The sequence below is a fragment of the Pedobacter suwonensis genome, assembly GCF_007833675.1.
GTDB lineage: Bacteria > Bacteroidota > Bacteroidia > Sphingobacteriales > Sphingobacteriaceae > Pedobacter > Pedobacter suwonensis.
In genome coordinates, this window is sequence record NZ_CP031708.1 from 1,210,869 (window position 1) to 1,441,554 (window position 230,686).

A 230,686-nucleotide genomic window follows, 5' to 3' on the forward strand; every position below is an offset into this window, starting at 1 on the left:
TTAATATCAAACTCTCTTTTTTTAATGATAGCGGGGGCTGTTTTTACAATTGGAGCTGCGATTTTAAACGTCTTCGTGCGAGCGATAATTTTAGTAGAGCTTATTTTCAATAAGTCTTATTGGAGAAACTCCATAGTTACGGTCATCTGCACGCTATTAAATATTCCTTTAGTACTCCTGTACATTTTCATCCTAAGCCATTTCAATTTATAAACCTTAAACAAAATGAAAACAAAATCCAACTTATTACTCCTCTCTACCCTACTGGGCGGCCTGCTGTTTACTTTTCTTTTTTGGAAAGAAAGACTTGCGCTCAATCTGCTTATTTACAGTATATATCTGCTGGCAATCACTTTTATTAATCCGGATGTGATTAAAAGCACCAAACTAAAAATTTACGGCTTGGCACACCTGCTGGCAGCGATATTAGTGGTTATTAACAATTCTGATTTATCATTGGTGACTTATTACATCAGTTTATTGCTATTTATTGGCTTTGGTCATCAACAACAAATCAGGACCATTTTTACTGCTTTTTTAGCGGCCATTCTTCAGATGGTCACCGTGCCATTTAATGCCATAAAACAACTAAGCCAAATCAGTATGGGCAATGTGAGCCTTAAACCCTTTTTCACGCTGATTAAATATATCTTCGTACCAGTTATCATTGTAATCCTATTTTCATGCCTTTATGCAGCTGCAAATCATGTTTTTGCACATTATGCAGAAACCATCTTAACTCACATTGGCGACTTTTTAGATCAATTACTACACTTCTTTTTTAAAGACCTGAGTTTTGAACGCATTATGCATTTATGTTTTGGATTGGTTTTAACAGGAGGTTTACTACTTGCTTTCTTTGATAAAAGCCTTGAAAAAGCAGAGCTGAAATGTAAAGAACAATTGCACCGGATCAGAAGAAGCCTGGGACAGAAAACAATATGGTATAATATCGCAAAAACATTTACAGGCAACCTGTTAACACGGAAAATGGCATTAAAAACAGAGTATATCGTTGGTGTCATTTCATTCGCTGCGCTTAACCTGCTCTTGCTAATGCTAAACACCATTGACATTACCACACTTTGGTTTGGCTACGAACCTACGGGCAATTTCTCAGGTGAACTGCACCAGGGCACAAATTCATTGATCTTTAGCATTGTAATGGCTATGGCAGTAATCTTATACTATTTCAGGGGAAATTTAAATTTTTACCCAAAAAGTAAAACGTTGAGGGCATTGGCCTATGCCTGGATGGTTCAGAATTTTATCCTGATCATATCCGTATTCATCCGTGATGGTTACTATATCGAATTTCATGGTTTAACCCATAAAAGAATCGGTGTTTTAGTATTCGCCACCCTTTGCATTATTGGTTTGGCAACGGTTTATTGCAAAGTAGCTAAACATAAAACCATATTCTATCTCTTCAAAGTAAACGGAAATGTATGGTTTGTCCTGCTGTTGGCCTTTACCTTTATCAATTGGGATGTTCTAATCGTTAAATACAACCTCAATCACGTCGACACCGTTTCTATCGATCCTTACTACCTCACTTCTTTATCAGAAAAGACCTTGCCTATTTTAGATAAAAACCGGTCAAAAATACATCCCTCAAACAATAACGATTCGGAAATTGCCAAAGTAGACCAGCCAGAAGAAGCTTTAATGAGAAAACTGGATCAACGGATCGGTTATTTTAAAGAGCGTTATCATCAGGAAAGCTGGTTATCATGGAATTTGCAGGATTGGAATACAGCGAAATATTTTGATCTAAATAAAAAATAAGATGAATAGATTGGACAAAAGTGTTGTAATGATATTAGCACTCTTCGCATTAGCATGGTTTGCACTGAACGTGGCTATCAATAAAATTTTTGATTTAACAATTAATGAAACACATACCAGCTAACTGTATCAATATGTGAACGGATAGCTCAACTTACTGGATTAAAGATTTTTTAGCCCAGTTACTAACAAGCCCATTATTTTAAAAATCCTGTATAATTAACCGCTCCACGTCTCCAACCTAAGTTGGAAATTTTTACCCTGATGCGAACGCATCGGGGGAATTAAAAATTAATTAATCGTATATTAAACCTTAGAAATTATGAAAAATCTACAGTCAGCATTTAAGTCACCATCAACACGTATCGCCATTATATTTGGCGTTGTAATATTAATTTTAAGCATTCCGCTGATCGCCATGCAATTTACAACTGAAGTAAAGTGGGATTTATCCGATTTTCTGGTAGCCGGCGCCTTATTATTCAGCACGGGATTGGCCCTGGAGCTTGTCATCAGAAACTTGAAAAGTGGCACGTTAAGAACAATAGTCCTCATTGTCATATTGATAGCCTTATTCCTCGTCTGGGCAGAATTGGCCGTTGGGATCTTCGGAACGCGGTTTGCAGGAAGTTAACCGATGCCATTAACGTTTCGTTCGGGCAGATTTAAGATGGTTAATGCAGAGGATATATTTTGTTGCGTTTGGTATTAACAAACATTGTTTTTAAGCCTGATTGCAGCGGTAAGCCCGGAACGTAGTGAGGACTTATAGCGGAAAGCAGGGCTACCGGCCGCCATCAGAAACTGCCCCATCACTTTCAAATAAAGAATATCTGCCAAATCAGCCGGATACCATAAACCAGCGTACATGACAAACACCAATTTCCCGTTTAACATAAAACGTTCATTTTCTTAAAAAATCGGCAAATTCTATTTGTTTAAAGGCTGTGAAATTGTAGCTTTGGGCAAATTTTGTAGCAAATGAACCCGATGCTGTTAAAGTAACCATCTTTATAGTAAAAGGCTCCATCTGACAGATAAAGACAAAAATATAAACAGATGAATATTCACGAATACCAGGGTAAACAAATATTAAAAAGTTTCGGTGTTAACGTTCAAGAAGGAATAGTTGCCGATACTCCTGAACAAGCTGTTGAGGCCGCTAAGCAACTGAAAACCGATTACAACTCTGATTGGGTTGTAATTAAAGCGCAAATCCACGCTGGTGGCCGCGGTAAAGGTGGTGGTGTTAAATTGGCCAAAAACCTTGAAGAAGTTAAACAACGTGCTACCGATATCATCGGCATGCAATTGGTAACTCCTCAAACCGGACCAGAAGGTAAAAAAGTGAACAAAGTTTTAGTGGCGCAGGATGTTTATTATCCAGGTGCTTCTGAAACAAAAGAATTCTATATCTCTGTATTGTTAGATCGTGCGAAAGGCCGTAATATCATCATGTACAGTACCGAAGGCGGTATGGATATTGAAGAAGTTGCCGAGCACACGCCACATTTAATCTTCAAAGAAGAAATCGATCCTAAAGTTGGCTTACAAGGTTTCCAGGCACGTAAAATTGCCTTTAACTTAGGTGTTAGCGGTAATGCTTTTAAAGAAATGGTAAAATTCGTTACTGCTTTATACAAAGCTTACGAAGCAACGGATTCTTCCATGTTCGAAATCAACCCGGTATTAAAAACTTCTGATGATAAAGTAATCGCGGTAGATGCCAAAGTGAATCTGGATGAGAACGGTTTATTCCGTCACCCTGATTATGCTGCGATGCGTGATGTTACAGAAGAAGATCCAATGGAAGTTGAAGCCAGTGCGAGCAACCTGAACTTCGTTAACCTTGATGGTAACGTAGGCTGTATGGTGAACGGTGCAGGTTTGGCAATGGCTACCATGGATATTATCAAATTGGCGGGTGGTGAGCCAGCTAACTTCCTTGACGTAGGCGGAACTGCAAATGCACAAACAGTTAAAGCGGCTTTTAATATTATTTTGAAAGATCCTAACGTTAAAGCGATCCTGATCAACATTTTTGGTGGTATTGTACGTTGCGACCGTGTTGCTCAGGGTGTTATCGATGCATACAAAGAAATTGGAAATATCCCTGTGCCAATTATCTGCCGTTTACAAGGTACAAATGCCGAAGAAGCTAAAAAATTAATTGATGAGTCTGGCTTACAGGTTTATTCAGCGATTGCTTTAAAAGAAGCAGCCGATTTAGTAACCAAAGTTTTGGCTGAAAAAGCATAAGCTAAAGTTGAAAGACTAAAGCTTAAAGCAATACATATTTAAAACCTTTCAGTGCAAACTGGAAGGTTTTTTTATTCCCCGCTATCAGAGGTGCGTCCGCAGGAAGGGGTATCGTATGCTAATAATCTACTTTAGTTTCGGTTCATGGTGAAACGAAACTCGACTCAGTCAATTTCATTTCAATTGACCAAGTCGCCTTAGTTGGTCAATATTTTTTTTGGAAAGCAAGGTCCTGTACATTTCGGCTCCGAAAACCCTGCTATCCCTCCAAGTCCTCGGTGCACTCCGGGCTTTCCGTCCTATCAGGTTTACGTAACCAGGGCAGCTGATTCTTTGTAACACCAAACCTTACAGGTTTTAAAAACCTATAAGGTTTATTCAGCACGGAATTCAAGAATATCACCAGGCTGACAATCTAAAACTGCACAAATGGCTTCCAAAGTCTCCAGGCGGATGGCCTTTGCCTTGCCTGTTTTCAAAATAGATAAGTTAGACATCGTTATCCCCACCCGCTCGCTTAACTCGGTAAGCGACATTTTGCGACGGGCGAGCATCACATCTAAATTTATAATAATAGGCATTTGAGTAAATAAAATTAAAATGTTTTCATTTAACCTAAATGGTTAAATCATTTTCCTGTTTAAGGCTCCTGGAATACGAAAGCAACTCGTAAATTACGCTAAGTATAGCGATGAGCGAAATTACGCCCAAATTGATATTTTCAGCTATTATAGGCTGATATTTAAATGCCTTACCAGTCAAATCCTCAACATACCCTTTCATGGCCCAAAAAGAAACAAATTTTAGGCTAAAAAATAAAATAATGCCCGCACCTACCCATTGCCACAATTTAACTTCGGTTAAGTTTTCGAGCCATTCTGGGCGTTTGTAAGCAATAAAAAGTATTATACTTCCCAGGATGAGATAAAAAGCGGCATGAGAACCAAGGCCATCAATCCCCGCGCCCGATAAAATAATAGCCTGCTTTAACGTTGGTTTAAACGCATATGAACCGATATGGCTATTGGTAAACCTGGCCTTCCCAATAGTTTTTACTTCCTGCACTACGTTATTTTCAACTAAGTTAATCGAAAGCGTTCCTGCATGATAATGATCCACAGCATCAATTAAATGATTGGCTATCGACGTGAGTGCGATAAAAATCAAACAAAATCCGGAGTACCTAAAAATCTTTATAAGCTTGTTCATAAAATGTGTAAAATGGTCAGTTTTTTGCCTTCTGTATAATGTTTACCTCACTGAAATAAAATCATGTTGACTTTAGTCAGTAAAGAATACCTTTTTTGTATTTCTCTGTTTCGTTAGTAGAAACAGAAAGGTCATATTTATTTAAAATTTACTGTACAAGAATAAAATAAAATTATTACTAATCAAAATATTTTTATTGATTTACAATAAATAATTATTAAAAAACAATTATACACACATCAGAACGCCAAAATACACCAAAAACTTTATTGGAATGATTTTTGTTGTAAGTAAAAGTAGAAAAAACGTGTGCAAACGGTAACATTTTCAGCATTTTATCCTTTCAAATTGCAATACAATTTCGTAACTTTGCACACTTCAATAATTAAAAGAGCACACAAAACGTATAAATGAGACAACTCAAGATAACGCAATCCATTACCAACCGTGAAAGTCAGTCGTTAGACAAATACCTGCACGAAATTGGTAAAGTAGATTTAATAACGGCAGAAGAGGAAGTAATTTTAGCAAGGAAGATTCGTGAGGGCGATCAGGCTGCATTAGAGCGGTTAACCAAAACCAACTTGCGTTTCGTTGTGTCTGTTGCAAAACAATATCAAAACCAGGGTTTAACTTTAGGCGATTTAATTAATGAGGGCAATTTAGGCTTAATTAAAGCGGCAAAACGTTTTGATGAGACTAAAGGTTTCAAATTTATTTCTTATGCGGTTTGGTGGATCCGTCAATCTATTTTGCAGGCTATTGCTGAGCAAAGCCGTATTGTACGTTTGCCTTTAAATCAGGTAGGTTCGTTAAGTAAAATCAGCAAAGCTTTTTCTAAGCTCGAGCAAGAATATGAACGTGAGCCTTCTCCGGAAGAATTGGCAGATATTTTAGAAACTACGGTTGATAAAATCTCAGATACTTTAAGCAATTCAGGCCGTCACGTATCTATGGATGCCCCGTTTGTTCAAGGTGAAGAAAATACATTATTGGATGTATTGGAAAACCATGAACCAAATACAGATAGCTCATTGATCAACGAATCTTTATCGGAAGAAATTAAACGTTCTTTATCTACTTTAACCGAAAGGGAAAGAGAAATTATCGTTTTATTCTTCGGTTTGGGTTCTAACCACCCACTTTCGTTAGAGGAAATTGGCGAGAAATTTAATTTAACACGTGAGCGTGTTCGCCAGATTAAAGATAAAGCGCTACAACGCTTACGTCATACTTCAAGAAGCAAAATCTTAAAATCTTATTTAGGATAGTAGTTTAGATTCAAAGAAATATTAAAAGACTGGCAAATGCCGGTCTTTTTTTTTATTTAACAGGCTTGTCAACCAATAATAGGAAAGATGCTACGTCCGGCAAATCTTTTCTATTATACGCAACTAAATTTATCGTTATGATTTTATATCTTTAAATCATGTCGATTACTTTGCTCAAAAAATCCATAACTGTATACAAACCCATCTTTTTATGGAATATACTGGTTAGTCTTTTAACTGCGGTATTCTTCATTTTAAATGGTTTCTCGCAACCTGGCATTTATTCTTTCGCCATATTCATCAAACTTATCGGCTGGTCATTTTCTGCAGGTATATACTTTATGTTTTATCAATCCACAGCCTACTTTTTCAAAAATCAGGGCATAGGATTTAGAAAAATCATGCTTAACCTGGTTTTATATGATTTAATTTTTTTTATTGGAATCTTAGTGGTATCATCAATATGCAGGAACTTTCTATCGACAGTGTTAATCAATTTTTTGCAGACCGCGAAGTATTAAGCAGCGTTTACTTAAACTGTAAAATCGGTGAAGTAGTCGGTTTGCTGGGCAGAAACGGATCAGGTAAATCCACTTTGCTACAAATCATTTTTGGGAGCGTAAAAGCAAATTTCAAACACCTTAACATCAATAATAAAGTATATCATAAAGGTTACCAGTCTAAGAATCTTTCGTATTTACCGCAAGATAATTTTATCCCAGACCAGATCAGTGTTTTGCAGGCTGTTGATACTTTTTGCAAAAAGCAAAAAGCTGAATTAAAGCAAATTGACTTTGTGACCAATCATTTGAGTGCAAAATTCTATAATTTATCTGGCGGAGAGCGAAGATTTATGGAATGTTTGTTAATGATATACAGCGATACGGAATATATACTTCTTGATGAGCCATTCTCGCAATTATCTCCATTATGGATAGAAGAATTAAAAAAGCATATCAATAAAGAAAAAGCAAAAAAAGGCTTTATTATTACCGATCATTACTACCAGTCTATCTTGGATATTTCTGACAGGGTGGTATTGCTGCATAACAAATGTAATTATACCATCAATAATGCAGATGATCTGATCACACATGGTTACTTATCCGGATTCACAGCTTAAACTTCGGGATATAGTTCATACTGATCTGATAGTACTCAGAAAGTTCCAATATTCCTATTGAAATTAAAGCCCCTGAAACAAGTTCAGGGTGACAACTTCTTCCTCTTAAAACAACAGGTGTTTAACCGTTAATCCATTATTGATCAACTGCTTTAATGAATCGATGCCAATACGTAAATGGGTTTCCACATACCTTTCGGTTACGGTGCTATCGCTTTCTGCAGTTTTAACGCCTTCAGGAATCATCGGTTGATCAGAAACCAGAAGCAAAGCGCCGGCTGGAATTTTATTCGCAAAGGCTGTGGTAAAAATCGTTGCTGTTTCCATATCCACTGCCATTGCACGCAATGTTTTCAAATACTTTTTAAACTCTTTGTCATGCTCCCAAACCCTGCGGTTGGTGGTATAACAGGTCCCGGTCCAGTAATCCCTGCCATGGTCACGTATTGTTGTAGAAATTGCCTTCTGCAGCGCGAAAGCTGGCAAGGCAGGTACTTCTGCAGGCAGATAATCATTTGAGGTACCTTCTCCCCTAATGGCAGCAATAGGTAAAATTAAATCACCCAACTGGTTTTTCTTTTTCAATCCACCACATTTACCCAGAAAAAGCACTGCTTTAGGTTTAATGGCCGTTAGCAAATCCATCATGGTTGCAGCTAATGGACTTCCCATACCAAAGTTGATAATTGTAATACCATTTGCGGTAACACTTTGCATCGGCTTATCTAAGCCCATAATCGGCGCATTATCATTCCATTCGGAAAACATGCTTACATATTTACTGAAATTGGTTAACAGGATATAATCACCAAATTGATCTAACGGCCTGCCTGTGTAACGTGGCAACCAGTTTTTAACAATCTCCTCTTTTGATTTTAATCCTGATTTAACCGGACTTTCAACTTCTTTTATTTTTTTTGATTTCTCGACAATCTCCTCGTCTTTTTTTACATCTTTTTCTTCATTCATAACAATTAGTTTAGCGCTCTGCGCCATGCGTTAAGCGTATTACAAAAAATCCTCCCGCTTTCGCGAGAGGATTTGAATTTTATGCGGCCTGCAACTTTTTAAAGTCGGCTTTTTCAAATTTTTCTATCGCGTAATCGAGATTGATGTGCAATTCCTTCACGTCAGTCTGTGTTGGCGTATCAAACATCGCGTCCAACATAATCGCTTCGCAGATTGATCTTAAACCTCGTGCACCCAATTTGTATTCCATCGCTTTATCTACAATGAAATCCAAAACTTCATCTTCAAAAACCAACTTCACATCTTCGTAAGCAAAAAGCTTCACATACTGTTTGATGAGTGAATTTTTAGGCGCTGTTAAAATATTTCTTAACGATTCTTTATCCAATGGATTTAAGTGAGAAAGAACTGGTATACGGCCAATTAATTCCGGAATTAATCCAAATGATTTTAAATCCTGAGGTGTAATATACTTATAAAGATTTTTAAGATCTAATACCATCTCATCTTTCTTTACTTTATAACCTACTGCCTGGGTACGTAAACGGTTGGCAATTTTACGCTCAATACCGTCAAATGCGCCACCACAGATAAATAAAATATTATTGGTGTTTACCGGGATCATTTTCTGATCCGGATGCTTACGTCCGCCCTGAGGCGGAACGTTTACCACCGTACCTTCTAAAATTTTCAGTAAGGCCTGTTGCACACCTTCGCCTGATACATCCCGCGTAATAGAAGGATTATCGCTTTTACGCGCTACCTTATCTACCTCATCTATATATACAATACCGCGTTCGGCGGCGGTTACATCGTAGTCTGCTGCCTGAAGCAATCGGGTGAGGATACTCTCAACGTCTTCACCAACATAGCCCGCTTCAGTTAAAACCGTAGCATCACAGATACAAAATGGCACATGCAAAATTTTCGCAATGGTTTTAGCCAGTAAGGTTTTTCCGGTACCTGTTTCGCCCACCAGCATGATATTCGACTTCTCAATCTCGATCTCGTCTTTATCTACCTTTTGATTCAGGCGTTTATAGTGGTTGTAAACTGCAACAGACAATACTTTTTTTGCATCATCCTGACCGATAACATACTGATCAAGATGTTGTTTAATTTCAAGAGGCTTTAGTAAATTAATTACCTCCTGAATATTTTTCGTGCCTTTAGTACCTAATTCCTGTGCAAGCAACTGATTGGCCTGGGTAACGCATTTATCGCAGATAAATGCATCCATACCTTCAATCAACATCAACGTTTCATGCTTGCCAGAATGACAGAATGAGCAACGGGATTCTTTATTTTGTTTCGCCATCTTTTTTTGCGTTTCTCGATAATACTTCATCAACCATACCAAATCCTTTAGCCTCATCAGCTGTCATCCAGTAATCGCGATCTGAAGCTTTCTCTACCCAATCATAGGTCTGGCCAGAGTGCTCTGAAATAATATCGTATAATTCTTTTTTCAATTTCAACATCTCTCTTAAGTTGATCTCCATATCAGATGCCACACCTTGTGCACCGCCTGATGGCTGGTGAATCATTACTCTTGAGTGAGGCAACGCAGCACGTTTACCTTTGGCGCCGGCTACCAATAAAACAGCGCCCATTGATGCGGCCATACCGGTACAGATTGTTGCTACGTCCGGCTGTATATACTGCATGGTGTCGTAAATACCTAAACCGGCATACACCGAGCCGCCTGGAGAGTTAATGTAAATCTGGATGTCCCTATCGGCATCTGTTGATTGTAAAAACAATAACTGCGCCTGAATGATATTTGCATTCTGATCATAAATTGCATCGCCTAAAAAGATAATGCGATCCATCATCAGCCTTGAAAAAACATCCATCTGGGCCACATTCAGCTGGCGTTCTTCAATAATATACGGCGTCATGTTCTGAGGGTTCAGATTAGCCTGTGCAATAAATTTATCTACGTGTAAACCGCCAATTCCCTGATGTTTAACGGCAAATTTTCTGAATTCTTGTGAGTCTATGTTCATGATTATAGTGTTTGGCGTTTTGCGGTGAGCGTTAAGCCCGCCTAAAACGCTAGTTACTTTAATAAATATTTTCTGAAGTTGGTTAATTTCCGTGCCAATTTATCTAATTCTTCAAGATAATCATTCAACTCTATGTCAGAAATATATTTTCTCCGTTCTAAAACTACTAAAATATTTGCATTCTCAAATGTAGAACGATGTGCAATATTCAGATAATGAGCAAATTCCTTATTTGAAACTGATCCAGACCCTTCCGCGATATTATTAGATATGCTAAGAGCAGCCCCATTGAGCTGCTCTGCAAATCTATACCTTTTATCAACTGCCAATCGGTCAGCTATATCCAATAATTTATCGGTCAATACAATTGATAACTGCCAAATTTCGAGCGATTGAAATTTAAATTGTGCCATAATTAAATATAGCAATAGCACAACAATTTACAAAACGCCCCAGGCATTATAATAACGCTTAGCGCTACTCGCCAACCGCTTTTATTTTTTCTCTACCAACGCGACAAACTTATCGTAATCAATATCTTTTTGTTCTAAAGTAACAACAGATTTAATTTGTTCGAAAGTTTTTAATGCTTTTACTTCTTCAAAAACACGGTTTGCATTTTCTTTTTCCTGTAAAAACTGAACAGCATATTGAGCCAATTGATCTTCAGGAAGCGGACTTGGACTATACATTCTGAATTGTGCATCCAATTTAGCTTTAGCTGCCTGAACAACATCCTCATACTTGATTTCAATGCTATTATCCTTGATGATTTTATTTTCGATCAACGTCCATTTCAGATTTTTAGCGAAATCATCATAACCCTCAGCTAATTCCTCATCCGTTAGTTTTTCGTTTGTAGCTTTTAACCAGCGACGTAAGAATTCATCAGGCAATTCAAATGCGTGTTTAGCTAATAATGCTTCATAAATATCATTAGATAATTTACGCTCAGCATCTTGTTTAAACATGCTCTCTACTTCTTCGGTAATTTTTGCCCTGAAACCAGCTTCGTCAGTTACCGTACCTTCACCAAATAATTTATCGAAGAACTCCTGGTTTAAATCAGACTCTTCTAAACGGTTAACGTTTTTAACATGAAGTTTAAAGTCCGCTTTTAGCGCAGCAGCTTCTTCTTCTGAAATGTTTAAAGCTTTTGCAATTACAGCAGCATCTTCGAAAGCTTTTTGGATATCGATGGTTACTTCATTGTCTTTCTTTAAACCAATTAGCGATTTAAGGATATTTTCATCTTTGATTTGATCTAAACGAACACTTCCTGTACTGGTAATACCACCTTCAACAGCGTTACCATCTTCAGCCACCTGGGTCAATTCGGCGTAAAGCACGTCACCATCAGCTGAAACCTCAGGATTGGTCATTTTACCGTAACTACGACGGATATTTTTGATACGGCTTTCTAATGTTTCCTGATCAGCTTTAATCACGTATTCGGTAAACTTATCTTTAGATGAAATATTTACGTCGAAAGCCGGAGCTAAACCTAATTCATAATCAAACTCGAAATCATCAGTATTATCCCATTTGAATTCACGTTCATTGTCCATTTTAGGGAGTGGCTGACCTAAAATTTCCAATTTTTGCTCAGCGATATAGTTAGATAAGGTATCGTTCAACAAGTTGTTTACCTCTTCTACTAAGATACTTTTGCCGTACATTTTTTTAATGTGGGCAGCAGGAACCATTCCTTTACGGAAACCAGGTAATTGTGCTTTTTTAGCTTGATCTTTAATAGCTTTATCTACTTTTCCAGTGTAATCAGCAGGTGCGATCTTGATTTTTACAACAGCATTTAAGTTGCCGGTTTTTTCCTGTGTAATATTCATTTTTTCTGAGATATATTAAGATGTGCTTCAGATCGGGGCATTGAGATATGATAAAACCATATATCGACACAACCGAAACAGTACATCAATTTTTATTAATCAATGTTTTTTAAAAACAAAACCGTTCCGATGTAAACATCGGAACGGCCTTTATCTTGTTGTGCGGAAGAAGGGACTCGAACCCCCACGCCGTGAAGCGCCAGATCCTAAGTCTGGTGCGGCTACCAATTACGCCACTTCCGCAGTTAGGATGTTGTAAGGACTGCAAAGATAGAAACAAGATTGGATAATCAAAAGGTATCACCCATATTTTAGTGCGTATTCTTTAAAATAAATGCTAACTCATTAATTTTTAAGGAGAAAATTTTACGGTCGAATGCATTTCCCACAAGTCCGTGTACTTATTAAACGGCTTTGTCCCCGATTTCAACATCTATTTCAGCAGGCGAAGATACCGGCGAGAGGAATTTAAAAATGAGCGACTACAGAACTTCCTTTAATCTTTAAAACACCAAACGTTCCTCTGAACAAAACCGAAACATATCCCTGACTTATAAAAAATATAAAATTGGTGTCACCGTGAACGGAGTCGATGGGTATCTCTTTTAATCGATTATCATTATAGATAGGTCGTCGACTACATGACCATTAATCACAAAAAAACCGCCCTGGATATCAGAACGGTTTATATATGGTGCGGAAGAAGGGACTCGAACCCCCACGCCGTGAAGCGCCAGATCCTAAGTCTGGTGCGGCTACCAATTACGCCACTTCCGCAGATAGGATGTTTTAAGGACTGCAAAGATAGAAACTTAATTGAATAATCAAACTTTTATTAATTATAAAAATTTGATCCGGAAGATGCGTGATACACAAACCAAGGAAAGCATCAGGCAAACCAGCTTAATACCTTACAATTCCATTTAATTAAAATCTTACCAGCGTTACATCAACCAGTTCCGGACCACCGTCGACAGGATAACCGGCAACCTTTTTTCCTTTAATGGTAACCTTTTTATCTAAATACGAATCCAGGTTTATGGTTCCACTTTTCAAAGCATAAGTTTTATGGTCAGCTTTTAATAAATGCGTACCATATTGAAAAGTAGTGATCCCTAGCTTTTCTATTGTTCCACTTGCGGTAACCGTACTGGTTTTTTCTCCATTTTTAACTGAACTGCAACCAGAAATTGCCGCTACAAATAAGGCTAATACTAATATCTTTTTCATATGATTATGTTTTTACCAATATTGATTATTAAATAACACTTATTATGATAACGATCGAAATTAAAGATATGCTACAAATGATAAAAAATTGCGTCTAACGATCAATAATTTGCTTCTGGAATTCAAAAAAGTATTGAACTGCTTTAACCAATCGGCTTCCATACCAACTGAACATTTCGCCGTCAACCAACATTACTTTGGTATTTGGAATGGCCTCATTTATTTCTTTTATGTGTTTTTCGCTAAAAGGATAAGGTTCTGATGAAAGCAGAATCAGTTCACAGTTCGAAGTTTTCAGTTCCTCAAGCGTTATTTCGGGATAGCGATCCTGATGGATGATGTTCATCATACCATTGCTTAACAAAACATCATCAATAAATGTATTTTTTCCCGCAGCCATATAAGGCTTCCGCCAGATAAGATAGGCCACCTTTTTATCAATTTTATTTTGAAGCGCAAGTGTTTTCAGGTCATTAAATCCCGCTGATATTAAATGGTTAAGGTAACTGGCTTCTGGCTGCCGGTTTACCAGCTCGCCTATTTGCGCTATGGTTTTCATGGCATCATCCAAAGTAAAGATGTCGCTCATCCATACCGGAAAATATTCGGCTAATTCTTCGATATCGGACTGTGTGTTTTCTTCTTTGTTGCCGATAATGAGATCTGGCTCTAAATCCTTAATCAGATCAATATTCAGCTTTTTGGTACCGCCCACCTTGGTACGCTCCGCAAATTTTTCTATCGGATGGATACAGAATTTGGTTAAACCGATAATTTCCGTATCAAGGCCAAGATCGAACAACAACTCCGTTTGAGAGGGCACCACAGAAACAATCCTTTTGGGTGGAAAATTAATGGTCACCGCCCGCCCCATCTGATCGGTAAACGTTTTTTGCATAGCGCAAAGGTAATTAACCACAGTTAAAAAGGATTGTTTCCATTAGAAATATGTTAAGCTTTAACCTTGATATCTTCTTTTATAAGGCCATCTGCAATGTGCAATATACGGTTTCCATACTGAGCATTTTTTTCCGAATGGGTAACTTGTATAATGGTAATCCCCTCCTCTTCATTGAGCTTTTTAAACAGGCTCATAATTTCTTCAGCCTGGGCCGACTGTAAATTTCCTGTAGGCTCATCAGCCAGAATAATGGAAGGCTGCGCAGCCAGGGCCCGTGCTATCCCCACCAACTGCTGCTGACCGCCCGACAATTGATTTGGGAATAAATCTTTTTTAGCCACGATATTAAACCTGTCGAGCAGATCGGCTATCCTGCTGGCGCGTTCGGCGCTACCCACCTTTTTATATAAAAGTGGCGCCTCAATATTTTCGTAAACCGTCATCTCATCAATTAAATGGTAAGCCTGAAACACGAAACCGATATGGTTTCGGTAGAGCTCAATTCGTTTACGTTCATTTAAACTGGTTACATCTTCGCCCATGAAGTAATAATTACCATAAGTGGGCTCTTCTAACATGCCGATAATGTTAAGCAAGGTAGATTTTCCGGCACCGGATGGCCCCATAACAGAAACGAATTCGCCTTGATTAATGGTAGTGGTTACTAAGCGTAACACATAATTTTTAACGCCTTTACTGGCGTAGTATTTTTCGATATTGGTAAGTTGTATCATATTTTAAGGTTTAAGGCTTAGGGCATGGGGTTTAGGCGTATTAATCTTACTTCACTACCTTAAAACCTTAGGCCGTTATTCATATTTTTAGTGTTGAGCGCAATGCGTTTGCGGTGGGTGAAAAATCTACCTAAACACCAAACGCTATGCGCGGGTGTTATTCATATTTAAGTGCGTTTACCGGGTCGGTTACAGCGGCTTTTCGTGCCTGTATACTTACCGTAAGGATGGCTATAATTACTGAAATTAACGTAGCAGCGGCAAAAGGTATAAAGGGCACTTCTATCCGATAAGCAAAGCCTTCAAGCCATTTTTTTATAATAATATAAGCAACAGGCCAGCTGACTAAATTTGCCACAACCACAAGAATCAGAAAGGATTTGTTGAGCAAGCTTACAATCTGCATGTTTGATGCCCCAAGCACTTTTCTTACGGCAATCTCCTTGGTTTTCCGCTTAGCCACGAATGTAGAAAGTGCAAATAAACCGAGTAATGACAGGGAGACAGAAACCAGGCTGAACAATACAATCATGTTCATAAACCGCCTATTCTCTTCGAGGACTTTCGAAAAAGCATCGTCAAGAGAATTGTACTCTATTGGAAAGTTCGGATACAGCATTCTCCACTCCTTTTCAATTTTTCTGATGATCTCTTTATGTTGAGCCGTATTGAAACGCACCAGTAAATTGTTTGTATTTGAAGTACCTCCAAGTCTGGTTACCTTATAAACCGTTGGCAAAACTGCTTTATCAAAGCCTTCGTTATGATAGTTTTTAATAATGCCAACTACCTGGAAAATATTGTTCTTACCTTCCCAATCGGTTTTTTGATAGGTCTGCCCGATTAAATTTTTTCCGAATAAATTTGCCGCTGCTTCGTTTAAAACTACAGTATTAACCGTATCGCTTTTATATTCCCTGGAAAAAATCCGGCCTTGCAGTACTTTCACACCAAGCGCCGGCAGTGCGTCCATCGTAACGGTAACGGTATTTAACTTTATGGGTTTACCCTTGTATTTAATTTCTTCAGGCACATTAAAACTATTGCCTAATACCTGAGTAGTCGTTGCTACATACTGGACACCTGGTATTTTCTTGAGCCTTTCGGCAAAGTTATCTTCATAATTAGTCTTTATATTGATAAGATTTCCCCGTTCAAAGCCTAAATCCTTGCTACTCATAAACCGGGACTGCATTTCCATTACACCAATGGATATGATGAACGTTACCGAAATAACAAACTGAAAGACAACCAATACGTTACGAAGAACTACACCTCGCAAACCGTTTTCGTAATTGCCTTTTAAAACAGCTACAGGATTATAATTAGATAAAACCCAGGCCGGGTATAAACCTGCAAGTAAGGTTACAAACACAAACAGGCCTACCAGCTGGGCAATCAGGACCAATAACCTGGCATTGTGCCAAAAACTTAAAGCCACATTAAACTGCTGGTTAAAAGCTGGCAAAACCATTTCAATTAAAACAATACAGAGAAAAAGCGAAATCAGGCTCTGCAACCCGGATTCAACCAAAAACTGAGCGGTCAATTGGCTTTTATAAGAACCCAGTACCTTTTTTACCCCTACTTCCTTGGCCCGCTGCACAGATTGTGCCGTGGCCAGATTGATAAAATTAATGATCGAAACCAGGAGTAAAAATGCCGATATGGCCATTACAGGTTTTAACTTTTCGAACCAGCTCAGGGTATACGGCGGATTGGAATGCACAGTTGCTAACGGGATGACTTTTAAGCCCGGCAACTTTTTAGGTTTTTGCATATCTTCATAATCCTCCTCCTGCCCTTTCAATAAGTTTTTCCTGAAATCGACATATAACTTCTGTAAAGTCTGGTTCAATACCAACGTGTCGCTGGCTTTATTCAGTTTAGTGAACATCAGGCAGTAATTGTTATTGGTTGGTTCATCAGGGTCTCTATCTTTATTTCCGGTTCTCATAATGGCGCTAAAATGAACACTTTGTGGCGTTTTAGGCTCACTGACTATACCGGTGACCGTAAATAAATCGCCTTTATCATCCCTCCAGCGTATGATTTTTATTGTTTTACCCAGGGCTCTTGTCGTACCGAAAAGCTTCAAGGCCAGATCCTCTTTCAAAACAATTGTATTCTTGTTTTCAAGGGCTTGGTCGGCACTACCCTGAACAAACTGATAATCGAAAACCTTAAAAAAGCTGCTATCCGAATCTTTGATCTTATTCACCATAACAGGATCGGCGTTGTCTGTTTTAACCGAATAACCACTGCCAAAACTCCAGTCGTTATCTACTTTAGTTACTGCAACTGCCTGTGGTAATTTCGTCCTGATCAAATTTGCGATGCGGCTGTTTGAAACCTCATTCCAGTGCTCCTTATTATCAGGGGTAAAAAAATCATGTTTTTCCCTAATCTGGTAGACATTTTTTAAATCTGGAGACCATTTATCGTAACTTTCTTCATGATTGATATACAAAATCATGAGTACAAAAGCAGTTAGTCCAAGGGCCAGGCCAACAGTATTTATGGTGGCATATACCTTGTTTTTCCAAAGATTGCGTAAAGCGATTTTGAGGTTAAGTCTGAACATAGTTGTAAGGTTGAGGGTTGGAAGGTTGAAGGTTGAGGGTTCAGACGGTTGAACCTTCTACCCTAATACCTTCGTCCTTCCCGCCATTATTCATATTTAAGTACATCAATAGTATTTGCCGAGGCCGCTTTATATGAGCGGATACTGACCGTGACCAGCGTAATTGCCATTGATATGGCCATAGCCAATGCAAATGGCCAGATACTGACATCAATTCGATAGGCAAAACCGGCTAACCATTTCGAAACAAAAAGATAAGCAAGGGGCCATGCCACGATGTTGGCAACGAAGACCATAACGAGAAAAGAACCATTCAGCATTTTTACAAGTTCAAGCGTTGAGGCTCCCAGAACCTTCCGTATGGCAACTTCTTTAGTTCTTTGCGTGGCCACAAATGATATTAATCCAAATAAACCGATAAATGAAATGAAAATAATCACACCGGCAAATATTTTAAACAACACCCCCATAATCTGTTCACTTTCATAGTAACTGTTGATGGTTTCATTTACAAAAGCTGAATCGAAAACCCCATTAGGAAAAGTACTGTTCCATATTTTATCGATCTCTTTCATTGTAGCGGCAATTTGTTTGCTATCTATTTTCACCGCCACATTCCAATAATCATTTTTTCCGGGAAAAATGGCAAGTGCCGAAATCTGCTCTCGTAATGACTGGTCGTTAAAATCCTTTACCACACCTGCAATACGCACGGTATTCCCACTCGCATAAATTACTTTTCCTATTGCCTCCTGAGGGTTTGTAATCGACATTTTCTTTAGGAAGGTTTCATTAACCACACAGGCATTTGCGGTATCACCCTTATGATATAATTTTCCGGCAATTAATTTCAAATCAAAAACCTTAAAGAAATTTTCGTCTGCCCGAATATTCCTTAATTCGAAATCCTTGTTTTTGACACCATTGTAGGTAAAATCGCTGGAGTTGATGTTACCCGATAATGGCGGCGACTGGCAAAAACTAATAGCTTCAACACCCGGAAGTTTGCTTATCCGCTCTTTAAACGTGTTGTATTTGATTTTACTTAAACTGTCATTAGGGATACCAACCATAGCAACGGCATCCGGATTAAATCCCAGTGATTTTTGCTGCACAAACTGCATCTGCCTCATCACTACCAAAGTTCCGACGATAAGCACTATGGTAATTGCAAACTGGGCTACAACTAAAATTTTCCGAAGGCTCAACCCTCGTTTATTCAATGCTATTTTATTTTTTATAGCCAGGGCAGGTTTAAAACCGGAAATAACAAGTGCCGGATAAAATCCTGCAAGAAAAGCAATGAATAGAACCAGTATTACCATAAATGCAAAGATTGATGGATGACCAAAAAGGCTGAATTCGATCCTGCCCTTGAAAAGATGCTGCATGGGCGGTATGGCCAGTTCAGTAATTACACACGCAATAAGTAAAGCGACTAAACTGACTACAAAAGTTTCGGTTAAGAACTGAGAGATCAGTTGGCTGCGTTTGCTGCCCATTACTTTACGAACGCCTACCTCTTTTGATCGGGTTACTGACTGCGCAGTACTTAAATTAATGAAATTAATACAAGCAGTAATGATCAGGAACAGACCAATTATAGCCAGCCCATAAATCTGACTACGGTTGATAGATGCATTTGCGAAATTATCGTATTTAGCGCTGAAATGAATAGCTCTTAATGCCTGTAATTTGTTTTCTTGATTACCCGCTATTTTATCAACCGGATAATATTTTTTATTAAAATTGGCTATTGATTGTTGCAAATCTTCAGGTTTCAGACCTTCTTTTAGCAGGACATAACTACAAAAGGCGGAGTTGACTGAATCCCAGTTATTATTGAACCGACCTTTGTAGGTTTCGTAACTAATCACAATTTCTAAAGGGAAACTGCTGTTTTGTGGCATATCCTGAATAATGCCAGCTACTTTCAGGTTAATTTTTTCGCCAAGCCTGATGTTTTTTCCAATCGCATCTTTTACGCTACCAAAAAACTTTTCAGCGTATTGTACTGACAGCACTACAGTATTGGGTTCTGCCAGGGCAAGTTCCGGCGCACTGTAGATCCACTTGATATCACTTAAGACATTAAAAAAATCGGGTTGCGCATAATATACAGCCTCCTGGCTTTTCATTCTCTCTTTTCCGTTAGCATCGTTTATCTGTAGAAAGGCGTTTCTTTTTACAATTGAACCCACTGTTTCAAATCCAGCAATTTCATTTCGGGCAGCCGCAGCAAAAGGTACGGGTACTCCTGAAGAAAAATCTTCGTAGGCGCTGTATTTCCAGTTGGTAACTACCCGATAAATCCGATCCTCATTTTTATAACATTCATCGAAACTGAGCTGAAAACGGATAAAAATGAAAATCAGGATACAGCTTGCCATTCCTATAGACAGGCCAAGGATATTAATCAATGTATAACCCTTGTTTTTCCAAAGATTTCGCCAGGCGATTTTAAGATTAAGTTTGAACATATGGTTTAAGGTTTAGGATGTAGGGTTTAAGGTCTGGGCGCTTTCACCTTACGCCCTCAACCTCCAAACCTTCTGCCTCATTCGTATTTAAGTGCATCAACGGCATTGGCTTTGGCGACTTTAAACGTTTGCAGGCTTACTGTAATCAAAGCAATCAGTATCGATGTTAAAAGTGCCAGCAAAAAAGGCCAGGGATTTATCGAAATTTTGTAATCATATTTTTCAAGCCATTTAGCTACGAGGATGTAAGCTACCGGGATAGCAATCAGATTCGCAATAACCACCAGTTTCATAAAATCTTTGTTCAGCAGAATTAAAATATCTGAAAGATTGGCGCCCAACACTTTACGGATGCTAATTTCCTTACTGCGCTGTTCGGCCATATAGAGCGCCAGCCCTAACAAACCGAGGCATGAAATAAAAATGGCAAAACCTCCGAAGATATTAGAGAGTACACTTAAAAGCTTTTCACTTTTTATTTTTTCAGCCATACCATCGCTTACCAATCTTATTTCTGCCGGATATGCCGGATTTAAACGTTGACTGACCTGTTTAATAGCTTCAAGCGAAGCTGTTAATGATTGCCTGGTATTCAGCCTGAGTAGAAGTGTCTCGCTTTTATTCGCATTATAATAGTAAACGGTTGGTGAAACTCTGGCTCCTAAAGATTCGTTAAAGAAATCCTGTACAACACCGACCACTGTTAACGGTGGATTATCGCCCCAGGTAATAACTGCTCCAACAGGATTTTTCAATTTCATTAACTTAACGGCTTCCTGATTTAGCAACAAAGAGGTCGTCGTATCCGCAGGAAATTTTGACGAGAAATCTCTTCCTGCAACGATTTTAATACCTGCTGTATTGGCAAAATTAAAACCTGTACTTCTATAACTAACGATAGAAACATCGTTTTTAGGTTTATCTGGCCAAGAAATATCACTTGTAATGTTTCCACTATTTGTAAAAGAGCTGGCATATTCTGTAGCTGATTCGATTGCGCCAGCACGTTTAAGCTCGTTCTTGAATACTTCCAGTTTACCGGGATTTTTTAACACACCTTCCAAATCGATCTGAGCAAGTGCAGCAACATCAAACCCAAGTGGTTTATCACGCATGTATTGTATCTGCTTATAAATTACAATGGCAGAAATAATCATGCAGATGGAAAGACTAAACTGTAACACTACCAAAGTTTTGCGGATAGATAATGAACCCGTTGAACCTTTAAAACCTTTAAGCACTTTTACCGGGATAAAAGATGAAAGATAAAATGCGGGATAACTTCCGGCAAGTAAACCTGTAATCAATACCATTGAAAGCAACAGCAGCCAAAAGGGGTAAGAACTGTAATCAATCTTAATGGAAATATTAAGCAGATTATTGAAATAAGGCAAGGAAATTTCGAGCGTAATAAAAGCAATGGCCATCGCTATAAATGATAACAATAGCGATTCGATCATAAACTGTCCCATAATGGTATTGCGGGTTGAACCCAATGCTTTGCGTACACCAACCTCTCTGGCCCGCTTCTCTGATTTGGCCGTAGACAAGTTCATGTAATTGATGCAGGCAATAAGTAATACGCAAATGGCCAGAAAAACAAATAACCTTAATTGATCTATTTTACCACCAGCCGATTTCCCGTTCTGGAAGTTATCGTATAAATGAAATTTAGTCAAAGGAAAAAGAAATAGCTGATAGGTCATTTCTTTTAGATCGGGTTCTTTATTTACGATGAAGTTTTTAATCGCTGTGTTGGTAGCTGCTAAATCGGCATTATCTTTTAGCTGGAACAATGTTAAACAGGTAATGGCACCCCAACTATTTTCTTTTTCTGCCGGATTTTCCTGTTCAAAAAAAGCCCATGGCTGCAATATATCGTATTGCATACTCTGATTTTTTGGAAGGTCTTCGATAACGGCAGTAACTTTTAAACTGATTCTGTTGTCATATTTGATACTTTGTCCGATCGGGTTTTCATCCCCAAATAGCTTATTGGCGGTAGATTTGCTAATCAATATGTTATGCGGCTCGCTTAAAGCCGTATTTGGATCTCCATAGATAAATTTGTGATCAAGGATCCTTAAAAAATCCGGATCAACACTCATCCCTGAAAGTTTAAAATGATGCTGATTATGGCTGAACAACTTTTCTCCGTTATTCATCGATATGCGGGCTGCACTTTTAATGCCTGGCAGTTCTGAAACACCGGCTTTAGCTAGTTTATTTGGAACCGCCATGGTTGTGGACAGTTTGCCATTAAATTTGAGGTTTAAGGCTGCGAAATAAACCTTATCTGCTTTTTCATAATGTTTATCGAAACTCCATTCATAATTAACATACAGCAGCAACATTAAACAACAAGCCATGCCAATGGCCAGACCACCAACATTGATTAATGTAAAGCCCTTGTTTTTCCAAAGGTTGCGTAAGGCGATTTTTAGATTTAATTTGAACATAAGAGTTGGGTTTAGCGTAAAGCGTTTGGCGATCAGCGTTAAATCTCCGCCAAACGCCAAACGCCTATCGCAGTTCATTATTCGTATTTAAGTGCATCAACAGGGTTAGCTTTCGCCGTTTTATAAGCCTGAAAGCTCACCGTAATTAATGCCATCATCAAAGTTCCAATAGCAGCTAGCGGCATAATCCACCAGCTAAATTCTGTATGATATTCAAAATTATTTAACCATTTTACCATAGACAAATAACCGATTGGTATCGCAATTACGATGGCTACGGCGATCATCTTTAGGAAAGACAGGGATAGCAACTGCATTAAATTGGCTACAGATGCGCCTAAAACCTTCCTTACACCAAATTCCTTGGTACGTTGTTCAGAACTATAGGCAACAAGGCCAAACAATCCCAGGCAGGAAACAAAAATGGCCAATCCACCAAAGAGGTTAGATAATATTCCCAATATTTGTTCTGACTTATATTTTTCCTGATACAGTGAGTTTACAAATGAGATCTCAGTTGGGTAAGCCGGGTTAAATGCTTTTGTAATTCTATTAATGGTTTCGATATTACGCTGCAAACTATTTGCATTATTGAGACGCATGGTGATGGTACCGGTTTGCTTTAAATTAATGAAAACAACTTGTGGATTGTTCGATTTGTATGGAGAATCCCATACGTAATCATCAAACACGCCAATAATGTGAGCGTTTGTACCGAAAAGCGTTACTTTTTTACCGATCGGATTTTTGTAGCCAAATACTTTCACAGCCGATGCACTAACCATAATTGCGCTGGTATCTGAGGCAAAACGTTCTGAAAAATCTCTTCCCGCCAATAATTTAATGCCGTTGGTCTTAATAAAGTCGTATGATGTAGCCACTTGGTTGAACATAACTGTATTTTCAGGCTTAGTCATTCCATCCCATTTTATATCCATAAAATTTCGGCCATGATGAGAAAGACTAACAGATGATTGATACATTGACGTAACAGCTCCTGCTTTTAGCAATTGAGTTTTAAATAAATCGAATTTGGTTTTCAATTCTCCCTCCTGGGGCATTTCGACCAGCGCATTAACATCAAAGCCCACGGGCTTATTTTTGATGTATTGAATCTGGCGATAGATAACTAACGTTGCAATAATGAGTATAATAGCGAAACAGAATTGACCGATCACCAAAACCTGCCTTAAACTGATATTTAGAAATCCTTTGGCATTTATTTTTCTTTTTAAGGTTTGGATTGGATTAAAGGATGAGAGATAAAAAGCCGGATAACTACCTGCTATTAGCCCCGTGGCTGATACAATTCCCAATATCCCAAGCCAACTCGTCACTCTAAAATAAGAAATGCCAATATTGAAGTTCAGTAATCGATTAAATGCCGGAAGCGAAAGTTCAAGTAAAGCAATGGCGAGTACAACCGCAATGGATGTAAGAACCATCGATTCGGTTAAAAACTGAAGAATTAGTGACGAGCGGTTTGCCCCAATGGTTTTCTTAATACCGACTTCCTTTGCTCTTTTCTCCGATTTTGCCGTAGCCATGTTCATAAAATTGATACAGGCAATCAGTAAAATCCCAAATGCTAAACCAATAAAGAGGTAAATCTGCTCAATATCGCCACCTATGGGTTTGCCATTTTCAAACTTCCCGAACAAGTGCAGTTTGCTGGCTTGATACAGAAAATGTGGTTGTGATTGTGCATTTTGTGGCGCATTTGCTTTCACCAAAGCATCAACTTTACGATTTACCAAATCAATATCTGCATTCTGATCTAACAATACCATCGTTACGAAACTGTAATTATTCCAGTTTAAATCTTTAACATCGCGATCAAGAATTTCATAGAACGACCAGGGCATTAAGAAATCAAAACGATTAGAACTGTTTTCTGGCAAATCTTTGATTACACCTGTAATGGTTAAATTTTCCCTATCCTGATAACGGACAACTTTGTTTAAAACATCGGTTGTTCCAAACAAAGTTTTTGCTGTACTTTCCGTTAAGATCGCAGAAAGCGGATTCTTTAACGCGGTTTTCGGATCACCTGAAATAAACTGATAATCATACATTTTAAGCAGGTCAGGTTCAGCAAATTTTGAATCCTTTTTATAGCTGTTTTGTCCGTTAGCAATTAAACTTTTTTTGCCATAATCCATGCGGGCAACATATTTCACCTCTGGTAAATGCGCTTTTAATAATGGACCGAGAGCAGTGGTAGTACCATTAAAAGTTGCGGCAATTTTATTACCATCTCCAGGAACATTAGTCATGGCAACATATACATTCCGCCAGTTTTTAGCCTGCTTATCAAAGTTCCATTCGTAAGTAACATACAGGAGCAACATTAAACAGGCTGCAAGACCAATAGCTAAACCAACTACGTTGATAAAGGAAGAAGTTTTATTCTTCCAGAGGTTGCGTAAGGCGATTTTTAAGTTTAATTTGAACATATTTGTCAGGTTTAGCGTAAAGCGCTGTGCGGTTAGCGGTGAATCCCGCTAAACACCAAACGCCTATCGCAGTTCGTTATTCATATTTCAAAGCATCAACAGGATTGGCATTTACTGCTTTTTTGGCCTGTATACTTACAGTTATAATGGTTAATAAAATCGTTATCAATGTGGTGGTTACAAATGGCAAAACAGGAAAATCGATCCGGTAAGCAAAGGTCTTGAGCCACATATTGGTAACCACATAGGCAATTGGCCAGGAAACGATGTTTGCAACAACGACCAGGTAAAAAAATGAACTATTGATCAGTTTAAGCAACTGCACATCAGTTGCACCCAAAATTTTACGCACGGCAATTTCTTTTAAGCGCCCATTGGTAATGTATTTGGCAAATGCATATAAACCCAGTAATGCAATAAAAATAGTGAGTACAGCAGCAGTGAAAAATACCGACTGCAATTGTTCCTGCTTTTTGAACAGCTTACCGTAAAGTTCGTCGAGAAAGGCATAGCGAAAATCTTCTCCATCAAGTTTATTAATTTCAGGCCATTGCGCTTTTAATGTAGCTAGTGCATCGGCCATTTTATTTTGTTCGATCTTGAGCAATATTTCTGTTTTAAAGCTTCCGCAAGGATCTTTAATCGTATAGATTGTGGGTTGAATTACATTTTCAAAACCTTGCGTTTTAAAATCTTTGATTACACCAACTATTTTATAATCGATATCGCAGCCCCTGATTATTTGTCCAACAGGATTTTTAATACGATACCTGGCAACTGCACTTTCATTTACAATTGCCGAATTTATCGTGTCAGTTTTAAATTTGCTTGAGAAAAAGCGCCCTGCTTTTAACTTAATATCCAAAGTTTCAAAATAATCAAACTCTACATTAACAAAATCAATATTGGCTTTTATACCATTTGCAGTATAGCTGTTTATTCCATTTGGGCCGCCAGGAATAAATGTACTTACCGTTGCTGATTTGATACCTGGAACTTTTAGTATTTTTTGCCTGACAGATTCGAAATTACCTGAACCAAATTTGGCCGGATTATTAAATAATGTTAGGTTTTTAATATAAATCACCTGATTGGCCGTAAAGCCTAAATCTTCGCTCCGCATGTATTTTAATTGCGAATTGATAATGAATAAGCCAATAATGAAAATAACTGCCATACTAAATTGGAAAACCAGCAAAGCATTACGTAGCCAATAACTTTGTTTACTGGTAGAGAAATTGCCTTTAAGTACGAGCGATGGCTTAAAACCTGACAAAACAATTGCCGGATAAATACCTGCGCAAAAGTTAATTAATGCTAAAATAAGAGGTATTTTCCAGAATAAACCATTCGCAGTATCCCAGATAGATAAGTGAACCTGAAACAGGCTGTTGAATTCAGGCAAAGCTAATTCTGCGATAATTAAGGCTAAAATAATGGCGACTAAACATTGCATCAAGATCTCTACCAGGAACTGTTTGGTTAACTGCAAACGATAAGCACCCATAACTTTTTTTATACCGACCTCTTTAGCGCGCTTACCTGCTTGTGCTATACTCAAATTAGTGAAGTTGATACAGGCAATCACCAAAATCAAAACACCCAAAACAGAAATTGCTATTAGTATTTTATAAGGCGCGTCATTACCCGCTTTTGGCTTTAAATGCTGGTTAGCCAATGGGTCTAAAAAAGTAGAGATACCATTTATTTCTTTTATTGACTTTTCCTCGCTTTTGTCCTTCAACAATTCAGTACGGTATAAACCGGTAATTTTTCGTTCAAGATTTTCAACATCTGTTGCAGGTTTTACCTGTAAATAGATGGTGTAATCATTCATGTTATAATGATCATTCTTGCCAAGTTCATTACCAATACTAACACCATCAAAATTGAAGTTGGAATGCAGGTTATTTTTTATAGATCCATTAATCACTCCAGTTATTCCAGAAGTGCTTGCTCCAAAACCAACCATTTCTGGTTCATCGTCCTGTTTATTCGGAAAAAGCGTTTTCATGCTTTCAGTGCTCAGATAAGTAAGTCGTTCTGTCTCTCCTGCTGGTTTTATGAGACCATTAGCGGGCTGGATATTTAGAATTTTGGCGGCATCATAACTTACCTGTAGAATTTTTTTAGTAAACAGCGTATTTTTTCCTTTTTTAATTGTCAGTTCAAAAGCACTATCTTTTATCACACCTGCCGACACAACTTCTGGAAAATTTTGCCTGATTGCTTCAGCAAAAGGGGCCGCAACATAATTGGTTTTAAATTCCGGGTATGTTATTCCAACAACATAAATATTCTCGTAATTAGGATTTTCCTTATCGAAACTGGTTTCATAGGTAAAATAGAGCGTTACCAAAATAAATGCAGCTAAAGCAATGGCCAACCCGCCAATATTAATGGCCGCAATCCCTTTATTTCTCCATAGGTTCCGCAACGCGATCTTTAGATTTAATTTGAACATATTTTTTAGGTTGAAGATTGAAAGTTTAAAGGTTGGAAGGTTTAGGACGCTTTAGCTTTCTACCTTCTTGCCCTCTTACTTCCGACCTTTATTCATATTTCAAAGCATCAACAGGATTTGCCTTGGCCACTTTTAACGATTGTACGCTAACCGTTAAAATGGCTATCAATACCGATAATCCGATGGCGATGATAAACGGCAAAGGGGAAATTGAAACACGATATTCATAAGCTGAAAGCCATTTATTGATAACGATATAAGCTAACGGAAATGCAATCAGGTTGGCGATGGCAACCAGTTTGACAAAGTCTTTATTCAATAAAGTGAGGATATTTGCCGTACTGGCACCCAATACTTTACGGATACTAATTTCCTTTTTGCGCTGCTCGGCCATAAATAAAGCCAGACCCAATAAACCCAGGCAAGAAATAAAAATAGCAAAACCTCCAAACCAGTTAGAAAGTGTTCCCAACAGTTTTTCATTTTTGAATTTTAATTCAAAGTTGTCATCAACAAACCTTATCGTGGCCGGATAAGCAGGATTTAGTCTCTTCGCTGTTTCGCTAATCTGGTTAACAGATGAGGTGATGTTGTTTTTATCATTTAATCTCATAATAATGGTAGTAACATTATCAGGATTTTGCGCAATAAGTAAAGGAATTGCTTTCTGATACGGAGATTCCATTACATAATCTTTAACCACTCCAATGATCCTTACTGGCTGCCCCCATTCAATCATTTTACCGACAGGATCTTTCATTCCCATCACCTTAACCAATGCCTCATTAACCAATACATTAGCGGTATCTACAAAATCTTTAGAAAAGTCTCTTCCCTTTAAAATTTCCATACCAGTAGTTTTGGTAAGGTCGAGGTTGGTAAACCTAAAGTTGACCAGGATTTTATCTTTTTGGTTTTTACCCGGCCAGTTGATTCCATAAGTATTGTTACCTCCGCTGGTTAACGACAAACTGTACTCTGTAAAGGCAGTTATGGCTCCCGATTTAAGCAATTCATCTTTTAGGATTTCGCGTTTTTCTTTTTTAGAGAACTCGCCTTCTGTAGAAATCTGTATTAGGTTTGCCTTATTGTAACCAATAGGTTTATTTTTAATGTAATTTAACTGTTGATAAATCACTGCAGTACAAACGATTAAACATGCTGCAAATACAAACTGAAAAATAACCAGGAATTTACGGATGGACAATGAAGATCCCCCAGAAATTTTGAATCCTTTTAAAACTTTAACCGGATCGAAAGAAGAAAGGTAAAAAGCAGGGTAACTGCCGGCAATTACTGCAGTTAACAAGGTTAAACCTAAAAATACCGACCAAAATTTATAATCTTTATAATCTATCCCCAGGGTAATGCCCAATAAATTGTTAAAATATGGCAGGCTTACCTCAATTAAAACAAAAGCTACAAGCATACTTAAGGTGGTTAATAAAACTGATTCGAACATAAACTGGCCTACCAGGTTATTTCTCGAAGAGCCGATAGCTTTACGCACACCAACTTCGCGTGCCCGCTTTTCTGATTTGGCGGTAGAAAGGTTCATGAAATTAACGCAGGCAATTAGCAGGATGCAGAAAGCCAAAAGGAAAAAAATCTTCAACTGATCAATCTTTCCGCCTACATTTTTCCCATTTTCAAATTTATCGTATAAATGCCATTTAGATAAAGGATGCATAAAAGGTTCGCCATTAATTGCTTTATCGTGGGCCTTGATCATGCCTTTCATCTGGTTATTGGCACGAGCAAAAAAGGAATTATCCTGAAGTTGCACAAACAACATACAATAATTGTTTCCCCAGCCACTGTCTTTAGTCCATGGATTTAATTTTTCGTACAATCTCCAGGACATGATATAATCTTGTCCCAATGTCGAATTTTTAGGGCGATCAGCAATAACGCCTTCTACTTTCAAACTCTCCTTGTTATCCAGTTTAACTACCTTGTTAAGCGGATCTTCATTACCAAAAAGGTTTTTAGCCAGTGTCTCTGTCAGAATTACCCCATCTAAACTGTTCAAAAAAGTATTTGGATTACCTTTCAACACCCTATAATCGAACATCTTAAGAAGATCCGGATCGCCGAAAACGGCGTTCATTTTAAGGTTGTTCTGATTGTAGGATAAAAGCATCGGTTCAGCATAAGATAAACGGCTTACCTTGGCCACACCAGGAACTTTTTCTTTGATTTCATCTCTCAACTGACCTGGGAAGGCCATAAAGCTAAAGGTTTCAGAAGCGGTTTTTTGGTTATTGTAAAGCACATAAGTTTTATCATAATCGGTAAACTGCTTATCATAACCATATTCGTAGGCTACATACAATAATAAAATCATGCAGCTGGCCAAACCAATGGCCAACCCGCCCAGATTGATCAGCGTGAAGCCTTTGTTGCGCCAAAGGTTGCGTAAGGCTATTTTTAGATTGAGTCTAAACATCTTTTTAAGTTTAAAAGTTGAAAGGTTGCAGGTTGTAAGGTTTTGGACACTTTAGCCTTCTACCTTAAAACCTTTCGCCTTCTCTCCATTATTCATATTTAAGTGCATCAATAGGATTGGCCTTTGCCACTTTTACCGATTGCAAACTGACCGTTAACACTGCAATTAAAACAGAGATGACGATGGCGAGCAGAAAGGGTAGAAACGAAATAGCCACACGATAATCAAAAGCAGATAGCCATTTATTGATGATGATGTAAGCTAAAGGAAAGGCAATCATATTGGCAATGGCTACCAGCTTTATAAAGTCTTTATTCAGCAACACCAGGATATTGCCGGTACTCGCACCTAAAACCTTCCGGATACTGATTTCCTTTTTGCGTTGTTCGGCTATAAAAAGCGCCAGACCCAATAAGCCTAAACAAGAAATGAAAATGGCAAAACCACCAAACCAGTTTGAAAGTGAACCCAATAATTTTTCATTTTTAAATTTCTCTTCAAAAGATTCGTTCACAAATTTTCGGTTTACAGGATAATTTGGCTCGATTTGTTGTACCAGATCATCAATCTTGGCCAGAGAAGAGCTGATGTTCTGATTTGGACTTAACCTTGCTATAAGTACCTTCGCGTCGCCATTTGTATTAGCCCTAAAAATCATCGGGGCTACTCTTTGATAAGCACTTTCTACCACAAAATCTTTTACAACACCAACAGTAGTTAGTTTTCTACCCCAGAAAGTGATTACCTTGCCCACCGGATTTTTCAATCCCATCATTTTCACGGCTGCTTCATTTAACAATACGCTATTGGTATCATTAGGAAATTTCATGGAGAACTCCCTGCCGCTGATCATTTTAGTGCCAATCGTTTCAACAAAATCATATCCTATTGCCCTATGGTTGAAAGAAATAGCCTCATTAGGATTTTTACCTTCCCAGTATACAGCCGTAGTATTGTCTCCTCCTTCAGTAAAGTCTGTACTGAAAGAGGTAACATTGCTTACAGCGCCCGATGCTAACAGTTGGGTTTTAAGCAAGTCCAATTTAACAGGATCAGTTATTTTTCCTACTACAGCAATTTGAATCAAATTGGATTTGTCATAACCAATGGGTTTGTTCTTAACATAATTGAGCTGCTGATAAATGACCGCTGTGCAAACAATTAAAGCTGCAGCAAAAACGAATTGGCCCACCACTAATACTTTCCTTACCGCAGCGGATGAATCTGTTTTAAGGGTGAACCCTTTTAAAACTTTTATAGGCTCGAAAGAACTTAGATAAAGCGCCGGATAACTGCCGGCAACCAATCCTGTCAAAATCATTAATCCCAATAAGGTTAACCAAAACAGGCCATTATGATAGTCTATTGTTAGTTTAATATCTAACAGGCTATTAAAATATGGCAAACTAACCTCAATTAAGATAAAAGCTAAGACGGTTGCGATAAAAGTGAGAAGCAAGGATTCTAAAAAAAACTGATTGATCAGTGCTTTGCGCGTTGACCCTATTGCTTTACGAACGCCAACTTCTTTTGCCCTGCGCTCTGAGCGTGCCGTAGATAAGTTCATAAAATTTACACAGGCGATCAACAAAATGCAAAAGGCCAGCAATAAAAATATCCTAAGCTGATCTATTTTACCACCTACCGATTTGCCGTTTACAAAATCATCATACAGATGCCATTTGTTTAATGGATGTAATAATGCTTCAGACATGTTATCTTTCTGGTTGCGTTTATAGATATCATGCATCAAATTATTTGCAGCGCTGAAAAAGTTGTTATCCTTTAACTGGACAAGCGTTAGGCACATATTATTGCCCCAATTGCCCTTCTTTATCCAGCTTTCCCGTTTTTCGAACAGTGCCCAAGGCATAATGCACTCAAAAGCCAGGCTATTGTTGGCAGGCACATCTTCTATTACGGCTTCTACCTTTAATACATCCTGATTTTCAAGCTTTACCATTTTATTAATAGGATCTTCATTTCCAAATAACTTTTTTGCAAAAGATTTGGTGAGGATAATGGTGTTTACATCTTTCAAAACCTGAACGGGGCTTCCCTCTAGAAATTTGTAGTCCAGTATTTTAATGAAATTTTGGTCAGCAAAGATGGCACTACTATTTATTTTATTGTCGCCAACAGTAACGAGCTGTTTTCTCGGATAAGTAGTGTGAGCGGCATATTTAACACCAGGGATTTTTTCCTGCACTTCTTTAGCCATCACATTGGGTGTCCAGGCCCAGCTAAAAGTTTTACCGCTTGCCTTCATGTTTTGATAAACTACATAAGTTTTATCATGATTGGAGAATTGCTTATCGTAACTCCACTCGTAAGCCACATAAAGTAACAAAACCATGCAACTGGCCAAGCCAATGGCTAAGCCACCGATATTGATCAGAGAGAAACCCTTGTTTTTCCAAAGGTTCCGTAAGGCTATTTTCAGGTTTAATTTGAACATATTGCTAAGGTTGAAAGTTGGAAGGCTAAAGGTTGGAAGGTTTCAGCGCATAAACCATACGCCTTCTACCTATGAACCTTTTACCTTATTTGCCAATCCCAGATCTTCCCATCCGGGAAGATTATTGGGCGGCTATCATTAACTAAACTAAAATCTTTTTTTTAGGTGTAAGGTTTAGGACTGAAGGTTTAAGTTGGCCTAAGCCCTACGGTTTAAACCTTTTACCTCAAACCTCTATATCAGTTCTTCGTTTCTACTTTTATTTATTTTTTCCGAAATCACATGACCATCTTTCAGGTTAATGATCCGGTTAGAGAAACTGGCATCGTGGCTGGAGTGGGTTACCATTACGATGGTGGTTCCGGTTTCGTTCAGTTCGCACAGCAACTCCATTACTTCGTTACCATGTGAGCTATCCAGGTTTCCGGTAGGCTCATCGGCCAAAACCAATTTCGGCTTGGTAACCAAGGCCCTTGCTACCGCTACCCTTTGCTGTTGTCCGCCGGATAACTGTTGTGGAAAATGCCCGCTACGGTTTACAATATTCATTCGCTCGATGATTTCGTTTACCAGTTTCTTACGCTCTCCGGCAGGAACCTTGTTATAAATTAAGGGCAATTCAATGTTCTCAAAAACGGTTAATTCATCGATCAAATTGAAATTCTGGAAAACGAAACCCATGTTTCTCTTTCGGAAATTTGAGCGCTCCCTGTCGTTGAGGGTTAAAAGCTCTGTATCAATAAATTTGTAGCTTCCGCTTTCGGGCTTATCCAATAAACCCATTACATTCAACAAAGTAGATTTCCCACAGCCTGATGGCCCCATAATGGAAACAAACTCTCCTGTTGCTACATGGAGATTGATGCCATTGAGTGCAGTCGTTTCTACTTCTTCTGTTTTGTAAACTTTTTCCAGATTTTCTATTTTAATCATAATTCTAGTATCAAGTATTTAGTATCAGGTATTGAGTAGCAAGTGTCTAGTAGCAAGTATTTAGTAGCAAGTATCAAGACCTGATTATATTTTTTGTTTAACTTTAAACCCATTTTTTTAAAAAACTCCAAACTCCAAACTCCAAACTCCAAACTCCAAACTCCAAACTCCAAACTCCAAACTCCAAACTCCAAACTCCAAACGCCAAACGCCAAACTCCAAACGCCAAACTCCAAACGCCAAACGCCAAACGCCAAACTCCAAACGCCCTACTTACTAATCTCCACTTGGTCGTATTCATTAAACTGATCGTAAGATGAAGTAATTACTTCGTCGCCTTTCTGCAAACCATCCAATATTTCATAATACAGATAGTTTTTTCGCCCGATTTTAACGTTTTTCTTAGTTGCTTTTCCATTCTTTACTAAAAAAACCCACGAGCCACCTGTGCTCTGAAAAAACTGTCCCTGGGCAAGGAGCAATGATTTACTATTATCAGACAAAGTTAACTTTGTTTGTAAAGATAATCCACGTCGCAAACCTTCAGGTGCCGGACCTTTAAAAACCATTTCTACCTGGAACTGACCCGCTGTAACCTCAGGAATTACTTTGCTTACGGTTAAATTATAAGTTTTACCATTAAATTCACAGTTGGCGGTTTGTCCTTCCTTTACACGGTTGATGTAATACTCATCAACCCCTGCCTGCAGTTTGTAACCTTGTAACACATCAATCTTTCCGATCATTTCGTTGGCATTATAAGATTTACCAATTACCGGATCGTATGAAGAAAGTTTACCGGAAACCGGCGCTTTAATGGTCATATTTTCAATGTTCTTGCGGATCATCTCCAAACTTTCGTTCATTTGCCCCATCGATTGGTCAATCTGGGCCAGTTGCATCTTACGGCTCTGATTTTCCTGTTTAATCGCCTGGCGAACGATTTTCAATTTACCCTGGTAATATTCGTAATCCTGGTTAGATTTATTAAATTCCTGGAGTGTAATTACCTTTTTGGCAAAAAGTGCACTGTCCAATCGATACTGGCGGGTTGCAGTACGTAAATTATTCTCCACATCCAATACATCCTGATTCAGGATTCTTTGATTTTGTTCTAAATCCAACCTCGATTTACGTAGTTGATTAATTTGTTCGGTAGCAGCTGTCTGTTGCGAGGTATACCCCAACATGGCATTCGAATTTGCAATACGTAACAGTGGTGTACCTTTCACTACGGATGCGCCATTTTCAGTAAAAATTTCCGCAACTGTTCCTCCTTCTGATGAACTTACAATTACCGAGGTTAAGGGGACTACACTGGCGTTTAACAGCACTACATCTTCAAAATCACCGTATTCTACTTTACTGATGGTCAACTTATCTGCATCGGCACTATAAACTTTTTTGAGTGACAAAGTATAGCCATAAATTACAATTGCTACAAAAGCAACTGCGCCACCTATTATTAACAGGGTTTTAGTGCTAAATCTCTTCTTCTCTATTTTCTTGTCCATTGTTTGGTTTACTGTTTGGTCTGCTAGTAACCAAGCTTGTGCCAAAACATCAAATCATACTTAAAACACTGATTACCAGATATTAATTAATTATTTTATTTTTGACATGTTCGTTATCGGACAGTTAATGTGCGGGAGCGGACAGTTTTATTAAATTTGTCCCATCCTTTCAGCACCTTATCGATGGGATAACATTAGCAAAAAATAAGAAATACTAACTTGGAAGAGGCAAGGTTATGTTAGACGCCACTGTTTTAATTATTGACGATGATGATGATATCCTGCTAAGTGCCCGTTTGTTTTTAAAGCAACAGGTAAAGCAGGTAATTACATGTAAATCGCCCAAAGAAATTAACGTTTTATTGAGCAAAAACGAAATTGATATCATTTTGCTGGATATGAACTATCAAAAAGGCGCCAGTGATGGCCGAGAAGGCCTTTATTGGTTAGAACATATTTTATCTATTGATAAAGATTATGTGGTGATACTAATGACTGCCTTTGGTAATGTTGAACTTGCAGTAAAAGCAATAAAAAAAGGTGCTACCGATTTCATCCTTAAGCCTTGGGAAAATGAAAAGCTGTTTGCCACCATTTCATCGGCATCAAAACTTCGAGAATCGACCAAAAAGGTTAAAAAGCTTGAAAAGATACACACATCGCTTCAAAAAGATCTTACAAGAGGATTTGAGAATATTGTTGGTCAGGCTACTGAAATAAGGCAATTACAGCACACGCTATTAAAAGTTGCCCCTACTGATGCAAATGTGCTGATCCTGGGTGAAAACGGAACCGGAAAACAGGTGTTCGCCTATGAGATCCACGGAAATTCACACCGGAAAAACCAGGTATTTATGCATGTGGATTTAGGTGCCCTAAACGAAAATCTATTTGAAAGTGAATTATTTGGTTATGCTAAAGGTGCTTTTACCGATGCCAAAGAAGATAAACCGGGCCGCTTTGAACTAGCTGATGGGGGGACGATTTTTTTAGATGAGATTGGAAATTTAACACTACCACTTCAGGCCAAATTATTAAGTGTTTTGCAAAACCGAACGGTTACCCGTTTGGGCGAAAGCAAAGAGCGTAAAGTAAATGTACGCCTCATTACGGCAACCAATATGCCATTGAACGAAATGGTCGCAAAAAATACATTCAGGCAGGATTTATTGTTTCGCATTAATACAGTAGAACTTTTATTACCGGCATTACGTAAACGTGGCGAAGATATTTTACTTTTGGCCAATCACTTTTTGCAGGTCTTTAGTGCCAAATACCATAAAAATTTGCAAAAAATAAGCAATAAGGCGCAGGAAGCACTATTAAAGTACCAATGGCCAGGCAATGTACGCGAATTACAGCACGTGTTGGAAAGAGCCGTTATTATGAGCGATGGAGCTGATATTACCGAAGATGATCTGCAGCTAAGTCCGCAACGTTACGCACAGAACAACACACTACCAGATGAAATGGCTCTGGAAGATATGGAGAAAATGATGGTGCAGAAGGCCATTGATAAACACAAAGGAAACATATCAAAAGCAGCAGCAGAATTAGGCTTAACCCGCGCAGCACTTTACAGAAGAATTGAAAAATTTGGAATCTAAGCTAAAAGCTAAAAGACCAAAGTTTAAAGCTTTAGTCTTTCGCCTTTAAGCTTTTAGCTTTAAAAATATGTTCTATCAACGCTTTACCTTCCGTTTAATATTCCGCCTGCTGACCATCAATCTGCTGGGTTATCTTTTATTTTATCTCATTAAAAACACCGAACTCTGGTTTACCATTACAGGCGTTGCACTGATTTTATTGGGTACCATTATTTCCCTTTATTACTATATCAATCAGATCCGGTCGGATATTAACCGTTTCATTTTGGCCGTAAAAACGAGAGATCATACCTTAAACTTCAGAAACAAAACAACCAGAGGCAGTTTCCCGGAGCTATACGAATCGTTTACTGATATTTTACAGGTTCACAAACAGATTAAACTGGAACAGGAAGCCATGTTTCAGCTGATCAAAACCATTTTAGAGCAGGTTCCGGTTGGGGTAATCGTGGTGAGCAATACAACAGCAGAAAAAGATAACGAGATTGCATTTTTCAATCAGGCTGCTTCTAACCTTTTAGGTGTGCCCGCCTATAAATACTGGCATCGGTTAAAAGAGCATTTGCCAGCGTTCGGAGCAGAAATAGAGCAGATTTCAACAGGTGGAAAAAGGTTTCTGGAACTTAAGATTCAGGATAAACTAACCCAGTTATCTACTGAAGTGATTCCTTTAAACCTTTACGGGAAGAACTATATCATCATTAGTTTTCAGAACATTAAAGATGAAATTGAGCAAAAAGAAACTGAAGCCTGGAACAGGTTAGTCGGTGTTATTTCGCATGAAATTTTAAATTCCATCACGCCTATCAGCTCCTTATCAGATACTATCAACAAAATGGTAACCGATAAAAAGGACTTAACTGAAGATGAAATGGAAGACCTTAAAACAGCACTTCATACGATCCAAAGGCGCTCATCCGGTTTACTGGATTTCGTAAAAGATTACCGTTTAATTGCCGAACTGCCTACACCAAACCTTGAGCCGCATACCATTGGAGAAATATTAAAGCACATTAAGGTACTGATGCAGCCATTTGCTAAAGTTAAAAATGTGGTGCTGGATGTAGAACAGACTTCATCAAAAATCACCATTCAGCTGGATCTGAAATTGATAGAACAGGTATTAATCAACCTGATTACCAACAGTATTTATGCGGTCGAAAATAAGGATATGCCTCATATCAATGTAAATTACCGTTTAGAAAACACCAAGCTATATATCGATGTTAGTGATAATGGAAAAGGTATAGACGCTGATGATCTTGAAAAAATATTCGTTCCATTTTATACCACCAGGAAAAATGGATCGGGTATAGGATTAACCATCAGCCGAAACATCATGAAAATGCACAGAGGCAGTATCGAAGTTATTTCTACTCCCGAAAGTGGTACAACTTTTTCATTGGTATTTAACTACGTTTAATCATCTGAATGTTTTTTTGACCTAAAAATTCAAACAAAATAAGAATGATAATGCTTTTAAGATATAGATACATCGAATAAAAGCATGAAGACAGTTATAATATCGAACAGACTACCCGTTAAAATCATTGAAGAAAACAACGAATACACGTTTATTCCCAGCGAGGGCGGCCTTGCCACCGGCCTTGGCGATGTATATAAATCAGGCAACTCCATTTGGATCGGATGGCCCGGAATTGAGGTTCCGGAAGAACGTCAGGAAGAAGTTACGCAAAAACTTGCCGAACTAAACCTCTATCCGGTTTTTCTTACCCAAAACGAAATTAATTTATATTACGAAGGCTTTTCAAATGAAGTGTTATGGCCTGTATTTCATTACCTGGTTACCTACGCAAATTATGAACAAAGTTATTGGGATTGCTACCGATCGGTAAATGAGAAATTTGCCAAAAGTGCCATGCATGTACTGGATCGAAAGGATAAAATCTGGATTCAAGACTATCAATTGCTGCTGTTGCCAGGTATTTTAAGAGAGAAACTCCCGAACGCTACCATCGGTTTTTTTCAGCATATTCCCTTTCCGTCATACGAAATTTTCAGGCTCATCCCCTGGCGGGAAGAATTATTAAATGGCCTGATTGGTGCCGATCTAATTGGTTTCCATACTTACGATGATGTACGCCATTTTATCAGCACCGCCACACGTTTGCTACCCGTAAATTCATCATCAAACGTACTTAATAGTCACGAAAGACAAATTGTGATAGAAGCTTTTCCAATGGGAATTGATTTCGATAAATTTTCTGATCTACCTGTCACTGAAAAAGTAAAAAAAGAAATTGATTATTTCAGGACTGGTAAAGAAGAGATGAAAGTAATCCTTTCTATCGACCGGTTAGATTACAGTAAAGGTATACTCGAAAGGTTGAAAGCCATGGAATTACTACTTCAGGAGCACCCCGAATATATTGGTAAAATAGAACTTTTCATGATTGTAGTCCCTTCAAGGGATACCGTACCACAATATAGCGAGTTAAGAGACCAGATTGACCAGTTTGTTGGAAATTTAAATGCGAGGTACCGCTCCATAAACTGGATTCCAGTAAATTATTTTTATCGCTCTTTCCCCATTGAAGTACTCTCTGCACTTTATTCAACTGCCGACATTTGCCTGGTAACGCCGATGCGCGATGGGATGAATCTGGTAAGTAAAGAATATGTAGCTAGCCGGAACCACGAAGATGGTGTATTGATTTTAAGCGAAATGGCAGGTGCTTCCAAAGAATTAACTGATGCTGTAATTGTTAATCCCAATAATATAGGCGACATTATGGAAGCCATCGTAACTGCATTAAAAATGCCTTTGGAAGAACAACAGCAACGCATGAAAGCCATGCGGGCTATAGTGGAAAAATTTAACGTTAAACATTGGGTTAACAATTTTATTTTAAGATTAAACGAAGTGAAAGATTCTCAAAAATCATTATTAACTAAACACGCAGTCAATTCGATTAATGAAGTAATTGCTGCTAAATATGCAACAACAACCGATAGGGTTCTATTTTTAGATTATGATGGCACACTGGTAGATTTTACCGGGAACATTGATGATGCCTCTCCTGACGATGAACTTTATGATCTGATCGAAAACCTGACCCTTGATCATGCCAATAAAGTGGTGATTATCAGCGGAAGGCGACATGAAACGCTGGAGCAGTGGTTTGGGCATTTAAAGGTAGATCTGATTGCTGAACATGGCGCATGGCAAAAATCGTATGGAGATAAGTGGAACAGTCTGCCCCTGCTTACCGACCAATGGAAACAGGAAATAAAGGCTTTATTAGAAACCTACACCGACCGTACTCCCGGATCGTTCATTGAAGAAAAAAGCTATTCAATGGTATGGCACTATCGAAAAGCAGAAGATGGATTAGGTGATTTACGGGCCAATGAAATCGTAAGCCACATGAAAATTCTGGCTGCTGATAAAGGATTGCAGTTAATGCCAGGGAACAAAGTAATCGAGTTTAAAAATATAGAAGTTAATAAAGGAAAAGCTGCTTTAAACTGGTTATATGATAAAAACCCTGATTTCATTCTGGCATTAGGCGATGACCATACTGATGAGGACATTTTCAAAGTACTGCCAGATGATGCTTTTACCATAAAAGTTGGCAATAATATTTCAGAAGCAAAATATTACTTAAATGATTTTAAAGAGGTAAGAAAGTTACTTTGGAGTTTGGTAAAAGAAGAGTTTATAGAACGGGGTTAATAAATGTATAGTTAGTTAAATACCATAATGCCAAGGTCTGTGTCCCCACAGACCTTTTTTTCAACTATAATTTTAAAGAAATCCCGCAGATTCAATATGATTTTCGCAGATTTTTCGCCCAAATCTATTAATCCAATACGAAGGTGTGTGTCCTAACAGACCTATTTCTTACGAAAGATGTCGTCTTTTCGAGCGTAGCGGAACGCAGTCGAGAAATCTACTAGAGAGATATTTTCAAATAGATCTCTCCATTCCTCGGCATGTTAGTAGAGATGGTGATGCTTTCTATTGAATTTTATCCTATCCATTAAGTCTCTCTGCAACGTCACCCTGAACTTGTTTCAGGGTCTTTTTTACAGGAAAGACCTCTCCCGACCCAAAGCCAGGGTCTGTGTCCCCAAAGGCCTTTTTTCAACTAAATTTTAAAGAATCCCGCAGATTCAATATGATTTCGCAGATTTTTCGCTCAAATCTATTAATCCAATACGAAGGTCTGTGTCCTAACAGACCTATTTCTTATGAAATATATCGTCTTTTCGAGCGTAGCGGAACGCAGTCGAGAAATCTATTAAAGAAATATTTTCAGATAGATCTCTCCATTCCTCTGCGTTTTAGTAGAGATGACGATGCTTTCTATTGAATTTTATCCTATCCATTAAATCTCTCTGCAACGTCACCCTGAACTTGTTTCAGGGTCTTTTTATAGGAAAGATCTCTTTTTCACCTATAATTTTAATGCCAAGGTCTGTGTCCCCACAGACCTTTTTTCAACTATAATCTTAAAGAAATCCCTCAGATTCAATATGATTTTCGCAGATTTTTTGCCCAAATCTATTAATCCAATACGAAGGTGTGTGTCCTAACACACCTATTTCTTATGAAATATATCGTCTTTTCGAGCGGAGTGAAACGCAGTCGAGAACCCGAAGGCTCAGCGAAGCTAAATCTATTAGAGAGATATCTTCAGATAAATCTTTCCATTCCTCTGCATTTCAGTAGAGATGGCGATGCTTTCTATTGAATTTTATCCTATCCATTAAATCTCTCTGCAACGTCAACATGAACTTGTTTCAGGGTCTTTTTTACAGGAAAGATCGCTCCCGCCCCTAAGCCAAGTCTGTGTCACCACAGACCTTTTTGAAAATAGCTTTGACAACGTCAAATATATATTTTACATATCATAGTTGTCAAAGCTTAATCTATAATTTTACAAAAATATCGGCCTGTCCAGCTTAATCGCAATGCGGTAAGCGGCGTTCATCAAACCTACATGACTATAAGCCTGCGGGAAGTTACCCCATTGACTACCTGTTTTGGCGTCAACATCTTCGCTAAACAATAGCAGGTGGTTACAGTATTTAATGATATTTTCAAACTCCTTTATTGCTTCGTCAGTACGGCCAACACAGGCCAAAGCTTCTACATACCAAAATGCGCAGATTAAAAATGTAGTTTTGGGTTTACCGAAATCATCAGCATGCAGGTATCGGTAAAAAAGTCCATCTTCAGTTTTGAGTTCCTTTTCTAAAGCAATTAAATGGTCCTTTGCCCGGTCAGAAGCGGGATCAAGATAATTCATCATAATCAGCTGTAGTGTGCTGGCATCCAAATGCGGACTTCCTACAGCATTGGTATACACTTTTCTTTCCGGATCGTAGCAGGCTTCAATATGTGCTGAAGCTTTCTCAATCAGCAGATTTGCACGTCGTTCGAAATCTTCATTACCAATGGTTTTAGCCATTTTTAAAGCAGCCTGTGCGCCTGCCCATTGGAAAAGGTTACTATAACAATGTACATTGGCAATGTTTCTGAATTCCCATATTCCGGCATCCTTTTCATCAATGGTACGTTCAATTTTAGAAAGTACACTTTCAATCCACTTTACTGAATCACCCCGTTCCGAAAAAACAAAACGGTGGTCGGTATAAAGTGGCAGCATAGAAATCAAAACCTGCCCATAAATATCATTCTGAATGTGTTCGTATGCCTGATTTCCGATCCTAATGGGCTGTTCTCCGTTATAACCATCCAGATGATCAAGAGTGCGTTCAGTAATTTGTCTTTCGCCCGCAATACCATATAAAGGCTGGTAACGCACATCTTCAGCACGCGAAATATCGGACAGGTAATTAAAATACCGTTCCATTTCTTCAAAATGTCCGATATGGTTTAAGGATGTGAGCACATAGTGCGAATCGCGAAGCCAGCAATAGCGATAATCCCAGTTTCTTGTGCTACCTGGTGATTCGGGCAAACTGGTGGTACTTGCGGCTATAATGGCGCCTGTGTCTTCATATTGGTGGATTTTCAGAACGAGGGCCGAACGGATTACAAATGGCTGGTAAAAACCTGCTATTGATGAATGTTTGATCCATAAACGCCAATAAGAAATGGTTTCCCTTAAAAAATTCTCGGCCGTACTAACGATCGGTGCTTCTAAATTTTGTCCATAAGTCATCACCAAATACTTTGGCTCGTTCAGCACAAATGCTTTCTCGTCGAAAATATAGGTAAGTGATACATTGGTACTTAAGCGTATATTTTCATCACAGCCCAAATAGTCGATGTGATTGCTTCCCCTGCTTGATCTCATTTTACCTTTTCCATAATCGCAAACCGGCTCACACTTAATGGTAATGCGCGGGTTACCTTCCAAAGGCTCAATTTTTCTGATAAACATCAGTGGTTTAAAATAGCGATCGTATAAATGAAAACGGGGTGCAAAATCGGTAATCCTGTATTTTCCGTCTTCGGCGGTAATCTCCGTTCTTAGAACATTGGTATTCTCGATGTAATATTGATGAGAAGTAAATTCGCCCTGTGGCAAAATCGAAAATTCACCTCCTTTTTTTTCATCCAATAAACTGCCAAATACAAAAGGGCTATCAAAACGTGGCCAGCAAAGCCAGGATATATCAGTATTTTTATTTACGTGAGCAATGAAAGCGCAATTCCCTATAATTCCTGTTTGATAAAGGTGTTGATGATCGGTCATAAACTATTTTTTGTTTATTTACTAACAAGCTTACCGGGAAAATGTTGGGTAGAAAGAGAAAAAGACCTTATATATCCAGGGTTTTTCGCTGGAATAAACTGAAAAGACCTCACAGATTTTTGAAATCTGTAAGGTCTTGAAAGATTCTTCGCTTCGCTCAGAATGACAGTATATCTTAAATCACTGTACCACTTGGTACAACAGCGCCTTTTTTAATTACCACTATACCATCTTTTACAGCATAAAGCTCAAAATCGCCATCTTCCAAATGATCGCCGCCATTAATTTTAACATCGTTGCCTATACGACAATTTTTATCAATGATGGCGTTATTGATGAAGCAACGATCGCCTATTCCAATCAAAGAATTTCCCTTACTGTTTTCTTCCTGTATCTCTTCTAAAGTCTGGTACCTGTCGCTACCCATTATATAGGCATTGGTAATTACCGTATCCTTTCCTATTCTCGACCTGATCCCCAAAACAGCATGTTCTACCTTGCTGGCCTGAATAATACAGCCTTCAGCAATAATGGTTTTATCTAAAGTGGTACCCGAAATTTTCGAAGGTGGCAACATCCTTGCCCTGGTAAAAATAGCATGGTTGCTATCGAACATATTAAACTTCGGTATTTCATCTGTCAGTCCTAAATTGGCTTCAAAGAAAGATGAAATGTTACCGATATCGGTCCAATAACCCTCATATTGGAAGCTTAAAACCCTGCTTTCCCTAATAGCTCTAGGCAAAATTTCTTTACCAAAATCCTTTTCCTCTTCGTTTTCGTTTAAGATATTGATCAGGTAATCGCGGTTAAAAACGTAGATCCCCATCGAGGCCAGAAAGTTGCGCCCTTCTGATTGCATTTCTTCACCCGTGTCAGAAACCCAATCCTCTAATCCGGTTTTAGGTTTCTCGATGAAAGAAGTAATCATGTTTTCCTCATCAGCCTTTAAAATACCAAAATCAGTTGCGTCTTTGGCCGTTACCGGAATGGTAGCAATGGTAATTTCTGCAGCAGCTTCGATATGTTTCTCAATCATATCTTTAAAATCCATCTGGTAAAGTTGATCACCCGAAAGGATTAAAATATAATCAAATTCATGAGAAACGATGTGATGCATACACTGACGGACAGCATCTGCAGTACCCTGGAACCAGCCAGAATTTTGCACCGTTTGCTCGGCAGCTAAAATATCAACAAAAGCCGTACTGAAGTGACTAAAATGATAGGTATTTTTAATGTGTTTGTTTAGGGATGCCGAATTAAACTGGGTTAACACAAACATACGGTGGATACCCGAATTGAGGCAGTTCGAGATTGGAATGTCTACCAAACGGTATTTACCAGCTATCGGAACTGCCGGTTTAGAACGTGTTTGTGTTAGTGGCGATAATCTAGAGCCCTGGCCACCGCCAAGGATAACGCCTAAAACTTTGTCAGTCATGCTTAAGCTTATTTTAAATTTTGGTATAATTCTATATAATTCAAGGCTGCCCTATCCCATGAATGATCAATTTTCATCATGGTTTTTCTTACAGCTTTAAAGGCTTTTTTATCATTGTAAAATCCAACTGCGCGGTTAATAGAATGTGTAACATCCCAAATACTCGTTTGGTCATGGCAGATCCCGAAACCATTGTCGCCAATATCGATCACGGTATCTCTCAGCCCTCCAACCCTACGCACAATCGGAACTGTTCCGTATCGTAAGGCATAAAGCTGGTTCAGTCCACAAGGCTCCACTCTTGACGGCATGATCAGAAAATCCGCACCTGCATATATTTGATGCGAAACCTGTTCATTATAACCGATATAAGCATTGTATCTGCCTCCAAAGAAATCCTTCAACTGGTTTAACCTTCCTTCCACCCAACTGTCTCCCGAGCCTAAAACCAAAATATTGATGTTGTCGCCATGCTGTTGCAAAGCGGTATAAAAAATGTCCGGTAAAATATCGGCACCTTTTTCGTCAACCAATCTTCCTATAAAAGTAAACAGGGGCTTAGATGAATCTAATTGAAAAACATCGCAAAGTGCTTTTTTGTTTGCCAATTTCCCAGCTTCTACAGTTTTTATAGTATAACCCTTATTCAGCATGGGGTCTGTTTCAGGATTCCATACTTCGTTATCAATTCCATTTAATATCCCAACTGATTTCCAACGTTCCTGTCGTAACAAACTTTCCAGTCCGCGCGCATTGCCCATCATTTCTTCCAGGTAAGTTGGCGATACCGTAGTTACCTTCCAGGCACATTTAATAGCAGAAGCAAGGGGATTTATGGCATCATCCCAACCCAGTAAACCACCCTTCCATAAATCGAATGCCGGTAAATAGTACAATTTATCCCATCCAAACTGGCCCTGATATTGGGCGTTATGAATGGTTAGCACCGTAGGCACAATGCTTATCGGCTTATATTTTATACAATTTGAAACCATAAAAGGAATCAATCCTGTATGGTGATCATGACAATGGAGGATGTCCGGGCGATGCTCCCATTGCACCATCCAATCGAGCGCAGCAATCTGAAAAGCAACAAATCTTTCCGTATCATCGTTATATCCGTATACATTTGGACGGTCTGTTAAACCCTGTATATGAACAATATATAAGTCGAAACCCAGTTTATTGGTTTTTTCTTTTAAAATACGGTACTGAAAGTGGTTATTCCCGTAATTTGCCCAGGCATCATAAGTGACCTCAAATTCACTTTCGCGGATAAATTTGGTATCGTAAGCAGGCACAACCACTTTGGCAATATGGCCTAGTTTATTCTGGTATTTTGGTAAGGCCCCTACTACATCGGCTAAACCACCAACCTTTGCAACTGGGTAACACTCGGCACTTATATGTATAATTTCCATCAAATATTTGCAGTAGATAACTGAAGTAAGTTACTAATTGTTTTGAGTTTTGCAAATAATGAAAATTATATTTTTAGTTGATTATTCTATCAAATATCGTCATCTCGACTGGAGCAAAGCGTAACGGAGAGATCTAATTCATATAAATTTACTTCTGTGTTTTTTTGAAAGTGAATGTTCTGTTTTCTGTGGCGGCCTGCAGCCCTGCTTTCCGCTATAAGTCCTCACTGCGTTCCGGGCTTACCGCTACAATCAGGCTTATAAACAAAGTTGGTTTCCCGTCAAACGCTGGAAATGTGGTATTGGGAACAATTTTCTGTTGAGTTTTCGAGAGGAACTTGTCGTCTCCTGGAATGCGGAACGACGCGATCTTACTCCCTGTTCGCATGGTTTTAATTTAGACTTTTCAGCGGTGATCTTTTTAATTCTGCGGGAAAAAACCGCTAATCATTTCCCGCTGCTGATCTCGCAGATAAACGCAGAGATTTTTTCAAACAGCTATTCACTTAAACAGCCCCCGAAAAAAGTTCGGATGACGCCACGTATCGGAGATTAGATTTGCGGTTATCTTTTTAAATCTGCGGGAACGAACCGTTAATCATTTCCTGCTGATTTTGCGAATAAACGCGGAGATTTTTCCAAGCAGCTATTTACCTCAAAGACCTTGAAACAAGTTCTGGGTGACGCCATGTATGGAAAATTAAATTTTTCAGCGGTGATCTTTTTAAATCTGCGGGAAAAACCGCTAATCATTTCCCGCTGATCTCGCAGATAAACGCAAAGATTTTTTAAACAGCTATTCACTTAAACAGCCCCTGAAAAAAGTTCATATGACGCCACGTATGGAAAATTAGACTTTTCAGCGGTGATCTTTTTAATTCTGCGGGAACAAACCGCTAATCATTTCCCGCTAATCTCGCAGATAAACGCAGAGATTTTTCCCAACATCTATTTACGCCAGAGATCCTGAAATAATTTGAGGGTAAAGCCACCTATAATATGAAAATGCAATACATAAAAAAACCGCTTAAATCCATAAGCGGTTTTAACAACAAAACAAATATATTTCTTAAAAATATCTAGTACTCTTCAGCGATAATTTCGTAGAAATCGCGGATGGGTTGAAATTGAGGGTGTAATGAAACCACATCGCCAAAAACCAATAGCGCCGGGGCCGTTATTCTTTTATCTTCCACGATCTCAGCAATGGTGTCAACTATACCTACCACAATTTTTTCGTCAGGTGTGGAACCATTTTGGATAACGGCAACTGGCAACAGATTTTTACTTTCTGCCTGAAAAATAGCTGCAATCTCTTTTACTTTTTCAATGCCGTTTAAAACAACTATCGTAGCTTTCGTTTTTGCAGCTATGTACAAATCCTCCGAAATTTCACCTTTAGAATTGGTTCCGGTTACTGCCCAAAAACTTTCGCTCATGTCCTTATAAATCATAGGGATTTTTTGCAAACTTGGCGCACCTGTGGCACTCGAAATCCCAGGAATGATTTCAGTAGGGATACTATAAGATTCTGCTGCATCTATTTCTTCATATCCTTTTGCAAAGAAAAACGGGTCGCCGCTTTTTAAACGTACAACATGACCATAATTTAAAGCATAATCAATGATGAGCCTGTTTACTGCATCCTGAGAAAATGATTCATCATCAGAACGTTTGCCAACATAAACTTTAGGAATACCATCTGGTGCATGACACAATAAAGCTTCGTTTACATTTGCATCATACAAAACAACATCAGCTGTTTTTAATGCCTTAACCCCTTTTAAACTAAATAAATCCGGGTCACCAGGACCAGCACCTATTAATGTAATTTTTGGTTCAATGTTCGCTTTTTCTACTTTATTCAAAATCATAACAGATCATTTAAGCTTGTTGTACATTTATTAACAATACAAATATATAAAGTCTATAGAAATTGTAGTAATTTATTTTAAAATAAATTTATAACTGTCGTTCAGAACAAATTGAAGGATATATGTATCGCTACCACCCGATCTTTTAACTATCATTCGAAATGATAGTACCTCAAAATGGAGCTTAACAAGCGAAAAAATCTCCGTGCTTTCTGTGCATCCGTGGCAAACATAAACTATAATCGATACATTAGGTCTTAGCGAGACGCTAAGACCAGTAGTGAGCAATCAGATCTCGCGCATGCGGGAACCACGAGGTGCTCAGCGAAGCTAATTTAAGGCACCCGATAATAGCGATTTTTATAAGATTGCTTCGCCAATAATCGGAACAGGTTGTTGGCTGAAAAGCATTTTAGCAATGACAAACTAAATTATCCCTCAGGATGTAGGGTCAAGCGTTTATTTACAATCCACCTCTGAAAAAGTAAATTTCCCGGCTTCGTAATTAATGGGCTTTCCTTTTACAAAATAGGATCTTCCCAGCGTGGTTTCAATCTGTGCAACTCCCATAATGAGTTTACCATCTTTCTTTAAAAAAGCCAGTGGGTTGGTAAATGCCTTTGTGGTATCTTTACCTGTATTAAACCGATAATCAACCAGTAAAGTATCGCCGTTAAATTTTCCACTTATTTTGCCGTTATTTTCAGGCTTGTCAGCATATTTTACCAAAAGTGAACCGGTTATTTTGCCAGATGCCATTGTTTTTACAATCATAGCAGCACTGTCTTTTTCGAAGGAAGCGGCATAACAGGTTTGATTGACTACCGAATCTTTTTTTGCTGCATCAGTCTTTTTCTGTGATTGGTTACAGGCAAAAACGAAGGGCATAGCCGCTAAAGCGAAATACAAGAGATTTTTTTTCATGTTTTGGAATTTGGGTTTCCGTTTATATTGTAATAACGAGATGAAAAATCTGAATCGTTTCCATAAGTTAAATATACAAAAAACCTGTAAAGAAAAACGGGGCAACCATTTGGTGCCCCGCTGAAATTGCTTTCGCATTAGAATAATCTAAAGCTTTCATTATTATATTTGGCTGTGGTTCTCCACGCTAAGGTTTTCTGGATTACGAGATTTTAGGATCAGTAACTGAATTAGCGATTTATTAATTTTTATTTTCCATCTCAAATTCACATCGTCCATTCTTCCATCATTAATGCGTTAAGAATATCAAAATTTTAACCGTATCCTACAACACTACCCATTATTGATCATTGAAAATTGCTTATCGGCTATTTCAAATTTTCCATCTTCCATCTTACCGCCTACTCCACTGCCGCCCTGAACATGAGTGCGCCAACGGTTAAATTGGTCCGGGTATCAACTAAAATAGCAGAACCATTTGCCCGGTTATCATCATATAAATCAAAAGCCAGCGCATCAGCGGTTTTCACAATTACACGGCCAATATCATTCAGTTTAAATTCTTCTGCAGCATGCTTTTCTAAAGTATTGATATCTACTTTATGTAGAATTTCGCTGATTTTACATTTGGTAACCTTGCTATTATGTTGAATATTATACATGATGGAAGTATCAAGGGCACGCGTATCCATCCAGCAAAGATCGGCCTCAATAAGTTTTGTTTCCTGTGGCAAAGCCGATGCATTTACAATGGTATCACCACGACTAATGTCGACATCGTCTTTTAAGTGAATGATAACCGATTGACCAGCGTGTGCAGCGTCAAGTTCTTCATCAAAAAACTCAATCTTCTCTACAACAGAACCTGCTCCTGAAGGAAGGACCGTAACTTTATCATTTAATTTGAAAGTTCCGCTTAACACACGCCCAGCATAACCCCGGTAATCATGCAGCTCTGCTGTTTGCGGACGAACTACCCATTGTACGGGCATCCGCGCCAGTTGAGATTGATCTAAGTGGTCGGTATCTACCTTTTCCAGAAAATGCAACAAACTTTCACCTTCATACCATTGCATATTTTCTGATGTTTGTACTACATTATCGCCTTTTAATGCGCTCACGGGAATATAGGTTACGTCAGCCAACTTTAATTGCTGCGCCAAAACTTTGTATTTTTCAACAATGGCACTATACACGGTTTCACTATAATCCACCATATCCATCTTGTTGATGCAAACCACCACATGCTTAATGCCCAGTAAAGAAACAATATACGAATGACGGATAGTCTGCTCTACCACACCGTTACGGGCATCAATTAAGATGATGGCTAAGTTAGCAGTAGAAGCTCCGGTAACCATATTTCTGGTATACTGAATATGGCCCGGGGTATCTGCAATGATAAATTTACGTTTTTCTGTCTGAAAATATTTATAGGCTACATCAATGGTAATACCCTGCTCACGTTCTGCCCTTAAACCATCAGTTAAAATAGCCAAGTCTATTGTCCCATCGTCATTTTTGCGGTTGGAGCGCTGCAAAGCTTCTAACTGATCAGCCAAAATAGAATCTGTATCGTATAACAAACGGCCAATTAAGGTACTTTTACCATCATCTACGCTGCCTGCTGTGAAAAATTTTAATATGTTCATGTTGTTAATGTATTAAGATAAAAGTATCAAGTATCAAGACCAGTTCAGTCTATCACTTTCATACTCATACTTAGTTAAAGTATTAAGATAAAAGTATCATGTATCAAGACCAATTTAAGCTATTCTTTCATCCTCATGCTTAGTTTATTTAGAAACGTTTAGTAAATCTGTCCTGATACTTGATACCAAAGACTTGATACTCCTTAAAAATACCCTCCCTTTTTTCTGTCTTCCATTGCTGCTTCAGAAACCTTGTCGTCTAAACGGGCACCACGCTCTGAAATTTTTGAGGCACTGATTTCTGAAATAATATCGTCGATCAAAAATGCATCTGATTCTACTGCAGCGGTGCAAGACATATCGCCAACCGTACGGAAACGAACCTGTTTACGTTCTACCACATCTTCTTCATCCATATTTAAAAAAGGCGAAGCGGCCATCAGCTGGCCATTCCTGGTAATTACCTCTCGTTCGTGCGAAAAATAAATGCTCGGAAGTTCTATTTTCTCCCTGCGGATATAATTCCAGACGTCTAATTCTGTCCAGTTACTGATCGGAAATACGCGGATGTTTTCGCCTTTATGGATTTTACCGTTGTAAATGTTCCAGAGTTCGGGACGCTGGCGTTTGGGATCCCACTGTCCGAACTCATCGCGGACAGAGAAAATACGCTCCTTTGCCCTGGCTTTTTCTTCATCTCTACGTGCACCGCCAATACAGGCATCGAACTGGTATTTGGCAATGGTATCGAGCAAGGTTACGGTTTGCAATGCATTTCTACTGGCATTTTTACCGGTCTGTTCTACTACTTTACCCTGGTCTATAGATTCCTGAACAGAGCCAATAATAAGTTTCTCACCAATCCTTTCTATCATTTGATCACGGTAGGTGATGGTTTCTTCGAAATTATGACCGGTGTCTATGTGTACCAGCGGAAAAGGAAATTTACCAGGACGGAAAGCTTTTTCTGCCAAACGAACCAAAGTAATCGAATCTTTCCCCCCTGAAAACAAAAGGGCTGGTTTCTCAAACTGACCTGCAACTTCACGTAAGATGTGAATGGCTTCGGCCTCCAGCTCATCTAAATAATCAAAATTATATGTACTCATTTCAATTGTTGGAATGTTTAAATATTGAATGTTCCAAACACTCAAAGTTATATTTGTTGTTGTTAATTGTCGGAAGGTTTGAAAAGTTGGAAGGTTTAAATTCCATTCCATATCTACCATTTTACTTCTTCCATCAGCCAGCGGCATGTAAACCGCATTCTTTTTTGCTCTGGTCTTCCCACCACCATCTACCGGCCCTGAAATCTTCGCCGGGCTGAACTGCTCGTGTACAGGGTGCGCATCCTATACTAGGAAAACCCTTATCATGCAAAGTATTGTACACAATGTTATTCTCTTTAATATAGGTTTTTACATCATCCAAAGTCCAATCGAAAATAGGGTGAAATTTGATCAATTGGTTTCCTTCGTCCCATTCCAAATCATGCATATCCTCGCGGTTGGCACTTTGATCGGCCCTGATCCCTGTTATCCAGATATCATTACCTTTTAATGCTCTTTTTAAGGGTTCGATTTTACGGATGTAACAGCACTCTTTTCTATTCTCTACCGATTCGTAAAAACTGTTAGGTCCTTTTGTATTGACCATATCCTCTAAGAGTCCATTCTGTGGATAATAGGCATGAATGGGTTTGTTGTAAATTTCTAAGGTACGGTTCCAAACATAATAGGTTTCCGGAAATAAACGTCCGGTTTCTAAAGTAAAAACCTTGATCGGAATATTGTTGGCAAAAATTAAATGGGTAATTGCCTGGTCTTCCCAGCCAAAACTGGTTGAAAATATAATACGCCCGGCGTATTCAGTTGCCAAAAATTTCAGTTTATCTACTGTACTTAAGCCTTCCAGTGCTGCTTTTATCTCCTCTAAGTTCCCCATCACTATATTAATTTTAAAATAAACATGATTACGCTCCTTAAGCTTACGATCATTACAATAATCCCCACGGCAACCATAATGGTTTTTGCCGAGATTTTGTTTGATACTTTTGCGGCTATTGGCGATGCGATTGCGCTACCGATAATTAAACCCACAACGGCCTCCCAGTGTTTGCCACCTAACATGGTAAAAAAGGTAAGCGAACTCAACGTGGCGATAAAAAAGCGGCTGATTTTTACCGTGCCCAAAGAAAACAAGGGATGCCTGCCGCCTGCAATTAAACTGGATAATACAATCGATCCCCATCCGCCACCAAAGGCTGCATCTATAAAACCTCCTACAAAACCCAATAAACCAATTTTTTTGATTTTCTGATCCGCTTTTTTCCTTTTGATGTTAAATGCTTTCATTAGAATAACAGCTCCCAGAAAAAGTGTATAAACCGCAACAACCGGTTTAACATAACTGCTGTAGTGTTCTAATGAAGAAAGGATGTAAGCGCCTAAAACGGCTCCGATGATGGCAGGAAGGATTAAAATTTTAAATAATTTCCAGTTTACATTCCCCATCCGGTAATGCATCCATCCTGCAATTCCGTTACTCATTACCTCAGAAATATGGATGGCCATACTTGCGGATGCGGGAGGCAAACCCATGGCAAGCGAGAATGATGCGGTGGTCACACCATACGACATCCCAATGGCACCATCTATTAATGCGAATACAAATCCGGCACCTAAAAACCAATAAAACAAAGGATCGATATTGATTAAAAAATGCTGGAATTCCGGCTCGGTATTCCACAGAGAAAATCCGATAGCGACAATGAGTAAAACCGATGCTACCCAGATTAACCATTTGATATTCTGCTCGGCAAAGCTTTTTTTCGGATTAATTAAACTTTGGGTAACCTTATTCAGTTTTTTAACCTTTGCTGAAAAATCGCCATTTAACGTTTGGCGCAAAGCACTCATATTCTGCAGCGTTTCATCCAGCTCTGCAGGTAAACCTTCATTTAAAATCTGTTTTAAACGTTTGGCAATGGTTGGCGATTTTCCATTTGTAGAAATGGCAATCTTCAAATCGCCTTTTTGAACGATTGACCCCAGGTAAAAGTCGCATAATTCTGGCTTATCGGCCACATTGATCAGCAAACCACGCTCATGCGTTGCCTTTCTGATTTCGTCATTTAAAATATAATTATTGGTCGCAGCAAAAACGATATCAATATCATTTAAATCAGTTACATCAAAAGTTTTTTGTTTAACTTTTATCAGCGGATAATTTGCAACAAGTGCATAAACCTCTGGCGATACCTGCTCTGCTACGATGGTAATGGTAGCGCTGTTGCTATTATTTACAATTGCCGTTAACTTCTCCAACCCGATATTGCCTGCACCAATTAATAATGTACGCAGCTTATTCAGCTTTACAAAAACCGGAAAAAGCTGGTTACCTTTTTCTTCTTCAGAAAAAGACGCTGCACTATCAGATTGGTTAGGCAATACTTGCATATTGTTTAATTAATTTTTTAAATGACGGATGTAATGATACAACTTCTCCAAAAATTAATAATGCAGGTGCTTTAATATTTTCTTGTAGCACCAAACTTTCTATGGTTTCAACCACGCCGATAACCAATTTTTCATCTTCTGCAGATCCATTCTGCACTACTGCAGCTGGTAAATTTTGCTTGTCTGCAGCTTTAAAGATCTCTACAATTTTAGCTAGTTTTTTGAGTCCCATCAGTACCAGTACCGTAGCTTTTGATTGTGCTGCCTGGTAAATATCAGCAGATACTTCTCCGGAAGTCGTCGTTCCGGTGATGACCCAAAAACTTTCGCTCATACCGCGGTGCGTAACCGGGATCTGTTGTAGGCCAGGTACGCCGATCGAGCTTGAAATACCCGGAATAACACTAACCGGAATGCTATACGATGCAGCATAGTCCAATTCCTCATATCCCCTGCCAAAAACAAACGGATCGCCACCTTTTAAACGCACTACATGACCGTAGTTTAGAGCATAATCGATCATTAATTTATTGATGGTATCCTGCGGGTAGGAATGCTCCCCAGAACGTTTCCCTACATATACCTTAATGGCGGCTGCCGGAGCATGCTCCAATAATGCCTCGTTGGTTAAAGCATCATACAATACCACATCAGCAGTTTGCAATGCTTTAACACCTTTTAAGGTTAATAAATCCGGGTCGCCTGGGCCTGCACCTAAAAGCGTAATTCTTGATTCTATATTTTGATTAACCATGTTTCTTTTTAATTATTTTGAACGACTGGATGGAGAGTTGTCATGCGCATAGCTTTCGGCGACTACAGTTCTCAAATCTCAGATCTATTATCTCAAGTCTCATTTAGCCAATACCGCTCTTTTCTCTTTTATCTGATTTAAAAACTGATTGGCTTCTTCAAAATATTTCTTTGCAAAATCGGCTGTTGGTTCATTTTTATTGATCTGTAAAACCAGATCTGAGAAATTGGTAGGCAAATTAAATTCGCCGGTTTCTACATAGTGGCTATCAAATTCGCGAATTACCCCAACCTGTGTGCTACTATTTACTCCTTTATCCAACAACAGCGATTTTGCAGCACTTACAAAAGTGCTGTAGGTATGGTAAATAGAATCTGCATAAGCACCTTTTTTTAAGTTTTGCTTTGCCCATTCAAATTTTTCATCAGCCTCTAATAATAAGGTAGCTACGAGATCAATTACTACACCAGCACACTCGCCTACACCAATGGCTGTTACAAATTCTTCCACATGCCCCCAGTCTACAAACTCCTCTGTTTTAAGGTTGGTTAAATCGGCCAATGGCTTCAACAACTGATAAAAATGGTCTTTACCTTTACGATCATAATATTGATGGAAGTTTTCATCAGCCAGGTTATTGGCCTTAAAATCATTTAAAACATAGTGTAAAACACTTGTTGCCCTTTTTGAGGGCACTTTAATTACCCGTTCTGCCACGCGGCCTACGCCGTTACCTACAGTACCTCCACCAAGCATCACCTGAACGGCAGGAACCACTTTTCCTTCGGCTTTTACCGAGCTTCCGTGGAAACCGATTTCAGCTAAACCATGCTGACCGCAAGAGTTCATACAGCCGCTGATTTTGATCTTGATGTTTTTTTCGTAAATAAACTCGGGGAAATCGGTATAAATGACCTCTTCCAAAACTTCAGCAAGTGTCATCGAGTTGGAAATACCCAAGTTACAGGTATCAGTACCTGGACAAGTCGTAATATCGGCCAAACTATCAAAACCGGCTGTCGTAAAACCAATTTTATTTAAAGCGGTGTATAAAGAAGGCAAAGCTTCTTTCCGTACAAATTTCAACAATAAGCCCTGGTTTTGGGTAATCCTGATTTCATCAGCCACATATAACCTGATGGCATCAACAAACGCCCTTGCTTTATCTGTTTTGATATCTCCTACCTGAACTTTTACATAAACACCATAAAACCCTGCTTGCTTTTGTTCAATTACATTGGTAGCTAACCAGTGTTTATAATGGGCCTCATTCAGTATCTCTACCGAAGGGTATTCTTGTTCTAAAGGCAAGAGTGGTTGTTGAACGGCATTAACATCAATTTTAAAGGTTTTTACTTTGTTGGCGGTGCGTTCTTCAGCAACCAAACGCAAAACCTCTTCCAGACCCAGTTTTTGAACCAGATATTTTAAGCGTGCTTTATTGCGATTGTTACGCTCGCCATAACGGTCAAAAACGCGAAGAACAGACTCAGTAAAAGGGATTAACTGATCTTCAGGTAAAAATTCGTGAACGGCATTGGCCAGAAAAGGTTGTGCTCCTAAACCACCGGCAAATAAAACCTTAAAGCCACGTTCGCCTTTTTCATTTATTTTAGGAATAAAACCTAAATCATGAATGTAGCTGAATGCGGTGTCCCTATCGCTGGATGAAAAAGAAATTTTAATCTTACGGCCCATTTCCTGACAGATGGGATTACGTAAAAAGTAGGCAAATACTGCCTGAGCATAAGGTGAAACATCAAAAGGCTCCTCTGCATCTATTCCAGCATTTGGAGAAGCGGTTACATTGCGCACCGTATTTCCGCAGGCTTCGCGAAGGGTAATATCATCCTGTTCGAGCTTTGCCCAAAGTTCTGGTGTGCGGTCTAAACTTACATAGTGGATCTGGATATCCTGACGGGTAGTTAAGTGCAGGTTACCACTTCCGTACTCATCGGCAATATCAGCAATACGCAATAACTGTTTAAAAGTTACCTTACCAAACGGCAACTTAATACGCACCATCTGCACACCCGGCTGCCTTTGTCCGTAAACACCACGGGCCAAACGCAGGCTTCTAAACTTTTCGTCGTGAATGGTTCCATCCCTGAAAGCTTTAATCTTATTCTCCAAATCGATAATGTCCTGCTCGACAATCGGATTTTCGAGTTCTGTTCTGAAACTTTGCATATGTGTTGTTAGCTAATTCTAAAAATGCCTCCCTTTCACCGGGAAGCATTCCATGTTTTATACTAAAAGTGATCTGTAGGTTCCAATTATTGCGTTTTGCAACAGCACATCATCTGTACAGCAGTTAACTTTTCAGGCATAAAACTGAAATTTATATGCCAAATATATAAAGTATATAGGAATAGTAGTAATTTATTATAAAAAAATTTACATAGAAGAACGTCATTTCGACTGGAGCGCAGCGAAATGGAGAAATCTGTAAATTAAATTCTTAAATTGGGGTAACTGAAAACTACAAATTGCTAACTGCCAATTGGTACCTGATTTGGGCGTTCTCTAAGCTGCGCAAAGGTCGGGCTTTACAGGGCTCCGCTTCGCTCCGGTACCGATGAAGAATCGGCACTGAACCCTTACAATCCCTAACGCGGAATCACCACTTACCTGGAACAGACTTCCGAAGTTGGTCTTTTGCTCATGCCCTATTGAAAATTAGGAATTCATATTATACAATAATCTGTGTAGGAAAGGCGGCTAAGAACAAACGTTTTTACATCTATTTTATATACTAAAACTTTATTTTAGTATTTTTGTTTGTATCTCATTATCATAATATTTATATCTCAGCATGGAGCTCATTTTAAAATCAAATAACGAAGAAAGCCTGGCGAAGATTATCGCGTTAGCTAACAAATTAAATGTAGTTATTGAGAAGAAAAATATTGTTTCTAATAATTCAGTTAAGGTTAATCTCAAAAACCGTATTCTTAATTTTAAAGCTTCAACATCTTCGTCTTTTGACGATGCATCTGAATGGCAACAAAATCAACGTTCCGATCGTGAATTACCTTTTTTATAGGTATGGCTTTTCTTTTAGATAGTAATGTAATTATTTATTCTTATTCAAATGAGTACGAATACCTGAGGGAGTTAATTATTGACGACTCCTGTTTTGTTTCGGAAATATCCCGTGTTGAAGTACTCGGTTATCATGCATTGAAGACAGAGGAAGAAAAATACTTTACTGATATTTTTAAATATATACCAATCATCCTTCCTGGTCAAGACATATTTGACAGGGCTGTTGAAATTCGGAAAAAGTACAATCTTAAACTTGGTGATAGTATTATCGCCGCTACCGCTTTAGTACATAACCTTGAAGTTTATACTCGCAATTTAAGCGACTTTGAACGGGTTAAAAAATTAAAATGTATTAATCCCATTCGTTAAATCTTCGGTACTGATCTTAATTTAATAATCATTATCAAAATCAGGATGGTACTACCATCTCTGTTAAAAAATCCTGTAAAAACTAAACTTTTATTTCCAAAAAAACCAAACTCAATAATGACGATCCTCCCTGAGGCTTATTTCCATTAAATAATTCCGTCAATCATATTGATTTTTATAAAATAAATTAGCCCTCAAGATGACGGATTGGGTTAAGTAAAAGACTATAAATTAACGATACCGATTTTTAGATTATCCTCGCGGCCGATTACATCTGCAATGCTGGTTTCGGTTAAAACCTTGAGCGTAGCATCTCTAACATCAATAAAAGCACTTCTGATTCCGCACGTTTTCTCATCTACACACTCATCACATTTGTGGTAAAAGTTTAAACTCGCACAGGGAACCATGGCGATCGGCCCATCGGTTACACGCATTACATGTACCAAAAAGATTTCTTCAGGTTTTTTGTTGAGGCTATAACCGCCTCCGGCACCTTTTTTACTATATAGAAAGCCTGCGTTACGCAAATCGAGCAGAATCTGCTCCAAAAACTTTTTAGGGATATGCTCCTCCTCTGCAATTTTCGAAATCTGCATGGGTGGTTTATCTAAATTTTTGCCCAACGCCACAAGCGCTTTTATGGCATATTTTGTCTTTTTGGATAGCATATTTGTACAAAGCTAATAAAAGAAAGTAAATTATAAAATATGCAACAGGAAGTTGATTTTAATTCCTCCTGCTATCATATTGATAAATATAATGCAGAATAATGATCATTGCTTTAATCAAACGGGCGTAAAAATAACTTCATCATTAAACAGAAAGTCAATTATCAGCGTTTAAAATCTACTTTTGCGCACCATTCTGAATTGCAGATTTAATCATGAAAAGAAAACTCAATCTATTGCCGCTCATCATTGTTGCAATTATATTTTTTGCCCTTAACGCTTATGTTTTATCTGGCCTGGGTGCAATCAGTCAATCCAGCTTATTAAGCCCCATTTTCTGGGTATTTATTACCGGTTTAACTTTTGCCTTATTTTTTGCCATTCAGCAAATGCGGATTCAGGGCATCAATAAGTTTTTCCAGATCGTCAGCCACACTTTCCTGATTGTTTTCGCTGCAGAAATTGTATTCGCCTTTTTTCTGCTGCTCGGCGATGTTTTCCGATTATTGATGGCAGTTGCTATTAGTTTTGAATCAGGTGGATTTCATATCGCTGCCAGAAACAACTACTGGGTAGATTTTGCTTTTATAATGTTCTGTTTAACCATTGCCCTGTTTGCTTATGGCATTACCCAGGGAAAATATGCTTACCGCGTAATTAAACATACTTTATACTTTGATGATCTGCCTGTAAGTTTTGATGGCTTTACGTTAACGCAAATTTCTGATGTACATGCGGGAAGTTTTACCAATCCAAAAGCCGTTCAAAAAGGGATTGATATGATTAATGCGCAAAAAAGTGATCTGTTTGTTTTCACCGGCGATCTGGTCAATAATGCCGCATCAGAAATTGTACCTTACATAGGCCATTTTTCGCAGATTAAAGCACCATTCGGACAGTTTTCTGTTTTAGGAAATCACGATTATGGCGATTATATCAAGTGGCCAACAGAAGCAGATAAAATACAGAACCTGAACCGATTAAAAGCGTACCACAATGAACTTGGCTTTAAACTTTTACTGGATGAACATGTAGAACTGCATAAGAACGGCGAAAAAATCATATTAGCTGGAATAGAAAACTGGGGAATTGGTTTTGGAGAACGTGGTGATCTGAATAAGGCCTTACAGAATACCAGTGTTACCGATTTCAAGATTTTGCTCTCGCACGATCCTTCGCACTGGGATGCACAGGTAAAAAATTATCCGTCTAAAATTAACTTATCCCTTGCCGGGCACACCCATGGCATGCAGTTTGGCATAGAAGCTTTCGGGATCAAATGGAGTCCGGTGAAATACCGTTACAAACACTGGGCAGGCATTAAGACCGAAAATGGCAGGTTTTTAAACGTAAACAGGGGTTTTGGTTTTCTGGGTTTTTCAGGCCGGATCGGGATCTGGCCAGAGATTACGGTGATAGAGTTGAAGAAAAAATAAACAACAAATGCCCCGGGATGGGGGATTTGTTGTCTACGCAATCGTCATTCCCGCGCAGGCGGGAATCTTATGCAAGTAACAAGTCCAGCTAAAGTATTACGATTCCCAATCAAGTTGGGAATAACGAACGCAAACGCCGTGGTCTGTGTCCCCACAGACCACTCGGAATAAACATCTTGATCGGTCGGTGAGACACCAACCAAGGAATTCATTTGAAGGTGCAGTCAGACGTTGCCATCTGACTTTGGGTAAATCGAGCGATTGATGAAATCAAATAAACCTTCTCTTTTCCAGATTAATATCGGCCATAAAAATAATATGGATCGCCCAGTTTGAGTGGATTGCAAAACAATTAAAAACCCAAAAGCCCTTGAAGTTAAATCTGTTCAGACCGATTTCTTCGTTTTACTGCGCTTTAGTTGAAATAACCATAATATTATTTTAACTACAAAGATAGTTTATCTATTAAAATCGTTATCTTGCTTTAAATTACCTCATGGCATGAAAACATTATTATTTATTTTTTTATCAATGCTATTATTTGAAACGCCAACCATTGAGAAAGACCGCGACCGCTGGAAGCCTTATTACACCAATGTCGCTCCTGCAAAAACTGCAGATCAATGGTTTTTACCCTTTGATGTAGCTAACCGTAAAAAGACAATCAACATTAAAATCATCAGCATTTTTGGCGATCACCGCGACAGTTATGTTAAAGGCCATATTCACACGGCTATTGATATCAATCCTGCTCAACCAAAAAGTAAACTTGTTGGTGTTTATGCCATGGCCAACGGAGTAGTTTGTTCTGTACATTTAGGGGAAAACCAACGTACCGTAGTGGTCAAACATAAACTGCCTAATGGCCAAACGATGTTCACTTCTTATAAACACCTGAAAGAGATTTATGTAAGCAATGGTCAGCAGGTGGATCAGAATACCAAACTGGCCAGGTTATTTACACCGCAGGAAAGTAAAAAGTATGGAGGCGATTATCACCACCTCCATTTAGAAATCAGGAAAAAATTTGATGATTATGGCTGTGCCAGCTGGTTAACCTTTAATAAGCTACAACTGAACGAACGGTTTTACAATCCCCAAAAGTTTATGAAGGAATATGTTAAATAAAGATATTGTGAACGGTCTACTTCAGATTTCTTTGTAAATTTTACCGCGTAAATAACAAGTTACTTCCACCTAAAAATAAAACTCTAGCTTAAGATACGATCCAATACCGCTTCAGAAGCGGCTTCACAAAAATCGATTCCTGAATAATCCGGATTATAACCACCGATGTATGGAACGGCCATGATATAAATTCTTTCATTCGCCTCACCAGCCTCATCAACCACCTGAAAATGATCATTGATGGTAATACCGGGAACAGTCAAAAGATAATCATCGCCCTTTTTGGTTACTAAATCATTGTGTTTCATTTCTTCTTCCCCTATTTCGGCAGTTTTGAATTTTAGTGTCGCCGGACTAATAGTCTTATTGCTGATTAAGCTTTTAAAAGGAAAATCGTCAAAAGAAAGATGTGGCTGGCCAATACAGTCGATAAAGGTATCGAAATGGACGGTTACCTTTTTACCATCAACCTTGTAATGATAATCTGCTCCGCCAGTTGTTAAAGGCTCTACCTCTGCCTGATCGCCAACGGCAACAATGCTTAATACGCCCGCATCATGAAGGGCCAAAAGCTCTCTGCACGAACTTTGGGGAACAAATGCAATTACAATAGAAATGAGTGGCATCAAAACTTTTTGCAGGCGTTCCATATCTTCTGCCGAAAGGTATTTTGCAGGGTAATTCATGGCGAAGCTTAAAATGGCGAGTGCTTCTTTCCAGTAGATGGATTTCCTTTTCTCAATGGATTTTTCTGCTTCTTCATATTCTTTCTTAAACAGATCGAATGGTTCCATTTTTTCACGATAATCCATCATGGCACCTACAAACTCCTCAAGGTTCATGTCTTTGATCTTTTTATAAAAAACAGGATCTTTTTCAACGAACATTTGTTTAAAATTCTTTTCAAATACATAATCCAATGGCAAAAAACCTCCATTTTCTTTAATGCTTTCCTGAATTTCGGCCTTACTCAGCGTCTCTTCTTTGCCCAAATGGGAATCTTCCAGATGGAACCTCACCGCTGGCAATAACCCACTGCGTGAGTGCATTACGATTTTAAAACCTTCGCTGGCTAACTGGTAAGAATAGGTACCATCTTCGTTAGTTGTAAACTTTCCGTTTTGCCGCGCCAGGGTTCTTAAGGCATCAATGGCAGTTAATGATGAACCCATAATACCTACGGTGTGGTTCACTTCTAATGCAATCTTTTTTGGTGGATATGGCGAATCGAAATAACCAGGAATTTTTCCTTCATATTTTTGAGGCCAATTATGACCAGTACAAATAATTACAAGATCGAAACGAATTTTATTTTGTCCTTTAATGCTCACCACAACCTGCTGATCTTCAGAAACATCAACAATATCATCAACCACACAATTTAAGTGTACATCAGTTTTAATACCTTTATTTTCTGCAACTTCTTTTAATAAGTTAAACTGGGCAGAAAGATATTCACCAAAAAACAATCTTGGCAATACCTTGTATTCGTTAAATTTGTCCTCATCGATATCAAACTTTTTTAAAATCTCTTTTGGTGCAATTTTTACCCAATCTTCAATAGAGTTGAATATAATCGGAATTTCATTGTCGGATACGTTGGTAATGTGTTCTACATTTGCCCCTTCAGCACTATAAGGCATACCCGCCCCCAAGTAGCCTTTGCGTTCGAATATTTCTATTTCGAAATTGGGAACTTCAGATTCAATTAATCTTTTATACATGAACAAGCCGCTCGGGCCGCCACCAATGATGGCAATTTTCTTTTTTGCAGTTTTCGTATCCATTTGTAACAGATACAATCTAAAAAAAAGAAAATTGTTTGGATTGTTTGTTAATAAGTTAACAAGTCAGGGTTCAGAGGTCCGGAGATTTAGGTTCTGAAATTAGGACGTCCTTTAGACAGCAATGGAAAATTTTTAACCTGCTATGATAGATCTCTCTCCTCAACATTCAGGGCTACGGTAAAGATGAAGAAAATACAGTTAAAGTCTCTCTTCAAATCTTGTCCTGCGTGCCTGCTCGATGCGCGCTGTGGTTAGAAATGAAGAAAATCCTAAAATTTAAGAACCTATTTAGCTTAACTCTGTTAAAAAAGGTGAGTTTTATTAACAGATTGAATTTTGAATGATAGATTGCCGGAAGGCATTAATGAATTAATACACCAATGAACGAATTAAAACTATATATGATTTTACTGGGCTCAAAAGCCCCGAAACGAAATGTCGAACAGCACGACTATTTCTTCGGCATTGCCCATTCGCTAAAAGATCTGGTGCCCGAGATTAAGGCTTTTTGGCCGGGGACGGGCACCAGCCTGCATATTGATGGCTGGAGGGAAGTGAATAAGGTGGATGATTATGAAATCAGCATCGGGTTACGTGACGTGCATACCTTACCCTCGCTCCACAAATTGTTCTTTATTAACCTTGGCGGCTATCTAACTAATCAGTTATATGAGCAGCATCATATTGTACTATCGGTACATGATGAAAGGGCCAAAGCCATACAGGAAGCAAAGAAAACGGTATTTTTTAAAACCAATTCGATAAAAGGCGCCAATTCTCATATCGACGAAAAATATGGCATTGATGTAGACGATATTTATAAAATTGAAGACATTTTAAGCGATGAATCGAAACAAAAATACCGTATCGAGATCAAACCATCATCAGGAAATTTACCTGATGATGAAATTCATTTAGGCTATTTTAAACTGGATAAGCTGTAGCTATTTCCGCGCAAGCATTTTTAACCACCTTACCAGATCTACAGCAGCCTTATCATTTTCAAAATCCATCTCTTTTGGCAAACGGCCATTAACGTATTCGTCGTACAACCACGGATCGGCAATGGCCACCACATTACCCTTACCATATTTAGCATGGGCAATAACCGTTGCACCGGCTTTATTTTTTAATACTGGCTTAGCAGCGCCTTTGGTTTCAATAGCGCAAATATCTTTCATAAATATTTTTTGCGCCGTTTTAAACACCGGGTTATTTTTGATAACAATAGCGCCATCCTCAAAATGATTGTCATCAATAACATGATTTTGCATGTCATTGGTAAAGTGCATGCCAAACACCTCTGCCAATTTATTAAAATGCGGCAATTCTACGTTGGCACTATCATTGGCAAACATAACCAATACACCTCCCTGTTTTACCCAGGCAGCAATTTCGGCAATATCTGAAGCCTGAATATAATTTGGTTTCGGATTTTCCTTAGGCCGGTCGGGATCTACAATTAAATATACTTCGCTTCCTTTTAACCTGGCTGCAGTTGGTGCAGTTTCAAGCGAATCCAACTTAAATCCTTCCTTTTTAAATATACTGCCTAAAATAGAAAAACCACTCATCGCCTGCTCACCCCACAGATAGTGAAACCGAACCTCTTTACCGTCCTTATCTTTACGGGTTTCACGATTGAAAAAATAATCTAGAGTAACTGTTTGTGCACTTGCCTTGATAGCAGAAAAAATTAAAATGGAAAGTATGCAAGCCCTAAAAAGCATTTTCATAAATATATCAGGTTAATTGTAATCAACCAAAAGTATAAAATTTAACGATAACAAAACTGCAATGATGAGCGCATAAACATACTTTTAATCCTAAAACCGATTCTCCATCAAGCTAAACTGATGTAAAAAACAAAAATACTCGCCGCGATTGAAGTGCTAAAATAGGTCAGAGCCAATGCATGTAATCTTGCTCTGTATCATTTTTTCTCTTGTTAACTTTAAGATGCTTTTTCAAAAAAGCCACTAAAAAGAATGTAATGATCAGAAAAGTAGCACCTACCTGCGCTATATTTTCCAAGTCGAGATCTGACATATTGTTTATCGTATAAGTTTAACCATTAATTTATCTTTAACTGTTCGACTTTTGCCTCTATAGCTGAAGAACTACAGGCCATCAAGCCCTGCGGAACCTTTGGTGCTATCCAGGTAGATTTGGGCGGTAAAAATCCGCCCTTTTCTGCCACCGTTATAAATGCATCGGCGGTCATTGGAAAAAGTGAAAAACCAATTGCGTTTTCATCGCCTTCTAGTTCAGCAAGAAATTGCACCCATTTGCAATCCGGGAAACAAATCAGCCTCTCGTCATCCTTGGGCTTATGAATACCCAGCACAGGAGCAAGAATGTAATCCTGTAAAATCACCGTATCGGGCATTGCAGACAAAGCAGAGACGCCATTTAGATCCAATTGATACCACTCTCCTTTAAAAAAGAGACCTATCCTATTTTTCCGATCGGGCTTGTAAGGTCTATTATTTGGAATTTTGGAGATATAATAATGTGTTTTCAGTTTTTCCATAAACGAGGAGCAAGAAGTATCTGTACCTGCAATCATTCTGTGAAAGGCACTAATGGAAATCATGTCAGCAGAAACCAATAGCGAACTGATCTGCTGAGGCCTGCTTTGCTGCAAAGCAAAGGCAGCTTCCAAACGGTGATGCCCATCGGCCAGATAAAGCGAGTTAACATTTTTAAATTTCTCAACAAATTGTTCAATCAGCTCGTCTTCCGATACCTGATAAAGGAAATGCCCCATTTGCGACCATTCATTTTCCAAAGGTTTTCTGGTACGCACCACAAAATCGATCAGCGCATCTAAGGTTTTATCTTTTTTATGTACCAATAAAATCGGAGATTTCTGAATGGACTTACCTTTCCGATCGACCATAATCGACGCTACTTTTGATGATAAGGTTTCTTCATGCCTTTTAATGGTGTTTTCTGGTGTCAGACTAAGATCAATTGCCGCCCAAATTCCCCTCATCACACCGTTTTCACCACTGAACTCATAAATATAAATTGCAGGCAGATCATTTAAAGCACATCCGAAAAGATTGAGCAGGTCTTCAAATGACGGCTGTTCATTTTTATGCAATTTATCGTTTGCCTGATTGGTAATCAATAGTTCAAACAGGTCTTTACCAGGCTGTAGTGCTTTTAATGGAGCGATTTTTATCATCTTTAATAGATTATTCGAGTTCAAGCGCTATCTTCCCGCTATATTCTTTTTCAAAAGTGGCCATAGCTTCCACCAATATTTCAACACTTGATAGCGGAAGTGCATTGTAAAGCGAAGCCCTAAATCCGCCAACGGTTCTATAACCTTTTATGCCCACAATTCCCTGGTCTGCAGCAAATTTTAAGAAACCGGCTTCCACTTCTTTATTAACCGCCAAAAAAGTAACGTTCATCCGCGATCGATGTTCAACATCGGCGGTTCCGTGAAATAGTGGGTTTCGGTCTATTTCAGCATACAACAATTTTGCCTTTGCTATATTTTTTTGTTCAATTCCACTTACACCACCCTGATCTTTAAGCCACAATAAATTAAGCATGGCTACATATATCGAAAAAACCGGCGGGGTATTGTACATGCTCATATTATCTCGGAAGATCCGGTAATCCATCATGGAAGGGGTTTCTTTTTTTGCCTGGTTGATAAACTCATTTTTTGCGATAATTAATGTCATACCGGCAGGACCCATATTTTTTTGGGCACCTGCATAAATGAGATCAAAATCGGTGATGTTGATTTCTCTTGAAAAAATATCGGATGACATATCGCATATGAGCGGTGCACCTCCTTTTGGGAAATCAAACATTTCAGTCCCCTCAATGGTATTATTTGACGTGCAGTGCAGGTATGCCACTTGCTTATCGTAATTAAAATCAACCGGGATATAGGTATAATCTTTATCTCCAGAAGAAGCGAACACCTCTACTTCACCAAACAAACGTGCTTCTTTAATGGCTTTTTGTGCAAAATACCCCGTATCCAGATAAGCCGCTTTTTTTCCTTTGTCCAAAAAATTCATCGCAACCATAGCAAATTGCGTACTGGCCCCGCCCTGTAAAAACAGTATCGAATAGTGATCGGGAACAGCCAATAACTCGCGAACCAAAAGCTGGGTTTTAAGTACTACATCTTCAAATTCCGGCGACCGATGGGAAACTTCCAGGATAGATAAACCCATCCCCCGCCAATTGATTACGGCCCTGGCAGCTTGTTCCATTACAGATGGCGGCAATATACATGGGCCGGCACCAAAGTTGTGTTTTTTGTACATAAAAGAAGAATATTCGGTTAGGATCAATTACATTGTAAAGATCAGTAGTTAAGCACATTATACGGCAATAACCTGTTTTTTTGGTAAAAATTATTTTTTACCCAACCCTCTACATGCTAAAATTTGGTTTCACCTGTTCATTGGATAAACGAACAGAATATAATTTTTACTGATCCTCCGAAATCCTTAATATTATTGTAAAAAATACACTAAGTAATTTTTTAAATAAATATCAAAAAACAATTAAGTACAACTTAATTTAACTATTTTTAAGCTTTACAAAAGCAACAAAAATAAAAAAATATACACTAAGTATTAACATGCAACCTCCAAAAGTTGACCAGACAGATATCGAAATCCTTAACCTTTTACAACGTGATGGACTATTAACCTATAAAGAAGTTTCCGGAAAGCTCAGGAAAAGCATGACCCATATTGTAGAACGAATTAAAAAACTGCGAACAAATGGTTATATTAAATCAACAGTTGCCCTGGTAGAAATTGATAAATTGAGGTCACATTTTATCGCTTTTCCGCATATTCAACTTACCATGCATTCGGAAGATATTGTGAAAGCATTCAAGATGGAGATGGATAAATATCCCGAGGTGATGGAATGTTATCATCTTACCGGGCATTTTGATTTTATGCTTAAAGTAGCTATGCCCGATATGGTTTCTTATAACCATTTCCTGAGGGAGAATATCGGTTCTCTGGCTTATGTAGGTAACATACAGAGTTTTTTAGTACTGAATCAATCAAAAGCTGAAACCGCGTATGCATTGTAGTTTATTTGCCTTTAGATTATTTGCCATTGGTTAAGCGTGGGAGCATATGGTATCCGCATATCCATTCCCCTCTCCCAGAGGGGTGTCCGCAGGACGGGGTGTTTTGGAAACATGTAAAGACATATCACCTGACAGATGGTAACATCTGGCAGCACAGAAATCTGCTGCTTCCAAGCTCTAATTAATGAATGATCTAAACCTGTCAGATGTTAACATTTGACAACACAAAAAACAGCGAACCTGGAATCAAACACTGTTTCTGAAATGTGATCCTGAGTGCAACTAAGGAACTTTTATTGAATTATTATCCTTTAAAAGATTTGCTTCGCAGAGCCTCCGGGTTCTTCACTGCGTTCGTAATGACAACAGTTATGCATTCTTTATGGAAATCCGCATGGATATTACCGGCTATTTAAACTTTGGAAACTGTCAAGCACTAACTATTAATACCCATAGCGTACAGAATGATATTTACCCCGAACTTCGTATTGTCTTCAGCTAAAAAACGTTTGTTCCTGAAATCATAATCCCACTCGCAACCATAATCTTTATTACTATACAATACGCCTATCCTGTTGTTAATGGTAATGGCCTTCAGGTAATCATGTACCAGATCATCACCCCAGCCATTCAGCTCAAAAGATGTTGTTGGCGGTCCCTTTTCAAACTTGAAGAAAGCATTGTAAATACCATGGTTATTGGGGATTTTCTTTAAAGCCTGAGGTCCAAAAAGGTTACCCATCTGCGTTTCAAATGAGCGGGCAAACAAGCCATCAATATCGTGGTTGCAATCGTCAACAAAAACGAAGCCCCCGTTGTGTACATAAGTTTTAAAATTTAGGGCTTCCTGCTGTGTAAACTGAACCAGCTTATGCCCGCTTAAATAACAAAAGGGATATTTAAACACATCGCGACTGCTCAATTCAACAATTTTCTCTTCCTCATCTAATGGAATGGTGGTATACTCCAACAGCGAATTTAATAGATTAGATGGCATGCGCTGATCCGTATCCCAGTCGCCTGAATTATATTTTAACCTCGCAAATGTAAATTTAGCTCTTCGCACAGCCTAAAATTACCTTCATTTTTCATTATTTGCGCTTTCTGCCTAAATTATCTTGTAAATTTTTTGATATTCTTTTCACAAGTTTAAAACTATGTATCAATATGAGCTATATTGAAGCACAATATCATTGTATTAAAAAAATCAACCATTTTGGAGCGTTCAGAAAACAACCTAAAAATATTGATCGATAAGATCTCCCTGTTAAAAAGCGAAATACAGAAAGTAATTGTTGGTCAGGATGTAATTATTGAAGAAATCCTGATTGCCTTGATGGCAGGCGGCCACTGTTTACTTGAAGGTGTACCGGGTTTGGCGAAAACTTTGATGGTAAGAACCCTATCGGAAGCGCTGGCTCTTTCGTTTAGGAGAATACAATTTACGCCCGATTTAATGCCGACTGATATTGTGGGCACCGAGATCCTGGAAGAAGACCATGTTACCGGAAAACGGTTCTTCAAATTTAATAAAGGGCCATTATTTGCCAATATTATTCTGGCTGATGAGGTAAACAGGACTCCGCCAAAAACCCAATCGGCTTTATTAGAGGCCATGCAGGAATTTGAAGTAACCTATGGCGGACAAACTTACCCTTTAGATCGCCCATTTTTTATCCTCGCTACCCAAAACCCTATTGAACAGGCCGGTACTTATCCACTACCTGAAGCACAGTTAGACCGTTTCCTGTTATACATCAAGATTGGCTACCCTACCGCAGCAGAAGAAACACAGATTTTAAGCAGCACCACAGGTAGCAAAAAGGCCACAATCAATCCGGTTATCGGTGCAGAAGAAATCAAAGAACTTCAGGCCATTACCCGTGAAGTAAGCATTAGCGATGACCTGATTACTTATGTCAGCGAAATGATCCGTGCTACCCGCCCTGACACCACGACGGTAAATTTTGTAAAGGAATGGGTACGCTGGGGAGCAGGTCCGCGTGCCGGGCAAGCCTTAATTTTAACTGCGAAGGCAAGAGCATTATTTAAAGGCCGGTATGCAGTGATTTTGGAAGATTTACAAACGATGGCTTATCCTGTACTGCGTCATAGGGTATTAATGAACTTTAAAGCAGAAGCTGAAAATGTTTCATCAGACAAGGTAACCGAAGAACTGATCAAGGCCATTTCGAAACCAAAAGCCAATATTTAATGAGTAAACTGCTCGATCCTAAAATATTGATGGCCATTAAAGACCTATCCTTATCGGCAAAAATGACGATTGATGGTTTTATGAATGGCATTAACAAAAGTACCGTAAAAGGTGCAGGGTTGGAGTTTAGCCAATATAGAAGTTATCAGCCCGGCGATGATTTGCGCTCGCTCGACTGGAAAATGTTTGCCCGGTCAGATCGCTATTATATTCGCGAATCGGAAGTGGAAACTAATATTGCCTTGCGTATATTAATAGATGCAAGCGCCTCGATGAGCCATAGTGATGGCGATTTTAGTAAAATAGATTATGCCCGTTATCTCACGGCTTCTTTAGCCTTCCTGGCCAGTTTACAGGGCGACGCCGTTGGCTTATACGTATTGAAAAGTGCGGGCATCTATGCTATGGCGGCGAAGCAGAATTACCAACATTTGGCCAGGTTGTTTTATCAGCTGGAGCAGATTAAAGCTGAAGGCCACTTTACCAAACCCATTCATTACACCGAATTATTTGCCAGCACTCAAAAACGCGAATTGCTCATTTTTGTGACCGATCTTTATCAAACTAATGATGAGATTTTTAAATTGCTGGACACCTTAAATACACTTCGGCACGAAATTGTAGTTTTTCATGTGTTAGCCAGGAATGAACTTGAGCTTGATTTTAAAGGCTATAGCACTTTTGAAGACCTGGAAACGGGCGAAACGATTCAGATTGACCAGGAAAAAGCAAGACAGCGCTATAAGAGCAAACTTGCAACTTATTTAGCCGAAACCAGAGCTAAAATGCTCGACAGAAGAATTTTTTACCGCACCATTTCTACCCACGAACCTTTAGATGAGGCTTTAAGAGATTTTTTAAAACAAAGAAGTAAACTAAGAATTTAAACATTGCATTTTCTATCTCCCATAGGTTTATTGGCACTGGCCGGACTAATTGTTCCGCTCATTATACACCTGTGGAATGTTAAACAAGGCAAAACGCTTAAAATTGGTAGCATAGCACTGCTTGGTGAAAGTTCGAAGGCGAGCGCTAAAAGCTTTAAAATCAACGATTGGTTATTATTCTTACTTCGCTGTTTGCTCTTGGGAATATTGGCTTTTTCGCTTGCAAAGCCGTATTTGAAAAAAATAATCCCGACTGAAAAGGAAACCGGATGGATTTTGCTTGATAGCGCTACTTTTAAAGAGGTTTTCAAATCAAATAAAAACACAATCGATTCACTGCTCAACAAGGGTTATGAAATCCACGATTTTAATGTAGGTTTTAAAGCATTAACGTTAAAAGACACTGCTGAACATCAATCTGAAAAATTCAACAATATTGACTATAATGATTTACTTCATGCTGCCAATCAGTTTATCCCTGCAGGTGCGAGCGTTTATCTCTTCGCCGATCGGCGCTTGACCCGTTTTGGAGATGAATTACCAATCCTTCATTACCAATTGAACTGGATCCCATTAAATCAAACCGATACCATAAGGAGCTGGATTGCCGGATATGCCGGGAAGAAATATGAAGCAAAATCGAATCCATCCAATACCACCTACCAGGATTTACATTCAGGAGACGAAGCACCTATAAAAATTGCCATACATCAGGCTCCCGGAACTCCAGATGGAAAATATGTTATTGCAGCCTTAAAGGCAATTGGCAGTTTTACCAACCGGAAAATCGTCATCAATCCGCCCGCAGAAAAAGCTGACATCGGTTTTTGGCTATCAGCTGATGCTGTAGCTGCAAATTTTAAATCTTCCATTAAAACAAATGGAACCTTATTTCAATATGAAAACGGGAAAATAATTGAAGAGCCTTCCTTTATCAAACTGGATGGCCGCCATATTAAATTGAGTAAAAGAATAACCTCGTCGGATAGCGCTGAAAAAATATGGACGGATGGTTTTGGAAATGCTATTTTAACAGAAGAAAAAACCAAAAATTTACATATTTTCCACTTTTACAGTCGGTTTAATCCGCAGTGGAATGATTTGGTTTGGGATGGTTTGTTTGTAAAAGCGTTAATGCCAATGGTAATCAGTACAGACAACACCGCAGAATTTGGCTTTGAAAACAACGCTGCCGATCAGCGACGCCTATCTGCCAGGCGAACCGTTGACTTTCAACCCGGCGACATCCGATCCAAGTCAAAAAACACTCAGAATATGCTGCTTCAACCTTTATTCTGGGCAGTTGCCTTATTGATCTTTATTACCGAACGGATTTTATCATTCAGAAAAAAACCAGCCGATGTTAAACACTGAAGGTAGAAATTGGATCACTAATTTAAGGATAAAATGGATTAGCTTTTATCTGATTGGCATGGTTTCTATTGCCCTGGCTACTGCTTTGGTTTTATCTTTTATTTGCGTTTACCCGCTGCATTATTCTCCATGGTTTTTTGCGATTATTTTTCCTGTTGTGCTCGGCATCTTATTGTACATCAAACCGATTTGGAGAACCACCGATCAGGATATCACGCGTTTTCTGAATAACCGATATCCCGAGCTGGAAGAAAGCGCTGATCTGCTGCTGCAAAACGATTCTGAATTATCCCTACTGCAACAATTGCAACGCAGCAAAATCGAAAACATCATTCCTAAATTAGTGCAGCCAAAAGAACCTTTAAAGAAATTATATGCTGGCTTGCTCATCCTTTTAGCAGGCTTACTGATCAGTTTTGCAATTACTCAGATCCCATTACGCCATAATGATTCTTTAAAAGACCGCGAAAAGGCGAATCAAATTCTGCCGATCAAAGAAAATATACCCGCAGAAATCTCCGATTTCAGCGCCACCGTTATTCCGCCACCTTACACCGGAAAAGGAGAAAGGAATCAAAAGCAGTTTACCATTACGGCCGAGACCGGTGCCCGGATAGATTGGAAAATAGAAACAAACATTGGCATCAAAAAGTTGAGCCTTGTTTTTAACAATACTGAAATTATTCCATTAAAGGCTTTGAACAAGGCACATACACGATGGACTGTCAGCAAAACCATCAGCAAATCTGGTTTTTATCAGCTGGATCTTGATGGTAAAAAATCAGATCTCTACCAGGTTGAAGCGATTCCAGACCTGGCGGTTACGATCAAAATTACCCAACCAAAACAGCACACCACTATCGACATTGGTCAGCCACAAAAAATCAATCTAAAAGTATTGCTTACTGATGATTATGGCATTAACGACGCTTTTATATCGGCTACCATGGCCAGCGGCAAAGGTGAGGGTGTGAGTTTTACTGAGAAAAAAATATCATTTGACACCAATTTTGGCAATAGGAAGACTATCGCACTGGAAAAATTGATTGATTTGAAAAACCTGGGCATGAAACCAGGCGATGAACTTTACTTTTTTATCAAAGCAATGGACAACCATGGCCAATCGAGCCGGTCGGATGTGTATTTCGTTTCCATTGTAGACACTACTGAATTAATGAGTTTAGCTGGAATGACAAATGGTGTTAACCTGGTTCCTGAATATTTCAGAAGCGAAAGGCAGATCATTATTGATACCGAAAAATTATTGAAAGAAAAATCATCGATACATGTACAAACTTTTAAAAACAAAAGTAATGAAATAGGTATTGACCAAAAGCTTTTGCGCCTGCGTTACGGGCAGTTTTTGGGCGAAGAAAACGAAACTGAAATTGGTGGCGACCATGACGATCACGATGGCCATACGGAACACAAGGCTGAGGGTGAAAAATTTGGTGATGTAACCAGCATTATGGACAAATACGCCCATAAACATGATATTGCAGAAGACGCTACCTTTTTTGAACCTGAAATAAAAGCACAATTAAAAGCTGTTTTAACTGAAATGTGGAATGCTGAACTGCGCTTGAGAACTTATAAGCCACAAGAAGCTTTGCCTTATGAATATAAAGCGCTCAGGTTACTGAAAGATCTCCAACAGAAATCACGCGCTTATGTGGCCAAAACAACCGTAAAAACGGCAGCGTTGAAACCCGAAAAACGTTTAAGTGGTGAACTGGATAAAATTACCCAGCCCGTGCAAAAAATGACATTTGAGCAAAAGGAAAAGAGAATTGCCACGCTCAAGATAGCACTTGCAAGGTTGGAAAGCAGAAAAACAGGCAGGAAATTTACTGAACAAGATGAGTTCTTAATTAATCAAACAGAAAAATACCTGATTGGCGCCTCAGCAGATCATCCTGCTACTTATTTAACTGCACTTAGCAGTTTAAGGAAGTTAAGCACAGGCAATAAATTGATAATTAATGATATAGACCTGGTGCAACGAGCCATACAAAAAATGATCGGTCCCGAAGGTGCAAAACCACAGATGCAAAATGCCGGTGCAGCCTCGGCTCTGTATCAGAGCTATTTTAAAAACCTCAATAAAACAGACCGATAGCTATGGAATTTAAATATATCGCTATACTGACTGGGCTGTGTTTACTGGCTTTTTTACTTTATAAAGAGGCACACAGGTTTAATAAAGCAAGATTGATCTGGCGGATTTTGGCTAACATTATTGCGGTAAGCTGTTTTGTGCTTTTAATTGTACCCATCAGGTACAAAACGAGCAGGCCACAAAATACAGACGAAGTTATTTTAATCACCCAAGGCACTCATCCGGATTCGACTACCAACCTAAAGGGGAAGAAATACGCACTTTCCTCCGCGAACCTGAAAAACACAAATGTTATAACCATTCCAGATCTTCCTTATTTCCTAAAATCAAATCCAAATATCCGGAAACTGAAACTTTATGGCTATGGGTTAAACAAAGCCGAATTAGCGCGACTAAAAGGGTACCGGGTCAGCTTCCATCCTGCTGCAAATCCCACCGGAATCATCGCTGCCAACTGGCCTGGCAAATTAAAAACAACCGAAGTATGGCAGGTTCAGGGTACTTACCAGAACTCAGGAATGGAGCCAGTTAAACTTTTGCTCAAAGGCTTAGGCAAAACCGTAGATTCAATCGAAATCGATGCAAAATCGAGTAAAACCTTTTCCTTTAAAACTACGCCAAAACACACTGAAAAAGCTGTTTATGAACTGGTTAGTTTGCAGAAAACCGATACACTGGCAAAAGAACCGGTTCCGATGCAAGTTGGTGATGAAACACCAATGAAAGTATTGATCATGGCCTCTTTTCCAGATTTTGAGTATAAATTTCTAAAAAACTGGCTCTATCAAAATCAGTATCCTGTAGCTTTCAGAAGTCAGATCAGTAAAAACAAATATGCCTTCGATTTTCTCAATCTTGATAGTTTGAACCTGACAAGGATCAATAGCTCATCCTTAAAAAAATTCGACATCCTGATTATTGATGAAGAAGAATTAGCTGCTATCAGTCCTGAGGAAAGATCATCAATAGCGCTTGCGGTTAAAAACGGACTGGGTTTATTGATCAGGGTGGCTAATTTAAAAGCTTCAACAACACTTGGCAGCAGGTTTAGCAGATTTGAATCATCCGCCCTGAAAGGGAAACTGCTCAATTTAAAACTTACTGAAGATAATTCTAAACTTACTGCCTTACCAATTGAACAAGGATTATTTTTAAAGCCTGAATATACAGATAAGCCTCTTATTGTAGATGCCAGTGGAAAAACACTGGTCGACAGTAATATCGACGGTTATGGCAAAGTACTGGCCTCTACACTCTCGTCTACCTTCCACTGGTTACTTTCAGGAAAAAAAAATGATTATGCCGCCTATTGGTCAGCACTTTTAGCCAGCGCGGCAAGAAAAAGAAATAATGTGCTAACCATCGACATTTTTCCTCAATTCCCTGCAATTAATCAAAAGATGAAGATAATTGCAGATTTGGCAGCATCCGGCCAGGTACCAACATTAAAAATCGATAGCATTTTACTCAGTCCACGGCAAAACATGGTGCTTCCTTTCCAGTGGGATGCTTTTTACTGGCCTCAAAAACCGGGCTGGACTTATCTGGAAGTAAATCAAAATGTTGAGCCCATATACATTTATAAAAAAACCGATTGGCAAGCGCTCAAAAACCAGCAAAAGCTGGATGAAACACATCAGTTTATAAAAAACCTGAACACAACAGAAACTAAAAGCAAAGTAGCAGATGTCGTTTTAGAAGAAGAGGTTTCGATTTGGTGGTTTTTTATCGGTTTTTTACTGGCTGCTGCCTTTTTATGGTACGAAGCCAGGATTTTGGCTGGTTAATAATTTGTTCAGCCGCCAAACGGAGTGAAGGATCTGCCCTATCTGTAATTAAAAGCACTTTCCCTATAAAATCTCCCCCCATTCTGCTTTTGAAACTAAAATGTTATAATCAAATTTCCATTTTTAGCCACACAATTGGCTATATTGAAATCGTAAACTAACTAAACTCGACCAATTGAAACGAAAAGACTTCCTCTATTTATCCGGAATGGGTATGGGTGCGCTGCTTCTGCCCGACCTTTCTGCTTTCGGAACTCCGATAGACCCTTTACAGGCCTTAGACGGAGTAGATGTAAAAATTAAAAAAGAACTGGCAGATGTTGCACTAAATGCAGCAAAATCAAAAGGTGCAAGTTATGCTGATATCCGCATCGGGCGTTATCTTAATCAATTTGTGGCCACGCGTGAAAAACGGGTTCAGGGTGTAGCCAATACTGAATCGTATGGCGTGGGCATCCGTGTATTGGTTAATGGTTGCTGGGGTTTTGCCGCTACAAACAATGTAACTAAAGATGCCATTGCCAAAGCAGCGGAACAAGCAGTTGCGGTTGCAAAAGCCAATGCCAAAATACAGGGTGAACCGGTTCAACTGGCGCCCCAAAAAGGTTATGGAGAGGTAAGCTGGAAAACCCCCATCGAAATTAATGCCTTTGAAGTGCCTGTAAAAGAAAAGGTAGACCTGCTTTTAAATGTTAATGATGTGGCCATGCAAAACGGCGCCAATTTTGTAAATTCCGTCATTTTCGCGGTTAATGAGCAAAAATACTTCGCTTCTACCGATGGTTCTTACATCGATCAGGACGTGCACCGCATTTATCCCACTTTTAACGTCACCAAAGTCGACCGTGAATCGGGTAAATTTAAAACCCGTAACGCATTAAGTGCTCCTTCTGGCAAGGGTTACGAATACATGCACGCGCGACCTGAAGATAAAGTTACCGGTATTGTTACACGCTATAAAGGCCGTTACGATATGCTCGAAGATGTAAAGGAAGCAGCCCGTGTAGCTACAGAAAAAGTAAAAGCAAAATCCGTTGAACCAGGCAAATACGACCTGGTTTTAGATCCTTCGCACCTATGGTTAACCATTCATGAATCGGTTGGACATCCGACAGAATTAGACCGCGTTTTAGGTTATGAAGCCAATTATGCCGGAACGAGTTTCCTGACATTAGATAAATGGGAATCGAAAAAATTCAAATTTGGCAGCGATAAAGTAAACATTGTAGCCGATAAAACGCAGGTTGGATCGTTAGGTGCTGTAGGCTATGATGATGAAGGTGTAAAATGCAAAAAATGGGATCTGATCAAAGACGGCATTTTGGTCAGTTACCAGGCCATCCGCGATCAGGCACATATTATCGGTTTAACCGAGTCGAACGGCTGCTGTTACTCACAAGGCTGGGATGATGTTCAGTTTCAGCGTATGCCAAATGTTTCACTACAGCCGGGCAAAGAAAAACTAAGTGTGGATGAGATGATCAAAAATGTTGAAAAAGGCATTTACATCATCGGCGATGGAAGTTTCTCTATTGATCAGCAACGTTATAATTTTCAGTTTGGCGGACAGATTTTCTATGAAATTAAGCAAGGCAAAATTGTAGGTATGCTTAATGATGTGGCCTATCAGGCCAATACACAAGAATTCTGGAACTCTTGTAATGCCATTTGCGATGAAAGTGATTACCGTTTGGGTGGCTCGTTTAACGATGGAAAAGGCCAGCCTTCTCAAAGCAGTGCTGTTTCGCATGGCAGCGCCACCACCAGGTTTAATGGAGTTAATGTTATCAATACAGCAAGAAAAATATAATTATGGCCATATTAAGTAAAGAAGAAGCCCAAGCGATATTAAAAAAAGTCATCGGTTATTCGAAAGCCGATTTTTGTGAGGTAAGTTTAACCGGCGCTGATGGAGGTAACATCCGTTATGCCCGTAATGCCGTTTCTACCGCAGGCCAGATCAGTACCATGAGCTTAGGCGTAAGTTCCACTTTTGGAAAGAAAACCGGTTCTGCCACTATCAATGAATTCGATGATGCCTCTTTGCAAAAAGTAATAAAGAGAGCAGAAGAGCTGGCCATGCTGGCGCCAGAGAATCCCGAATTTATGCCACCCCTAGGTCCACAAACCTTTGCAGAATCGAATACCTATAATGATAAAACAGCTGCTATTACCCCAGATACCCGGGCTGAAATGGTAGGTAAAAGTTTGAGCGTATCTAAAGCTGCGAACCTGGATGCTGCTGGTTTCCTTGAAAATGCTACCCGTTTCAATGCCATTATGAACTCGAAAGGTTTGTTTGCTTATAATAAAGGGACAAATGTTTCCTTTTCTGTTACAGTAAGAAACAAACAGGGAACAGGTTCTGGTTATGTAGAGCAGGATTTTAATGATCTGGATAAAATGGATACCCTTGCACTCAGTAAAATTGCGGCAAGCAAAGCCAATGGCTCGGCAGGGGCAAAAGCCATTGAGCCAGGCAAGTATACTGTAATTTTAGAGCCGCTTGCTGCCAGCGATATTATTGGCAATATGTTTAGGGGCTTTGATGCCCGCAGTGCTGATGAAGGCCGGAGTTTTATGAGCAAAAAAGGCGGCGGTACACGTTTAGGCGAACAATTATTCTCCGAAAATGTGAATATCTATTCTGACCCGATGAATGCTGAAATTCCATCTGCTACATTTACCGGAGAAGGTTTGCCGGTAACCAGAACGCAATGGGTAGAAAAAGGAGTGGTGAAAAACCTGTCTTATTCGAGATACTGGGCCGCGCAAAAAAATGTCAAACCACTTCCTTTTAGCCGCAGCATGATCATTGAAGGCGGCAATCAATCATTGGAAGATTTAATCAAGAGCACGGAAAAAGGGATATTGGTAACACGCTTCTGGTATATCCGATCAGTAGACCCGCAAACCTTATTATTGACCGGATTAACCCGTGATGGTACTTTTTACATTGAAAATGGCGAGATCAAATTCCCGATCAAGAATTTCAGGTTCAACGAAAGTCCTGTTATTATGCTGAACAATGTAGAAGCTTTGGGCAAGCCGGTGAGAACAGGAAGCGGATTGATCCCACCGATGAAAATCAGGGATTTTACATTCACTTCATTATCAGACGCGGTTTAAGTAGTGTCGTCCTCGACTGAAGTGCAACGGAATGGAGAGATCTATAACAGAAAATCTCTTTAAATAGATTTCTCCGTTTCGCTACCGATGAAAAATCGGCAGCTACAGTCGAAATGACGATATTTTTTAAGAATAATACCTATTTAACAACCACCATTCCCTCAGAAGGTCACCCTGAGCGGAGTCGAAAGGCATAAGTTAAATCGTCCTCGACTGAAGTGCAACGGAACGGAGAGATCTATAACAGTAAATCTCTTTAAATAGATTTCTCCATTCCACAACCGAGGAAAAATTGGCAGCTACAGTCGAAATGACGATATTTTTTAAGAATAATACCTATTTAACAACCACCATTCCCTCAGAAGGTCACCCTGAGCGGAGTCGAAGGGCATAAGTTAAATCATCTCGACTGAAGTGCAACGGAACGGAGAGATCTATAACAGTAAATTTCTTTAAATAGATTTCTCCATTTCGCTACCGATGAAAAATCGGCAGCTCCAGTCGAAATGACGATATTTTTTAAGAATAATACCTTTTTAACAACCACCATTCCCTCAGAAGGTCACCCTGAGCGGAGTCGAAGGGCATAAGTTAAATCGTCCTCGACTGAAGTGCAACGGAACGGAGAGATCTAATAGTTGAATCAACTTAATAGATTTCTCCATTCCACAACCGATGAAAAATTGGCAGCTTCAGTCGAGATGACACCCCTTTTTTTATTAATAAATAATCCAAAAATTGAGAAGAAGAGATTTCCTGTACATGACGGGTGTTGGCCTTACCGCCAGTATGATGCCAAATATCCCGGCCTTCGGCAAAATGATTTCTGTTGAAGAATCTTTAACGCCTGTTGATGTTGCTTTAAAGAAAAAAATGGCCGATGTTGCGCTCAATGCAGCCAAAAGCAAAGGTGCCACTTATGCTGATGTTCGTATAGGAAGATATTTGAACCAGGTTGTGGCTACCAGGGAAACCCGGGTGGAGAACATTTCCAATTCTGAATCCTACGGGTTAGGTGTTCGCGTGATTGCAAACGGAAGCTGGGGTTTTGCCGCAACAAACAACATGGACGACAACAGCATTGCCAAGGCTGCTGAAGCTGCCGTGGCCATAGCCAAAGGAAATGCCAGATTAATGGAAGAACCTGTAAGACTAGCCGCGCAAAAGGGTTTTGGCGAGGTAAGCTGGAAAACACCCATTGAAATCAATGCCTTTGAAGTGCCCATTGCCGACAAAGTTGATCTCCTTTTAAATGTAAATAGCGAGGCCATGAAAGGTGGCGCTAAATATATCAGCTCCAATCTCTTCATGGTCAATGAACAAAAATATTTTGCCTCTACTGACGGATCTTACATCGATCAGGATATCCACAGGATATGGCCAACCTTTACCCTGACCAAAACAGATTCTGCCAGCGGCAAGTTCGAAACCAGAAATGCTTTAAGCGCACCAATGGGTATGGGTTTCGAGTATCTGAAGCCCAAAGATGAAGAAAAGATAAAAGGCGGGCCGGTTACCATATACAAAAAACGGTACGATATGCTAGAAGATGTGCGCGAAGCTGCAGTACATGTTAACGAGAAATTAAAAGCGAAACCCATAGCACCAGGTAAATACGACCTGGTTTTAGATCCGTCACACCTCTTTCTAACCATACATGAATCTGTCGGCCATCCCACAGAACTCGATCGCGTTTTAGGTTATGAAGCCAATTATGCCGGAACCAGTTTCCTGACATTGGATAAGTGGGAATCAAAAAAATTCAACTTCGGCAGTAAAGAAGTGAATATCATCGGCGACAAACTGGAACCAGGGTCGTTAGGTGCAGTAGGCTATGATGATGAGGGCGTAAAATGTGGTAAATGGGACATCATTAAAGATGGAATTTTGGTAAATTATCAAACCATCCGCGATCAGGCGCATATTTTAGGACTAAAAGAATCGCAAGGTTGTTGTTATGCCGACAGTTGGGACAGCATCCAGTTTCAGCGGATGCCCAACGTATCATTGGCGCCTGGAAATACGGCATTAAGTGCAGCCGACATGGTTAAAAATGTAGAAAAAGGTATTTATATGTTTGGCCGGAACTCTTACTCTATAGACCAGCAGCGTTATAATTTTCAGTTTAGCGCACAGCTGGCTTATGAAATTAAAGAAGGCAAAATTGTTGGCATGTTAAAAGACGCGGCCTATCAGGCCAATACCCAGGAATTCTGGAATTCATGCGTACAGCGCTGCGACAAAAACGATTATCGCCTGGGTGGGACATTTTCAGATGGTAAAGGTCAGCCAGGGCAGGTAAGCGCCGTTTCGCATGGTAGCGCAACCACACGTTTTAATGGCGTTAACGTAATTAATACCGGCAGGAAGCTGGGGTAGCTTTATCGCTGAGAGATATAGACTAACTTTAAAAGCTCCTTCATTCTGCTCAGTACAACAATTGAGAAATGGCATTGGAATCTGCGCTTGAACAGCTATGCTTTTCGTACGCATCCTTTACACGAAGGCGCCCTGCTGTTATTCTGAACGCAGTGAAGAATCCTTCTATAAGGTAGTAAATTTACACTTGAAAGATCCTTCGTTGCGCTCAGGATAACAATTTAAAACAGGATACACAATGGTATAAAAATACTCCTTTTGTTATTTCGGTTCCTTTCTATTATCAATCGCAGTATCAAAAGTCTTATTAAACTCACCCTTTACCCATTGTACTTTACCGAAGTCCTTTATCTCTGGTGCAATGATGTAATTTCCGGTCTCGCTATCCAGGATCACAACCATGTTAGTGGCATTTACTTCCGTACGGTACCTTCCGCCCGTTTGATCCTGACTATTTTTAAAACTGATGGCGGTAAACATAATGCCAGCGCCAAAAAATCCCAATAAAAGGGATTTGGAATCCAATGTAATTTTCATATTCTAAAGATTTATTTGTGTGTGAAATCAAATTAATGATTTTAATTCACGCATTTTAATTCTATCAGAAATATTGCATCACTTTTTACTACATATTAAACAGAATATAAGTTAAAGCTGCTGAAGCCATAACAACAATCAATAGTTTTATCAAAAATTTTTGAATGGGATTTTGATTATCTCCTACATGGTCAGAAATGATATCTTTGATCTCCGTATCCCTGCTTCGCGGCATCACATTGCCGATAACCTCAGAGCGGATCAACTTTTCCACATAATCTTTACTTTCTGCCAACCCCGAACCTGTGGCATCCTTATAATGCTTAATGGCGTTTAGTTTATTGCCCTGATTTAAAATAGTCAATAGCTCAGCGTCCAGATTTCCGAGATTGGTTATTGGTTGCTGTACCCCGCCTTCTAAGGCATCTACATAATCTTTAGCTTCTTTTAAACCGCATTTACTCTGATCGTTAATTATTTTGACAGCTGCCACTTTCTGATCCCTTGCGAGGAATAATAAGGCTTGTTGTTTTGTTTCGGGACTAACATTAATCATCACTTTTAATTTAGCAAAATGTATTCCGAAAAACGAGATTTCTACCGTGCTTTTGTCACTCCGCTACGCTGTTTAAATATCAGCAGCCAACAGATCTTACTTTCATTCTGAACGAAGAGTAATGTTTCATAATAATCTGTCTGTTTTAAAAGTGGTATCCAAGCAAAGAAAAAGATAGGTTTCAACTTGGTCCAAAGAATATGTGTGTACACAAAACCAATCCTGATTAAATTATTTCTGATAAAATCTTCCATCACAGCAGCGCGTCCCACAATAACCACAATATTTTTGTCTGCCTGCAAAACCTGGTTCGATACATTTGCACACCTAATCAATTTTTTTTTATACCACGCAACGCCAGATCCGGGCCAAAAAAATCGAATTAAGCACCTATTTTATTAGTAAATGAAATATAAAACTCCTTATTCAACGGTATTCGCCTGTTAAAATCAACGTTTTGCAATGACAGCGTAAACAATGCCAAGTAGAAGGGCAAGTAAACTGTACGATACCGGAACGAGGATGCTTCTTAAAATCAAAGCGATTTTACGATAGTTAAAGGCCGAAAAAAACTGATAATAAAACCAAATGCTATAGAAAAGACCTAAAAAGCTTAATACACCGAAGTATAGAAATAACAGCACCTGGGTATTATGATAGAATATGGTCAGGACAGAAACAAGCAGACCGATAATCATTTCCACAATTACGCGGTACGAGTTTAAAACCAGGTGTTCTGAGAAGTTAAGCTTCGCTTTTCGAAACCAGATTAAACTGAAGCACGAATAAACAGGAATCGTGATAATGAGTACTAGTTTGGGATAATGAGAAATAAATTTCTCGAGATCGTTCATCATTGCTTTGCCACTCTTAGGCATCAGATCGGACATATTGCCATGTGCATAGGGCGCTATGAGACCTGATACCGTCAGAATGAGCAGGATGAGCGTAATAAAACTAAAATAAGGAACCCTTTTGCCCTGAATGTATTCGCGGACACTGTGCCCCGGCCGGGTGAACAGGCTTTTCAGGGTAAATAAAATGCCTTTGTCTACATGCCAAACCCCATGAATAAAATCATGTTCAATAAAGTGTTTAATGGAATAACGATGTGTAGTAGACTTTTGCCCACAGTTTGCACAGTAATTCTGCATCACCGGAGCGCCACAATTCAGGCAATCTGTTGACATGGCTGGCTATGATTTGGCGTTTCTGTTTTTAAGTTCAGTATTAATCTGCGACAAGCTGATAAAAGCTGGCAATAATGTTAGCGAACTGCAAAACGGAACGATCATCAGTACTTTGGGCATGTTAGATGAAAAGGCCAGATAGATGATAATTGCAGTAGCAACGAGCAATACCAGGCCAAGCCCAAGCAGTGCACCCTGCAAACTTTTTTTCTTTTTATACAATTCTTCTACAGGTATTGCCGAAATGGAAGTTTCCTTTTTCATATCGTTTGCTCAGATTAATGTAGTTTGGGTCTTGCAGAGCGCTTCGTCATTCTTTTGCCAATCGCCCCGACTAGACAAATATACAACATATCACCAATTGGTGATAAAAATATTTAAAATGATTATGTAATTTTCCCGTTGGTTATTTAAATGATATGGAAGAGGAAACAGAAGCCAAACCTTTTAGGAACAAAGAAAAAAGCAAACAGAAATTTTTATATGCGGTAGAAAAAATACTGCATACCAAAGGTTTTTCAGGCCTAAAGGTCAATGATATTGCACGTACTGCAGGTTTGGACAAAAAATTAATCTATAACTATTTTGGTGGGAAGGACGGTCTGATTGATGAATACATCCGATCACAGGATTTTTGGAGCAATGTAAAAGATGAATCGGGTGGAGCTGTGATAAAGGACGGAGGAAAAAAATTTTCTAAAGACATGCTTCTCTCTCAATTCGATTATGTTTTCAAGAATAAAAATATCCAGAAAATTCTACTTTGGGGATTATTAGACAACCGTAGATCCTTAAAAAAACTGGCGAACGATCGCGAAGAAAACGGAGCGCGCTTATTTGAAGGCATTACTGATCCTCATTTCGATAAAAATGCCAAAAGATACCGTGCCATTATTGCCTTGCTGATTTCCGGAATTTACTACCTTGACATTTACGCCACCACGAACGATTGTACATTTTGTGGATTGAACCTTAAAAGTGCAGATGGACGATCGGAAATTGAAAATGCCATCTCGTTTTTGATCGATAAAACTTATGAGTAAGAAAATGGAAGAAAGTTTAGATACTTCCTTTCCATTTTCTTCTTGAAGGCATAACTTGTTATCAACCTTATAACAGGCTATAATAGCCTCATTAAATTTACGACGTTATTAATTTGCTTAGCAACCACCTTTGCGGGGTAAACGTTTAAAAATTACCTTATTATCCCGTTCTACATATTCAGCAGATACTATTGGATATGAATACTTAGGTGCGTATGACATATTACGGCTTCTGACCATGATCTTATCGTTAATCTTTAAGCTATACAATGGTGCAAGTTGAGACTTTTCTGCCTCAAAATTTACAATGTAATCGGCACCATTAATGCGGGCCATTACACCGAACCCCAATCTTGATCCGGGCGGAAGCGTTAATGCCGTTACCACGGCTTCCATATCTGTAAATTCATTTATATCTTTTCTTATCTTAGCAGCACTGACATGTACATTTTTTCCTGTAGGTGACGATTCCCATTTCTTAAATTTAATACCATCAGGGCTAACCACCCATTTTTTCTTCTCGGCATCACTTTGAGCAGCAGAAAGGGGTTTTGAGCTTAGCATTTTGCTCTCATTTTTAATTTCACGGTTAGCAAATACTAATCCGCTTACCACCACCAGCGGCAAAATCAAAACATACATCATTTTGTTCCTTTTTTTTGCAGGTTTGATCATCATCGATCTATCTGCTGATAAATCAGATTTGTTTAAGGCTTTTTGTTTATTTTCCATATCTTTTTAAAAATTAATGAAACAAACTTACTTTGATATTTATCCGTCTGAAGAAGCAGGATTGTAAATAAAAATGTAAACTTTGTAAATAAAACATTGACATTATGCAACTTAGTCAAAACCTCTTCACGGGTAAAGGCATGTACCTCTTTGGGGCATTATTGCTTTTATCTTTCATCATGATTTTTGCGGCTTTCAGTATTTCGGATAATGATGATTTTCATCTTTCAAGAAGAGAGGTTTTATTTCGTCGCATCGGAGATGAACTACTTTTACAATCGGGCGATAGTATATCCAGGGTGCTTCCGATAAAAAAGGTTGCGAAAAATGAATATCAAATTCAGTTTGAGCATGAATTTAGTTTCAACCCCATCACCCTGGTGAATACGACTAAACGTTTGCTAGCAAATGATCCAATGACAGATGACTACGTGGTTAAAGTATTGAATATTAACGATTCAAGCACTGTTTATGGCTACGCAATAGCCCACAACAAAAAAGATGAAATTATAGCCTGCATAGGAAGAAAACAACCAAAAGCACAATATATGATCAACATTCAACTGAAACCTACAGGCATAATCACCAAAAAGAATGGGTATCTGCTCGGTAGCCTGCCATTTTTAGCTTTTGTTGGCTTTATTTTCTTTAGATCGGTTAAACCCAGAAAGGCTTTACCCAATGATGATGAACATAATGACCTGATAACTTTAAGTTCAGTTCTGTTTGATGCTAAAAACCGTAAGCTCACCCTAAATGAAGACACAATAGCGTTAACTGGTACGGAAACAAGATTACTGCTCATCTTCGCCCAGTCTCCTAACGAAACCATAGAGAGAAGCCGGCTGCAAAAAGAAATATGGGAAGATGAAGGGATTATTGTTGGCCGTAGCCTGGATATGTTTATATCAAAACTGAGAAAAAAACTGGCACCTGATCCAAACATCAATATTACTGTGGTCCGCGCTAAGGGATATAAGCTTGAAATTAAGGGTTAAACAGAAAACGGTGATAAGAAAACGATATCATATTATAAAAAAACAGGACTAGATTTGATATACAAAACTAGTCCTGCTCTTTAATTACTGGAATTTCTTTTCAAATTAAATACCTGACGTTATTCGTCAAAACTGATCAATGCCTTGATCAGCGATTCATTGGCCTGCAGCAAATGATTAAACTTTTCTTTTACTTTCGTAAATGGTACATTATGGGTGATAAAATCTATCGGTTTAACCAGCCCTTTTCTAATGCAATCAATCACATAGGCAAAATCATGCGGCAAGGCATTTCTACTGCTCATCAGTACCGCTTCACGCTTATGAAACTCAGGATGTACCACTTCAATCGTACCTTTCTGAAGGCCTATCATGATAAATTTACCGGTATGTGCCAAAAATTTGAACGCATTGTTAATGGCATTTAAGTTTCCGGTACAATCAATTACCACTTTCGCCATTTCTCCATCGGTAATTTTTGATAATTGCTCTACAGCATCGGTTTTTAATGGATTTATGGTGTGTGTGATACCGAAACGCTCGCTGCAAAAAGATAACCTGTTATCATTTACATCAATAACGATAACCTCAGCTCCACTTATTTTGGCAAAGGCAATAGTCCCCAAACCGATAGGTCCGGCGCCGAGTATCACCACGGTGTCGCCTTTGTTCAACTGCGCCAGGCCAACGCCATGCGCTCCTATGGCCAATGGCTCTATCAGCGCAAGTTCATCTACAGTTAATCCTTCCCCACTAACAATTGCAGTTGCAGGAACCGTGATATACTCTTGCATGGCGCCATCTATATGAACCCCGAAAACTTTAATATTTACACAACAATTGGTTCTGCCGCTTCGGCATGCAATGCACTTTCCACAATAAAAATATGGACTAATGGTAACCAGATCTCCGGTTTTAAAGTTTGCTCCTGCCCCAGCCTCTACTACCTCGGCAGCAATTTCGTGGCCGAGGATTCTTGGATATTCGAAAAATGGCTGTGTACCTTCAAATGCGTGGTAATCGGTGCCACAAATTCCCAGTCTCCTCATTTTGAGCAATACCATCCCGTCTTCAACTGATGGCATTTCTTTATTGATATAGGTAAATTCTCCTGGTGTATTACAAACTAATGCTTTCATCCTTATTATAAAAATTCAATTAATCCCTGTGTTTTCATTTCCTGCCAAAACCCGGCAGGAATTTCTTTTTGGGCCATCGCAGCATTAACAGCCACCTTTTCAGGCCGTGTGGTATTTAAAGCAATGCTTTTTACGCCGGGAAAACCTGCAGAAAAACTAAAACAGGCCTCAGCAGGAAGTACGTCAAACGTTTTACAAACCTGATAAAACTTATCCCTCCAGGCCAAAAGCGCTTTCCCCGTCAAAGTATTGCCATCAACCGGCTGGTAATTATAAAAATCTCCGCCGGTTAAAAAGCCGCCATTAAATATGGCCGAGTTAATTACTTTAATATTTTTCTGGTCTAGCTCTTCTATAAATGCGATCAGATCAGGGGGATGCGATTTGATGGTTAAGCTGTTGGCAATCATCACCCAGTCAAGATCAACATCTGCCGCAATAGCCTGAATAATTTTCCAATCTTTTGCACCTACCCCGATGGAAGAAACTAAGCCGGCAGATTTTAGTTCAGCCAAAGCCATGTAAGCATCAAGAATCCGTTGATAACGTTCTTTATAATCTTCCTCACCTTCGCTTGCAATAAGATATTCGTCGGGATCGTGTACCGACACCATCTGTGCCTTGTAACGGCCCAGAAGCTCGTTACCTTGCTCAAAACACTTTAATATCCCATCGTAGCTGATCATCTGTACCGCATCATGTTCAATATCCTTCCAGATACCGGGCTCAAATGTAGGTTCGGGAGTTAAAAGCGGTGTTCTGTACCAGCCCAGCTTATTGCTAATGACTACCTGTTGAGGATCTACCTTCAAATCCGCCAAGCATTTCCCCAGCGATTCTAATGCGAGACCTGCCCCATATTTACCTGCCGTATCAAAAAAGGCAACTGGTTTTGATGAGTCTACACAGGCTTTTACAACTTCCCGTTTAACATTATAATCTATTGCCTGATAAAGATTTCCCAAACTACTGGTTCCGAAAACAACCGGAGGCAAATTTAGTACCGGCTCTTGCTGTTTATTTTCGTTAAGCATTTAACTGAAATATATTTTTCATTAGTACCCACTTTTCTCCGGGCTTTGCAAATGGCAATGCCTGTTGGTATTTCCACATCAGCTTTTCCCATTCCTCTACCTTCGGGTTGGAGGCATCCATCAGTGCCTTTTTGTCGAAGCTAAAATCATCTTCTGTTTCCATAATCATAAACAGGCGGTTGGAAACACGGTAAATTTGCATATCCAGTATGCCCGAGTCGATGATGCTACGTTTAATTTCAGGCCATCCATTAACATGGTACGCTTCATATTCTGCGATCAGTTTTTCATCGTCTACCAGATCTAGGGCTAAACAGTATCTTTTCATTTTTAATTATAAAATTTCATTCGGTTGATTAATAATGTCTTTTCTTGTTGTTTTTTGCCCCATTAAGCCAAATAGCATAATCACAACAAAACAAACCAGGGGCACATAATATCCATTCTGGATATTTCCCGTTCCGTCACTCAAATATCCAAAAAAACGTGGTAATATTGCGCCACCCACAATTGACATAATAATCAAACTACTTCCCAGTTCGGTATCCTCTTTAAGGTCTTTAATGCCCAGAGAGAAAATAGTAGGAAACATCACCGACATAAAAAAACAAATGCCAATAACGGCATACACCGTTGTGATGCCAGAAGCCATGATGGCAACAAAACAAAGCAATGCACTGATAAAGGCATAGGTAACCAATAAATATTGGGCCTTAAAAAAGCGCGTCAGGAAAGTAGTAAAAAAACGTCCGGTCAGAAATGCAAAACCACAAACACCTAAGTAATAAGTTGCCTCTTTATCTGTAATACCCGCTGATTTGGTTGCATAAAGAATAAACAAGCTAAATACAGATACCTGTGCGCCAACATAAAAAAACTGCGAAGCTATTGCCCACGATAAATGTTTATGTTTAAAAACCTGCCAAAAACTTTGTTTAGCCGTCCCTTCATTATTTGTTCTGATATCGGGTAATTTGATAAAATAAAATACAGCAGCCAAAATAACCAATATGGTCCCCAACACAAAATATGGTCCCTGTACAGAGGTAGCTTCTGATGCCAGTACCGATTTTTGAGTAGCCAGATCCATTTTTGCAAGCGCGCTATCTGATACGCCCTCTACCAAGATCAGTTTACCGCCAATGATTGGTGCAAGTGAAGCCGCAAGCCCGTTAAAAGACTGGGCAAGATTTAGTCTGAAAGTAGAGGTTTCCGGTTTTCCAACCAAGGTAATATAGGGGTTTGCTGCTGTTTCCAGAATAGTGAGTCCGCATGCAATAATAAAAGTGCAGCCAGGAAGAAATTGTAGGATTGTACCTGGGCCGCAGGCAAAAACAAATAACAGCCTACTGAAAATATCAAAAGGCCAATTATTATCCCACTTTTATAGCCGTATTTTTTCATGATGATACCTGCCGGCAACGCCATTACAAAATAGGCGATAAAAACCGCCGAGTCTACAAGCGTAGCCTGTACCGTGGTTAGCGTAAATGAACGTTTTAAATGCGGAATTAATATAGGGTCAAGATTATGGGCAAATCCCCATAAAAAAAACAGTGAGGTAATTAATATTACCGCCAGCGTGGAGCGCTTATTTTCCATCAAAGAAGATTGAGTACATTTTTATTTTTTAAATTCTATTTTAAATCCTGTAACCGCCCAGGCAGGGTAATTCTTAGGCTTTTTGATCAGCAGTGCACCATCGGTTTGTGTGCAGTCCAGTTTTTCCTTACTGCCCAGAAGGGTAACCGAACGAATCGGTTTTTCAAGATATTTAGAATTTTTTCCTAATAATTCCATTTTGATCTCTGTTTCAGGCATGCTCATGCAAAACGCAAAAAGGTTACCCCCTTTTGTGGTATATCGGATATCCGTAGCTTGGTAATCACGTGTATCGGCCAATCCGCCAAAATCTCCTTTTTTCTGGTTCGATTTGATAGTAGATGGTCCCTCTCCATACACTTTCCAGGGCCTTGTGGCGTAAATTCCTTCTCCATAAGTTTTGGTCCATTCGCCTAACTCCGTTACAATTTTAATTACATCAGGTTCTAAATCGCCCTCAGGGGTTTGCACCACATTAATCAGCAGGTTTCCGTTTTTACTAACCACATCAATCAATAGCTGGGCAATTTCATTTGTACTTTTGTAACGTTGGCCTGTCCGGTAGTACCAATCGCCAATTGAAGTATCGGTTTGCCAAGGGAAAGGACTGATCGAATCGAGCACACCACGCTCCACATCCTGCGCCCATTTACCTTCAGAAGGTTCTTTAGGGGTATAAACCGCTTCAAGTTTACCTTTATTTTTAGCCAGGTCCTGGTTGTAGTAATGCGCCACCATTTTACGGCCATATTCTTCAAAAGGCACTTTGCTATCAGAATAAAGCAGATCGGGATGATAATTATCAATCAGTTCAGTTACGTAGGTTAACCATTTTTTATGCCATGCCGGATTATTGGTCAGCCATTCTTTAATGTTGCTTGAATCAGCTGGCAAATGGTACAGATCTGAATATTGTGGATCATGTCCATCATACGGAATCCCGGCAAACGGTCCGGTTTTATCGGCTCCATGGCTGGGTTGGAACCAGTTGAAACTTGCAGCCAGGTGTTCAGAAACCCCAAAACGGAGGCCTTCTTTTTTTGCTGCTTTTTGCCAAAGGCCAACTACATCCTTTTTTGGGCCCATTTTAACGGAATTCCATCTATGGATTTTCGAGTCCCACAAGAAAAACATATCATGGTGTGAACCCATACTCACAAAATATTTTGCACCCGCTTTTTTATAAAGGGCCATCAATTGTTCAGGGTTCCATTTTTCTGCCTTCCAGAGTGGAATAATATCTTTATAACCAAATTTTGATGGTGGTCCGTAATGTGCTACATGATATTTGTTCTGATCATTGCCTTGCAGATACATGCCCCGGGCATACCAATCGCCCTGACGGGGAACTGCCTGAGGCCCCCAGTGCGACCAGATACCAAATTTAGCATCACGGAACCACTCGGGGTATTGATACTGCTTTAAAGATTCGTCTGTAGGTTTGAATTTACCCTGCTCAGGGCTGGTGTTTTTTTGCTGAGCCTGTGCATTTAGCAACATGGAAATTGCAATAATGCCTATGGATATTTTTTTTCTCATTTGTGTAATAACGATTTTTATATCTGGTTACTATTTTCAAAAATAAACATGTTATCCGGTCTATTTTTAAATAAATTAGACTATTTATTGTAAAAATCCGACATTTAAAAATGATTAAGCGAGTACTTCAGAATACCTTTTCACTACTCAATGTAGATTATGTGAAATTATCGGAAAAATGGAATTACCTAAACGTCATCAGTCCTTATTTCCGGATTTATTATATAGACGAAGGAAGCGGTGAGATATCCGACCAGTCGGGTTCTTTAAAACTTGAACCTGGATACCTGTATATTATACCCAGTTTTACCCTTTGTAATTTACATTGCGACGGATATTTAAGCCAGTATTTTGTGCAGTTTTTTGAAGAGTCTGTAGATGGGAGTTCTCTTTTTGCACGAAGCCGTAATGCTTCGAAAGTGAAGGCAAAGCAGATGGATATTGACCTTTTTAAACGATTGCTAGAAATAAATCCGGGCCGTGGTATTAACCGGTCTGATGATCCGAAAATTTATGAGAAAAACATTTACTATAAAGAATATCAGGAGCTGAACAACATGCAGGGTTTAGCCAGCTACCTGGAAACGCAGGGAATACTACTTCAGTTGATGGGACGCTTGCTCCAACCACAATTACAACGCAAACCGGAAGAACGGCATGGGCCCGCGAAGATCGTGGAAACAGTGGGTTACATACTCGTCAATCTGCACCAGGAACTATCTGTCACCAGTTTAGCTTCACGTATTAATCAGCATCCCGATTACTTCTCCCGTTTATTCAAAACTTTTACCGGGCAACGCCCTGTTAGTTATATTCTCGAAAAAAGGATCGAACGTGCGCAGTATTTATTGGCTACCAGCCGGCTTGCCTATTCAGAAATTGCAACACAAACCGGTTTTGACAACCTCTCCTACTTTTCAAAATCTTTTAAAAAACTTACGGGCATGTCGCCCAGTACCTATAAGAAACAGGTTTATACGGTTGGGTTTACTTTGTAACATTTCAACAAACAAGAGTTAAAAACCTGATCAACGGCAGGGGTGCCTATCAAAAGGCATTTAGCTATATGGTTGCCGCCGTGATGTTGGTTTAGCGTTTCTATTGCCATCTCATTTTTTATCCAGTAAATCCCATGGACAGCTGCTGCAAGCCTGAATTTTTATGCCAATGGCAAAGAAAAATTAAAGGTAGCGCCGTTACCAGGCTTGCTTTCTACCCAGATTTGGCCACCATGCCTTTCAATAATATCTTTTGATATAAAAAGCCCTAAGCCCAGCCCTGATGAGCTATCTCTATTTTCCTTAGCCTGATAAAACTGGCCAAATATGTGCCGTTGGTTTTCTTCGCTAATCCCCGGACCAAAATCTTTAACCGATGTATGTACCACTTTATCCACATGCAGCACCTTTAATTCAATTGTTTTTTGTTCAGGTGCGTATTTAACTGCATTGTTCAATAAATTGGTAAGTACCTGTTCAAGACGCATGCGATCAGCATGAACAAAACTTTCTTCGAGGATTTCGATAGTTAAGTTATGGTCCGGATGGGCTTGTAAAAAAGATTCTTTGATTTCCTGAACCAGTAGGCCCAGGTTGAGACATTCCATGTTCAATTGTAATTTTCCGGCCTGGATCTTGGAAACGTCAAAAAGATCGGTAACCAAAACGATCATTTTCTGCAGTTGCTTGATCGACTTTTCAATCAGATTTTTCGAAACACCTTCAACTACATGACGGTTGGCCAGCTGCAAAAAGCCGAAAAGAGAGGTCATTGGTGTTTTTAATTCATGGGAAGCCATTGCAATAAATTCGTCTTTTTTGGCGCTTAGTTCCTGTACCTCTTTAAAAAGCCTGGAATTTTCTATGGCAATAGCCGCTTGTGAAGCTACTGTTAACACCAGTTCCTCATGTTCTTCTTTAAAAACGGCCCTATCTTGATGACCGAAAAACAACCCGCCAATGACTTCGCCTGATTTGGTTTTAACCGGAACAGCCAGATAACTCACCACTGGTAAATGACCTGATGGTTTTCCAAAAAAGGGTCCGTTTTTGCCGTAGCGGGAATCCAGGGTAACATCATCTGATCGTACTACGCCCGCACCGCTAAAGGTCGGATGAAATAGAGTGGTGTTACGTGGCATCGGAAAGTTAGCAAAAGCCTCTTTAGGAACACCCGATAGCGTATATAACCAATAAGATTCGTCTTTCTGGTTAACCTGATTATAAAAAAATGCCCCAAAGGCTGCACCTGTAAGTTTTGTTGTCGAATCAGTTACCTGCTGTAATATCTGCTGAAGATCCAAAGATCCATTGATGCTCCTGCCCACTACATTCAACAGCTCCAAACGCTCTATGTGCTTGGCAATTAACCTTTCAGATTCCTTTTGAGAGGTAATATTCCGGGCAACCTTCGATGCCCCAATAACCACGCCATCGCGGTTTTTGATAGGAGATACTGCGAGTGAAATATTTAATAAGCGTCCATCTTTTGTTTTTCTGATGGTCTGTATATGGCCTACCCGCTCACCCCGCCGCAGGCTTGCAATGATGGCTTCTTCTTCACTCAAACGGTCGGCAGGGAGAAGTATGCTGATCGGTTGCCCAACGGCTTCTTCTTCAGTGTAACCAAAAATATGCTCTGCTCCCTTATTCCAGGTTGTAATGATCCCATCAAGCGTTTTACTGATAATGGCATCTTCAGAACTTTCTATAATGGCAGCAAGCATGGATTGTTTTTCTTCTGCCTGGTGTTCGAAGGAGATATCGTGTGCAATTTGCGACGTACCAATAATTTTCCCATCCTGATTTTTGATCGGCGAAAAGCTTAAGGAAACAGGTATTTTCTTACCCGAACAGTCAAGCCGGACGGTTCTGAAATGGCTGATACGTGTATCATTTAAAATTTCCTGCATCAGCTTTATCTTCTCTGCATGCCTGTCATCCGGAATCAGCAGAAAAATAGACTGTCCTAATATCTCTGTTGCGTTATAGCCAAACATACGTTCTGCCGCAGGGTTCCAGTTGGTTATTCTAAATTCGAGGTCATGACAATATATGGCATCCTGAATACCTTCAAAAATGGATTGAAGCGTGAAGAGATCAGGCAGATGAGCTGACTTTATCATAGTGATTAGGAATTAAATCCATTTGAAAGAACCTTCAAATTTATTGAAGATATTTTTAAACAATCATTCATCTTAAATAATTTTTTGTTTGTAAGCAGCCTTAATTAAGAAAACCTGTATGCTACAATAATAGTTTTGTTATGTTCTTCAAATTTATTTTTAAATGTAACAATCACATAGATGTTAACAGAATTAAATTCACCTGAATGATTATGGCTCGCCATTTTATTTTACAAAAAAAGTTCCATTAAGCCGTCTGGCCATACCTAAAGCAGATGCTTAGATCTATAACAGGTCTGTTATTCTGCTATGGCTTATTATGCTGCTCAAGATTAATCAAAACATAATTTAATTCAGCCTGTTCTTTAATAACCTATCTACCTAATTGAAAAACTATGAATCAAAATGAATTCAGCAGGGCGGCTGATGGGCATGCTATTGCCCTCCTCTCCCATGCGATGCGGTTTACCCAAGATGAAGATGATGCGAAAGACCTGGTGCAGGATACACTGATTAAAGGAATTCGATTTTGCGCAAAGTTTGATAAAGGCACCAATTTACGTGGCTGGCTTTATGTAATTATGCGGAATACCTTTATCAACGACTACCGTAAGGCTCAGAAAAGGCATTCAGTGATTAGCAGGGATGAAGATTTATCAAGTCCTAACCTGCTCAAAAGTTCAACCAAAATTTCTTCTGAAGGAAAGTTTGTGATGGATGATATCCAAAAAGCATTGAAGAGTTTGCCTGAACAGTACCGGATTCCGTTCCAGCGGTATTTTGAGGGGTATAAATATGAAGAAATTGCTGAAGAGCGGGGTATTCCTTTAGGAACAGTAAAAACCCATATCCACCAGGCGAGACAGATCTTGAAAACCTACCTGAAACAGTATCGGATAGCTTAGTATCAAAATTGTCCATTAGCGTATTAAAAGCCTAGCCGGACCACATCCAATCCGGCTAAGCACATTTTATTTTCTTTCGTTAAATACGCCTAGTTCAGCAATAGCAGGCGGACTGTCGAAATCGGTAATGGTAACTTTGATTTTTTCGCACCAGATCCGCTCGAACCGGAAAATGGCAACTTTTTTTTCTCCTTCATTATTTGCGGTTAGTGTATTCCATCGACCATTTGCATAGTATTGTAAATGATAGGATGCTTTTTGGTTATTTCCAGCGGTAAGCACCACCATGTTACATGGCACTGCCTTCTCAAAATTTAACTCATACCAAGGCGATTTAACCGTATAATTGGATGACCAACTGGAGCCAAAATTATCATCGTTGGCAAAATCCATGATGTTCATATCGTCACTCCAGCTGCTATTGCTTTTTATATGTTTAGCCATATTACTGGAGATAATCGGAGCAGCATGCGGTGGAATACGTGGAATACCAGTAGGTTTTTTATAGAGTTGCCCCATTTCCTTCAAGGCAGTTAAAGCATTATCATCTATTAAACCATTTTTACCAGGTGCTACATTCAGAATAAAATTGCAGTATGCACCGTTATACGGGATAATGAATTTGTTCACCAGTTCGGGTACGTTCTTTACCGCAGTGGTAGGGAAAGATGTTTTCCAGAACCAGTTGGCTTGCAGCGGAAGACAGGCCAACGCCGGAAGTTTATTGTTTTCTTTTGAAATAAACTGTCCCGCCCCCTGTTCATAAGATTTGATATCGGTATAAAATAGCGCTTGAGCAGGATATTTGGCCGCGTTCAGATCCATGACCAGGCAATTTGGCTGTAACGATTTAATCAGGTAATAAATATCTTCAAAAGGTACCTGATCATAAGAAATCCTCGACCATGGCGCATCCCATCCATCAATAATCAGGGCGGTGACCTCACCATAATTGGTCAATAGTTCGGTAATCTGATCTTTAATCATTTTCACATTTTCGGGTGTAATCTGATTTGGGCGGATGCCATGGTGGGTATCCAGTATAGAATAATACAACATTACCTTTAAGCCATTTTTTCGGAAAGCATCTGCATATTCTTTTACCACATCGCGCTTTAATGGTGTATTCATGACGTTGTAAGCCGTTGTTTTGGTATTCCAGATCGGAAAACCACTGTGGTGTTTGGTGGTAAGGCAACCATAGGTCATATTAGCAGATTTTGCAGCTTTAGCCCATTGATCGGCATCAAGTTTTGGCGATTGGAACAGGGAAAGATCTGCATCCGGATCAGACCAATCCTGATCCATAAACGTTGGCATACCGTAGTGAATAAACATGCCCAATCCGAGGTCAACGAAATCTTGTTGCAGCTCTGCCAGGGGTTTGCTGGCTGATTTTTGCTGTGCCCTGACCGGGTTCTTCGCTATTACAGCTGAAACGATAAGTGATGATGATAAAATCCTTCTAAAGGTCATTTTTCCTTTTTTTTAGTTTAATTGTTATTGTGAATTTTTCGAATAATAGGCTTCACGCATCTATTTACCCGAGTTAGATGGTTTGATAACCTGATTTAAACGGTCATCCAGATCCATTGTCAAAGCTACATCCCACCCCGCAACAATTTGCCGAACAAAAACGTAACAGAAACCTAACAAAAGCTTAACGATATGTCATTTATGGAATAATAGGGCTATTTTTAAAGAATAAAATGAAAGATCGGATATATAAGGCAGTTGTATTGGTTAGCTTTCTGATATTGCTTCTTGTGCAATTCAGGTTAACCTATAACTCCTACGTACTCAGAGACAGAGACTATAGTTTAAAGGAAAAAACACTGATTAATGATGAATACGGACGCAGTATAGCTGAAGATAAAGTTTATAAGGGCGGAGGAAAGATTATCGATTCCATCCTCATTAAAAATATGCCTGCACTTAAAAATGCTTACCTCAGTAACCGGAATGAATTTACTAAACTTTCGCAAAGCGTTAGCAACAGCTTATTGAAGAAGCTTCAAAAGGAAAGTACGATGGACAGTGTTTTCCAATCGATAGTAAAAAGAAATGGCCTGGACAGCAACTTACAATACCTGCTTACCTTTCAGCAGATAGACATCAACTTCGATACCAAAATCGGAGACCTCACCATATTTAACAACCATACCCCTACCAGTTTTAAAGCAGACCAAAAGACACCGTTCGGTATCATTATAGATGGCACATTAACTCATCCGACGATGCAGAACAGAATTACCAATCTTTCTGTCAGTGGTAACCTGGTTTACAATTACAGGGTAACCTTTAACCTTTTTGTTGACCAGCCTGGCCGCACACTCAAAGTGGCGTATCAGATGTTGCCTACGTTTTTGCTGGTGGCACTTTGCATCTTGATTATCGTAGGCATCAATTATTACACCTATATCAACTGGATGCGGCAGAAAAAAGAAACGGATATTAAATCCGATTTCCTAAACAGTATCAAACACGAATTCAACACCCCCATTACCACCATTCTGCTGGCGAGTAAAAGCCTGCATGAAAATGAGGTACTCAGCGACCGGAATCGTGTAAATACACTTGTAAATATTGTGGAGAGACAAGCCAGGAGACTTCACTCCCACATCAACCAAATGCTTGGAGTATCGGAAATGAACAACCATATCAATTTAGAAGAAACAGATCTCAACTATATTGTGCTAACGCTGGTAAACGACTATAAAATAAAAATACAGGCACCAGACAGGCTGACATTTGATCCTTACGATTCGGAAATACTGGTGATGCTAGATCCTTTTGTGTTTACCACCATGCTGCAGAATATCATTGACAATGCCTTTAAACACAATCAAAGCGACGTTAAAATAACAATGATCTTTATCACAAAAAACAAGGATGGCTATACCCTGCATATTAAAGATAATGGAAAGGGAATTGAAGCGGATATGAAAGAAAAAATATTCGATAAATTCTTCCGTGGAGTTAAAGACAATACCGTTTCAGGCCTGGGGCTTGGCTTGTATTATGTAAAACAATGCCTTGATATCCACGGTTGGAAAATCAGTATAAAAACAACACCTGAACAAGGAACCGAATTTCTGGTACACATACCTGTAAATCAGATTAACATCAACTAAACTGCAATCCTATGCCTTATGATATCATAATAATTGAAGATGAAGCGGATCTGGGCAACGTCATCACAGCATACCTGAAATTACGTGGCTTTAGCGTATTATGGTTTAATACTGCTACAGAAGCGTTAGCTTATTATGCTGCAAACCCGTTTAACAACAAGCTGGTGATTGTTGACGTACAGCTACCTGACATTAACGGTTTTGAACTGGCTGCTGAACTAGTGAAAATTAACGCCAGCCAACCTTTCTTTTTCCTAACGGCACACAGCGAAAAACAAGACCGGCTCAGGGGGCTTAAAATTGGCGCCATTGATTATATATCAAAGCCGTTTGAAATTGAAGAACTGGTACTGAGAATCGCAAATATCATCAATAAATTTTCCCCTGATCCAAAAGCACCAGCTGCTGTAAAATCTGACTATATCAACCTGGGAGATATCAGGTACCAAAAGGATCAGTTATTGGTTTTGATGCCCGATGGTAAAGAAATTTCCCTCACGGTAAGAGAATCAGAGGTATTGGATCAGCTGGCAGGCAATATTAACCAGGTGGTTAAAAAAAAGGACCTGCTTTTATCCTTATGGGGAAATGATGACTATTTCAATGGAAAAAGTCTGGAAGTATTCATTTCAAGACTGCGCCGGCTTTTCCGGGCATCTAACCAGGTGAGTATTGAAAATGTATACGGCCTTGGATACATTTTGAAGGTACATCAGTACAGTGAAAATATGTAGTTTGAGGAAGAATAGAAGATAGCTAAGAACAGGAGGAACCGATAACCCGATGGCTTTTTCCTTCAAATACATCAGGAGTCAATATATGAAAGGTTAAAAATCCAATGTTATTGTTAATGGAATTGAATTATGGGATAAGCCTTCTTTATTTTGTTTTTCATGATCCTTATGGCAGCGCAGCATATTCTGAAAGGTTTTGTGAGGATTCCATTCTTTTTAAAATTACCCTTCTCAGCCTGTTTTCATGTTCATCGCCCCAAAATCCTAATGCAGAAATTACCGGAACTAAGGTTTTACCAAAATCTGTAAGGGAATATTCAACTTTTGGCGGTACCTGAGCATAAATTTTCTTTGTCACCAGCTCATGATCTTCAAGTTCTTTCAACTGGATATTTAAAACGCGCCTTGAAGCATCCGGAATTTTACGCTGTAATTGGCTTGGCCTCAAATGCCCCTGATGGATAAACCACAGCAAACGGATTTTCCATTTGCCGTAAAGGACTTCGCCGATCAGGTCGAGGCCACAGTTCAAATTCAAAGGTATTTTTCTTTCGTGCATATACAAATTTAGTGCAATGTACCAAATCGTGCAATAGGGGAAAAAATTATCCCTATGCAATTCGGTTTTCCGTTATTGCCTGAAAAAGTGATACTTGCGAAATTTGCATCAAAGAATCTGAAAAATGGAAAATCAATTTAATTACAATAATGAACTTCAGGGTAAAACGGTCCTTGTAACCGGTGGAACAAAAGGAGCCGGAAAAGCAATTGCCGAAAGACTACTACAAGCCGGAGCGACAGTGATTATTAGCGCCAGAAATGCACCTGAAAAAGAAAACAGCAATATGCATTTTATTGCTTCCGATCTGAGCACAGCAGAAGGAACACAAAAAGTAGTCAGCGAAGTACATTCTAAATATGGCAGACTGGATATTTTGGTAAATAACCTTGGTGGTTCATCAACACCGGCCGGTGGTTTTTCTGTATTGAAAGATGAAGATTGGGAATCAAATTTACAAGCTAATTTGCTTGCGCCGGTACGGTTGGACAGGGGATTTTTGCCACAAATGATCGACAGGAAAAGCGGTGTCATTATTCACATTGCATCCATACAGGGTAAATTGCCTCTGTATGATTCTACTTTGCCCTATGCCGCCGCAAAAGCAGCATTGAGAAATTATAGTAAAAGTTTATCGAACGAAGTTGCCCCTAAGGGTGTCCGGGTGCTAACCGTTTCGCCAGGCTGGATCAATACAGCAGCATCGGAGGCATGGCTGGGTGAAATTGCAAGAAATGCAAATAGTACCCTAGCAGAAGCGCAGCAAAGTGTAATGGATGCCCTGGGTGGCATACCTTTCGGCAGACCTGCCGAACCTGAAGAAATAGCTGAACTGGTCGGCTTTCTGGTTTCGCCAAGAGCCAGCTATTTAACAGGAACCGAATTTATAATAGACGGCGGTACAGTACCAACAATTTAAAACTCTTAAAAATATAATACGATGAATTTACCAAAAATGATCTCCGAATTAGTAAAAGCACAAAACGAATTTGACAGTGCTGCGTACACCAATTGTTTTACTGAAAATGCAGAAGTATTTGATGAAGGCAAAACCCATAACGGAAAAGCAGAAATTGAAAGCTGGATTGATAAAGCAAACAAAGAATATCACGCTACTATTGAGCCGGTAGGATATGACGAAGAAGCAAACATCCTGTTAGCGAAAACTTCAGGAAACTTTCCGGGTAGTCCGGTTATTTTGAAATATCATTTTCAATTAGCTGATGGATATGTTAAATCACTGAAAATAACCGGTTAATTCCTGCATTACCTGTGCAAAATTGACCTGCTAATGAAGATTGACTCGCAATAACGCAAAAAGCGATTCTTTAAAGCCTCAAATGTAAATCTATGAGTTGGTAAGAAGAGGCTGTATCGCAGAATATATGATTGACAAATAAATCCTGATTATGTAATATCACTAAGATCGTCATTCACGACTTGATTAGGAACCACGGATATCGATATCCGTGGCGGATTTTGTCAACGGTAGCCTCCCCGAAGTTTCTGGAAGTTCAACGTAACGAAATAGATGTGAACTTACAAAGATGATACAGCCTCTTTTTTTTTATAAAAAAATGATTAATAAATAGTTAAAAACTTACTATTGGAGCAATTCAGTCGTTATCTTCTTTGCTATTTGTTAAATACGCCATGATGGCTTCACAAACGCCTGAAGAATTCTCTTCAAACATATAGTGACCGGTGTTCTCCAGGTTAAGCAGTTGATAATTTTCGGCTATCGTTGGTAAAGTATACTGATAAAAACCGTACGAAACATTGCTGGAAATACCTAAAACCGGCATCTTTAACTTCGAATAATTTTTGGCATCGGCTATATCCTGGTTAAAAGCCTGGTACCAGCCATTAGAAGCGCGTATACGCGCCGGCTGGTTATAAACGTATGCATATACCTCCCTATCAAAATCAGGCATTTTCGAACTGTCAACCATCACGTAATCGAAAAGCCAGTCGAGCAGGTAGCGGTAGCGGCCATCCAGCAATTTCTCAGGCAGTTCTTTAACTTGATTAAAACTCATCCACCAGGTGTAAGGTTGTTGGTGATCTATTTTTTCGCCAAAAGTTTCAGGAGGCGGCATCAGTTTCATTTGCATCATTCCTTCATTAGGATGCAGACCATCTGCAAGGATCAGGCGTTCTACCACTTCCGGATAATTATGCGCCAGGCTGCAGGCCACCATACCGCCTATATCATGGCCCATAACATACGCCCTACCAATACCCAATAAGCGCATCAGCTCGTACACATCAGTAGCCATTGTTTTTTTGTCATAACCTGATGCCGGTGTTGCCGAACTGCCCATACCACGAATATCGACTACGATAACCCTGAAGTGATCAGCCAAAGGCAGCGCAACAGAACGATAAGAATACCAGGTTTGCGGCCAGCCGGGCAGGCAGATCAATACCTGACCTTCGCCGCCGCCATCTACAAAGTGCAGTTGTGTTCCGTTCACTTCCATTACATGGCTGGTAAAGCCCGGCCAATGTTTTATGAGCTGCTCATCACTATATACCTGTTCCATATTACGCTATTTTGTTGTTATTTATTTCGTTAAGTGTTGTTTCTGCGGTTTGCCAGCTTACACCAGAATACCGATCATTATCAAGCATATGATGATGTGCCGCAAACATGCTGTAGAGATATTGCATCTGCTGCCATTGCGGGTATAGCTGATTTTCCCCATCAGGATTTTCTGTCCGCAACTTTTGGATGTAAGCCGAGAATTGCTCCAGTGTGCCTTGTTCTTTTAGTTTGAAATGTTCACCAAAAACACGTCCGGTCAGCGCTTCCAATTCGTTCGGGCTAAACCGGAAGCCTGCAATGCGGAGAAATCGCGGCGCATTATCATCCAATGCAGCGTATGCCGTAAAAGCTGCCGTATCTTCTATAGTGGTGAAGTCGATCTGCCAATCAGCTTTTCCGGAATAGTAGGTAATGGTCTTCGCTTTGGTATCCAAAAGTGGGATGTTATACTGCAAAACATAGGCAAAAGCACCGTTGAATACCGAGGTAGCCCGGATGTTACTGGTTTCAAGCACGGATTGGAACTCCCTACGCAGATCAAAATTCCTGTTTTCGCCAAACTGTAGCTGAGTAAAATCTGTACAAAAATCGGATGGAATAAAACGGGGAACGCCCGCTTTTACGGCAGCATGAAGCAACTGGCTTTGTGCGGTTACAATCACATCACGCAAGCCTGCAAGTACCGACACTACGCAGGAAACACCTTTACAGGCCGACACCAGTCCCTTTTCATCAGCAAAGTGAACCGCTATAACCTCTACTCCTGATTCGTGCAGTTCATTCACTTTCTGCTGATTACTTTGTTCTCTTACCAAAGCCCTTACACTAGCGCCATTTTTGAGTAAGTGTTTGCATAACCTGCTTCCCAGATCGCCGGTAGCACCGGCAACTAAAATAATATTGTTCATTGTTCTTTCTTATTGAGTTCACAAAGCTAGGCCCATAGAAAGTCAATAGAACTACCATTTGGTAGATAATGCAATTATCGAAGATTTTTACGGATGCGACTTAGGGCGTTTGGTGTTATGCCAAGGTAAGAAGCCAGTTGCTTTACAGAAATAAATTGCATGAAGCCGGGCTTTTGTAGAAATGCCAGGTAACGTTCCTCTACAGTCATGGTCTGGAAACTAATGATCTCACTGATCATACGCACACACATACCTTCCCAGAGTTTTCGTCCAAATTCCTGCCAGGCCGGAATCTGTTTGTAAAGCGAATCCATATCGTTCTTATGGATACAGTAAAGTTCAGTATCTACAACCGCCTCTATATTAAAGCGTGAAGGTAACCCTGGATTAAGGCTGGAAATTTCAGCAAAAAACTCGCCAGGCTGAACGATCCAGGCAGTAAGCTCCTGTTCATCGTTATAGAAAAAGCGAAGTGCTCCTTCGTTTAAAAAATAATAGTGTGAAGCGATCTGGCCACGTTTTAGCAGCAGCTGACTCTTTTGTAACGTTTTCAGATTAAAACACCCTAATATCTTATTAAGGTCCTCTTCTTCCAACCAAACGTTGGAACGTATCAAATTTTTAAGTTCCTGCATAGCTGATTCGGCATTAAATATACTTAATATTTCTAACTGTCTGCACTATTCTGCTCAATCCGGGTTCTGGCAGCAAATTTTTCCACCGCAACACCTTTACGTCAAAACCATTATAAGCTTTTAGCGTTAACCTATACAAACAAATTGAAAACGCTACTATGAAACCTATACATCTAATTCTCGCATTTATTTTATTATCAGCCTGCAATAACTCGCAAAAAAAGGCAAAAGACCAATCAACCTCTCAAACGGCGGCAAAAGACACTATTCTTATACCTCAAGCAAAAAATGATGTCGAAGTTAAGGATTGGTCAGATGATTTTAAGAATTTTAGAGAAACCATTTATTCAAAAGATCTCAAAAAGCTCAAAACATATTTTGATTTCCCGGTTGCAGATGATGGTGCCTCCATCTGGAGTTTATGCAATTTGACCGAAGCTGAAATAAAGGAAAGAAAAAACAAATTCGAAAATCCCGGCCTATTTTACGAACAAGACCTGGAACAATATTATAGCAGAATTTTTAATGCAGATTTTGTTAAAACATTACTGAAAATTAATGCTGATCAGCTATACCAAACAAGTTATAATGAGACGCCAGAAGTTACAACAAATGAAACGAAATATCAACTGATTGCCGAGTATAATAAGACCAGTAAGGTGTTGAGTTTAAATTTAGCTTATACCAACAATGCCAAAGATGAAGAAGGCAATGCTGTAAGCGAAGGTGAATACAATATTATTTACAGCTTTGCAGTTATTGATGGCAAATACCTAAAATTTAAGAGAATCGACATTGCTGGTTAGATCCAAACCGCATTAACTTTTATGAAAATGACAAAACTGATCAATTGCCTGTTTCTGGGTATTTTGGCAACGACATACGCCTGTAACAATGTAACCAAGAGTAATAACGAAGCCGTGGAAGTTGGTCCTGCAGATAGTACAGCAATGGTCATCGTTGATACGCCTACCCCTTCATTACCTTCAGTTCAGCTGCCAAAGGAAAAGCCCGAAGATGTCCGGCTTGATGATCATGATCACGTTGATTTCGAACGATATCATGTAGATGCTGCAAAAGTAACCCAATATGCGCCTATAGACTGGGCAAGCTACCCCAATGCTAAAGATTTTAAAACCAGAATTACGGAAGCTTACCAAACCAACGAAATCAGCTTTGCAGGATACTATGTGGTTTCTGTATTTGGCTGCGGCGCGAGTTGTATCATGGGGTTTATGATTGATGTAAGAGATGGAAAAATCTACGACCTGCCGCTGGGTGAAGAGAATTCATGTCTTTTTGCAGAGGATAGAGCAATCGGCAACCTAACAAGCAGGCTTTTTATCGCCGGGATTTGCAAAGAAAATCCGGAAGACAAAAAAGTTTATTACAAAGCTTATTTATGGGATGAGGGTAAGAAAGAATTTGAAAAGGTGGAAGCCTCTGCATTTTTAAAAAAAACCTAATTTAATTTTCAGTAAGTATGATTAAATATATTAAACATCGCTTTTAAAAGGAAAGTGTTGCAACAATAAAGCATTTCTCTTAAAGCCTCGTAATCAGTAAACATTTAAATGAGAACATCTCCATAAGTAATCAAAATATCATGATAAAACCGCTTCAAAAATTTGTACTCTTTTTTAATATTTCATTAACAATTATCGCTTGCCAAAATAAAAAACAGCAAGCGGAAAAAATGGTTGCAGATACTGTAAAAAATCAACCGGAACTTTCTCAACAAGCTGACTCCACAAGTGCAGATCCTTTTTTTCCCGGTACGGGTAATACCATTAACGATTTTGTTCCGGCCAACTATAAAATAGATTTAGAAGCCACAGGCGACCTGAACAACGATGGACTGAAAGATGCAGTTATCGTACTCATAAGCCAGCAGGATAGCACGGCACTTCGCCCTACTTTAGTACTTTTTAAACAAGGTGAAAAATATAAACGCTATGATCAATCGTTCTCGGCAGTGGAGCCTAAATACCGTGAAAATGGTTACTCCATCTACGACTACGAAAATATTAAGATTGATAGTGGAAAACTGGTGATTTCTATGCAGGCAACCGGTCCGGCAGGCAGCATTGAAAGTACTTATCAATACATCAACAAAGATTTAATTTTAACACAGGTTAGTGCTTTTAGTATGGGTGCCGGAGGGCATACAGAACAGAAAATTGATTTGTTGAAAGGCACTTACACCCAAACCGATATTAACACCATGAAGGAGGATATGTCAAGCACCACTGATACCAAAAACTACAAAATACCAATGGTATTATTCAAAGATAGCGACCCAGGTAAGATCATGAGCAATGCTTTCAATAAAGTGGGAAACTAAGTTAAACCTTAAAACTCCGGCATTTATGGTAGTTGCAGTCCCGCTATGGATTACCTGATTGACCTAAGCTGGCTAAAATTGGCATTAAAGCACGTGCGAATCCCTTTATTTACAGTTTAATTCCATTTGCGTGGCTAATTTCTGGATATAGAAGTTGTCAGGTATCCGACGTTAAATTAATTGTTCCAAATTTTAAATATTTTAATCGTGATTACCAACGATCATCCGCTCCGCTTTTGTTGAGCATTAACTGTCTTGGGGGCGTTGAACAGCACCTGCATAAACGGATTTAGCTCAGTTCCCTACGAATAATGAACGATATTCAACGAATGTCAGTTAGCATAAAAATCATAAAAAATTGATTTTTAAATTTAATCTAATATCATCAAAAACTTAAGCTAATACAATTATGACTGTTACTTACATGATGTTGGTTTTCACAACAATTTATCTGACAAGCACCTATCTTTATTACAGATACACAGTAAAAAAAGAAAAAGAATTTAGATACAAACCCTTATTTCTTTTGGTAATCGGTATATTATTTCTGTTGTCTCTTTATGGAAGTTTAACCAGCACTCCATTTGGAGAAATCGTCCCGTTTATCAGGTAGCTTATCCCGCTATAGAATTGCTTAACTGGAAATAGATGCTTTAGATATTTCAGAATCCATAAAATATGATTACCTGTTTCTATTGATATCTTATTCTAAAAAAAATGCATTCCAGAAGTACTATTTTTGAATTTTACCAAAAGACGATGCAAAATTCAGGAAAGTAGTTGGTTGTTTTTGCAGATAGCGGACTAAACGAATCATCATAAAATCCCGACCATTAAAGCGAAAATGCAATTCAAGAAAATTTATTTAGAAGATTTTGATGAGGAACAATATCATTCGATATCAGAAAAATTTAGTGCATTGGTAGAGAGGTATAAAAATTTAGAAGTAAAACGAAGAGAAAAGCATTGAGCCAACCAGACTGGTGATCAGACCTAAAAAGGGCGACACTTTGCAGATGGATCGAATCGCAAAGAACATATATACATTCAGTAGCCATGAAATTATGAAACCGATACATGAAAGTTCAGAATAATCTAAGAAGGCTAATATAATTTGGAAAAAAGACATGCCTGGGAATGATAGGCTCCTATCATGATATCGTGCTAATGTGATGATGGCTAAATAAATGATCGATCAATACGGTTTTAAAAAGATCAGTGACTTCTGGTAACTGTTAGATTAAGTTTTGACTAACTTCCTAGCCAGTTCATTCCAGTTGAGATTGGCAATTTTAAAAATTGTGAGCTCACATTTTATATTATAATTCGCGGTGGTTTCTAAATTGTAATGTAGCAAACAAAATTCACCTCATTTCAAATAAAAATAGCTGCAAGCCCGGGGCCGCAGCTATTTATAAACTGGCGTTTGTGTAATTATTATTTGAAAATACCAGCCAGGGTTTTGTTCAGTTCCTCTCCTCTCAAATCTTTACCTACCACCTTACCTTCGGGATCAAGCAGAAAGCTTGCTGGTACCGCTTTTACGCCATATTCCTTCACGGCTGCGTTAGACCAAGCCTGTAGATCTGAAACATGCGTCCAGGTGAGGCCATCAGCTGCAATGGCTTTCAACCAGGCATCTTTTTTAGAATCGAGGGATACGCCCAAAATTTCAAAGCCTTTGTCATGATATTTTTTATAAGCGGCCACTACATTTGGATTTTCTCTCCTGCAGGGGCCACACCAGCTCGCCCAGAAATCAACGAGTACATATTTCCCTCTAAAATCAGAAAGCTTCACAATTTTACCATCTTTATCAGGCATGGCAATTGCCGGAGCAACTTTCCCTTTGGCCGTTTTCGCATTCGTTTTTATTGCGGTGCTAATTTGTTCGCCAATATCTGATTGCCGTGCTTCTTTCGTGAGCATCCCATATAATTCTTCAGCTACCGGGAAATTCGGATAACTGATGAAGCGATCATAGATGATACCTGCCGATCCGGCTGAGCTTGGATTCCTGGAAACGTATTGCTTCACAGTTGCGATATTCAAAGTATCCAGGGCTCTAAATTCTCTGTCTAAGCCTGCACGGGTGGCGGTATCCATTTTGCCAGCTTTCTCAGCCTGATCAAGTCTTCCGTAGATACCTCCGGCTTTGGCAGTGATTGTTTTCCATGGGCCATTATAAAAATTCATATACACATCGTGCGCAGGAGAACCACTAATCACCACGGGCGATACACTATCAGGTTTAGACACATTGATGGCCGCGTTTTCTAATATAAAAACGATTGGGTTTTTAAGGTGTTTGCTTTCCAGTTTATAAAAGCCCGGTTGTTTAACCGCTCCTCTAAACATAAAACTGCCATTAATAACTTTGGTTGAATCTGTGATGACATATTTGTCGCCAGCTTCGTGACCAAGATATACCTTTTCATTAGCGGCAGGCAGCTTACCGGTGATTACATATTTCCCGTTCTGTGCAAATAGCGGGCCTCCACAACACATCAGCGTCGCAGGTACAAGGGTGAATACGGTTTTAAATAAAATGTTCATGTTATATCGCTTTTAACTTGGTATTTCTTTACTTATCTACATTCTGTTTGATGGTGCCATTACCCGGATTTTTTGAGGCACCCTGTGGAAATGGCATCGTCCACATACGTGAATTAGGAGTAAGCGTTAAGGCTTGGCCACCTTCCGTTTTGCTCAGCGTAACAGCATAATTAGCATCTTTATTCAGGCGACGTGTATCAGCAAATGGTGTAATGCCTAAAATAAGTTCGTTTCTTTTGGTCCGCTGAATGAGTTTTACCGCTTCAATAGTGTTAGCTGCACTTAGCGGTGCATAATTTGCAGCAAAGATTCTTTTTACCCTCACCATGTTCAGGGTAGACATTGCACCTGGAACATCATTGAGACGTGCCTGACATTCTGCTTTAATCAGGTAAACTTCAGTGGTGGTTAGTCCACCCATGTTGAAATATCCGGTGGTAATGCTGGTATAATAAGTATCTGCACCAACTGTCCGGAGTTTCCAGCGTGAAGCAAACCTTGCATCTCCCTGTTCAAAACGGGTTGCACGGTCCACGCGGATCGACTGTTCCCGGCCCGCATTACTAGATGAACCATGACGGAAATAATAATTCTCCACATAATTAAAGCCCATTGGCGAAGGCGCATTTGAATATACATTAACTGCCTCTATCTGCGTTTTGTAAGTATTATAAAAAGTTGTCCAATCGAACAGTTTATCATTGTACTTCAACGCTTCGTTCGCGGCAGCCAAAGCTTCTGCATATCTTCCCATTTGTAAAAGTATCCTGGCTTTCAACGCATTTGCTGATCCGAGGTTAGGATGAAGTATTGTTGCACTGGTGGCACCCAAAGCTGGAATGGCCTCATTGATATCCTTTAACATAAAATCATATAACTCTTTAATCGATACCTGCGTATAAGGAGCGCCAATATCAGCACTGAGGATCAGCGGCACCGATAATTTGGTGCCTGCATTTGCTTCTTCATAAGTATCTGCGTAATAATTGGCGAGGATATCATAATCAAACGCCCTCAGCACTTTCGCCTGAGCAATCAGTTCAGCTTTCTGTGCATCGGTACCACCGGTAGTACCGGCTGCCTTTTCGATAATCAGGTTGCTGGTGTTTATTCCGGTGTACATGTTGTAATAGGTACCTTCATCGGCATTGTTTAATGCAATTCGATCCGCCGATTCATTCCAGTTATAGTTTGCCTTGTACAGGGGATAGTAATTCAGGTTGCCGCTGGTTTCAAACTTGTCGTTCAGCAAAAGTACAGCCTGGGTAATATCTGTGCGGTGGTTGCCATATTCATCGCGCAACAGGGCTTCATAATCTGATAGTGCGGTAGGAATCTGTCCGTACCCTACAGGAAGTATATCAATAAATTTATTGCAGCTGCTAAGGCTCAGTACTGAAGCGATAGCGGCTAATTTTATGGTGTTTAAAAGTATTTTTTTCATCACTTATATCTTTAAATGTTCTTTTACTGCTGGTGCAGTATAAACGGTTTTTAGAAAGTCAGATAAGCTCCCAATACATAATTCGGCATGCTGTATCCATTAAGCAGGTATTTCGCCGTTTGAGATTTGGCCAGTGTAAATGCATTCTCCACATTAAACTGGAAACGTATATTGCTCATCCCTGCCTTTTTAGCCACCAGTTGCGGTACTTTATATGCAAGTGAAATATTTCTTAAACGCATATTACTCGCATCAATCACATTGATATCAGCATAACCATACATACTGGCACTTTGGCTGTTATATGCAGGATCTTCAGCAAAAACCACTTTAGGTACATTGGTTGTTAGCTCATCACCAGGATTTCTCCACCGGTTTACAATATCTTTGTTTACGGTACTAATTTGCGTTACATAGCCGTTAAGTGCACTATTATAGCCGGCTCCGAGTGTAGGTAAAAATGTATTCCTCATTTTATGACCGCCCTCGAAAGTCAATAGAAAAGATAAAGTAAAGTTTTTATAATCCAGCGTACTGTTAAATGATCCACTGTATTTTGGAACAGTCGTTCCGCTGTACACAATAGATTGTAGCGTAGTTGGCGAAGCCAACACCTTCTCTCCTTTTTCATTATAAACCTGTGGCAATCCTTTATCACTCAAACCAGCCCATTGATAACTGTAAATGGCATTGTATGGATTTCCGATACGCGGAAATGATTGCGGATAATCAAGCTGAAGAATATAGAAAGGAGCCTCGACATTCACGTAGGTAACTTTATTCTTGTTATAAGCATACTGTACACTTAAGTTCCAGTTCAAATCTTTAGCGCGTATAATATCGCCAGACAGATTCACTTCAATACCATTATTCAGCATCTTTCCGTTATTGATCACATAGGTTGAGTAACCAAATCCCTCTGTGGGCACGCCCTGCGTATTGGCAAGTAAATCGGTACCTCTTTTACGATAATAATCTACTGAACCCGACAAACGGTTATTCAATACAGCAAAGTCCAAACCGCCATTGGTGGTTGTTGTTTTTTCCCATGATAACATTGGATTTGGTCTGCTGCCTACTGTTGCCTGCAAGCCTCCTACATTGTAGTTAGGGTTAAAATTAAAAGTGGTAAATGGTGCACTATTAGTGTAAACATTGCCGCCGATACCATGTGAAGCACGTAATTTCAACCGGTCTACCCAGTCTGCATTAAAGAAAGATTCCTTGTTGATATTCCAGCCTGCGCCAAATGACCAGATGGGTGTATGCTGATATTTTGAACTGGTACCCCAGAGGTTTGACTTATCCCATCGGATACTACTTGTAAAGAGATACTTTTCATCATAGGCATAGCCAACATTACTGTAGAAAGAGACAAAACGCTCTATATTGACCCTATTAAAGGCTGCATCTCTTGCAGTAAAATTTCCCCCTCCGAGAATATTACCGGGGTAGCTGCCCAATAAAGGCTGGTTGACTAAGCTGTAGGTTAATGTATTTGGATTATAATTGTAAAGCGACTGATTATAATATTCAATTTTTCTGTTCCTGATCTCAGAACCTAAAATAGCGGTAAAGCTATGTTTCTCCCCAAAAGTTTTGTCAACGTTTAACTGCTGGCGGAAGTTATATGCATTATTGAACTGATTTTCTTTGTAATTGATATTCCCATAGGGAAGATTGAAGATTGCGGTTCCGCCAGCTACAGGATTACCAGAAGCAAAACTATTTACCTTACTGCGAACAAAATAGGAATTTTTATCATACAGCTGATCGAGCCTGCTGGTTGCATACTCATATTGAAAACTCGATTTGTAAGATAACCAATCGGTTATTTTTGCACCCAGGCGGACAAACGACCTGCTAGTAAAGTTCTTTGTTTTGCCAAGGTTCATTGCCTGTTCATCCAATGGCGTAATGTCCATATTGTACAGCCGGTTATTATTGATCAGTGCCATGGTATTGGCAGATAAACGTGACGCTGCAGTAGAAGTAAAGTTGCTTCCATCGGCATTCACCAAACGGTCGTAAGGTAAATAGGCATATCCCGGTGATAAGGTATTATAAGGCTGGGTATTACCCTCAACGTAAGACAAGAAGGTACTCAGTTCCATGCTCAGCCACTTGGTGATCTGGGTGGTGTTGTTGATATTAACACCAACGGATTCATCACCTGCAAATTTATCCTGTGTTTTATTGTTACGGTAAGTGACAGATGAATATAAAGCATTTTTTTCGGTTGCACTGCCGGCACTCAGGTTATATTGCTGATAAAAGGGATTACGCTTACTGTAATTTTCTACATCATCATAATACTGGTATCCACTGGATGCCAGTTGTGCTAATCTGCTGTTGAGATCTGCTTGTGATAGCGTACCAGCGGCATTTTTCAGAATAGCATTAATACCCTGGCTCGGATAGGCCATATTTTGCAATAGGTTGGCCGCATAATTAGCAGCATTTGCACCCCGTAAATTCGGGTTATTCGCCGCCCATTCTTTCTCCAGTTCTACGATGTCTGACGAACTCGTCAGGTTATCGGTATATAACCTGTAAGGTGATACAGTGAATGTACTCGAGGCAGAGATTTGAGGCTTGCCCATTTTTGCTTTCTTGGTTACAATAACGATAACACCATTGGAAGCACGTGCTCCATAGATAGATGCCGCAGCAGCATCTTTAAGTACCGTAATGCTTTCAATATCTTCCAGGTTTAGTCCCGGTATGCCTTGAGCTACATTATTGTTGGCATCGAGCTTCAGGTTTTCTATAGGGAAGCCATCGATTACATATAAAGGCTGTACCAGTTGGTTGTTCATTGAAGTTGTTCCTCTGATCAGGCCATTGTTGTAACCTGGTACCCTGCCTTCCAGTAGCGACTGCATACTACTTAGACGCTGTTGATCCAGCTGCTTGGATGATACCTTCGAAAATGATCCGGTAACGCGTTCTCTTGAAAGCGTTTGATAACCTGTTGAAACGGTTACTTCATCTAGCTGACTGGGTTGAATGTTGAGTATGATATTACCAAGATTCTGCGAGGCCTTGATCTCCCTGGTTTGATAACCTAAAAACGTAACTACAAGTACAGCATCTTCATCCACATTCTCCAGTTTGAACTCACCATCACTATTGGTTACTACCTGTTTTTTCAATCCCTTTACACTTACAATAGCGCCGGGAAGAGGCATATTTTTTTCGTTGAGCACCCTACCGGTAACATCAATCGCCTGAAAATGATTAATAATTTTTTCGAATAATGCAGGCGCTTTCTTTTTTACAAGTACTGATTTGTTGGTAATCGTAAATTCCAGCGATTGGTCTTTGAATATCTGATCAAGAACGTCGTTCAGTTCAGCATTTTTAACGTCTATCGTAACTTTTTTAGAACCCTTTAACACAGAATTCGTGATCACAAAATCGTATCCTGTCTGGTCGCTGATCTGATCAAAAATGGTAAATAGTCCGGCGTTTTTGGCCGAAAGGGTAATTTTTTGTGCGTAGGTGGCCGCACTTACCTGCATGATAAAAGCAAGTATGAGTAAAGTGGTTAGCTTCATAACTCTCCATAGTTTGTGTTGCGCGCTAAGAAAGCGCACTGGTTTAGTGCAAATTTGGTACATTTGATAAGTTTGGTTGTTGCTTAAAGCCTTGTATTTCGAGTTCGCGGCTTTTAGCGGTTAGTTAACTGTTTGGTTAATTACCGGACTTTTATTACCAGTTCGATTGGCGTCGGACTGGTATTTAAATTTATTCTGCATCGCAGCCCCTTGTGGTCCCGGGGGGACGAATTTGAATTTCCGATAGATTAGATTGTGTATATTTCTATTGTATAACGGTTACCCTCCTTCCTTCAACTTTAAATTTAACATCATTTGAATAGCTAAGCATATTCAGCACTTCGCTTATATTTTTATGAAGCGAAATGTTACCATTGAATAGCTCACCCGATACTTTCCCGGCATATACCACATCGATATCGTACCAACGGCTGATCTTTGCCATCACCTCTTCAATCGACTCATTTCTGAAACGGAAATAACCATTTTTCCAGGCCATTACATTTTTAATGTCGGCAGGCGCAACGGCAATGTCTTGCCCGTCCTGTACTGTCGATTGTTCTCCAGGTTTAATGGTTTTTGTCTGTCGTGAACGATTGGACACCCGTACGCTTCCTTCAATAAGCGTAGTTACTGCTTTGCGATGATCAGCGTAACTGTTCACATTGAAATGTGTGCCCAGTACCTGTACCTCCTGAAGGTTGGTTTTTACAATAAAGGGATGTACTTTATCTTTTGCAATCTGAAAATAAGCTTCACCCGTAAGTTCCACTTTACGCGATTTCGCCGATGCAAATGATGCGGGGAACTTGATAGAGGACGATGAATTCAGCCATACTTCACTTTGATCTGGCAAACGCAGGCGATAAGTTTCACCCCTGGCAGTCGACAAGGTATGAATGTGTGTACCTGCAGCTGTTTTAGCACCTGTTGCGGTGTAAATGAGCTGCCCATCTGCAGTTTTACTGATCACAATTCCTGCTTCCTGAGCCAGATTACCATTATTAGCAGCAGATAAGATAATTTGTTTGCCGTTATCTAAGGTGAGGGTAGCAGCATTTTTGCCAGGTGCAATATCGTTTTTGATCATATTGACCAGCTTTGGTGGCTGCGGCTCCTGCTGATAGCGGTTATAAATAAAACCAATGGCTATAATAAACAGCACTGCGGCAGCTGCGATGCTGAACCAAAGTCTACGCACACCAACCTTACGCCGTACAGCCGCTGTTGGCTCGATCTGAGCCCTTAGTTCAGCCCATTTTTTATCGGTATCAAAAAGAGAATAAGCTTTCAGTGCGTCAGCAGATGCATTCCTGATGGTGCGAAGTTCTGCCAGAAGTAATTGTTCATCGGCACTCAGGGAATTTGATAACTGCTCATCAGCTTCTAGTTTATCTAAAAGCTTGTCCCAGTCGGGAGTAAAATTGCTGAATTTCTTATCCATATTACAACACTGTCGTAGATGTATTGAAAATGGGTGACAGCCAATGGATAAATTTTTATTTTTTCTCTAAAATAAATTTAAATACTCCCTGAAAAAGGGTAAAAGTAATGCAAACTAGAACTATATGACTGCGAAGCGCAGAATAAGCTCTGCTTAATTGTGTTTTAACCGTATTTACAGAAATATTTTGCTTTTTTGCAATTTCTACATAGGTCATTTTGTCTACCGCATGCATGATAAAAATATTTTGCCTGCTTTCCGGAAGTTTTTGAACCAATTGGACAATTTTCAGGTAACGCTGATGCCTGATTTCGCTATATTCTGTCTCATTAATATCTTCTTGCTCCTGATCTAACGTGTCCAACATCGAATTCCTCTTTTCATTTACAGCACTTTTACGCAGGAAATCGATACATTTATATTTTACAGCTCTTCGTGCGTAGGCTTCGAAACTTGTGGTGAACTGAATGGTATGGCGCCTCTGCCAGAAGTCAAGGAAAAAGTCCTGCACCATATCTTCCGCTGTAAACTGATCATGAACGTATTCCATAGCCACAGCACATAGAAACTGATGGTTTCTGCGAAACATCATTTCGAATTGGTCGATATTAAGTGTTTTACTCTCCTCTCCTTCCATTAATAACTTAATGAATGACATAGATAGTTAAAAGCTATGAATTTACGAAATGAATGTATTATCAAAAAAAGACCAACTATTATTTAGTACTGGTAAAGTTTATTGAATTCTTCATAATTTTGATACTACAAAAAGGATGGATCAGGCAAAGCTTTGCTCCGTTTAAGGCCTACGTAAGATGTTAAAAGCGTTTTTAATGCTTATTTAGCCTATCGTTGATGATTTGAAAGCCAAAGGGTTTATAAAATAATACCCAACCCATGTTAAGTATTTCGTATCAAAAATATCCTGACTGGGAAACTTTGAACGAAAAACCTGACATTTTAATTGATTGAATTTTGTTGCATAAACCATAATCATTTATGAGAGATAACAAATCGACATGCGTTTAGCGAAGGATCCTTTTGTTTTTTTGACCTTTACCCACTCAATACGCTGGGGATGATCACAAACCATGGATCACAGCGACTTTCATCGTTTTAGGATCATTTTGGATATATTTTGTCTGGAGATTCTTAGGAAACAACATCCTTATGGCCCTGGGGAAATACGAGCAGCGGGAGTTCGGTAAGCCTGGCCATTTTTTGGCTATGGCTACCCTTCAGCACCCCGTCGAGAAAATCATGCGGACGATGGATCATAGAAAGGCAATCTATTTGCCCGTGTTCACTGAGCCATTCCAGTCCACCCTCAACATCCTTATTGTATACATTTTTATAATATATCTTATCGTAGTTGATGTCTGTCTTCAGCCGGGCAATAAAGTCATTGATCTTTCCTGTTCTCTCGGGCCCCATCCCATTCTCTACAACATGGACGAGAAGCAACTCTGCATTGGATGCTGATGCCAGCACTGCCAGGGACTGGATGGCCTCAAAGTCCGCGGTACTCAAATCGGTTGCGAACGCGATTTTGGTAAAGGGATTGAATTTTACAGTTTTAGGTATAAGCATCAGGGGTAGCTGCGCCGCGTCTATCATGTCCCTGGTACTGCTACCCAGAAAAAACCTCCGCATATCTCCGGCACCGGAAAGCCCCATCACGGCCAGATTAACTTTGGTGGTTAGAACGGCTTCCCGCACGAGATCAGAGATGTCGCCAACCTTTACTTTTACAGAAACTTTGGGAAAGGCTTTATCTGGAAGACCGTTTGAATCAACGATCAGATGGGCAAAGTCTTTCAGCGCTCTTTTGCTCGTGCTGATGACCGAATCATAATCCATTGGCCAAACCATTCCGCCGGGGATGGGCTGTGAAAGCGGAACGGTGATGGCATTACAAAGCATCAGGTGAGCCTTAACCCTTTTTGCAAGTTCGTATGCATAGCGTGACGCATTTTCAGCAGATTCTGAAAAATCGGTCAAAGCAAGTATTGTTTTCATGATCCGGATATTTATCAATTTTTCGCTGGCCGGGCAACTGCACCACCATGTTATGCACCTAAGTTCAGAATTTTCCTTTTTTCCGGCGATGATATCGATCATATATAAATATGTTTTCGATCAGCAGAGCAGATTCAGTACCGATATAGCTGATTACCTTCAAAAAGTCTGCTAAACACCCAAGCTCCTGCTCATCGTTTTTTTTCTCATCCTACAAGCAACAGGCATGATGGGAGTTCCGGAAGGTTTTAACCGAAGCTTTCTATTTTGATTGCTGATATGCCCTGTTTCTCCATTTGACAAGTTCAAACCACGCGACAGAAACAAATCCCAAGACAATGCTAATCAAGAGTCTAACTAAACTAAGGGACTGAAATTCAAAAAATGATGACAAGGGAGGCAAGTAGATCAACGCACCTGAAATGACAACGGTAATGCCTATCATGATGGGAACAAGATTATTCTTGTACCTTATGGTAGTAAAAAGCGAGTAAAAAAAAGAGCGGTTGACCAGCGTGAGCGATATATTTGCGGATATCAGGCAGCTGAACAACATGGTGCGTGTGATTAGCTCATCCGCTCCGTCATTAATCGCATACTGATATGCTGCAAGTGTCCCTGCGGTAATAACCAATCCCTGAATGATACTCATAGATAATTCTTTCCAATTAAAGAAGGTTGAAGTCAGCGGTCTTGGTTGCTGCAGCATTGTATTTTTCTCGATCGGCTCATTCTCATAGATGATCGAACAGGTTGGCCCCATAATCAGCTCTAAGAAAATGATATGAACAGGTGAGAAAATATTAGGATAAATCCAGCCCATGGCCAGCGGTATAAACACGGTTAATACAATGGGAATATGAATGGATATAATATATTGTATGGCCTTTTTCAAATTGGTATAAATGCGCCTGCCCATCGCCACCGCATCAACCATCTTGGATAAATCGTCCTCAAGCAATATCAATGAAGCGGCCTGCTTAGCAATTTCAGTTCCTTTTTTGCCCATAGCGATGTCGATATGAGCAGCTTTCAATGCAGGTCCGTCATTCACCCCGTCACCGGTCATGGCTACTATTTCTTTATTGTTTTTGATTGCATTGATGATCTTTAGCTTGGCCTCAGGAAACATCCGGGTAAAAATATTTACAGATTTGACCTTTTTTCCAAGCTGGGTTAAAGATAGCGGCATCAGCTCATCGCCGCCTATACAATCTTCAGCACCCCTAAAGCCGATCTGCCTTGCGATGGCACCAGTAGTTTGTGCATTGTCTCCGGTGATAATCTTAACAGCGATACCTGCGGCATAAAAGGCATCCAGTACAGCGCTGATATTTTTCTTAGGTGGATCATAGAAAGCCAGGAGTCCCTTAAATGAGAACTCATATTCCTGCTGGTTTTTTGGAAAATTATCCCCTTCAAAACTTGCCTGTCCTACTGCCAAAACGCGATACCCCTCTTTGGCCAACGAAAAAATCGCTTCATTGATGTTTTGCTTTTGAAATTCGCTAAGATGACTTACCATCATAAGTGCCTCTGGAGCCCCTTTGGCTGAGATAATCCGCTGGCCATGGGAGTTTTCAAACAGGTGTGTCATCATAGGGGGCTTCCCTCCCAGCGGATACTCATGAATCATATGGAAGGCATGGCGCTCGTCTTCTGATGAATTTTTAAGGTAGGCATCATGCAGGGCAACATCCATTGGATCGAAGGGTATAGGTTCACTGGCCCGCATACCCAGGGTTAAGATTTCCTGAGTGGCCGAATCGAAAACATGACCTTCAACATCACAGATTTGATTGGTCTGCAGGGCATATATTTTTGTCAGGCTCATCCTGTTCTCGGTCAGGGTTCCGGTTTTATCGGTACAGATTACTGAAGCACTGCCAAGGGTCTCAACGGTTTTCATTTGTTTGACGACAATCCCCATTTTCATCATGCGCCAGGCACCCAGTGCCATAAAGGTTGTAAATGCTACATGGATTTCTTCCGGCAAAATGCTCATTGCTAGGGTCAGTGCCTTGATCAGGCTGTCGAGAATATGTGGAAAGCGGAGGTAGTTTATTAGCCACACGGCGAGGAATACCATACCGCCAACCATTACCATTTTTTTAACAAAATTGTTTATCTGCAGTTCAAGCGGTGTTTTTTCTTCTTTTATCGACTCCAGGCTTTTCCCGATTATGCCCAGGCGGGTCTTATTTCCTATAGCCTGTACGGTGGCAATAGCAAGACCGCTTGCAACAGTGGTTCCGTGAAAGATTAAATTCTCGTCTGAAGAACTGTCTTTATAAACAGCCAGCGACTCGCCGGTGAGCACGCTTTCATTGACAGAGAAATCATTGGAATGAACAATTACTGCGTCAGCCGTTATTGATTTTCCTTCCTCAACCATCAGATAATCCCCTATGACAAGATCTCCTGAGTTTATATCCATCAACATCCCGTTTCTGATCACGCTGCATTTGGGCTGCGAAAAATCTTTTAATTTTTCCAAAGCGTTTCGGCTCCGCGAATCCTGATAGAGGGAGATGGCAGCAACAATTATTACGGCAAGAGAAAGAAAAATACCGTCGCCGGTTTTTCCTGTAAGAAAATAAATCAGGGCCGCAGCCAGCAACAAGATCACCATTGGCTCCTTTATAATTTTTTTGAGGGCATTGAGGAAGGCATTTTCCTTTTTGTAGGACAAGACGTTTGTGCCGTACTTCTCCCGGGAAGCCATTACCTGGATATCGCTCAAACCAAAAACACTAACTGCTTTGCAGCGCCTGGGCATTTTTCATCATATTTTCTATTGAAATGTCGTTTAGCCGCCTAAGGCAAAAGGTATGTCATCTCAAATTTATCACTTGAACAAAAAAATGTATTACTTAAGTCATTATAATTAATGATTTGATATCAAGGGCTTTACCCACCAGTTAATAAGATTCACAAAAGTGGAGAGATCGTCGCGGTAGGTTCTTTTCAGATACAATTAAAACCGGCAATCTGGTTCAGGTTAAAAAAATTAGCTGAGGCCGTTTGCAGGGTTATCATACTGAATCTTCAATGCGAGATCAAGTTGTGCAGAGGCGTAAGAAATGTGAAACTCTTCCTATTCCGATGATCTAAAATTTATGCCTAAAATTAATCTGCATTTTTTTGCTTGAGCCCAGCCGGCCTGACACACACACCTTATAAACAAGAATTTATGGTATAAAAAAAACCGGAAAGAATGTTTCGAAAAACTCTCTTTCCGGCTTTGTACCCGGAGCCGGAGTCGAACCGGCACGGTTTCCCACAGGTGTTTGAGACCAGCGCGTCTACCAATTCCGCCATCCGGGCATTCGTGTTGGACGGGGTTGCAAATGTAGAAATTGAAAGTTAAAATCCAAAAAATATTTTCAATTAATCTATAACTATTTTACTTTATGCTATTTACATTTTCCGGCCGTTCGTCTTTCAGCTTACGATCTACAATAAACGGGGCAAACGGTAGCAAGGAAGCCAAAAAAATTAGGGTTGCTTTACCAAACTTCCATTTTTGCTCCTGCCAGGCCAAAACCAATGTAGCTGCATATAATACGAATAACAAGCCGTGAACCCATCCGGTATACTTAACATATAAGGGAAGGTTAGCAAAGTATTTTAAAGGCATGGCTACAAATAATAAAAGCAGGTATGATATTCCTTCTGCTACGGCTACTTTACGAAAAATAGAAAGGGAACTGTTCATTGATCTGATTGTTTGTTCCGAAAATAAAACAAAGCTTTTTTCTAACAAAAAGTAAAAAATGATTTTACAATAGAGTGTTTTATGAGGTAGAGGGTTTTAAGGTAGAAGGTTTAGGGTTTAGACGATCACCTTACCGAGACTCGGTTGAGTATCAATTGTATATTAACCACAGGGGTCAAAGAGTTAAAGCACAAAAAACACCGAGCGCATTTCTCGGTTATTACACCAAATCTTCGGAAATCGGACCCCAGACCCCGGACTTTTCAGACCAAACCCATCTTTTACCACAGAGCACATTAAGTGAAGGCACAGAGAATACTGAGCGCTTCATCTGGTTATTACAACATATCTTCGGACTCCGGACCCCCGACCCCGGACTTCTCAGACCAACCCCATCTTTTACCACCGAGCACATTAAGTGAAGGCACAGAGAACACTGAGTCCGTCATCTGGTTATTACGACATATCTTCGGACTTCGGACCCCAGACCCCGGACTTCTCAGACCAACCCCATCTTTTACCACCGAGCACATTAAGTGAAGGCACAGAGAACACTGAGTCCGTCATCTGGTTATTACGACATATCTTCGGACTTCCTACTCCGGACCCCGGACTTTCAGACCAATCCCATCTTTTTACCACCGAGCACATTAAGTGAAGGCACAGAGAACACCGAGTCCGTCATCTGGTTATTACAACATATCTTCGGACTTCGGACCCCAGACCCCGGACTTTTGACTCGTTATCATCAAGCCAATTTCTCCCTGATCCTGTCAATGTATTTTTGCCGGTAGAAATTATCTTTGATAGCAGGCAACAGCGCATCAGCTTCTTTTGGATTGCTGTCGAACTGCTTCGTGAGCGCTTGTAGCTCATTAGTTAAATCTTTTTCTATCGTCTCAACATCAAGTTTTACCTGTGTGCGCTTTTCTGCATCTGGCTCAAATTCCAAATCCATTAAAGCCTCATTAATATCCATCATTTCCATTAGAAAAGATTGCGGCAGTTGATAGGATTCATCAGCTGCTACGATACCCTTCAATTCCAATACGTATTTTAAGCGTTTCTTAGCATTGCTTAGCGTTTGGTAAGCCTTGTTGTTCAATGTAGATAATCCCAGTACTTCCTGCTGCTTTTCTTCGCTTTCATTGGCATAAAAATCAGGATGAAACTGTTTGCTCAAAGCATAAAACTTTGCTTTTACTATATTTTGATCCGGATAAAATTGAATTGGTAATTCGTAAAAATCGAAATAATTAATATCTGATGCTGCTACACTCATGAGGTATGTTAAAATTAAAAAGCCGCAGATGTACAGACTAATCAGATCTGCGCATCTGCGGCAATAATATCAATTTGCTTTTACTTACCGAAAGATTTTAAAATATCATTACCAAAGGCAAATACCATTAAACAGATCAGGATAACGAAACCCACAATCTGAGCCCTTTCAAGCACCTTTTCGCTTACAGGCTTACGCTGTACCATTTCGATCAAAAGAAACACCACATGTCCACCATCTAAGCCTGGGATAGGCAGTAAATTCATAAATGCCAAAGCCATAGAGATCAATCCTGTCAGCGTCCAGAATTTAACCCAGTCGAAAGTGCTGCCATAAACCTTTGCAATACCGATCGGGCTGCTGATGTTACGTGCACTCAATTTACCGGTAATCATTTTTCCGATACCTTTGGCATTGTCTACGAATGTACTCCAGGCCATGTTAGCGCCTACCGGAAGCGATTCTATAAAGCCAAAATCTACATGTGCAGTTTCAGGCATTTTCAGGTTAGGAATAATTCCGATTGTACCCTCTTTACTTACTTTAAGATTGAAAGTGATTTCTTTTCCTTTGCGCAAGGCTTTAACCGTAATGGGTTTTAACTTATTCGCAGAGACTTCTTCTTTAAACTGATCAAAAAAAGTGATTGGTTTTCCATTCACAGCTAAAATACTATCACCTGGTTTAATACCAGCAGCATATGCCGGATATACAGGCTTCTCGAATTTTTTTCCAAATAAATTATCAAAAAATGATGGCTTATCTGCTTTCTCATCAGGTGCACTTACCTTTTCCACACGCTCCATGGTATACCTTGGAGAGATAAAATTTTCTTTATCATTTTTAGATATTTTATTTAGAATGGTATCCGGCACGGAGATATAAAGGGTTTTATTATCTCTTAAAATAGTTAATTGTGCCCCATCAAACAATACTTTGCTTGATATCGCGTCTTCAAAGCGGATGAGTTTATTGCCATTGATGGCTAAAATCTTATCTCCGTTTTTCAAACCGATTTCCTTACCAATTGTGCCTACAGAAATACCATCATTGAGTTTACTGTTGACCGTATAATTTTGCCCGATGTTGAAGGTTAACATCCAAAAGATAAAAATACCTACAATTACGTTTACGATAATCCCCCCAAGCATTACGATTAAACGCTGCCAAGCTGGTTTAGAGCGAAACTCCCAAGGTTGTGCAGGCTGGGCCATCTGTTCGGTATCCATACTCTCATCAATCATCCCCGCAATCTTCACATATCCGCCAAGTGGCAACCACCCCACCCCATATTCAACATCACCTTTTTTGAAACTGAAAAGTTTGAAACCCCATGCATCAAAAAATAAATAAAACTTTTCTACTTTAATACCAAATGCTCTGGCTGCCAAGAAATGTCCTAATTCGTGTAATATTACCAATAAAGACAATCCAAGCAGCAGTTGCCCCGCCATAATCAATCCGTTCATATTCGCTTATAAAATTTTTATGTTAGATGTTAAACTTTACTTTTTGTTACTAATCTGCCGGCTAAGATACGGCTATGTTTGTCAGTTTCTAAAAAATCGTTCAATTGTGGTTTCTCTATAAAACCGATTTCTTCCATACACTGTTCAATTACATCACTCATCTGGAGGAAACCGATTTTATCTTCCAAAAATGCCGCGACCACAATTTCGTTCGCCGCATTTAAAATACAGGGCATGTTCCCTCCCTTTTTTAAGGAAGCAAATGCCAGGTTCAGATTCCTGAATGTTTCCATATCTGCCTTTTCAAAGCTGAAAGTCGGATAATCTAAGAAATTAAAACGCTTAAAATTGTTTTTTAGCCTATCGGGATAATTTAATGCGTACTGGATCGGCAGTTTCATATCAGGAACGCCCATCTGGGCTTTCATAGAACCATCGGTAAACTGAACGATTGAGTGAATAATTGATTGAGGATGAACAATTACATCAACTTGATCTACCTCGAGATTAAACAGCCATTTAGCTTCAATTACCTCCAAACCTTTGTTCATTAACGAGGCAGAATCGATGGTAATTTTTGCACCCATTACCCAGTTGGGATGTTTTAAGGCCTGCTCTTTTTTTACAGTTGATAAAAAACCCTTTGTTTTACCTAAAAATGGCCCTCCGGATGCGGTTAAATAAATCTTCTCAATTTCATTTTGTTCCTCCCCCACCAAACATTGAAATATGGCCGAATGTTCCGAATCAACCGGTAAAATTTTAACATGGTGTTGAGCTGCGAGTTGGGTAATCAGTTCGCCTGCGACCACCAGGGTTTCTTTATTTGCAAGCGCGATATTTTTTCCCGCGGTTATAGCTGCAATAGTAGGTTTAAGCCCTACCGACCCCATTAACGCCGTAAGCACAACATCGCTATCCGGATAAGCCGCAACTTCGGACAAGGCGGCTTCGCCTGCCAAAACTTTTATATCAAGGCCATGCAAAGCCTCTTTAACTTCGTTGTACTTGCTTTCATCACAAATTACAACAACTGCAGGCTTAAATTCCTTTGCTTGCTGAATGAGCAATAAAGAATTCTTCAGTGCAGATAACACCACTACTTTAAAAACTCCAGGATGATCCCTGACCACTTCCAAAGCTTGTGTACCTATGCTCCCTGTAGAACCTAATATGGTTATTCTTTTCAAATCTTTTTAATATCGTTTGCTTAATTAAGCTTTATTTATCTCGCCATGGTTCGTGTCCTCACGAACCATTATTCGCATTTCGTTTCGTGAGGACACGAACCGAGGCGATTAGTTATTCTTTTCAATTATTTAATACCGTTTTGCTTAAATCAATTAAGCTTTATTTTATTCCCGCCATGGTTTGCGTCCTCACAAACCATTATTCGCATTTCGTCTCGTGAGGACACGAACCGAGGCGATCAATTATTCTTTCAAATTATTTAATACCGTTTTGCTTAAATCAATTAAGCTTTATTTATTCCCGCCATGGTTTGTGTCCTCACAAACCATTATTCGCATTTCGTTTCGTGAGGACACGAACCGAGGCGGTAGAGGATTGCTTCGTCATTCCTCCTCGCAATGACGGATTCTTTAAACAATATACCGCTCCAACCCTTCCGCCAACTTCCTGTCATTACTCAACCGCGGTACTTTATTTTGTCCGCCTAATTTTCCCTCACTTTTCATATAGTTTACAAAGGCATCTTTTTGCAAAGTACGTATAATCAACGGCTGCAATATATTTCCTTCAATGAGGTCAAAGTAATAAATATTTTTCTTTTGCAAAGCCTCATCCACCTTTTTGCTAAAGGAAGCCAGGTCTTTTGGTGCAGTTGAAAATTCCACAAACCATTCGTGATAAGGCAATTGCCCTTCTTCCGGATTAACATGTGGCGCTACTGTAAATTCTGTAATTTCTACCTGCTCTTCATTCGCTACGCTTAAAATAGCCTGTTCTACCTCTTCTCCTATTACATGTTCGCCAAAAGCAGAAATAAAATGTTTAATCCGCCCTGTCACCACAATTTTGTAAGGGTTTTTAGAAACAAACTTAACGGTGTCACCAATACTGTAGCCCCATAATCCTGCATTGGTATTTAAAATTAATGCATAATTGGTATCCAGTTCAACTTCACCAAGTGATAACCGTGTTGGATGATCATTGTAATATTCATCAGTTGGTACAAATTCGTAAAAAATACCAGCATCAGCCAATAACAATAAACCTTTATCTTTCTGCGAATCCTGATAAGCGATGAATCCTTCTGAAGCCGGATAGGTTTCGATGGCATCAATTTTCCTACCGATACTCTGCTCAATTTTTGCCCGGTAAGGTTCAAAATTTACACCACCATAAATAAAGAGACTGAAATTCCTGAATATTTCGGCAATTCTCTTTCCTCCGGATTTTTCCGAAAGCTTATCGAAATACATTTGTACCCAGGGCGGAATGCCTGAAATCAAAGTCATGTTTTCATTGATGGTTTCCTCCACAATGGCATCTACCTTTTGTTCCCAATCTTCAATGATATTGGTCTCATAAGAAGGCAACCGGTTCTTTTGCAGATAAGCTGGTACGTGGTGGGCCACAATGCCGGATAAACGACCTACATTAATTCCATTTTTTACATTCAACACCGGACTCCCTTGTAAAAAGATCATCTTTCCGTTTACAAAATCAGCCTTTCCCGTTTCGTTGATATAAGTTAAAATGGCATTTCGAGCAGCTTTGATATGCTCAGGCATCGATTCTTTAGAAAGCGGAATATATTTGACACCTGATGTAGTACCTGATGTTTTAGCAAAATAAAGTGGTTTACCTTTCCAAAGCACATCAGCCTCTCCGGCCACAACACGGTCTACATAAGGCTTTAAACCTTCGTAATCATGAATCGGCACATGGTTTTTAAAGTCAGCATAGGTTTTGATATCATTAAAATGATGATCTTTCCCGAAAGCTGTATTTTCGGCGACTTTAACCAGCCGCTTTAATATATCATTTTGAGCATTAACGGCATTATATTTCCATTTGTTGATCTGCCAGACTGCAAATGCCGCAAAGGGTTTACTTAACGCTGCTTTTAATCCCCAGCCTCCTGAAGAAGACTTTTCCTTTCTACCGTTCCGTTCTCTTTCCATAAATTTAATCTGATTTACCCCCCTTCAGGGGTTGGGGTTAAACTATATTATGTAAAATATCCGGATGCTCATCGCCTTTATACTCGCTTGAAATTTTACGGTATGCAACGGTTAAGGCCACACTTGATAGTGGAACAATAATGAATGAACTTAAAATATTTACAATAAAGGCAATTAAAGGCCATTGCAGGTAATTTAATAACAGGTAAATTAAATATCCACCACCCAAAACAACCAATAGCAATAATATCTTAGTGAAATTTCCTTTCGTGGTAGCCAAACTTAATTTGATAGAATCGAATGGTGTTGCACCTTTATCGATAATAAAAAACGGAAAAAATGAAATCCTTAACCAGGTAATGAAAATGGCAATAATCCCTACCGAGATGGCTACATTTTTAACGATCGATAAATTAATCCCGGTATAAATAAATGGAAAAGCGACCAGAATGACAACCAGATAAACACCAAGGATACAGCCTACAAAATAAAGTGTAGCGATCAGAAACCTGATAATCTGCTGTCTGGTTGGGAGTGTATCAACAATCTTCACATCGGTTTCCTCATCATCCATTAAATGAAAGATGTACTTAAACAATGAGAGATTTATGGTAAAATAAAGCAGAACGAAAATAATCACCATGATCACGCTTAAAGCTTTGCTCACATCTTTAATAAAAAAGGCCATTAAACTTGATGCACTGGCGGTAATAAACATCAAAAAACATAAAGTAGCAATAGAGAAATAGTGTTTTCTGGTGATGCCCCAGGCTTTTTGCATCACATCATTAACGGCAAAAGTACTTTCTTTTAAATAATTGATCATGTTATTTGAATACCACACGTTTAAATAAATCCTGTATAAACCCTAAACCATAAGCAGTTAATTGGATAAATGAGGATATAATGCTCAAAAATGCAACTTTTAACGATTTATTTACAGACCATGAATGAAAAAATATCAACATAAAGTAAATCAATAAGAAGAAGTTACAAACATATGCCAATGGAGGATATATAAAGTTACACAAAATAGTGAAACCAAATCCCAATGTAAAAAAGGCAGGAAAAAAATGAACGAGCTTTAACTCTTTTGGAAAATGTTTATATATATTAATCCTGGCCCTGCCAAAAAAATGCAGTTGTTTATAAAACTGGCTAAAGCTGGTGCGGCGCTTATGATAAACCTTTGCATCGGGAATCAAACAAATCTTAAAACCGTTCTCATGTATGCGGATACTGTATTCAATATCTTCGCCTAAACGCGTTAAAATAAACCCGCCTACTTTTTCCCAGGCCTGACGGGAAACGCCCATGTTAAAACTGCGGGGATGGAACTGCCCTACATGCTGTTTGTTTCCACGGATGCCACCGGTGGTGAAAGGCGATGTCATGGCGTAACTGATTGCTTTCTGTACAGGTGTAAAACTGTCATGCGCTGCATCCGGGCCACCATAGGCGTCTAAATGATGCTCGTACAGATAATTTTTAACAATCTCTAAGTAATTGGCCGGAACCAGAATGTCAGAGTCAAAAATAACAAAGTAATCGCCTTTAGCTCTTTCAAAGCCAAAATTACGGGCAAAACCCTGTCCCGCATTCTCCTTGAAATAGTATTTAACATCCAGTCGATCTGCATAAGAAGCAACGATTTCCTTCGCATCGTTTTTAGAGCCATCCTCAATTACCAAAACCTCAAACTGTAAATAAGTCTGTTTAGTTAAAGTGTATAAAAGTTCGTCAATTTCCTGCGGACGATTGTAAAGGGGGATGATGATGGAGAAAAACATTTTTTGGAGGTTGAAGCTTGAGGGTTTAAAGGTTGAGGGTTTGAGCGGATAAAACCTTCCGCATTCTAACCCTCTACCTTAATTCCTTTTCTATCAAATACTGGTTTCTTTCTGGTGCGTTACGGGTTACCAGTTCGGCCACAAAACCTGTCAAGAACATTTGCGAGCCTACAATAATAGCAACCAACGCAATATAAAATAACGGTTGATCAGTAATTTCTCTTTTGTAAGGAATATGTGCGGCAAGGTGATAGAGTTTTTCACCGATCATCCATAGTGCCATAAAAGTACCAATAAGAAAACTTAAAACTCCCAACGACCCAAAAAAGTGCATTGGTCGCTTGCCGAATTTACCCACAAAGAAAATAGAAAGTAAATCTAAGAAGCCATTGATAAACCTGCTGAAACCAAATTTGGTTGTGCCATATTTACGTGCACGGTGTTCTACCACCTGCTCAGCTATTTTACCAAAGCCGGCCCATTTGGCAATAACGGGAATATAGCGGTGCATTTCGCCATATACTTCGATGGTTTTGATTACATCACTACGATAAGCCTTTAAGCCACAGTTAAAATCGTTCAGTTCGATACCGCTCATTTTACGGGTAGCCGCGTTAAAGAGTTTCGTGGGAATGGTTTTCGTAACTGGATCGTAGCGTTTCTTTTTCCAGCCTGAAATCAGGTCCAGTTTCTCTTCTTTAATACGTCGGTACAACTCCGGAATTTCATCAGGACTATCCTGCAGGTCTGCATCCATGGTAATTACCACATCACCCTGTGTAGCTTCGAAACCGACATTTAAAGCGGCAGATTTACCGTAATTGCGCCTAAATTTAATGCCTTTTATGGCAGGGTTTTGAAGTCTCAAATCTTCAATTACAGCCCAGGATCTATCGGTGCTACCATCGTCAACAAGTATAATTTCATAGCTGAAATTATTGGCGATCATCACTTTATCAATCCAGGCCGTTAATTCCGGCAAGGATTCATCTTCATTAAACAAGGGTACTACAATTGATATATCCATTTTTAAGCATAAACCTCACAGGTTTCGGAACCTGCGAGGTTTGTTAAATTAAAACGTGCAAATTTCATCAAATTAAATGATAAAACCTGCACGTTGAAAATTTTGTACAAAAATTAGCCTTCTTTGGGAAACGAGTTAAAGGTAACTGGTTCTTTTCTTTTCAAAATAGCAGCAAGTATGAGCGAAAGCACACCATATAACGCAAGTGAAACGCCAAAACTGGTAAATATATTTTTAAAGGTAGGCTCAAGTTTTTCCTGCATATTGCCGGCTTTGGCCATCGCTTCATCAATTTGTTCGCTGGCCATTCCAAATTTCTCCATCATCGCTCTTTGCGCAGTTTCAATCGCATCTGCAGCCTTCGCCGGAAGATCTGGATCAATAAATTTCATGAGTACTACGTTGTAAAGGGTAGCCGTTAATGCCAAAATTAACGAAACAATCAAAAAAGCTTTGAAAGCTTCTCCAAATGTCCAAAAACCACCAATTTCTTTACGAATGTTAATCCCTACTACTACCAATAAAACGATAAATAAAACAAATATTAATATTTGCGCCATAAAACTGGTGTAAATTAAAACGGGATCGATAAAATGCAGGGTTAGTGATAATACGATTGAAACCGCAGCCAACATTAATCCATTTTTTAAAGCTAATTTGGAAATAAGAGCACTCTTGTCCATTTTTTTTAATTTTTTAGTTATTGATTGTTGTGATCAATGTATAAGATGCAGCGTCGAAAGCTTTGTTACGGCTAAATTGAATTAATTCTTTTTCAGTTTCCTTACTGCCTTCAACATCCAGGAAGAAAACCATAAAAGGCACGAACAATTCCTGCATTTCTTCGCTGATATTTAATTTTGCAGCCGTTTTACAGATCTCTTCTACACTGCTTTCGGCCAGTTGCTGGTTGCTGATCAGCTCTTCGTAAATCTCAAACTCATCCTGAAATTCATCGTCTTCTACCAACAAAAATTCTTTCAGGAAATCACCCAGTTCAGGATCCAAATCTTCATCCTTGCACTCTTTAATATATAACAAGAGATTTAAAAGTTCGGTTCCCCTGTCAATGGTTTCCTCTTCAATATTGGCCCATTCATCGCTTTCCAAATAATCATCTTCCAGTTTTTGCACGTCGCTGCTGAAGAAATTTACCATCAGTAAATCGAAAAATACTTCTCTCAGCTCTTCAAATTTTGGATGCGAATCAAAAACAGCATCAAAAGCGTTAGCCTTATCTAAAAAGTTAACATCCAGTTCAAAAGCAGACAATAATTCTGTTTCAAAACCTTCAACATTGATTGCCGAAATCTCAGCATATTTATTAATTGAAGCACTCAATGCTTTTTTTACTCTATTATCCATGATTAAGATTTTAGGATGATAAGATTGTATGACATGAACAACAAAATTATCATTTCTTGCTTCAGTCTAAGTCCTTATAACCTGTTAATTTACCAATATTTTTTTTACTATATCTTTTGAGAGATCATTAAAAACTTTCTGCCCTCAACTCTCTAAACTTCAACCTTAACTCTCCCAGTATTGATCATTGTTACAAACCAGCTTTACCTTACCCGTAAGCTCGCTACCCAACAGCGGACTATTCGCCGATTTTGAATAATTACTGTCTGCATTATACAGCCATTTTTCGCTTGCATTGAAAACCGTGAAGTTAGCTGACGCCCCTTCTTCAATTACCGGAACTGTTAAATTTAACAATTTGCGCGGATTAATGGCTAATTTTTCGGCAATTAAAGCGATATCCAATCCGGCTTTTAACAACAACGGCAACACCGTTTGTAAGGCCACAATACCGTAATGGGCAATTTCGAACTCTACATTTTTAAATTCTATTTCCTCCGGGCGGTGCTGGGAAGTAATTGCATCAATGGTTCCGTCTTTTAAACCTGCAATTAATGCCTTTACATCAGCTTTTCCACGCAAGGGTGGTTTAACCTTATAATTGCTGTCAAAATCGCTTAAAAGTTCTTCTGTAAATACGAGGTGATGCGCCGTTACATCGCATGAAACCTGAACACCATCTTTTTTTGCCTTACGGATTAAAGCAACTGCACCTGCGGTTGAAATATTGCTGATATGGATTTTGGTCTCGTTATAGCCTGCTAAAAAAATATCGCGTGCAATGTGCATTTCCTCGGCCAATGCCGGCAAACCTTTCATCCCCAGCAGCACTGAATTTTTACTTTCGTTGATCTGCGATTTACCTGCAATTGATTTATTTTCGGGATAAACCATTAACAATGCATCAAAACCTTTGGCATATTGTAAGGCTCTGCTCATAAAGCCGTCGTCTTGCAGGGCTTTATCGCCATCAGAGAAAGCTACAGCACCCGCCTGTTGCATATCGAAAAGTTCAGCCAATTCTTTTGCCTCCCGGTTTTGGCTGATGGCCCCCACAGGAAGAACGTCAACCAGATTATTTTTGGCCTTATTAACGATATATTCGACCTGAGATTTCGACTGTACAACCGGATTGGTTTGCGGTAACAAGGCCAATCCTGTAAATCCGCCAGCTTTCGCCGTTTGTGTTAACGTATCAAGATCTTCCTTCGTTTCAAAACCCGGATCTCCTGCGGCACAATTTAAATCGAAAAACCCTGGTGTTAAAAAAGCACCCTGAGCATCGAAAACGGTTTCATTTTTATCGGCAGATAATTTACCTATGTTCGTGATCTTACCATTTTCTACTCTTACATCGCATTGTTGACTATTGAATTTACTTTGCGGATCGGCAATGGTTACATTTTTAACCAGGAGATTCATATTGTTTTCTTTGTGTTATTAAAAAATCGGATGAGCAAAATTTCTGATGCAATAAAAATCAGCGACAAAATTAGACAAAGTTTCCATAAAGTTTGTCCGATTTTATTGCCACCGGAAATTAATTTAACAGCATCCTTATCGGTATCAAATATTTTCAGGTTACTTTTACCGGCTAATTGCTCCAATTCTGTTTTGCTTAGGTAATGTAAATCAGATTCGGTCCGGCCATTGTTAAAACTATAAACAGCAAGCAGCGAATCAGCAAGTTTCAAGTTATAAAAGCCTGCATTTTTAACCTGATCGGCGATATAGATCAATGTTTTTCCATCTACCTGTCGTATCTCAGGTATGGCTTCGAAATGATCGGCCGTAATTTTTAAACTCTGGTTTTTGCCTATCGCAATTTTTTTACTGGCTAATGTATTATCATTACCAATATGATAATAGAGTGGTATTTCATTCCCCCCACTTAGGGCTAAGCGATAAATTAACGGTACAAAAACCGGATGACGTGCCAGATTTCCATCATTGGCATTCAAACCGGTGGCCGACAAATAAATCTGCCCATTCCCTATCCCATATTTAGCAAAAAAAGTTCTTCTACCCTCCAATGACATGATATCTTCTTTATTAGATGTGTTTTTCTCCACAAAAGAATAATAACGTGAAACCGTTGGCAAATCCAGATTTTTAGGAATTTCTTCAAAAACAGTCTTGAAAATTGGATTTTGAAGATCAATCTGATCAACTCTACTTGGGGTAGTATTTAGCCCCTGAATGGTGGGAAGCGACAATCCACTTAAAAATGAATTATAAGTTTGGATATCGGCATCCAGATCTGGAAAAAGCACAACTGTACCCCCTGCTTTGAGATAGGTTCTTAGCTGTTGTGCCAGTCCGCTGGAAGGATTTTTCAACCCATTCAATACAATTAAGCCATAATTGGTAAAATTGCTATAGTTGATGTTGCTTTCTGCATTTTCAGCCAATTTGTAATATCCGTCAGCTGCAAATAAGGCTTTGATATAATTACCCGCATCAGGCCCGTTAATACTTAAAACCGGGAAACTTTTATCCACTTTAAAGCTGAATGAAAGGGTATCATCAAAGGTTACGGGAAAATCTTTAATACTCACTACACCTTTTTGCCACCCAGCATTAAGTCCAGAGAAATTCAGGGTATCTTTCACTGTTTTACCCGCAGGAATGGTTACTGAACCCAATCCTTTTTGCTGGTTGTTAAGGCTTAGTTTTAAGGGAATATTTTTTGCATCTTCTTCCGAATAATTTTTTAGCTGTACTACTAAACGTTCATTTGCACCTGGCTGATGATTTGGTGAAAGTGTCCAAACGCTATCTACCGCAACATTGGCTAAGGTATTCGCATTCAATTTTAAAAATGAATATTGAATATCCGTTTTGGTTTCGAGTTTTTTGGTGGATAGGATATTTTTTTGAAAATCGGAGATTAAGAAGCTGTATTTATTTTCAGCGCCTGATAAAAAATTTTCCTGACGGTTTAAAATCTGCTGGAGATTGCGGCTCGCTGCCGAGATTTTCACCTCATCCAGTGCTTTTAAAAATGCTTCTTCATTTAACAAACGCTGGTGTTTCCCTTCGAAATCGTTTGTTAATAACTGAAACCGGTCGTTCACTCCGAAACCTTTAACCAGTTCTTTTGCCCTACGTTTTGCCTCGTCCAATAAACTGCCGTCTTTATTAACGGCTTCCATACTGTAAGAGTTATCGATGTAAATACTAACTATATTGTTTAATGCCGTAGCTTTTTGGTTGTGAGCAGGAATGTAAGGCTGGGAAAATGCGAGCACTAAAAAGATGATCGCTAAAATCCGCGATGCAAGAATAAGCAGGTTTTTAAGTTTTTCTTTTGATGAATTTTGCTGCTCTACTTCTTTTAAAAGCTGAACATTAGAGAAATAAACCTTTTTAAATTTCCTGAAATTGAATAAATGAATGATAACCGGAATGGCAACCGATAGTAGTGCAAAAAGAAAGCCCGGATAAAGGAAATTCATTAAAAACCAAAGATAGAAAAAATATGGAATTGGGGATAATATTCCTCCTTAATTATTAAGTTGCGTCATCTAGACTGGAGCACCGCGGAATGGAGAGATCTAGCGAGATAGATTTAGCTTCGCTGAGCACTTCGTGGTTCTCGACTGCGTTGCACTCCGCTCGAAATGACGGCACTTACGAGAGTTTATGGGATAAACTATCCCTTAAGATGAAGTTTGGTGGAATAAAAATATTCTCAACTTTTCAACCTAATAACTAAACCCGGGAAATTCGATATTTACAATTTTCCATTGGCCATTGCTTAATGCAAAATACAATTTAAAAGGTCCGCTTATAATTTTAGATTGTTTTTGAATCACATCCCGGTAACCCGCAATGCCCTCCACAAAGCCCATGCCTTTAACCTCATCAAATAATTCGAAATTAACATCAATAATATCATAACGCCCCCCAACATATTCGTCTGATTGTCCGAAAATACCTTTCAAACGCCCAATGATCACATCTTTGCCAATAATTTTATTTCCAGGCAGGATAAAAAAACCGTTCAGTTCCATTGTAATCGCCTTTGATTGTTTAAACCATGCGTTCATAAACCTGATGGCACTATTTACGATATCAGCCTGATGGTTAAAAATAGGTGTTTCCTGCATTTCTTTGATGTCTTTCATTGAATGAGGTGCAGCTAACAACTAATATTTCATGCTGAGCCTGTCGAAACCCTTTATTATTGTCCTTCGACAGACTCAGCGTGAAAGTTTTATAGTATTGATACAGCCTCAAAAACTTGGCGAAGTTAACTATTCTTTAGCCTTTCTCTAATTTCGGCAAGAGAATAATCAATTAACAGTTTGCCATCTCTGAAAACTTCTTTTAATTCACCCTGCGCTTCTTCTTTCCAGGTACACTGATCTTTTAGTTCATACTCTCCCTGGGCATTTTTAAAAATCTGTAATAAACCTTTTGCTGATTTTTTGGTACCATCATCGGTAATGGGATCTTTAAATATTTCACGACCAACACCATCTACTTCGCCGTAGGTGGCTTTCATAGCGAAACCAAAAGTATCGCGTGTATTATATTGGTAAGTAAAAGATCCGATGCCAAACACTACATTGGTAGATGCAAAACCTTTGGCTTTTAAACGCTCACAGATCTGTGTAGCCCGCTCAGTGGTAATGCTATCGCCATAAATCGCACCAATTTGAGGCACGAGTTCTTTAAAGCCCTTATCATTAGTTTTTCCGCCAAAAACATTCCAAAGCAGTTCGATTACACCTTTTTTTTCGTTTTCATTTTTGCCGTCCGGATTTCCACAGATAATATCAACAGGATCACCAGAATCAGGCCTGATAACCACCTTACCAGGTCGGGCAACAATATCATCTTTCAATACAGGCAGGTATTCTGTTAACACTTTCCACAAATCCCAGGTATCAGAAACGATGGAAACTATTCCTTTTGGATAAACTTCTAAAATCAATCTTTTAAAAGTTTCGAGTTCTCCGGTATTCGTACCCATACACATCACCGAATGTTCTGTAGCCGCTACAGAGCCGCCGATCAATTCCTGATCTGAATCTGCTTTATAATATTCTTCCAAAAAATCGATCGCCGGAATGGTATCTGTACCTGTAAAACTTAACAAGTGACCAGCTGCTGAGGTTACTGCCGCTTCTATTCCACCCATACCGCGCATAGAAAAATCGTGACCTTGCCAATCTACAAATTCAGGAACGGATGAAGTTTCTGTTGCATATTGATCTAAAATGCTACGGTATTGTTTGGCAATGGTGGCCGAATTACATGGTAACCACACCACAGCTGATAGTAAAGTTTCAAAATAATTGGTCAGCCAGAAGAATTCAGGTTTGGTATTGTACATCGTAAACATCGGTACGCGCAAAGGTACTTCAGCCCCTTCCGGAAGTGATTTAAAAACCATAGGAATATAACCCAGATCGTGCAAATCGGCAATGTGCTGCGTGCCTACCAGGTTTTCGCCAAGGTAATTATTGATTCTACGCGCATACTTACCTAAAATTTCGTCTTTTGGCCGTTTGAAGAAATTTCGGTCAAAATCTTCGATAATGTATTTTTTAATAAAATATTGCAAGCCAAAAAGTACAACATGATTTACGTTTTCGAGCCTGCTTTTTCTAGGTGTCCAGTTAGAATAAACCAATGTGGTATTTTCAGGGTACTGTCTTCGGTGGTCAACTTTATAACCATCTGTTAATAATAATGGATTCATGGTTTGATGTATTTTGATCTTATTTATTTCTTCCTTTTTCGTTTGGATACAGGCTTTGTAGTGTATCACTTTGCCAAAATTGTTTAGTTTCGATATCTAAACAGCTTAATTTTCCGGTAAATGCTGCACCGGTATCAATATTCCAAACATTACAACCCTGCATGGGCAAATTTGTGTTATAATAAAGCGTTGGCGTATGGCCAATGTAGATTTCGTGGTACAACAATAAACGTTTCGGATAAATTGCTGCATCTTTTTTAATCCGGTTATCCATGGCCAGGGCCATTTCCCAAAGCGTTCTGTCCCACGAATAATTTGATGAATAGCGCTCTTTTTCTGGTCCGTGCATGGAAGAAAAACCTGCATGGATAAAAAGGTTGTTCTGCCCATCTACATGATAATCTTTCATTCGCTTAAAGAAATTTAAGTGTTCTTTCTTCGCACCATCAGATAAATTGCGATAGCTCTCCATGGTTAATTTACCTCCATGCACAAACCAAACCTCATCTACAATGCCTTTTTCGAGCCAGTCTATACACCAGGCATCATGGTTGCCTTTGATAAAGATGCATTGATGACTTTCGTCCAGGCGGATCAAATGATCAATTACCTGTGCGGATTCACTCCAGCCATCCACATAGTCTCCCAGAAAGATGAGCTTATCTTCGTTTGAAACGTCTGCACGTTCGAATAACTGGATCAGGCCTTTTAATCCGCCATGAATATCCCCTATTACCAATGTCCTGCCCATGTTAAAATGTGATATATTCAGCAGGTACAACAGCTGTAAGCCATACGTTGTTGGCTGATAAATAAAATTTATATCCTGCTTTGTTCATTGCTTTACTGTTAATAATGAGGATAATCGGCTTTCCTCTCCTGCCTCCTACTTTAATGGCGGTTTCTTTATCGGCACTTAAATGCACGTGCTGTCTGCTCATTTTCTGCAATCCCTGCGCTTTAATATCAGGCAGGAATTTTTCAACTGTGCCATGATATAGGTATGCTGGCGGTTCCCCCTCATCAAGGCCCAGCGCTATTGAAATGGAATGCCCTTGATTTGCCCTTATTTTGGTTTTATCTGCGTTAAATGCAAACCTTTTTTTATCGTTATGCTCTACAACATATTCAAGCAGTTCAAAATCTAATTTTAAATCATAAAGGTCAAATCTGGCAATCAGTTCATCCACCTCAGCCCAGCCATTTTCATCCAGCTTGAGCTTTATGGTTTCCGGTGAATGCCTCAAAATGTAACTTAACGACTTACTGATGCCTTTTGTTATCTTATTATCCATGTGTTTATCCCTTTGTAATTTTCAACTTCCGGTTTAACATTTCATCGTTAAAAATGAGAGGTTTCTCAGAGGGAGTAATTAAGTTGTCCAGTGTTCCATTTTGAACAAACCGATATTGTTCTTTCACAAACTCACTAATATCTTCAATCAATAAAATATCATCTGTCGCAAAAGACCTGATAAAATTATCCCTTAATCCGATCTGGATGGCCCTTCTTTCTTGTTTTGAGCCACAAGGATCGTGATCTGGATCCCACTGTAACCTAATATTGGAATTTTCGATTTCATCTCTCCATTCTTCATGAGAAATATTTTTGGATTGATCATATGAGGTGTAAACTCCATTTTGGAGATAATTGCAAAATGCTGAAATTTTAAGGTGTATAGCCAATGTCACTTCCTGACCTTCTTTTGTTCCCCAACCACTTCTATACATCATCCATAAAAAATTGGGTTTTATCCAGGTCATTCTGCTAAAACTGAACTTTCCTCCAAAATATTGGTTTTTGATTGCAAATTCAGCTATTTCTTTTCGGTAAGCCTGGTAAACTATGATTTTTTCATCGTCATACTGAGCCATAATATGGCATCCTGACTGTGGCCATTCTAATATTTGATCTTTATATTTTTTTAGTTTGATTTTCATTCTGTTATACTATTAATGACTCGTCTCACTGATTAATGCGATTGAGTTTCTCTTCATAGATTAAGTAATTCTCATCGTCAAAACAAACGAAGATTACCTTTTCTATTTTTTCATTTTGAGCAAAATTATTTACCGTTCTAATGGCAATTTCTGCTGCTTTATCTTTCGGGAAATGATAAATCCCGGTGCTGATGTTAGGAAAAGCGATCACCTTTATGTCATTTTCTACTGCAAGCATCAAACTGTTTCGGTAACATGCTGCAAGCAGTTCATTATTTCTTTCACTTTCACCATTCCAAACCGGCCCAACGGTATGGATCACATATTTTGCAGGTAAATTACCTGCAGTTGTAATTACCGCATTGCCAGTGTCGCACTTCCCTTGTTTATTTCTGATGGCCATACATGCATCTAAAATCGCTTTGCCGCCTTTTCTGTGGATAGCGCCATCAACTCCACCACCACCTAATAACGAACTGTTCGCTGCATTAACAATGGCATCGGCTTTAATTGTGGTTATATCCGCTTTAACTAATTCTATGATCATCAACTTTTACTTAAAATTCCTCACTTACGTTCCTCAGTACAGTATTCATTTTTTCGCAAAGTTTTTCAATTTCGGCTTTCTTTGCAATGGAGTCGATCCAATTTTTTGGAATACATTCAAAACCATAGATTAAACCAGCTAAACCACCGGTAATTGCGCCTGTTGTATCGGTATCCTCGCCCAGGTTAACCGCTTTTAGAACAGCATCTTCATAAGATCCGGTTGTTAGGATAGACCACAAACCCGCTTCCAGGCTATGCAAAACATATCCTGAAGAATAAATATCATTTTCACCAACAGTTGAAATATCGTCTGCCAAAACCCTTTTAAACAAATCAATTTCCTGTTGTTCAAAATCATGATCTGAAATAAAATCTTTAAGCTTGAGCTGCATATTGGTGTAAGCTTCGCGTTTTTCAATTCCTTTTAATAGCTCCAAACCATAAATGATGTAGATAAAGCAGGCAAAAACGGAACGAAAATGTGCATGAGTGATAGATGAAACTTCTTTTACGTATTTAAAAACAATCTTCAGGTCTTTTTCATCCTGCAGATAAAACAATAAGGGTAAAATCCGCATTAATGATCCATTTCCATTATCTGTTTCAGCTGCTCCGCCACATAAAACAGGATCGGCCCCATGTTTTATCATATTAATTGCCGCTGTTGTAGCAATTCCGATATCAAAAACTTTTCCATGAGACGTCCAGATTTCAGCATTAAACCATTGAAGAAATTTTTGTGAGATATCATCCAGATTATAACCACCACACAGACTTTCAGCAAGGCAAAGCGCAAGCGAGCTATCGTCGCTCCAGGTGCCTGCGGGCTGACGATGCGTACCGTAGCCCATCATATCCATAACCGGGTTCCGTTTTAAATATGCCCTGGTTTTAAATTCTACCGGCACTCCTAAAGCATCTCCAACTACCAGTCCGAAAATTGCGCTATGAATAATCATGTCTTTCATCTTTTTCGCTTTTATTTACTTTCTACCAAATTTTTAAGCCTTGCCACTACAGCAGCACTAAGTTTATCGAAGGTATCGTACTGATCGATTCCTTTCCGCTTACAAACGATATCGATATTACCCTTTCTCCAAAACCCTTCCTCACAGCAAACCATCAGCTTTCCCGAGTCGGCAAACAGACCTAACTCCATCATCGAAATGGGTGATTTGGAATTTGCTTTAAGGAATAACAAAATCACATCAGCACTTTCCATCGCATCCAGTTCCCAGTTTACCTGCCCGCTGAACCATATATTTTCGATCGACTGTGTCCAGCTGTGATCCCAGAATTTTCTTCGTGGATTGAAAACGACTACATCATCCAAAGTTTTTTCCCTATTTGCCTGATGAATAAATTCTTGTTGCCAATCAACCGAATGTCCCATATCAATGGTTCCGGCAAGAAATACCGACACATCATACGGCGAAATAATCTCTGGAGGTAGTACCGTTCTCATATTATTCTATAAAATATCCATTAATTTTATCTGCGTTACGCCGGCATGATCAACATCTTTGATCGAATCTGTTGTAAAAATCTGCTCAAAGTATGGATCAAACACCTCAAAGCCTTTACTGAATATGCCATGACTGATCGCCAGATATAATTTTCCTGCGTTTTTAGCCTTTAGTGCCTCTGCCAAACCGATAAAGGTTCCGCCACCATCGCAGATATCGTCTACAATTAAACAATCTGCCCCGGCCAGATCTTCGCTATATACTTTAAAACCAGAAAGTTTTCCAGTTTTTACGTCGCGGCTTTTGGAGCATTCTACTACTTCTGTCCCGCCTAAAAATTCAGAAACTTTATAAATTTTCTTCAAAGCCCCTCCATCAGGGGAAATCAGCTTTACCTCATTCCCAATTTTCCCAATCACCTGTTTTATAAATTCATGATTAGAAATGGTCACACAGTTATTCAGCAATGCCGGAGTCACTTCGCTATGCGGATCGAAAATGGTAACACTTGCCAACGCCATTGCATTAATCATATCAGCATAAACTTTTACCGATAAAGGCTCTCCGGGAACCATTACCCGATCTTGCCTCGCCGCCGGAAAATATGGAATGAAAAGATTAATTTCCTTTACGCCCATTCTTTTCAAGGCATCAACGGTAATGCAGATCAGACCTAAATCATTAAAGGAATTTATTCGATGTGTGATGGTAACAGGTTTGGTTACATCAAAATTATTTGAAATTTTTACATGTGGCTCGCCACCTGCAAATAAGAAAGATTTGTGCTCGATTAAGTTATTTTCGCCTAGCGGAGTAAAACTTGGATGAAGATTTAACATATATTTGCGTATTATTTACACAAATATAAAAATCATTATTAGAATACAAAAAATAATTTGTGTTTATTTTACGCAAACCTAATATCAAACTGAAAATTTTCTTTTAAAAGCTGATTATATTTTGCTTTATCAAAAGTGAAAAGTTTTCCTGGACGTCCACTAGACCCTATTTTGACCACTTTATCGGTTTCCGTAACAATCCCAAAGCTTAATATTTTTTTTCTGAAATTTCTCCTGTCTATATCCCGCTCCAAAATAGAGCAATATAAATTTTCGAGGTCGGAGAACAGAAACTCCTGGTCCAGGAGGTCGAATCCGATAGGCTGATAAGTCAATTTACTTTTTAAACGTTGGTGAGCAAGTTTAACCATTTCATTATGATCATATCCCAATACTGGCAACTGCGCTACATCAAACCATTTGGCATCTTTGGCATCGGTATCAGCCTTGAGTACAAAATTCTTAGGATTTACCAAGGCAAAATAGGCTACAGAAATCACCCTGAAACGTTCGTCGCGCTTAACGTTGTCGCCGAATGTTGCTAATTGCTCCAGATAATTCACTGTTATCCCTGCTTCTTCCCTAAGCTCACGTTCCACTGCATTTATTAAAGGTTCGTCATTCAAAATAAATCCACCGGGCAATACCCACCGGTCGGCGAGTTTACCAAAGCGCTGTTGAACGGCCAACACATAGAGTGTTCCCTTTTCATAGCCGAATACAATGGCATCAACGGCAATTTTAATGTTTTGATCGATCATCCCTTAATTTGTGTAAAAACAACACAAAATTAGTGCTTTTCAGGTAAAAGACCGAATGCTATACTTAATTTCTTACCTAAACTTCTTCATTGCCGCCCAAAGTTTATCGTCCATACCATAAACATCGGGACGGTATTCAATCTGATTATTCTGAGACCAGGCCGTAATATAAGTAATCAATAAAGGAACTGGTTTCTTTGGTCCGAACCAGGCGGGTTTTAATTGAAAAGCTTTGGTGGTATCTGCCTTTTGGGCCATACGTTTTTTATACCATTTTATATGCGTACTATCTACTGGTGGCAGATCAACCTCTGCCCTAAGTTTATCATAAGTGTATGGATCTTTCACCAAAAGTTCAGCAAATTCAAGTGGCTTTTCGATGCGTACACAACCATGACTGATGGCCCTATTGGTTAAGTTAAATCCGTTCTTGTTATTGGTATCGTGCAGGTAAATACTTGAGCTATTATCGAAGATAAATTTAAACTTTCCCAGGGCATTTCCACCACCGGATCCCTGCTTAAATTTAAAAGGTAATTTATCTCGTGAATACCTGCTCCAGTTGATGGTATCAGGCTCACCAATAAGCCTATCTTTATAGTAAACTTTGATGTTACTGTTCGATAAATAATAAGGGTCTTTTCTGGCCATCCAATAGATCTCACTCTGAGCAATACTTACCGGAATATTCCACACCGGATTGGCCTGGATAGAGTTGATTTTACTGAACAATAATGGTGTCTCATGATTCTTCGGTTTGTCATCTAAATTACGTGATTTCGCAAAGGCTTTAAGCTTCTCTTCGTAACCATTTTCACGCTTGCCGCCCACACATACTTTCATCGTAATTAAGGTATCTTTTTTATCAAACCAGGTCAACCTAAAATCAGGAATATTTACCTGTACATAGTTGTCTCCTGTCTCCGGCATTTTCCAGCGGAAACGTTCCATATTCAACAATAAAATCCGCTTTTCACTTTCCGAATCTGTATTTAAATAAGCAGCTTGTAAAGCCTTATATTGAGCCGACTTTGGCTGAACGGATCTTAGGGTATCTATAAGGCTTTTGCCCTTTAAAAGATTAATCATACCCAAGCTATCCGGACGCTTCACTTTAATGTAATAACGCGAAAAAATGGTCCGCGGATTTACGACTCCATATTTTAGATAATTGTTATAATTTAGATAAGCATTTGCAGACAGAAGTTCCAGTTTAGCAATTATAGGATAACTTTCCTCTACCTTCTTAAACTTATTGGCCGTTAACACAATCAATAAACCTTTAATTTCATCACCCTTAAAGATTTTTGGATTAAAGCCATGTACCGTGCTTTGATCTAAATAACTCACCAGTGAGTCTAACTGGCCATTAGTGTAGAATTGTGTAACCAGTTTAGGCTGAGTATTATTATTCTTATAAAACGCTTTTATGGCTTTGGGATTTACGAATTTACCTGAAAGACTGTCCATTGTTTTCACAAATACACTATCGTAAGCTACAGTATCAAAATCTTTATAGATTTTATTCTTGAAATGTTCAGATAGCACTTGCCCAATCTCGGGCGGGCTTTTAAACCACCCACAAGCAGATATAAATAAAATAAATGGCAGAATAAGAAGGTGAAACTTTTTCAAAAGCGTAAAATTTTAATATAAATTAACGATTAATGATAATAAAAACAGCATAATGGCAAATTAAGTGCCATTATTTTTTGTTTTCACAAATCAAACACTATATTTGCCAGCGCTTATCAGCTAACGTATTGATACTGGCAGAAATAATTTATGAACTTAACTTTGAACCATCACTTACATTTACACCATCGCCGATAGGCGATATGATATGTTTGTTTTGTACTTCAAAACTTTTTTCCGTAAAATAATTTCTTGTTCACTCTATATTCAATACTTTGAAAACACTTAAAATTGCTATCCAAAAATCGGGTAGGTTAAACGAAAAATCTGTAGAAATACTTAAAAATTGTGGTTTATCTTTCGAAAACTACAAAAGTTCACTCATCTCAACTGTTACCAATTTTCCTTTAGAAATTCTTTTCCTGCGTGACGATGATATTCCGGAATACGTACAGGACGGCATTGCCGATTTAGGTATAGTGGGGGAAAATGTGATTGTAGAAACCAAAGCCGAGGTAGACTATCTTCAAAAATTAGGTTTTGGAAAATGCACCTTAAAAATCGCCGTTCAGGCCACCAGCAACATCCAACAATTGGAAGAGTTAAACGGCAAGGCCATCGCAACTTCTTATCCGGTAATTCTCGAAAAATTTCTACGGGAAAAAGGGATACAATCTGATATCAGAACCATTTCAGGATCGGTAGAAATTGGTCCGGGTTTAGGATTAAGTGATGCCATTTTCGATATCGTTTCAACAGGTGGAACATTAAAAAGTAATGGCTTAAAACCTTTCGCTGATGTCATGCAATCTGAAGCTGTTTTAATCGGAAATAAATCTATCGCCGACAATCCGGAGGTAGCAGAATTATTGCAACGCATCCGCTCTGTACTTAGTGCAAAATCAAACAAATATGTAGTACTGAATGTATCGAAAGATAACCTTCAAAAAGTAGTTGATCTGTTGCCCGGCGTAAAAAGTCCTACGGTAGTTCCACTCTTCGAACCTAACTGGGTAGCCGTACATTCGGTAATTGCAGAAGAAGATTTCTGGGATAAAATAAACAGTTTAAAAGCTGCCGGAGCCGAAGGTATTTTAGTGATGCCTATTGAGAAAATAATCAGATAAATTTTTAAAATTTCATATTAACTATTAGTTAATTTAAAAATATAAATCATTGAAAATCTATAATTATAAAGATTTATCTAAATCAAAAATTGAAGAATTGTGTTCCAGACAGATTGAGGATGATAAATTGGTGGAAAGTCGTGTTACCGACATTGTAAAATCAGTAAAAACGGATGGCGACAAAGCCCTTTTTGATTTTGCCAAAACCTTTGATAAGGTGGAACTGGAAAAACTTTTTCTAGATGGAGAGGAGTTAAAAGCTATTGCAGCAACTATCCCTGATGAAGCAAAAAAAGCGATTGATACGGCGTATGAAAACATTAAAAATTTTCACTTGTCTCAGTTAAAAAAAGAAGATAAAGTAGAGACCATGCCAGGCGTAGTTTGCTGGCGCGAAAGCAGGGCAATTGAAAAGGTCGGATTGTATATTCCGGGGGGAACTGCGGTATTACCAAGCACTTTTTTAATGCTGGCAACACCAGCGCTTATCGCAGGCTGTAAAGAAATCGTCGTATGCTCTCCGCCGCAAAGTGATGGTAAAACAAATTGTTACCTGGCTTACTGCGCAGTGTTATTGGGGATCGAAAAATTATTTCTGATTGGAGGCGCACAGGCTGTAGCAGCTATGGCTTTTGGAACGGAAAGTGTGCCACAGGTATACAAGATCTTTGGCCCTGGCAACCGTTACGTAACCACAGCCAAAACCATGGTTCAAAATAAAGTGGCTATTGATATGCCTGCCGGACCATCGGAGGTACTGGTCATTGCAGATGAGACTGCCAATCCGTCATTTATTGCTGCTGACCTACTTGCACAGGCAGAACATGGAACTGATAGCCAGGCTATTTTGGTATCTACCTCTAATCAAATCATAGCTGAAACATTAAAAGAAATTGAAAGTCAGATTAATATTCTTCCCAGAAAAGAGATAGCAGCCAAGGCCATTGCTAATTCTTATGCTGTTTTAACTAAAAATCTTGATGAAGCGATGTTATTTTCAAATGAATATGCACCAGAGCACTTAATATTGGCCACGGAAAACTTTGAAAGTATTATCCCCCTGATTGTCAATGCAGGATCTGTTTTTTTAGGCAATCTTACGCCAGAAAGTGTGGGCGATTATGCTTCGGGAACCAACCATACCTTACCCACCAGTGGCTTTGCAAAGGCTTATTCAGGCGTATCAACAGATGCATTTTTGAAAAAAATCACTTTTCAGCATTTATCTCAGGAAGGCTTAAACAATATTGGCAAAACAGTAGAGATCCTTGCAGCAGCAGAGGGTTTGGAGGCGCATAGAAACGCGGTGAGTATAAGATTAGGTGTTGGGTCGGAAGACCGAAGTCTGCAGTCAGAAAATAAATAGTATAGAATAAAACCGAAAATAAGATTAAGTCATTTCAATAAATCTGTAAAAAGTATAACGTATAAAGCTTTAGGCTACTCGCCAAGCCCTTTTACCTTTTACCTTTTACCTTTTACCTCAAATAATGGACATTAACGATTTAGTAAGAGAAAATATAAAAAACCTTCGCCCCTACTCTACTGCAAGGGACGAATTTAAAGGTCAGGCATCTGTTTTTTTAGATGCCAACGAGAACAGTTATGGCTCACCGCTGCCCGCCAATTATAACCGCTATCCAGATCCTTTACAGCTGGACCTGAAAGATGCCATCAGTAAAATAAAGGGCGTGCCTATTGAGAATACTTTTTTAGGAAATGGCAGTGATGAAGCAATAGATTTGTTATTCCGCGCTTTCTGTAATCCCGGAAAAGACAATGTAATTGTGCTGCCTCCAACTTACGGAATGTATGAAGTTTCGGCCAACATAAATGATGTAGAAATACGCAAAGTAAGCCTGCTTCCAGACTTCCAGTTAGACCTGGAAAAGATCGCAGAAACGATCGATAAAAACACAAAAATAATCTTCATTTGCTCGCCAAATAATCCAACCGGAAATTCGATAAACCGGGAAGATATTGAAACCATTTTAGCCAACTTTAACGGCATCGTTGTAGTGGATGAAGCGTACATTAATTATGCCCGTCAGAAGACCTTTATTCAGGAGTTAACTGAGTACGCAAACCTTGTGGTTTTGCAAACTTTTTCGAAGGCCTGGGGACTCGCCGCATTACGTTTAGGCATGGCCTTTTCTTCCACAAAAGTGATTGATGTTTTGAACAAAATTAAGCCACCTTATAACATCAACCAGGCCACTCAGGATTTAGCATTTGAGGCGATAAAAAATATTGCACAAGTGAATGAATGGATTAAAGAATCTGTTGCAGAAAGAGATCGTTTAAGCAAGGCATTAAGTGCAATAAATATTGTAAAAAAAGTATACCCTTCTGATGCAAATTTTATTCTCACAGAAGTTACAGATGCGCTAAAAATTTATGATACTTTAGTAGAGCAAGGCATCATCGTACGCGACCGTTCTAAAGTAACTTTATGCGAAGGTTGTTTAAGGATCACTGTGGGTACAAAAGAAGAAAACGACAAACTATTAACTGTTCTAGAAAATTTCTAAAATGAAAAAGGTATTATTTATAGATAGGGATGGCACTTTAAATATCGAGCCAGATGATGAACAGGTAGATAGTTTTGCAAAGCTTAAGTTTTATCCACGTTCGTTATATTATCTATCGAAAATTGCAGCCGAACTGGATTACGAACTCGTAATGGTTACCAACCAGGATGGATTGGGTACACTTTCAAATCCGGAAGAAAATTTCTGGCCTATCCATAATTTTATGCTGGAGACTTTTGAAGGCGAAGGGGTACATTTCAGCGAGGTTGTAATTGATAGAACTTTCGCAAAAGACAATGCTCCTACCCGTAAACCGGGCACCGCTTTATTGACAAAATATTTTAGCGAAGATTACGACCTGAAAAACTCTTTCGTTATCGGCGACCGTTTGAATGATGTAGTTTTGGCCAAAAATTTAGGTGCAAAAGCCATTTTTCTTCGCCAGAATGATGCATTAGGCTCTACAGAAGCGCTGGATAAGCATGAAACACTCCTAGATGTTATCATTCTGGAAACCAAAAAATGGGAAGATATCTATAACCTGCTTAAAGCAGGGAGCAGAAAAATCCATCATGAGCGCAAAACCAATGAAACCGACATCACCATCAAGCTTGATCTGGACGGAACCGGGAAAGCCAAAATCGAAACCGGTTTAAACTTTTTCGATCACATGCTTGATCAGATCGCCAGACACGGCAGTGTTGATTTAGAAGTAATGGCTAAAGGCGATTTGCATATTGATGAACACCATACGATAGAAGATACCGGTATTGCACTGGGAGAAGCCTTTGCTAAAGGACTTGGAAATAAACTCGGCATTGAGAGGTATGGTTTTTGCTTACCAATGGACGATTGCCTGGCACAGGTAGCCATTGATTTTGGTGGAAGAAACTGGATCGTTTGGGATGCTGAATTTAAACGCGAAAAAGTGGGTGATATGCCAACAGAGATGTTTTATCATTTCTTTAAGTCGTTTAGTGACGCTGCAAAATGCAATCTAAATATAAAAGCGGAAGGTGATAACGAGCACCATAAAATTGAAGCCATTTTTAAAGCATTTGCAAAAGCCATTAAAATGGCTATAAAACGTGATGCAGAGAAAATGGTATTGCCGAGTACCAAAGGAATGTTGTAAGAGAAGTGGAAGGCTGAAAGGTGGAAGGCTGAAAGGTTTAAGGCGGAGGGTAACGCCCATCCGCTGTTAAATAAACCCGATAGAGCGGAATAGCCCGCAGCGTAGCGAGGACTATAAGCGATAGCGGGACTACAGGCCCGATGAAAAACTGACTTTCATTTTCAAACCTATAAAAAAAGAATGTTAATTATTAAATTATGGTTGGAATTATAAACTACGGAGCAGGCAATATTTTCTCCCTTACCGCAGCATTAGATCGCTTAAATGTAACCTATGGCATGGTAAATACAAAAAATGACCTCGAAAAATACAGCCACATCATCATCCCGGGTGTTGGCCATGCGGGTGCGGCCATGGAAAAATTAAAGAGTACCGGCCTGGTTGAAGCCATAAAAAAGCTAACCAAACCAGTACTGGGCATCTGTGTGGGCATGCAGCTTATTACCGAACATTCTGAAGAGGGCGATGCCGCGCTTTTAAATATCGTTCCGGTTAAAACCAAAAAATTCGATAAGTCGTTGAATATCAAAATCCCGCACATGGGCTGGAATGCGGTGAGCCCAAAAAGCAATTCTTTATTTGAAGGTGTTGAAGATAATACACAATTTTACTTCGTGCATTCGTACTTTATTGAATATAACCCTACTTTTGATATCGCATCTGCTGATTATGGTTTAAAGTTTTCGGCAGCGGTACAAAAAGATAATTTTTACGGCGTTCAATTTCATCCCGAAAAATCGGGAAAAGCCGGCGAACTAGTATTAAAAAATTTTTCAAACTTAAGCTTATAAAATGTACATAATACCTGCTATTGATATCTTGGATGGAAAAGTGGTCCGTCTGCGTGAAGGAGATTACAACCAGAAAACGGAATATGATGTTTCCATTCCCGAAATGATAGAAAAATACCGCTCTAATGGTACAGATTTTATCCATATTATTGACTTAAACGGAGCTAAAGGTGATTTTAGCAATCAAAAAGCACTTTTTGAGATCATCAAAAAAACCGACATGAAGGTGCAGTATGGTGGTGGTATCAGAACCATTGAACAGGTGACTAACTTGCTTGATGCCGGGATCCATCGGGTAATTGTAGGTACACAAGCCATTACCAACCCTGATTTCTTGCCACAGTTGAGCGAGGCTTTTGCTAAAAAAGACGATTATGCCAACCGCATTGTTATTGCAATTGACGTTTTAGACGAAGTGATTAAGTACTCGGGCTGGATGGAAAGTTCACCTATTAAGCTAATGGATTACGTAGATAAATGCCTTTCGCTGGGATTTTTCCGCTTCTTATGTACCGATATCAGTAAAGACGGGAAATTAGGTGGCGCAGCGATTGAATTATATCAAAAATTACTGGAACACTCACCAATGATCAAATTAATTGCTTCGGGTGGTGTAAGTTCAATGGACGATATTTACGAACTGGCTAAATATCCAATTAGAAGTGTAGTAGTTGGAAAAGCCATTTACGAAGACAGGATTACTATTGAAGAAATTAAAGAGTGGAATTTGAAGGCGCTAAGTTCAATTTAAAATCAGTTGGAGTCAAAAAAAACATTTATTGCCGGTGTAGTTATCACTTTGTTAGGAATAGGGATGTTTTTATGGGGCGCGCATATGTTCACTTATAGAGGCGATTTTACTGAATTAATGTCTATAACTGGAGAATATTCATTTCTATTCTGTATCCCTGTTTTCTTAATTGGAATGGTGCTCACAATAATCGGATTAGTAAAAAGATAATAATACTCGTCATTGCGAGGTACGAAGCAATCCTACAACTATAGCTTGGTTGTGCATTAAGATTGCTTCCATCTTAAAATGACGGAAACCAAAACAAATGCTAAGTAAAAGAATAATCCCCTGTTTAGACGTTAAAGACGGCCGTACGGTAAAAGGCGTAAACTTTGTTGATTTACGCGATGCAGGGGACCCGGTTGAACTGGCTGCGCAGTATGCGCAACAAGGGGCGGACGAATTGGTTTTCCTCGATATTACCGCAACACACGAGCGTCGCAAAACCATGATCGAAATGGTTAAATCGGTGGCTAGGCAGCTAAACATCCCTTTTACCATTGGTGGTGGGATCACCGAAATTGCAGATGCTGATGCACTTTTAAATGCAGGTGCCGATAAAATCAGTATTAATTCTGCAGCCGTACGCAATCCTAAACTGATTGAAGAACTGGCCAGAGCCTTCGGTGTACAGTTTGTGGTTTTGGCCGTTGATACTAAACACGTAGGCGGCAAAAATATGGTTCATTTAAATGGAGGAAGGTTAATTACCGAACTAGAAACCGAAAATTGGATTAAACAGGCTGAAGATTTAGGCGCTGGTGAGATTTTATTAACCTCAATGGACCACGATGGCACCAAGGCGGGCTTTGATTGTGGATTATTAGGTAAAGTAAACCAAATGATTAATATCCCGATCATCGCTTCGGGCGGTGCCGGCAACATGGATCATTTTACTGAAGTATTCCAGAAAGCAAATGTTGATGCCGCATTGGCCGCTTCCGTATTTCATTATGGTGAAATCCTGATTCCTGATTTGAAACATGAATTGAAAAGAAACCAAATTCCGGTAAGGATATAAATAAGTCCGGGGTCAGCAGTCCATGCCAATGAGTCTGCTTTTTCCGAAATAAAAAAATAAAATGACAATTGATATTAATTCCCTTGATTGGGATAAAACTGCAGGCTTACTACCTGTAATTATTCAGGATCACAAAACTTTAGAAGTTTTGATGCTGGGTTATATGAATGCCGAGGCTTTGGAAAAAACCCAGGCTGAGGGTAAAGTAACTTTCTTTTCACGTTCCAAAAACCGTCTTTGGACAAAAGGCGAAACCAGCAATAACTTCCTTTATGTGAAGGAGCTTTTTGTGGATTGCGATGATGATACCATCCTGATTAAGGCAGATCCTGTTGGCCCAACTTGTCATACCGGTAACCGCAGCTGCTTCAAAACAGATTTCAACCAGAATTTCATTTTCGAGCTCGAAAACATCATTAATGATCGTTATGAAAATCCGGTTGAAGGTTCTTACATCAACAAAATGCGCAACAAAGGTTTAAATAAAATTGCTCAAAAGGTTGGCGAAGAAGGTGTAGAAACGGTAATTGCCGCATTGGCAGAATCGGAAGAAGAACTTATCGGAGAAGCTTCAGATCTTGTTTTCCACCTCTTATTTTTATTGAAAGAAAAAGGACTGTCGATTCAAGACATCGCAAAAAATTTAGAGAAAAGGCATAAATAAGGTAGAAGGCAGGAAGGTTGAGGGTGTAAGGTTTTAGATATTGAGGATTGATTTTGAACCAGAACTAAAAAGCTTTGAAAATACAGGATAAAATTAGCGAGGTAATAAAGTCGAGAATTTTAGGCTGGCATTTTTCAGCTATTTTTATCTCTGCATTTTTAATATGTTCTTTACTTTACGAATTAATTATTCCAATTATATTTTGGATGGCTTTAGGAGAAAGCGCAGAATCTGATAGAATCGCTAGTCTACCTTTTAATATGTTTATTACAGAATGGGCAGCGTTAATTTTAACTATTCTACTCTGCGCGATTCTTACGTTGATAAATTTGAAGAAATTAAACTTCCAACGGGCAAAATCATATCTATTAACCATATTAATAATTTCTATATTATATTTATTGAGAACTCAAATTGGTGACTTTCTATTTGAAGTTTTTCAATAGTAATTATTTATTAGATTAAATTGAAAACGAGTATTAATTTTGATGAATTAAATATATTTGTAAGGAGTAAAATACCTACAAACTACTATTTTAAAATATTTTTATTTCTTTTCAATACATCTGCTATCACTGGACTATTCTGGTTTGCTTTTGGCCTGCAAGAAGAAAAGCCAAACATTTTTCCATTCCTCCTACCGATTGCATATTTTTTTACACTTGGCAAATATTTAATTTGGAATACTTTTGGAGAAGAATTTTATATCATCAGTACAACTCATATATCCTATCAGCACAGTTATGGATTTTGGACAGCTAAACTTAAAACAGCTAAATATTATTCTATTAGTAAATTACAGAATAAAGGAAGCGAGGGTGTAAGCTTTATTTTCCAAGATTATACTGATGAGAAATTACCAACAGAAGTATTCAGTACTGCGCTACCAATCTCTGTTTCTGATTCAGCAAGAATTTTTAACCGATTAAATGAAATAAAAGTTGATGAATTTGGTGAAGGAATAAATTTTCCAAAGATTTTTGCAAATTAACTGATACTTATTTAAAGGCATAAATAAGGTTTAAGTAAAGAGGTTTAAGGTACTAGAAGTTTAAACCCTATACCCTAAGCCTTAAGCCCTAAACCTCAAGAAAATGCTCAAACACATCAAAACACTTCCTGGCCACCAAAACCCTGTTTATGCCCTTGCCCACTCGGATCAGGATGAATTATTTTTTAGTGCGGGTAACGACAAAGGTATTGTAGAATGGTCGTTAGCGGAAATGGCTTTTGTTAAGGTTAAAATGCCCGTACAAAGCTCTGTTTATTGTCTGCATTACCATAACGATCAATTATTTGTTGGCGAAAGAAGTGGTGCTTTTAGTGTGTACGACCTGAAAGAACAAAAGGTAATTGTAAGGGTTAATGCACATATCAAACCTATTTTCGATATACAAACGGTAAAAAGTAAAAATGAGCTTTTAACCACTGGCGAAGATGGAACCGTAGCGGTTTGGTCGTTAAATGATTTTAAGGAAATTTACCGCTTTCAGGCAGCTTACGACACTGTAAGAACCATTGCCTTGTCTCCTGACGAAACGGAAATTGCATTTGGCTGTAAAGACCAACTGATTAAAATTTATAATCTCCAAGATTATAGCCTGAAGCAAAATCTCGAAGGACATAAACTTCCGGTTACGTCTTTGGCCTATCACCCAACAGGTAAATACCTGATTTCAGGGAGCCGGGATGCACAATTAAAGATATGGGATATACCAAATTACGAGTTAAGGGAAACCGTACCGGCACATATGTTTACCATTTATGATATTGCTTTCCACCCTTCTCTACCCTATTTTGCAACATGCAGCCAGGATAAAAGCATTAAACTTTGGGATGCAGAGAATTTTAAACTCTATAAAATATTAAGCCTGGAAAAAGTGGGTATAGGCCATACCCATTCTATCAATAAAATTATTTGGAGCCATGATGGTAAACACCTCATTTCTACAGGTGATGACCGACAAATAATGGTTTGGGAAATGGAGTAGGTTAAGATGTATTTATGTTATTAATTAAGTGTTGTCGTCACCCTGAATATATTTCAGGGTCTAACTCATAGAAAAGATGCTGAAACAAGTTCAGCATGACGATCACATTAGGAAAAGTAGCCCAAAACTAATTAAAACACATAAAAATTAAATTTAAATCCTTAGATCGAAAATCAACTCATAAGTTTGAGAAGATTGCTAAATACATTATTCCACAAAACGTTTAATAATTCTCAATTTATGAGAATATTTTCCCAGTTCTTTATTAAAAATCCCCTGATCATCAATTGGATCAATTTTAACCTTTGCAGAGGAATGGATGATCTCACTTGGACTCAACATAATACCAACATGTGTAATCCGGCCTTCTTCATTATCGAAAAACGCAACATCACCTGGCTTACACTCGGCGAGAAAACCAACCAGTTCACCTTGTTCGGCCTGCTGAGCAGCATCCCGGTTTAACTTTACACCCAACATTTTAAAAACGGTTTGCGTAAAACCTGAGCAATCTAAGCCAAATAAATGCCTTCCGCCCCATAAGTAGGGGATGTTCTGAAAAAATTTGGCTGTTTCGGTTACTTTATCCGTAAAATTCACAGTACGGTTATCGTATGGTTCAAAATTCAGTTTAAACCTTTGTTCTCCGGCATAACAATATCCATCTTTTACAAAGGGGAGATTACTTGCCGGACTTAAATGATATAAACTGCCATCATCGGCGGTTAACACATTATTGAAACTTAAAGGCGCCAACAAATGACAATCTTGCATTTCCGCAAACTGGTCCTGGTTAATGGCGGCCAGCTGCCTGAAATCCATCCAGCCCTCATAACCATCATAGCCATTCTGAATCAGCCACCAACGTTCTTCTTTCTGGATAATTTCAACATGATCACCAAATAACAATTGTGAAACAATTTCTGCTCGGTCTGATGCATCTGCTCTTAAAGGGGCTACTGCTACTCTACAAATACCATATTGATTTTCCATATAATCTGCTCGTGAAACGATGTAAAACTAATAAATTACCGCTATTACCTAACATTTTCCATACAAATTTGTTATTTTTATGGTGTTCATTTTTAAATAAGCCCGCCATGAATTTTAAAAAAATATTAATTGCTGTTGATAATAGTACCTGCTCAGAAAAAGCGGCAAAAGCCGGTTACGATATGGCTGAAAAATTTGGGGCGGAAGTAGCATTGGTTAACATTATTGAGCCTGTACCAGCCAATGTGAATGCAGACCTAACGCTGGCCCCTGTTTTCCTGGAAACTTATGATAACAGCGAAGAAAACAGCCACATTTTACTAAAAGAAATGGAGACTAAATACGGAAACGGGATAGCTACCACTTACCTAAGCGTTATTGATACCGCTGCACATGGTATCATCCAACAATCAGACGAATGGGGATCGGATTTAATCGTGATAGGCACTTATGGCCGAACTGGTTTATACCACTTTTTAATGGGAAGCGTGGCCGAACACGTAGCGAGAAAATCTGCCTGCCCGGTTTTGATTATTCCTAATAAGAGCGATGTTGATTAATTGGTTTAACCTAAACAATTGTCTTCATTAAGAAAAATTTAGTTTACAAAAAAATAAATTACAGGGCTATAAAGATTTAGAATCTTCTCGAAATATCGTTTCGACTGCAATGGAGAAATCTTTTAAACTAGCGTTTAATAATTTGGTTCAAAGATCCCTTTCCCGACTTAATGTCCTACCGTGTTGACACATCTTTTGCTAAGTTTCAGGGATATTTTTGATTCTCCATCCAATATTTATTTCAGCGAATTTTTGTAGACCAATCCATAATGTTGTTATTCCAGGCGGTCTTTCGCTTGCATAGCCTTTCCAGCCCCCCAGTCTGGCTATTGTCCAAACATGTCTTTTTAGGCTCTGCTTTTTATATAGATTTTTTTGTTTTTCAGTTTTTCCCTCCAATATTTTGATAAGATCTTCGCTGCACTCCTGTTCCTGTTTGGAAAAGCAGCTTTCGGCACAGAGGCCTTCTTCCTCTGGAACAGCATATGAGAGCTGCATCATAAAAAGCTTTAGTATCACATCCAACATTAGAAGGCTTAATTTCCTAATACTCTGACCATATTCGAGTTCGCTGGCCTCAATATTGAATCCTTCTTTTTTTAATATCCTAAAAACTTCTTCTATAGTCCAACGCCAGCTGTACCACTCTATACAACATAACGCCATATCAATATTTTCTAAAGGTATTGTCGTTAAGATCCTCCAACAAACAGGGTTGTTGCAGCCTTTTGATACTTTCTCCTTTGCCTCGATATAGAATAGCTTAACCGTATCGGGGCTTTCTTTTGAACTTGTGCCGGTTCTTTTGATCTCAACCTCTTTATACCTTACTTCTATATCGGCTATTCGGGTAGATCTCTTCTTTCTCTTATCGCCCTCAACCTTAATCTGATAACTGCCCTGGGCAGGGTGACCATCAAACACGTCGAAAAGCTTTGTTTTATCCGTAAGGGTACGGTTGGTGCTTGCCCGCACCAGCAAATCCGTTCTTTCATCGGGTATGCAGGAAAACTGTTCATAAATATCGCCTTCCCTATCCTGTACAATAATGATGGATTCAGCTTCTTTCAAAGCCTCTTTGCTCTTCTTGGACGATTCTATCCATTTATATGACTCCTTTTCCTGTATGGGAAGCGTGCTGTATTTACGCACATGTTTATTGACCCGAACCTCGGGCCTATTCCAAATTTTGATATAGGAAAAGCCATAGGGAACACAGCTTTGGGCATCCACAACCAGGGATGGATGGAGTAAATAGCCCAAACCTTGGAATTTTGCATTGGTAGTACCTAAACTACCATCTTTTTGCAATCGGTTTCTATGTTTGTACATATTGATTTCTGTACTATCCTGGATGCATAAGACTGTTTTTCCCTTGCAACTTACTCCACAACGGGAGGATATATCGGAAATGATGCTATCTTCTTCAACCCGCTCATTCTTCAGGAATCTATAAAAACCTTTTGCCTGTGAAAGGCTATCGGACAGTTGGCGTATGGAATGGACACCTTTGGTAAACAAATTATTTATAACCTCGACACAACGGTTATTTAAACGCTTGTCTGGAAAACAATCTCTATACCCATTTGATAATAACATCTACAAAACTAAAAATATTTGTGTCCACACGGTAGGACTTAATGTCGGGACTGGGCTACAGTCAAGATGACTGGCAAACCAGTGGGGCCTGTAGCATCAAACCAAAACTTCATAAATAAAAAAAAGTCTCACCTTAAGCGAGACTTCCTTCTTAATATCTGGTCAAGACTATCCTTCCTGGTGCAACCAGGCTTTCTTAGCCAATAATTCTTCTTCTGTTTCGCGGATATCCTCATCATCTACACAACAATCAACCGGGCATACTGCCGCACATTGTGGCTCATCATGAAAACCTTTACACTCAGTACACTTATCGGATACGATATAATATACCTCATCTGAAACTGCCTCCTGAGCAGCATCAGCTTCAATTTTTTGATTACCAAAATCAATGATACCTTCTAAATTCGTACCATCAGAAAAACGCCATGCAGTTCCGGCATCGTAAATCGCGTTATTTGGACATTCTGGTTCACATGCCCCACAATTTATACACTCATCTGTTATTTTAATTGCCATGTTTTCGTCTAATTCTTTTGCTTAGTTTACCTTTGCGCCTGCAAATATAAGATATAATCCATTAATAATAATTCTAAATATGTCAGCATTAACTCAAGAAAAAGCAATAATTGCATTCGGTAAACTCGGCCAAAAGCTTACAAGCCCTGCTGACATACTAGGAAATATACTTTATAGTGCCGGAAACGCTAATGCATGGTTCACTGAAGAAAATATTAAAAAGTCTATCCTATCATTTGCAGAAATGTTAAATGAGACCGATTTGCTTCTTTGGTTCAAATCAATTCAATTCAATACATCTCCAAAAAAGATTGGTTTGATCTTAGCAGGAAACATTCCTTTGGTGGGCCTACATGATGTTTTATGCGTTTTAGCGACAGGGAACATAGCCTTAATCAAACTTTCGTCTTCAGATGATCAATTGATTAAAACTGTTCTTGCTGAATTGATCAATATTGAACCGGCTTTTGCAGATCACATTGAATACGTGGAACGCTTAAAAGATTTCGATGCTGTAATTGCTACCGGAAGTAATAATTCATCCAGGTATTTTGACTATTATTTTAGTAAAGTGCCCAATATCATACGGAAAAACAGAAATAGTGTAGCAGTTTTAGATGGTACAGAAACTAAAGAGGAAATCCAAAGCCTGGGAAACGATATTTTTGATTATTTTGGACTGGGCTGCAGAAATGTTTCCAAGCTGTATCTTCCAAAAGGATATGAGATTGCTAATTTCTACGAGGGCATAGAAAGTTTTCAGCCCATTATTAACCATTTCAAATATCAGAATAATTACGATTACAATAAATCCATTTATCTGGTAAATGCTGCCAAACATTTTGATAATGGTTTTTTGCTGTTAAAAGAAGATCAGAGTTTAGCTTCGCCACTGGCTGTACTTTACTATGAAGAATACGAAAACCTGAAAGACGTAGAAAATAAACTGAATGATAAAACAGCAGATATTCAGTGTGTGGTTACCAAATCGCCAATAAACATTATGAGTTTTGATTTTGGCCAAAGCCAGCACCCAAAACTTTGGGATTATGCGGATAATGTAAATACCATCAGTTTTTTAAACTCGCTAAATTGATTGCCATAAGCAATTGGATTACACTTTTTTTATTTGGATATTAGCGTGTTGACTTGACGTAGCCAATGTATCCTTTAATAAAAGCGCTATCCTTTCTTTATATCGTGATCTTTGCGAATTTTGTTAGGGCGCAGGTATGTACCGGCACTTTCGGACAACCTTTAATTAACCAGACTTTTGGGCAGGGCAACAATGCGGATAACTGGTATGGTCCCTTAGCACAATATGCTCCGGGTGCAACTACCTTTACCACTTTTAAGGGGCCTCCGGGGCAAAACCCAAGAGCTTTAGCACCAAACCAGTCGGGCTTAGTTAAAACGCCTGCTACACCTGACAATCCCTACCCCATTTACTGGCAGCACCATACAGACCATACCGGAGATAGCAATGGCTTAATGCTTTTGATAGATGGCATTTCGACCCCTACTGTTTTTTTCGAACAGAAAATGGACAATCTTTGCCCAAATACAATTTTGCGTTTATCGATCTGGGTACTGAACACCAACTCAGCAGCAGCAAATGCCCCACCTCCAAAGATGATTTTAAAGGTGATTGACCCCAATGGTAACTTCCTTGGCAATACATCAACCGGCAATGTAACAGCAGATGGGACGTGGCACCAATACACGCTTGATTTTAGCAACGGAAACAACTCTACTGTGACCCTGCAACTCGTTAATGATACCTCTACCGACAGCGGTAACGATTTTGCTTTGGATGACATTACGGTACAGGCCTGTGGTCCTTACATCACACCTTTTTTTAACCTGGATGATACATCACTAAATATGTGCGAGGGAAACACCCAAAGCTTTATAGTAAACGCTGATATTTTGCCGGAGTATATCAATCCGGTTTATCAATGGCAGGAAAACAAAGGTAGCGGTTGGGTTGATATCATTGGGGCGACAACAAAGCAGGCAACCATCAACTTTTTAAACCAGCCTAAAGGTACTTATCTATATCGTTTAATTACGGCCATTAACGGTAATATAGACAAAGTTAACTGCAGAGCAGTTTCAGACCCCATCACCGTAAACGTAACTCCCTTACCCCTTGCAGAAGCTAATAATTCTGGCCCATTCTGCGTAGGCAACAATATTCAGTTACAGGCATCTGGAGGAACAAGCTATAACTGGAGAGGGCCAAACGGTTATAACTCTACAGCCCAAAACCCAACAATCATCAATGCAACTAAAGCCATGGAAGGTGAATACATCGTTACCGTCACTACAAATGGCTGTTCATTAAATGCAATAACCCATGTACAGGTCAATGACCCGATATCGATTGGCACAAATGTTCAGGAAATTAGCATTTGTGAAGGTAAATCAGTGCAATTAAGTGCATCAGGTGGAACGGCGTATCTTTGGTCGCCGGCAAATGGTCTTTCAGATCGCAAAAGCGCCAATCCCATTGCTGCCCCGACCGAAACTACTACCTATACAGTAACTGTTAGTCAAGGTGCATGTTCCAAAACCGCACAAATCACGGTAAAGGTCAATAAAAATGCGACGACAGATGCTGGTGCTGACCAAGAAATCGTAAGCGGACAAAAAATAACCTTAAATGGGAAAGTATCAGGCGATGTCACTTATACATGGACACCTGCCAGCTATCTGGACGACCCTACTAAACTGAATCCAATTGCCACGCCACCACGCAATATCACCTATACCTTACAGGCCACTTCCAAATCAGGCTGTAGCAGCAGTAGCGACGAGGTAAATATAACCGTTTATCCACAAGTAGTTATTCCAAATACTTTTTCTCCAAATGGCGACAACGTAAACGATACCTGGAATATCCCGGCAGCGGCATTATTTCCAAACCCCAAAATTAAAATTACTAACCGCTACGGCAGCGTGGTGTACCAAAGTACCGGCCCTTTTAAACCATGGGATGGCAAAATGAACGGAAAAGACCTTCCGCCTGCGGTGTATTATTATTCGGTTTATTTAAATGAAAAATTTCAAACCTACACAGGGTGGCTTATGTTAGTCAGATAAAAAAGGATTCAAACTTCCGCTTATCATTTGGAAATGCTATTTTTGGGCACAATGTATATCGTAAAAGTCAAAGGCATAGCCAAAATTCCGGATTACGTACAGCTAAGAGATGACAAGTTTACACTTTTAGCTTATTTTAGGGTAGACAGACCTGATAAATCGCTGGAAAAACTGGGACTTGGCGACAAGCAAGAATACATTATGGAAATGGTTAAAGATTTGCCTTTCGGGCAGATTGCAAAATTAGAAATATAATATGGCAGGCAACTCAGTAATTCATTTAAGTAATGTTGATGTTTTTCAACAAAAACATTTAGTCCTCTCCAATGTAAATTTACACATCGAAAAAGATGAATTTGTATTCCTGATCGGCCAAACAGGTTCTGGAAAGAGCAGCCTGCTTAAAATATTATACGGCGATTTGCATATTGGTAATGGCGATGGCAATATCGCGGGGTTTGATCTTAAAAACCTTAAAGAAAGCCAGGTACCATTTTTACGTCGTAAGTTAGGGGTTGTTTTTCAGGATTTTCAGTTACTTACCGACCGGACTATAGAAAAAAACCTTGAGTTTGTACTTAAAGCAACCGGCTGGAAAGACGAAAAGTTGATTAGCGAGCGTATTAAAGATGTTTTGGACAAAGTAGGCCTGCGTTCTAAGATCAAAAAAATGCCACACGAAATTTCTGGTGGTGAACAGCAGCGTATTGTAATTGCAAGGGCTTTGCTTAACGATCCGGAAATTATCCTTGCAGATGAGCCAACGGGGAACTTAGATCCAGAAACTTCCGAAGAAATCGTGACGCTTTTAAAACAGATCAGTCAGGCCGGAACGGCAGTTTTAATGGCCACACATGATTACCACATCATCCGCACTTTTCCTTCACGCATCATCAAATGCGAAAATGGCATAGTACATGAAGATGCACAAATAGCATAAAAATTCTGACATCCGTCAGCTAATCAGCCAATCTGTTCAGATAATCATCCATAAATCTGACAGCTTGGCTGATTTACGTTTATGGCAAAATAGTTGAGATTAACACAAAAAAATTCAGCCTTATATTATGTTTAATAAGAAGAAAAATAACGATAAAGAAGAAAATATAATGAATCCTGAAAACACATCAGAAAATGCTACGGAAAACGTAGAAAATACTGATGCCACCGCAAATGAGACTGAGCAAGCACCGGAATTAACCGCCGAAGAGAAATTGCAGGCGGAGGTTCAACAGCTTAACGATAAATACCTGCGTTTATATGCAGAATTCGACAATTACAAACGCCGTACACAAAAAGAGCGTGTAGAGTTGTTACAAACTGCCGGTAAGGATGTAATTGTTTCGCTTTTACCTATTTTAGATGATTTTGACCGCGCATTAAAGGCAATGGAAAGCGCTACGGAAGTGGCTCCTGTTAAAGAGGGTATTTTGTTGGTGAACAATAAATTGAAAAGTACTTTAGCACAGAAAGGCTTAAAAGATGTAGAAAGCATTAACCAGCCTTTTAACACGGATTTCCACGAAGCTATTACCAATATCCCTGCCCCTACTGAAGATTTAAAGGGTAAAGTTATAGACGAAGTTGAAAAAGGATATACCTTAAATGATAATGTGATCCGCTTCGCGAAAGTAGTAGTTGGAGCATAAAAATAATTATTGAATGACCGAATTTGAATGATTGAATTGATATTCTTTCATTCCATCACTCAATCATTCAATCATTTTATAAAAAAAGATGAGTAAAAGAGATTATTACGACGTATTGGGCTTAACCAAAAGCGCAGGTGCTGACGAGATTAAGAAGGCTTACCGTAAAATGGCGATCAAATATCACCCGGATAAAAACCCGGGAGATAAAGCTGCTGAGGATAAATTTAAAGAAGCTGCAGAAGCATACGAAGTGTTAAGCAGCCCTGAAAAAAAACAGCGTTACGATCAGTTTGGCCATGCCGGTGTAGGCAGCAGTGCCTCGGGCGGTTACGGCGGTGGAAACATGAACATGGATGATATCTTCAGTAATTTTGGAGATATTTTTGGTGGCCATAACCCATTCGAGAGCTTTTTTGGTGGCGGCGGCGGTGGCCAGCAACGTGGCGGACGTAGAGTAGCTAAAGGTTCTAACCTGCGCATCAAAGTTAAATTAACGCTTGAAGAAATTGCCCATGGTGCAGAAAAGAAAATCAAGGTTAATAAACTGATCGTTTGTAAAACCTGCGACGGTTCCGGAGCAAAAGATAAATCGTCTGTAAGTACCTGTGGCACCTGCGGTGGCAGCGGCCAGGTACGCAGGGTAACCAATACCATTTTAGGTCAGATGCAAACTGCATCTACCTGCCCTACCTGTAACGGAAGCGGCCAGCAAATTACTGCCAAATGTAATGTATGCCATGGCGACGGTGTTGTAAGAGGCGAAGAAACCATTACCATCAATATCCCTGCGGGTGTAAGTGAAGGTATGCAACTGAGCATGAGCGGCAAAGGAAATGCGGCACCAAATGGTGGCATTCCGGGAGATTTAATTATCTTAATTGAAGAAATTCCACACGAAACCTTAAAACGCGAAGGTAATAACGTAGTTTACGATTTGCATTTAAGTTTTGTTGATGCTGCTTTAGGTATGAGCATCGAAGTACCAACCATTGATGGTAAAGCCAAAATTAAAATCGACCCTGGTACCCAAAGCGGAAAATTATTGCGTTTAAAAGGCAAAGGTTTACCAGAAGTTAATTCTTACCATAGAGGCGATGAGATTATCCATATCAACATCTGGACACCAAAAGCTTTAAGCAGCGATGAACGAAATGTTCTGGAGAAATTACGCGAATCGCCAAACTTTAAGCCTCAGCCAGGTAAAAATGATAAGAGCTTTTTCGAAAGAATGAAAGAATACTTTGAGTAATTAATCCAATATAATGGAGAAGCCGATGTTTTTAGCATCGGCTTTTTTGTTTTTAAATTATTTCTAAAAGTTTTATTGTAAGCTGGAACACGCTGCGAAGCAAAAGCTTTTAAATTCGTTGGATAACTCAGTACAAAGATCTCTCCACTCCGCATTGCCCGATCGAGAGGACGACCATCCTATCTGAGTTTATCATTCGTAGCTTGCTTTAACTTCATTTTTAAGAGTTTTAAATTTTTCTTCAAGCTCAGTGTAATCTAGCGATAACATAACAAAGTTATCAGGAAGCAGGATTTATTACCCAATCTTTTTTAAAAGCTAATCCACAAAATTGTTGTAAGCAGAACGCATATTATCCTGGTGGCGAACCAATTCTTCGATATTGTAATCAGTTAGCTGACCAGAAGCGGAAGCATCGCGCATCATTTTTCGTGCAGCAATTAAATAGTCATTTAATCGTTCATTAAAATTTTTAAAATAGCCATCCTTCCCAGGATATTTTGTTGCATCTGGTGCAGCCATAGCAGCATGTTTTTGATGCTGTTCCTCAAGGGCCTGATAAGCGGCTTTAGCCCTGGCCTCTATGGATTTATAATTTTTAGTGCCTGCCATTAATTTGGTAAACGCAGCGGTCGCACTACGGTCGTCCTTCAGCGCATATATATATTCCTTTAAGGGATGCGTTTTTAAAATTACCCGCTCTGCATCATCTCCGATCAGGTTTAGCTTGGCCAAAACCAAATCATCATATGTATAGTACTTTTTACCCATGCTGTAAATAGAATCTACCAAGGTCTTTCCCTTAGTCCCTTTATCATCCTTCCAGTCTTCTGCCTTGATGTATTCATCTAAAGATTTGTAAGTTTCTTTGATCTTATCCAATAAACTGGTCATCGCGGTTACATTTTCCTTAAAAAATTTCTGATCATCTTTATTTAGCGCATTAGGGGGAGTATCAGGCTTTAGCTTGTTGCTGCTAATTGTTGGTATCGAAAAAGGCTGGATTAAACCAATGAAAGCAAAATGATCGCCTGGATTTTGCAGCCCTTTTTCAATTTTAACGATGTTATTTTCGATACGTTTGATGTAATCGTTGTTTTTATCGGTAAAACTTACCATTACATTATTATATTCAATAATGGCATTTACATCTTTTTCATCTGCTTCGGCGTAAGCAGTTTTAGCATTATCGTCTTTTTTCTTATCATTTTTACAGGCCGTAAAAGAAAGGGTAAGCGCAAGCGCTGTTAATTTTAAGATCGTTTTCATTGTATAAATTGTTTTCATAAATCTGATCCCCGATCAAAGCAATTTTTAAACCAAAAAGCTGTAAAAAATCAAGAGTTTTATGATTTTGATATCTTGTTGCTGTCTTCCAATTATTTAAATTGATTACGATTAAGGTTACTAAAACGGCAAGAGGGTATTAATGAATATGGAAGAATTTTGCAAAGCCTTTAAAAAGCATCCCATTGCCTGGACACTATTTATAATTTTTGTTGTTGGATGGCTTTTACCCTTAGCCGGTATGGTTTTTCTTGATGCACCATCAGAAAAATTTACGTATCAGAAAGGTCAGCACAATCCTACTGTAGGACTATTTACAGTATCTGTATTTTACTTCCTTATCAATCTTACTTTAGGTTTTACAGGTAAAAAAAACAATATTTATTTAAAACTATCTGCTTATATTGGTATCAGTTCTGCCCTTTTTATGGCTATATCTAACGGCTTATAAACCTTTCTCTCTAAAGCCTGTTTTCTACATATGAAATGGAGAATTGGTTGTTCAGGTTTTTATTACCGTGAATGGAAAGAGGTTTTTTATCCAAAAGGCCTGGCACAAAAAGATTGGTTTAAATACTATTGTTCGCATTTTAACACCATAGAAATTAATTCCACTTTTTACAAAATGCCCACTCAAAAATCGTTCAGTAAGTGGTACGAGGAAAGTCCGGATGAGTTTTTATTTACGATTAAGGTCCCGAGAATAATTACACATTACAAACAGCTTCATGAATGCCAACAACTCTTAATTGATTTTTACGAGACGGTTCAAGCCGGACTAAAGCAAAAATTAGGCTGTGTACTCTTTCAGTTTCCACCAAAGTTTGATTACAATGTGGAACGGTTAAATTTATTAATTGAAAATTTAAAAACCGATTTTAAAAATGTGGTAGAATTTCGTCACATCAGTTGGTTTGATGAAGAAATTTATCAAAAATTAGCAAAAAACAATATTACCTTTAGCGGACAGAGTTATCCTTCTGCCCTGCCAGACGAGACAATCCAGAATACAGACACTATTTATTACCGTTTTCACGGAAAACCGGTATTGTACAAATCTGAATATGATCTGAACACAATTAAGGAATTCAAAAATCAGATTAATGATGGTAATGAAGTATTTGTTTATTTTAACAATACCTGGGGTTTTGGGGCATTGCATAATGCAAAACAATTGCAAGACTTAGTGAAATAGGCCTGTTTGTGGAGTTAGATGTTACTATTTGGCTCCTTCGATCATATGAATAAAGCAGCAATTTAGAAGGTGCCCGGCTATTTTTGCCTGAAACCCACAAACCCACGTAAAATAAACCTGATAGTAGTGGTATTTCGCTTTACTAAACCTTAATTTAGCACGAACATTAACGAAATTTAACGGATAGCAGGACTATCAGGACCGAAGCATTACTGTAACTGCTTTCCAAAAAATAAAACAAAAAATATGCGTGTTGCCGTTATCGATCTTGGAACCAATACCTTCCACCTACTCATTGCTGAAACGGCAGAAGAGCAGCCAGAAATTTTATATAAAACCAATGTACCTGTCAAATTAGGAGAAGGGAGAATCAACGATAACACGATCATTCCGGCAGCGTTTAAAAGGGGAATTGATTGCCTTAAAGATTTCAGCAAAACCATTATTAACTATCAGGTTGATTTGGTGAGGGCAACGGCAACATCAGCCGTCAGGAGCGCTGAAAACGGGAAAGATTTTGTTAATGCCGTAAAAGAACAGGCCGGAATAAAGATCGAAATAATTAGCGGTGATGAGGAGGCTGAACTGATTTATCAAGGCGTAAAACTGAGCGGTGCTATACAGGAGCCATCATTAATTATGGATATTGGTGGCGGCAGTGTGGAGTTTATTCTGTGCGACAGCGAAAAATTAATCTGGAAGAAAAGTTATAACATCGGTGCAGCAAGGTTAATGCAAAAATTCTTTAATTCTGATCCTCTTTCCGATACAGATAAACAGCACATCCTTTTTCACATCCAGCAACAACTGACAGATCTTTTCGCAATCTGCGAAAAATATAAACCACAAATGTTAATTGGCTCAGCCGGTGCATTTGAAACATTTGCCGAATTGGTTTCCGGAAAGCATCACCAAAATATCACCGTTGAGCAGTTAAAAACGTACCTGTTTAACTATGATAATTATATTGATGTTTCATTAAAGCTGATCAACTCTACACACCAGCAGCGCGTAGAAATGCCAGGTATCATTCCATTAAGGGTTGATATGATCGTTATAGCGGCCTTAATTACGAATTATGTATTGGGCAGAGCTAAAATAAGCCGGCTAAAACTCTCTTCCTATGATTTAAAAATGGGGATTCTTGCCAGCATGATGTAAAAAATGATCTATAATTTAATTATAGACCATTAACAATAAGAGCGCAATTTATATTTATACCTTTTTCAATCATATTTTAACTGATATCAAGCTATTTGTAGGATACAGCAATCTTGCCTAAAATGGTAAATTCTGCTTTATATGGATAATAATCCTTTTGCTTAACAACTTTATAATCTAAGTTAAATGTTACCAGGTATTCGCTTCCTTCAGCAATTAGTTCATTATATTTCCAGTATAAATTGTCATTTATTTTAAATTCATAACGCCCGTTTTTGTCGGTTACTGCGGTAAGGTTTGTGCCTTTCAACCTAAGTTTTAAACCCGCAATCGGAACATTGTTATGACTCGAAAACATAAATCCGTAAACTTTTCTCAAAATTACCGGCTCTTCGGCTTTTTCTTTTTGTGGATTGTAAGCTGTCCTAAAAAGCTCAACAGGTTTTACTACTATTGCTGCCTCTGCGTTATGATTTAAAACACTTGCACCAATAGCCAATACACACAGGTATTTCATCCAGTTTCTATTTTTTGTTGGAACAATGGTTAAACGATAGTTGAGCTGGTTTAACTGGCTTTGGCTCATGCGACCACAGACAGCAGAGCCTGCATTTGCCAATACATTGATGATTTCGGTATTGGTGTAACCAGAAAAATCAATTACATTTTTGCTACAGGCTTTACAGAATCTAAAGCCTTCGCATTGACCCATTTCATCCCAGTTTTCTGTACAGGCTTCTGGTATGGTAACTTCGATAATTTTGTTTTTCATCCTCCTAATTTCATAGATGATGAAACTTTCAGGAGTATTCCACAAAGGCTTTTTAAATAAACTTCAGGAGTTCATTATAAAGCTTTTCTGTTGGCAAGCCCATTACATTTGTATACGAGCCTTCTATGCGTTCCACTACGACAATACCCCACCAATCTTGTACGCCATAGCTACCCGCCTTATCAAAAGGTTTATAATGATCGATATAGAAATCAATTTCTGCGGCTGTAACGGCCCTGCAGTAAACTATGGTACGATCATAAAATGAATGGATCTGGCCTTCCCTGGCAAGCGTTACCCCGGTAAAAACCTCGTGTTTACTGCCCGATAGCTTAGTTAACATTTCCTGTGCATGTTTCCTATCCGCTGGTTTACCCAAAATTTCACCGTTTAAGGCCACAATGGTATCAGCAGTGATCACGATTTCGCCATCAGCTGTAAAGGCTTTTGCTTTTTTTTCAGCAATATAAACCGCAATCTCTGCCGGGCTTAAATCACCGGGATAGCTTTCGTCCACATCTTTCAGTTCAACTTTAAAATTTAAGCCCATAAGTGTTAAAAGTTCTTGCCTGCGGGGCGATTTAGAGGCTAAAATGATTGGCGGAAACTGAACTGGCATATTTTATTTTTCTGCTAAAATAAGAAAAGCGACATAAAGCCGCTTTTCTTATTTGATATTTTACCAGGATTAGTTATTTCCACCACCTTGCCTACGTTTTTCCATTTCAGCACGTTGTTCTTTTTGCCAGGCTTCGTAAGTCTTTTTCTGATCATCAGTTAATACTGCATTTACTTTTGCATCATTATCAGCACGCATTTTTTGCATTTTCTCTCTCATTGCATCCCGATCGCCACCACCCTGCATTTCTTCGCGCATTTTTTTCATGGTTTCGGCCTGCTCGGTAAAAACAGCAGTGAGTTTCGTTTTCTGATCATCAGATAACTTTAACTTTTCATCCATCAGTTTTACCCTTTCTTCAGGTTTCATCATCATTCTACCTGGCCCACCACCTTGTTGTGCATTAGCGAAACCCGCTATACCTAGCATTAGTCCGCAAATCATCATTAATTTTTTCATTTTGTTCTTTTGTTATTTTTGGTTCAAATTGAGTTAATTGGAGTGGATAAGAAAATGAAAGTTTAAAGACACCATGTAACTTAGCTGTTGCAAAAAAGTTAGTCTTTTAACAACAACACGGGTACGTGCGATTTAATAGTTAACTTCTGTGATACACTTTCGTGCAACAGGCTTTCAAAAAAACTATATTTCTTTGGAAGTGCAATGATCAACTGCGCTTCTTCGCTTTTTGCAAATTTTATAATTCCTTTAATGGTATCCGGATGATCGGCGTAATGGTAATCCGGTGAAAAATCTTTTAACATTTCATGTAAAATATGTTCTTCCTGCAAGTCAATAGCTTGGCCAGAGTTGATATTAAGTACCAGAAGTTTTAGGGCGTGTTTGCTTAAAATATTTTTTAGCGACTGTACAGGCATTACTTCTTTAACTTTTTTAAAATCGCAGGCTAAAACAGCTTTACGGATAGAATGATAATCGGCTTTAGGCGGTACGACCAAAACCGGCACAGGGCTGGATTTGGAGATTTTAATGGCATTAGAACCTATATCACTCTCATCTTTGGCTTTTTTTCCATTGCTGCCAATAATAATCAAATCTATTTCTTCCTTATTAACCCGATTGATGATTGATCTCAATATGGTTTCCCTCGTTAAAGAAACCTCAATTTCCGCATCTGTATTAATCTCCAACATTTCTAACTTCAGTTTTTCAAGCGCTTCAAGCCTGCGTGTCGTTTCATCAGCAATATTTTCGTCTGTGGTGACAATTAAATCCGGGGTCGGCAGGATGCTTTCGTATGTCGAAACATAATAAGCATTAAGCAGTATAATTTTAGCGTTCGCCATTGCGAAACTTAATCTCGCTGCATATTTCGCAGCATGATCGGCTGTTTTGGAAAAATCGACAGGTACAAGGTAATTACTCATATCATAAAAATTATGTTTTTAAAACACAATTTAATCAATCGATTGATTAAATTAATTAAACAAATTTCGTTTATAATGTGATGTATTGCAAATTTTGGATGTAGAGATTTATAACGGCAGCGTCATTCTACCTTTGTAATGATCAAATTGAAGTTAACAATGGTTGATCAATCTATTTTCCTGAATCGGCAGCATTTGGGTTTTCGTCGTACCATCTGCCCTGCACTTTCATTACCTTCTCGATAATATCACGCACAGCAGTTTTGCCGCCTTTGTAAGGAGAAATGAATGTGGATATTGCTTTTATTTCTTCCACAGCATCGGCTGGACAGGTTGGAAGGCCTACCAGTTTCATCACTTTTAAATCAGGAATATCGTCGCCCATGTAAAGCACTTCCCCTGAAGTGATATTCTTGTCCTGAAGATATTGATTAAAAACGGCTACCTTATCTCCTGTGCCCAGGAAAACATCGGTGATACCCAGATTTAAGAAACGCTTTCCCATGGCGATACCATCGCCACCAGATATAATGCAAACATTATAGCCCTTTTTAACGGCCAGCTGCAGGGCATAACCATCTTTAATGTTAAAAGTGCGTAAAGATTGACCGCTATCAGTAACCTGAACTGATCCATTTGTAAGCACACCATCGACGTCAAAAATGAAAGTGGTGATTTCTTTTAATTTCTGAAGAAACATATTTAGCTGGGAGTTTGGGGCTTGGAGTTAAGAGTAGAATGGGGCTCTAGACTCCAAACTCTTTACTCCAAACTAAATTACTGGTTATCTCTCCATTCGTAAACCCAGGCAGATTGAATTTGCTCCAAATGGCCTTCGTTGCTTTCTTCACGGGTTCCTTTAAAATTAGGCAAAGATAAAACCCATTCTAAAAGTTCGGTAAAGCGAACGCGGTAGATCCTGGCTTCTGTAAAATCATCACCGAATTTCTCATATAAAGACATGGCAATGTCTTCATAATCATTCCAGTAAAAAGGTAAAGCAAATTTATCGTTATTCATCTTGTTTTGTTGGTTAATTGTTGAAATTGGTTAATCGGTTAACTGTTTAAATTGGCTAATCGACTACCGACTAAGGACTTTGGACTCAGGACTAAAACTAGTGTCCCATAAAACCAGACTGATCTGGAATGGTTACTTCAATATCGCCGTTGATTACCACACACTGGCAACCTAAACGCGAAGTAATTTTCGGACGAACAGCCCTATCAATAAAGTCTTCTTCCTTATCAGAAATCTCTTCGATATTATCCATTCCCTTAGTTACATACACATGGCAGGTACTGCAACCGCAAACGCCTCCGCAGTTGTGCTGTAATTCGATCCCATTATCAAGGCAAACATCTAAAACAGATTCTCCTGCGGCTATTGGTAATTCAATAGATTCGTGATCTGCTTCTTCAAAATTTATTTTCAGTTTAAAAATGCTCATAATTATTTTGCAAAAGTAATAAGCAAAAGCCGTAATTATGCTATTTCAGCGTTAATTTTATGCTATTGCTCAATGTTTGATAAATGTTCTGCAATTCGGGCATATCAGTTAACATGCTCAAATGCTTATTTAATGTACTTTCGTCAGCTCTGATTGCTGGCCCGGTTTGCACATCTCCCGGCAGGTTGCTCATTACCTTATTGGCTGTTTCTGCAATCAGTGGCCTGATGATTTCGAAGTCCAACTCATTCCGGCTTAAAATTTTATTGGCGAGGGCGTACAGGTGATTAGGGAAATTACAGGCAAAAACCGCCGCAAGGTGCAATACTTTCCGCTTCTCTCCATTTAACTCATACACCTCCCGACTCATTTTAGCTGCGAGATTTTTTAAAATCATGAATTGCTTTTCGCCGTTTGCTTCAATACAAAGCGGAACGTTTTCAAATAAAACTTCTCTATCTTTTGAGAAAGTTTGCAGCGGATAAAAAACGCCGGCGTGCTGAACTTGTGATGATAAAATATCGATATCGGTAGTACCAGAGGTATGCACCACCAAGCCCGTAACATGTTTCAATGATTTTGCAACGCTTTCAATCGCATCATCCTTTACCGAGATGACATACAAATCAGCCTGTTGTTCAAGTTCCGTGAGATCGTTTATGCCAACAGCCCCTATTAAATCAGCCAATGATCTTGCATGGTCTAAATTCGGGCTGTACACCTGTATTACATCTTCACCATTTGCTTTAAGTGCTTTTGCCAGGTTTGTGGCAACATTACCCGACCCCAATAAAACGATCTTCATGGTTTATACAGTTTTGGCCTCTTTTCTCCTTCTGAAAATTGAAAGCAAGAAACCTACCACCATTACAATGGTTCCGGCCCAGTATAAATTGATAAAAGGAAATTCTATGGCTTTGAAAACTACCCAGTCTTTAGCCTGTTGTGGTTTCTCAAAAATTTGGAGCTCTACTTTTTTCTCATCTGGTAATACATTCGAGAAACGGAATTTAAGATCTAATTCATCTATCTTACGTGCAAAATCAAAAGTATTGTTGCCTTTAATTAAGAAAATAGGCTCTGTGTTATAAATTTTTCCTGCAGCATTAATTTCTAAAGGTAAACCAACAGCATAATCGCCTTGTGCAAGTGCTAAATCTTTGGCTGTTGGTTTTCTATCCAAATCTTTAACCGTAACCACTCCACTGGAGGTATGAATGGTATCCCCTACCGAAACCTTAACAATACGTGGTGCTTTGTAATTCTCATCATCAGAATGTCCTTCATGATCTTCATGAGCAGTTTGTTTAACAGCTGCACTGGTAATGTGCGTGTACACATCATAGGTAAGATAATGTTTGGTATCAGGAGAAGCGATTAGACCCATTTTTTCATTATCCTGAGTATGAGGGTGCAAATTAAAATCTTCCTTAATCTTACCGTCTTTATCTACAACCTTAAAGTTAAGCGTATAAAAAGTATTTGGAGCCTGAGTAGTATCGCTAACATAAGTTACCGTGTACTTGCCCATTTTTTTAGGCTCATTTTTATACAACATGATATTCTCTCCAGGCTTTTCTGTTTTTTCAAAATCCTTAACCGGAATAAAATTATTGGCATTAATAGATAAAGGTTTATTGGTAGCGGCAGAAATTAAAGCACCCAAAATCAGGAAAGCAAAACCGATATGCGCAATCGCCGAGCCTGCTAACTTTGCCTTGCCACCAAAGGCCTGATACAATACGCCAGCATTTGAAAGCACCGCAAATAAACAGCTGAAAGTAATCAGGATGTACATGGTATTGGTGTAAATTTCAGTCACATACACTAAACCTGCTGTTAATACGATAGAAAAAACAATTACAGATACCAGACTGCTATAAAATTTGCGCGGATCGGTTCTCTTGTATTTTAAATACTGAGAAAAACCCGAAATCAGGGTAATCACCATTGCGAAAGGTGCCTGCCACTGATTATAATATTTAACAGCATCAACAGGCGGTGTAAAATTAGTGCCAAAGGCCTTGTTAAATACCGGAACTGAAGTAGAAAAAATAACCTGAATACAAGCAATGGTTACCACTAAAGCACCAATAAACATCCAGAATTCGCGCGAATAGGTTTCCTCATCCTTGGTCGTGATCGGCAATTCTTTCCAACGCTTGATAATCAAAGCAACAGCTAAAACCGCGAAAACCACATTGTATAACACCAAATGGCCAAACATCCCCATATCGGTAAATGAGTGAACTGAAGTATCTCCTAAAATTCCGCTTCGGGTTAAAAAAGACGCGTACAATACCAATAAAAAACTTAGGAATACCAAAGCAATTGCAGTAAAATAGGCATGCCCGGTATTTTTATACGCAATCATCACGTGTACTGCACCAATTAAGGTTAACCACGGAATCAATGAAGCATTTTCAACAGGATCCCAAGCCCAGAAACCACCAAAGTTTAGCGCTTCATAAGCCCAGAAAGAGCCCATGATAATACCTGTTCCTAAAACCATCACCGCAAAAAGCGTCCATGGCATAGCAGGCTTGATCCATTCTTTATATCTTTTTTGCCACAAAGCTGCAATCCCGTAAGCAAAAGGAACAACCATGCTTGCAAAACCTAAAAACAAGGTTGGCGGGTGAATCACCATCCAATAATTCTGCAACAATGGATTTAACCCTTTACCATCGGTAATGAACTTCAGGTAGTTTTTATAATTTTCAGGATTTGCAAAAACTACAGGTGCCTGTGCTTTTAAATCTAATGCATCTCTTAACAGGATAAATGGAGAACTTCCGATGCGCTCGCCAAAAATCTCTACACCTAAAAGCATAGAGGTTAAAAAAACCTGAGAGAAAGCAACAACGGTCATCACAGGGCTTTCCCATGATTTAGCCTTCCAGATCAATAATGTACCTAAAAAGGATTGCCAGAAAGCCCAAAGCCAAAAACTACCTTCCTGCCCTTCCCAAAAGGCAGATATGATATAGTATACCGGAAGTTGTTTCGAAGAATGGGATTGAACATAATAGTATTCAAAATAATGACCAAGTACCAGGTAGAATAACACGGCACCGATGCAGATAATACTGGCAAAATTAATCAGATATCCTATCCGGCCTAAGTTACGCCAGGATTTTTCTGTTAAGTTTTTATCGCGACTGGCAAAAAAGTACGATATAGTTGATAGTAATGATGCACTAAAAGCCAGTACAATAAAAAACTGTCCGATTTTACCTGGTAACAGGTGTTCGCCTACAAATTGAATATCCATTAAAATTAGTTATATTTTTTCTCGCCGTACTTACCTACAGTGTCTACTTTGCCATCTTTATTAATCTCTACCAGATTATCATTATACTTAGAAGGGCATTTCATTAAAATTTTTGAAGCGTAGAATTTGTCCTTATCCATTTTACCGATAAGCACCAATTTTTCTGATTTTTCGAAATCCTGCGGTTTGGTACCTGCGTAAATAACCTCCCTCACCTCTCCTTTTTCATCTTTCATATGGAAAGAAAAGCGGTTCGCATCCTGTACTGCATCATAATGCGTACCCATCGATTTTACCCAATAGCCCATCACGTGCTCTTCTTTTTCAGAAAGGGCTGCCTGTTTAAAATTAGAATAGGTATCAGTATTCGCATTTAAGCTAAATAAAATTCCTACAGAAATTGCGATGGTAATCAATCCAATGATGGCACTTTTTTTCATGGTTATACTGGTTGTAAAAACTGGCAACAAAGATAGAAAAATAGGCTTAGCCAGCATTCTTTTACATTTTTCTTGTCTTTATATTGACAATCAGCTGATTTTTGAGACTAAATATTTTTTCCGGACCAGGTATTTATAATCAATCTAAACGAATATTTGAAATCATTTAAAAGTTTGTATCGAAATTATTAAGTTTGGCCTTTCAGATAACCATTTCTTTGCGCATTTTACCGTAAAACATTAACCGGATTAATATGAACTTGAAACAGTTTTATAAACTTTTGTTCTTTATTGTTTTAATACCGCTTTTAAGCTCGTGCTTTGAGGTAATTGAAGAGATTTCGATAAAAAACGATGGAACCGGAGATGTTGTGCTGACTATCAACCTAAGTCAAAGTAAAACCAAAGTGGCTTCGGTCATGTTGTTAGATAGTGTACAGGGTTACAAAGTACCCAGTAAACAAAAAATACAGCAGGAACTAAACGAAGCTGTGGCTTATTTAAAAAAATCGGAAGGTATTTCCAATGTAAAAAGCACAAGCGATTTTAATAATTACATTGCAACCGTTAGTTTCTCTTTCAAAGATGTTTCCAATATCAACAACATCACCAAAAACATTCTGGCGCGGCAAAAAATAAAGGCAACCAATACTTCATCTTACCTATATAATAAGGCCAGCAAAACCTTTAGCCGTAAATACCAGGCCATCGGCAATGCCAAAACAGCATTCAATAAGTTAAAAGCAAAAGACAAATCTGTTTTTAACGGTGCCACCTACACCAGCATCTATCGTTTCGAGTCGGCTGTAACAAATAGCAGCAATCCGGCATCAAATGTATCTAAATCTAAAAAAGCAGTCATGTTAAAAAGCAGCATTACTGATTTAATAAATGGAAAAGTTAACGTATCCAATACTATCCAACTTTCTAAATAAACTTACCCCTGTATTTTGTCGAACGGACAATGCACGGGGCTTATCTCTAAAATCTATCTAAATGAAAAAAATTCTAATTGCTATCTTCCTTTTTTTATCGTTTAATGTGACCCGGGCACAAGATCTGGTTAAAAAAATCCCTTTAAATGCTTTCACTGTGGCTACCATTAAAGGCGATAATGTTTTTAAGCTCATGTTTGTTAAGGATTTTAATGAATCTTTCCTGGGCAGGAAATTGCTGACCGAAACATCAAAATCACTTGATCAAAATTTTACCAGCATAGAAGATTTTGGAATTAACGTGGAGAAAAACATGTATTACTTTAACCAGTTAAGCGATAGTATTACCTACAACTGTTTTCTGATCCCGATAAAGGACGCCAGGAAATTTGAAAGCCTGATTCAAAACAAAGAGAAAAAATTTACCCAACAGGGTGATATCCGTACAATGGTTTTGCCCGATAGCACGAGCATACTTAAATGGAATAACGACATGCTCTATTTTGTAGCAGGCAGCATTAACAGTTCTTTTTTTTCCGATTCTACTAAATCTGCACGTTATGGAATAAAAGAAATCAGGTTTCAGAACAATTATGATGATGTAGCCATTGCAGATAGTAGTGTTGTTGTGTCAGATACTGTTTACACCACCACGGCCGAACCGATGGTAGAGGTAGCTGCTCCCCCAATTATTCAAAAAGCAAGAGTTCAGAAAAAAGCGTCTCCTGGCAAAACATCAAAAAAAAGAAGCATAAAGAAAAAAACAGGAAAGAAAAAAGCTGTTAAACCAAAGAAAGTAACATGGACGCAGAACGTCGAGTTTGAAATGGAAGCAGATCCCAGCGAAGAAGTTGTTGATTCTACTGCAACCGCCAAAGTTAATATTGATGCACAATATGATACGTATCAGCAAGAACGTGCAGAACAGGATGCCAAGAAAAAAAGGCTCGCTCTAGTTTGGATGACCGCTCAGGCTGATCAAATTTTCAATGGAAATTATCAATCTATCGAAAACAATAAATCGTACGCAGCAAGTTTAGATAACAAAGCTATTGCAGAACTTTGGGTTTCAAGCCTTCAAGATGCATACAATATAATCGCGCCGGGTTTTGGTACTTATGGTAAAGCAGGTTTGATGAAAGGTTACGGCAGCCTGAATGCAAAACTTTTTATGGACAACAAAAGCTTTCGCATCTCCACAGGCTTAGAACTATCACAGGAACAGGCAGATTCCTACAAAAAAATCCTGAACAGAAAGTTAAACAAAAAATTTCTGAAATATGTGAACAGCGAGAAAGCACTTGGTTTTATGAGCTATTCAATAGATACCAAAGCATACCTGGAGGAATTCCCCAAATTATTGAAACAAACCTATGGTTCTTTTATGGGGGCTAAAATGGACGAAGAAATGAACCTGGGTGCCGATCTGATTTCGCTATTGCTAGACGAAGAAGCCGTAAGCAAAGTAATCAAGGGCGACGCATTATTTGTAATCAATGGATTAAATACAAAGGAAGTTACTTATACCGCTTACGAGTATGACGACGATTACAAACAAAAAGAAGTAACAAAAACCAAAAATGAAGTGTTACCTGATTTCCTTTTCATGTTCTCATCTGATGATACCAGATTGATCAATAAACTGATTAAATACGGTATAAACAAAAATTTCGTAACAGCTGAGGGCAACATTTATAAACTAATGGAAAAGAAAAGTCCGATCGATGTTTATTTACAAATTAAAGATGGTATCGTGTTTTTTGGCAATTCTTTAACCGAAATGCAGGGCATTCAAAACAATCAATACGGCAGTTATAAATTAAGTAAAATGCATAAGCAACTATTGAGCAAAAACAATTTCAGCTTTTTATTTAATGCTAAAAACCTAGTGGGAAAAGTGCCTGCTTCTGAAATGGGTGGAGACGAAACGGCGAAGAAATTCAACAGCATCCTGGAAAAAATGGGCAATGTATACATGAAATCTAACCCGATCAAAGGGAAGCTGGTATCAGCAGATATCAGTGCAGAAATTCCGAACGGCCACGAAAATGCTTTGAAGTATTTATTCTCGTTAATTGAAAATGCAGCTAAGTAATTCAGTTGGCAGTTTTTAGATTGGCAGTTAGCAGTTTCTAGTTGGCAGTTTTCAGTTGGCAATGGCCAGTTAATAATTTCCGGTTGGCTACGCCACAGTTAACCAATTATACAGTTAACCATTCTCATGAAGAAATTTTTAAAAATAACAGCAGCGATAATTCTATTGCTGCTTGTTTTTTATTTTGGCTTGTTTAAATACAGGCAAATCCAGGCCGGTAAAATATTAATTCCTGTTACTACCCAGACTTTATTAAAAATAAATGTAGATGAACTATACAAGACCCTGGCTGTTAGTTACCTGAAACATCCCAGTCAATATTCCGGAACGGACAAGAAAGGGATCAGAGAAAAAATTAATGATTTAAATACAGGCTTAAAAATCCCCGCAAACATTTACCTATACACCTTAAAAGGAAAAGCTGTAAATACTTTTTACACCCGTTTAGAAATAGCCGATAGTTTGGCATTTGATACTTTTATTCGGAAAAAGCTTACATTGTTAAAAAAGGATGCCCATTTTTTTCAATCTGCAGACTCAACATTTTGTGTCCTGTTTAACAAAACAACTGTAAGCTTCGCATTCACCATGGCGAAGGAGCCGGTAAAAAACCTACTGTACGAGATCCAGGATCAGAAAAACATGGTTAAAATTAGTGATAGCAAGTTTGCACAAATGACCAGTCTTTCCGATCACCTCTCTTTTCAAAATGCAGAAAATTTAAGCAGGATTAATTTTACAGATGGAAAAATTGATTTCAGCGGTGAATTCGGGAATAAATGGATAGAGCCTGCTGTACAACCCAGGCATCGGAAGTTAAATCCCGAAAGTACAGTGGGTATATGGTTAAACGGAAAAATCAAACCGGATTTAATTAAAAAAAATCAAACCGTAAATCCCTCGTTACTATCAAAGGATAGTTTTTTCAGGTTTTACAAAGATTATATGGATTTTGAATGGACAAAAACCATTACACAGGTAGATACCATCGTAGGCTACGAATACAATGAAAACTTTGAGCAGGTAGAAAAAAAAATACTTCAAGACCATAAGATTCCTTCGGTTAACGTGAATCTGAGTGCCGATGATCAGGCAGTAGGCAATTATCTGAAATCGCTGGGTGCGCTGGATCAATCTACCGGAAAGATTAGCAGTTTAATGATTCCATTGTACCAGGTTTATTTTAAAGGCGGTAAGGGCAACGTTTTATTCACTACCGTTAAGGATGCTAAGCCTGATTCAAAAAGGGTATCATCTGCTGATTTCTTTTATTTTAAAGTAGATTTCAAAAAGTTAATTAAACAAACATCAATACCATTGATTGCAGACAAACTGGGTACTTTTAGTCAGTTGGAGATTAAAGCAAAAAGCGCAGGGAAAGACAAAATTAAACTTGAATCGGAACTTTTATTTTTAAACAAGGATGCCAATGCCCTCATTCAACTTTTAAAAATGTTTAAAAATGGCTTCAACAGCTCTTTAAATTTTAATTTATCTGTTGATATTCCGGCACGCAAGTAAAATCACTCCCGAAATAAAAGCATAAATATACGCTGTTGTATCTGTTCTTTATTTTCTTAATCAAACGTTGGTATATTCGTAAGTTGATCACCTAAAAACATGTTAAATGCTTCATGATAATTTGATTCTTATTTTGGTTTTACTTTTAGGCGTAACCCTGTTGGTAATGGTTGGCCAGAAGATCAAAATCTCCTATCCTATTTTTTTGGTATTGGCCGGCTTACTTATTGGCTTTATTCCGGGTATTCCACATATCAAAATTGATCCCGATCTTGTTTTCCTGCTTTTTTTACCGCCTTTACTTTATGAAGCTGCCTGGTTTACCTCATGGAAAGACTTTTGGGAATTTAAGGGTGGTATATTTTTAATGGCCGTGGGTTTGGTTTTTATTACCTCGGTGGCTGTTGCTTATGCATCTGTAATATTTATACCTGGTTTTACCCTGGCGTTGGGTTTTTTATTGGGGGGCATTGTTTCGCCGCCAGATGCCGTTGCCGCAGCAGCGGTATTAAAAGGCATGAAGATTCCAAAGGTGGTAAGTACTTTACTGGAAGGAGAGAGTTTGGTAAATGATGCTTCCAGTTTGATTGTGTTTAAATTCGCATTAGCTACTATAGTTAGCGGCACATTTGTAATGCAGGATGCAGCGGTAAGCTTCGTTACTGTTGCTGGCCTTGGTATTTTAATCGGTCTTGCTGTTGGTGGCATTTTTTATGTGATCCACCGTTGGTTACCAACAACCGATAATATTGATACCGTACTGACCTTACTTACACCTTACTTTATGTACATCACTGCCGAGCATTTTGAAGCGTCTGGCGTAATGGCAGTTGTATCAGGAGGTTTGTTACTCTCCAGTCAATCACATATCATCTTAACCTCAAGTTCCAGAATAAAAACGGTTAACGTATGGTCATCATTAATATTTATGCTCAACGGTGTTGTATTTATATTAATTGGCCTGGCCCTACCGGATATTGTAAACGGCTTAGGGCCTGATTATCCGATAACCAAAGCTATCGGTTACGGATTCGGGATTAGTATACTGGCACTTTTTGTCCGCATGGTATGGTTGGTTTCAACCGCTCAGATTACACTGCTCTTTAATAAAAAAACACGAATACGTTATCGGGATATGACCTGGCATTCATATGTAGTGATCATTTACGCGGGGATGAGAGGCGTGGTATCTTTAGCCGCGGCACTTTCCATTCCGGTTATGATTTCTGATTCGGTGGCTTTCCCTTTAAGGAACCTGATTTTATTCATCACTTTTGTGGTCATTTTCATTACGTTGGTTTTGCAGGGACTTACCCTTCCCCTGGTAATCAAATGGCTTAAAATTCCGGATCCTAAGAGCAAATTAACGGAACAGGAGCAGACAAATCAGATTAAACTAAAATTGATTGATCTTTCCTTAGATAAATTAAATGCCGATTATCAGCACCAATGCACCCACAATGAGTTAATGGTTAACCTAAAAGCAGAGTTACAACACGCTTTAAAAGAAAAAAGGGATAATATCCACGCTTATAGAAGAGGCGAAATTGATAAAGAAGATTTAAAAGCTTACCGGGAAATCGTGCTTGCCTTAATTCAAATTCAGCGCGATGAGTTACATCATTTAAAACGCAACAAAAAATACGATGACGAAGTGATCAGGAAAGAAGAATGGAGGCTGGATTTAGAAGAGTTGAGTATTATCTCTTAGTGCTTGTTTTAAAAGCCGAATAAATAGAAAACGTCTGGTTGTTAAAGAACAGTAAACAAAACTGGCAAGTAACAAAAAATCCCTGCAAATGTTACATCTGCAGGGATTTTCGCTTTAAGCTTTAGTCTTTCAGCTTTGCGCCCTTATGGCCAAACACCTAAATTCATGTAAGAAACCGCAATTTTATCAATCGAATTAACGAAAGCAGCCGTTCTTAATGTTTTGGTACCCGGTTTGGTCATCAACGTTTCGCGGATTTCGTGGTACGAATGGATCATCGTATCTTCTAAACCAGAATTAACCAGTTCCATTTCAGATGCGCCTTTAACAATCATCAAACGGTGTTCAGGAAGAATGGTTTTACCGGTCAGGTTTTCTAAAGTATTGATCAGATTCGCATTTGAGTTAGCTGCATAGCGGTTCTCCATACGACCAAAAGCCACGTGAGAAAGGTTTTTCAACCATTCGAAATAAGAAACCGTAACACCGCCCGCATTGCAATACATATCAGGAATGATGATACCACCCATTTCGGTAAAAATGGCTTCAGCTTCTGGTGTAGTTGGTCCGTTAGCACCTTCTGCAATAATTTTCGCTTTAATGTTGCGGATATTAAGTTCTGTAAATTGGTTTTCTAAAGCTGCAGGAACAATGATATCGCAGTCCTGCTCTAAACCTTCCATTGAATTTTTAAAGCTGGTGGCACCTGGAAAATCTAAAATTGAACCTGTGTTTTTACGGTGTGCAAAAACCTCATCAACGTTTAATCCATCAGGATTGTAAATCGCACCTTCAAATTCACAAAGGCCAACTATGGTTGCTCCAAATTCAGACAAGAATTTAGCAGAGTGATAACCCACGTTACCTAATCCCTGAACAATTACCCTTTTATCGCCCAAACCGGCTTTAAAGCCTAACTTAGCCATATCTTCTGCAACTTCAACACACTCACGTACGGCATAAGCTACACCACGTCCGGTAGCTTCTTTACGACCACGGATACCGTGCAAAGCGATCGGCTTACCGGTAACGCAGCCCAAAGCATCGAGCTGACCAGGATTCATGGTCATATAAGTATCGGCAATCCAGCTCATTTCGCGTTCTCCAGATCCATAATCAGGAGCAGGAACATCAATGCCGGGACCAATGAAGTTTTTCTTAATTAATTCAGTTGTATAACGACGGGTAATGGTTTCGAGTTCGGCAACACTGTATTGTTTGGTGTTGATTTTAATACCGCCTTTTGCACCGCCAAATGGAACGTTAACAATAGCACATTTGTAAGTCATCAGGGCAGCCAGCGCCATAACCTCATCTTCGTTTACCATTTCACTGTAACGGATCCCCCCTTTGGTAGGGCTCATGTGGTGAGAGTGTTCTACGCGCCAGGCATCAATTACTTCAAAACCATTTCCACGGCGGATGGGGAACTGGAAACGATATACACTATTACATGTTTTAATCTGGTTCAATAAACCTTCGGGATGATTGGTAAATTGAGCCGCACTGTCAAAGTTCTTACAAACATCTGCAAAGAACTTGTTCTCGTCTGCTAGATTAGCCATTATTTATTTTTTATATTGAATAAGTTTTCGGTGCAAAATTGCCTAAAAAAAATGCACATATCCAAATGCAAAAATACTTAGTGTACAGCTAACACCACCCTATATAGCGCATGTAAAAGGCGTTATACCGATGATGCAGATCTGTTCAAAAACAACATTTAAATAGGTTTAAACAGCTATATACCCATCCTTCGACAGGAATAAAACGACTAATTTAATAGGTTTTTTCGCTGCTTAATCTGACGAAAAAAAATTATAAAAAAAATATCCACAGGTCTGTTTTTTTACGATACTGATTAATCAATAAACAAAAAAACAGCTGAAATTATCAATATCATAATTTCAGGCCAAAAAACAAGACATAAAAAAGGAGATCAACTGATATTGATCCCCTTTAAAAAATTATCCGGACTATCGCAATTACGATCCTTTATTTATCACTGATGTGGTTTTCTTTTTCGATTTTCTTTAATCTTCTATCGATGGAGAAAAGGTATGCGAGCAAACCTACCAGAATAATTACGATGCAGATAACCACCACGTAAATTTTTCCATTGCTACGAAGACTATCGGCCATTTCTACGCCATTATCTTGTGCAAATAACTGCATAGTAGCCATCATTAATATCAGGGAGAAAAATATTTTCTTCATTTTAGTTATGTTGTTGTTTGTTCTCAATAGTACGTATTCTGAAGCGGATGGTATATACCCAATAGCCAATCAGGATCCAGCCCAAACAGGCAGGGTAAAACACCATGCGCATGCGACTATCCAAATCGTAACTGTTAAAACCAGGGTTACCGCCATTGCCCGGATGTAAGGAATCTTTTAGCCGGGGTAAAACAAAAAGCAAGACCACCATCATCGGAAAGGCAAAAATATTGTAAATGGCAGAAATCTTTGCTCTTTTTTGTTCTTCGTCAATTGCATTCCGGAGAATGAGATAGGCAAAGTATAATAAAACAGAAATAGCGGCAAAATTTTGTTTGGGGTCAAAGCTCCAAAATTCTCCCCAGCAATATTTAGCCCAGATGGCGCCGGTAACCAAACCCAAAAGACCAAAAATAATTCCTGCATTTACACTCTCTACAGCCTTCATATCATCAATTTCACTTTTCGTACTCAACGATTTTATACTATAAAAGACTGAGATCGAAAAAAGTACAATCATCGAAAACCACATGGGCACATGAAAATACAGATTTCTAATCGTTTCATTTAATATTGGTAAACGCGGTACGTGAAGTAATAAACCTGCAATTGCCGTATAAATTACCAAAACCGAACCTAAAATTTTCCACCAAGTTTTATGCATATTTATATTTAATTATCGAATTTTAAATGATTGAATTAGTTAATGTTTCTTTGTTCCATCTTCCATTTCCCATCTTCCATATTAATCCCTCCAAAGGTAAGGAAATAACAGTAAAGAGGTTGCCACCACAAGTACATTTACCACCAGCAACATCGATATTTCATCGTAACTATTCTCCCATGGCAGACCATCAACCGCATTTTTAGCCAGTTTAATTAGCAGAATCAATACCGGGATAATGATCGGAAAGCTTAAAATAGCCATCAGCATCCCACCATTACCCGCTTTGCTCGCTATGGCCGAAACCATGGTAAATACAGTAGAAAAACTGATACTACCCAATAATACAGCTACATAATACAGCAATAAATCGGGCGGCGTAAAAGAATCAAAAACCAAAGTATAAAAACCTAAAGCAATAGTAGTAAGCACCAACATCAGTATTGTATTGTACACCGTTTTGGATATTAACACTGCAGCCGGACTGGCCAATACATAACTATATAACTGCTGACCTTTGGTTTCCTGTAAAAAACTTTTCGATACGCCATTAATCGAGGCAAAAAGCATAATGATCCAAAAGAGTGCGTTCCAGGTTAATTTATCGCCAAGGCTAACAAAAGAGAGGTAACATGTAAAAATGGTAGAGACCACATAAAGCAATACACCGTTAATGGTATATTTGGAGCGCCACTCTAACAATACTTCCTTGTGAATTAAATATTTAACCTCTTTGGCCAATTGCATAGCCGCAAAGATACTTTTATTGATAAATATTGCGCGCCTAAATTGTTGTATTGTTGTAATTTTGTTTGAATGAACCAGGCAATCCTCCTGCCTTTGGAAAAACAACCTATTGTTAATATTACATTATCCAATAACAGGGATGCACAGTACGCGCTATAGTAGCCCGACTCCTCCCGTCCTCTTGATATTTCGTCTTTGTCAACCAGTTTCTAAAGGCGAATCAACTTGTTGCTAACTATGGACCTTAAAGGTCGCTACCTGAAATATTATGATTAATGCGGCGCAAATAATTCAGAATAGCATAATGAACGAAATGAATAAAATATCCGTTTGCCAAAATCCATTGCGGATGTAGCAACGTATATAGGCCAGTTCTTGTAAATCTCACCATTTATGCTCAATGCATTGAAAAATCAATGATTTGTCATGCCAAAAGATCTACTGACGATTATCCTTATTATCAATAAAAAATAAAATGAACAAAATCAAAACAATTGTACTTTCTACTGTTGCTCTCCTTTCCGTTTTTACAGTCGAAGCACAGACTTTTAAAGAGCCGGTGGGTTACAAACTTAAGAATGGCATGAACATTATTATTTCAGAAAATAATAAATCGCCGAAGGCTTATTCCAGTTTCACCTTGGATATCAAAGCATTTGACACTAAAAAAGATGGTATAGTTGAGCTATTAAATGCCGTGCTAAATGAAAATGCAAGTAAAAGTCCGAACATCAGTTTTAAAGACAACAGTGGTAAGCTGGCTACGTTAAATACTGACCTGGAGAAAGACCTGATACAGATGGCTACCTTGATCCAAAACGCTACCATTGATCAAAAAACTTTTAATATCGCTAAAGCTAAATTAATGACCAGTATTAAGGCACAGGATTATGATTATGATCAAACGGTAAATGAAAATTCGATCAACGCCTTAACACTGGCCGATGTTAAAAACTTTTATAAACAGATCTCTCCTGAAAAAACATTTCTGACTATTGCAGGCGATATTGATTTAGATACAGCTAAATCTTCAGCAAAAAAAGCTTTTGGCAATTGGAGCCGGACACACGACCTAACATCAGCTGTTACAAAGTAATATCGAAATTGAGTAAAGGCCATTTTGATTCGTTTCAAAGGGCCTTTTTGTATGTCCAAATGCTACTTTTTTGAAAATAAAAAGCTTTATTTTTTGATGGTTTAATTAATAACTTGCGCATATAATGTAAATTGTATCCTTCGTTAATCAGAACATAAAATGATGAGAATTAGCCTAAGCAATTCTGCTGTCCATTTGCTTGGGAGTGATGCCATTAATGATAAAACCAAGTTGTAAATCTGAACAGTACGCAATGTATCGTCAACCAAAAAGGAAAACCGCTGCACAATCAATACTTACATTTTTTTTTGGCGATATTCCTTGGGGTCGGTTCATTACATGCACAGGAAAGTAAAGCAGATATTTCCAGTTTTAGTAAAATTATTGATAACAGTATCGCATTCAATAAACTTAAAGACTCAACAGCGGTTTATAGTTTTACCATAGCAGTGGCGCTAAACAAAATAGCTGGCAAAATTAATTCGGATGTAAATATCAATAATCCTCTTATCGATGCTGTATTTCTTGACAAAACGAAGATCGCTAAACTGGATGATTCGGAGATAGTTTCTAAAGGTTATAAGGGTGTGCAGGTGAAAGTAGTTATTATCGTTTTATCATCAGATTATAACTCAACAATGATCGATGTTTACAACATCCCCAAAATAATTGGCAACATAACTACAGATCCAGAAGGGTATTTAAATCTGGACACAATTGTTATTCAATACGACAAAAAAGAATATAATTGATATTACTGATCTACAATACATAGCATATCTCAGATGAAAAATCATCACTTTGTATAAGTTAACGCCCTTTGATTCATTTTCAAAGGGCTTTTTACGCCGAATTGTTACATGCCTTTAATTTTTAGCCATTCACATTCCGGCAATCATTTAATATCTTCGTTATAAATAAAGTCATCAGTTTCCAAAAAAGCCTCCTCAAATGAAAAAAGCCTATACCCTACTTACTTTTATTGCCATTAGTTTATCGCTACAGGCCCAGGTTGTGGTTAACCGAAATCAGGATATAGATAAAATGGTTAAGGCTGTAAATCCCGATTCGCTAAAATCTTATATCAGTAAAATGGTTTCTTTCGGAACCAGAAATACGCTTAGCGACATTAAAAGTAAAACAAAAGGAATTGGAGCCGCAAGAAATTGGGTGCTGAGTAAATTTAACCAGTTGGCGAAGCAAAGTGATGGCAGGCTTACTGCGTACCTGGATACCATTACCCTAAAACCTGACGGTAAAAGAGTAGATCAGCCTACATTTTTAGGTAATGCCGTAGCCATATTAAAAGGCACGGATACCAACGATAAACGGGTTTATGTAGTAAGCGGACACCTGGATAGCCGTGTTACGGATGTGATGAACAGAACCAGCGATGCGCCGGGCGCTAACGATGACGGCAGCGGAGTAGCAGGCGTAATAGAGGCTGCACGAATTATGAGTCAGTATAAATTTCCGGCAACCATCATATTTGTAGCCGTAAGCGGCGAAGAACAATCTCTACTGGGTTCTGGTTTTATGGCAGCGAAAGCTAAAAAAGAAAACTGGAATGTAGATGCTATGCTGAACAATGATATGATTGGCAGTAACAATAGTAGCGAAACACAAATTATTGATAATACCAGGCTGCGTGTTTTTAGTGAGGGTTTACCCAGTTTCGATCTTGATAAAAATGCCAAAAGTATCCGCCAGTTTGGTTTAGAGAACGATGGTAAAAGCCGTCAGTTGGCACGTTATGTTAAAGAAATAGGCGAGCGTTATGTAGATCAGTTAGAAGTTAAATTAATTTACAGAAACGACCGGTTTCTACGTGGTGGAGACCATACCCCATTCGTAGAAAATGGTTTTACAGCCGTACGCATCACCGAAATGAACGAGAACTTCGATCACCAGCATCAAGACCTGAGAACAGAAAATGGTGTGCGGTATGGCGATCTGCAGGAATTTATGGATTTTGAATATCTACGCAAAAACACAGGTGTAAATATTGCTGTTTTAGCCAATCTGGCCAAAGCCCCTTCAAGCCCAACCGAAGTAAAGGTTGACGTTAAAAACCTGAGCAACTCGACTTTTTTATACTGGAAAGCCCCCCTTAATGGTACGGTAAAAGGCTATTATGTATTAATGCGCGAAACCAGCAGCGCTGTCTGGGAAAAGAAATTTTTCACTTCCGCTACTGAATTAAGATTGCCCTACAGTAAAGACAATTATTTATTCGCCGTTCAGAGTGTTGGAAATGATGTTAATGAGAGTTTACCCGTAGTACCCGGTATAGGCAGATAATGAAAATATTTTGGTTTTATCCGTATTTAAGCTCAAATTTATCGCATGAAATTCAAACCGCTGGCTTTTATTATTAATATTGCCATCACACTGGGTGTTGGCGCCTTGGGCGGATGGGCTACTGCTCAATCGGTCAAAACCTGGTACCCAACATTAAATAAACCATCGTTTAATCCGCCAGATTGGCTTTTTGCACCGGTTTGGACCAGCCTTTATATCTTAATAGGTATTGCGGCCTACCTCGTCTGGGTAAGACGCGATAAAATTGTTCATTTTCCACGTACAGTTGCCATTTACCTGATCCAGCTGATTTTAAATCTCGCCTGGTCGTTCATTTTCTTTTATCTGCATGAAATAGGTTTTGCGCTGGCAGAAATCATTTTACTGTTACTGGTGATCGTTATTAATGCCATCACTTTTTATAAAATCAATAAATGGGCCGGAATACTTTTTATCCCATACATTGTGTGGGTAAGTTTTGCTACATTTTTAACTTATAACATTTTCATATTGAACTGATTTTAAAAGAAAAACACTTATTTTTAGGGGTGGTAACTTTTAAAAGATATTTGCTGATCCTGTTCGTTCTGTGTTGTAGCCAATTGCAGGCGCAAAAGGTAGGCCTCGTATTTAGTGGCGGTGGTGCTAAAGGATTGTCGCACATTGGTACGCTAAAGGCCCTTGAAGAAAACCACATTCCAATCGATTACATTACCGGCACCTCTATGGGTGGGATCGTTGGCGCCATGTATGCGGCTGGCTATAGTCCAAAACAGATTGAGGAAATAGCCCTGAGTAACGACTTTCAGAACTGGGTAAACGGACGGTACACAAGTGATTATACGTATTATTTCCAGAAAAATGCACCCAATGCCTCCATGCTTACCGCAAAAGTGGCTATTGATACGGGTTTTCATTTTAGCTTCCGTTCCAATCTGATTAATGATATTCCCCTAAATTTTGCTTTTCTGGAGCTTTTTTCACAGGCCTCAGCCGTTTCCAAAGACAATTTCGATAACCTGTTTGTTCCCTATCGCTGTATGGTTGCCGATGTGCTTTCGCAAAAAAGCATCACGGTAAGTAAAGGAAGTTTGGCTGAAGCCGTAAGGGCCACCATGACAGTACCCATTATCTACAGGCCAATTAAATTAGACGGCAAGTATGTTTTTGACGGTGGCCTTTACAATAATTTCCCGGCAGACGTAATGGAAAGAGATTTTAAGCCCGATTATATGATTGGGGCCAATGTTTCTTCCAAAACCTATAACGAATATCCGAAAAACATCGACGATCGTTTAATGAACCGCTTTCTGGTATACATGTTCTTATCTAAATCAGACTCTACCATGATCGGTAAAAACGGTGTATATATCCAGCCAGATTTAGCCACTTACAGCGTAACCAACTTCGCTCCGGTAGCAGAGCTGATCAAAAAAGGATATGATGCCACCATGGCTGATATGCCAAGGATTAAAGCTTTGATCAGCAGAAGGGTGAGCGATGAAGAACTGACGCAGAAAAGGGAAAAATTCAATTCGAAAAAACCAGATCTCAGATTCAGTAGTATCATCGTAACCGGCGTAAACAACCAGCAAAAAAGATATGTAGAAAGGCTTTTCAAAAGCGATAAAACTACTTTTAACCTGCAAGATGTTAAACGTGGGTATTACAAACTTGTTGCCGACCAAACTTTTGAAACGGTATATCCCAAAATTTCTTATCAGGCTGCAACAGACAGCTATACTTTTGAAGTAGTGGCACAGCCCAAAAAGAGTTTTAAGCTCGAGTTGGGTGGCAATATTTCAACCAGGCCCATCAGTAATGTTTTTTTAGGTGCGCAATACAATTACCTCAACCGCAAATCCTACACTTTCGGAACCAGTTTTTACTCCGGTCGTTTTTACGAATCGGTACAGGTAAATGGCCGGGTAGATTATCCTACCAGGCTCCCCCTGTTTCTTGCTGCAGAGCTAACCTATAATCACTGGAATTTTTATAATACCAGTCAGATTTTTATTGAAAACCCACGCCCCATTTATATCGAACAGTCAGACCGGAAGATCGATCTGATGATGGGAATGCCATTAAATTACAATACCAAAATTGTGCTCCATGCTAACTTTATCAACAATAATGACCGGTACAGTCCAAATAATACCTTTGCAGTAGGCGATTTCTTAGATCAAACTATATTTAATGGCTTCAGGGGCTCATTAAACCTGGAAAAGAATTCGCTGAACAGAAAACAATACGCCACCAATGGCCAAAGCTTTTCGTTAAGTTTTAATTACACGACCGGTCGCGAAAATTATAATCCCGGTAACATTTTCCGGAATACCCCTGGTTTTGTGAAAATCCCGGGCAGTAGCCAGCTACGCCATTGGGCCAGTATTAAGCTTACGCAGGAGAACTATTTTTTACACCTCAACAAATATACGCTGGGTTACATTGTTGAAGGTGTAATTTCGAATCAGCCCTTATTTAGCAACTATTACGCAACGCTTTTAACCGCTCCGGCCTTTTACCCGCTGCAAGATAGCCGCTCGCTGTTCCTGGATAAATTTAGGGCGACCACCTATGCCGCTGGCGGAATAAAAAACATTTATAACGTTAAAAAAAACCTTGATGTTAGATTAGAGGGTTATTTATTTTTACCGCATAAAGAATTTGAGCTGAATAATTTCCAGGACATCAGTTATGCAAAGGCCATTACGAAATTACGTTATGCAGGTACCGCTGGTCTGGTTTATCACTCACCTCTTGGCCCGGTTAGCCTAAGTTATAATTTATATAATGATGCTATTAAAAGAAATGGCGTATTATTGCATATCGGTTATTTAATTTACAATAAACGTTCTATCGAATGAAACGAATCGTACTCTTGTTTTTGCTGTGTATAAACGGCCTTTTCGGCTTTGCACAAAACGCATCAATCAATAATTTTCTGGTAAAAGAGAATTTGCTAAAAAACAGTAAACTGGCCATCATAGCAGCCGATTCTTTGAACAACCCCAACGAGAATATTAACGGAACCTATACCTTTAGTGTAAGTGGCTTTACCCAGGTATTAAAATTTAATGATGGCATAGCGGTGCTGCCTTTACCGATCGATAAATCTACTTTTGTTTATATCAAACACCAAAACGACGCCGGTACACATAGCAAGCTCGTGTATGTTTATAAAAAAGATACCGATCTAAGTCCTTACACCATCAATAGTTTATGGTTATTCATCATCCCTATCGCATTGATTATTATCGCTTTCGCCTTCCGTAAACTTATCATATTTGTGGTAATCGTACTCCTGGTATTTGTATATTTCAACCATAGTAACGGATTAAATCTTTCTACTTTTTTCGAAAGTATTTTTGACGGCTTGAAGAATCTGGTCTGATGATCTGTGGTTCCTGATGTTTCCATCTGGCACAAAAAACAGTCATAACCATCACAAGCTCAAAAAGAGATTACCTTTCGGTAAAATCTATTGATCAGTGATCATAAAGACCACGGCATTGGACTTTAGTTTTTTATTTGTGATGTCAGTTGTTACCAACTGACAAAAAAACAGTTACAATCATCACAAACTCATGCTCATGCTCCTTTCAACGAGTCTGAAAATAGCAAATCGCTTTTAACGATTAACATTATTGTTTATCACAAAAGTTTCTATTTTTTTAGAAAAGCAGTACCTGTGGTGCTTCGGTTCCGCTAGTCCCGCCCTTTGCTTAACCCCGGTAAATCTTGGATAAATTAAATTCCGCTTAAACCGGGGTAACGCTGCCGGTCGGGTTTAGTTAACACGGGTCAGTTAACGAAATAAAAAAAGGGTTGTGCAGACACGGACCATAGCATGAGAATCAAATTATTGATATAAAAATTTCTCCGTCCTAATCCGTGTTTCCGCGGCAAAAATCATTTGTGGCGTCAGATTGTTACCAACTGACACAAAAGCAATATTCGTGATGTCTGATGTTACCATCTGACACAAAAGCAATAATTAGCTAGTAAAAAGATTGGGCATTCAATTAGGTTGTAAATAATCAAGGTCAGTTTTTTCAAAATAAGATGGCTCGTGAAGACAAGAACCATGGTGGTAATAAAAACACTGAACTCATGCTCACGCTCGTTTCCAACGAGTGTGAAAATAGCAAATCGCTTTTAACGATTAACTTCATTGCTTATTACAAAAGGTCTAATACAATCTCCATCTTTTATAGAACAGCAATACCTGTGACACTTCGTTTTCGCTAGCCCCGCCCTTTGCTTAACCCCGATAAATGTTCTATAATTAAATTCCAATAAAATCGGGGTAACGCTGTCGGTCTGGTTTATTAAACTTGAGTTTGTTATGCTATCGAATTTCTCCGTGCCAATCCGTGTTTCCGTGGCTAAAAACTTAAGTAATCTGTGAGGACACAGACTATGGAATTGGTTATTTAAGCGCTAATAAACATTTATAAAAACATTCACTATTTGCTAAAATTTTTAGTAAATTTGTTTCTATGGAAAATCTATTTTTAGTGTGTTTAATTCCGCCAGTCTCTATTGCAGACGACATAAATGAGATCAGAACCTACATTGCAGATAAATTTAATGTGCGTGAATCATTAAAGCGTCCGGCACACATTACTTTATATCCTCCGGTAAAACTTTCAGGATATGATGCAGACGAGCGTTTTTTCAAAGCGCTAACAGATGCCTCCTTTAACCAGCGATTTACACAGGTGCTCCAAAATTTTAACTCCTTCCCCGAACATACCTTTTATTTAGATGTTGAACAAAATGAAGGATTGATGTTGCTGGAAAAACAGATAACCAAAGCCTTACAACCTTTAAAACTGATCGGAAAAAAAGAAAAATTCAATCCACATTTAACTTTGGCCTTCAGGGATATAAAACCCGTTTTCAAACAGATCTGCGCGGAATTTAAAGACCGTAAATTTAAACGCGAATTTGAGGTTTCATCTTTTTCTGTTTATAAGCACGTGGATAAACGATGGCAACCCTTTAAAGAATTGCCTTTTAAAGATCCCGATACAAAACCCAAAACTTTAACGCTATTTGATTAATTAAAACGGCATTCCGATACCAAAATTGTATTGTATAAAACGATAGGTATCAGGCCCATGCGTGGCGTTATAAGTATTTTTAAAATCCCTTGCTCCGGATAAAAACTTGCCGATGACCCATTGATCAGAACCTGCGAACTGGGGATCTTTGAGTTTTAATCCTACATCAAACCTGAAAACAAAATATTGCACATCATATCTCAGCCCTACACCTGTACCAACGGCTAACTGTTGCGCCAATTTACTCAATCTAAATATGGTTTGCTCGTCAAGTGAAGGGTTGGCAACAAGAATTGACTCGCCCTTCCTCAGGTTCCATACATTACCGATATCAACAAATGCAGCACCTTTTAAAGTCGCACCTAGAAACTTCTTCGCAACGGTAAAACGGTATTCAAAATTGGTTTCAATCCGCATGGTTCCGAGTTGGTCGAGCCCAAAAAATGCCCTCCTTAGCGTATCACTCCGTAAAAGACCTCTATCATAGTTACCGGGCCCGATGGTTCTCGCCTGCCAGGCTCTTATGCCGCTTGATCCACCAGCAAAAAACTGCTTTTCAAAAGGTATACCGGTTAATACTGAATTTCCATAAGCATAAGCTACACCTGCATTTAAACGCGCAATAAACTGCCGATCACCGCCTAAATGTTTATACCACCTCAAATCAACTTCAGGGCGCATGTATTGGTTAAATGGCAGGCCCAGTATTCTTGCTGGATTGTTGTTTGCAGGATCACCTTTTTTCCCGATCAATCCGGATATTCCCTGCAACATATTTCCTGCGATGTCCATTCCGGCCCGTAAATAAACAAAAGACCGGTATTCATTTAATTTATTTGCATTTAGGGTATAGGTATATTTCATGCCCAGTGTTAAATCTTTACGACCTAACAATGTGGAATAATAAAGGTTGTTCAATACGGTTTGCTGATCAACATTAGGGTCTAAATAGCCAAAACGGTATTCAAAATTTAAGGGCGTAAATGAATGTAATTTAGATTTGGTTTCAAACCAATCGTAAGTGACGGAGTTGATAAAAATCCTTCTAACCGATACATCTTTCTGTAACGCATAAATATAACTGCTCGAAAAAGTAGTGTGCGGCATGCCGTTCCCTCCTAAAACCGGATTATAGAAAGGAATAAGCAATCTTGGAACGGTAATACTCGAACTGATGGAAAAATCACGCTGATAAATATCGCTAAAGGGTTTGGCACCGTTGCCAATCCTTGATTGCAAACCACCTTTTACCTGAAGTTCAAATCTTTCGGCCCCTCTGAAAATATTGTTATTGGTATACGTATTTCCGATGGTAAAACCTACCGTACCGCCATTAAAAGGCACCTCCCCTTCCACGCGGTTACTCATCACCTTTTGTGGAATAAGCTGGATTACCGTATTTATTTTGTTTGAAGTACTATCCCTCCTGTAATAATCGATTTTTACATTTTTAAAAATATTGAGTTCATATAACCGATCGTAAGTAAGGTTTTCATTTCTTATATCATAAAGATCGCCCTGTTTCAGAAAATCATACCTTACAATGGGGTTTCTGCGGTAGCGCTTGGAAAAATCGGTAAAAATGATACCGTTAATGGTATCTTTATTGAGCTTGTAACGCACAGAATCCGGGAAGCCATCCGGGTTAGGCGCAATAATCATGTGGGTATATCCAATATTGAACTGCTTATGTTCGCCGTTGTTAGGGTTGGTTACATTCAGGTTCAGGTCAATTTTATTGGTTTTTGACGTAGGTTCGGCACCATAAACATCGAAATTAACATAGGGTCTTAAGAAATAGAAATAACCGTTTTCTTTCATGATGCGGTAAATCTGTTCCCTTTCGTACGTTAAAGAATCTTCATCGTACTGCATTCCGGTGTGCAGATGGCTTATTTTCGCTTTATTCGATTCGTAAAGGTTTTTAATGTTCGCATTGGATATCGAATCGGAAATTTTATCTAAAAAATAAGCAGGTCCTGGTTTTGCCGTGAACACAATTTCGGCTTTTTTATCTGCAACCTTTATCGCCGCCTTTACATCGGCCCGGCGATAGCCCTTGCTTTTTAAAAACTTCTGTATCTGTGTTCTCGAAATCTCGACCAGCGTACTATCCAGAATGGCGGGTGGCGTACCAAAGGGTTTGATATCGCTCGTTTTATACCGGCCATCTTTAGTATTAAACAGGTTGTATAATGGTACCTGGATACTTAGCTTAGAAGCAGGTCTGATATCTTTCTGCACATAATTGTAAGCCTGTTCTTCAAATTTAGCATCCACACTATCGATAGTTACCTTTTTCACTATCGACTGATAGTCTGCAATGTACTTAGTTGATGAGCAGGCCTGAATTAAAACAATAATAAATAGTAATATTGCAGTGCTTTTCAGTTTAATATATATTGAGTTTTGGTATGCTTTCAAAATCACAGATTAGTTTTATAAAATCGTTACATCAAAAAAAATATCGTAAAGAACATGGTTTGTTTATTGTTGAAGGTATAAAATCCTTACAGGAATTTTTCCAGTCAAGCTACCAGATCCACACTATATTTTATAACAGCGAGCAATATCATTTGTTACCCAAATTGCCTGCAAATATAAACTTATTTGAAGTAAAGAACGCCGAATTAGAGAAGATTAGTACGCTGCAAACCCCACAGGGCTTTTTGGCGCTTGTTCACATCCCCAAAAACAGCAAACTGGAACTGAATGCAATAAAAAATCAGTTTACGTTGGTGCTGGATGGCGTTCAGGATCCAGGCAATATGGGCACCATTATCCGTACGGCAGATTGGTTTGGTTTTAAAAACATCATCTGTTCTGCAGACTGTGTCGAAATATACAATCCAAAAACGGTACAGGCCACCATGGGCTCCCTGGCGCGGATCACTATCCATGAAGCAGATTTACCGGCATTGCTGGATAAAAATACCATTCCTGTATTTGGCGCATTATTAGATGGCGAATCGATTTACAAAACGCAATGGGGAACGGAAGGACTGGTGATTTTAGGTAATGAAGGAAAGGGCATATCGGCAGAGGTGATCAAAAAAATAAATAAGCCGGTCACTATTCCAAGAGTTGGAGCAGCAGAATCATTAAACGTAGCCGTAAGTGCAGCAATCTTTTGTGCTGAATTAGTGCGAGTTCGCAATTAAATTAGATAATTATTGAAATAATGTTTGCGCGCTAACTAATAATTGCTATTTTTGCAGCCTTGAATTTAAGGTCGAGTGGCCGAGTGGCTAGGCAGAGGTCTGCAAAACCTTCTACAGCGGTTCGAATCCGCTCTCGACCTCCATTTGTACAAATAAAATAATTAAAAGGTTATTACCATGGCAGTTACCAGATTAAAAAGAAAAGACAGAAGAAATAAAAATACAGCTCACCAAGAGGTAGCATTTTTAAAAAGAGCAACTAACATTGAGTTAGGAAGCCGCTCTGCACAACCTAAAAACGATCAATTAGCTAAAAACAATGCTGTTTTAGCTGCTTTGGCAAAATAGTTTTTAGAAATTCTTCTAAAAAATTTAAAGCATCCTTCTGATCAAAGGATGCTTTTTTATATCTTATATTTTATTTTTAAAACAAATTATTTAAACATGAAAACTAAAAAACGCTTATCAATTTTAGTTATTATCCTATTTAAAGCACTCGTCGTAAATGCTCAATTTTCTAAAGATAATGTAGAAACTAACCTAAACGCATTCGCAACGGTTAACGGCCAATGGTTTGCAGCTAATCCGGCAAATAATACATTTGGAGTTTCGTACTACCATGGATTAAATTTTGGCTATGACGCAAATAACTATGTAAGTATTACAAACCCTATTGCAACGAACGAACTTTATTTTGGAAGATGGTCTTATTCGTGGAAAAGCTGGAACAGGATTTGGCATTCTGGAAATCTAAACAATACTGACGCGGATTTCAATGCAAAAGCATTAAATTGCTTGAAGGCAACAATAAATACGCCAAGCAGTGCAGATCAGATTAATGCATTAAATATTGACGTGCAATCTTTTGGAACATCTCAAAATGCTGCAAGGAGTTCCTTCTTTAAAATCAGGGATATTGGAGCTGGTAATAGTACTCAATTTATCGTACGTGGAGATGGAAATGTAGGTATAGGTATTGATAATCCTACCGTTAGGCTAGATGTAAGCGGAACAATCAGGGCAAAAGAAGTAAAAGTCTGTATCAGTCAAGGCTGCGATTTTGTTTTTAACAAAAATTACAAATTAATGCAACTTGATGAACTTGAAAAGTTTGTTACTACCAAACAACATCTTCCTGAAATTGCCTCAGAAAAAGATATGATTGATAATGGATTGGAAATGAAAGAATTTCAAATGAAACTATTGCAAAAAACGGAAGAAATGACGCTTTATATCATTAACCTTAATAAAAAAATCACGGAACAAAACCAGAAGATAAAATCTCTTGAAAGAAGGTTAAAGTTCAGAAAATAATAGTCATTAATCTCCTAGCATCCTTCTGATCAAATGATGCTTTTTTTGTTTATGGCTAAAGGCCTTCGACAGGCTATCAGTCACAGCATCTACTAGCCCGGTCGTCATTCCCGCGTAGGCTTATCGTGTGGACACGTCTTTTAAGAATAGTTTAGGCAGTTTGCTAGGCAACTTTAATAAAGCACAGATTTTGACTAAGGACGCTGTCAATCCCAAGAGCCAGGGGAAATCAAAAAAACAGTTGTAGTCCCAGGTAAATTGGCACTAACAAACCTGAAACGCAGTGGTTTTGTGTTCATAACGATGATTTAATTTTTATAAAAAAAAATTGAACACAAAACGAAGTGCCGCTGTTTTTTTGATGCGTATGGGATCGTGCAAAAGGCTGACTGCTGGATTGACATAACGCTTTGGGTACTTTGGAGCTCCAAAGTACCATGCCACCGCGGCATAGAGCGGCAGAAAAGATTATGATTAATTGTGTCCACACGGTAGGCGCAGGCCGAAACCACGAAGTGCTCAGCGAAGCTAATCTTAAAGCGCTTACATTAAGATTATTCATAAGTATTTTTTTATTCAATGGCATTCATGAGCACTTCGTGATTCCCAATCAAGTTGGGAATGACGTTTTCTTAGCGATATCACTTAATAAAAAATTATCTATCAATCATAACTTTTGTAACCGTAAATTACCAAGCAGAATAACAAACTGCGTAATTAGGACATCATACTAGCGTACACTACAAAATGAATCATTGAAAGCTTTCTTTAGATTGATCGTCATTATAAGGAGAAACGACGAAGCAATCTTATACCGGAAAATATTACTTTAAAGATTGCTTCGTCGGCTGAAAAAGCCTTCTCGCAATGACGATCCTGCGAGGAGAGACAAAGCCGAATTACAACTAAACCAGCGCTTTACAGATACTTTTAATCAATCCTGGCCCTTCGTAAATAAAGCCAGTATATAACTGAATCAGACTGGCGCCCGCATCCAGTTTCTCTTGTGCATCTTTTGCCGAATGTATACCGCCTACCCCAATAATCGGGAAAGCTTTATTTGATTTTTCTGAAAGAAAGCGGATCACCTCAGTAGAGCGTTCTTTAACTGGTTTCCCACTCAATCCGCCTGTTTCGGCTTTTAAATGCTGCTCCGTAGCCAGGTTCTCTCTGCTGATGGTGGTATTGGTGGCAATAATACCTGCTATTTTAGTCTCTGCAACGATCTCGATGATATCATCTAATTGCGCATCCGTTAAATCAGGTGCAATTTTCAATAAAATCGGACGAGAAATATCATTTTTTCGGTTGCGCTCCTGTAAGGTATTCAGAATTTTCTTAAGAGGCTCTTTTTCCTGTAGTTCGCGTAAGCCTGGCGTATTAGGCGAACTTACATTCACCACAAAATAATCTACCACATCAAACAGACGGTCGAAACATTTAATGTAATCGCTTACCGCATCTTCATTTGGAGTTGCCTTATTTTTACCGATATTTCCACCCACAACAATATCAGGGTGTTTATCTTTTAGCAGACGCAAACGTTCTGCCATTACATCAACCCCCTTATTGTTAAAGCCCATCCGGTTAATTAAGGCTTCATCATTAGGCAGGCGGAACATCCGGGGTTTATCGTTTCCAGGCTGTGGCATTGGTGTTACCGTACCTACTTCGATAAATCCAAAGCCCAGATTACTAAGTGGCTCTACGTATTCGCCATTTTTATCAAATCCGGCAGCCAAACCAACAGGATTTCTAAATTTTATGCCAAAAACTTCCCGTTCCAGACCTTTGATATGTACATCAAAACTGCTACGGATAATGGTTTTGCCCAGCGGAAAATTATCATTAAACCATTTTAACCGTTTGACTACAAAATAATGTACGTTTTCAGGGTCAAATTTGAAGAATATTGGTTTAATAAGGCGATACATGCCACGAAGATAAGAACTTATAGGTAAATATGGAAAAAAGGTTAATTGGTTCAATAGCCATTCGTTCATTAGTCCCGGCAATAGTTCATAGTTGATGGTTTGATAGCCAATAGCTATAACCCAGCGCGTTATTGACTATAACATAAATACGAGCACTTATCAATAACATTGGGCAATCAACCATGAACGATCAAACCATTAACCAGTTAACCATCATTCCTAGCGAACTTGTGCATCAACCAATGACCAATGAACTAATGACTAATGAACTACCTAGTATGCTGCCGTAAACTGCTCCTGGTGGTGCGCGTTATTTTCCAGCTCATCAGCAATTACAATCGCCAAATCTTCTACGGATAAAATTGAACGGCCTTCTTCATTAAAAACCGGACTGGTTTTACCTAAACGATATTTCCCGGTACGGCCAGTAGTAATGCCTGGATGCATCTCAATTGCCGGACTAAAAAATAACCAATCCAGTTCTTTCTCCTGTTTCAGCGTGTTAAAATAATCCCTTACTGCGGTTGCGCCTGGCTTGATTTCGGCAGGAAAATCCGGTCCGTCTACAATCTGGTGACCATCGATCTGCAAGGTACCTGCCCCACCTATAAAAATATAACGTTTAACACCTGATAATTTAACTGCCGCCTGAATGGCATTAGCACCTGCTAAAGTATCGTTGTATAAATTTGGGTTGGTCCAGCCCGCGTTAAAAGCACTTACTACGGCATCTGCACCAGCTAAAACTGCTGCTAACTTTTCAGTATCCAAAACATCGACTGCGGTCTTACTTACTTTTTCATTGTTACTTTCAATTTTTGCGGTATCGCGGGCAATGGCAATCACTTCATTTCCACGACTTACCAGTTCGTTTAAAATCGCTTTGCCTACAAATCCGGAGGCGCCTATTAATGCTACTTTCATGTTATTTAATTTTTAGTTTATGTATTATTACAAATTGTAATGTTTTTTATTACAGTTATATGCAAAAAAAATTATTCAAACCTGGCCGCAAAATCTGCCAATGTCTGTTTTGATAAATTTGCGATCAGCGCATGCTCTGCAGCGCTGTACAGCGTATCTAAATGTTGGTTAATCTGCCTGCCGACCGGACATTTAGGATTCGGTTCATTTTTATGCTGCCCCAACAACATATTGCCACTTCTAACCGACTGATAAACTTCGCCCAGATTAATATCTTTGGCATTTTTAGCCAGAAATGAGCCTCCCCCCTTACCTTCTTTACTCTCCACAAAACCATGTTTACGCAGATTCATAATTTCTTTACGTACTAAAACAGGGTTGACATTGATGCTACCTGCCAGGTATGCCGAACTCACCACATTGCCTTTCGCCTCATTTAATAAGGTTAAAATGTGTAAGGCAATCGGAAACCTGCTTGTGCTCATCTGTAATTATTTTTATTACAGTACAAAGGTAAGAAGGTTTTATAGAAATCAAAATTTATTTTTCAATTCCACAACAAATGCCTCTTCACTTCCCTACCGCTGACTGATTTTAAAATCTCCGTCATTTCGGCTGTAGCGCAGTCCCGAACGTTCGGGAGAGAAATCTTTGAACTATGTAAAAAGATTTCTCCACTGCGTTCGAAACGACGACTTTTCGCGGCTTATCATTTCGCTAGGATTCTTCTGTCACTGATATTGATCAGAATAACAGTTTTCCCTATTTGACTTTCTACCTGAAAAAAGCCTTTAAAATTCGTACTTTTGCAGCCGAAATGATTTCAATAAATAATTTAACTTTCCTGATTGGCTCAAGGGCCTTATACGATGACGCAAACTGGCACATCAAACCTGGCGACAGAGCTGGTTTAATTGGTGCCAATGGAACAGGAAAATCAACACTTTTAAAAATAATTGTAGGCGAGTACGCACCAAGTTCAGGTACGGTTTCCATGTCTAAAGACCTGAAAATTGGCTACTTAAACCAGGATTTACTTTCTTACGAATCGCACCATAGCATTTTGCACGTGGCCATGGAAGCTTTTGAGCGCCAAAACCAATTGCATGATGAAATTGAAGAACTGCTTAAAAAAATCGAAACGGATTATAGCGAAGAGGTTTTATTTAAATTAAGTGATAAACAGCAGGAGTTTGAAGCTTTAGATGGTTATAACATCGAATATAGGGCAAACGAAATTTTAGCTGGTCTAGGTTTCAGTACAGCAGACCAGTTACGTCCGCTAAATACCTTTTCAGGAGGTTGGCGGATGCGGGTAATGCTGGCCAAAATATTACTGCAAACGCCTGATATCTTATTACTGGATGAGCCCACCAACCACATGGATTTACCTTCCATTAAATGGCTTGAAAACTATTTAATGAGTTTTGAAGGTGCCATTGTAATTGTATCACACGACAGGTATTTCTTAGATAAAATTGTAAACCGTACGGTCGAATCGCGTAAAGGTAAGTTAACCGTTTACGCAGGCAACTACAGCTTCTATGTTGAAGAAAAAGCTTTGCGTGGCGAAATCCAAAAAGGAGAATTTAAGAATCAACAGGCCAAAATTAAACAGGAAGAACGTTTAATTGAGCGTTTTAAAGCAAAAGCGAGCAAGGCTAAAATGGCCCAATCACGCATGAAAGCTTTAGACAGGATGGAGCGTATTGATGATGTGGATGATGACAACCCAACTGTAAATTTTGCTTTCAAATTCTCCAAACCATCGGGCAGACATGTGGTAAGGATAGAGCATGCCCATAAAAGTTATCCAAATGTGCATATTTTAGATGATGCAGAAGGAGTAATCGAAAAAGGTGATAAAATTGCCCTGATCGGTGCAAACGGAAAAGGTAAATCTACTTTATTGAGAATGATTGCCGAAACCGAAAAATTTGAAGGTCTCTGCGAAACCGGTCATAATGTAACCACCACTTTCTTCGCACAGCACCAGCTGGAGTCGCTGCATTTGGAGAACTCTATTTTGGAAGAGTTACAGGCATTTGCACCAAAACATACCGATACCGAATTGCGCAGTATTTTAGGATGTTTCTTATTTACAGGTGATGATGTTTTCAAAAAGATCAAAGTGCTTTCCGGAGGAGAAAAATCACGTGTGGCCCTGGCTAAATCTTTAACTACAGATTCAAATTTCCTGATTCTGGATGAGCCAACCAACCACCTGGATATCCAATCGGTAAATATCCTGATCCAGGCCTTACAACAATTTGAAGGTACTTTCATTACCGTATCCCACGATCGGTATTTCTTAGATAATGTAGCCAATAAAATCTGGTTTATCGAAAACGGAAAAATTAAACAATATCCGGGTACTTATGCCGAATACGAAGAATGGAACAGCAAAAGGGTAATTCCGGCAGCTAAACCTATTCCGGTTAAAATGCCTGAAAAACAAAAAGAACAGCCAAAACCAATTACACCCAACACGGCCAACCAGTTAAAAAAACTGAATGACGAACTGCAAAAAACAGAAAAACTGATTACCGAACTGGAGCAAAACGTAAAAAGCATTGAAGCAGAACTGGCGAATGAAAATGTTTATGGCAATGCAGAAAAACTGGCTGAAGCCAACAAACGTTATCTGGCCACTAAACAAGATTTAGATAACAGCCAAAATAAATGGGAAACATTGGCTGCTGAGATTATGGAGCTGGAAGGTTAGTTTTAAACACAGATTTATTTAGATATACGCCGTTCTGATATAAAATCGGGACGGCTTTCTTTTTGATTTTTTGCCACGGAAGCACAAAATCACGGAGAGCGTTTTTTTCTGTCATGCTGAGGCACGAAGCATCTGCAACCTATTAATGTGCAGTCAGATGTTACCATCTGACCTTAAGTAAATTCTTAGAAATAGAATTTATGTGCAGACTGAAAATAAGCTTGTGTCAGATAGTAATATCTGACACCACGATAAAATCCCTCTACCGACGCATCAAAAAACTTCCGTGTTAATCAGTGTTTCCGCGGCAACCATCCATAACACCATTTTGTCACTTCCCGATAAAACTTTACTTTTAGCCATGCAGAAAATATTATTTACGGTTTTATTTTTCATCTCTATATCCGCCTTTGCGCAAAACGATAGCAAGTTTACAAACGAGAACAAAATTTATCTCCCCAATATTAAAACTGTACTTTGCTACAACAGCAATAAAGAGCAGAACTTACCGGTAATCATGCTCAATTCGTCAGAAACCATCACTTTTTCTTTCGATGATTTACTTGCCGGCACCCAAAACTACTGGTATACCATTGAGCATTGTACGGCAGAATGGGAAACTTCTAAAATCTCAAGCATTGATTATTTAGAAAGTTTTAACGACGACCGCATCATCAATTACCGCTATTCATCTAACACGGCAAGAAAATACACCCATTACGAAATCAGCTTACCCAATACCCAAATCCAGCCTAAAATTGGTGGAAATTATGTGTTAAAAGTTTATTTAGATGGTGATAAAAACAAACCGGTTATTTCGCAGCGCTTTTACATCCTCGATAGTCAGGTCGCCGTAGCGGGAGAAGTAACCAATTCCATGCAGGTGGAAAACCGGAACTACAAACAAAAAATCAATTTTACCATTAATCATACCTTCGCGATTCCTAATCCTTATCAGGACATCAAAGCGGTGGTAATGCAGAATTTTAATGCCAATACCATTCAGGTTAATACGAAACCAGCATTTGTTAGGCCAAACCAACTGGTTTATAACGACCTTAATACCAACGATTTTTGGGGTGATAATGAGTTTAGAAAGTTTGACACCAGAAGTTTACGCTACAAAGCAGATAACATAAAAGATATTTACCGAGATAACTCATCCGTAAATGTGATACTTTTTCAGGACGCACCCCGAACAGTTGGAGCTTTTGCCAACCAGTTTGATGAAAACGGAAACTTTTTTATCCGCAATACCGACGGGCGCGACGATAAAACAGAATCAGAGTATATGAATGTTTTGTTCACCTTAAATGCAGCTACACCCAGCCTTAATGGTGATGCTTATGTAGTTGGCCGGTTTAACAATTACACCATGAACGATGAAAATAAATTGATTTATGACGCAAACCGGAAACAGTTTTATGGCAATGTGATCCTTAAACAAGGCCTTTATGATTATGAGTATGCCTGGTATAATCAGGATACCAAAGTAATGGAAACCAAACCTTTCGAGGGCGCATTCTTCCAGACCGAAAACAGTTATCAGATTTTTGTTTATTACAGACGCCCGGGCGCACGTTGGGATACGCTGGTTGGTTTTACCAATTTAAGCAATAAAATTTCAGACAGAAGGTAAGGCACGGTCCCATTTGGGAAAAGTAATCTTTAGAAGATTAAATGACCTTATATTCCTTATATGGTAAAAGACCTTTCACCAATATGCTTAATAAATAATTATGGTTAAGATCGACTTAAAAATGATCGCCAATTAGATCCTAAAACAAGTTACTGTTGACAGATTCTAATAGAATAATCGTCATCTCGACCGGAGCGACGCGAAGTGGAGAGATCTTTTAAACCAGATTATTGAATCAAATTTAAAAGATTTCTCCATTGCGCTACCGATGAAAAATCGGTGAGCTTCAGTCGAAAGGACGATACTATTCATTTAAATTCTCCTGTCATTGATTTTTATATAAAATTCCCTCAGAATTGACATTGCTTTTAATTGTCAAATTGACCTTTAAATAACTATACCTACCTTTATTGTTACATAAAATTTCTTTGTTTTAAATGTGGTTATTTACTTTAGTGTTTCAGAAAGTTACCAGATAAACACTAGCAAAATCAAGCATATCTAACCAATAATTATGTTTAAAAAGTTAATTGCCGTAGCATTAATCATCTATCCTTGCGCGCAGATTTTAGCACAAACCACCAACGAATCGTACACACAATCCATCAATGGAACCAAATTAAAATTCGATATGCAGGCTATACCGGCAGGTAAATTTAAAATGGGCAGTAATACAGGGAAACCAGATGAGCAACCCGTTCATGAGGTTAAACTTGATGCTTTCTGGATGGGGAAACATGAAGTAACCTGGGATATTTTTGAACCTTTCCTCTACCGCGATTACGAAAAACAAGCCAGCACAAGCGCCATTCCAGCTGAAGTGGATGCCGTTACCAGGCCTACAAAACCTTATCTCGATATGACTTTTGGTATGGGTAAAGCGAACCAGCCTGCGGTAGCCATGACCCAATATAACGCCATCCAGTTTTGTAAATGGCTTTATATGCGTACAGGTGTTTTTTATCGTTTGCCAACAGAAGCAGAATGGGAATATGCCTGTAAAGCGGGAACAGAAAGCAATTATTCTTTTGGTAACGATGCTTCGAAACTGGGCGATTATGCCTGGTATAAAGACAATAGCGATAACAAAACACACCAGGTAGGGCAGAAAAAGCCAAACCCATGGGGATTATTTGATATGTACGGAAATGTGAGCGAATGGACCTACGATCAATACCTTCCTGATTTCTACAGTAAAAGCAAAGATAAAATGGTAGAAAATCCGGTAGCAATACCCGATAAACTTTATCCAAATGTAGTTCGAGGTGGCTCTTACGATGAAACAGCAAACAATTTAACTTCAACAGCCAGATTAGCTTCTGATCCATCATGGAAACAATTAGATCCACAGATTCCAAAAAGCAATTGGTGGTTCCCTGAAGCACCTTTTGTTGGGATGCGCCTGGTACGCCCGGTAAAAACACCCTCAAAAGCTGATATAGATGCCTATTATAACAAACAACCTATAAAAGACTTTTAACCCTACACTATCTAACCAAAATAAAAAACTAAACACATGAAAAAACCAATCAACCAACAAGATCGTCGCGATTTTTTAAAAGCAACCGCCATGCTGGCAGGCGGGGCCATGCTAAGTAGTATTCCACTGGCCGGTGCATATGCCTCGGGATCAGACACGATTAAAATCGCCTTAATAGGCTGTGGCGATCGGGGTACCGGAGCAGCTTTCCAGGCGCTAAGCACTAAATTTAATCTAAAACTGGTGGCCATGGCCGATGCTTTTCAGGATCGCTTAGATAGCAGTTACCAGTCCTTAAGTTCGAAATTTGCAGCAAAAATGGATGTTCCGAAAGAACGCCAGTTTGTAGGCTTCGACGCTTATTTAAAAGCCATTCCATTAGCCGATGTAGTGCTGTTAACCACGCCTCCTGGCTTCCGCCCTATCCATTTCGAAGAAGCGGTTAAGCAGAATAAACAAATTTTCATGGAAAAACCTGTTGCCGTAGATGCACCAGGCATTAGAAAGGTATTAGCCGCAGCCGAAGAAGCGAAGAAGAAAAAATTAAATGTGGTAGTAGGCTTACAACGCCGCTACCAGACCAACTATCGCGAATCGATGAAACGCATTAACGATGGTGCCATTGGCGATATCATGTCGGGCCAGGTATATTGGAACAGCGGTGGCGTTTGGGTACGTCCGCGTACAGCAAACCAGACCGAAATGGAATACCAAATGAGAAACTGGTATTATTTCAACTGGTTATGCGGCGATCATATTGTGGAGCAACACGTACATAATATCGATATTGCCAACTGGATTAAAAACGGACATCCGGTTTCGGTACAGGGAACAGGTAGCCGCGCCTGGAGAACAGGAAAAGACTATGGAGAGATTTATGATAACCACTCTATCGAATTAACCTATGCCGATGGTGCAGTAATCAATAGTCAATGCAGGCATTTTGAAGGCATTAGTAACCGTGTGGATGAAACTTTTCAAGGTACAAAAGGCAAAATTTACCTTTCAGGCAGCAACCAGGCCATTATGAAAGATTATAGTGGCAAAGAATTGTATAACCACAATACCAAAGGAAACGCAAATCCATACCAAACCGAACATGATGAACTTTTCGATGCGGTTTCTAAAGGAGAATACAGATTCAGTAATGTGGATTATGCAGCAACCAGCACATTCTCATCAATTATCGGTCGTTATGCTACGTACTCTGGCCAGACGATCAAATGGGATGAGGCTTTAGCTTCGAACATCAGTTTAATGCCTGAGCGTTTTGCATGGGATGCTAATCCAAAACTGATGCCTGATGAAAAAGGACTATACCCTATCGCCATGCCCGGACAAACCAAGGTGATCTAAAACTAAATGATGCACTATAGGTTTTTGCTTTTTATTTTACCATTGATATTGGCTTTCTCCCTGAAAAAAGAGTTGAAGCAGTATAAAATCAATGGTTTTGCACAGGGAACCGATTATACCATCATGTATTATGCCACTGATAGTGTAGCCACTAAATCGGGCATAGATAGTTTATTAAACGAAATTGATTTATCGATGTCGCTTTACAAAAAGGGATCTTTGATAAATCAATTTAACGCAGCCGAAAAAGCAATTAAAACCGATCGTTTCATGAACGACGTGCTGGAAAGAAGTTTCGAGATCAATCAGGATACAAGAGGTATTTTTGATATTACCGTAGCACCTTTGGTAGAAGCCTGGGGTTTTGGGCCGAAAGAAGCTACAAAAGAAACAGATCCGACGGTTATCAAATCGATCCTTAACTGTGTAGGCATGAAAAACCTAAAACTGAAGGATGGTTTGTTAAGCAAACTAAAACCCTGTATACAGATCGATTTAAATGGAATTGCACAAGGTTATAGTGTCGATTTAATCGCAGCCTATCTCGAAAAAAAGGGAATTAAACAGTACGTAGCTGAATTGGGCGGCGAAATCCGGATTTCAGGACCTAAACCCAGTGGAGAAACCATGAAAATTGGCATTGAAGGGCCGGATAAAGATGGAACCCCGGTAATCAGGCATATCGCCGCGATAAATGCTGGTGCCATTACCACCTCTGGCAACTACCGGAAATTTCACCAAAGTGGAAAGAAAAAAATCTCCCACCTGATTGATCCTAAAACAGGCTACCCTTTAGATAATGAAATGATCAGCGTTACCGTTTATGCTAATGATGCCATTACAGCCGATGGATATGACAATGCCTTAATGGCGATGCACCTTAAAGATGCCATGGCATTTGTAGAAAGCAGAAAAAACCTCGAAGCTTATTTTGTATACCACCGAAAAGATGGTACAGTAGCTGATACGCTAACTACAGGATTCAAAAAATTAATTACACACTAATATCTGTTAAAACTAAACCGATGAAAAGAAGTGAGTTTATAAGAAATAGCCTGTTAACTGCAGGTGCAATAACAACAGGAGCAGGATTGACCAATACTTTTGCTGCCGAAAAAACAAATGATACATTAAGCGATAAAACTTTCAACCTCGATTATGCACCGCACCAGGGCATGTTCCAAAATCATGCAGGCAAGAGTTTTTTAGATCAGATCCAGTTTATGTACGATAAAGGTTTCCGCTCTATTGAAGATAATGGTTACCTGGGCCGCTCTGTTGAAGAACAGGAAAAAATTGGTAATTTGCTGGCAAAACTAGGCATGCGCATGGGTGTTTTCGTGGTAGATGGTGGCGATAACTGGAAAACTTCTTTAACCACAGGCAAAAAGGAGTTTAAAGATAAATTTGTCGAAACCTGCAAAAAATCAGTAGAAGCGGCCAAACGCTGTAATGCCAAATGGCTTACCGTAGTGCCTGGCTTTTATGAGCGCAACATGCCTTATGGAAATCAGTTCGCCAATGTAATTGATGCCATGCGTGCAGGTGCTGAAATTTTTGAACCCCACGGTTTAATTATGGTGTTGGAAACCCTGAGCGATACCCCCGAGCTTTTCCTGCAAAAAACAAATGAAACTTACGCCGTTTGTAAAGCGGTGAATAGTCCTTCGTGTAAAATCCTTTATGATATTTACCACATGCAACGCACCGAAGGCGACCTAATTAAAACCATCGACCGTTGCTGGGACGAAATCGCCTACATCCAGATCGGCGATAATCCGGGGCGGAAAGAACCTACAACCGGCGAAATCAATTATAAAAATCTGTTTAAACACCTGCATAGCAAAGGTTACAAAGGTGTAATGGGTATGGAACACGGTAATTCAAAAGGTGGAAAAGAGGGTGAACTGGCGGTTATTTCAGCGTACCGGACTGAGGATAATTTTTTGTAGTTAGTTAGAAAATACCATAGTAAAAATCGTCATTGCGAGGAGAAACGACGAAGCAATCTTTCATGCTGGTAATCCTTTCTATAAAGATTGCTTCGTCGGCTGAAAGAGCCTTCTCGCAATGACGACTCACGCCATTTAAATCTGACAAAATAAATCAGAGTTAAAGGTAGCAAGTCCAGACAGACTTCGATAGAGTGATCGTCCCTCGACTGAAGCGCAGCGAAATGGAGAGATCTTTTAATTTGCTAAACTATGTTTAAAGATTTCTCCACTACGGTCGAAATGACGATTCCACGCCGTGGTCTGTGTCCCCACAGACCACACACACCTCTTCTACCCTACCTTCAACACCCACACCGAAACACTCCCCGCATTGCAATGAAACTCTGCCCAGCCATTTTCGTCAATAATCACTTCCTGCTGGCGATAGCCCAAGGCATCAACAAAGGTTTTACCGGCAAAGTGTTTACCAATTTCCATTTCTTTAAAACCTTCCTCTCCTGTACTCATCAATACCGCTAAACCGCTATTTTCATGTTCTTCATCACCGGCACGGGTCCAGCCTACACAAACGCCATGGTCAAAATAATCACGTTGCTCGCCATAAGCTAAGGCTGCACGGATTTTACTCATGGTTTCTACCGCAGGGATCGCCACCAGTTCCACATGCACTTCATCCCCCTCCCTGTCTTTATCATCATAAATGCCCCCATAAAGATCAGGGAAGAACAGACACGGAATCCCCTGCATACGTAATAGTATCATGGCATAGGCTAAAGGCCTGAACCAAAAATCGACATAAGATTCGAGTGCCTGTAAAGGTTGCGAATCATGATTATCTACAAAGGTTACCGCCAGATCAGGTTTTACCTGTACGAGCGTTCCATCGAAAATCGTCCGCATATCAAAATCTTCTTCCTTACTCGCCAGGAAAAAATTATGGTGTAACAACGAATCGAATATTTGTGTCCGCCCGCCGGTAATTTCAATATAGTTCAATTGTCCCACTACATCCACCACATTCCAATCCTCAGCCACAATAAAAAACTCGCGGTTATATTTTTGATTCAGATGATCAATCCACTCTACAATAAAATCAGGGTTAATGTGTTTAACCGCATCTAACCTGAAGCCATCCACTTTCGTGGTCTCTACGATCCACTCTCCCCAATATTTTAATTCTTCAACTACGGCCCGGTTACGAAAATCGATATCGTTGTACATCAGGTAGTCGTAATTGCCAAATTCAGTAGAGGGAACTTCTTCAAAACCTTCACCTAAATGGTTTTGGATCGAATAAATAGCCGTTTGTTTAATGTCCTCCGCCCAATCTACCCCGCTAAAACATTCATGATTCCATATAAATTGAGAATATTTGCCTTGTCGGCCTGGGAAAGTAAATTTTGTCCAGGCTTCTATTTCGAAAACGTCGCTGGTAAATTCATTTCTATCTTCAGGATTTACCGTTTTCACCGCTATTTTCTCCAGTTCATCGCCCCCTGCTTTGTGGTTAAATACCACATCGGCCAGGGCGCCAATTCCATGCTCATGTAAGGCGTCAATCGCTTTGATGTACTCCTCTTTCGAACCATATTTGGTATTTACACTTCCTTTCTGATCAAATTCTCCCAAATCAAAAAGATCGTAAACGGAGTAACCCACATCATAGGTAGCATTGTTCGATTTATAAGCCGGCGGTAACCACAGCGCAGTTATACCAATTTCTTTTAGGTGACCCGCTTCCGTAGCTACTTTAGTCCACAAATTTTGTTCTTCGTTATAATACCAATGGAAAAATTGGATAAGCGTTTGATTTTGCATTAATCAGGATTTTTGTAAAGATAACATGATAGGAGATGAATTGTTTTTTTATAATGCCCTACTCTATTTCCCTCTGATTTCGCATATCACAGCAGATACAAAACAGTCAATCTGCGAAAATCTATTAAATCTGCGGAAACATAATCTCGTCATTGCGAACTGAAGAAAGGGCATTGCGTTGGAGTGAAGCAATCTTTTTAACATTAATTACTAAACAGCTTGCTTCGTATTGCTAACCCTCCGCCGATTTCGAAAATAAATGTAGAAATCAAAATAATTGAATATATATATTTTTCCCGCTCTATGCCGCGGTGGCATGGTACTTTGTCGCGCCAAAGTACCCAAAGCGCTTTGTCAATCCAGCAAGGTGGCCCGCACAGCCCTCGCACATCAAAAAACAGCGGCGCTTCGTTTTGTGTTCAAATTTCAGAAGAATTTTAAATATCACCTATAAACACAAAACCACTGAGTTTAAGGCTTGGTATTGCTGTCTTTTCTTTTGTGCAACCGCTTTTTGATTTCCTACCACTTGGGATTGACGGCGTTCTTCGCTCCAGGCTGTGGTTGTTTAAGGCAAGCCTAGCATGACGCTAAAAACTAATCCCAAATATGAATCAACGAGGTCGGATAATTACACAAATTAGCAAGGAAACATAAATCCGGTCTGCGAAAATCTATTTGATCTGCGGAAACATAATTTCGTCATTGTGAACTGAAGAAAGGGCATTGCGTTGGAGTGAAGCAATCTTTTTAACATGAATTACTAAACAGCTTGCTTCTTATTGCCAACCCTCCGCCGATTTCGCACATAAATGTAGAAGTCAAAATAATTGAATCTAAATATTTTTCACCGCTCTATGCCGCGGAGGCATGGTACTTTGTCGCGCCAAAGTACCCAAAGCGCTTTGTCAATCCAGCAAGGTGGCTCAAACAGCCCCACTCACATCAAAAAACAGTGGCGCTTCGTTTTGTGTTCTAATTTTCCGAAACAATTTTAATTGTAATTCATGAACACAAAACCACTGCGTTTAAGGCTTGGTAGTGCAGTCTTTTCTTTTGTACACCTGTTTTTTGATTTCCCCACCACTTGGGATTGACGGCGTTCTTCGCTCCAGGCTGTGGTTGTTTAAGGCAAGCCTAGCATGACGCTAAAAACTAATCCCAAATATGAATCAACGAGGTCGGATAATTACACAAATTAGCAAGGAAACATAAATCCAGTATGCGAAAATCTATTTGAGCTGCGGAAACATAATTTCGTCATTGCGAACTGAAGAAAGGGCCTTGCGTTGGAGTGAAGCAATCTTTGTTAACTATAGCCACGGAAACACAGCAATCACGGGGAGATTAAAATTTTTCCGTGTTTTTCGTGCTTCCGTGGCAAACATAACGCTTAGGCATGCGCAGATAGAGCAAGAATTCACAGAGAAAAGTTAAAAGCGATTTCCATGCGCCAGAATCTATTTCTAATAACATTTTAACTACTTTTGCACACAAATGAGTTTAAAAAAGAAATTTGCCAGAGAAAGTTTTACCATCATGAACGAATTGGTATTACCCAATGATACCAATACCTTAAATAACCTGATGGGTGGGCGTTTGCTCCACTGGATGGATATTGCAGCGGCAATTTCAGCTCAAAAACACTGCAACCGGATTGTGGTTACCGCTTCGGTTGATAATGTTTCTTTTAAACAGCCCATTAAACTAGGAGATGTCATTACCATCGAAGCCAAAGTAACCCGGGCTTTTAATACCTCGGTTGAGGTGCGTTTAGATGTTTGGGCAGAGAATATTCCAAGTGGCGCACGTCAGAAAAGTAACGAAGCCTATTATACCTTTGTTGCCGTTGATCAGAGCGCACGTACCATTCCAGTACCCGAACTCATACCGGAAACGCCCGAAGAAATAGATTTATTTGATGGCGCCCTGCGTCGCCGGCAGTTGCGTTTGGTTTTAGGCGGAAAAATGAGTCCTGATGAGGCCAGCGAACTCAAGGCACTTTTCTTTAAAGCATAATTTTTTTCAACAAATTCCTTTCAGCTTGGTTTGATTGTTTTACTTTAGTGTTTACCTTACGCTGAAAAATATGACAACCTACACCATACTTATTATTTTAAGCGGATTAGTTATTTTCTCTTATCTGTTTGATTTAGTGGCCAGTAAAACCAAAGTACCATCGGTTTTATTGCTATTGTTACTGGGCATTGGCCTCCGTTTCCTGGTCGATTACCTTAAAATACAAACCTTTAATTTCCTCTCCATTTTACCCACACTCGGTACTGTTGGTTTAATCCTCATTGTTTTTGAAGGTTCGCTGGAACTGAAGTACGATCGCGAAAAAAATAAAGTCATCAAAAGTGCTTTCTTCTCTGCATTAACCATTTTACTCGCCACAACATCCATCATTACGCTCATTATTTACCAGATTACGCATAAAGATTTATACACCTGTATATCCAATGCCATTCCTTTTAGCGTAATCAGTTCGGCCATTGCCATACCTTCTGCCGCTGCACTGGGGAAACAAGACCGGGAATTTGTCATTTATGAATCTTCCTTTTCCGATATCCTCGGCATTATCATTTTCAACTTTGCCATTACCAACCACTCCATTACCACATCGGCCTTTATAGGCTTAGGCTTAAGTACTTTTTTAATTATTTTATTATCGGCCATTGCCTGCGTAGTACTGCTTTATGTAATGGGGAAACTGGTACACCATATTAAATTCTTCCTCATTATTTCGATACTCATCCTGGTTTATGCCATCGGGCAGTCGTACCATTTATCGTCACTGGTGTTAATTTTGAGCACCGGATTATTTTTGAACAATGCCGATACCATCCGGAATGCCTGGTTCAGGGGTGTATTTCTGTATAAAAACCTTTCTGCAGATTTATCGCAACTCTATCAGCTCTCTGCCGAAAGTGCCTTTATTTTAAGAACGTTTTTCTTTGTTATTTTTGGTTTTACCATGAACATTAGCGAGCTGAACGATAAGCCTGTGCTGGCCAATGGCTTTTTCATTTTGCTAACCATTTTCGCCGTTCGGTTTTTCTTTTTAAAGGTATTTAAAAATGGCGCACTCAGCCCTATCGGTTATATTGCACCCCGCGGTTTGATTAGTATTTTACTTTACTTTAACCTGCCTAAATCGCTAAAAATTGCAGAGGTTGGCCCTTCCTTCCTGTTTTTGGTGGTGTTAGGCACCAGCCTGGTAATGACTTTGGGTATTACCTTAAGTAAAAATAAACCTGAAGAAACTTCTAAGGTTTAAATGAAGCCGAAATTGCTTTTATTTTCTGTAGTTCGGTAGTGAGGTTGGTATTTTGCTGATAGTAAACCGAGAAATAATCAAGATCAGTTTTGTGCTGTGCATACTTTGCTGCATCGCCATTAATTTTATAGTTTGCAATACTCGGGTTAATGGCCTGTATAGGTGCAGCGATGATGTTACCGGTAATATTGACTACGGTTGCAACCACATGTCCGCCTACCTCTTCGCCTGGGGTCGGATCTTTTTCGCCCCATTTCCGAACGATAGCGCCGTCTGCCCGTTTTTCATAATTATCGGCATTCCAGGGATCATATTTCAAAAACTGAATAATACTCGCTTCCTTTTTTGGGGTTCTGATTTTAATCGTCTTAATCTCGTCCACTGGTAAAGTAACCGGACTCCCCTCAACAATCATTACTACGCTGGCAGAATCTACTTTATATAGCACCCCTTTTACAACATCGGCTTTCGTTTTTACAATGGCAATGTAGGGCTTAATCCCCTGCGACTTGCTTTCGCTCACGAATAAACAAGCGACCAACATTAGGAATGTTGCAATAATTTTGAACTTCATTTGGAGGATTTAATTGTAGATAAAACTATTCATAAAAACTGAGAATTTCCAACTGCATACTGAAAAATCCCACCTGAAAACTGTAAACTGCCAACTGACAACTTTAAAACGTAGCATTAGGCGCTCAGCATGAAAACTCCCAACTCCAAGCTCCCAACTCCAAACTTAACCGCATAGCATTAGGCGCTCGGCATGAAAACTCTCAACTCCAAGCTCTCAACTTTACCGCGTAGTATTAGGCCCTCAACAGGAAAACTCTCAACTCCAAACTCCCAACTCCAAACTTAACCGCATAGCATTAGGCGCTCAACAGGAAAACTCTCAACTCCAAACTCCCAACTCCAAACTAATCAGCGCTCATTTCCAATATCTTATCAAATTCAGTAGCCTTAAGCGGCATTACCGATAAACGCCCCTGCCTGATTAACGAAATATCAGCTAAACTGGGCTCAGCTTTAATCTGCTCTAAAGAAACCGGGTTTTTCAGGCTTTCTACAGGCGATAAATCAACCACTACCCAATTCGTATCATCAGTGGTAGGGTCCTGGTAAAATTCTTTCACTACTTTGGCAATACCCACTACATTTTTACCCTCGTTACTGTGATAAAAAAGCACCAAATCGCCTTTTTTCATGGCTTTGAGGTTATTACGGGCCTGGTAATTACGCACACCATCCCAAAAGGTACGGCCATCTTCATTAAATTTTTCCCAACTGTATTTAAAAGGCTCTGATTTTACTAACCAATGGTTCATGCTACTTTGTATTTATTTCAATTATTTTACGCTCAAAACTAAGAAAACGGAATGGATTAGGAAACAGGTTGGAGAGATAAGCGATAACTAGATAAAATGAGATACTTACTTATGTGTAATTATGGTTTCCCATATCGAAGACTAAAATTAAATTTATAGTTTAGTAAAATCTAATTGTTATACACTCAATCATTTTCTCTTTTTAAAAAGGTTCTTTGACTAAGTGCGCTTAACGAGTATAAAATTAAGAATTATGTCTACTAATTATATTGCTATATCTTTACGGAATTCGCCTCAATTTTAATCTGAATTAACAATGCACAAATTAACATTCTCTAAGGGTAAAGCCATGGTTTGCCTAATCCTAATATGCCTGTTACTGGCACAAAGTTGTAAAAAAGACCTTTTACTACCCAAAAAAACTGAAAATAACTCCACCGATAAAATTCGTTCCATTTCCTATTCTCAATTCGTAAATGCGATAAACCTCAACTCAACTGGAAGTTTAAAATCAGTATTATCTGGCCAAAAATCAAAAGTTATGAGCACCCAGGCCTTACCAGGAAATCTTGATCTGGAGATGGATAGTGTAAAAAAACTTACCCTTGGCGATACGATAAGTTATGTAATTGCGATTAAACCTCAAACATCCAGGGCAACCGCATTCCAGAATCTGACTATACAGGTAATCGAAAACAAAACCACTGCCTTTTTATCTACTTATTATCCTGAAAAAGAATGGTTAGACAACTGGCGGGAAAAGTTAAAAACTAAGTTTAAAGGTACCATCGTATTCAACAAAATATATTTGGATGATATTTCCCTGAATGACAGATTGAACACGGCTGAATTAGCTAGCCATAATGGAGGATTGAAAGATAAGTTGCTCGCCACCGTGAGTGGAAATTCAGGAAATCGCAATATCATTAGTCTCGCTCCGGGTGAGTGTGAGTTTTATGATGTATTTACGGTAGTTGCCTATCCATGTTCTACAGGCGATATGCCAGGCCATTGTGCTTGGGAGAACGATGGTGGCTTAACTATGGGGATGTTAGATTATCTTCCAGGGTACAGGGTTGATAAAAATACCGTGATAAATTGTGCAATGCCGAATTTTCCATCAGGAGGTGGAGGTGGTGGTGGCGGTGGGGGCAGTACTACTCCCTACACTCCCGGCACCTACAATCCATGTGATGGTACCCCACAGCCGGTAGGTCCGGGCGGTATATCGTTTGAAAGAGGCACCAGGCTTATGGTTGCTGCCCAAACAGATTGTGATGAAACATCTGGCCCACCGGTAATCACTACCACCCAAACTCCGCAACAATACTTAATGAATCATCTCGATCTTGATGTGGCGGAACAAAACTTTGTTAACAATCCATTAAATGGACTAGCGGTTACCGAATTAACAAAATACCTGATAAACAATGGCTTATCAATAGATAACACTAATTTCATTCATTGGTCTGTGGGGTATTTGAAAGAGTATCAAAACATATACCCAAGTTTTAAAAACGTATTTCTAAATGGCTCATCTGACTTGGTATCTGAAAATATCCAAATTGAAAATGATGGAACTAATTTTTTGTCTGCTAATGATTACAGCATTTCAGGTATATCAAATTTTTTTACAGAGGCTGAATTTGATAACTTAATCCAAAACTTAAGCAACAATATAACAGAAGACCCTATCCAGCTTTACATGATAGCGTGTTATAAGAGCAGTAAGCTATTAAATTCGTCAATGTATTCAAAACCTAATAATTTTCAAATTGGGGAGTATACGTTATGCCCTCATTACAATTCTCAGAATAAGTTGGTTTTTTATTCTGCATTTAGAAAGTCAGGTTTAGGTATAGAATATCTAATTCGTGCAGATGCGCTTAACACCTTTAAAATAAATTATACATTATACAAATCTGCAGCAAATTTATTCTACGTAAACGGGAAACCCAGCTACTCACAGATACAAATGTCCGCCGGTGATTACTGGGAAGGTGTAGTGGAGTCTTACAAAGAAGCGTTTTCTAACCCAATGTATTATTTATATTTAGGCCATGTTTTTGTAGCTACAGCTACAAATTTAAATAGTGTACCAACTAATAATCCCGTAAAAATTACAGTAAACCCAGAAAATGACCCAATTAAATGGACATCAACAAGCATTAGGAATACAGTAAAAGTAAGCGTTACAATTGAAAATAGAACAATAGCTCAGTATAGAGACATGATCAGTCAGAAGTATAACGCTGCGTGGCAAGATATAGGTAATGGAAAATTCAAGCTTGAAGTTGGGCAGAACAGGTACATTTCTAATCCTGCGGCCTCTTCGACAGAGAAGCCAACTATTTACTACTTTAGAAATGGCAAAGATATTGGGAGGTTTAGATTTAATAATTAATTAATAGCATTATGATTGTATCAATAAAAGAATTGCAAGAAGACATATTCCGTAAGTTTACTGAAAAAACTAATGGAGGCGATTTTGGAATTGTAAATATAGAATTTCCCTTGATAACAGAAACCCTCGTTGTTTCTTTGGAGCATTACAGAAATCAAAATACTATTTACAAATTTTCATTTGAAAATATTCAGTCTTATATGCTAATCCAAGAAAATCTTCCTGATGAAAAAAAAGAGGGTGTATTGTATTCTTCTGATTTTAAATCAATTATATTAAAGGAGTTAATCAATTCCAAATATATGGAATACTTACATAGCTGGACTGATCTTAAAATTTTCTTCGAAGGAATAGCATTAAAAAAAATCAGGCATTATTGTGTATATGCGCAAAATATATTAGTTAATGTGATTACTGATCAAGTTCCGATTATTGAAATAATAGAAAAAGATTGATATCCTATCACTAGCGCAAGTCTTAGTGTCCAGGCTAGCGGTCGGGGATGACTTTTGCTTTGATAATAATTTTTACTGCTTAAGCACAAGTCAGGCCAAGGCTTAAGGCAATAAGCGCTGAGACTTGCACCAGAATGGGATCAGAGCAAAAAGCAAATGATGAGAGCTTCAAACATAACAATTTATATCTCTCTTATATTTCTATTATCATGTAAATATAATGGAAAACAGAAGGCTTTAACTGGAGAAGATACCACAAAATTTTTCAATCAGTATTTGATAGCAAGCTGTTTGTAAAGGAAAATAGGCGTTCGAACGCAGATAGTATTTTTTTACTAAAAAATAAATATTATAATAAAGCATGGCCTAAGAAAAGTAAATATTTTAATATTCTTTTTATAAGCGATATATCCCGTTCCAAGATGTTAAACTTTGGCCCTAATGCTCCATATGATTCCAGAACTAGGATAAGTATTCTAAAAATGCAACAACGTAAGGACTCCGTTTCTTTATTAATGCTAAATCATGGGCCTGATATCTTTTATGAGTACCAGCTGGTAAAGAGAGATGAGGTATGGAAAATTATTAAAGAATATTCTGAAGTGGGTGGCCGAAGAAAATTTTATGAATTTGAAAATGAGCAATGGTATTTGGATCTTAAGAAAAAATTAAAAAAATCAATGATCTCGACTCCTTCAGACCAATCAAATTAAATTAGATTACGTTTGTTAAAATTTAATCTCACTACTAGCGCTAATCTTCGCATCTAGGCTAGTGGATTGGGTGACTTCTGCTTTCATTATTAATCTTTAAAAACTACCAACTCAATCAGTCCAATGTATAGGCGATGGACGCTAAGACTCACCCTAGAGTGTAACGAATCATAGAACAAATAGCCTAACAAAAAACTAAACATTGTAATAAGTATACATCATGAATAAAATAATAAATAATTTTTTCATTGCTTATTTTAAATATAGCAACTCTAGCGCTGTATATGTTGAAGAAAAAACTCCAAAAAATATGATGGCTAGTCCAGTTGATGAAGAAGGCTGGTATACATGGCAACCGTTAAAAGGCACATTAAATGATATCGATTACCTTAAATTAGAAAGTAGGTTCGATGTAAAATTTCCTAAAAGCTTTTTAGAATGGCATAAGCAATACTTTTTTCTTGATTGTTCGTGTCAGCTGATGGGATTACCTACTTCGTCTCCAACCGAACCGCTTCAGCAGATTATTGATAATATGGATTATTCTTTAGCTAAAGATCTTATTGCGGCTAAACTATATCCTTTTGGTGATGAAGGTAACGATGCTGGTCCATTGGTATTTGATGGTAGGTATGAAGTGGAGAATAATGAATATCCAATTAGAGTTTATGATCATGAGTATGGTGGGGATCTAGAAGGATTAAGTGAAATTATTTTTTCTTCCTTTCCTAAGCTTTTAGAATGTTTCACGCATTATATCCAAGAGTTAAAATCCAGGAAGAACTTTGAAATTATTCCTGATTTTTTTCATATTGACCCAACAGGAGCGGGAAAAACGGGAGTTGATTATTGGTTAGGTTGGGTGGCAATGGAAAAAGAAAATGATGAACTTTTCGGCGATAACTAAAGCAACAAAGAAATGATTATGGTATTCCTTATATAACTGCTTAGCATATCATTCAACATACCATGAAAAGTTTAAAAGTGATTTATTTTGTAGCTGTAACAATATGTGCCATTGAGCTGCTGCAATTTATTTTTGAAACCAGTGGCATCTTTTATTTGATAAGAGATGTCATATCAATACCAGCAGAAGAACCGCAAAAATTTTCTATCAGTGCTCATTATACTGCTGACAGTAATGATACTAAATTTTATAAGTTACTTAGTAAAGTTAACATGATCGGTTATTTTTTATCTCTGATCGGAACATTTACCTCTATTCTACTCTATAAATTAGAGAAGAGGACAAGATATATAATTGGAATTGGTTTCTTTGTTGCATCATTAATCTTTTCTCTAATTACAGGGCCTATCTGGAAACACATTTTAGAGTTAAATTAGTTGTAATTAAACGTGAAACCCATAATAGTGAAGTCTTATTCTCCTGGCTTACGAACTAGATGAGTTGTGCTGTGTTCTGTCATTATTAATTTTTTTAAATACTGCCCCAGCACGAGTTAGACCTATGCTAAAGGCTATAAGTGCTAGCACTTGCACTAGAATAAGGACATTTACTGTTTCCCATATTATTATATTTGAAATACTATCTATCTTAGCCTCAATACATCTAATTAACTTACTCTAATATTACGATTATAAGCATTCCCAGGAAGTATTACATTTTAACTGCACTAATTGCATTTATCATAAGCGGTTGTGGAAATCCTGATTCAATAAAAGAAAACAAAAGAAAAGATCAACCTAGCTTCCAAACTAAAGGTAAGTTCTATTCTGTTGATAAAGCTTCGTTTATTTTAAGCTTGCCAGAAGAATCTGCACCTAAAGTAATTGACAGTATAAATTCATCGCCCATTCACAATGAATATTGCCTATTGGATACCATATATAAATTATCTGTCGTTGAAACCAAAGGCAATTGGTCTAAAGTCAATGTGGTAGCACCTGATTGGCTAACAAAAACCTACATAGGGTGGATACACACAAAGAATTTAACCGAATATCACGAGCAAATCTATAAACCGTCTGAACCCAAATCAATAAATGGTAAAAAGCCTTTAATAAAGACTCAGTTCGACGAATCTGACATTTTAAAAGTTAAAATAAGTAATGCTATTAAAGATTTAAATCGAGGTGATGATATATCTAACGTTGATCTTACATCTTTACAAGGGATTAATACTGCTTTATCAATATTTAAGATCTATGCACAGCTTGTAAGAGATGGTAATCTAAGTTCAGATAAAGAAACTTTAATGCTTACAAGGCAACTAAAAAACAAATGTATAGCCTCACAATTGAAGAATTTCCCCAAGATTAGAAGAGCATACTACAAACTTACAAAAGATCAACTCTGGGAACTTGATATCGATGTAACTATCAGTGGTAAAAGTAATTCAATACTGATATTTACTGGTGGTTACTTTGCCGCAAATGCTAACATCAAGCAAACACAAGAAGCATTACATGGGATGCTAGCCAGCTTAAGATTTAAGCAAACCCAATATAGATGGTATAAGGGTCAAGAGGAGTATACATACTATATAATTAAGTCGAATAGTGATAGTATGTTAATCGATTAAATTTTAATAGTCACGACTTAATCTGATAGTTGGTTAGTTTAAATCAAAGTACTGCCTTAAACCTTACACTATGAATCATACATTCCAAGTTCCTCATCAGCGCCCATAATGTCGATAATATTATTCTTCTGCTGCACCTTCATTTTTTCCCTGTAAGCCAAAACATCCTCGAATTTAATCCTACGGTGCTTTCCTACCTTGATGAACTCAATAGCCCCCTCTTCCAGTAATTTTACTAAATATGGTCTTGAACACCCCAATATCTCGGCTGCCTTTTGGGTAGTTACCTCTGTTGCCATTGGAACTATAGAAACAGGCTTACCTTCACCCATAGCCTTTAAAATATCGCCAAGAAATACCAAAGCCCTGGCAGGTATCTTAATGCGTTCGCCCGTCTCTTCAATCTCAATCTCCGTCTGTTCAGAATGGATGTTGGAGAGTATGGATGATAAAGCTGGTAAAGACTCTATGGCCATCTTCTGCTCTGTTTTGGAAGGACGGCGTATTTGATCATTTGAAATCATGCTGCAATTTTCTACGAAGTTAAACAAAAAACACAAACGAAATAAACGAAATAAATAAAATAAACAAAAAGCTAACAAACCAAACGGAGCAATAGTTTGATAAAAGAAATACATCATAACAGTACGACCCAAAAAACTGTAAAAGTTAAGGATACAAAAACAGGGAGAAATGAAATTTATCAATATCAAGGAATAAGCTCATGGTAGTACAATGACTAACTGACGATCGACTACACCTCTGAACTGTCGACTGCAAAGTCTGAACTATCGACCGTAACCTCTGAACTATTGACCGCAACGTCTGAACTATTGACCGCAACGTCTGAACTGTCGACCGCAACATCTGAACTATCGATTGCAACGTTTGAACTACCGACTGCAAAGTCTGAACTAGCGACCGCAACGTTTGAACTGTCGACTGCAACGTTGGAACTGTCGACTGCAACGTTGGAACTAACGACTGCAACGTTGGAACTGTCGACCGCAACATCTGAACTATCGATTGCAAAGTTTGAACTGTCGACTGCAAGTATGAAACAGCCCTCATTTATGCGTTATTTGAGCAAAAAGATTTTGTAGATTGATATATTGTAGCTATCTTGCCTATGCTAAATGATAATTAACATATTTTACTAATCTTAACAAGAGAAGCAATTAAGTAAGCAATTCAATTTTAACAATATTCCTGAGACGAGCGGTAGTCCCGCATCTATATTTTCTCTGTAAAGAGTTAATTGTCGTTTAGCAGCGTCTCAGGATCTTTTTTATCAATGTTATGCTAAACGACAATTGTAAAAACCCAGACACACAGCTCCCAAATGAGGTAGCAGCTGTAACCGAATTCAGGAAACTGATTGAAGCCTATTTCGATATGATTGGTTTATCGGATGTAAATCAACTCCTTACCGAAATGCTCAGCGCCTGTACCGGCCCCGACCCACGTTCAGGCAAACACAAACCCATTACCATTGCCAACACCCTTTACGATGTAAACAACATCATCAAGCTATTGAGCAAAGCAAAACCTTTGGCCAATGATGATGCCTTTCAACAATATGCCCAAAACCAGGCTGATCAATTGTTAGCCGTTGGCCATTTCGATGTAGAACACCTTTCAGAACTGTTATACTATGGCTTAAATGCTTACATTTTTCAGGAAGAAGATTTTGAGGGTGCAAACCTCAACTTTTCTGCCGAAATTACCGCAGCCTATAAAATGATTTTTGATTGGTTGGCTGCTTGCGATGCCTGACGTAATTCCTTCGAGCATAAAACAGGTGATGAAACGATTTATTTAGTAGCCGCACTATAAACATTCTGATTTTAACTGGCCATTAGCTTATGCAGCTATGAGGGGCCACTCCCCTCCTTTTTAAGGAGGGGTGCCCGAAGGGCGGGGTGGTTAATAGTAGTTATATCACTTAATTTCGGTCGGTGAGACACCAAATGATAGATAAAACATGGATTCGTCATCCTGAACTTGTTTCAGGATCTTTGAGATATGTTCAGAACCATTATTAACGTAAGTATTAGGTTGAAATTTTAACTGGCAATTTAGCCTATGCAGCTTTGAGGGGCAACTCCCCTCCTTTTTAAGGAGGGGTGCCCGAAGGGCGGGGTGGTTATCGTTTTTAACCACAGATGCACACGGATAAACACGGATTTTTATAGCTGTGTGTATCATTTTTATCTGTGGTTAAATTATTTTCATTAATAGCTCCTCGAGGCAACAGGCGCTAAGCCCCGCGCCAGAATGAAGATGTTTGTCAGTCTGAGCGTAGTCGAAGACCCTTAAGCTAAACAAATCGAAAATTAATACCATTCGACCACACTATCATTGGCAAAATCAATCAATGCTGTCGTCCTTTCGGCTGAAGCGCATAGAAATGCCCGCCTGTGCAGACAGGCCTACCCGTACAGGCGGTGAGAAATCTTTAAACTATGCTAAAGATTTCTCCACTACGGTCGAAAAGGACGCCATATCTGTCTATAGCGTTTTACTTGAGTTATAAACTCAATTTTATTCTTGTATCCATAGGAGACGCTATGCTTAATTTTACGGATAGAGGGGGCCAAAGGGCGGAGTGTTATGGTTTTTAACCACAGATGCGCACAGATAAACACGGATTGGTATCTGTGTGCATCATTTTTATCTGTGGTTAAATTATTTTATTGCTAGCGTGAGTCTATCACCTAAAATTAGAAATTATTTTTTTGGTGGTCTGAAAATGTAGCTGCAAATTCTTGCTGTCGGATTTAAAACAAAAAGTACAAGATGTATTATTGCAGTGCTTATATTAGCAATTAAATTAATCGCTACATACTATGGATGACAGATCATTCAAAACCCTGATTGATTACCTAACTCGCATACCATCTGTTCAAACACCAGTTTCATGTGGATCAGATAATGATGATAATTGGTGGGTCAAGTTCTCTATATATATCCATCATAACCTTGCCTGGCATGCAGTTCAAGAACTTGGTTGCGTAATCAATTTTCTCTCTATAAATGAAAGGCTTCCAAGCAAATTTTATCCTGTATCACCTGCGCCATATTTAAACGGTGCACCAACTGATTACCTATCATGGGTAATAGAAAATGAGGATAAAGAATTTAAACCGGACACATTAATGCAGTGGTTAGAAGGTAGATTGCCAGAACCTGTTGACGATTTAAATCAATGGATTGAAGATTAATATTTAATAATACTCATTACATGACCAATAGCTTCATTGCCATTAAGGGCAATTTCCTCAACAGAGCAGACGAAATCTTTGCCGCTTTTAAATATCTCGATACCTCACAAGATAAACAGTTTAACAACTGGCAGGAATTTAATAGTTATTTGTACGACAATTATTTTGAATTTACCAATAACGATACCGCAATCAGGGGAATATGGACAGATAACGGCTGGACCATTATTAACGACCCAGAAATGGTGGATACCGTTGATGAAGCAGCTTTATTACAGCTTTCAAGAATATTGGATACCGAAATTATTACCTTCCTGATCCAGACTACTTCAAACTCATTTGGATTTGCGGTATATCATGATACTATAAAAAGACTCTTCTTTGCTACAGCGGAGAAATAACTGATAATTTAAACTCTCCTTTGGAACAAGAAAATGGTTTAAACATTAACTCGGATATCTTTGCTGATGACATTTTAAACCTGGCTAACCGATTAGGAATCGATTTAGAAGGTAAAACCAAACTTAACTACACGGTTAAACAGCTGGCTTACAACGAAGAAATGAAAAATGAACTCGAACAATATAAAGCGCAACGGCAAGAAATAAATGACGATAATAAGCCTTGGTGGAAGTTTTGGTAGTGACAAAATCATAATATTAAATGGAATTCCTGAAAAAGATATTTTCAACAAAGACAAAAGATAAAAATATGCCGTTACCAGAAAGGTATCCTGAAAATTCCGCTGGAGATTTTTATGTAGAGAATGAAGTTTGTATTACCTGTGGTGCACCCGAAGCAGAAGCACCAGATTTAATAGAGCATTCTAAAAATGAATATGGACACTGCTATTTTAAGAAACAACCGACTACTGTTGACGAATTAGACCGGGCAATTAATGCAATGCTAGTATCATGTATTTCAAGTATTAGGTACTGCGGTAAAGACAAAGCAATACTTAAGCGGCTTTATGATTTAGGTATGCAAGCGGAATGCGATTATAAACCAGAGGATTTAGAATGATACAAATCTGTTATCAGACATGAATCGTCGTAGAAAAGCCTGGAGACGCGTACCCTAAAGGGTTAAAGTGTACTGATCGTGCCTGTGCAGGCTGGAGATACCTGGTTAATGGACGTTATATGTGATATACCAGTGAACAAAAGAAGGTTCCGAACATTGAATATTATCATGACTATCAACCGGGAAGCTATCACCATAAAAGCAGCCTATACTATACCAGCCGTACGGGTAATTCAGATCTTAGAACGAACTACACATGAGCAACCCTTGCGGAAAAACATACCAGATGCTTACTTATTTAATGACACAAATCAGGTACAGGTACTAGCTGATGAATGGATGGAAGATTATAATTACAGCGAACCGCATGAAGCATTAGAAGGAATAACGTCAAGCCGGTATAAACATAAGGTAATGAATTATTATGAGATCAAAATGAAAAGTAGCTTTTATACTGTACCTGCCATCCTAGGATTTGGCGACTTTATGTTTAATATTCGAATCACATCGTGGGAAATTTTGGCAACTATTATTGTAATCAGCCTAATAATCTATTTTTTAACGAGAAAACGTAAATAACACAGAGCAGTTATATCACTTAATTTCGGTAGGCGAGACACCAACCGATAGATACAAAGTTTAACTGGCCCTTTACCTTATTCAGCTATGAGGGGCCACTCCCCTCCTTTTTAAGGAGGGGTGCCTAAAGGGCGGGGTGGTTAAGGTTTTTAACCACAGCTAGACATAGATAAACACGGATTTTTATAGCTGTGTCTATCATTTTTATCTGTGGTTAAATATTTTCATTTAATAGCGTGAGTCTTAGTATAAAGGCAAGCGGGCCGGATGACTTGTGCTTTTGATGAATAATCCTTTAAGCTACTGACATAGCACAAGTCAGGCCAATGCTTGAGGCAATGACGCTAAGACTTGCGCTAAAATGAGGGTCCTGGCGGTGGCTGCAAAATGACCTCAACTCTATTTTCAGGATTGGGAAGTGGAAGTTTGTCAAGCAACGTAATTCCAAACGATTGATAATTGCCCTCCCCTTGAATCATCATACCTACCAGCGTGCATTTTTCATCATCAAGACGTTGGATATATGCTGATGGCTCATGTTTTTCAAATATGGTTTCGAAGTTTAAAGCTTCCTTTGCGTATTTAATACAGGTGTAATATGCTGCTTCGTCCCTCATTTTGTATTTCACATTGGTTACAACACCACCTTCTTCAGTTAAAGTAAAAGCCTCACCATGCGACTGATAAAGCGTTAAGTTTTCTAATCGTTTAAGAAAACGGAAGCCGTGCGCGATAAGCAGTTCACGCGCACTATTTGTAGAAATCTGATATAAATCCCAAAGCAGCTGTGGCTTAATCTCATTTTCATTCATGGCTAAAGTTAAACATTATACCGAGATCGGTATTAACAATATTGTAACAGCTAGCAGGATTCAGTGACCTTTGCTATCATTGGTAGTCATGATAATTCTGCCAAAGCACAAGTCAGGCCAATGCGTAGGCAACGAGCGCTAAGACTTGCGGTAGAACGAATAATTACATCAAAAAGTTTACATTTTAAGTAAACTTTTATATATTTGAAATAACGATGTATGTAATCAATGAAAGCACAGGTAAAAAACATACTGTAATCGTCAGTCGAATTGATGCGGCCGAGATTGCGCAGATCAATAAAACAAAACGGTTTGCTTTCAACTGGAACAAAGAGAAGAACTTTAGTGTTTACAAACTAACGTTAGAAGATTCCGCAGAACCAATAGGCATGTTATCAATAGCACAAAGACCGGGCGATTACGCATTAGAAATCAGACTTCTCGCCTCGTCGTATGAAAATGTAGGTCCTGACAAAATTTATAGCAGGATTGCAGGTTGCCTGATTTCCTATGCCTGTAGAGAATCTTTTAAATTGGGTTATGACGGCTTTGTATGCCTCAAACCTAAAACTAAACTGGAAACCCATTATATTAAAAGATATGGATTACAGTCAACTAAACTATATCTGGTAACAGAAGGAACAAATTCGATAAAATTGATAAAGGAATATTATGAAAACTAACAAGAACAGAAAAGAAATCCAGGAGTTAGCGTTTTCAAAATTTACCGATCAGGAACTTGCAGATGCCTATATATTCCCTTCAGAAGAACTACAAAATGCTCAGGAAAAAGATGCGGAAAAGGACTTTTGGATAAACAGGAGAAAACAGTTCGAGAACAAAAGTGAGAATGAAAAAATGTACAATAGACTGCTACAGCTTAAGTTCCAGCTTGAAGACTATATCAGTAGCAACCAATATCATAAAGCATTTAACTTCGGTTATTTTCTAAATGAATACGTTAACAGACAAGATAAA

The 230,686-nt window shown here is 38.9% G+C and carries 200 protein-coding genes and 4 tRNA genes (1 of these 204 running past the window's edge); 90 read left to right on the top strand and 114 right to left on the bottom strand.

Annotation, left to right across the window (positions count from 1 at the left end):
• Positions 1-225 precede the first annotated feature (225 nt).
• Positions 226-1,788 (top strand): DUF4153 domain-containing protein, encoded by a 1,563-nt coding sequence (locus DV942_RS04790; RefSeq protein ID WP_145855708.1) that lies wholly within the window; start codon positions 226-228, stop codon positions 1,786-1,788.
• A gap of 322 nt (positions 1,789-2,110) precedes the next feature.
• Positions 2,111-2,422 (top strand): hypothetical protein, encoded by a 312-nt coding sequence (locus DV942_RS04795; protein ID WP_134203897.1) that lies wholly within the window; start codon positions 2,111-2,113, stop codon positions 2,420-2,422.
• A gap of 74 nt (positions 2,423-2,496) precedes the next feature.
• On the opposite strand, the gene DV942_RS04800 is transcribed toward DV942_RS04795, so the two are convergent.
• The gene (locus tag DV942_RS04800) at positions 2,497-2,685 is read right to left on the bottom strand and encodes a hypothetical protein (protein WP_145855710.1); all 189 of its coding nucleotides are present in this window, start codon (positions 2,683-2,685) and stop codon (positions 2,497-2,499) included.
• Positions 2,686-2,847: 162 nt separating this feature from the next.
• Between DV942_RS04800 and sucC the strand changes: the two genes are divergently transcribed.
• Complete coding sequence (gene sucC / locus DV942_RS04805; RefSeq protein WP_090982162.1) at positions 2,848-4,047, top strand: ADP-forming succinate--CoA ligase subunit beta; 1,200 nt, start codon at positions 2,848-2,850, stop codon at positions 4,045-4,047.
• Between the two features lie 374 nt (positions 4,048-4,421).
• On the opposite strand, the gene DV942_RS04810 is transcribed toward sucC, so the two are convergent.
• Positions 4,422-4,628: a helix-turn-helix domain-containing protein gene (locus tag DV942_RS04810; protein WP_090982160.1), complete on the bottom strand. Its 207-nt coding sequence runs from the start codon at positions 4,626-4,628 to the stop codon at positions 4,422-4,424.
• A gap of 34 nt (positions 4,629-4,662) precedes the next feature.
• On the bottom strand, positions 4,663-5,256 hold the full coding sequence (locus tag DV942_RS04815; RefSeq protein ID WP_145855712.1) for a hypothetical protein: 594 nt from the start codon (positions 5,254-5,256) through the stop codon (positions 4,663-4,665).
• 410 nt (positions 5,257-5,666) lie between these two features.
• Here DV942_RS04815 and DV942_RS04820 point away from each other — a divergent pair, with 410 nt between their 5' ends.
• The gene (locus DV942_RS04820) at positions 5,667-6,527 is read left to right on the top strand and encodes a sigma-70 family RNA polymerase sigma factor (RefSeq protein WP_010601359.1); all 861 of its coding nucleotides are present in this window, start codon (positions 5,667-5,669) and stop codon (positions 6,525-6,527) included.
• A gap of 463 nt (positions 6,528-6,990) precedes the next feature.
• Positions 6,991-7,650: an ATP-binding cassette domain-containing protein gene (locus DV942_RS04825; protein ID WP_145855714.1), complete on the top strand. Its 660-nt coding sequence runs from the start codon at positions 6,991-6,993 to the stop codon at positions 7,648-7,650.
• 105 nt (positions 7,651-7,755) lie between these two features.
• Here the strand turns inward: DV942_RS04825 and DV942_RS04830 are convergent, their stop codons facing one another.
• The 19 genes from DV942_RS04830 to DV942_RS04925 all read right to left on the bottom strand — a co-directional run bounded on the left by DV942_RS04830 (position 7,756) and on the right by DV942_RS04925 (position 35,137).
• Positions 7,756-8,619: an AMP nucleosidase gene (locus tag DV942_RS04830; RefSeq protein ID WP_186462428.1), complete on the bottom strand. Its 864-nt coding sequence runs from the start codon at positions 8,617-8,619 to the stop codon at positions 7,756-7,758.
• Positions 8,620-8,698: 79 nt separating this feature from the next.
• Positions 8,699-9,937, bottom strand: coding sequence for an ATP-dependent Clp protease ATP-binding subunit ClpX (gene clpX / locus DV942_RS04835; protein WP_090982154.1), 1,239 nt, complete (start codon positions 9,935-9,937; stop codon positions 8,699-8,701).
• Positions 9,921-10,628 (bottom strand): ATP-dependent Clp endopeptidase proteolytic subunit ClpP, encoded by a 708-nt coding sequence (gene clpP, locus DV942_RS04840; RefSeq protein ID WP_090982152.1) that lies wholly within the window; start codon positions 10,626-10,628, stop codon positions 9,921-9,923. Before clpP ends, clpX begins: the two co-directional genes overlap by 17 nt.
• Before the next feature lie 53 nt (positions 10,629-10,681).
• Positions 10,682-11,041, bottom strand: a complete 360-nt coding sequence (locus DV942_RS04845) for a four helix bundle protein (RefSeq protein WP_145855716.1) — start codon at positions 11,039-11,041, stop codon at positions 10,682-10,684.
• 81 nt (positions 11,042-11,122) lie between these two features.
• Positions 11,123-12,475 carry a trigger factor gene (gene tig / locus DV942_RS04850; RefSeq protein ID WP_145855717.1) on the bottom strand — a complete coding sequence of 451 codons (1,353 nt, stop codon included), beginning with the start codon at positions 12,473-12,475 and terminating at the stop codon, positions 11,123-11,125.
• Positions 12,476-12,636: 161 nt separating this feature from the next.
• Positions 12,637-12,718: transfer RNA gene (locus DV942_RS04855), tRNA-Leu, on the bottom strand.
• Positions 12,719-13,167: 449 nt separating this feature from the next.
• Positions 13,168-13,252, bottom strand: a tRNA-Leu gene (locus DV942_RS04860).
• A 150-nt stretch (positions 13,253-13,402) separates the two neighbouring features.
• Positions 13,403-13,705, bottom strand: coding sequence for a lipoprotein (locus DV942_RS04865; RefSeq protein ID WP_145855720.1), 303 nt, complete (start codon positions 13,703-13,705; stop codon positions 13,403-13,405).
• A gap of 94 nt (positions 13,706-13,799) precedes the next feature.
• Positions 13,800-14,603 (bottom strand): helical backbone metal receptor, encoded by an 804-nt coding sequence (locus DV942_RS04870; RefSeq protein ID WP_134203899.1) that lies wholly within the window; start codon positions 14,601-14,603, stop codon positions 13,800-13,802.
• A 53-nt stretch (positions 14,604-14,656) separates the two neighbouring features.
• On the bottom strand, positions 14,657-15,340 hold the full coding sequence (locus DV942_RS04875) for an ABC transporter ATP-binding protein (protein WP_134203900.1): 684 nt from the start codon (positions 15,338-15,340) through the stop codon (positions 14,657-14,659).
• 157 nt (positions 15,341-15,497) lie between these two features.
• Complete coding sequence (locus DV942_RS04880) at positions 15,498-17,924, bottom strand: ABC transporter permease (RefSeq protein ID WP_145855722.1); 2,427 nt, start codon at positions 17,922-17,924, stop codon at positions 15,498-15,500.
• An 86-nt stretch (positions 17,925-18,010) separates the two neighbouring features.
• Complete coding sequence (locus DV942_RS04885; RefSeq protein ID WP_145855724.1) at positions 18,011-20,404, bottom strand: ABC transporter permease; 2,394 nt, start codon at positions 20,402-20,404, stop codon at positions 18,011-18,013.
• Positions 20,405-20,481: 77 nt separating this feature from the next.
• Positions 20,482-22,863 carry an ABC transporter permease gene (locus DV942_RS04890; RefSeq protein WP_145861604.1) on the bottom strand — a complete coding sequence of 794 codons (2,382 nt, stop codon included), beginning with the start codon at positions 22,861-22,863 and terminating at the stop codon, positions 20,482-20,484.
• A gap of 77 nt (positions 22,864-22,940) precedes the next feature.
• A complete protein-coding gene (locus DV942_RS04895) occupies positions 22,941-25,319 on the bottom strand; it encodes an ABC transporter permease (RefSeq protein ID WP_145855726.1) in 2,379 nt (792 codons plus the stop codon).
• A gap of 76 nt (positions 25,320-25,395) precedes the next feature.
• Entirely contained in the window at positions 25,396-27,783 is a 2,388-nt protein-coding gene (locus DV942_RS04900) for an ABC transporter permease (RefSeq protein WP_145855728.1), read from the bottom strand.
• A gap of 88 nt (positions 27,784-27,871) precedes the next feature.
• Positions 27,872-30,232 carry an ABC transporter permease gene (locus DV942_RS04905; protein WP_145855730.1) on the bottom strand — a complete coding sequence of 787 codons (2,361 nt, stop codon included), beginning with the start codon at positions 30,230-30,232 and terminating at the stop codon, positions 27,872-27,874.
• Positions 30,233-30,320: 88 nt separating this feature from the next.
• Entirely contained in the window at positions 30,321-32,690 is a 2,370-nt protein-coding gene (locus DV942_RS04910) for an ABC transporter permease (protein WP_145855732.1), read from the bottom strand.
• A 234-nt stretch (positions 32,691-32,924) separates the two neighbouring features.
• Positions 32,925-33,623 carry an ABC transporter ATP-binding protein gene (locus DV942_RS04915; protein WP_145855734.1) on the bottom strand — a complete coding sequence of 233 codons (699 nt, stop codon included), beginning with the start codon at positions 33,621-33,623 and terminating at the stop codon, positions 32,925-32,927.
• Positions 33,624-33,892: 269 nt separating this feature from the next.
• Positions 33,893-35,137: an efflux RND transporter periplasmic adaptor subunit gene (locus DV942_RS04925; protein WP_145855736.1), complete on the bottom strand. Its 1,245-nt coding sequence runs from the start codon at positions 35,135-35,137 to the stop codon at positions 33,893-33,895.
• Positions 35,138-35,373: 236 nt separating this feature from the next.
• Here DV942_RS04925 and DV942_RS04930 point away from each other — a divergent pair, with 236 nt between their 5' ends.
• From DV942_RS04930 to DV942_RS04940, 3 genes are all read left to right on the top strand, one after another.
• Positions 35,374-36,744, top strand: coding sequence for a sigma-54-dependent transcriptional regulator (locus DV942_RS04930; protein WP_145855738.1), 1,371 nt, complete (start codon positions 35,374-35,376; stop codon positions 36,742-36,744).
• A gap of 67 nt (positions 36,745-36,811) precedes the next feature.
• Positions 36,812-38,167 carry a sensor histidine kinase gene (locus DV942_RS04935; RefSeq protein WP_145855740.1) on the top strand — a complete coding sequence of 452 codons (1,356 nt, stop codon included), beginning with the start codon at positions 36,812-36,814 and terminating at the stop codon, positions 38,165-38,167.
• 84 nt (positions 38,168-38,251) lie between these two features.
• Complete coding sequence (locus DV942_RS04940; protein WP_145855742.1) at positions 38,252-40,441, top strand: bifunctional alpha,alpha-trehalose-phosphate synthase (UDP-forming)/trehalose-phosphatase; 2,190 nt, start codon at positions 38,252-38,254, stop codon at positions 40,439-40,441.
• Positions 40,442-41,648: 1,207 nt separating this feature from the next.
• On the opposite strand, the gene DV942_RS04945 is transcribed toward DV942_RS04940, so the two are convergent.
• From DV942_RS04945 to DV942_RS04995, 11 genes are all read right to left on the bottom strand, one after another.
• Entirely contained in the window at positions 41,649-43,436 is a 1,788-nt protein-coding gene (locus DV942_RS04945; RefSeq protein WP_145855744.1) for a glycoside hydrolase family 15 protein, read from the bottom strand.
• Positions 43,437-43,611: 175 nt separating this feature from the next.
• Positions 43,612-44,880, bottom strand: coding sequence for a glucose-1-phosphate adenylyltransferase (locus DV942_RS04950; protein WP_090982112.1), 1,269 nt, complete (start codon positions 44,878-44,880; stop codon positions 43,612-43,614).
• 8 nt (positions 44,881-44,888) lie between these two features.
• Positions 44,889-46,301: a glycogen synthase gene (locus tag DV942_RS04955; protein ID WP_145855745.1), complete on the bottom strand. Its 1,413-nt coding sequence runs from the start codon at positions 46,299-46,301 to the stop codon at positions 44,889-44,891.
• A 1,079-nt stretch (positions 46,302-47,380) separates the two neighbouring features.
• Positions 47,381-48,175 (bottom strand): uroporphyrinogen-III C-methyltransferase, encoded by a 795-nt coding sequence (cobA, locus tag DV942_RS04960; RefSeq protein WP_145855747.1) that lies wholly within the window; start codon positions 48,173-48,175, stop codon positions 47,381-47,383.
• A gap of 459 nt (positions 48,176-48,634) precedes the next feature.
• Positions 48,635-49,099 (bottom strand): hypothetical protein, encoded by a 465-nt coding sequence (locus DV942_RS04965; protein WP_145855749.1) that lies wholly within the window; start codon positions 49,097-49,099, stop codon positions 48,635-48,637.
• 401 nt (positions 49,100-49,500) lie between these two features.
• The gene (locus tag DV942_RS04970) at positions 49,501-50,751 is read right to left on the bottom strand and encodes a sulfate adenylyltransferase subunit 1 (RefSeq protein WP_145855751.1); all 1,251 of its coding nucleotides are present in this window, start codon (positions 50,749-50,751) and stop codon (positions 49,501-49,503) included.
• A 203-nt stretch (positions 50,752-50,954) separates the two neighbouring features.
• Complete coding sequence (cysD, locus tag DV942_RS04975; protein WP_145855753.1) at positions 50,955-51,860, bottom strand: sulfate adenylyltransferase subunit CysD; 906 nt, start codon at positions 51,858-51,860, stop codon at positions 50,955-50,957.
• 133 nt (positions 51,861-51,993) lie between these two features.
• On the bottom strand, positions 51,994-52,695 hold the full coding sequence (locus DV942_RS04980; RefSeq protein ID WP_145855755.1) for a phosphoadenylyl-sulfate reductase: 702 nt from the start codon (positions 52,693-52,695) through the stop codon (positions 51,994-51,996).
• Positions 52,696-52,697: 2 nt separating this feature from the next.
• Positions 52,698-54,209, bottom strand: coding sequence for a TSUP family transporter (locus DV942_RS04985; protein WP_145855757.1), 1,512 nt, complete (start codon positions 54,207-54,209; stop codon positions 52,698-52,700).
• A complete protein-coding gene (gene cobA, locus DV942_RS04990) occupies positions 54,193-54,963 on the bottom strand; it encodes a uroporphyrinogen-III C-methyltransferase (protein WP_145855759.1) in 771 nt (256 codons plus the stop codon). The genes DV942_RS04985 and cobA (DV942_RS04990) overlap by 17 nt, the downstream gene beginning before the upstream one ends.
• A gap of 99 nt (positions 54,964-55,062) precedes the next feature.
• Positions 55,063-57,153 carry a HEPN domain-containing protein gene (locus DV942_RS04995; RefSeq protein ID WP_145855761.1) on the bottom strand — a complete coding sequence of 697 codons (2,091 nt, stop codon included), beginning with the start codon at positions 57,151-57,153 and terminating at the stop codon, positions 55,063-55,065.
• Between the two features lie 625 nt (positions 57,154-57,778).
• Here DV942_RS04995 and DV942_RS05000 point away from each other — a divergent pair.
• Both DV942_RS05000 and DV942_RS05005 read left to right on the top strand, forming a co-directional pair.
• On the top strand, positions 57,779-58,009 hold the full coding sequence (locus DV942_RS05000; protein WP_145855764.1) for a hypothetical protein: 231 nt from the start codon (positions 57,779-57,781) through the stop codon (positions 58,007-58,009).
• Positions 58,010-58,011: 2 nt separating this feature from the next.
• On the top strand, positions 58,012-58,380 hold the full coding sequence (locus tag DV942_RS05005) for a type II toxin-antitoxin system VapC family toxin (protein WP_145855766.1): 369 nt from the start codon (positions 58,012-58,014) through the stop codon (positions 58,378-58,380).
• Positions 58,381-58,604: 224 nt separating this feature from the next.
• Here the strand turns inward: DV942_RS05005 and DV942_RS05010 are convergent, their stop codons facing one another.
• Entirely contained in the window at positions 58,605-59,051 is a 447-nt protein-coding gene (locus tag DV942_RS05010; protein ID WP_090982095.1) for an RrF2 family transcriptional regulator, read from the bottom strand.
• 215 nt (positions 59,052-59,266) lie between these two features.
• Here DV942_RS05010 and DV942_RS05015 point away from each other — a divergent pair, with 215 nt between their 5' ends.
• Together DV942_RS05015 and DV942_RS05020 are read left to right on the top strand one after the other, a co-directional pair.
• Positions 59,267-60,487: a metallophosphoesterase gene (locus DV942_RS05015; RefSeq protein WP_186462429.1), complete on the top strand. Its 1,221-nt coding sequence runs from the start codon at positions 59,267-59,269 to the stop codon at positions 60,485-60,487.
• 501 nt (positions 60,488-60,988) lie between these two features.
• Positions 60,989-61,615: a M23 family metallopeptidase gene (locus tag DV942_RS05020; protein ID WP_090982093.1), complete on the top strand. Its 627-nt coding sequence runs from the start codon at positions 60,989-60,991 to the stop codon at positions 61,613-61,615.
• Between the two features lie 83 nt (positions 61,616-61,698).
• Here the strand turns inward: DV942_RS05020 and DV942_RS05025 are convergent, their stop codons facing one another.
• Positions 61,699-63,402 carry an FAD/NAD(P)-binding protein gene (locus DV942_RS05025; RefSeq protein WP_145855768.1) on the bottom strand — a complete coding sequence of 568 codons (1,704 nt, stop codon included), beginning with the start codon at positions 63,400-63,402 and terminating at the stop codon, positions 61,699-61,701.
• A gap of 380 nt (positions 63,403-63,782) precedes the next feature.
• Between DV942_RS05025 and DV942_RS05030 the strand changes: the two genes are divergently transcribed.
• Entirely contained in the window at positions 63,783-64,346 is a 564-nt protein-coding gene (locus tag DV942_RS05030) for a DUF1543 domain-containing protein (protein WP_145855770.1), read from the top strand.
• Here the strand turns inward: DV942_RS05030 and DV942_RS05035 are convergent, their stop codons facing one another.
• The 3 genes from DV942_RS05035 to serC form a co-directional block, all read right to left on the bottom strand.
• A complete protein-coding gene (locus DV942_RS05035) occupies positions 64,347-65,138 on the bottom strand; it encodes a DUF4350 domain-containing protein (RefSeq protein ID WP_244950829.1) in 792 nt (263 codons plus the stop codon).
• A 338-nt stretch (positions 65,139-65,476) separates the two neighbouring features.
• Positions 65,477-66,595 (bottom strand): DUF1015 family protein, encoded by a 1,119-nt coding sequence (locus tag DV942_RS05040; RefSeq protein ID WP_145855772.1) that lies wholly within the window; start codon positions 66,593-66,595, stop codon positions 65,477-65,479.
• Positions 66,596-66,605: 10 nt separating this feature from the next.
• Complete coding sequence (gene serC / locus DV942_RS05045; RefSeq protein WP_145855774.1) at positions 66,606-67,703, bottom strand: 3-phosphoserine/phosphohydroxythreonine transaminase; 1,098 nt, start codon at positions 67,701-67,703, stop codon at positions 66,606-66,608.
• A 320-nt stretch (positions 67,704-68,023) separates the two neighbouring features.
• On the opposite strand from serC, the gene DV942_RS05050 reads away from it, so the two are divergent.
• Complete coding sequence (locus DV942_RS05050; protein WP_145855777.1) at positions 68,024-68,491, top strand: Lrp/AsnC family transcriptional regulator; 468 nt, start codon at positions 68,024-68,026, stop codon at positions 68,489-68,491.
• Between the two features lie 436 nt (positions 68,492-68,927).
• On the opposite strand, the gene DV942_RS05055 is transcribed toward DV942_RS05050, so the two are convergent.
• Positions 68,928-69,557, bottom strand: coding sequence for a DUF4159 domain-containing protein (locus DV942_RS05055; protein WP_090982083.1), 630 nt, complete (start codon positions 69,555-69,557; stop codon positions 68,928-68,930).
• A gap of 111 nt (positions 69,558-69,668) precedes the next feature.
• Between DV942_RS05055 and DV942_RS05060 the strand changes: the two genes are divergently transcribed.
• From DV942_RS05060 to DV942_RS05095, 8 genes are all read left to right on the top strand, one after another.
• Complete coding sequence (locus DV942_RS05060) at positions 69,669-70,706, top strand: AAA family ATPase (protein ID WP_342354903.1); 1,038 nt, start codon at positions 69,669-69,671, stop codon at positions 70,704-70,706.
• Complete coding sequence (locus tag DV942_RS05065; RefSeq protein ID WP_244950830.1) at positions 70,706-71,593, top strand: DUF58 domain-containing protein; 888 nt, start codon at positions 70,706-70,708, stop codon at positions 71,591-71,593. The genes DV942_RS05060 and DV942_RS05065 overlap by 1 nt, the downstream gene beginning before the upstream one ends.
• A gap of 3 nt (positions 71,594-71,596) precedes the next feature.
• On the top strand, positions 71,597-72,967 hold the full coding sequence (locus DV942_RS05070) for a BatA domain-containing protein (protein ID WP_145855779.1): 1,371 nt from the start codon (positions 71,597-71,599) through the stop codon (positions 72,965-72,967).
• Positions 72,954-75,086, top strand: coding sequence for a DUF4175 family protein (locus DV942_RS05075; protein ID WP_145855781.1), 2,133 nt, complete (start codon positions 72,954-72,956; stop codon positions 75,084-75,086). Before DV942_RS05070 ends, DV942_RS05075 begins: the two co-directional genes overlap by 14 nt.
• 2 nt (positions 75,087-75,088) lie before the next feature.
• The gene (locus DV942_RS05080) at positions 75,089-76,873 is read left to right on the top strand and encodes a hypothetical protein (protein ID WP_145855783.1); all 1,785 of its coding nucleotides are present in this window, start codon (positions 75,089-75,091) and stop codon (positions 76,871-76,873) included.
• Between the two features lie 175 nt (positions 76,874-77,048).
• Positions 77,049-78,683, top strand: a complete 1,635-nt coding sequence (locus DV942_RS05085; protein ID WP_145855785.1) for a TldD/PmbA family protein — start codon at positions 77,049-77,051, stop codon at positions 78,681-78,683.
• Between the two features lie 2 nt (positions 78,684-78,685).
• Entirely contained in the window at positions 78,686-80,002 is a 1,317-nt protein-coding gene (locus DV942_RS05090; protein WP_090982071.1) for a TldD/PmbA family protein, read from the top strand.
• Positions 80,003-80,740: 738 nt separating this feature from the next.
• The gene (locus DV942_RS05095; protein WP_145855787.1) at positions 80,741-82,381 is read left to right on the top strand and encodes a TldD/PmbA family protein; all 1,641 of its coding nucleotides are present in this window, start codon (positions 80,741-80,743) and stop codon (positions 82,379-82,381) included.
• A gap of 261 nt (positions 82,382-82,642) precedes the next feature.
• Here DV942_RS05095 and DV942_RS05100 read toward each other — a convergent pair whose 3' ends face one another.
• From DV942_RS05100 to DV942_RS05115, 4 genes are all read right to left on the bottom strand, one after another.
• Positions 82,643-82,918 carry a hypothetical protein gene (locus DV942_RS05100; protein WP_145855789.1) on the bottom strand — a complete coding sequence of 92 codons (276 nt, stop codon included), beginning with the start codon at positions 82,916-82,918 and terminating at the stop codon, positions 82,643-82,645.
• 88 nt (positions 82,919-83,006) lie between these two features.
• Positions 83,007-83,474 carry a hypothetical protein gene (locus tag DV942_RS05105; protein ID WP_145855791.1) on the bottom strand — a complete coding sequence of 156 codons (468 nt, stop codon included), beginning with the start codon at positions 83,472-83,474 and terminating at the stop codon, positions 83,007-83,009.
• A 449-nt stretch (positions 83,475-83,923) separates the two neighbouring features.
• The gene (locus DV942_RS05110) at positions 83,924-84,664 is read right to left on the bottom strand and encodes a DUF3667 domain-containing protein (RefSeq protein WP_090982063.1); all 741 of its coding nucleotides are present in this window, start codon (positions 84,662-84,664) and stop codon (positions 83,924-83,926) included.
• A 6-nt stretch (positions 84,665-84,670) separates the two neighbouring features.
• On the bottom strand, positions 84,671-84,928 hold the full coding sequence (locus tag DV942_RS05115; protein ID WP_145855793.1) for a hypothetical protein: 258 nt from the start codon (positions 84,926-84,928) through the stop codon (positions 84,671-84,673).
• A 155-nt stretch (positions 84,929-85,083) separates the two neighbouring features.
• On the opposite strand from DV942_RS05115, the gene DV942_RS05120 reads away from it, so the two are divergent.
• Positions 85,084-85,707 (top strand): TetR/AcrR family transcriptional regulator, encoded by a 624-nt coding sequence (locus tag DV942_RS05120; protein WP_145855795.1) that lies wholly within the window; start codon positions 85,084-85,086, stop codon positions 85,705-85,707.
• 117 nt (positions 85,708-85,824) lie between these two features.
• Here the strand turns inward: DV942_RS05120 and DV942_RS05125 are convergent, their stop codons facing one another.
• On the bottom strand, positions 85,825-86,439 hold the full coding sequence (locus DV942_RS05125) for a hypothetical protein (protein ID WP_244950831.1): 615 nt from the start codon (positions 86,437-86,439) through the stop codon (positions 85,825-85,827).
• A gap of 104 nt (positions 86,440-86,543) precedes the next feature.
• Here DV942_RS05125 and DV942_RS05130 point away from each other — a divergent pair, with 104 nt between their 5' ends.
• Positions 86,544-87,437 (top strand): winged helix family transcriptional regulator, encoded by an 894-nt coding sequence (locus DV942_RS05130; protein ID WP_145855796.1) that lies wholly within the window; start codon positions 86,544-86,546, stop codon positions 87,435-87,437.
• 119 nt (positions 87,438-87,556) lie between these two features.
• On the opposite strand, the gene DV942_RS05135 is transcribed toward DV942_RS05130, so the two are convergent.
• The 6 genes from DV942_RS05135 to DV942_RS05155 are packed head-to-tail and all read right to left on the bottom strand — an operon-like array spanning position 87,557 to position 92,751.
• Positions 87,557-88,576 (bottom strand): zinc-binding alcohol dehydrogenase family protein, encoded by a 1,020-nt coding sequence (locus DV942_RS05135; RefSeq protein WP_145855798.1) that lies wholly within the window; start codon positions 88,574-88,576, stop codon positions 87,557-87,559.
• Between the two features lie 5 nt (positions 88,577-88,581).
• A complete protein-coding gene (locus tag DV942_RS05140; protein ID WP_145855800.1) occupies positions 88,582-89,610 on the bottom strand; it encodes an aldo/keto reductase in 1,029 nt (342 codons plus the stop codon).
• Positions 89,603-89,938: an L-rhamnose mutarotase gene (locus DV942_RS05145; RefSeq protein WP_145855802.1), complete on the bottom strand. Its 336-nt coding sequence runs from the start codon at positions 89,936-89,938 to the stop codon at positions 89,603-89,605. Before DV942_RS05145 ends, DV942_RS05140 begins: the two co-directional genes overlap by 8 nt.
• Before the next feature lie 6 nt (positions 89,939-89,944).
• Positions 89,945-90,892 carry a glucose/galactose MFS transporter gene (gluP, locus tag DV942_RS05150; protein ID WP_244950883.1) on the bottom strand — a complete coding sequence of 316 codons (948 nt, stop codon included), beginning with the start codon at positions 90,890-90,892 and terminating at the stop codon, positions 89,945-89,947.
• Positions 90,802-91,212 (bottom strand): MFS transporter, encoded by a 411-nt coding sequence (locus DV942_RS23755; protein WP_244950832.1) that lies wholly within the window; start codon positions 91,210-91,212, stop codon positions 90,802-90,804. The genes gluP and DV942_RS23755 overlap by 91 nt, the downstream gene beginning before the upstream one ends.
• A gap of 21 nt (positions 91,213-91,233) precedes the next feature.
• Positions 91,234-92,751: an alpha-L-fucosidase gene (locus DV942_RS05155; protein ID WP_145855804.1), complete on the bottom strand. Its 1,518-nt coding sequence runs from the start codon at positions 92,749-92,751 to the stop codon at positions 91,234-91,236.
• A 110-nt stretch (positions 92,752-92,861) separates the two neighbouring features.
• Between DV942_RS05155 and DV942_RS05160 the strand changes: the two genes are divergently transcribed.
• Positions 92,862-93,749 carry a helix-turn-helix domain-containing protein gene (locus tag DV942_RS05160; RefSeq protein ID WP_145855806.1) on the top strand — a complete coding sequence of 296 codons (888 nt, stop codon included), beginning with the start codon at positions 92,862-92,864 and terminating at the stop codon, positions 93,747-93,749.
• Between the two features lie 161 nt (positions 93,750-93,910).
• Here the strand turns inward: DV942_RS05160 and DV942_RS05165 are convergent, their stop codons facing one another.
• Positions 93,911-95,875, bottom strand: coding sequence for a sensor histidine kinase (locus tag DV942_RS05165; RefSeq protein WP_145855808.1), 1,965 nt, complete (start codon positions 95,873-95,875; stop codon positions 93,911-93,913).
• A gap of 395 nt (positions 95,876-96,270) precedes the next feature.
• On the opposite strand from DV942_RS05165, the gene DV942_RS05170 reads away from it, so the two are divergent.
• Complete coding sequence (locus DV942_RS05170) at positions 96,271-96,780, top strand: RNA polymerase sigma factor (protein ID WP_090982041.1); 510 nt, start codon at positions 96,271-96,273, stop codon at positions 96,778-96,780.
• A gap of 66 nt (positions 96,781-96,846) precedes the next feature.
• Here DV942_RS05170 and DV942_RS05175 read toward each other — a convergent pair whose 3' ends face one another.
• Positions 96,847-98,256, bottom strand: coding sequence for an alpha-L-fucosidase (locus tag DV942_RS05175; protein ID WP_145855810.1), 1,410 nt, complete (start codon positions 98,254-98,256; stop codon positions 96,847-96,849).
• A gap of 233 nt (positions 98,257-98,489) precedes the next feature.
• Here DV942_RS05175 and DV942_RS05180 point away from each other — a divergent pair, with 233 nt between their 5' ends.
• A complete protein-coding gene (locus tag DV942_RS05180; RefSeq protein ID WP_145855811.1) occupies positions 98,490-99,914 on the top strand; it encodes a sensor histidine kinase in 1,425 nt (474 codons plus the stop codon).
• Positions 99,915-99,925: 11 nt separating this feature from the next.
• The gene (locus tag DV942_RS05185) at positions 99,926-100,648 is read left to right on the top strand and encodes a response regulator transcription factor (protein ID WP_145855813.1); all 723 of its coding nucleotides are present in this window, start codon (positions 99,926-99,928) and stop codon (positions 100,646-100,648) included.
• Between the two features lie 166 nt (positions 100,649-100,814).
• Here DV942_RS05185 and DV942_RS05190 read toward each other — a convergent pair whose 3' ends face one another.
• On the bottom strand, positions 100,815-101,207 hold the full coding sequence (locus tag DV942_RS05190; protein WP_145855815.1) for a winged helix-turn-helix transcriptional regulator: 393 nt from the start codon (positions 101,205-101,207) through the stop codon (positions 100,815-100,817).
• A 124-nt stretch (positions 101,208-101,331) separates the two neighbouring features.
• Between DV942_RS05190 and DV942_RS05195 the strand changes: the two genes are divergently transcribed.
• Together DV942_RS05195 and DV942_RS05200 are read left to right on the top strand one after the other, a co-directional pair.
• Positions 101,332-102,126, top strand: a complete 795-nt coding sequence (locus DV942_RS05195) for an SDR family oxidoreductase (protein WP_145855817.1) — start codon at positions 101,332-101,334, stop codon at positions 102,124-102,126.
• Between the two features lie 21 nt (positions 102,127-102,147).
• Positions 102,148-102,465 (top strand): hypothetical protein, encoded by a 318-nt coding sequence (locus DV942_RS05200; protein ID WP_090982029.1) that lies wholly within the window; start codon positions 102,148-102,150, stop codon positions 102,463-102,465.
• A 358-nt stretch (positions 102,466-102,823) separates the two neighbouring features.
• Here the strand turns inward: DV942_RS05200 and DV942_RS05205 are convergent, their stop codons facing one another.
• The 3 genes from DV942_RS05205 to DV942_RS05215 form a co-directional block, all read right to left on the bottom strand.
• On the bottom strand, positions 102,824-103,753 hold the full coding sequence (locus DV942_RS05205) for an alpha/beta fold hydrolase (protein ID WP_145855819.1): 930 nt from the start codon (positions 103,751-103,753) through the stop codon (positions 102,824-102,826).
• Between the two features lies 1 nt (position 103,754).
• Positions 103,755-104,663, bottom strand: coding sequence for an NmrA family NAD(P)-binding protein (locus DV942_RS05210; RefSeq protein WP_145855821.1), 909 nt, complete (start codon positions 104,661-104,663; stop codon positions 103,755-103,757).
• Between the two features lie 74 nt (positions 104,664-104,737).
• Positions 104,738-105,298, bottom strand: coding sequence for a Crp/Fnr family transcriptional regulator (locus tag DV942_RS05215; protein ID WP_145855823.1), 561 nt, complete (start codon positions 105,296-105,298; stop codon positions 104,738-104,740).
• A 158-nt stretch (positions 105,299-105,456) separates the two neighbouring features.
• Between DV942_RS05215 and DV942_RS05220 the strand changes: the two genes are divergently transcribed.
• From DV942_RS05220 to DV942_RS05230, 3 genes are all read left to right on the top strand, one after another.
• Positions 105,457-106,104 carry a hypothetical protein gene (locus DV942_RS05220; RefSeq protein WP_145855825.1) on the top strand — a complete coding sequence of 216 codons (648 nt, stop codon included), beginning with the start codon at positions 105,457-105,459 and terminating at the stop codon, positions 106,102-106,104.
• 21 nt (positions 106,105-106,125) lie between these two features.
• Positions 106,126-106,764: a hypothetical protein gene (locus DV942_RS05225; protein ID WP_145855827.1), complete on the top strand. Its 639-nt coding sequence runs from the start codon at positions 106,126-106,128 to the stop codon at positions 106,762-106,764.
• Positions 106,765-106,904: 140 nt separating this feature from the next.
• On the top strand, positions 106,905-107,642 hold the full coding sequence (locus DV942_RS05230; protein WP_145855829.1) for a hypothetical protein: 738 nt from the start codon (positions 106,905-106,907) through the stop codon (positions 107,640-107,642).
• A gap of 1,437 nt (positions 107,643-109,079) precedes the next feature.
• Here DV942_RS05230 and DV942_RS05240 read toward each other — a convergent pair.
• The 31 genes from DV942_RS05240 to DV942_RS05390 all read right to left on the bottom strand — a co-directional run bounded on the left by DV942_RS05240 (position 109,080) and on the right by DV942_RS05390 (position 145,369).
• Positions 109,080-110,198, bottom strand: a complete 1,119-nt coding sequence (locus DV942_RS05240; RefSeq protein WP_090982008.1) for a TlpA disulfide reductase family protein — start codon at positions 110,196-110,198, stop codon at positions 109,080-109,082.
• Between the two features lie 28 nt (positions 110,199-110,226).
• A complete protein-coding gene (locus DV942_RS05245; RefSeq protein WP_145855831.1) occupies positions 110,227-111,642 on the bottom strand; it encodes a RagB/SusD family nutrient uptake outer membrane protein in 1,416 nt (471 codons plus the stop codon).
• Positions 111,643-111,692: 50 nt separating this feature from the next.
• Positions 111,693-115,202 (bottom strand): SusC/RagA family TonB-linked outer membrane protein, encoded by a 3,510-nt coding sequence (locus tag DV942_RS05250; protein ID WP_145855833.1) that lies wholly within the window; start codon positions 115,200-115,202, stop codon positions 111,693-111,695.
• 265 nt (positions 115,203-115,467) lie between these two features.
• Positions 115,468-116,646, bottom strand: a complete 1,179-nt coding sequence (locus DV942_RS05255) for a FecR family protein (RefSeq protein WP_145855835.1) — start codon at positions 116,644-116,646, stop codon at positions 115,468-115,470.
• A gap of 55 nt (positions 116,647-116,701) precedes the next feature.
• Positions 116,702-117,304 carry an RNA polymerase sigma-70 factor gene (locus DV942_RS05260; protein ID WP_145855837.1) on the bottom strand — a complete coding sequence of 201 codons (603 nt, stop codon included), beginning with the start codon at positions 117,302-117,304 and terminating at the stop codon, positions 116,702-116,704.
• 494 nt (positions 117,305-117,798) lie between these two features.
• Positions 117,799-118,767, bottom strand: coding sequence for a universal stress protein (locus tag DV942_RS05265; RefSeq protein WP_145855840.1), 969 nt, complete (start codon positions 118,765-118,767; stop codon positions 117,799-117,801).
• Positions 118,768-118,927: 160 nt separating this feature from the next.
• Positions 118,928-121,408 (bottom strand): cation-translocating P-type ATPase, encoded by a 2,481-nt coding sequence (locus DV942_RS05270; protein ID WP_244950834.1) that lies wholly within the window; start codon positions 121,406-121,408, stop codon positions 118,928-118,930.
• Between the two features lie 504 nt (positions 121,409-121,912).
• Positions 121,913-121,992: transfer RNA gene (locus DV942_RS05275), tRNA-Leu, on the bottom strand.
• 79 nt (positions 121,993-122,071) lie between these two features.
• Entirely contained in the window at positions 122,072-122,383 is a 312-nt protein-coding gene (locus DV942_RS05280; RefSeq protein WP_090981994.1) for a DUF3817 domain-containing protein, read from the bottom strand.
• 748 nt (positions 122,384-123,131) lie between these two features.
• Positions 123,132-123,665: a Fe-S protein assembly co-chaperone HscB gene (gene hscB / locus DV942_RS05285; protein ID WP_145855844.1), complete on the bottom strand. Its 534-nt coding sequence runs from the start codon at positions 123,663-123,665 to the stop codon at positions 123,132-123,134.
• 80 nt (positions 123,666-123,745) lie between these two features.
• Positions 123,746-125,134, bottom strand: coding sequence for an RIP metalloprotease RseP (gene rseP, locus DV942_RS05290; RefSeq protein WP_145855847.1), 1,389 nt, complete (start codon positions 125,132-125,134; stop codon positions 123,746-123,748).
• A 29-nt stretch (positions 125,135-125,163) separates the two neighbouring features.
• Positions 125,164-126,324, bottom strand: a complete 1,161-nt coding sequence (locus DV942_RS05295; protein ID WP_145855849.1) for a 1-deoxy-D-xylulose-5-phosphate reductoisomerase — start codon at positions 126,322-126,324, stop codon at positions 125,164-125,166.
• Between the two features lie 411 nt (positions 126,325-126,735).
• On the bottom strand, positions 126,736-128,283 hold the full coding sequence (locus DV942_RS05300) for a GH3 auxin-responsive promoter family protein (protein WP_145855851.1): 1,548 nt from the start codon (positions 128,281-128,283) through the stop codon (positions 126,736-126,738).
• A gap of 37 nt (positions 128,284-128,320) precedes the next feature.
• Positions 128,321-129,109, bottom strand: a complete 789-nt coding sequence (locus tag DV942_RS05305) for a hypothetical protein (RefSeq protein ID WP_145855854.1) — start codon at positions 129,107-129,109, stop codon at positions 128,321-128,323.
• 1 nt (position 129,110) lies between these two features.
• Positions 129,111-130,073, bottom strand: a complete 963-nt coding sequence (locus tag DV942_RS05310; protein ID WP_145855856.1) for a glycosyltransferase — start codon at positions 130,071-130,073, stop codon at positions 129,111-129,113.
• Between the two features lie 73 nt (positions 130,074-130,146).
• Positions 130,147-131,100, bottom strand: a complete 954-nt coding sequence (locus DV942_RS05315) for a glycosyltransferase family 2 protein (protein WP_145855858.1) — start codon at positions 131,098-131,100, stop codon at positions 130,147-130,149.
• A 113-nt stretch (positions 131,101-131,213) separates the two neighbouring features.
• Positions 131,214-131,783 (bottom strand): DUF4199 domain-containing protein, encoded by a 570-nt coding sequence (locus DV942_RS05320; RefSeq protein ID WP_145855860.1) that lies wholly within the window; start codon positions 131,781-131,783, stop codon positions 131,214-131,216.
• Between the two features lie 13 nt (positions 131,784-131,796).
• Positions 131,797-132,465, bottom strand: coding sequence for a hypothetical protein (locus tag DV942_RS05325; RefSeq protein WP_145855862.1), 669 nt, complete (start codon positions 132,463-132,465; stop codon positions 131,797-131,799).
• A 165-nt stretch (positions 132,466-132,630) separates the two neighbouring features.
• Positions 132,631-133,887, bottom strand: coding sequence for a dihydroorotase (locus DV942_RS05330; protein WP_145855864.1), 1,257 nt, complete (start codon positions 133,885-133,887; stop codon positions 132,631-132,633).
• Positions 133,884-135,923, bottom strand: a complete 2,040-nt coding sequence (locus DV942_RS05335; protein ID WP_145855865.1) for a vWA domain-containing protein — start codon at positions 135,921-135,923, stop codon at positions 133,884-133,886. Before DV942_RS05335 ends, DV942_RS05330 begins: the two co-directional genes overlap by 4 nt.
• Before the next feature lie 249 nt (positions 135,924-136,172).
• The gene (locus tag DV942_RS05340; protein ID WP_145855867.1) at positions 136,173-136,595 is read right to left on the bottom strand and encodes a hypothetical protein; all 423 of its coding nucleotides are present in this window, start codon (positions 136,593-136,595) and stop codon (positions 136,173-136,175) included.
• 125 nt (positions 136,596-136,720) lie between these two features.
• The gene (locus tag DV942_RS05345) at positions 136,721-138,178 is read right to left on the bottom strand and encodes a nicotinate phosphoribosyltransferase (protein ID WP_145855869.1); all 1,458 of its coding nucleotides are present in this window, start codon (positions 138,176-138,178) and stop codon (positions 136,721-136,723) included.
• Positions 138,179-138,197: 19 nt separating this feature from the next.
• A complete protein-coding gene (locus DV942_RS05350) occupies positions 138,198-138,929 on the bottom strand; it encodes a metallophosphoesterase family protein (protein WP_145855871.1) in 732 nt (243 codons plus the stop codon).
• Position 138,930: 1 nt separating this feature from the next.
• Positions 138,931-139,473, bottom strand: coding sequence for an RNA 2'-phosphotransferase (locus tag DV942_RS05355; protein ID WP_145855874.1), 543 nt, complete (start codon positions 139,471-139,473; stop codon positions 138,931-138,933).
• Positions 139,474-139,477: 4 nt separating this feature from the next.
• Positions 139,478-140,119: a DUF4291 domain-containing protein gene (locus tag DV942_RS05360; protein ID WP_145855876.1), complete on the bottom strand. Its 642-nt coding sequence runs from the start codon at positions 140,117-140,119 to the stop codon at positions 139,478-139,480.
• A 25-nt stretch (positions 140,120-140,144) separates the two neighbouring features.
• A complete protein-coding gene (locus tag DV942_RS05365; protein WP_145855878.1) occupies positions 140,145-140,666 on the bottom strand; it encodes an O-acetyl-ADP-ribose deacetylase in 522 nt (173 codons plus the stop codon).
• Between the two features lie 10 nt (positions 140,667-140,676).
• Positions 140,677-141,636: an ADP-ribosylglycohydrolase family protein gene (locus DV942_RS05370; protein WP_145855880.1), complete on the bottom strand. Its 960-nt coding sequence runs from the start codon at positions 141,634-141,636 to the stop codon at positions 140,677-140,679.
• 11 nt (positions 141,637-141,647) lie between these two features.
• Positions 141,648-142,133 (bottom strand): nucleoside 2-deoxyribosyltransferase domain-containing protein, encoded by a 486-nt coding sequence (locus DV942_RS05375; protein ID WP_145855882.1) that lies wholly within the window; start codon positions 142,131-142,133, stop codon positions 141,648-141,650.
• A gap of 6 nt (positions 142,134-142,139) precedes the next feature.
• A complete protein-coding gene (prs, locus tag DV942_RS05380; RefSeq protein ID WP_145855885.1) occupies positions 142,140-142,973 on the bottom strand; it encodes a ribose-phosphate diphosphokinase in 834 nt (277 codons plus the stop codon).
• Positions 142,974-143,041: 68 nt separating this feature from the next.
• Positions 143,042-143,734, bottom strand: coding sequence for an NUDIX hydrolase (locus DV942_RS05385; protein ID WP_186462430.1), 693 nt, complete (start codon positions 143,732-143,734; stop codon positions 143,042-143,044).
• 72 nt (positions 143,735-143,806) lie between these two features.
• A complete protein-coding gene (locus DV942_RS05390) occupies positions 143,807-145,369 on the bottom strand; it encodes a L,D-transpeptidase family protein (RefSeq protein ID WP_145855887.1) in 1,563 nt (520 codons plus the stop codon).
• 275 nt (positions 145,370-145,644) lie between these two features.
• On the opposite strand from DV942_RS05390, the gene hisG reads away from it, so the two are divergent.
• The 10 genes from hisG (at position 145,645) to DV942_RS05440 (ending at position 155,422) form a co-directional block, all read left to right on the top strand.
• Positions 145,645-146,496 (top strand): ATP phosphoribosyltransferase, encoded by an 852-nt coding sequence (hisG, locus tag DV942_RS05395; RefSeq protein WP_145855890.1) that lies wholly within the window; start codon positions 145,645-145,647, stop codon positions 146,494-146,496.
• A gap of 49 nt (positions 146,497-146,545) precedes the next feature.
• Positions 146,546-147,862: a histidinol dehydrogenase gene (gene hisD / locus DV942_RS05400; RefSeq protein WP_145855892.1), complete on the top strand. Its 1,317-nt coding sequence runs from the start codon at positions 146,546-146,548 to the stop codon at positions 147,860-147,862.
• 124 nt (positions 147,863-147,986) lie between these two features.
• Positions 147,987-149,027 carry a histidinol-phosphate transaminase gene (hisC, locus tag DV942_RS05405; RefSeq protein ID WP_145855894.1) on the top strand — a complete coding sequence of 347 codons (1,041 nt, stop codon included), beginning with the start codon at positions 147,987-147,989 and terminating at the stop codon, positions 149,025-149,027.
• A 1-nt stretch (position 149,028) separates the two neighbouring features.
• Positions 149,029-150,162, top strand: coding sequence for a bifunctional histidinol-phosphatase/imidazoleglycerol-phosphate dehydratase HisB (gene hisB / locus DV942_RS05410; protein ID WP_145855896.1), 1,134 nt, complete (start codon positions 149,029-149,031; stop codon positions 150,160-150,162).
• Between the two features lie 197 nt (positions 150,163-150,359).
• Positions 150,360-150,953, top strand: a complete 594-nt coding sequence (gene hisH, locus DV942_RS05415; protein WP_145855898.1) for an imidazole glycerol phosphate synthase subunit HisH — start codon at positions 150,360-150,362, stop codon at positions 150,951-150,953.
• Between the two features lies 1 nt (position 150,954).
• The gene (hisA, locus tag DV942_RS05420; RefSeq protein ID WP_134203919.1) at positions 150,955-151,704 is read left to right on the top strand and encodes a 1-(5-phosphoribosyl)-5-[(5-phosphoribosylamino)methylideneamino]imidazole-4-carboxamide isomerase; all 750 of its coding nucleotides are present in this window, start codon (positions 150,955-150,957) and stop codon (positions 151,702-151,704) included.
• Between the two features lie 307 nt (positions 151,705-152,011).
• A complete protein-coding gene (hisF, locus tag DV942_RS05425) occupies positions 152,012-152,767 on the top strand; it encodes an imidazole glycerol phosphate synthase subunit HisF (protein WP_145855900.1) in 756 nt (251 codons plus the stop codon).
• 61 nt (positions 152,768-152,828) lie between these two features.
• Positions 152,829-153,431, top strand: a complete 603-nt coding sequence (gene hisIE / locus DV942_RS05430) for a bifunctional phosphoribosyl-AMP cyclohydrolase/phosphoribosyl-ATP diphosphatase HisIE (RefSeq protein WP_145855902.1) — start codon at positions 152,829-152,831, stop codon at positions 153,429-153,431.
• Positions 153,432-153,897: 466 nt separating this feature from the next.
• Complete coding sequence (locus tag DV942_RS05435) at positions 153,898-154,422, top strand: hypothetical protein (protein WP_145855904.1); 525 nt, start codon at positions 153,898-153,900, stop codon at positions 154,420-154,422.
• 103 nt (positions 154,423-154,525) lie between these two features.
• Positions 154,526-155,422, top strand: coding sequence for a WD40 repeat domain-containing protein (locus DV942_RS05440; protein WP_145855906.1), 897 nt, complete (start codon positions 154,526-154,528; stop codon positions 155,420-155,422).
• 207 nt (positions 155,423-155,629) lie between these two features.
• Here the strand turns inward: DV942_RS05440 and DV942_RS05445 are convergent, their stop codons facing one another.
• Entirely contained in the window at positions 155,630-156,415 is a 786-nt protein-coding gene (locus DV942_RS05445) for a C40 family peptidase (RefSeq protein ID WP_145855908.1), read from the bottom strand.
• A 107-nt stretch (positions 156,416-156,522) separates the two neighbouring features.
• On the opposite strand from DV942_RS05445, the gene DV942_RS05450 reads away from it, so the two are divergent.
• On the top strand, positions 156,523-156,975 hold the full coding sequence (locus tag DV942_RS05450) for a universal stress protein (protein ID WP_090981931.1): 453 nt from the start codon (positions 156,523-156,525) through the stop codon (positions 156,973-156,975).
• Between the two features lie 198 nt (positions 156,976-157,173).
• On the opposite strand, the gene DV942_RS05455 is transcribed toward DV942_RS05450, so the two are convergent.
• Complete coding sequence (locus DV942_RS05455; protein WP_145855910.1) at positions 157,174-158,574, bottom strand: IS4 family transposase; 1,401 nt, start codon at positions 158,572-158,574, stop codon at positions 157,174-157,176.
• Between the two features lie 168 nt (positions 158,575-158,742).
• Positions 158,743-159,093, bottom strand: coding sequence for a 4Fe-4S dicluster domain-containing protein (locus tag DV942_RS05460; RefSeq protein WP_090981929.1), 351 nt, complete (start codon positions 159,091-159,093; stop codon positions 158,743-158,745).
• A gap of 79 nt (positions 159,094-159,172) precedes the next feature.
• Between DV942_RS05460 and DV942_RS05465 the strand changes: the two genes are divergently transcribed.
• The 6 genes from DV942_RS05465 (at position 159,173) to dnaJ (ending at position 165,099) form a co-directional block, all read left to right on the top strand.
• On the top strand, positions 159,173-160,189 hold the full coding sequence (locus DV942_RS05465; protein ID WP_090981927.1) for an acyl-CoA reductase: 1,017 nt from the start codon (positions 159,173-159,175) through the stop codon (positions 160,187-160,189).
• Between the two features lie 65 nt (positions 160,190-160,254).
• Positions 160,255-162,198 carry a gliding motility-associated C-terminal domain-containing protein gene (locus tag DV942_RS05470; protein ID WP_145855912.1) on the top strand — a complete coding sequence of 648 codons (1,944 nt, stop codon included), beginning with the start codon at positions 160,255-160,257 and terminating at the stop codon, positions 162,196-162,198.
• Positions 162,199-162,249: 51 nt separating this feature from the next.
• Positions 162,250-162,453: a hypothetical protein gene (locus DV942_RS05475; RefSeq protein ID WP_057932355.1), complete on the top strand. Its 204-nt coding sequence runs from the start codon at positions 162,250-162,252 to the stop codon at positions 162,451-162,453.
• Position 162,454: 1 nt separating this feature from the next.
• Positions 162,455-163,138, top strand: coding sequence for a cell division ATP-binding protein FtsE (locus DV942_RS05480; RefSeq protein WP_090981923.1), 684 nt, complete (start codon positions 162,455-162,457; stop codon positions 163,136-163,138).
• Between the two features lie 127 nt (positions 163,139-163,265).
• Complete coding sequence (locus DV942_RS05485; protein WP_090981921.1) at positions 163,266-163,847, top strand: nucleotide exchange factor GrpE; 582 nt, start codon at positions 163,266-163,268, stop codon at positions 163,845-163,847.
• A gap of 88 nt (positions 163,848-163,935) precedes the next feature.
• A complete protein-coding gene (gene dnaJ, locus DV942_RS05490) occupies positions 163,936-165,099 on the top strand; it encodes a molecular chaperone DnaJ (protein ID WP_145855915.1) in 1,164 nt (387 codons plus the stop codon).
• A gap of 318 nt (positions 165,100-165,417) precedes the next feature.
• On the opposite strand, the gene DV942_RS05495 is transcribed toward dnaJ, so the two are convergent.
• Complete coding sequence (locus tag DV942_RS05495; RefSeq protein ID WP_159435211.1) at positions 165,418-166,368, bottom strand: DUF3829 domain-containing protein; 951 nt, start codon at positions 166,366-166,368, stop codon at positions 165,418-165,420.
• 160 nt (positions 166,369-166,528) lie between these two features.
• On the opposite strand from DV942_RS05495, the gene DV942_RS05500 reads away from it, so the two are divergent.
• The 3 genes from DV942_RS05500 (at position 166,529) to DV942_RS05510 (ending at position 168,742) form a co-directional block, all read left to right on the top strand.
• A complete protein-coding gene (locus DV942_RS05500; protein WP_134203921.1) occupies positions 166,529-166,837 on the top strand; it encodes a hypothetical protein in 309 nt (102 codons plus the stop codon).
• A 30-nt stretch (positions 166,838-166,867) separates the two neighbouring features.
• A complete protein-coding gene (locus tag DV942_RS05505) occupies positions 166,868-167,581 on the top strand; it encodes a DUF72 domain-containing protein (protein WP_145855917.1) in 714 nt (237 codons plus the stop codon).
• Positions 167,582-167,827: 246 nt separating this feature from the next.
• The gene (locus tag DV942_RS05510; RefSeq protein WP_145855919.1) at positions 167,828-168,742 is read left to right on the top strand and encodes a Ppx/GppA phosphatase family protein; all 915 of its coding nucleotides are present in this window, start codon (positions 167,828-167,830) and stop codon (positions 168,740-168,742) included.
• Between the two features lie 91 nt (positions 168,743-168,833).
• Here DV942_RS05510 and DV942_RS05515 read toward each other — a convergent pair whose 3' ends face one another.
• From DV942_RS05515 to DV942_RS05560, 10 genes are all read right to left on the bottom strand, one after another.
• Positions 168,834-169,514: a carboxypeptidase-like regulatory domain-containing protein gene (locus DV942_RS05515; RefSeq protein ID WP_145855921.1), complete on the bottom strand. Its 681-nt coding sequence runs from the start codon at positions 169,512-169,514 to the stop codon at positions 168,834-168,836.
• 52 nt (positions 169,515-169,566) lie between these two features.
• Entirely contained in the window at positions 169,567-170,133 is a 567-nt protein-coding gene (locus tag DV942_RS05520; protein WP_090981905.1) for a Maf family protein, read from the bottom strand.
• Between the two features lie 69 nt (positions 170,134-170,202).
• Positions 170,203-170,592: a Spy/CpxP family protein refolding chaperone gene (locus tag DV942_RS05525; RefSeq protein ID WP_090981903.1), complete on the bottom strand. Its 390-nt coding sequence runs from the start codon at positions 170,590-170,592 to the stop codon at positions 170,203-170,205.
• A 98-nt stretch (positions 170,593-170,690) separates the two neighbouring features.
• Positions 170,691-171,521 carry a universal stress protein gene (locus DV942_RS05530; protein ID WP_145855923.1) on the bottom strand — a complete coding sequence of 277 codons (831 nt, stop codon included), beginning with the start codon at positions 171,519-171,521 and terminating at the stop codon, positions 170,691-170,693.
• A 172-nt stretch (positions 171,522-171,693) separates the two neighbouring features.
• Positions 171,694-172,221, bottom strand: coding sequence for a KdsC family phosphatase (locus DV942_RS05535; protein WP_145855925.1), 528 nt, complete (start codon positions 172,219-172,221; stop codon positions 171,694-171,696).
• A gap of 77 nt (positions 172,222-172,298) precedes the next feature.
• On the bottom strand, positions 172,299-172,541 hold the full coding sequence (iscX, locus tag DV942_RS05540; protein ID WP_090981895.1) for a Fe-S cluster assembly protein IscX: 243 nt from the start codon (positions 172,539-172,541) through the stop codon (positions 172,299-172,301).
• Between the two features lie 97 nt (positions 172,542-172,638).
• Entirely contained in the window at positions 172,639-172,971 is a 333-nt protein-coding gene (locus DV942_RS05545) for a 2Fe-2S iron-sulfur cluster-binding protein (protein WP_025143142.1), read from the bottom strand.
• 40 nt (positions 172,972-173,011) lie between these two features.
• The gene (locus DV942_RS05550) at positions 173,012-173,776 is read right to left on the bottom strand and encodes a Rossmann-like and DUF2520 domain-containing protein (protein ID WP_145855927.1); all 765 of its coding nucleotides are present in this window, start codon (positions 173,774-173,776) and stop codon (positions 173,012-173,014) included.
• Between the two features lie 3 nt (positions 173,777-173,779).
• Entirely contained in the window at positions 173,780-176,245 is a 2,466-nt protein-coding gene (locus DV942_RS05555; protein WP_145855929.1) for a heme lyase CcmF/NrfE family subunit, read from the bottom strand.
• Between the two features lie 5 nt (positions 176,246-176,250).
• Entirely contained in the window at positions 176,251-176,685 is a 435-nt protein-coding gene (locus DV942_RS05560; RefSeq protein WP_145855931.1) for a cytochrome c maturation protein CcmE domain-containing protein, read from the bottom strand.
• 254 nt (positions 176,686-176,939) lie between these two features.
• On the opposite strand from DV942_RS05560, the gene DV942_RS05565 reads away from it, so the two are divergent.
• From DV942_RS05565 to DV942_RS05580, 4 genes are all read left to right on the top strand, one after another.
• The gene (locus tag DV942_RS05565; protein WP_145855933.1) at positions 176,940-177,620 is read left to right on the top strand and encodes a hypothetical protein; all 681 of its coding nucleotides are present in this window, start codon (positions 176,940-176,942) and stop codon (positions 177,618-177,620) included.
• A 61-nt stretch (positions 177,621-177,681) separates the two neighbouring features.
• Positions 177,682-179,715 carry a hypothetical protein gene (locus tag DV942_RS23415; protein WP_186462431.1) on the top strand — a complete coding sequence of 678 codons (2,034 nt, stop codon included), beginning with the start codon at positions 177,682-177,684 and terminating at the stop codon, positions 179,713-179,715.
• A 126-nt stretch (positions 179,716-179,841) separates the two neighbouring features.
• Positions 179,842-181,236 carry a hypothetical protein gene (locus tag DV942_RS05575; RefSeq protein ID WP_145855935.1) on the top strand — a complete coding sequence of 465 codons (1,395 nt, stop codon included), beginning with the start codon at positions 179,842-179,844 and terminating at the stop codon, positions 181,234-181,236.
• A 106-nt stretch (positions 181,237-181,342) separates the two neighbouring features.
• The gene (locus DV942_RS05580) at positions 181,343-182,947 is read left to right on the top strand and encodes a Na+/H+ antiporter (protein WP_145855937.1); all 1,605 of its coding nucleotides are present in this window, start codon (positions 181,343-181,345) and stop codon (positions 182,945-182,947) included.
• Positions 182,948-183,090: 143 nt separating this feature from the next.
• Here the strand turns inward: DV942_RS05580 and DV942_RS05585 are convergent, their stop codons facing one another.
• From DV942_RS05585 to DV942_RS05600, 4 genes are all read right to left on the bottom strand, one after another.
• On the bottom strand, positions 183,091-184,512 hold the full coding sequence (locus DV942_RS05585) for a Glu/Leu/Phe/Val family dehydrogenase (protein WP_090981877.1): 1,422 nt from the start codon (positions 184,510-184,512) through the stop codon (positions 183,091-183,093).
• Positions 184,513-184,942: 430 nt separating this feature from the next.
• Positions 184,943-185,164 (bottom strand): CcmD family protein, encoded by a 222-nt coding sequence (locus DV942_RS05590; RefSeq protein ID WP_166672315.1) that lies wholly within the window; start codon positions 185,162-185,164, stop codon positions 184,943-184,945.
• Position 185,165: 1 nt separating this feature from the next.
• A complete protein-coding gene (gene ccsA, locus DV942_RS05595) occupies positions 185,166-185,828 on the bottom strand; it encodes a cytochrome c biogenesis protein CcsA (RefSeq protein ID WP_090981874.1) in 663 nt (220 codons plus the stop codon).
• Positions 185,829-185,909: 81 nt separating this feature from the next.
• Positions 185,910-186,575: a heme exporter protein CcmB gene (locus DV942_RS05600; protein WP_145855939.1), complete on the bottom strand. Its 666-nt coding sequence runs from the start codon at positions 186,573-186,575 to the stop codon at positions 185,910-185,912.
• Positions 186,576-187,050: 475 nt separating this feature from the next.
• Here DV942_RS05600 and DV942_RS05605 point away from each other — a divergent pair, with 475 nt between their 5' ends.
• From DV942_RS05605 to DV942_RS05635, 7 genes are all read left to right on the top strand, one after another.
• Positions 187,051-187,671: an insulinase family protein gene (locus DV942_RS05605; protein WP_145855941.1), complete on the top strand. Its 621-nt coding sequence runs from the start codon at positions 187,051-187,053 to the stop codon at positions 187,669-187,671.
• 308 nt (positions 187,672-187,979) lie between these two features.
• Positions 187,980-188,423 (top strand): hypothetical protein, encoded by a 444-nt coding sequence (locus DV942_RS05610; RefSeq protein WP_145855944.1) that lies wholly within the window; start codon positions 187,980-187,982, stop codon positions 188,421-188,423.
• Between the two features lie 199 nt (positions 188,424-188,622).
• Positions 188,623-189,972, top strand: coding sequence for a M28 family metallopeptidase (locus DV942_RS05615; RefSeq protein WP_145855946.1), 1,350 nt, complete (start codon positions 188,623-188,625; stop codon positions 189,970-189,972).
• A 45-nt stretch (positions 189,973-190,017) separates the two neighbouring features.
• Complete coding sequence (locus DV942_RS05620; protein WP_145855948.1) at positions 190,018-190,491, top strand: TspO/MBR family protein; 474 nt, start codon at positions 190,018-190,020, stop codon at positions 190,489-190,491.
• A gap of 29 nt (positions 190,492-190,520) precedes the next feature.
• On the top strand, positions 190,521-192,839 hold the full coding sequence (locus DV942_RS05625) for a patatin-like phospholipase family protein (protein ID WP_244950835.1): 2,319 nt from the start codon (positions 190,521-190,523) through the stop codon (positions 192,837-192,839).
• A complete protein-coding gene (locus tag DV942_RS05630; protein ID WP_145855950.1) occupies positions 192,836-193,366 on the top strand; it encodes a hypothetical protein in 531 nt (176 codons plus the stop codon). The genes DV942_RS05625 and DV942_RS05630 overlap by 4 nt, the downstream gene beginning before the upstream one ends.
• 1,108 nt (positions 193,367-194,474) lie before the next feature.
• Positions 194,475-195,041 carry a 2'-5' RNA ligase family protein gene (locus DV942_RS05635; RefSeq protein WP_145855952.1) on the top strand — a complete coding sequence of 189 codons (567 nt, stop codon included), beginning with the start codon at positions 194,475-194,477 and terminating at the stop codon, positions 195,039-195,041.
• Here DV942_RS05635 and tamL read toward each other — a convergent pair whose 3' ends face one another.
• Positions 195,042-197,465: a translocation and assembly module lipoprotein TamL gene (gene tamL / locus DV942_RS05640; protein ID WP_145855954.1), complete on the bottom strand. Its 2,424-nt coding sequence runs from the start codon at positions 197,463-197,465 to the stop codon at positions 195,042-195,044.
• Here tamL and DV942_RS05645 point away from each other — a divergent pair.
• From DV942_RS05645 to DV942_RS05660, 4 genes are all read left to right on the top strand, one after another.
• On the top strand, positions 197,456-198,202 hold the full coding sequence (locus DV942_RS05645) for a TrmH family RNA methyltransferase (protein ID WP_145855956.1): 747 nt from the start codon (positions 197,456-197,458) through the stop codon (positions 198,200-198,202). The genes tamL and DV942_RS05645 overlap by 10 nt on opposite strands.
• A 69-nt stretch (positions 198,203-198,271) precedes the next feature.
• Positions 198,272-198,345 (top strand) — tRNA-Cys (locus DV942_RS05650).
• A 34-nt stretch (positions 198,346-198,379) separates the two neighbouring features.
• Positions 198,380-198,550, top strand: coding sequence for a hypothetical protein (locus DV942_RS05655; RefSeq protein ID WP_029275070.1), 171 nt, complete (start codon positions 198,380-198,382; stop codon positions 198,548-198,550).
• A 96-nt stretch (positions 198,551-198,646) separates the two neighbouring features.
• Positions 198,647-199,516 carry a hypothetical protein gene (locus DV942_RS05660; RefSeq protein WP_145855958.1) on the top strand — a complete coding sequence of 290 codons (870 nt, stop codon included), beginning with the start codon at positions 198,647-198,649 and terminating at the stop codon, positions 199,514-199,516.
• 905 nt (positions 199,517-200,421) lie between these two features.
• Here DV942_RS05660 and DV942_RS05665 read toward each other — a convergent pair.
• The 3 genes from DV942_RS05665 to DV942_RS05675 all read right to left on the bottom strand — a co-directional run bounded on the left by DV942_RS05665 (position 200,422) and on the right by DV942_RS05675 (position 202,859).
• Positions 200,422-201,450 carry a quinone-dependent dihydroorotate dehydrogenase gene (locus DV942_RS05665; protein ID WP_145855960.1) on the bottom strand — a complete coding sequence of 343 codons (1,029 nt, stop codon included), beginning with the start codon at positions 201,448-201,450 and terminating at the stop codon, positions 200,422-200,424.
• Positions 201,451-201,723: 273 nt separating this feature from the next.
• Positions 201,724-202,374 carry an NAD(P)-dependent oxidoreductase gene (locus tag DV942_RS05670; protein ID WP_090981854.1) on the bottom strand — a complete coding sequence of 217 codons (651 nt, stop codon included), beginning with the start codon at positions 202,372-202,374 and terminating at the stop codon, positions 201,724-201,726.
• Positions 202,375-202,445: 71 nt separating this feature from the next.
• Positions 202,446-202,859, bottom strand: a complete 414-nt coding sequence (locus tag DV942_RS05675) for an Rrf2 family transcriptional regulator (protein WP_145855962.1) — start codon at positions 202,857-202,859, stop codon at positions 202,446-202,448.
• A 332-nt stretch (positions 202,860-203,191) separates the two neighbouring features.
• Between DV942_RS05675 and DV942_RS05680 the strand changes: the two genes are divergently transcribed.
• The 6 genes from DV942_RS05680 (at position 203,192) to DV942_RS05705 (ending at position 211,526) form a co-directional block, all read left to right on the top strand.
• Positions 203,192-205,099 carry an ABC-F family ATP-binding cassette domain-containing protein gene (locus DV942_RS05680; protein ID WP_145861622.1) on the top strand — a complete coding sequence of 636 codons (1,908 nt, stop codon included), beginning with the start codon at positions 203,192-203,194 and terminating at the stop codon, positions 205,097-205,099.
• Positions 205,100-205,460: 361 nt separating this feature from the next.
• A complete protein-coding gene (locus tag DV942_RS05685) occupies positions 205,461-206,738 on the top strand; it encodes a type IX secretion system plug protein (RefSeq protein ID WP_145855965.1) in 1,278 nt (425 codons plus the stop codon).
• Between the two features lie 514 nt (positions 206,739-207,252).
• Complete coding sequence (locus DV942_RS05690) at positions 207,253-208,218, top strand: formylglycine-generating enzyme family protein (protein WP_145855967.1); 966 nt, start codon at positions 207,253-207,255, stop codon at positions 208,216-208,218.
• A 36-nt stretch (positions 208,219-208,254) separates the two neighbouring features.
• On the top strand, positions 208,255-209,574 hold the full coding sequence (locus tag DV942_RS05695) for a Gfo/Idh/MocA family oxidoreductase (RefSeq protein WP_145855969.1): 1,320 nt from the start codon (positions 208,255-208,257) through the stop codon (positions 209,572-209,574).
• Between the two features lie 6 nt (positions 209,575-209,580).
• On the top strand, positions 209,581-210,579 hold the full coding sequence (locus tag DV942_RS05700; protein WP_145855971.1) for an FAD:protein FMN transferase: 999 nt from the start codon (positions 209,581-209,583) through the stop codon (positions 210,577-210,579).
• Between the two features lie 20 nt (positions 210,580-210,599).
• Positions 210,600-211,526 carry a hydroxypyruvate isomerase family protein gene (locus tag DV942_RS05705; RefSeq protein ID WP_145855973.1) on the top strand — a complete coding sequence of 309 codons (927 nt, stop codon included), beginning with the start codon at positions 210,600-210,602 and terminating at the stop codon, positions 211,524-211,526.
• Positions 211,527-211,859: 333 nt separating this feature from the next.
• On the opposite strand, the gene DV942_RS05710 is transcribed toward DV942_RS05705, so the two are convergent.
• Positions 211,860-213,347 (bottom strand): alpha-amylase, encoded by a 1,488-nt coding sequence (locus DV942_RS05710; RefSeq protein ID WP_145855975.1) that lies wholly within the window; start codon positions 213,345-213,347, stop codon positions 211,860-211,862.
• A 1,497-nt stretch (positions 213,348-214,844) separates the two neighbouring features.
• Here DV942_RS05710 and DV942_RS05715 point away from each other — a divergent pair.
• Both DV942_RS05715 and DV942_RS05720 read left to right on the top strand, forming a co-directional pair.
• Complete coding sequence (locus DV942_RS05715; RefSeq protein ID WP_090987823.1) at positions 214,845-215,366, top strand: acyl-CoA thioesterase; 522 nt, start codon at positions 214,845-214,847, stop codon at positions 215,364-215,366.
• A 70-nt stretch (positions 215,367-215,436) separates the two neighbouring features.
• Positions 215,437-216,627 carry a cation:proton antiporter gene (locus DV942_RS05720; protein ID WP_145855977.1) on the top strand — a complete coding sequence of 397 codons (1,191 nt, stop codon included), beginning with the start codon at positions 215,437-215,439 and terminating at the stop codon, positions 216,625-216,627.
• Here DV942_RS05720 and DV942_RS05725 read toward each other — a convergent pair.
• Both DV942_RS05725 and DV942_RS05730 read right to left on the bottom strand, forming a co-directional pair.
• A complete protein-coding gene (locus DV942_RS05725; RefSeq protein ID WP_145855979.1) occupies positions 216,617-217,201 on the bottom strand; it encodes a hypothetical protein in 585 nt (194 codons plus the stop codon). The two genes, DV942_RS05720 and DV942_RS05725, sit on opposite strands and share 11 nt — an antisense overlap.
• Positions 217,202-217,547: 346 nt before the next feature.
• Positions 217,548-217,955: an EVE domain-containing protein gene (locus DV942_RS05730; RefSeq protein ID WP_145855981.1), complete on the bottom strand. Its 408-nt coding sequence runs from the start codon at positions 217,953-217,955 to the stop codon at positions 217,548-217,550.
• A 316-nt stretch (positions 217,956-218,271) separates the two neighbouring features.
• Between DV942_RS05730 and DV942_RS05735 the strand changes: the two genes are divergently transcribed.
• The 6 genes from DV942_RS05735 (at position 218,272) to DV942_RS05760 (ending at position 224,070) form a co-directional block, all read left to right on the top strand.
• Positions 218,272-220,359 (top strand): hypothetical protein, encoded by a 2,088-nt coding sequence (locus DV942_RS05735; RefSeq protein WP_145855983.1) that lies wholly within the window; start codon positions 218,272-218,274, stop codon positions 220,357-220,359.
• Between the two features lie 11 nt (positions 220,360-220,370).
• Entirely contained in the window at positions 220,371-220,814 is a 444-nt protein-coding gene (locus DV942_RS05740; protein WP_145855985.1) for a hypothetical protein, read from the top strand.
• A gap of 482 nt (positions 220,815-221,296) precedes the next feature.
• A complete protein-coding gene (locus DV942_RS05745) occupies positions 221,297-221,527 on the top strand; it encodes a hypothetical protein (protein ID WP_145855988.1) in 231 nt (76 codons plus the stop codon).
• A gap of 220 nt (positions 221,528-221,747) precedes the next feature.
• On the top strand, positions 221,748-222,434 hold the full coding sequence (locus DV942_RS05750) for an SMI1/KNR4 family protein (protein WP_145855990.1): 687 nt from the start codon (positions 221,748-221,750) through the stop codon (positions 222,432-222,434).
• A gap of 62 nt (positions 222,435-222,496) precedes the next feature.
• Positions 222,497-222,871: a hypothetical protein gene (locus tag DV942_RS05755; RefSeq protein ID WP_145855992.1), complete on the top strand. Its 375-nt coding sequence runs from the start codon at positions 222,497-222,499 to the stop codon at positions 222,869-222,871.
• Positions 222,872-223,290: 419 nt separating this feature from the next.
• Positions 223,291-224,070, top strand: coding sequence for a hypothetical protein (locus tag DV942_RS05760; RefSeq protein ID WP_145855994.1), 780 nt, complete (start codon positions 223,291-223,293; stop codon positions 224,068-224,070).
• A gap of 68 nt (positions 224,071-224,138) precedes the next feature.
• On the opposite strand, the gene DV942_RS05765 is transcribed toward DV942_RS05760, so the two are convergent.
• Positions 224,139-224,546 carry a helix-turn-helix domain-containing protein gene (locus DV942_RS05765; protein WP_244278895.1) on the bottom strand — a complete coding sequence of 136 codons (408 nt, stop codon included), beginning with the start codon at positions 224,544-224,546 and terminating at the stop codon, positions 224,139-224,141.
• Positions 224,547-225,369: 823 nt separating this feature from the next.
• Here DV942_RS05765 and DV942_RS05770 point away from each other — a divergent pair.
• From DV942_RS05770 to DV942_RS05795, 6 genes are all read left to right on the top strand, one after another.
• Positions 225,370-225,846 (top strand): hypothetical protein, encoded by a 477-nt coding sequence (locus DV942_RS05770; protein WP_145855996.1) that lies wholly within the window; start codon positions 225,370-225,372, stop codon positions 225,844-225,846.
• Between the two features lie 1,073 nt (positions 225,847-226,919).
• Positions 226,920-227,294 (top strand): hypothetical protein, encoded by a 375-nt coding sequence (locus tag DV942_RS05775; RefSeq protein ID WP_145855998.1) that lies wholly within the window; start codon positions 226,920-226,922, stop codon positions 227,292-227,294.
• Between the two features lie 20 nt (positions 227,295-227,314).
• Complete coding sequence (locus DV942_RS05780; RefSeq protein ID WP_145856000.1) at positions 227,315-227,695, top strand: hypothetical protein; 381 nt, start codon at positions 227,315-227,317, stop codon at positions 227,693-227,695.
• 20 nt (positions 227,696-227,715) lie between these two features.
• Positions 227,716-227,937, top strand: coding sequence for a hypothetical protein (locus DV942_RS05785; RefSeq protein ID WP_145856002.1), 222 nt, complete (start codon positions 227,716-227,718; stop codon positions 227,935-227,937).
• 20 nt (positions 227,938-227,957) lie between these two features.
• Positions 227,958-228,317: a ferredoxin gene (locus DV942_RS05790; RefSeq protein WP_145856003.1), complete on the top strand. Its 360-nt coding sequence runs from the start codon at positions 227,958-227,960 to the stop codon at positions 228,315-228,317.
• 168 nt (positions 228,318-228,485) lie between these two features.
• The gene (locus DV942_RS05795) at positions 228,486-228,896 is read left to right on the top strand and encodes an integrase core domain-containing protein (protein WP_186462432.1); all 411 of its coding nucleotides are present in this window, start codon (positions 228,486-228,488) and stop codon (positions 228,894-228,896) included.
• Between the two features lie 356 nt (positions 228,897-229,252).
• Here DV942_RS05795 and DV942_RS05800 read toward each other — a convergent pair whose 3' ends face one another.
• Entirely contained in the window at positions 229,253-229,708 is a 456-nt protein-coding gene (locus DV942_RS05800) for a hypothetical protein (protein ID WP_145856007.1), read from the bottom strand.
• A gap of 215 nt (positions 229,709-229,923) precedes the next feature.
• Between DV942_RS05800 and DV942_RS05805 the strand changes: the two genes are divergently transcribed.
• On the top strand, positions 229,924-230,391 hold the full coding sequence (locus DV942_RS05805; protein WP_145856009.1) for a hypothetical protein: 468 nt from the start codon (positions 229,924-229,926) through the stop codon (positions 230,389-230,391).
• On the top strand, positions 230,381-230,686 hold the 5' portion of the coding sequence (locus tag DV942_RS05810) for a hypothetical protein (RefSeq protein WP_145856011.1). Its footprint extends 246 nt past the window's final position; the window shows 306 of its 552 coding nt (coding positions 1-306); its start codon is at positions 230,381-230,383; the stop codon falls past the right edge of the window. The genes DV942_RS05805 and DV942_RS05810 overlap by 11 nt, the downstream gene beginning before the upstream one ends.

Coding starts and splice junctions, on each gene's coding strand:
- DV942_RS04935 (WP_145855740.1), top strand. CDS start 36,812: ATGTTCTATCAACGCTTTACCTTCCGTTTAATATTCCGCCTGCTGACC.
- DV942_RS05700 (WP_145855971.1), top strand. CDS start 209,581: ATGATGCACTATAGGTTTTTGCTTTTTATTTTACCATTGATATTGGCT.
- DV942_RS05220 (WP_145855825.1), top strand. CDS start 105,457: ATGAAACCTATACATCTAATTCTCGCATTTATTTTATTATCAGCCTGC.
- DV942_RS04985 (WP_145855757.1), bottom strand. CDS start 54,209: ATGCAAGTATTGCCTAACCAATCTGATAGTGCAGCGTCTTTTTCTGAA.
- DV942_RS04900 (WP_145855728.1), bottom strand. CDS start 27,783: ATGTTCAAATTAAATCTAAAGATCGCGTTGCGGAACCTATGGAGAAAT.
- DV942_RS04810 (WP_090982160.1), bottom strand. CDS start 4,628: ATGCCTATTATTATAAATTTAGATGTGATGCTCGCCCGTCGCAAAATG.
- DV942_RS05720 (WP_145855977.1), top strand. CDS start 215,437: ATGACAACCTACACCATACTTATTATTTTAAGCGGATTAGTTATTTTC.
- DV942_RS05660 (WP_145855958.1), top strand. CDS start 198,647: ATGAAAACTAAAAAACGCTTATCAATTTTAGTTATTATCCTATTTAAA.
- DV942_RS05780 (WP_145856000.1), top strand. CDS start 227,315: ATGACCAATAGCTTCATTGCCATTAAGGGCAATTTCCTCAACAGAGCA.
- DV942_RS04915 (WP_145855734.1), bottom strand. CDS start 33,623: ATGATTAAAATAGAAAATCTGGAAAAAGTTTACAAAACAGAAGAAGTA.
- DV942_RS05000 (WP_145855764.1), top strand. CDS start 57,779: ATGGAGCTCATTTTAAAATCAAATAACGAAGAAAGCCTGGCGAAGATT.
- DV942_RS05685 (WP_145855965.1), top strand. CDS start 205,461: ATGCAGAAAATATTATTTACGGTTTTATTTTTCATCTCTATATCCGCC.
- DV942_RS05515 (WP_145855921.1), bottom strand. CDS start 169,514: ATGAAAAACAAAATTATCGAAGTTACCATACCAGAAGCCTGTACAGAA.
- DV942_RS05225 (WP_145855827.1), top strand. CDS start 106,126: ATGAAAATGACAAAACTGATCAATTGCCTGTTTCTGGGTATTTTGGCA.
- DV942_RS05115 (WP_145855793.1), bottom strand. CDS start 84,928: ATGAAAAAGGAAACTTCCATTTCGGCAATACCTGTAGAAGAATTGTAT.
- DV942_RS05580 (WP_145855937.1), top strand. CDS start 181,343: ATGCTTCATGATAATTTGATTCTTATTTTGGTTTTACTTTTAGGCGTA.
- DV942_RS05630 (WP_145855950.1), top strand. CDS start 192,836: ATGAAACGAATCGTACTCTTGTTTTTGCTGTGTATAAACGGCCTTTTC.
- DV942_RS05175 (WP_145855810.1), bottom strand. CDS start 98,256: ATGACCTTTAGAAGGATTTTATCATCATCACTTATCGTTTCAGCTGTA.
- DV942_RS05615 (WP_145855946.1), top strand. CDS start 188,623: ATGAAAAAAGCCTATACCCTACTTACTTTTATTGCCATTAGTTTATCG.
- DV942_RS05450 (WP_090981931.1), top strand. CDS start 156,523: ATGAATTTTAAAAAAATATTAATTGCTGTTGATAATAGTACCTGCTCA.
- DV942_RS05550 (WP_145855927.1), bottom strand. CDS start 173,776: ATGAAGATCGTTTTATTGGGGTCGGGTAATGTTGCCACAAACCTGGCA.
- DV942_RS05030 (WP_145855770.1), top strand. CDS start 63,783: ATGAACGAATTAAAACTATATATGATTTTACTGGGCTCAAAAGCCCCG.
- DV942_RS05305 (WP_145855854.1), bottom strand. CDS start 129,109: ATGATCAATTATTTAAAAGAAAGTACTTTTGCCGTTAATGATGTGATG.
- tig (WP_145855717.1), bottom strand. CDS start 12,475: ATGAATATTACACAGGAAAAAACCGGCAACTTAAATGCTGTTGTAAAA.
- DV942_RS05165 (WP_145855808.1), bottom strand. CDS start 95,875: ATGATAAAGTCAGCTCATCTGCCTGATCTCTTCACGCTTCAATCCATT.
- DV942_RS04950 (WP_090982112.1), bottom strand. CDS start 44,880: ATGACTGACAAAGTTTTAGGCGTTATCCTTGGCGGTGGCCAGGGCTCT.
- DV942_RS05770 (WP_145855996.1), top strand. CDS start 225,370: ATGCTAAACGACAATTGTAAAAACCCAGACACACAGCTCCCAAATGAG.
- DV942_RS05145 (WP_145855802.1), bottom strand. CDS start 89,938: ATGAAAAGATACTGTTTAGCCCTAGATCTGGTAGACGATGAAAAACTG.
- DV942_RS04980 (WP_145855755.1), bottom strand. CDS start 52,695: ATGGGGAACTTAGAGGAGATAAAAGCAGCACTGGAAGGCTTAAGTACA.
- DV942_RS05105 (WP_145855791.1), bottom strand. CDS start 83,474: ATGATTAATGTTAGTCCCGAAACAAAACAACAAGCCTTATTATTCCTC.
- DV942_RS05365 (WP_145855878.1), bottom strand. CDS start 140,666: ATGATCATAGAATTAGTTAAAGCGGATATAACCACAATTAAAGCCGAT.
- hisB (WP_145855896.1), top strand. CDS start 149,029: ATGAAAAAGGTATTATTTATAGATAGGGATGGCACTTTAAATATCGAG.
- DV942_RS05795 (WP_186462432.1), top strand. CDS start 228,486: ATGACTATCAACCGGGAAGCTATCACCATAAAAGCAGCCTATACTATA.
- DV942_RS05240 (WP_090982008.1), bottom strand. CDS start 110,198: ATGAACATTTTATTTAAAACCGTATTCACCCTTGTACCTGCGACGCTG.
- DV942_RS05250 (WP_145855833.1), bottom strand. CDS start 115,202: ATGAAGCTAACCACTTTACTCATACTTGCTTTTATCATGCAGGTAAGT.
- DV942_RS05020 (WP_090982093.1), top strand. CDS start 60,989: ATGAAAACATTATTATTTATTTTTTTATCAATGCTATTATTTGAAACG.
- DV942_RS05705 (WP_145855973.1), top strand. CDS start 210,600: ATGAAAAGAAGTGAGTTTATAAGAAATAGCCTGTTAACTGCAGGTGCA.
- DV942_RS04790 (WP_145855708.1), top strand. CDS start 226: ATGAAAACAAAATCCAACTTATTACTCCTCTCTACCCTACTGGGCGGC.
- DV942_RS05345 (WP_145855869.1), bottom strand. CDS start 138,178: ATGAATCCATTATTATTAACAGATGGTTATAAAGTTGACCACCGAAGA.
- DV942_RS05575 (WP_145855935.1), top strand. CDS start 179,842: ATGAAGAAATTTTTAAAAATAACAGCAGCGATAATTCTATTGCTGCTT.
- DV942_RS04970 (WP_145855751.1), bottom strand. CDS start 50,751: ATGAACATATTAAAATTTTTCACAGCAGGCAGCGTAGATGATGGTAAA.
- DV942_RS05465 (WP_090981927.1), top strand. CDS start 159,173: ATGTCAGCATTAACTCAAGAAAAAGCAATAATTGCATTCGGTAAACTC.
- DV942_RS05765 (WP_244278895.1), bottom strand. CDS start 224,546: ATGGCCATAGAGTCTTTACCAGCTTTATCATCCATACTCTCCAACATC.
- DV942_RS05385 (WP_186462430.1), bottom strand. CDS start 143,734: ATGATCGATCAAAACATTAAAATTGCCGTTGATGCCATTGTATTCGGC.
- DV942_RS05620 (WP_145855948.1), top strand. CDS start 190,018: ATGAAATTCAAACCGCTGGCTTTTATTATTAATATTGCCATCACACTG.
- DV942_RS05035 (WP_244950829.1), bottom strand. CDS start 65,138: ATGAAAATGCTTTTTAGGGCTTGCATACTTTCCATTTTAATTTTTTCT.
- DV942_RS05350 (WP_145855871.1), bottom strand. CDS start 138,929: ATGGGCAGGACATTGGTAATAGGGGATATTCATGGCGGATTAAAAGGC.
- DV942_RS05160 (WP_145855806.1), top strand. CDS start 92,862: ATGATTAAGCGAGTACTTCAGAATACCTTTTCACTACTCAATGTAGAT.
- DV942_RS05245 (WP_145855831.1), bottom strand. CDS start 111,642: ATGAAAAAAATACTTTTAAACACCATAAAATTAGCCGCTATCGCTTCA.
- DV942_RS05675 (WP_145855962.1), bottom strand. CDS start 202,859: ATGAGCACAAGCAGGTTTCCGATTGCCTTACACATTTTAACCTTATTA.
- DV942_RS04885 (WP_145855724.1), bottom strand. CDS start 20,404: ATGTTCAAACTTAATCTTAAAATCGCCTGGCGAAATCTTTGGAAAAAC.
- DV942_RS05585 (WP_090981877.1), bottom strand. CDS start 184,512: ATGGCTAATCTAGCAGACGAGAACAAGTTCTTTGCAGATGTTTGTAAG.
- DV942_RS05555 (WP_145855929.1), bottom strand. CDS start 176,245: ATGGATATTCAATTTGTAGGCGAACACCTGTTACCAGGTAAAATCGGA.
- DV942_RS05330 (WP_145855864.1), bottom strand. CDS start 133,887: ATGAATCTCCTGGTTAAAAATGTAACCATTGCCGATCCGCAAAGTAAA.
- DV942_RS04945 (WP_145855744.1), bottom strand. CDS start 43,436: ATGACCGATCATCAACACCTTTATCAAACAGGAATTATAGGGAATTGC.
- DV942_RS05265 (WP_145855840.1), bottom strand. CDS start 118,767: ATGATCGATATCATCGCCGGAAAAAAGGAAAATTCTGAACTTAGGTGC.
- DV942_RS05460 (WP_090981929.1), bottom strand. CDS start 159,093: ATGGCAATTAAAATAACAGATGAGTGTATAAATTGTGGGGCATGTGAA.
- DV942_RS05190 (WP_145855815.1), bottom strand. CDS start 101,207: ATGCACGAAAGAAAAATACCTTTGAATTTGAACTGTGGCCTCGACCTG.
- DV942_RS05805 (WP_145856009.1), top strand. CDS start 229,924: ATGTATGTAATCAATGAAAGCACAGGTAAAAAACATACTGTAATCGTC.
- DV942_RS05130 (WP_145855796.1), top strand. CDS start 86,544: ATGCAACTTAGTCAAAACCTCTTCACGGGTAAAGGCATGTACCTCTTT.
- hisF (WP_145855900.1), top strand. CDS start 152,012: ATGCTAAGTAAAAGAATAATCCCCTGTTTAGACGTTAAAGACGGCCGT.
- DV942_RS04875 (WP_134203900.1), bottom strand. CDS start 15,340: ATGATACAACTTACCAATATCGAAAAATACTACGCCAGTAAAGGCGTT.
- DV942_RS05710 (WP_145855975.1), bottom strand. CDS start 213,347: ATGCAAAATCAAACGCTTATCCAATTTTTCCATTGGTATTATAACGAA.
- DV942_RS05745 (WP_145855988.1), top strand. CDS start 221,297: ATGCAACAACGTAAGGACTCCGTTTCTTTATTAATGCTAAATCATGGG.
- DV942_RS05090 (WP_090982071.1), top strand. CDS start 78,686: ATGGCCATATTAAGTAAAGAAGAAGCCCAAGCGATATTAAAAAAAGTC.
- DV942_RS05355 (WP_145855874.1), bottom strand. CDS start 139,473: ATGGATAATAAGATAACAAAAGGCATCAGTAAGTCGTTAAGTTACATT.
- DV942_RS05100 (WP_145855789.1), bottom strand. CDS start 82,918: ATGAAAATTACATTGGATTCCAAATCCCTTTTATTGGGATTTTTTGGC.
- DV942_RS05775 (WP_145855998.1), top strand. CDS start 226,920: ATGGATGACAGATCATTCAAAACCCTGATTGATTACCTAACTCGCATA.
- DV942_RS05495 (WP_159435211.1), bottom strand. CDS start 166,368: ATGAAAACGATCTTAAAATTAACAGCGCTTGCGCTTACCCTTTCTTTT.
- DV942_RS05080 (WP_145855783.1), top strand. CDS start 75,089: ATGGAATTTAAATATATCGCTATACTGACTGGGCTGTGTTTACTGGCT.
- cobA (WP_145855759.1), bottom strand. CDS start 54,963: ATGGTTAATCAAAATATAGAATCAAGAATTACGCTTTTAGGTGCAGGC.
- DV942_RS04965 (WP_145855749.1), bottom strand. CDS start 49,099: ATGAAAAAAAATCTCTTGTATTTCGCTTTAGCGGCTATGCCCTTCGTT.
- DV942_RS04995 (WP_145855761.1), bottom strand. CDS start 57,153: ATGCAAAGTTTCAGAACAGAACTCGAAAATCCGATTGTCGAGCAGGAC.
- DV942_RS05335 (WP_145855865.1), bottom strand. CDS start 135,923: ATGAATTTCCTTTATCCGGGCTTTCTTTTTGCACTACTATCGGTTGCC.
- DV942_RS05725 (WP_145855979.1), bottom strand. CDS start 217,201: ATGAAGTTCAAAATTATTGCAACATTCCTAATGTTGGTCGCTTGTTTA.
- DV942_RS04865 (WP_145855720.1), bottom strand. CDS start 13,705: ATGAAAAAGATATTAGTATTAGCCTTATTTGTAGCGGCAATTTCTGGT.
- DV942_RS05665 (WP_145855960.1), bottom strand. CDS start 201,450: ATGTATCGCCTTATTAAACCAATATTCTTCAAATTTGACCCTGAAAAC.
- DV942_RS04870 (WP_134203899.1), bottom strand. CDS start 14,603: ATGCAAAAAACGTTTACCGATCAGATGGGGCGGGCGGTGACCATTAAT.
- DV942_RS05655 (WP_029275070.1), top strand. CDS start 198,380: ATGGCAGTTACCAGATTAAAAAGAAAAGACAGAAGAAATAAAAATACA.
- DV942_RS05065 (WP_244950830.1), top strand. CDS start 70,706: ATGAGTAAACTGCTCGATCCTAAAATATTGATGGCCATTAAAGACCTA.
- DV942_RS05010 (WP_090982095.1), bottom strand. CDS start 59,051: ATGCTATCCAAAAAGACAAAATATGCCATAAAAGCGCTTGTGGCGTTG.
- DV942_RS05510 (WP_145855919.1), top strand. CDS start 167,828: ATGCGTGTTGCCGTTATCGATCTTGGAACCAATACCTTCCACCTACTC.
- DV942_RS05200 (WP_090982029.1), top strand. CDS start 102,148: ATGAATTTACCAAAAATGATCTCCGAATTAGTAAAAGCACAAAACGAA.
- DV942_RS04880 (WP_145855722.1), bottom strand. CDS start 17,924: ATGTTCAGACTTAACCTCAAAATCGCTTTACGCAATCTTTGGAAAAAC.
- DV942_RS04800 (WP_145855710.1), bottom strand. CDS start 2,685: ATGTTAAACGGGAAATTGGTGTTTGTCATGTACGCTGGTTTATGGTAT.
- DV942_RS04820 (WP_010601359.1), top strand. CDS start 5,667: ATGAGACAACTCAAGATAACGCAATCCATTACCAACCGTGAAAGTCAG.
- sucC (WP_090982162.1), top strand. CDS start 2,848: ATGAATATTCACGAATACCAGGGTAAACAAATATTAAAAAGTTTCGGT.
- DV942_RS05140 (WP_145855800.1), bottom strand. CDS start 89,610: ATGCTTAACGAAAATAAACAGCAAGAGCCGGTACTAAATTTGCCTCCG.
- DV942_RS05565 (WP_145855933.1), top strand. CDS start 176,940: ATGAACTTGAAACAGTTTTATAAACTTTTGTTCTTTATTGTTTTAATA.
- DV942_RS05750 (WP_145855990.1), top strand. CDS start 221,748: ATGAATAAAATAATAAATAATTTTTTCATTGCTTATTTTAAATATAGC.
- DV942_RS05525 (WP_090981903.1), bottom strand. CDS start 170,592: ATGAAAAAATTAATGATGATTTGCGGACTAATGCTAGGTATAGCGGGT.
- DV942_RS05730 (WP_145855981.1), bottom strand. CDS start 217,955: ATGAACCATTGGTTAGTAAAATCAGAGCCTTTTAAATACAGTTGGGAA.
- DV942_RS05205 (WP_145855819.1), bottom strand. CDS start 103,753: ATGGAACAGGTATATAGTGATGAGCAGCTCATAAAACATTGGCCGGGC.
- DV942_RS05645 (WP_145855956.1), top strand. CDS start 197,456: ATGCTTTCAAAATCACAGATTAGTTTTATAAAATCGTTACATCAAAAA.
- DV942_RS05325 (WP_145855862.1), bottom strand. CDS start 132,465: ATGGATAATAGAGTAAAAAAAGCATTGAGTGCTTCAATTAATAAATAT.
- DV942_RS05715 (WP_090987823.1), top strand. CDS start 214,845: ATGAGTTTAAAAAAGAAATTTGCCAGAGAAAGTTTTACCATCATGAAC.
- DV942_RS05530 (WP_145855923.1), bottom strand. CDS start 171,521: ATGAGTAATTACCTTGTACCTGTCGATTTTTCCAAAACAGCCGATCAT.
- DV942_RS05310 (WP_145855856.1), bottom strand. CDS start 130,073: ATGTTTTTCTCCATCATCATCCCCCTTTACAATCGTCCGCAGGAAATT.
- DV942_RS05255 (WP_145855835.1), bottom strand. CDS start 116,646: ATGGATAAGAAATTCAGCAATTTTACTCCCGACTGGGACAAGCTTTTA.
- DV942_RS05320 (WP_145855860.1), bottom strand. CDS start 131,783: ATGGACAAGAGTGCTCTTATTTCCAAATTAGCTTTAAAAAATGGATTA.
- DV942_RS05800 (WP_145856007.1), bottom strand. CDS start 229,708: ATGAATGAAAATGAGATTAAGCCACAGCTGCTTTGGGATTTATATCAG.
- DV942_RS05015 (WP_186462429.1), top strand. CDS start 59,267: ATGAAAAGAAAACTCAATCTATTGCCGCTCATCATTGTTGCAATTATA.
- ccsA (WP_090981874.1), bottom strand. CDS start 185,828: ATGCATAAAACTTGGTGGAAAATTTTAGGTTCGGTTTTGGTAATTTAT.
- DV942_RS05695 (WP_145855969.1), top strand. CDS start 208,255: ATGAAAAAACCAATCAACCAACAAGATCGTCGCGATTTTTTAAAAGCA.
- DV942_RS04895 (WP_145855726.1), bottom strand. CDS start 25,319: ATGTTCAAATTAAACTTAAAAATCGCCTTACGCAACCTCTGGAAGAAT.
- DV942_RS05535 (WP_145855925.1), bottom strand. CDS start 172,221: ATGTTTCTTCAGAAATTAAAAGAAATCACCACTTTCATTTTTGACGTC.
- DV942_RS04845 (WP_145855716.1), bottom strand. CDS start 11,041: ATGGCACAATTTAAATTTCAATCGCTCGAAATTTGGCAGTTATCAATT.
- DV942_RS05315 (WP_145855858.1), bottom strand. CDS start 131,100: ATGGATATATCAATTGTAGTACCCTTGTTTAATGAAGATGAATCCTTG.
- DV942_RS23415 (WP_186462431.1), top strand. CDS start 177,682: ATGAAAAAAATTCTAATTGCTATCTTCCTTTTTTTATCGTTTAATGTG.
- DV942_RS05360 (WP_145855876.1), bottom strand. CDS start 140,119: ATGAAAATCAAACTAAAAAAATATAAAGATCAAATATTAGAATGGCCA.
- hisC (WP_145855894.1), top strand. CDS start 147,987: ATGGACATTAACGATTTAGTAAGAGAAAATATAAAAAACCTTCGCCCC.
- DV942_RS05170 (WP_090982041.1), top strand. CDS start 96,271: ATGAATCAAAATGAATTCAGCAGGGCGGCTGATGGGCATGCTATTGCC.
- DV942_RS05790 (WP_145856003.1), top strand. CDS start 227,958: ATGGAATTCCTGAAAAAGATATTTTCAACAAAGACAAAAGATAAAAAT.
- DV942_RS05735 (WP_145855983.1), top strand. CDS start 218,272: ATGCACAAATTAACATTCTCTAAGGGTAAAGCCATGGTTTGCCTAATC.
- DV942_RS05230 (WP_145855829.1), top strand. CDS start 106,905: ATGATAAAACCGCTTCAAAAATTTGTACTCTTTTTTAATATTTCATTA.
- DV942_RS05505 (WP_145855917.1), top strand. CDS start 166,868: ATGAAATGGAGAATTGGTTGTTCAGGTTTTTATTACCGTGAATGGAAA.
- DV942_RS05670 (WP_090981854.1), bottom strand. CDS start 202,374: ATGAAAGTAGCATTAATAGGCGCCTCCGGATTTGTAGGCAAAGCGATT.
- serC (WP_145855774.1), bottom strand. CDS start 67,703: ATGTACAAAAAACACAACTTTGGTGCCGGCCCATGTATATTGCCGCCA.
- DV942_RS05605 (WP_145855941.1), top strand. CDS start 187,051: ATGAACAAAATCAAAACAATTGTACTTTCTACTGTTGCTCTCCTTTCC.
- DV942_RS04955 (WP_145855745.1), bottom strand. CDS start 46,301: ATGGAAATTATACATATAAGTGCCGAGTGTTACCCAGTTGCAAAGGTT.
- DV942_RS05480 (WP_090981923.1), top strand. CDS start 162,455: ATGGCAGGCAACTCAGTAATTCATTTAAGTAATGTTGATGTTTTTCAA.
- rseP (WP_145855847.1), bottom strand. CDS start 125,134: ATGAACGGATTGATTATGGCGGGGCAACTGCTGCTTGGATTGTCTTTA.
- DV942_RS05500 (WP_134203921.1), top strand. CDS start 166,529: ATGAATATGGAAGAATTTTGCAAAGCCTTTAAAAAGCATCCCATTGCC.
- DV942_RS05280 (WP_090981994.1), bottom strand. CDS start 122,383: ATGAACAGTTCCCTTTCTATTTTTCGTAAAGTAGCCGTAGCAGAAGGA.
- DV942_RS05125 (WP_244950831.1), bottom strand. CDS start 86,439: ATGGAAAATAAACAAAAAGCCTTAAACAAATCTGATTTATCAGCAGAT.
- DV942_RS05120 (WP_145855795.1), top strand. CDS start 85,084: ATGGAAGAGGAAACAGAAGCCAAACCTTTTAGGAACAAAGAAAAAAGC.
- DV942_RS05210 (WP_145855821.1), bottom strand. CDS start 104,663: ATGAACAATATTATTTTAGTTGCCGGTGCTACCGGCGATCTGGGAAGC.
- DV942_RS05755 (WP_145855992.1), top strand. CDS start 222,497: ATGAAAAGTTTAAAAGTGATTTATTTTGTAGCTGTAACAATATGTGCC.
- DV942_RS04905 (WP_145855730.1), bottom strand. CDS start 30,232: ATGTTTAGACTCAATCTAAAAATAGCCTTACGCAACCTTTGGCGCAAC.
- DV942_RS04815 (WP_145855712.1), bottom strand. CDS start 5,256: ATGAACAAGCTTATAAAGATTTTTAGGTACTCCGGATTTTGTTTGATT.
- DV942_RS05050 (WP_145855777.1), top strand. CDS start 68,024: ATGCAACCTCCAAAAGTTGACCAGACAGATATCGAAATCCTTAACCTT.
- DV942_RS04795 (WP_134203897.1), top strand. CDS start 2,111: ATGAAAAATCTACAGTCAGCATTTAAGTCACCATCAACACGTATCGCC.
- DV942_RS05025 (WP_145855768.1), bottom strand. CDS start 63,402: ATGGATACGAAAACTGCAAAAAAGAAAATTGCCATCATTGGTGGCGGC.
- DV942_RS04940 (WP_145855742.1), top strand. CDS start 38,252: ATGAAGACAGTTATAATATCGAACAGACTACCCGTTAAAATCATTGAA.
- DV942_RS05440 (WP_145855906.1), top strand. CDS start 154,526: ATGCTCAAACACATCAAAACACTTCCTGGCCACCAAAACCCTGTTTAT.
- DV942_RS05300 (WP_145855851.1), bottom strand. CDS start 128,283: ATGGAAAGAGAACGGAACGGTAGAAAGGAAAAGTCTTCTTCAGGAGGC.
- DV942_RS05340 (WP_145855867.1), bottom strand. CDS start 136,595: ATGAAAGACATCAAAGAAATGCAGGAAACACCTATTTTTAACCATCAG.
- DV942_RS05110 (WP_090982063.1), bottom strand. CDS start 84,664: ATGTCAACAGATTGCCTGAATTGTGGCGCTCCGGTGATGCAGAATTAC.
- DV942_RS05635 (WP_145855952.1), top strand. CDS start 194,475: ATGGAAAATCTATTTTTAGTGTGTTTAATTCCGCCAGTCTCTATTGCA.
- DV942_RS05260 (WP_145855837.1), bottom strand. CDS start 117,304: ATGTCATTCATTAAGTTATTAATGGAAGGAGAGGAGAGTAAAACACTT.
- DV942_RS05470 (WP_145855912.1), top strand. CDS start 160,255: ATGTATCCTTTAATAAAAGCGCTATCCTTTCTTTATATCGTGATCTTT.
- DV942_RS05185 (WP_145855813.1), top strand. CDS start 99,926: ATGCCTTATGATATCATAATAATTGAAGATGAAGCGGATCTGGGCAAC.
- DV942_RS05040 (WP_145855772.1), bottom strand. CDS start 66,595: ATGATAAAAATCGCTCCATTAAAAGCACTACAGCCTGGTAAAGACCTG.
- DV942_RS04910 (WP_145855732.1), bottom strand. CDS start 32,690: ATGTTCAAATTAAACCTGAAAATAGCCTTACGGAACCTTTGGAAAAAC.
- prs (WP_145855885.1), bottom strand. CDS start 142,973: ATGTTAAATCTTCATCCAAGTTTTACTCCGCTAGGCGAAAATAACTTA.
- DV942_RS05445 (WP_145855908.1), bottom strand. CDS start 156,415: ATGGAAAATCAATATGGTATTTGTAGAGTAGCAGTAGCCCCTTTAAGA.
- DV942_RS05560 (WP_145855931.1), bottom strand. CDS start 176,685: ATGAAAAAAAGTGCCATCATTGGATTGATTACCATCGCAATTTCTGTA.
- cysD (WP_145855753.1), bottom strand. CDS start 51,860: ATGAGTACATATAATTTTGATTATTTAGATGAGCTGGAGGCCGAAGCC.
- DV942_RS05475 (WP_057932355.1), top strand. CDS start 162,250: ATGTATATCGTAAAAGTCAAAGGCATAGCCAAAATTCCGGATTACGTA.
- hisIE (WP_145855902.1), top strand. CDS start 152,829: ATGACAATTGATATTAATTCCCTTGATTGGGATAAAACTGCAGGCTTA.
- DV942_RS05520 (WP_090981905.1), bottom strand. CDS start 170,133: ATGCCAGTTCAGTTTCCGCCAATCATTTTAGCCTCTAAATCGCCCCGC.
- DV942_RS05545 (WP_025143142.1), bottom strand. CDS start 172,971: ATGAGCATTTTTAAACTGAAAATAAATTTTGAAGAAGCAGATCACGAA.
- DV942_RS05370 (WP_145855880.1), bottom strand. CDS start 141,636: ATGAAAGACATGATTATTCATAGCGCAATTTTCGGACTGGTAGTTGGA.
- hscB (WP_145855844.1), bottom strand. CDS start 123,665: ATGAGTGTAGCAGCATCAGATATTAATTATTTCGATTTTTACGAATTA.
- iscX (WP_090981895.1), bottom strand. CDS start 172,541: ATGAATAACGATAAATTTGCTTTACCTTTTTACTGGAATGATTATGAA.
- clpX (WP_090982154.1), bottom strand. CDS start 9,937: ATGGCGAAACAAAATAAAGAATCCCGTTGCTCATTCTGTCATTCTGGC.
- hisA (WP_134203919.1), top strand. CDS start 150,955: ATGTACATAATACCTGCTATTGATATCTTGGATGGAAAAGTGGTCCGT.
- DV942_RS04890 (WP_145861604.1), bottom strand. CDS start 22,863: ATGTTCAAATTAAATCTAAAAATCGCCTTACGCAACCTTTGGAAAAAC.
- DV942_RS05690 (WP_145855967.1), top strand. CDS start 207,253: ATGTTTAAAAAGTTAATTGCCGTAGCATTAATCATCTATCCTTGCGCG.
- DV942_RS05155 (WP_145855804.1), bottom strand. CDS start 92,751: ATGAGAAAAAAAATATCCATAGGCATTATTGCAATTTCCATGTTGCTA.
- DV942_RS23755 (WP_244950832.1), bottom strand. CDS start 91,212: ATGGAAAATAAGCGCTCCACGCTGGCGGTAATATTAATTACCTCACTG.
- DV942_RS05215 (WP_145855823.1), bottom strand. CDS start 105,298: ATGCAGGAACTTAAAAATTTGATACGTTCCAACGTTTGGTTGGAAGAA.
- DV942_RS04930 (WP_145855738.1), top strand. CDS start 35,374: ATGTTAGACGCCACTGTTTTAATTATTGACGATGATGATGATATCCTG.
- DV942_RS05485 (WP_090981921.1), top strand. CDS start 163,266: ATGTTTAATAAGAAGAAAAATAACGATAAAGAAGAAAATATAATGAAT.
- DV942_RS04830 (WP_186462428.1), bottom strand. CDS start 8,619: ATGAATGAAGAAAAAGATGTAAAAAAAGACGAGGAGATTGTCGAGAAA.
- DV942_RS05590 (WP_166672315.1), bottom strand. CDS start 185,164: ATGAAGAAAATATTTTTCTCCCTGATATTAATGATGGCTACTATGCAG.
- DV942_RS05680 (WP_145861622.1), top strand. CDS start 203,192: ATGATTTCAATAAATAATTTAACTTTCCTGATTGGCTCAAGGGCCTTA.
- clpP (WP_090982152.1), bottom strand. CDS start 10,628: ATGAACATAGACTCACAAGAATTCAGAAAATTTGCCGTTAAACATCAG.
- DV942_RS04925 (WP_145855736.1), bottom strand. CDS start 35,137: ATGGACAAGAAAATAGAGAAGAAGAGATTTAGCACTAAAACCCTGTTA.
- DV942_RS05195 (WP_145855817.1), top strand. CDS start 101,332: ATGGAAAATCAATTTAATTACAATAATGAACTTCAGGGTAAAACGGTC.
- DV942_RS05135 (WP_145855798.1), bottom strand. CDS start 88,576: ATGAAAGCATTAGTTTGTAATACACCAGGAGAATTTACCTATATCAAT.
- DV942_RS05455 (WP_145855910.1), bottom strand. CDS start 158,574: ATGTTATTATCAAATGGGTATAGAGATTGTTTTCCAGACAAGCGTTTA.
- DV942_RS05740 (WP_145855985.1), top strand. CDS start 220,371: ATGATTGTATCAATAAAAGAATTGCAAGAAGACATATTCCGTAAGTTT.
- DV942_RS05075 (WP_145855781.1), top strand. CDS start 72,954: ATGTTAAACACTGAAGGTAGAAATTGGATCACTAATTTAAGGATAAAA.
- cobA (WP_145855747.1), bottom strand. CDS start 48,175: ATGATTTTGAATAAAGTAGAAAAAGCGAACATTGAACCAAAAATTACA.
- DV942_RS05600 (WP_145855939.1), bottom strand. CDS start 186,575: ATGCAATTGGCCAAAGAGGTTAAATATTTAATTCACAAGGAAGTATTG.
- DV942_RS05375 (WP_145855882.1), bottom strand. CDS start 142,133: ATGAGAACGGTACTACCTCCAGAGATTATTTCGCCGTATGATGTGTCG.
- DV942_RS05180 (WP_145855811.1), top strand. CDS start 98,490: ATGAAAGATCGGATATATAAGGCAGTTGTATTGGTTAGCTTTCTGATA.
- dnaJ (WP_145855915.1), top strand. CDS start 163,936: ATGAGTAAAAGAGATTATTACGACGTATTGGGCTTAACCAAAAGCGCA.
- DV942_RS05005 (WP_145855766.1), top strand. CDS start 58,012: ATGGCTTTTCTTTTAGATAGTAATGTAATTATTTATTCTTATTCAAAT.
- DV942_RS04825 (WP_145855714.1), top strand. CDS start 6,991: ATGCAGGAACTTTCTATCGACAGTGTTAATCAATTTTTTGCAGACCGC.
- hisH (WP_145855898.1), top strand. CDS start 150,360: ATGGTTGGAATTATAAACTACGGAGCAGGCAATATTTTCTCCCTTACC.